The organism is Pseudomonas sp. TE31087 (assembly GCF_057284075.1).
Window position 1 is genome coordinate 4,497,139 of the sequence record NZ_JBXVNN010000001.1, and the last position, 225,865, is coordinate 4,723,003.

A 225,865-nucleotide genomic window follows, 5' to 3' on the forward strand; every position below is an offset into this window, starting at 1 on the left:
GCCCATCGACGAGGTGACGCGCGGGGAGGGCAAGGCCATCCCGTCTTCCAAGGTGCAGAAGATCCAGAACCTCGAGGGCGGCATCGTCGCCGAGATATTCGCCAAGGAAGGGGAGATCGTCGAGGTCGGCCAGCCGCTGCTGCGCCTGGATGAAACCCGCTTCGCCTCCAACGTCGACGAGACCGAGGCCTCGCGCCTGGCCATGGCCCTGCGCGTGCAGCGCCTGACGGCCGAGGTCGAGGACAAGCCGCTGCAGATCGACGAAGAGCTGCGCAAGGCCGCGCCGAGCCAGGCCGCCAACGAACAGTCGCTGTACCTGAGTCGTCGTCAGCAGCTGCAGGACGAGCTTGGCGGCCTGCAGCAGCAGCTGGTGCAGAAGCAGCAGGAACTGCGCGAGTTCAACTCCAAGCGCGCCCAGTACGCCAACAGCCTGCAGTTGCTGCGCCAGGAAATCGCGATGTCCGAGCCGCTGGTGGCCCAGGGCGCGATCTCCCAGGTCGAGGTGCTGCGCCTGCGCCGCGCCGAGGTCGAGAACCGTGGCCAGATGGACTCCACCGCCCTGGCCATCCCCCGTGCCGAGGCGGCGATCAAGGAAGTCGAGAGCAAGATCGAGGAGACCCGCGGCAAGTTCCGCAGCGAGGCGCTGACCCAGCTCAACGAGGCCCGCACCGAGCTGAACAAGGCCACCGCCACCAGCAAGGCGCTGGATGACCGCGTGCACCGCACCATGGTCATCTCGCCGGTGCGCGGCATCGTCAAGCAGTTGCTGGTCAACACTATCGGCGGGGTGATCCAGCCGGGCAGCGACATCATCGAGATCGTGCCACTGGACGACACGCTGGTGGTCGAGGCGAAGATCCTGCCCAAGGACATCGCCTTCCTGCACCCGGGCCAGGAAGCCACGGTCAAGTTCACCGCCTATGACTACACCATCTACGGCGGCATGAAGGCCAAGCTCGAGCAGATCGGCGCCGACACCATCACCGACGAAGACAAGAAGACCACCTACTACCTGATCAAGCTGCGTACCGACAAGAGCCACCTGGGCACGGACGACAAGCCGCTTTTGATCATCCCGGGGATGGTGGCCACGGTGGATATCATGACCGGCAAGAAGACCATCATGAGCTATCTGCTCAAGCCGATCATCAAGGCCCGCAGCGAGGCGCTGCGCGAGCGCTGACAGCCATTACGCGATCCCTGTAGGAGCGGCCTTGCGTCGCGAAAGGGCCGCGAAGCGGCCCCGGCGATCTTTGCATCAACGCTGAAATCCTGGGGCCGCTATGCGGCCCTTTCGCGACACAAGGCCGCTCCTACAGGTCGGCGCATGGGCTGAAGTGCAACCCCTTCATATGAATATGCCTTAAAGGTATTTAAAATCCTGTTCTTATGACTTTATAGTCACCCCACTGCGTACCCGCCGACCAATCGGCGCGCCGCACGACTCGAACCCACACGGGCAATCCCCGTGCGTTTCCGATCGTTGCGCGCCCTGAAGTCGCGCACTGCGTGGGAGTGAACAATGCCAGCCGCCTCGAACGCCTTGTCGACCATCGACAGCGCCCTGCCGCAAACCTTCGACATCCGCCCGTTCCCCGGCGCCGTCGGTGCCGAGATCATCGGCCTCGACCTGGCCCGTGCGGTCAACGCCGAGGATTTCACCCGTATCCACCGCGCCCACCTGGACCACCACGTCCTGGTGTTCCGCGACCAGCGCATCACCCCTGAACAGCAGATCGCCTTCAGCCGCCGTTTCGGCGAGCTGCAGATCCATGTGCTCAAGCAGTTCCTGCTCGCCGGCCATCCCGAGATCCTGATCGTGTCCAACATCGTCGAGGACGGTCGCAACGTCGGCCTGGGCGATGCCGGCAAGTTCTGGCACTCGGACCTGTCGTACAAGGAGCTGCCGAGCCTGGGCTCGATGCTGCACGCCCAGGAGCTGCCCAGCGAGGGCGGCGACACCTTGTTCGCCGACATGCACAAGGCCTGGGACACCGTGCCCGAGGCCCTGCGTCGGGTCGTCGAGGGCCGCAGCGCCGCCCACTCCTACACCGCCCGTTACGCCGAGACCAAGTTCGAAGGCAACTGGCGCCCGACGCTGACCGCCGAGCAACTGGCCCAGGTCCAGGAGGTCATCCACCCGGTGGTGCGCACCCACCCGGAAAACGGCCGCAAGGCGCTGTTCGTCAGCGAAGGCTTCACCACCCGTATCGTCGGCCTGCCGGATGACGAGAGCCGCGATGTGCTGCAACAGCTGTACGCCCTGAGCGTGCTGGAGCAGAACATCTACCGCCATCAATGGCTGCCCCACGACCTGGTGTTCTGGGACAACCGCTCGCTGATCCACCTGGCCAGCGGTTGCCCCGCGCACCTGCGCCGCAAGCTGTACCGCACCACCATCCAGGGCGATGCCCCGTTCTGACGACTGAGGAAACACGTCATGCGCAACTCCATCAGCCGCCTGGCGGCAAGTATCGGCCTGGGCGCCAGCTTGGGTCTAGGCAGCCTGGCGGCGCCGACCGTGGCCCACGCCGAAGGGCAGATCCGCATCGCCGAGCAGTTCGGTATCGTCTACCTGCTGCTCAACGTAGTGCGTGATCAGCAACTGATCGAGAAGCACGGCAAGGAGCAGGGCCTCGACATCAAGGTCGACTGGGCCCAGCTGTCCGGCGGCGCGGCGATCAACGACGCGTTGCTGTCCGGCTCGGTGGACATCGCCGGTGCCGGCGTCGGGCCACTGCTCACCGTGTGGGATAGAACCCGCGGCCGGCAGAACGTCAAGGCCGTGGCCTCGCTGGGCAACTTCCCGTACTACCTGGTCAGCAGCAACCCCAATGTGAAGACCATCGCCGATCTCTCCGACAAGGACCGTATCGCCGTCCCGGCGGTGGGCGTGTCGGTGCAGTCGCGCTTCCTGCAGTATGCCGCCGCCCGGCAGTGGGGCGACAAGGAATACAACCGCCTCGACAAGTACACCCTGGCCGTGCCGCACCCCGATGCCACCGCAGCCTTGCTGGCCGGCGGCACCGAGCTCAACGGGCACTTCTCCAACCCACCGTTCCAGGACCAGGTGCTGGCCAACAAGAATGTGCACGTGGTGCTTAACAGCTACGACCTGCTCGGCCCTAACTCACCGACCCTGCTGTTCGCCACCGAGAAATTCCGCCAGGACAACCCCAAGACCTACAAGGCCTTCGTCGATGCCCTGGCTGAAGCCGCCGACTTCGCCCAGAAGGACAAGGCCGCCGCCGCCGACACCTACATCCGAGTGACCAAGGCCAAGATCGACCGCGAGGCGCTGATCAAGCTGATCGACAACCCGCAGTACGAATTCACCGTCACGCCGAAGAACACCTACAAACTGGCCGAGTTTCTCTACCGGGTCGGCGCGATAAAGAACAAGCCCGAATCGTGGAAGGACTATTTCTTCCAGGATGAACGCCCGTTGCAAGGGAGCTGAGCGCCGATGACCGCCCCATTGCCAGGCCACACGGCCAGCAACCTGAGCCGTGTCGCCACCCCACCGCTGCTGGCGGTGGACAACCTGAGCCTTGAATACCGCACCGCCGAGCGCGTGGTGCGGGCCACCCACCAGGTCAGTTTCGAGGTCGACCGCGCCGACCGTTTCGTCCTGCTCGGCCCGTCCGGCTGCGGCAAGTCCACCTTGCTCAAGGCCGTGGCCGGCTTCATCGAACCCCGGGAAGGGCAGATCCTGCTCCAGGGCCAGCCGGTGCGTGGCCCAGGGCCTGACCGTATCGTGGTGTTCCAGGAATTCGACCAGTTGCCGCCGTGGAAGACGGTGAAGCAGAACGTGATGTTCCCGCTGCTGGTGTCCGGCCAACTCAAGCGCGCCGAGGCCGAGGAGCGGGCGCTGCACTACCTGGAGAAGGTCGGCCTGGCCGCCTTCGCCGATGCCTATCCGCATACCCTTTCCGGTGGCATGAAAGCCCGCGTGGCCATCGCCCGGGCATTGGCCACGCAGCCAAAGATCCTGCTGATGGACGAACCGTTCGCCGCCCTCGACGCCCTGACCCGGCGCAAGATGCAGGAAGAACTGCTGCTGCTGTGGGAGGAGGTGCGCTTCACCCTGCTGTTCGTCACCCACTCCATAGAAGAGGCACTGGTGGTGGGCAATCGTATCCTGCTGCTGTCGCCGCACCCCGGGCGGGTGCGGGCCGAGGTGCACAGCCACCAGTACGATCTCGGCAGCCTCGGTGCCAGCGACTTCCAGGCCAGTGCCCGGCGCATCCACCGGCTGCTGTTCGACGAGGCCGATGCCACGACGCCAGCGGACGATCTGGGCTTCAACGATATCCGTATCGCCTACTGACAGGAGCCAGGGCATGACAACGACACCTGTACGCCAGGAATACGAAGTGCAGCTGCAACCCCTGCCGGGTGTGCCGCTGGAGCGCGAGCTGCCGGCGGTGCAACGCTTGTGGCAACAGGGCTGGCTGCGCAAGGCCGTGATCCTGGTACTGCTTGCGGTGGTCTGGGAGGCCGTGGCCCGCTATACCGGCAACGACCTGCTGCTGCCGAGCTTCCTGCAGACCGCCAGCGCGTTGTGGGACGGGTTGCTCAGCGGCGAGCTGCCGGCCAAGGTCGGCGTATCGCTGGTGGTGCTGCTCAAAGGCTATGTGCTGGGCATCGTCCTGGCCTTCGGCCTGACCAGCCTGGCCGTCTCGACGCAAGTGGGGCGCGACCTGCTGGGCACGCTGACCTCGATGTTCAATCCGCTGCCGGCCATCGCCCTGTTGCCGCTGGCTTTGCTCTGGTTCGGCCTGGGTGACAACAGCCTGATCTTCGTGCTGGTGCACTCGGTGCTGTGGGCGCTGGCGCTGAACACCTACGCGGGCTTTCTCGGCGTGTCCGAGACCCTGCGCATGGCCGGACGCAACTACGGGCTGCGCGGCCTGCGCCTGGTGCTGCACATTCTGGTACCAGCGGCGCTGCCATCGATCCTGTCAGGGCTGAAGATCGGCTGGGCTTTCGCCTGGCGCACGCTGATCGCCGCGGAGCTGGTGTTCGGCGCCAGCAGCGGCAAGGGCGGACTGGGCTGGTACATCTTCCAGAACCGCAACGAGCTGTACACCGACAAGGTGTTTGCCGGGTTGGCCGTGGTGATCCTGATCGGCCTGCTGGTGGAGGGGCTGGTGTTCAACACCCTGGAGCGGCTGACCGTGCGGCGCTGGGGCATGCAGCGCTAGATTCGTGCTGCCGGTGTTGCCTTCTTCGTGGGTAAACCCGCTCCCACAGGTTATGCATGGACCCTGTGGGAGCGGGTTTACCCGCGAAGAAGATCACGCAAAACTCAATCCCGATATTGCGCCGCCGCACTGGCCAATGTCCGCGCAATCTCCTCGCGCAACGCCTGCGGCGCTTCCACCACCAGCCCTTGCCCCTGGCTCAGCAACCACAACCGCAGGGGCCAGCCATCCGCCACCGTCGCCCGCAGCCGGTGCCCCTGCTCCAGGGCGGTCAGCTGCATGTCGGCGGTCAACGGCGCTTCGCGCAGCCGGCGGGCCAGCAGGTCGCTGATCCACGCCTGCAGTTCGACGCCTTCCCCTTGCCCGGGCTGCAGCGTATCGCCGCGCAGGTAACCCTGCAGATCGAAATTCCCACGCAGCTCGCCACCGGCATTGGCCGACCAGTGCCAGCCAAACGGGATGCTCTTGTCGTTGCGCTCCAACGGAAAGATCAGCGACAGCTCGTTGAGATCACGCTCGACCGTGCGTTTGCTGACGGTGAAGCCCACGTCACGCAGGCGCCACACCAGTTCGGCACTGGTGATCCCGGGGGAGCGGCTGGGCAACTGACGGAGCAGGGCCCATTGGCGGCTGAGGGTGGCGCGGGTGGTGGCGAACGGCAAAAGGAAACGTCCTTGTCTAGGCTTGCCGGCATAGGATGGCGGCACGGGTAGGGCATGGCAATTGGCCACAGCGTGCTCAGATCAAGGAAGATGCATTTGGTTGCCTGGGATCAATTCGTTCGCGACAGGTTTTGTCGTGGCATCGCGCAGAATCACGCCTCACCACAGTGGAGGTTGGAGCTGTGGGTCGTTCAATGAGGATGAACATGTCTGCCGCCAGCAATATCCATTCGCTGCTCGCCCGGCTTCTCCCCGAGCGGATCGTCCCGGTCCCGGCACGCCCCGGGCAGCGCCACAGGCTGTTCGCCGGGATCGGCATGCCCAGCCAGCAGGCCCTGAGCGGCGAGCGCTTCGGCCTGACTGATCGGCTGGACGAGGCGGTCGACCTGCAGGCGGTCTACCATGACCTGTGCCGCCGCGCATTGCTGGGCAATGTCGGGGCGCTCAACGACCTGGGCTGGATCTGGCTCAACGGCAAGTACTGGCGTGGCGACACCGTGCTGGCCGGGCACCTGCTGCGCATGGCCGCCCTGCAGGGCAATGCCGCGGCCTGGTTCAACCTGGGCCAGCAGCATTACTTCGGCAAGGGCGTGGAGGTCTCGTACACCAACGCGGCCGAATACTACCGCCATGCCTTCGAGCGGGGCATGGTGCATGCCGCCGCGGCGCTGGGCGACTTGTACGAGGAAGAGGTGTGCGAGGGCGACCAGGTGTGGCAGGTCGACCTGCTCGAGGCCTACCAGTGGTTCCTGCGCGGTGCCCAGCGCGGCGAGACGCGCTGCCGCTTCGAGGTGGGTTACCGGTTGTTGCATGGGCTGTATGTCGAGGCGGACACCAAGGCCGGGCTGTATTGGCTGGAGCTGGCGGCGGCGACCGGCGTGATGCAGGCGGCCGAGGAGCTGGCCGTGCATTTCAGCAGCTGCGACGCGGCGCGCTACCTGGGCTGGCGCGACCAGGCGATCCAGATGGGCAGCACCCTGGCGCTGACCATGAAGCTGGAAGACCAGATCCAGCCGTGAGGAAAGAGACGGTACGCCCCCTGTAGGAGCGGCCTTGTGTCGCGAAAGGGCTGCGTAGCAGCCCCGGCGATATCAGCTTGATGCACGAAACATGGGGGCGCTTCGCACCCCTTTCGCGACACAAGGCCGCTCCTACAGGGATCGCGTTATCCGGTCGGATAGCGGGTAGATGAACAACCTTTCATCGTCTCCCTCCGTCACCCCCGGTTGACGACAGGGGTAGGGCAGGGCGTATATTGATAGTTAGCAAACTATGAATATCCTCGGTTCCCACATGTCCCTTGACGCACTGCACCTGAAAATCAGCAGCGGAATGGTCGTGGCCGCCCGTCACTGGCGTCGCCTGTGCCAGGGCGCCCTGACCGGCTACGGCATTTCCGAAGCCTGCGCCGTGCCGCTGCTGATGATCGTGCGCCTGGGCGACGGCGTGCACCAGGTGGCGGTGGCGCAGGCGGCCGGGCTGGAAAGCCCGTCGCTGGTGCGCCTGCTCGACCAGCTGTGCAAGGCCGGACTGGTCTGCCGCAGCGAGGACCCGCTGGACCGCCGCGCCAAGGCCTTGAGCCTGACCGTCGAGGGGCGCGCCCTGGCCGAGTCCATCGAAGGCGAGCTGGTGCGCCTGCGCCGTGAGGTGCTCGGCGGTATCGACCAGGCCGACCTGGACGCCACCTTGCGGGTGATCCAGGCGTTCGAAGCCGCGGGCGTGATGCCATGAGCGGCTTCTTCAGCTCGGTGCCACCGGCCCGTGACTGGTTCTACGGCGTGCGCACCTTCGCCGCGTCGATGATCGCCCTGTACATCGCCCTGCTGATGCAGCTGCCGCGCCCGTACTGGGCCATGGCCACGGTGTACATCGTCTCCAGCCCGTTCCTCGGCCCGACCACCTCCAAGGCGTTGTACCGGGCGCTGGGTACGTTGCTGGGCGCCGGCGGGGCGATTCTCCTGGTGCCGCCGCTGGTGCAGTCGCCGCTGCTGCTGAGCATTGCCATCGCCCTGTGGACCGGCACCCTGCTGTTCCTTTCGCTGAACCTGCGCACGGCCAACAACTACGTGCTGATGCTGGCTGGCTACACCCTGCCGATGATCGCCCTGGCGGTGGTCGACAACCCGCTGGCAGTGTTCGACGTGGCTTCCTCCCGGGCCCAGGAGATCTGCCTGGGCATCGTCTGCGCGGCGGTGGTCGGCGCGATTTTCTGGCCGCGCCGGCTGGCACCGGTGGTGGTGGGCGCGACCGGCAACTGGTTCGCCGAGGCAATCCGCTACAGCGATACCTATTTGGCCCGCGAGGCCAGCGCCGACAAGGTCGGCGGCATGCGTGGCGCGATGGTCGCCACCTTCAATTCGCTGGAATTGATGATCGGCCAGCTCGGCCACGAAGGCGCCGGCCCGCACACCCTGAAAAATGCCCGTGAGCTGCGTGGCCGCATGATCCACCTGTTGCCGGTGATCGATGCCCTGGACGACGCCCTGATCGCCCTCGAGGGCCGCGCCCCGGCCCAGTTCGCTCAGTTGAAGCCGGTACTCGACGCTGCCCGTGAGTGGCTCAAGGGCACTGCCGACAGCGCCTCGGTGGCGCGCTGGACCGCCCTGCACGAGCAGATCGACCGTCTGCAGCCCGGCGCCGCTGCCATCGACCAGCGTGCCGAGCTGTTGTTGTCCAATGCCCTCTATCGCCTGACCGAGTGGGCCGACCTCTGGCAGGACTGCTGCACCCTGCAGCACGCACTGCGCAAGGACGACGCCACGCCGTGGCGCGCGGTCTACCGTCACTGGCGCCTGGGCCGGCTGACGCCGTTCTTTGACCGTGGCCTGATGCTCTATTCGGTGTTCTCCACCGTCACCGCCATTATCGTCGCCTGCGGCCTGTGGATCGGCCTGGGCTGGAACGACGGCGCCAGCGCGGTGATCCTCGCCGCCGTGTCGTGCAGCTTCTTCGCCGCCATGGACGACCCGGCGCCGCAGATCTACCGGTTCTTCTTCTGGACCCTGATGTCGGTGATCTTCTCCAGCCTGTACCTGTTCCTGGTGCTGCCCAACCTGCACGACTTCCCGATGCTGGTGCTGGCCTTCGCCGTGCCGTTCATCTGCGTCGGCACCCTGACCGTGCAGCCGCGCTTCTACCTTGGCACCCTGCTGACCATCGTCAACACCTCGACCTTCATCAGCATCCAGGGCGCCTACGACGCCGACTTCTTCACCTTCATCAACGCCAACCTGGCCGGCCCCGTGGGCCTGCTGTTCGCCTTCATCTGGACCCTGGTGGTGCGCCCGTTCGGCGTGGAGCTGGCGGCCAAGCGCATGACCCGCTTCACCTGGCGCGACATCGTCGAGATGACCGCGCCGGCCACCCTGGCCGAACACCGCCAGGTCGGCGTGCAGATGCTTGACCGCTTGATGCAGCACCTGCCACGGCTGTCGCAGACCGGCCAGGACAGCGGCGTGGCCCTGCGCGACCTGCGCGTGGGCCTGAACCTGCTCGACCTGCTGGCCTACCTGCCGCGTGCCGGCGCCGAGGCCCGTGAGCGCCTGCGCACGGTGATCGAGGAGGTTGGCAGTCACTACGCCGCCTGCCTGCGCGCCGGCGAGCGCCTGCATGCCCCGGCGGCGCTGCTGCGCAACATGGAGCGTGCGCGCCTGGCGTTGAACCTGGACGAGCTTTACGAACGCGGCGACGCCCGCACCCACCTGCTGCACGCCCTGAGCGGCCTGCGCCTGGCGCTGCTGCCGGGCGTGGAAGTGATGCTCGAGCCTGCCGAGCAAACGCAACTGCCCCCCGGGCTCGACGGAGCGCCCCTGTGATCGGTGAACTGGATATCAGCGGGGTGTTCCTGCCCACGCTGCTGGTGATGATGTTTGGCACCTACCTGCTGTTCCTCGGGGTGCACGCAGTGCTGGTGCGCCTGCATTTCTACCGCCTGGTCTGGCACCGGGCGCTGTTCAACGTTGCCCTGTATGCCGTGCTGCTTGGCGCGGTGGACCACTTTTGCCGAAGCCTGATGCTGCCATGAAAAAACCTTTGCTGACCCTGGGCCGCGTGGTCCTGACCTTGCTGGTAGTGACCTTCGCCGCCGTGCTCGTGTGGCAGATGGTGGTGTACTACATGTTCGCCCCCTGGACCCGCGACGGTCATATCCGCGCCGACGTGATCCAGATCGCCCCGGATGTGTCCGGGCTGATCCAGAAGGTCGAGGTGCGTGACAACCAGACCATCAAGCGCGGTGACGTGCTGTTCACCATCGACCAGGACCGTTTCACCCTGGCCCTGCGCCAGGCCAAGGCGACCCTGGCCGAGCGTCAGGAGACCCTGGCCCAGGCCTCCCGCGAGGCACAGCGCAACCGCAAGCTGGGCAACCTGGTGGCGGCCGAGCAGCTTGAAGAAAGCCAGTCTCGCGAGGCCCGCGCCCGCTCGGCGGTGAACGAGGCCCAGGTGCAGGTGGATGTGGCCCAGCTCAACCTCGACCGCTCGGTGGTGCGCAGCCCGGTGGACGGCTACCTCAACGACCGCGCCCCGCGTGCCCACGAGTTCGTCAGCGCCGGACGCCCGGTGCTGTCGGTGGTCGACAGCGCCTCGTACCACGTCGATGGCTACTTCGAAGAGACCAAGCTGGGTGGTATCCATATCGGCGACGCCGTGGAGATCCGCGTGATGGGCGACAACACCCGCCTGCGTGGCCGGGTGCAGAGCCTGGCCGCTGGCATCGAGGACCGCGACCGCAGCAGCGGCGCCAACCTGTTGCCCAACGTCAACCCGGCGTTCAGCTGGGTGCGCCTGGCCCAGCGGATTCCGGTGCGCATCGCCTTCGATGAAGTGCCGGAAGACTTCCGCATGATCGCCGGACGTACCGCCACGGTGTCGATCATCGAGGGCCAGCACCCATGAAACAGCTGATCCTGGCCGGGCTGTGCCTGTCCCTGGGGGCCTGCATGATGGTCGGGCCTGACTACGAGCTGCCCAAGGACGCCGCCGTGCAGCGTGGTGACCTCAATGGCCCGCTGCGCCAGGACGCCGACAGCGTGGTCTCGGCGCCGGTGCCCGAGGATTGGTGGCAGCTGTACCAGGATCAACGGCTCAACGAGCTGGTGCGCCAGGCCCTGAGCGCCAACACCGAATTGCGCGTGGCCGCCGCCAACATCGCCAAGGCCCGCGCCCAGGTGGAGGTGGCCGAGTCCCAGGGTGGTTTCAACGGTGGCGTCAAGCTGGGCGCCCAGCGCCTGCAGGAGTCCGGCGAGGCCTTCCTGCAGCCGGAGAAGGTGCCGGTGGCCAATATCGGCGAAGCGATCATCAGCGCCAGCTACCAGTTCGACCTGTGGGGTACCTTCAAGCGTGGCACCGAGGCCGCCAAGGCCAACGCCGACGCGGTGCAGGCCGCCGCCGACACCGCGCGCATCACCCTGGTGGCCGATGTGGTCAAGGCCTATACCCAAGTGTGCTCGGCCAACGAGGAATACCACATCGCCCGCGAATCGCTGGACCTGCAGCAGCAGAGCGTGCAGCTGACCCAGCGCCTGCGCGACGCCGGGCGTGGCGACGAGACCCAGGTCACCCGTTCGCAGACCCAGTTCAAGTCCCTGCGCGCCGAACTGCCGCGCTTCAAGGCCGAACGTGAGGCGGGCCTCTACACCCTTGCTGCGTTACTGGCCAAGCCGGTCGAGCAATTGCCCGCCGGCACCGCCGATTGCGCCGAACTGCCCCATCTGTCGCAGCTGGTGCCGGTCGGTGACGGCGCGGCCCTGCTCAAGCGCCGTCCGGACGTGCGTCAGGCCGAGCGCCAGTTGGCGGCGGCCACCGCCAGCATCGGCGTGGCCACCGGCGCGCTGTACCCGGACATCAGCATCGGCGCCCAGGTGGGCACCATCGGCATTCTCGAGAACCTCGGCGAGCCGGCCACCAACCGCTGGGGCTTCGGCCCGCAGATCAGCTGGAACATCCCCACCAACGGTACCCGCGCGCGCATCCGCATGGCCGAGGCCTCGACCCAGGCGGCGCTGGCGCATTTCGACGGGGTGGTGCTCAACGCCATTCGCGAAACCCAGACCCGCCTGGCGCAGTACAGCGCGTTGCTGGATCGACGCGACGCACTGGCCGAGGCGGAGCGCTCGGCCAAGGAGTCGGCGGACCAGACGCATCTGCGTTACCGGGTTGGGCGTGAGTCGTTCCTGGCGGACCTGCAGGCGACGCGGACCTATACAGACGTGCGGGCGCAGCTGGCAGCGGCCAACAGCCAGGTGGCGATGGGGCAGATCGGGGTGTTCCTGGCACTGGGCGGCGGCTGGAAGGACAGCACCAGGCCCTGAGGAAGGGCGTGGGAGCGGGCTTGCCCCGCGATACCGGCGAAGCCGGTGCCATCCATCGCGGGGCAAGCCCGCTCCCACGAGCCCCTATGAAGCCCCAATATGCCTTGGGGAGGAGGCTTAGTTCAGCACCTGCGCCGGCTCATCCGGCGGCAGGTTGTCCCGGCCGCGTGGCTGCTTCGGCTGCCCGGGCACAGAACCGCCCAACTGCTCGGCCAGCTGCTGCGCCACATCTTCGCCCAGGGCCTTCGATACATCACGCACCACCCGCGGACGGTTCAGCGTCACGCGGCGGTCCTGGCTCTTCACCAGCTTGGTGTCCTGCCCCTCACCCATGGCGGTGAACGCCGAGGTGATCTCGTAGGTGCGGGTGTTGATCAGGCTGAAGTCGGCGACCACGGTCAGGCCCAGCACCGCCGAGTAGCTGTCGGTGTGGTCCAGCGAGTTGATGTCCTGCTGGAAGTCGATGTCCGACAGGGTGCCGAACAGCACGTAGTCGGCACCCTTGAACGCGCCGTTCTTGATGCGGCGGATCACGTCGTAGACGTCTTCCTTCGAGTCGGCGGTATAAGGGCGGCCCTGGACCAGCTGGAACATGCCGGTCTTGAGGATCTCACCCTTGATGTCGCCACCGAACTTGCGCAGTTCGGTCTGCTCGATGTAGCTGTTGAGGCTCTCGTACTCGCTGTAGCTCGACTGGCCGCTGGCGTGGTACATGCCGGCCTGGCCGCTGCTCTGGGCGTTGATGGTGTGGATGTACTCCTCCACCTGCGCCTGGTAGGCCAGGTCGGTCACCGCCACCTTGGGGGCCGCCTGCGCACCGAAGGCGCAGGCCAGGCCGATGATTGCCATCCATGCACGCATCGATCAGCGCTCCGTGGTCTTGCGGATTTCTTTTTCGTCCATCCACTCGGCCAGGCCGCTTTCCACGTCGATCAGCTGCAGGCTGAACTTGTAGAACACGTCCTTGTAGTCGCTGCTGCGCTTGACGATCGAGCTGATCGAACCTTCCAGGCGGTACTTGGCGGCGATCATGTTGCCGGTCTTGGCCACGGTCTTCTTCTTGTACAGGCCGCTCTGGTTCTGCAGCTTGAGCTGGTCGACCTGGCTCTGCATCTCGGTGTTGTCGCTGGCGAAGCGGGCGGCGCCGGACTTCATCAGTTGGGTCTTGATCGAGGTGGTGATCTCGCGGGTATCGATGTACTCGCTGGTCTTGTTCTTCACGTCGTACACCTGCACCACCGGGCGGCCGTGCAGCACGCCGGACTGGGCCAGGGAGCGGGTCATGCTCTCGGCGATCATCTGCAGGTCGGTGGAACCGAACTCGTTGGTCACCAGCTCGACGGCCTTGCTGTCGCCGTAGCTGATGTTCTTGCCGCCGAGAACCGGCGACGGGGTGCTGCAGCCGCTGACCAGGGCGATGGCGATGGCGGCGAGGGAAAGGCGTGCAAACATGGAACGTGCTCCTGAATGGGATTACCGGGTGTGGACTTCGAGGCGGAAGTCGCGGGCAGCAGGGGTCGGGGCGATGGCGGGGAGGAACTTGGCCTGCTTGCCGTACAGCGGCAGGGCCTTCCAGCTCTCTTCGTCGGCCACCGGGAAGCCGTCGTTGCCCAGCCAGGCGAAGCGGTAGTAGAGCGTGCGATTGCTGCGGCTGGTGTTGGTCAGCGCCACGTTGACGGTGAGGTAGCCGTTTTCGCGGGCGACGCGCATCTGGCCGACTTCGATGTCATCCAGCTGGCCCATGGTCACCACCTTGCTGGCGGCGCTGCCGGGGGCAGGGGGCGGGGTGGCGCAGCCGGCCAGGAGGGCGACGGCGGCCAGGGCGAGGCATGTTCTGCGCATGTTCGATCCTTGGGTTACTTGAGGCTGGCGACAGCGGTGGCTGCGGCCTGCGGGGCGACGATGACGGCCGGGCCGCCAGCGAATACGCGGTTGCCGACCACGCGTAGGCTGATCACCTGGTAGGGACGATCGACCTTCACGGTGACCTGGGTGCCACCGAGGCTCGATGGCAGGCTCAGGTGGTGTTCGCCTTGCTTGAGGCGTACCCGGGCCACCTGGGTTTCGTCGGGCAGGGTGCGCCAGGTGCGGGTATCGGCGCCTTCCAGCACGGTGGAGGCGATGCCCACCACCAGCCCGGCCATCGGGTTGGCCTTGTTCAGGTTTTTCTGCGCCACGCCGCGGCTGATGGCGCGTACGCTGGTGCGCAGGATGATGCCCGGCATGTCGTCGCGCAGGGCGCGGCGCGACATGGCCGTGGTGCTGTTGAGCGCGGTCAGGGCCAGGGCCTTGTCGTTGAGCTGGATCTCGCCCACGTGCGCGGTCGAAGTGTCTTCCTTGATGATCGGGAACGACAGCGGGGTGATCACCAGGTTGTCCTGGATCGGCAGCGGCAGTGGGATGCGGATCGAGTCACGGGCCGGGGCCAGGCCGGTCTGCACCACGATCAGCACGTCGCTTTCGCCGGCCTTGGCGCTGTTCTTGTCCAGTTCGAGCAGTGCCTGGTCGAGCAGCGGCGTGTTCGGGCGCAGTTCGGCGGCCTTGCGATAACCCGGCGCGGCCAGGCCTTTCTCACCGAGGGCCTCGTAGACATAGCCGGACAGGTAATGGCTGAAGGCGCTCTGGTAGCTGTTCTTCAGGCCGACCACCTCAGGGGCGTCGAGGCTGGCGACCGGGTAACCCTGCAGGTCCTTGTACTCGGTCTTGATGCCTTCCTTCTCGGCCTGCTCCTCGCGCTTGAGATATTCCTTGTCGCGCAGCTCGGCGATGATCGCCTCGCGCTCGTGGGTCTTCTTGATCTCGGTGCGGGCACCGTCGAAATCGTTCTGTGCCAGCAGGTTCAGGGCCATCTGCGTGGTCAGCATGACTTTTTCGTAGTCATAGCCTTCGTAGCGACGGACCTTGTCGTTGACCAGGTAGCTGCCGAACTGGCTCAGGTACTTGTCGGTGTCGAGCTTGACCGACTCTTCCCACTGGAACACCACGCTGTCGGCCGAGCGCCAGGCGTCCTGGCTGCCCTTGAGGTCACCCTTGGAGCGCAGCAGCTCGCCTTTTTCGAAGTAGTAGAGCAGGTCTTTCTGCTCGCCCTTGTTATTGCTCTCGAGCAGGGCGAGGGCGGCGTCGACGTTGCCGGCGGCCAACTGCTTGTTGGTCTCCTGCAGTTCGCTGTCGTAGCTGCGGAACACCGAGCAGCCGGTGAGCTGCACGGCGGCGACCAGGGTCGCCAGGGTGAGGGCGCGGGATACCATCGGACTTTCTTCTTTCCCTGAAACGGTTGGCCGCGTGGGCGGGGGCGGCAGATCCCTCTGTTTTATCGCCAGAACCTCTCGATGGAGGCGCCTTGATTGCTAATGGCTATTACGGCGGCGCGGGATTATACCCAAAGTAGTAGCGGGATGATGGCGAATTGCTTCGCATTTTTAGGTTGATGCCATCAGTCGGAAAAAACCGTTCCCAGCGGGTGTTCCGTCAATTTGTCTCAAGATTTTTCATGAAATCTGCCCCTGAGCCTTGAGCGGGGGAGAGTGGAAGTGAACAATGTTCTCTTTCGTATTTCCGTCGAGATTGGCCATGATTTCTCGTTTCCGTCTGCCTGCCTGGCTGCCTGCCCTGTTGCTTGGCCCGGTGCTGGCGCTGTGCAGCCTCCCGACGCTGGCCGAAGCGCCTGCCGAGGCGACCAAGGCGCTGCACCTGCTGGACTACATCGGTGCCGACTACCCGCCGACCGTGCGCGACGGCAAGGTGGTGGACGACGGGGAATACCGCGAGCAGCAGGAGTTCAGTGGCGTGCTGGCCGAGCTGGTCAAGGGCCTGCCCGAGCATGCCGAGCGCGGCGCCCTGGAACAGGGCGTGCAGAGCCTGCGTCAGGCCATCGACCAGCGTCAGGACGGTGCCGCCGTCGCCCGCCAGGCCCGGCAACTGGGTGCGCGCCTGGCAGTGGCCTACGAGGTCAGCCAGGCCCCGGTGATCACCCCCGATCCTGCTCGCGGCGCTTCGCTGTATGCGCAGAATTGCTCGATCTGTCATGGTGACACGGGCCTCGGCGACGGCCCGGCCGGGGTCGGCCTGGAGCCTGCGCCAGCCAACCTGCGCGATGCCGGGCGCCTCGACCAGTTGAGCCTGTTCGACCTGTACAACACCCTCGGGCTGGGCATCGAAGGCACCGAGATGCCGTCGTTCGCCGACCAGCTCAACGAGCGCCAGCGCTGGGACGTGGCGGCCTATATCGCCAGTTTCACCGCCGATCCGCAGGCGGCCAAGGGCGGCAAGACCTGGAACATCGCCGACCTGGCCCGGCAGACCCCGGCCGAAGTCGCCGCCAGCGAAGGCGCGGATGCCGTGGCCGCGTTCCGCGCCCAGCGGGCGCAGCCGCCGCAGGTCAAGCGTGGCCCGGCACAGCTGCTCGAATACACCTCCAGCACTCTGGACAAGAGTCTGGCGGCCTACCGCGCCGGCGACCACGACCAGGCCTACGACCTGTCGGTGGCGGCCTACCTGGAAGGCTTCGAACTGGTGGAAAGCTCCCTCGACAACATCGACGCCCAGGCCCGCAAGGACACGGAAAAGTCGCTGATGGCCTACCGTCAGTCGTTGCAGGACGGCTTGCCGGTGGCCCAGGCCGAACAGCGCCTGGCCGAGGCCAAGGCCAAGCTGGAGCAGGCGTCCAAGCTACTGGGCAGCGATGGCCTGAGCTGGTCGCTGAGCTACATTTCCGGCCTGCTGATCCTGCTGCGCGAGGGCCTGGAGGCGATCCTGGTGCTGGCGGCGATCCTGGCCTTCCTGCGCAACACCGGCCAGCAGTCGGCGGTGCGCAGCGTCAATATCGGCTGGGGCCTGGCGCTGGTCGCCGGTTTCGCCACCTGGGCCCTGGCGGCCTATGTGATCGACGTCGGCGGTGCGCAGCGCGAGCTGCTCGAAGGCTGCACGGCGCTGTTCGCCGCGGTGATGGTGCTGTGGCTTGGCGTGTGGATGCACGATCGCCGCCACGCCGCCGCCTGGCAGGACTACATCAAGAGCAGCCTGGTCAGTGGCGGCGGGCGTTTCGGTTTTGCCGTGCTGGCGTTCTTCTCGGTGTACCGCGAGCTGTTCGAGGTGATCCTGTTCTACGAGACCCTGTGGCTGCAGGCCGGTCCGGCTGGCCATCAGGCGGTGCTGGCGGGCGGCGCCACGGCGCTGGTGCTGCTGGTGGGCCTGGCCTGGGTGATCCTGCGCGGCTCGGCCAAGCTGCCGCTGTCGTTGTTCTTCAGCATCAACGCCGCTTTGCTGTGCGCGCTGTCGGTGGTGTTCGCCGGGCATGGCGTCAAGGCGCTGCAGGAGGCCGGCGTGCTGGGTACGCGGCCGGTGGCGTTCTTCGAGTTCGACTGGCTGGGAATCCACGCCGACGCTTATTCGCTGGGTGCGCAGGCGCTGGCGTTGCTGGCCATCGTGTTCCTCTATGGGCGCAGCCGGTTGGCCGAGAAGCGCCGGGCGGCGGCCAGCTGAACCTGTACAGGGGCGCGTGGACGGGCTTGCCCCGCGATGACGTCGGGGCTGGCATAATGTCAGCCTGTTCAGGCGCTATCGCGGGGCAAGCCCGCTCCCACGACGTCATTGCCCGGAGTACAGGAATAATCCCATGCGTGTATGGATCGATGCCGACGCCTGCCCCAAGGCGGCCAAGGACCTGATCGTCAAGTTCGCCCTCAAGCGCAAGCTCGAAGTGGTGATGGTGGCCGGCCAGCCGCAGATCAAGCCGGCCTTCGCCTGCGTGCGGCTGATCGTGGTGCCCAGCGGCATGGATGCTGCCGATGACTACCTGGTGGAGAACGCCGAGCCCGGCGAACTGGTGATCTGCAGCGACGTGCCGCTGGCCGACCGGCTGATCAAGAAGGGCGTGGCGGCGCTGGATCCGCGCGGTCGCGAGTTCGACGAGCGCAACATGGGCGAGCGCCTGGCGGTACGCAACCTGTTCACCGAACTGCGTGAGCAGGGCCAGGTCGGCGGTGGCCAGGCGCCCTATGGTGAACGCGAGAAGCAGGCGTTCGCCAATGCGCTGGACCGGATCCTGAGCCGCTTGTCCAAGCTTTAGCTGACAGGGCCTGCTGTGCAGGCCATCGCGGCACAAGGCCGCTCCTACAGGTACAGCGCATTTCTGTAGGAGCGGCCTTGCGCCGCGAAAGGGGTGCGTAGCGCCCCCAGTGCCTTACTTATCGTTCTCGTGGGTCAGCTCCAGCACCCGATCCACCAGCTTGTAGATGCCGCCCGCCGCCTCGCTGATCGACTTGGCCAGCATGTACGCCGGGGTGGTCACCAGCTTGCGCTGGGTATCCTCGACGATGTCGTGCACATCACACTCCTCGTGGGTGCCGCCCATCTTCACCACCGCCGCGCTGGTGCCGGCGTCGTTGCCGATGGTGCAGACCACGCCTGGGCCGTAGATCTTCGCCGCAAGTGCTGGCGAGATGCAGATCAGGCCAACCGGCTTGCCCGCCTCGGCGAAGGCTTCGGCCAGGGCCAGCACGTCCGGCTGCACGCTGCACTTGTCGCCTTCGACGGCAAAGTTGGAGAGATTCTTGGCCGCACCGAAGCCACCGGGCACGATCAGGGCGTCGAAATCCGAGGCATTGGCCTCGCGAATGTCCTTCACCTCGCCACGGGCGATACGCGCCGATTCCACCAACACGTTGCGCGACTCGGGCATCTCTTCCCCGGTCAGGTGGTCGATCACATGCATCTGCGCGATGTTCGGCGCGAAGCACTGCACCTGGGCGCCACGCTGGTCCAGGCGCAGCAGGGTGATCACGCTCTCGTGGATCTCGGCGCCGTCGTACACGCCGCAACCGGACAGAATCACCGCAACTTTTTTCGTCATGCTCAATACTCCAGTGTCGAGGCGCTAAATGTCCTCTAGTTTGGCAGATGTAGCCATGGGATTTGCCCTTCGGCGGGCCTAATCTTCGTGGACAACCTTGGAGGTGGCCGTTCATGGACCTGATTCTGCTGGCCGTGCCGTTCTTCTTCGTGCTGATCACGGTGGAGCTGATCGCCGATCGCGTGCGCGGGCGGCGCAACTACCAGCTCGCCGACTCGATCAACAGCCTGAGCACCGGCGCGCTGTCCACCAGCACGGGGCTTCTGACCAAAGGGGTGGGGCTGGTCACCTATGCCGTGGCCTGGGAGCACCTGGCCTGGCTGCGCCTGCCCGCCGATGCCTGGTGGGTGTGGGTGGTCGCCTTCGTGCTCTACGACCTCTGCTACTACTGGCTGCACCGCCTGGGCCACGAGCGCAATGTGCTGTGGGCCGCGCACTCGGTGCACCACCAGAGCGAGGAATACAACCTCACCACCGCCCTGCGTCAGACCAGCAGCGGCTTCCTGTTCTCCTGGATCTTCTACCTGCCGCTGGCGCTGCTGGGCGTGCCGCCGCTGGTATTCATCACCGTGGCGTCGCTGAACCTGCTGTACCAGTTCTGGGTGCACACCCGCCATGTGCCCAAGCTGGGCTGGCTGGAGTGGATCTTCATCACGCCGTCCAACCATCGCGTCCACCATGCGCAGAATCCTCTGTACTTGGATCGCAACTACGGCGGCGTGTTCATAATCTGGGACCGACTGTTCGGCACCTTCCAGGAGGAGGACGAGCGCGAGCCGGTGATCTTCGGCGTGACCACGCCGCTGGCCAGCTGGAACCCGCTGTGGGCCAACGTGCAGTTCTACGCCCAGCTCTGGCATGACGCCCGTCGCGCCGGCAGCTGGTGGGACAAGCTGCGCATCTGGTTCATGCCCACCGGCTGGCGCCCGGCGGATGTGGCCGCCGCTTATCCACAGCCCAAGCAGGACCTGGCGGCGTTTCGCAAGTTCGCGATTCCCCTGGGCGGCGCGCGGCAGGTGTACGTCACCGTGCAGTTCGCGGTCTATGTGGCGCTGGGCAGCTATCTGATGGAGGTGGCGGAGCAGGTGGCGCCTGCAGCCCTGGTATTGGGCTGGACGGTGATGGCGTTCGGGCTGTTCGTGCTGGGGGCGGCGCTGGAGGACCGGCCCTGGGCAGGGCGCATGGAACTGGCACGGCTGCTGTCGAATGCGCCGGCGCTGTATCTGGCCGGCGCGCTCGGCTTAGTGTTGGTCACGCCCGTGTTCTGGTTGCTGCTTCTGGGCTACAGCCTGCTCAGCGTCGGCGGCCTGGCCTTCTGCCGCCGCGCGGCGCTCGGCGCGGAGGTTGCGAAAACGTCGGCGCAGCCAGAGCGCCAGGCCCAGCACCAGCAGGCCGCCGAGCACCCATAGCTCGTACTTCTTGATGCTGCCGAGCATGCCTTCGAGAATGGCGCCGAAGTGGTAGGCCGCCAGGCCCAGGGCCAGGGCCCACACCGCGGCGCCGATGCCGTTGAGCAGCAGGTAGCGGCGCGGTGGGTAGCCGGACAAGCCGATAGCCACCGGCATCACCGTACGCAGGCCGTAGACGAAACGGAAACTCAGTACCCAGATATCCGGATGGCGGCGGATGTGCTCCAGCGCCCGGTCACCCATGGCCTGCCAGCGCGGCTTGCGGGCAAGGATCTTGCGCCCGTGGCGGCGGCCCATGAAGTACCACAGCTGGTCGCCGGCGTAACTGCCGCAGAAGGCCACCAGGACCACCAGCTTGATGTCCATGTATTCGCGGAACGCAAGAAAGCCCGCGAGCACCAGGATGGTCTCGCCCTCGAAGAACGTGCCGAGAAAAAGGGCAAAGTAGCCGAAATCGTTCAGGAATTGTTGAAGCATTTTCTGGCGTGCTGGCGAAATGAACGCGCAGCCTACCCCTTCAGACGCGCTGGGGAAAGTGTCCAAATGTGTCTCGACGTGAAGATTCCCTGCAACGACAATGGCTGCGGCCACAAGTCGCAGGGTTGCCTAAGGATGTAACACAGGCGTCATAATGGCCGCTTATAACTGTCGCGCTGCCCGCCCGCGCGGGCTCAGGAGTCTGCCGTGAGCTTTACCCCCGCCAACCGTCTGTTTCCTGCCACCCGCCTGCGTCGCAACCGCCGGGATGAATTTTCCCGTCGTCTGGTTCGCGAAAACACCCTGACCGTCGATGACCTGATTCTTCCGGTATTCGTGCTGGACGGCGAGGGCCGTCGCGAAGAAGTACCGTCCATGCCGGGCGTAGAGCGCCTGTCGATCGACCTGCTGCTGGAAGCCGCACAGGGCTGGGTGGAGCTGGGTATTCCAGCGTTGGCGCTGTTCCCGGTGACCCCGACCGAGAAAAAATCCCTCGACGGCGCCGAAGCCTGGAACCCGGACGGCATCGCCCAGCGCGCCACCCGCGCCCTGCGCGCCCGCTTCCCGGAGCTGGGGGTGATCACCGACGTCGCTCTGGACCCGTTCACCACCCATGGTCAGGACGGCATCCTCGATGAAGAGGGCTACGTGCAGAACGACATCACCGTCGAGGCCCTGGTGCGTCAGGCGCTGTCCCACGCCGAGGCCGGTGCCCAGGTGGTGGCCCCTTCGGACATGATGGACGGTCGCCTTGGCGCGATCCGCCAGGCCCTGGAAGAGACCGGCTACGTCAACGTGCGCATCATGGCCTACTCGGCCAAGTACGCCAGTGCCTACTACGGCCCGTTCCGCGACGCGGTCGGCTCGGCGCTGAACCTGGGCAAGGCCAACAAGGCCTCCTACCAGATGGACCCGGCCAACAGCGACGAGGCCCTGCACGAAGTGGCCACCGACCTCGCCGAAGGCGCCGACATGGTCATGGTCAAGCCGGGCATGCCGTACCTGGACATCGTTCACCGAGTGAAAGCCGAGTTCAAGGTGCCGACCTTCGCCTACCAGGTCAGCGGCGAGTACGCCATGCACATGGCCGCGATCCAGAACGGCTGGCTCAGCGAGGCCGTGATCCTCGAATCCCTCACCGCTTTCAAACGGGCAGGCGCTGATGGCATCCTGACCTATTTCGCCGTGCGTGCCGCTCAATTGATGAGAGGGCAGTAACGCCCTCCAGGAACGTCAGATGAATAACGAAGTGCTAACCCCTGTCGAGATCAAGGATGCCCAGGCCGTGCCCGAAGAGATGGTGCAGACCCCGCCCGACCTGCCAGCGGTAGTGGAACCGGAAGCGGTCGCCGAAGCCGCCCCGGCACCCGCGCCTGCGCCGGCTCCGGCGATCGCCGTGCCGAGCCTGGACGACAGCAGCCTGTACATTCATCGCGAGCTCTCGCAGCTGCAGTTCAACATCCGCGTGCTGGAGCAGGCGCTGGATGAGTCGTATCCGCTACTCGAGCGCCTGAAGTTCCTGCTGATCTTCTCCAGCAACCTCGACGAGTTCTTCGAGATCCGCGTGGCGGGCCTGAAGAAGCAGATCAACTTCGCCCGCGAACAGGCCGGCGCCGACGGCCTGCAGCCGCACCAAGCGCTGGCGCGCATCAGCGAGCTGGTGCACATCGAGGTGGACCGCCAATATGCGATCCTCAACGACGTGCTGCTGCCGGAGCTGGAGAAGCACGCCATCCGCTTCATCCGCCGGCGCTACTGGACGCCCAAGCTCAAGACCTGGGTACGCCGTTACTTCCGCGACGAGATCGCGCCGATCATCACCCCGATCGGCCTCGACCCGACCCACCCGTTCCCGCTGCTGGTGAACAAGAGCCTGAATTTCATCGTCGAGCTCGAGGGTGTCGACGCCTTTGGGCGTGATTCGGGTCTGGCGATCATCCCGGCGCCGCGCCTGCTGCCGCGGGTCATCCGTGTGCCGGAAGAGGTCGGCGGCCCGGGCGACAATTATGTGTTCCTTTCGTCGATGATCCACGCTCACGCCGATGACCTGTTCCAGGGCATGAAGGTCAAGGGCTGCTACCAGTTCCGCCTGACCCGCAACGCCGACCTGGCGCTGGATTCCGAGGAAGTCGACGACCTGGCCCGCGCCCTGCGCGGCGAGCTGTTCTCGCGCCGCTACGGCGATGCCGTGCGCCTCGAGGTGGCCGACACCTGCCCGAAACACCTCTCCGACTACCTGCTCAAGCAGTTCAGCTTGAGCGAGAGCGAGCTGTACCAGGTCAACGGGCCGGTCAACCTGACCCGCCTGTTCAGCATCACCGGCCTCGACAGCCACCCGGAGCTGCAGTACACGCCGTTCACCCCGGCGATCCCCAAGCTGCTGCAGAACGCCGACAACATCTTCAGCGTGATCGGCAAGCAGGACGTGCTGCTGATGCACCCGTTCGAGTCGTTCACCCCGGTGATCGACCTGCTGCGCCAGGCCGCCAAGGACCCGCATGTACTCGCCGTGCGCCAGACCCTGTACCGCTCGGGCGCCAACTCGGAGATCGTCGACGCCCTGGTGGACGCGGCGCGTAACGGCAAGGAGGTCACCGCGGTGATCGAACTGCGCGCGCGTTTCGACGAAGAGTCCAACCTGCAGATGGCCAGCCGCCTGCAGGCCGCCGGCGCGGTGGTGATCTACGGCGTGGTCGGCTTCAAGACCCACGCCAAGATGATGCTGATCCTGCGCCGCGAGCAGGGCGAGATCGTCCGCTACGCGCACCTGGGCACCGGCAACTACCACGCCGGTAACGCCCGCCTGTACACCGACTACAGCCTGTTGACCTCCGACGACGCCCTCACCGAGGACGTCGGCAAGCTGTTCAGCCAGCTGATCGGCATGGGCAAGACCCTGCGCATGAAGAAGCTGCTGCACGCGCCCTTCACCCTGAAGAAGGGCATGCTCGACATGATCGCCCGGGAGACTCAGTTCGCCCTGGAAGGCAAGCCGGCGCACATCATCGCCAAGTTCAATTCGTTGACCGACGCGAAGATCATCAAGGCGCTGTACAAGGCCAGCCAGTCGGGCGTGCGCATCGACCTGGTGGTGCGCGGCATGTGCTGCTTGCGCCCGGGCATCCCGGGGGTGTCGCACAACATCCACGTGCGCTCGATCATCGGCCGCTTCCTCGAGCACACCCGGGTGTTCTACTTCCTCAATGGCGGCGAGGAGCAGATCTACCTGTCCAGCGCCGACTGGATGGAGCGCAACCTCGACAAGCGCGTCGAGACCTGCTTCCCGGTGGAGGGCAAGAAGCTGCTGTTGCGGGTGAAGAAGGAGCTGGAGGGTTACCTGACCGACAACACCCAGGCCTGGACCCTGCAGCCGGACGGGCGCTACGTGCGCAGCACGCCGACCGGCAACCAGAATCCGCGCAGCGTGCAGGCGACGCTGCTGGAGCGCCTGAGCAATCCGGTGCTGAACGTACGGTAACTCAACACGTGGGAGCGGGCTTGCCCCGCGATCACCGGCATAGCCGGTGCCATATCGCGGGGCAAGCCCGCTCCCACGTTGTTCTCTGCCCGAGAGGGCTAGGCGTTTTTACCTGACGCTCAGCACAAACCCAACCCGCGCCAGCCATTCCGCCTCGTTGGCAAAGTCAGCCTGGGTCAGCTGGTTCTGCTCCAGCCAGCCGCTCGGGAATACCACTTCCAGGCTGTTGTCGCCGGCCTGCAATTCCACCTTGGGCATCTGCTGGGTGCCGCGGATATGGTGGAACAGGATGGCGAAGCGCAGCAGCACGCACAGGCGGATCAGCTTGACGCCTTCGTCGCCGAACTCGGCAAACTTGTCCTTGGGAATGTTGCGGCGGTGGCCACGCACCAGCAGGGCCATCATCTGCTGGTCCTCGCGGGAGAACCCTGACAGGTCGGAGTGCTCGATCAGGTAGGCACCGTGCTTGTGGTAGTGGTAATGGGCAATATCCAGTCCGATTTCATGGATTTTCGCCGCCCAACCCAGCAGATCACGCCAGTTTCCGTGCTCCAGGTCCCACGCTGCGGCCACCTGGTCGAAGGCGTGCAGTGCCTTGCGCTCCACGCGCGCGGCCTGGCCCTGGTCGACGTGGTAGCGCTCCATCAGCGAGTTCAGGGTGCGCTCGCGCACGTCCTCGTGGTGATGGCGGCCCAGCAGGTCGAACAGCACGCCTTCGCGCAGGGCGCCGTCGCAGTGGTCCATGCGCTGCAGCTCCAGGGCGTCGAAGATCGCCTCGAGGATGGCCAGGCCCGCCGGGAAGATGGTCCGCCGATCGGGCTTGACCCCTTCGAAGTCGATCTTGTCGGTCTCGCCGAGCTTGAACAGCTTGCGCTTGACCGCCGCCAGGCCCTCGGCGTTGACCTCGCCGCTGCCCTGGCCGATGGCCTTGATCGCCGCGGCGATGGCGCGGATGGTCCCGGACGAGCCGATGGCCTCGTCCCAGGTCAGGCGGTGCAGGGCGTTCTCGATGCTCATCAGTTCCAGGCGCGCGGCGGTGTAGGCCTGGGCGTAGCGCGCCGGGGTGATCTTGCCGTCACGGAAGTAGCGCTGGGTGAAGCTCACGCAGCCCATCTGCAGGCTTTCGCGCAGCAGCGGCTCGAAACGCTGGCCGATGATGAACTCGGTGCTGCCGCCGCCGATGTCGGCGACAAGGCGCTTGCCGGGGGTGTCGGCCAGGGTGTGGGACACGCCCAGGTAGATCAGGCGCGCCTCTTCACGGCCGGAGATGACCTCGACCGGGTGGCCGAGAATGGCTTCGGCGCGCAGGATGAATTCATTGCGGTTGCGCGCTTCGCGCAGGGCGTTGGTGCCGACGATGCGCACCGAACCCTGGGGCATGCCGTTGATCAGCTGGGCGAAGCGCTTGAGGCATTCCAGGCCGCGCTCCATGGCTTCTTCGCTGAGCTTGCGCTCATCGTCGATACCGGCGGCGAGCTGAACCTTTTCTCCAAGCCTTTCGAGGATGCGGATTTCCGTGTGATGGGCCTTGGCCACGACCATGTGGAAGCTGTTGGAGCCCAGGTCGATGGCGGCGATCAGAGACAGGTTCTTCGCGGTGGTGTGCGGCATGGTCTGGAGGTTCTCGGTCGTTAACCCGGCAATCGTGCCACGATCGCGGGCATACGCCAACGAGCGGCACGGCAAGGCTTGATGCATGGCAATGTCATAGCAATGTTATGACCGTGACATGACGGTTTCGATTCGTGGCATCTTGCACAACTATAGTTACACTCAATCAGCTGTGGCTTCCTGTCGCGCCAGGGTGCGGCTATGATGGGCAACGTTTTTTTATGCTTACGACCTGGAGATATCCATGAGCAGCGATCTTATCAAACATGTCACCGACGCCAGCTTCGAAGCCGACGTACTCAAGGCTGAAGGCGCGGTGCTGGTCGACTACTGGGCTGAATGGTGCGGCCCATGCAAGATGATCGCTCCGGTGCTGGACGACATCGCCTCTGAATACCAGGGCAAGGTGACCATCGCCAAGCTGAACATCGACGAAAACGCCGAAACCCCCGCCAAGCACGGCGTGCGTGGCATCCCGACGCTGATGCTGTTCAAGAACGGCAACGTCGAGGCCACCAAGGTCGGCGCGCTGTCCAAGTCGCAGCTCAAGGCGTTCCTCGACGCCAACGTGTGATGTGACAAAGCCCCGCAAATGCGGGGCTTTTCTTTATCTGTTGTAGGCATTTTCCCTGAGGGCTGGCGAGCCCCGCTATCGCGCCCATCCAGACGGATAGCCCCGGAAAACGGTGGTCAAAACCACTAGACGTCGAAAAAAGCAAGTGTTACATTCGGCCTCGCACTGCTTCTCCAGTGCCCTCTGCACGCCGTCGCCGAAGCATCCCTAATTCGAATCAGTACGCGATCCTGTCGCCATCTAGCGGCGCGGCCTCATTAAGCCAACGCTTAATTTCTCCCTTCCTTACATGATTACGTCACTCCCCTTATGAACCTGACAGAACTCAAGCAAAAGCCGATTACCGATCTTTTGGAAATGGCCGAACAGATGGGCATCGAAAACATGGCCCGTTCGCGCAAACAGGACGTGATTTTCGCCCTGCTGAAAAAGCATGCGAAAAGCGGCGAAGAGATCTCCGGTGACGGCGTGCTGGAGATTCTCCAGGATGGTTTCGGTTTCCTGCGCTCGGCGGATGCCTCCTACCTGGCCGGCCCTGACGACATCTATGTCTCGCCCAGCCAGATCCGTCGTTTCAACCTGCGCACCGGCGACACCATCGTCGGCAAGATCCGTCCACCGAAGGAAGGCGAGCGTTACTTCGCACTGCTGAAGGTCGACACCATCAACTTCGACCGTCCGGAAAACGCGAAGAACAAGATTCTCTTCGAAAACCTGACGCCGCTGTTCCCCAACAAGCGCCTGAAGATGGAAGCCGGCAACGGTTCCACCGAAGACCTCACCGGTCGCGTCATCGACCTGTGCGCCCCGATCGGCAAGGGCCAGCGCGGCCTGATCGTCGCCCCGCCGAAAGCGGGCAAGACCATCATGCTGCAGAACATCGCGGCCAACATCACCCGTAACAACCCCGAGTGCCATTTGATCGTCCTGCTGATCGATGAGCGCCCGGAAGAAGTGACCGAGATGCAGCGCACCGTGCGCGGCGAAGTGGTTGCCTCGACCTTCGACGAGCCGCCGACCCGCCACGTGCAGGTCGCCGAGATGGTCATCGAGAAGGCCAAGCGCCTGGTCGAGCACAAGAAGGACGTGGTCATCCTGCTCGACTCGATCACCCGTCTGGCCCGTGCCTACAACACCGTGATCCCGAGCTCCGGCAAGGTACTGACCGGTGGTGTCGACGCCCACGCCCTGGAGAAGCCGAAGCGCTTCTTCGGTGCCGCGCGTAACATCGAGGAAGGCGGTTCGCTGACCATCATCGCCACCGCGCTGGTCGAGACCGGCTCGAAGATGGACGAAGTGATCTACGAAGAGTTCAAGGGTACCGGCAACATGGAGCTGCCCCTGGACCGTCGCATCGCCGAGAAGCGTGTGTTCCCGGCCATCAACATCAACAAGTCCGGTACCCGTCGCGAAGAGCTGCTGACCGCCGACGACGAACTGCAGCGCATGTGGATCCTGCGCAAGCTGCTGCACCCGATGGACGAGATCGCCGCCATCGAGTTCCTGGTCGACAAGCTCAAGCAGACCAAGACCAACGACGAGTTCTTCCTGTCGATGAAGCGCAAGTAAGCGTTTCAGACCGGCATTGATTGGGGCCGCCTTGCAGCCCATCGCGGGGCAAGCCCGCTCCCACAGAATCTGTGGGAGCGGGCTTGCCCCGCGATGGGATCGCGAAGCGGCCCCTTTTCATTTTTGCCCCCAAACCAGGCGTGAACGGCGCTACACTCTGCACCCCGACCGATACGCCCAACACGAGGCCCTTGCATGCAGTATCGCGATCTGCGCGACTTCATCCGTGGCCTGGAACAGCGCGGTGAACTCAAGCGCATCCAGGTTCCCATCTCCCCCGTACTGGAAATGACCGAAGTCTGCGACCGCACCCTGCGCGCCAAGGGCCCGGCGTTGCTGTTCGAAAAGCCCACCGGCTTCGACATCCCGGTGCTGGGCAATCTGTTCGGCACTCCCGAGCGGGTGGCCATGGGCATGGGCGCCGAATCGACCGAGGAACTGCGCGAGATCGGCAAGCTGCTGGCGTTCCTCAAGGAGCCCGAGCCGCCGAAGGGGCTGAAGGACGCCTGGTCGAAACTGCCGATCTTCAAGAAGGTCGTGTCCATGGCGCCGAAGGTGGTCAAGGACGCGGTGTGCCAGGAAATCGTGGTCGAAGGCGACGACGTCGACCTGGGCCAGTTGCCCATCCAGCACTGCTGGCCGGGCGACGTGGCGCCGCTGATCACCTGGGGCCTGACCGTCACCCGCGGGCCGAACAAGGACCGCCAGAACCTGGGTATCTATCGCCAGCAGGTGATCGGCCGCAACAAAGTGATCATGCGCTGGCTGAGCCACCGTGGCGGCGCGCTGGACTACCGCGAATGGTGCGAGAAACACCCAGGCCAGCCTTTCCCCGTGGCCGTGGCCCTGGGCGCAGACCCTGCGACCATCCTCGGCGCCGTGACCCCTGTCCCCGATACCCTTTCCGAATACGCCTTTGCCGGCCTGTTGCGCGGCAACCGTACCGAACTGGTCAAATGCCGTGGCAACGACCTGCAGGTACCGGCCACCGCCGAGATCATCCTCGAGGGTGTGATCCACCCCGGCGAAATGGCCCCGGAAGGCCCGTACGGCGACCACACCGGTTACTACAACGAAGTGGAAAGCTTCCCGGTGTTCACCGTCGAGCGCATCACTCACCGGCAGAAACCGATCTACCACAGCACCTACACCGGCCGACCGCCGGATGAGCCGGCGATCCTCGGGGTGGCGCTGAACGAAGTGTTCGTGCCGATCCTGCAGAAGCAGTTCCCCGAGATCACCGACTTCTACCTGCCGCCGGAAGGCTGCTCGTACCGCATGGCGGTGGTGACCATGAAGAAGCAGTATCCAGGCCACGCCAAGCGCGTCATGCTGGGTGTGTGGTCGTTCCTGCGACAGTTCATGTACACCAAGTTCGTTATCGTCACCGACGACGATATCAACGCCCGCGACTGGAACGATGTGATCTGGGCCATCACCACGCGCATGGACCCCAAGCGTGATACGGTGATGATCGACAACACCCCGATCGACTACCTCGACTTTGCGTCGCCGGTGTCGGGCCTGGGGTCGAAGATGGGCCTGGACGCCACCCACAAGTGGCCGGGCGAGACTACACGCGAATGGGGCCGGGTCATCGTCAAGGACGAGGCCGTCACCCGCCGTATCGATGAGCTGTGGGACCAGTTGGGAATAGATTGATGCAGGTAACCTTGCAGCCTTCCGGGGCGGTACTGGCGGTCGAACCGGGTGAAAGGATTCTGGATGCCGCGCGGCGCCTGGGCTACGACTGCCCAAGCAGCTGCCGCAACGGCAACTGCCATGTGTGTGCCGCGCTGCTGGTGGAGGGTAGTGTTCGCCAGGAAGGCCAAGTCCGCGATCACGGTGAACTGTTCACCTGCATCGCCGAGCCGCTGGAGGACTGCGTGTTGCTGTGGGATGGTGTGCTGGCCCTGGGCGAGCTGCCGGTGCGCAAGCTGGCCTGTACCGTGAGTGAATGCGTCGAGGTCGGTGGCGACGTCTGGCGCGTGCGCCTGCGCGCGCCAGCCGGCAAGCCGCCGCGCTATCACGCGGGGCAGTACCTGATGATCGAGCGCGAGGGCATGGACAAGGCGGCCTTCTCCCTCGCCTCGGCGCCCCACGGTGGTCGTGACCTGGAGCTGCATGTGCTGGCCCGGGAAAGCAGCGCCGTGCAGTTGATCAAGCAGCTGCGGCGCAGTGGCCTGGCGCGTATCGAACTGCCGTTCGGCGACGCCCACTTGGCGGAGCTGCCCGACGGCCCGCTGGTGCTGATCGCCGCCGGTACCGGCATGGGCCAGATGCATAGCCTGGTCGAGCACTGCCGCGCCCACGGGTTCAAGCATCCGGTGCATTTGTACTGGGGCGTGCGCCGGCCCGAGGACTTCTACGAGATCGAGCACTGGGACGAGTGGCAGCGCCTGCCCAACCTGTTCCTGCACAAGGTGGTCAGCGACCTGTGCGGCTGGGAGGGGCGCTGCGGTCTGTTGCACGAGGCGGTGTGCGAGGACATCGGCGACCTGAACCAGGTGCATGTCTATGCCAGCGGTTCGCCGAACATGGTCTACGCCACCCTCGATGCATTGGTCGAGGCCGGCATGGATGCCCACCGCATGCGCGCCGACGTTTTCGCCTACGCGCCGCGCGGATGAAACAACCCGGCACGCTGCAAGGGCGTGCCGGGGTTAATAACCAAGTGTTTTGCTGTTGATTATAGGGCGGGGATTATTACCGGTGCGGGTAATAAGTTTCGCTATACTCGGATTATTAGTTTCCGTTCAGCGGAAGGTTGAATGAAATTGTGTCTTCCAGCTTGAGTCGCAAGTGTCTTATCCCTTACGTTAAGCGCCAGGGCCTTCGCGGGTAAACCCGCTCCCACAAGCCCTGCACACCTCCTGTGGGAGCGGGTTTACCCGCGAAGACGTAGGGTCAGGCCCTGCATCAACAGCAGTGGAACGCGCAACTTTGTAGTTCACAGGAATTAATGGCGGCAGCTCATGTCGACACTTGAAAGTTTATCCTGGCAAATAGCCTATCCGCCGTCACTCGACTTCGGGCAACAGTTGTCCCGCGAACAACTGCAGCGCTCGATGCAAGAAACCATGTCCCTGCACGAAGGCGGCCCGGTCTGGCTGTTTGCCTACGGCTCGCTGATCTGGCGCCCCGAGTGCAATTCGGTCGAGCGCCAGCGGGCACGGGTGCATGGCTACCACCGCGGCCTGTACCTGTGGTCCCACGAGCACCGCGGCACACCGGAATGTCCGGGCCTGGTGTTCGGCCTGGACCGTGGCGGTTCCTGCAGTGGTTTCGCCTACCGTCTGGATGAAAGCAACCTTGACGATTCGCTGATGGCCCTGTGGATGCGCGAAATGCCGTTCCCGGCCTATCGCCCGCACTGGCTCAGCTGCCGTCTGGGCGACGGCAGCAAGGTCCAGGCCCTGGGCTTCGTGCTGGAACGGCACCTGCCATGCTACGCGGGCAACCTGCCGGACACCTTGCTCAGCCAGATCCTCGCCAGCGCCAAGGGGCGCTATGGCACGACACGCGATTACGTGGAGCAGACCCTCAACGCCCTGCGCAGCCACCAGATGCCCGATCGCAACCTGGAAGCCCGTTTCAGGCGTTGCCACAACCTGCGCGAGGTGTGAGCCCCGCGCATCGGGCTCATTCCTGGCCGGCGGCGGTGCCGAGGAACTTGCGCAGGAACTGGCGGGTGCGCTCTTCCCGCGGATTGGCGAACAGCGCCTTGGCCTCGCCTTGCTCGACGATCACCCCCTTGTCGAAGAAGATCACCCGGTTGGCGACATCGCGGGCGAAGCTCATCTCGTGGGTGACGATGATCATGGTGCGCTTTTCCTCGGCCAGGCCGCGGATGGTTTCCAGCACCTCGCCCACCAGCTCCGGGTCGAGCGCCGAGGTAGGCTCGTCGAACAGGATCACCTCGGGTTCCATGGCCAGGGCGCGGGCGATGGCCACCCGCTGCTGCTGGCCACCGGACAGGCGGCGCGGGTAGGCGTCTTCCTTGCCCGCCAGGCCGACCTTGGCCAGCAGGCGCCTGGCCAGCTCGATGGCCTTGTCGCGGGGCGTCTTCTTGACGATCACCGGCCCCTCGATGACGTTCTCCAGGGCGGTGCGGTGGGGAAACAGGTTGAAGTTCTGGAACACGAATCCGGCCTGCTGGCGCAGGCGGCGGATCGCACCCTGCTGGCCGCCCAGCGGGCGATTGGCATCGATGCTGATGTCGCCGATCTGGATGCGTCCGGCATCGGGGGTTTCCAGCAGGTTCAGGCAACGCAGGAACGTGGTCTTGCCCGAGCCGCTGGGGCCGATGATGGCGACCACCTCGCCGGGTTGCACGGTCAGGTCGATGCCGTTGAGCACGGTATGGCCCTTGAACTGCTTGGTCAGGCCTTGTACTACGATCATCTCATTGCTCCTGGTCGTGCTGGTTGACCCGCGCTTCCATGCGGTTCTGGAAGTGCGCCAGGATGCTGCAGAGGATCCAGTAGACCACCGCGACAGCCAGGTACATGGTGAAGACCTCGAAGGTCCGGGCGGTGATCAGCTGTGCCTGGCGGAACAGCTCGGGCACCTGGATGGTCGCCGCCAGGGCGGTGTCCTTGACCAGCGAGATGAAGCTGTTGCCCAGCGGCGGCAGGGCGGTGCGCAGGGCCTGCGGCAGGATCGCCCGGCGCATGGCCTGGGTGCGGGTCATGCCGATGCTGGCCGCCGCTTCCCACTGACCACGGTCGATCGAAGAGATCGCCGCGCGGAGGATTTCGCAGATATACGCCGCCATGTTCAGCGACAGGCCGATCAGCGATGCCGGGATCGGATCAAGCTCGATGCCGATCTGCGGCAGGCCGAAGTAGATCACGAACAGCTGCACCAGCAGCGGCGTGCCGCGGAAGAACGACACGTAGATGCGGGCGAGCCAGTCCAGCGGCAGGATCTTCGACAGGCGCATCAGTGCCAGGGCGAAGCCCAGCACCAAACCGAAGAACATGCCGCCGACACTGAGCAGCACGGTATAGCCCGCGCCCTTGAGCAGGAAGGGCGCGGAATCGACAACGAGTTGCAGGCTTTCAGCGATCATTTGGTGACATCGGCACCGAAGTATTTCTCGGACAGCTTGGCCAGCGTGCCGTCGGCCTTGAGCTTGTCGATGGCCTTGTTCAGCGCCGCGAGCAGTTCAGGCTCGCCCTTGCGCAGGGCAACGCCCGACTCCAGCTTGGAGAATTTCTCGCCGGCCAGCGCGGTGGGTTTCTTGTCCTTGGCGGTTTTCTGCACGTACTCGAGCGCGGCCAGGCGGTCGATCAGGATGGCGTCGATACGGCCGTTGCGCAGGTCGGCGAATTTGGTCGGGTCGTCTTCATAGGTACGGACATCGGCTGTCGGCACGTCCTGTTTCACCCACTGCTCGTAGTTGGTGCCCAGGCCGACGCCGACCTTCTTGCCACCGAGGTCGGCGGCGGTCTTGATGTTCTTCTCGTTGTCGCTGCCCTTGAGCACCAGGGCCTGGATGCCGGAAACCGTGTAGGGCTCGGAGAAGTCGTACTTCTTCTTGCGCTCCTCGGAGATGGTCACCTGGTTGATCACCACGTCCAGGCGCTTGGACTCCAGGGCGGCGAGGATACCGTCCCACTTGGTCGGCTGGACCTTGGCCTTGACCCCCAGTTCCTTGGCCAGCAGTTCGGACAGTTCGACCTCGAAGCCGGCCAGCTTGCCGTTCTCGTCCTGGAAGCTGAACGGTGGGTAGGTGCCTTCCAGGCCGACGTTGATCACGCCCTTCTCCTGGATGGTCTTCAACTGCTCGCCGGCGAAGGCCTGGCCGAGCAGGCCGGCACCGAGCAGGAGCGCCAGGCTGGCGTTGAGAAGGGGTTTGGCGAATTTGGTCATGGCAGGCCCCGCGCTTGTTGTGGAAGTAGTGAGGTGGCGACTATAGAGGTGGGCTTCATAGGCCGGGAAATAATAAAAAATCATGTTGTTATTCCCGTTTCTGCATTTTGCAGTCGCTTATGCCCGACTTAGCTCAGGATGGAATAAAGCGTTGTTTTTTCCAAGAGGCAGATTTGACGTATCGTTGATCCATTCGATTGATCGTGGGAGCGGGCTTGCCCCGCGATAGCGCCATCGCGGGGCAAGCCCGCTCCCACGCCAGAAAAATCCAGATATCAGAACAATGGCCTGGCAGGAGAAACACCGTGAGCGAACAACCATCAACCGGGCACTGGCAACTGCAGGGCATCGTCAGTGGCCTGCGCAGCGCCCGTGAGCAGTGGCGCAGCAACAACGGCCGCAGCAGCGGCGAGCAGGGCGGGCGCGAGCTGCCATCGCGCGAGGCGCTGCGGCAGATTCTCGAGCAGCTGTGCGGCGCGCTGTTCCCCATGCGCCTGGGCCCGGTGGACCTGCGTGAAGAGAGCGAAGACTTCTACGTCGGCCACACCCTCGACGCCGCGCTCACCGCGCTGCTGGCCCAGGCCCGCCTGGAGCTGCGCTACGCGGCGCGCCATGGCAAGACCGATGTGGTCGATGTCGATGGCCATGCCCTGCGCCTGATCCAGGACTTCGCCGCGGCCCTGCCGGCCCTGCGCGTGCTGCTGGACACCGACGTGCTCGCGGCCTTCCACGGCGACCCGGCGGCGCGCAGCGTCGACGAGGTGCTGCTGTGCTACCCGGGCATCCTGGCGATCATCCACCACCGCCTGGCCCACCACCTGTACCAGGCCGGCCTGCCGCTGCTGGCGCGGATCAGCTCGGAGCTGGCGCACTCGGCCACCGGCATCGACATCCATCCCGGCGCGCAGATCGGCCCGAGCTTCTTCATCGACCACGGCACCGGCGTGGTGATCGGCGAGACCGCGATCATCGGTGAGCGGGTGCGTATCTACCAGGCCGTGACCCTGGGCGCCAAGCGCTTCCCCAGCGACGAGTCGGGCAACTTGCACAAGGGCCTGGCACGCCACCCGATCGTCGAGGACGACGTCGTCATCTACGCGGGTGCGACCATCCTCGGGCGGATCACCATCGGCAAGGGTTCGACCATCGGCGGCAACGTCTGGCTGACTCGCAGCGTGCCGGCTGACAGCAATATTACCCAGGCTAACCTGCAGTTGGATTGCGAGGGCAAGAAAGCCCTCTAGCATCGAGTGTCTGGACCGTGGGAGCGGGCTTGCCCCGCGATGGCGACGTCAGTTCAACCATCGCCATCGCGGGGCAAGCCCGCTCCCACGTGCTAGACACTCGATGCCCCGCCCAGCGGCATCGGGTCGCATTGAAACTCGATCCATGTTTAACTTGAACGCTTGTTCAACGAAAAACGCTGGTCCATTGCCGGTGTTCAAAAGGAGGAATCGCCTTTGCTGAACCCGTTCAATCCGAACCTCACGTCCTTCGACGAGGTGCCTGTTCAATGAGTGCACCGACCCCCGACCTTGCCAACGGCAAGATCCGCATGAACCCCCCCGTGTTCTACTTCGCGGCAAGCTTCATCCTCCTCTTCGGCCTGGTCGTCATCGCCCAGCCCCAGGCGGCCGGCGACTGGCTGCTGGCGGCGCAGAACTGGGCGGCCAACACCGTCGGCTGGTACTACATGCTGGCCATGACCCTGTACCTGGTCTTCGTGGTGGTCACCGCCTTGTCCGGCTACGGCAAGATCAAGCTTGGTGCCGACCACGACGAGCCCGAGTTCAGCTACCTGTCCTGGGCCGGCATGCTGTTCGCCGCCGGCATCAGCATCACCCTGTTCTTCTTCTGCGTCTCCGAGCCGCTGACCCATATGCTCCAGCCGCCGCAGGGCGAGGCCGGCACGGCCGAGGCCGGGCGCCAGGCGATGCAGATCCTGTTCCTGCACTGGGGCCTGCACGGCTGGGGCGTGTTCGCCTTCGTCGGCATGGCGCTGGCCTACTTCGCCTACCGGCACAACCTGCCGCTGGCCCTGCGCTCGGCGCTTTACCCGCTGATAGGCAAACGCATCAACGGCCCGATCGGCTACGCGGTGGACGGCTTCGGCATCATCGCCACGGTGTTTGGCCTGGGGGCCGACATGGGCTTCGGCGTGCTGCACCTGAACGCCGGCCTCGACTACCTGTTCGGCATCAGCCACAGCCAGTGGGTGCAGGTGATCCTCATCACCCTGATGATGGGCGCGGCGGTGGCCGTGGCGGTCGCCGGGGTGGAGAAGGGCGTGCGGGTGATGAGCGACATCAACCTGTTCCTGGCCTGCGCGCTGCTGCTGTTCGTGCTGTTCGCCGGGCCCACCCAGCACCTGTTCAATACCCTGATCCAGAACCTCGGTGACTACCTGGGCGCCTTGCCGCGCAAGAGCTTTGATGTGTACGCCTACGGCGAGCAACGCGACTGGCTGGGTGGCTGGACGGTGTTCTATTGGGCCTGGTGGATTGCCTGGGCGCCGTTCGTGGGGCTGTTCATCGCGCGGATTTCGCGCGGGCGCACCATCCGTGAGTTCGTCTTCGGCGTGTTGCTGATCCCGCTGGGCTTCACCCTGGCGTGGATGTCGATCTTCGGCAACAGCGCCCTGGACCAGGTGATCAACCACGGCATGACCGCCCTCGGCCAGTCGGCCATCGACAACCCGTCGATGAGCCTGTACCTGCTGCTGGAAACCTACCCGTGGAGCAAGACGGTGATCGCCGTGACGGTGTTCATCAGCTTCGTGTTCTTCGTCACCTCGGCCGACTCCGGCACGGTGGTGCTGTCGACGCTGTCTGCCAAGGGCGGTGGCGCCGACGAGGACGGCCCGAACTGGCTGCGCATCTTCTGGGGCGCGATGACCGCGCTGATCACCAGCGCGCTGCTGTTCGCCGGCAGCATCGATTCGCTGAAGTCGGCGGTGGTGCTGACCTCGCTGCCGTTCTCGCTGATCCTGCTGTGCATGATGTGGGGGCTGCACAAGGCCTTCTACCTGGAAAGCCAGCGGCAGATCGCGCAGATGCATTCGCTGGCACCCTTCGCCCAGTCCCGGCGTGGGCGTGGCGGCTGGCGCCAGCGCCTGAGCCAGGCCGTGCACTTCCCGTCGCGGGACGAGGTGTATCGCTTCATGGACGACGTGGTGCGCCCGGCGATCGCCGAGGTGCGCGAGGTGTTCGAGCAGAAGGGGCTGGTGCTGATCACCCAGGACGATCCGAGCCATGACAACGTCAGCCTGAAGATCGGCCATGGCGAGGAGCAGCCGTTCATCTACCAGGTGCAGATGCGTGGCTACTTCACGCCGTCGTTCGCGTTGGGTGGGTTGGGTACCCAGGAGTTGAAGAACCGTCGCTACTACCGGGCGGAGGTGCACTTGAGCGAAGGTAGCCAGAACTATGATCTGGTGGGCTACAGCAAGGAGCAGATCATCAACGACATCCTCGACCAGTACGAGCGGCACATGCAGTACCTGCATCTGGTGAGGTAGATCGCTGGGGCCGCTTTGCGGCCCTTATCGCGGCACAAGGCCGCTCCTACAGGGGAATGTGATCTCCTGTAGGAGCGGCCTTGCGCCGCGAAAGGAGGCCAAAGGCCTCCCAGGGGCTCAGAACGGCGCATCTCCCAAGATGGTCGCCCGGTGCATCACCCGCCGATTGGGTCGGTAATCATCCACAGCAAAATGCTGCGTGACGCGGTTGTCCCAGAACGCCACGTCATTTTCCTGCCATCGCCAGCGAATGCTGAACTCCGGCCGCGTCGCATGGGCGAACAGCAGCTTGAGCAGCGCCTCGCTCTCCTGCTCGTTCAGCTCGTTGATCCGCGTGGTGAAACCTTCATTGACGAACAGCGCCTTGCGCCCGCTGACCGGGTGGGTACGCACCACCGGGTGCGACAGTGGCGGGTTGTTGCGCCGGGTGGCTTCCCAGCGCGCCAGGTCCTCTGGGGTGGTGCCGAAGCGCTCCAGCGGGAACGACTTGGTGAAATCGTGGGTGGCGGTCAGGCCGTCGAGCATCGTGCGCAGCGGCGCCGACAGCGCCTCGAACGCGGCGATCCCGCTGGCCCACAGGGTGTCGCCGCCAAAGGCCGGCAACTGCTTGGCGCTGAGCACCGCGCCCAGCGCCGGGGTCGGCAGGAAGGTCACGTCGGTGTGCCAGACGGCGTTGTCGCGCACGTCGGTGACCGCGGTGTCGAGGATCAGTACCTGCGGCGTCTGCGGCACATTGGGGTAGATCGGGTGGATGTGCAGGTCGCCGAAGCGCGCGGCGAAACGGGCCTGTTGCTCGGGGGTGATCGGCTGGTCGCGGAAGAACAGCACCTGGTGTTCGAGCAGTGCCTGCTCGATGGCGTCACGCTGTTCGAGGGTGATGTCGCGGCTGATGTCCACGCCGCTGATCTGCGCGCCAAGGGCCGGGCTGAGAGGGGTGATGGTCAGGCTCATGTCGGTCTCGCTTGAAGGTTCGTTTCTCGTGCAGGCCGAGAAGTTCTATCGCGGGGCAAGCCCGCTCCCACGAGGTGAGACGGCTGCGTGGGAGCGGGCTTGCCCCGCGAATGGTCGTGACGGATCAGTGGCTCTGGCCATGCCAGGGCACCAGCTTGCGCTGCAGGGCGCGCAGGCCCATTTCCAGGGTGAAGGCGATCAGGGCGATCAGCAGGATCCCCAGCACCACCACGTCGGTGACCAGGAACTGCGCCGCCGACTGCACCATGAAGCCCAGGCCGCTGGTGGCGGCGATCAGCTCGGCGGCGACCAGGGTCGACCAGCCCACGCCAAGGCCGATGCGGATGCCGGTGAGGATGTCGGGCAGGGCGCTGGGCAGGATCACATGGCGGATCAGTTGCGCCCGGGTGGCCCCCAGCGACTGCGCGGCGCGCAGCTTGGCCGGGTCGACGGTGCGCACGCCGGTGGCGGTGGCGATGGCGATCGGGGCGAAGATCGCCAGGTAGATCAGCAGCACCTTCGACAGCTCGCCGATGCCGCACCAGATGACGATCAACGGCAGGTAGGCCAGCGGCGGGATCGGCCGGTAGAACTCGATCAGCGGGTCGAGGATGCCACGGGCCACGCGGTTGTAGCCGATGGCCAGGCCGACGGGGATGGCGGTCAGGGTCGCCGCCACCAGCGCCAGGCCGATACGGCCCAGGCTTGCGCCCAGGTGCTGCCACAGGCTGGCATCCATGTAGCCCTGGGTAAGCAGCGTCCAGCCCTTGGCCAGGATATCGGCGGGCGAGGGCAGGAACAGGGGGTCGACCCAGCCGGCGGCGGTTACCAGCCACCACGCCAGCAACAGGGAGGCCAGGGTGAGGGTGCTGATCCAGCGGGTCGGCAAGGGCTTGCGGGTTTTCACGACAGGAGGCGTGCGTGGTGCCCGCTTGGCGGCGGCCGGCAATTCGATACTGCTCATGCGGACTCCTGACGTTGCGAGAACACCCGCGCCAGCACGTGCTCGCGGGTTTCGATGAAGCGGGGATCGGACTTGATCGCCCGGGCCGACTCGCCAGCGGCGTAGCGCTGGCCGAAGTCCAGTTGCAGACGCTCGACCACACGCCCCGGATTGGGCGCCAGCAGCACCAGCTCGGTGGCGAGGAACACCGCCTCTTCGATGTCGTGGGTGATCAGGAACACCGGTTTGGCGGTGCGCTGCCAGACCTGCAACAGCAGCTCCTGCATCTGTTCGCGGGTAAAGGCATCGAGGGCGCCGAACGGCTCGTCCATCAACAGCACCCGCGGGTCGGCGGCCAGCGCCCGGGCCAGGCCCACGCGCTGCTTCTGCCCGCCGGACAATTGCCAGATACGCCGCTCGCCGAAGCCGGCGAGGTCTACCAGCGCCAGCATCTCGCGGGCCTTGGCTTCACGCTGCGCACGGGGCACGCCGGCCAGCTCGAGGCCGAAGGCAACGTTGCCGAGCACGTCCTGCCAGGGCAGCAGGGCATCGTCCTGGAACACCACGCCGCGATCGGCGCCAGGGCCTTGCACTGGCGCGCCGTCGAGGCTGATGCGCCCGCCGCTGGGGGCAACGAAGCCGGCGATCAGGTTGAGCAACGAGGTCTTGCCGCTGCCGGACGGCCCGAGGGCCACCAGCAGCTGGCGCGGGCCCAGGCTCAGGTTGATGTCGGCCAGCACCGGGGTAGCGGCGCCGGGGTACTGTGCGCTGATGCGCTCCAGTTCGAGCAAGGCCATGACGGGCTCCGGATCAGTTGGGCAGGTATTGGGCGCTGACGTAGGGCGAGTAGTCGGGCAGCACGGCGTCGACCTTGCCCTGTTGCTTGAGGAAGGTGGCGGTGTCGGTCAGTGCCTGGGTGGTCGGCTCGCGCAGTGCGCTGGCCTGGTCGGCGGCCAGCGGATAGACGTTGCCCTGCAGCAGCACCGGGATATCGGCAGGCTTGGCGCCGGACAGCTTGACCAGCTTGGCGACGTTGTCCTTGTCGGCCAGCCAGGCTTTCGGGTCCTTGCGGTAGTCGGCGTAGGCATCGAGGGTGACCTTGGCGAACGACTTGACGATCTCCGGGTGCTTGGCGGCGAAGTCCTTGCGCACGATCCAGGCATCGAAGGTCGGCGCGCCTTTCTCGGCCAGCTCGCCCGAGGTGATCAGCACCTTGCCGTTTTCCTTGGCCACGCCCAGGGCCGGGTCCCAGACGTAGGTGGCGTCGATGTCGCCGCGTTTCCAGGCAGCGATGATCGCCGGCGGGGCGAGGTTGAGGATCTGCACCTTCGACGGGTCGATGTTCCAGCTCTTGAGTGCGGCCAGCAGGCTGTAATGGCCGGTGGAAACGAACGGCACGGCGACTTTCTTGCCGACCAGGTCCTGCGGGGTCTTGATGTTGTCACGGGCGACCAGGGCCTCGCCGGCGCCGATCTGGGTAGCGATCAGGAAGGTCTCGACCGGCAGCTTGCGAGTGGCGGCGGCGGCCAGCGGGCTGGAGCCGAGGTAGCCGATCTGCACGTCGCCCGAGGCGACGGCGGTGATCACATCGGCGCCATTATCGAACTTGCGCCAGTCGATGCTGGCCTTGCTGTCCTTTTCATAGGTGCCATCGACCTGGGCCACCTTGGCCGGGTCGACGGTGGTCTGGTAGGCGACGGTCAGGTCGGCGGCCTGGGCCAGCCAGCTGGCACTGGCGAGGGTCAGGGCGGCGAACAGGCGCAGCGGAGCATGCGGGATCATGGTTGAACCTCTCGTCAGGCATTCTGGGATGGATGGCGAGAAGACTAGATGATCTAAGAAATAGTAAATAAATAACTTTTTAGAATTAGCTTAAAAGCCAAACGCTCTGAACCTGCGCGGTTTACGGGCTCGCTCCCGCACGAGGTGGGAAGCTGGCGGAATCGCTCAAGACGGCTAGTCTTGTTCGGTTCCTGCGGGGGTACCATCGGTCGACAGCTCGGCAAACGTTTGCACATAACCTAAAGGTATGATTGACGGCGTCGATACAGCGTTTCGTAGGAATGGTTCCGATGTTATTCCGTAAAAATCTTACAGATTCATAAAACGGTCATTTTGGATTTATAGGATTGTCATTATCCTGTAGCGCAGGTCGGCGGGTTAGACCAAAGTCGCAGATCGACCGTTAGCGATTGACTTGGCGGTCACGCATTTGTGCTAAATCGCCAATCCGGGTGAGTGGGGCAGCAGACTCCGCCGCTTGAGACGCACAAAAATTAGAACGTAGAGGAGCAAAACATGTACAAGTCCAGCCTGGCCCTGGCCGTGGCACTGGGGGTTCTCGCCCAACAAGCAGGCGCTGCCGGTTTCATCGAAGACAGCAAGCTGTCCCTGAGCTCGCGCACCATGTACTTCGACAACAACAACCGCGAAGCGCACGCCACTCCGGCAACCGCGACTCGTCCGGCCGGCAAGCGTCCGGATCAGCGTGAAACCGGTCAAGGTTTCAAGCTCGACTACATCTCCGGCTTCACTGAAGGCACCGTAGGCTTCGGTGTCGATGCCCAGGCCGTGTGGGGTATCCACCTCGATGGTGGCAAGGGCTACCACAAGTCCGGCTTCCTTCCGGACGATACCGACGGCTCTTCGGTAAGCCAGTGGGCACGCGTTGGCGCCAACGCCAAGGCCCGCTTCTCCAAGACCGAAGCGCACTTCGGTAGCGCCCTGGCACCGATGCTGCCGATCCTGGTCTCCAACGACGGTCGTCTGCTGCCGCAGACCTTCGAAGGTGCAACCATCACCTCGAAGGAAATCGACAACCTGACCATCAACGCCGGTCAGCTGACCCACGCAATGGGTCGTGCCTCGAGCAACCGTACCGGCCTGTCGGTCAACGGCGCGACCGCTGACAGCAACAAGTTCCGCTACGGTGGCCTGGACTACAAGCTCACTCCAGACCTGACCCTGCAGTACTACTACTCGAACCTGGAAGACTTCTACAAGCAGAGCTTCCTGGGCGCCACCCACGTCTTCAAGATCGCTGACGACCAGTCGTTCAAGACCGACCTGCGCTACTTCGACAGCAGCAGCGATGGCAAGAACGGCCACGGTGGCGGCTACAACTTCAACAACAACGGCGGTTATGCCAAGGAAACCGGCAAGGTCGACAACAAGACCTGGTCCGCCATGTTCACCTATACCCTCGGTGGCCACGCGCTGATGCTCGGCCATCAGCAGGTCAACGATGATGGTGGCTTCGTCTGGCTGAACCAGGGCGGTGTCGTTGATGGCAACGGCCGTGCCGAAGGTGCGGGCGGCGCCAGCTTCTACCTGTTCACCGACAGCATGATCAACCAGTTCGCCAAGGCCGGTGAAAACACCACCTTCGGTCAGTACTCCTACGACTTCGCCCGTCTGGGCGTGCCGGGCCTGAAGGCTTCGGTCGCCTACCTGCGCGGTCAGGATGGTCGTAACACCGACGGCCACGGTACCTTCAGCGAGTGGGAGCGTGACGCGCGCGTCGACTACGTTCTGCAGGAAGGCACCCTCAAGGGCCTGGGCTTCAGCCTGCGCCAGGGCGTCTACCGTGGCACCGGTTCGGGCGCTGCGAACGACCAGGATCAGACTCGCTTCATCGTCAACTACACTTACGCCTTCATGTAAGTCGTAGCGGCATCAAGAAAGCCTCGCCTAGTGCGAGGCTTTTTTGTGTCTGCGAATCCGTATGCTTAATGGTTATAAATAAATCGATATTTATTCTTTTTATTTCTATTCGGAAGCAGGCACATTGAACCCACAAGGCCAGACACAGCACAGGAGCCGCTTTCATGAGCCTCAAACTCGGCGATATCGCCCCCGATTTCGAACAGGATTCCAGCGCCGGCAAGATCCGTTTCCACGAATGGCTGGGCGACAGCTGGGGCGTGCTGTTCTCCCACCCGGCCGACTTCACCCCGGTGTGCACCACCGAGCTGGGCCTGACCGCCAAGCTCAAGGAAGACTTCGCCAAGCGTGGCGTGAAAGCCATCGCCCTGTCGGTGGACCCGGTCGACTCGCACCACAAGTGGATCGATGACATCAACGAGACCCAGAACACCGTGGTCAACTTCCCGATCATCGCCGACGCCGACCGCAAGGTCTCCGACCTGTACGACCTGATCCACCCCAACGCCAGCGACACCCTGACCGTGCGCTCGCTGTTCGTCATCGACCCGAACAAGAAGGTGCGCCTGACCATCACCTATCCGGCCAGTACCGGGCGCAACTTCAACGAGATCCTGCGGGTGATCGACTCGCTGCAGCTGACCGACAACTACAAGGTCGCCACGCCAGGCAACTGGCAGGACGGCGACGAGGTAGTGATCGTGCCTTCGCTCAAGGACGAGGACGAAATCAAGCGGCGCTTCCCGAAAGGGTACCGGGCGGTGAAACCCTATCTGCGACTGACCCCGCAACCAAATCGATGAGGTATTGCTCGTTGCATTGCTCTTAGCCAAGCAGGGATCTTCGGGCCGTTTCGACGGCCCTTTTTTATGTCTACCGAAAGCCTGTAGGAGCGGCCTTGTGCCGCGAAAGGGGGGCGCAGCACCCCCAGGATTTTCAGCGTCAATGCACTTATCGCCGGGGCCGCTTTGCGGCCCTTTCGCGGCACAAGGCCGTTCCTACAGAGATAAATCTGAATATCTCTATATGGAATAAATAAATACGAAAATATGATTTCTAGATATATATGACTAACTGTTAATGTCACTTCCATCCAGCGGGGACAACCCCTCGCGGCCCTGCAATCGAATCGAAGGAAGCGCTTTCAATGCTGGTTGTTTCTGTCGGTGGTAGCCCCAGTCTTCGTTCACGCTCCGGCGTGCTGCTAGAGCGCTCGCGCGACTGGCTGCAGGAGCGCGGCGTCGAGGTGGTGACCTTCCAGGTGCGGGAATTCCCCGCCGAGGACCTGCTCCACGCGCGCTTCGACAGCCCGCAGGTGCGTCACTTCAATGAACTGGTGGCCCAGGCCGATGGCCTGGTGGTCGCCACCCCGGTGTACAAGGCGTCGTTCGCCGGCGCCCTGAAGACCTTGCTCGACCTGCTGCCCGAGCGTGCCCTGGAACACAAGGTGGTCCTGCCGATCGCCACCGGTGGCAGCATCGCCCACATGCTGGCCGTGGACTACGCCCTCAAGCCCGTGCTGTCGGCCCTCAAGGCGCAGGAGACCCTGCAGGGGATCTTCGCCGACGACAGCCAGGTCGCCTACGGCGAAGGCGCCAGGCCCGCGCAACTGGCCGCTGCCCTGGAGCAGCGCCTGCAGGATTCGCTGGAAACGTTCCACAGCGCCCTGGCGCGCCGGCCTCGGCCGGTGGTACCGGGCGAACTCAACGAACGCCTGATCAGTGCCCGTTGGAGCATCTGACCGCCCGCTATACCGCTTGACCGTTTTTCCCACCTTACTCGCCCGTCAACGAGGCAAGCAGGTGCTACCCGAACCCACTCGCACAGGAGAGCGCCATGCGCACAGTCTTCTTGCGTCGCGGTCTGGTCGCCCTGTTTGCGGCGGCTGTGTCCTTCGGCGCCATCACTCAAGCCCAGGCCGAGAGCCTGCGCATTGGTTACCAGAAATACGGCACCCTGGTGCTGCTCAAGGCCAAGGGCTCGCTGGAAAAGCGCCTGAAGGAACAGGACATCGACGTGCAATGGACCGAGTTCCCCGGCGGCCCGCAACTGCTCGAAGGCCTCAACATCGGCTCCATCGACTTCGGCGTGACCGGCGAAACCCCGCCGGTGTTTGCCCAGGCCGCAGGTGCCGACCTGCTGTACGTCGCCTATGAGCCGCCAGCCCCGCACAGCGAGGCGATCCTTGTGCCGAAGGGATCGACGATCCAGTCGGTGAAGGAACTCAAGGGCAAGAAAGTCGCCCTCAACAAGGGCTCCAACGTGCACTACCTGCTGGTGCGCGCCCTGGAAGACGCCGGCCTCAAGTACACCGATATCCAGCCCGTCTACCTGCCGCCGGCCGACGCCCGCGCCGCCTTCGAGCGCGGCAGCGTCGACGCCTGGGTGATCTGGGACCCGTACCAGGCCGCCGCCGAGCAACAGCTGCAGGCACGCACCCTGCGTGACGGCAAGGACCTGGTCGACAACCACCAGTTCTACCTCGCCACCCGCAGCTATGCCACCCAGCACCCGGCGGTGATCAACACCCTGGTCGAGGAAGTGCGCGCCGTGGGCGAGTGGTCCCGGGCCAATCCGCAGCAGGTCACCGACCAGGTCGCGCCGCTGCTCGGCCTGCCCGCCGACATCACCCTGACTTCGGTGAAACGCCAGGGCTACGGCGCCGCGCCGCTGACTCCGGACGTGATCGCCGCGCAGCAGAAGATTGCCGACACCTTCCAGGCCCTGAAGCTGATTCCCAAGCCCTTGAGCATCAAGGATGTGATCTGGACACCCCCGGCCAAGGTCGCCAGCGCGCCTTGAACGATTCGCCTGCGCCGGGGCGTCGCCCCGGCTTGAGCCACCCTTGAGGAGACAACTCCAATGAGCCTTAACATCTTCTGGTTCCTCCCCACCCACGGTGACGGCAAGTACCTGGGCACCAGCGAAGGCGCCCGCGCCGTCGACCACGGCTACCTGAGCCAGATCGCCCAGGCCGCCGACCGCCTGGGCTTTGGCGGCGTGCTGATCCCCACCGGACGTTCCTGCGAGGACTCCTGGCTGGTGGCGGCCTCGCTGATTCCGGTGACCGAGCGCCTGAAGTTCCTGGTGGCCCTGCGCCCGGGGATCATTTCGCCGACCGTGGCCGCGCGCCAGGCCGCCACCCTGGATCGCCTGTCCAACGGGCGTGCGCTGTTCAACCTGGTGACCGGCGGTGATCCTGACGAACTGGCCGGTGATGGCCTGCACCTGAACCATCAGGAACGCTACGAGGCGTCGGTGGAATTCACCCGTATCTGGCGCAAGGTGCTCGAAGGCGAAACCGTTGACTACGACGGCAAGCACATCCAGGTGAAAGGCGCCAAGCTGCTCTACCCGCCGATCCAGCAGCCGCGTCCGCCGCTGTACTTTGGTGGCTCCTCCGAGGCCGCACAGGACCTGGCCGCCGAGCAGGTCGAGCTGTACCTGACCTGGGGCGAGCCGCCGGCGGCCGTCGCCGAGAAGATCGCCCAGGTGCGCGAGAAGGCTGCCGCCCAAGGCCGTGAAGTGCGCTTCGGCATCCGCTTGCACGTGATCGTGCGGGAAACTAACGAGGAGGCCTGGGCCGCCGCCGACAGGCTCATCTCGCACCTGGACGACGACACCATCGCCCGTGCCCAGGCGTCGCTGGCGCGCTTCGACTCGGTCGGCCAGCAACGCATGGCCGCCCTGCATGGCGGCAAGCGCGACAAGCTGGAAGTGGCGCCGAACCTGTGGGCCGGTGTCGGCCTGGTGCGTGGCGGTGCCGGCACCGCGCTGGTGGGCGATGGCCCGACCGTCGCGGCGCGGGTCAAGGAATACGCCGATCTTGGCATCGACACGTTCATCTTCTCCGGTTATCCACACCTGGAGGAGTCGTACCGCGTCGCCGAGCTGCTGTTCCCGCACCTGGACGTGCAGCGCCCGGAACAACCGAAGACCGGTGGCTACGTGAGCCCGTTCGGTGAAATGGTCGCCAACGACATCCTGCCCAAGTCCGTGTCGCAGAGCTGAGGACCGGGGCCATGAGTCGAGCATCCCCAACCACCTGGTCGAAGCGCCTGGCGCCCTGGGCCCTGCCGATCCTGCTGCTGGTGGTATGGCAGCTGGCGGTCAGCGCGGGCTGGCTGTCGACCCGCATCCTGCCAGCGCCGAGCGCGGTGGTCAGTGCCGGTGTCGAGCTGGTGCGCAGCGGCCAGCTCTGGACCCACCTGGCCATCAGCGGCTGGCGTGCCGGCCTGGGCTTCGTGATCGGCGGCAGCCTCGGCCTGTTGCTGGGCTTCATCACCGGCCTGTCGAACTGGGGCGAGCGCCTGCTCGACAGCTCGGTGCAGATGATCCGCAACGTGCCGCACCTGGCGCTGATCCCGCTGGTGATCCTGTGGTTCGGCATCGACGAGTCGGCAAAGATCTTCCTGGTGGCGCTGGGGACGCTGTTCCCCATCTACCTGAACACCTACCACGGGATCCGCAACGTCGATCCGGCGCTGGTGGAGATGGCGCGCAGCTATGGGCTGTCGGGCTTCGCGTTGTTCCGCCAGGTGATCCTGCCGGGAGCGCTGCCCTCGATCCTGGTCGGCGTGCGCTTCGCCCTGGGCTTCATGTGGCTGACGCTGATCGTCGCCGAGACCATCTCGGCCAACGCCGGCATCGGCTACCTGGCGATGAACGCCCGCGAGTTCCTGCAGACCGATGTTGTGGTGCTGGCCATCGTCCTGTACGCGGTGCTCGGCAAGCTGGCCGACCTGGCCGCCCGTGGCCTGGAGCGGGTGTGGCTGCGCTGGCACCCGGCGTACCAGGTGGCGAAGAAGGAGGGCGCATGATGACCGTGCTCAAGGAACAGCCGCCACGCCTGCTGCGTGGCATCCCCCTGGCAGCCCGGGACCTGCGTCGTACCTTCGGCCAGCGTGAAGTGCTGCGCGGCATCGACCTGCACATTCCGGCCGGCCAGTTCGTCGCCATCGTCGGTCGCAGTGGCTGCGGCAAGAGCACCTTGTTGCGCCTGCTGGCCGGGCTCGACCAACCCAGCGCCGGCCAACTGTTGGCGGGGGCCGCGCCGCTGGCCGAGGCCCGCGAGGATACCCGCCTGATGTTCCAGGACGCGCGCCTGCTGCCCTGGAAGAAAGTGATCGACAACGTCGGCCTGGGCTTGTCCGGCAACTGGCGGCCCCGCGCCCTGGAGGCATTGGCGGCGGTCGGCCTGGTCGATCGCGCCAACGAATGGCCGGCGGCGTTGTCCGGCGGCCAGAAACAGCGGGTGGCCCTGGCCCGGGCGCTGATCCACCAGCCGCGCCTGCTGCTGCTGGACGAGCCATTGGGCGCGCTGGATGCCCTGACCCGCATCGAAATGCAGCAACTGATCGAGCGCCTGTGGCGCCAGCACGGCTTCACCGTGCTGCTGGTCACCCACGACGTCAGCGAAGCCGTCGCCGTGGCCGACCGGGTGATCCTGATCGAAGACGGCGCCGTCGGCCTGGACCTGGTCGTCGACCTGCCCCGGCCACGGGTGCGGGGTTCGCACCGCCTGGCGGCGCTGGAAAGCGAAGTGCTCAACCGTGTTCTGTCCGTCCCGGGCACGCCGCCCGAGCCGGAGCCTGTAGCCCCCTTGCCCACGCAGTTGCGTTGGGCTCACTGAATCCTCGAAGCCGCAAAAGGAATGACGCCATGACCATCAAAGCCATCAACGTTCGCAACCAGTTCAAAGGCACCGTGAAGGAAATCCTCGAAGGCCCGGTACTGTCGGAAATCGACGTGCAGACCGCCTCCGGTATCGTCACTTCGGTGATCACCACCCGTTCCGTGAAGGAGCTGGAATTGCAGGTGGGCAGTGAGGTGATCGCCTTCGTGAAATCGACCGAGGTGTCCATCGCCAAGTTGTGATGGTCTGGATAGAGGGCGCTGTGCGCCCTTTTCGCGGCACGAGGCCGCTCCTACAGGGGATCGCATAACCCCTGTAGGAGCGGCCTCGTGCCGCGAAAAGGGCCGCAAAGCGGCCCCAAGGATCTCAAGCCGACCGCTTGGCCAGAAACGGCGGCAGATACAGCCCCAGATACGCCTCGAACACCCGCATCCCCTCTTCCGCCATGCGCGGCGTGATCGCTTCATGCAACTGCATCGAGCGGGCATACACCCGGTCGCTCAGCTCCATCGCCAACGCGAACACATCCACATCCCGAGGCATCGTAGGCAGCTGGAAATGCCGATCGAACAGCCTGTGCATCAGCTCGCCCAGCTCCAGGTCGTGCTGACGGTCGGCCTGTACCACTTCGCTCAGCCCATGCTGGGCCAGGATCAGCTGCCGCGCCGCGGCATCTTCGGTGTAGATGTCGAGCATGCGCTGCTCGATCAGCCTCGACAGTTGCGGCCAGGTACTGAATGCAGTGCTGTCGATGGGTGCGTTCAGGGCCTCGCGAAAAGCCCGATGCACGTCGGCGGTCAGTGCCTCGAGCAAGGCCGGCACGCTGGCGAAGAAGTGATACACCGACGACGGCGGAATTTGCGCCCGTTCAGCCACGCTGTAGATCGACAGCGCCGCCACCCCTTGTCCGGCCAGCAGCTCGCGGGCCGCAGCGAGGATCGCTTCGATCCTGGCCTGGCTGCTGGCGCGTGGCTTGCGCGGGGTGGCGGGGCGGGTCATCAGTTGCTGATCGCCAGGATGCTGGCCTGGTAGGCACCGACGAACAGGTCGAAGTCACCCACCTCCTGCTGCTCCAGGCGCGACTGCTCGGCCAGGGATTCGCGGGCGAGGGTCTCGAAGGCCTGCTGGCGCTCGGTGGGCAGCGGCTGCTCGCGGAAGGTCTCGGCGTGGTTCCGGCTTTGGCGCAGGGAGAACTTGATGAAGCTTTCGTTGTGTTCGGCCATGCGTGCCAGCACCTGGGCGGATGGCGTCAGCGAGGCGTCATCGACCTTGGCCTGTTGCGCTTCCAGCGCCTTGGCATGTTCGTCGCCACCTTGGGCATGGTCGAGCAACTCGGCCAACTGCCCGATGCGGCCGATCAATTCGCTGGCCCACACTTTCAGCTCGATCGGCTGGCCGTCACGGTGCAGTTCCAGGCCAGGACGGCGGCCTTCCTTGACCACGGTGAGGAAGTTGTCGGTGCACTGGCCGCACTCGCCGTTGTCCAGTTGCGGGCTCTCTTCCAGCGCGCAGAACAGCAGGAAGGCGTCGAGGAAGCGCGCTTCGGTCAGGTCGATACCCACCGGCAGGAACGGGTTGATGTCCAGGCAGCGTACTTCCACGTACTGCACGCCACGGGAGGTCAGGGCCTGGATAGGCCGCTCGCCGGTGTAGGTGACGCGCTTGGGGCGGATGTTCGAGTAGTACTCGTTCTCGATCTGCAGGATGTTGGTGTTCAACTGCACCCACTCGCCATCCTTGTGCGTGCCGACCTCGACATAGGGCGGGTAGGGCGTGCCCACCGCCTTGCGCAGGCTGTCGGTGTAGCTGGCGAGGTTGTTGTAGCAGGGCGTCAGGCCTGCCTGGGCGTTGCTCTGGTAACCCAGGTCGCTCATGCGCAGGCTGGTGGCGTAGGGCAGGTAGAGCGTCTCGGCATCCAGCTCTTCGAGCTGGTGCGCACGACCGCGCAGGAAGCCTTTGTCCAGGGCCGGGGACGCGCCGAACAGGTACATCAGCAGCCAGCTGTAGCGGCGGAAGTTGCGGATCAGCGCGATATAGGCCGAGGACTGGTAGTCGCGGTCGTCCTGCTCGCCGCCTTCGGCATCGCGCAGCAACGGCCACAGCGCTTCGGGCAGGGAGAAGTTGTAGTGGATGCCGGCGATGCACTGCATGGTACGGCCGTAACGCAGGGCCAGGCCCTTGCGATAGACGTGCTTGAGCTTGCCGATGTTCGAGCTGCCGTATTCGGCGATCGGGATGTCCTCCTCGGCCGGCAGCGCGCAGGGCATCGACGGGCTCCACAGGTATTCGTCGCCCAGCTTGGTGTAGACGAAACGGTGGATCTGCTCGAGGCTCTCGAGCACCTTGGCCGGGTCGGCCAGGGCCGGGGTGATGAATTCCAGCAGCGACTCGGAATAGTCGGTGGTGATCTGCTCGTTGGTCAGCGCCGAACCCAGGGCCTCGGGGTGCGGGGTCTGGGCCAGGCGACCGTCGTTGGTCACCCGCAGGCATTCGCGCTCAATGCCGTGCAGGCACTGCTTGAGCAGGTCGATATTGTCGCCGAGCAGGCTCAGGCGGCGGTTGAGGAGGTCGCTCAAGATGGATTCCTTCACGCGTCAGTCGCCCCAATATGGGGGTAGGGATGACGGTCTACAAGGGTAGTTGGGAAAGGAACTGGCGTTGTCGCCTGGTTTACGCGGTTCCGTCGCTGGCCTATATCCGCCTGATCGCGGGGCAAGCCCGCTCCCACGAAGTCTGTGAACGTTCGTGGGAGCGGGCTTGCCCCGCGATCAGGTGTACAGCAATGCGCCGAAAATACCGCAGATGGGGGCCTGTCAGCTAGAGAACCGCGAAGGTTCCCTGGGCCTTGGCCACCAGCTTGTCGTCCTGAAGCACGTCGGCGTCGACCACCAGCGTGCGCCGCCCGGCGTGCAGCACCCGGGCGGTGCACAGCACCTCGCCCTCGCTGACGGCGCGCATGTAGTTGATCTTGCACTCGATGGTCACGCTCTGCTGGTCGAAGCCATGGCTGGCCGAGCAGGCCAGGCCCATGGCGATGTCCACCAGGCTGAAGATCGCCCCGCCGTGCAGCTTCTGGCCGCGGTTGCGCAGGTGCGGCTCGAGCGCCAGGGCCACCTCTGCAACACCCGTGTCCAGGCGTTGCAGGCGGCAACCCAGCAATTGGCTGAAGGCGCTCTCGACGTACGCTTTCGGTACGTCCATCACTTCTTCTTCAGCTGCTTGGCGTTGGCGAACAGTGCCGCCATGGCGTTGTTGGCCGGTGCGGTGGCGGCGCTGGTCTCGCGCTGGCGCGGCGCCTGCTGCTGGCGGTTGCCGCCGTTGCCACGGTTGCCGCCGCGGTTGCCCTCGACTTTCTCGCCGGGGGTGTCGCTCATGCGCATGGACAGGCCGACGCGCTTGCGCGGGATGTCCACTTCCATGACCTTGACCTTGACCACGTCGCCGGCCTTGACCGCTTCACGCGGGTCCTTGACGAACTTCTCGGACAGCGCCGAGATGTGCACCAGGCCGTCCTGGTGCACGCCGATGTCGACGAAGGCACCGAAGTTGGTGACGTTGGTCACCACACCTTCGAGGATCATCCCCGGCTCCAGGTCCTTGAGGTCCTCGACGCCGTCCTGGAAGGTGGCGGTCTTGAACTCCGGGCGCGGGTCGCGGCCCGGCTTGTCCAGCTCCTGGAGGATGTCGGTGACGGTCGGCAGGCCGAAGCTTTCGTCGGTGAACTTCTTCGGGTCCAGGCGCTTGAGGAAACCGCTGTCGCCGATCAGCGAGCGAATGTCGCGGTCGGTGTCGGCGGCGATGCGCTGTACCAGCGGGTAGGCTTCCGGGTGCACCGCCGAGGCGTCCAGCGGGTTGTCGCCGTTCATCACGCGCAGGAAGCCGGCGGCCTGTTCGAAGGTCTTCTCGCCCAGGCGGCTGACTTTCTTCAGCGCGGCACGGGTGGCGAACGGGCCGTTGGCGTCGCGGTGGCTGACGATGTTCTGCGCCAGGGTCGCGTTGAGGCCGGAAATGCGCGTCAGCAGCGCCACGGAAGCGGTGTTGACATCGACGCCCACGGCGTTCACGCAGTCCTCGACCACGGCGTCCAGGCCACGGGCCAGCTTCACCTGCGACACGTCGTGCTGGTATTGGCCGACGCCGATGGATTTCGGGTCGATCTTCACCAGTTCGGCCAGCGGGTCCTGCAGGCGACGGGCGATGGACACGGCGCCACGGATCGACACATCCAGGTCCGGGAACTCGCGAGCAGCCAGCTCGGAAGCCGAGTACACCGAAGCGCCGGCCTCGGAGACCATGATCTTGGTGATCTTCAGGGCCGGGTATTTCTTGACCAGCTCGGCCACCAGCTTGTCGCTTTCGCGGCTGGCGGTGCCGTTGCCGATGGCGATCAGCTCGACCGAGTGCTTGGCGCACAGCGCGGCCATGATGGAGATGGTGCGGTCCCAGTCGTTCTTCGGCGCGTGCGGGTAGACCGTGGTGTGGTCCAGCAGCTTGCCGGTAGCATCGACCACGGCGATCTTGCAGCCGGTGCGCAGGCCCGGGTCGAAGCCCAGCGTTGCGCGCGGACCGGCCGGGGCGGCCAGCAGCAGGTCGTGCAGGTTGTGGGCGAAGACGTTGATCGCCTCGCCTTCGGCGTTGTCGCGCAGCTCGCCGAACAGGTCGGTTTCCAGGTGGGTGTACAGCTTGACCTTCCAGGTCCAGCGCACCACTTCGCCCAGCCACTTGTCGGCCGGGCGGTTGCGGTTCTCGATGCCGACCTGCTGGCCGATCATCAGCTCGCACGGGTGCAGGGTGCCCGGCAGCTCCTCGCCGACTTTCAGCGAGGCGCTCAGCACGCCTTCGTTGCGTCCGCGGAAGATCGCCAGGGCGCGGTGCGACGGCGCGGTGCGCAGCAGCTCGTCGTGGGCGAAGTAGTCGCGGAACTTGGCGCCTTCTTCTTCTTTACCGGGAACCACGCGGGCGGTCAGCACCGCTTCCTGCTTGAGGAAGCTGCGCAGCTTGTCGAGCAGGGCAGCGTCCTCGGCGAAGCGCTCCATGAGGATGTACTTGGCGCCTTCCAGGGCAGCCTTGACGTCGGCCACGCCTTTTTCGGCGTCGACGAAACGTGCCGCTTCGCTTTCCGGGTTCAGCTGCGGATCGTTGAACAGGCCGTCGGCCAACTCGCCCAGGCCCGCTTCCAGGGCGATCTGGCCCTTGGTGCGGCGCTTCTGCTTGTACGGCAGGTACAGGTCTTCGAGGCGGGTCTTGGTGTCGGCCAGCTTGATCTCGCGGGCCAGCTCCGGGGTCAGCTTGCCCTGCTCCTCGATGCTGGCCAGGATGCTGGCGCGACGATCGTCGAGCTCGCGCAGGTAGCGCAGGCGCTCTTCCAGGTGGCGCAGTTGGGTGTCATCAAGGCTGCCGGTCACTTCCTTGCGGTAACGGGCGATGAAGGGCACGGTCGATCCTTCGTCCAACAGGCCCACGGCCGCTTCGACCTGTTGTGGGCGCACGCCCAGTTCCTCGGCGATACGGCTGTTGATGCTGTCCATGAAAACCACCTGGCAAGGATTTAAAGCGGCGCATTATACCGATGTGGGAGCGGGTTTACCCGCGAACAGGGTCAAGTCCTTGTCAGGCACCGTGCTGGTTTCTTCGCGGGTAAACCCGCTCCCACAAGCCTGGAAGTGGCGCCGGGGGAAAAATCTGCTAACAATGCACACGGCACGCGCTGCAATGGCTACGCCATAATGCGCGGCGATATCAGAGGAGTTATTCATGACCAGCACCGCAAACGCCGCAGAAGGCGACAAGATTCTCATCGTCGACGACGACCCGGGCCTGAGCAGCCTGCTGGACCGTTTCTTCACCAGCAAGGGCTTCCGTGTCCGCACCGTGCCCAACGTCGAACAGATGGACCGCCTGCTGGCCCGTGAAGTGTTCAACCTGGTGGTCCTCGACCTGATGCTGCCGGGCGAGGACGGCCTGTCCGCGTGCAAGCGCCTGCGCGCGTCGAACAACCAGATCCCGATCATCATGCTCACCGCCAAGGGCGACGAGCTCAGCCGTATCAAGGGCCTGGAGCTGGGCGCCGACGACTACCTGGCCAAGCCGTTCAACCCCGACGAGCTGGTGGCCCGGGTCAAGGCCGTGCTGCGCCGCCAGTCCCCGAGTGTGCCGGGCGCGCCGGGCAGCGAGGAAGAGACCGTCACCTTCGGCGACTACGAGCTGTCGCTGGCCACCCGCGAACTCAAGCGCGGTGAAGAGACGCACATGCTCACCACCGGTGAGTTCGCCGTGCTCAAGGCCCTGGTGATGCACGCCCGCGAGCCGCTGACCCGCGACAAGCTGATGAACCTGGCCCGTGGTCGCGAGTGGGACGCCCTGGAGCGCTCCATCGACGTGCAGATCTCGCGCCTGCGCCGGATGATCGAGCCCGATCCGTCCAAACCACGCTACATCCAGACCGTATGGGGTGTGGGCTACGTCTTCGTGCCGGACGGAAACGCCGGCAAATGAGCCTGTCGGCTCGTCAGGGTGCAGCAGGGCGACCCACGCGGGTCGCCCTGTTTGCGTCTGTGGCGGCCGGCCCTTTCAGTACAGTAGTTGATCGATGAAAACGCCTCTCTGGTTCCCGCAAAGCTTCTTCGCCCGCACCCTCTGGCTGGTGCTGATCGTCGTGCTGTTTTCCAAGGCACTGACGCTCGTGTACCTGCTGATGAACGAGGACGTGCTGGTCGACCGCCAGTACAGCCACGGCGTGGCCCTGACGCTGCGCGCCTACTGGGCTGCGGATGAAGAGAACCGTGACCAGATCGCCGAGGCGGCCGGGCTGATCCGGGTGACCGGCGCCGGCGTGCCGGAGGGCGAGCAGCACTGGCCGTACAGCGAGATCTACCAGCGCCAGATGCAGGCCGAACTGGGCGATGACACCGAGGTGCGGCTGCGCATCCACGCGCCGCCCGCGCTGTGGGTGAATGCCCCGAGCCTGGGCCCGGGCTGGCTCAAGGTGCCGCTGTATCCGCACCCGCTGCGTGGGCAGAAGATCTGGAACGTACTTGGCTGGTTCCTGGCCATCGGCCTGTTGTCCACGGCATCGGCGTGGATCTTTGTGCGTCAGCTCAACCAGCCGCTCAAGCGCCTGGTGTTCGCTGCCCGCCAGCTGGGCCAGGGGCGCAGCGTGCGTCTGCCGATCAGCGACACCCCCAGCGAGATGACCGAGGTGTACCGCGCGTTCAACCAGATGGCCGAGGATGTCGAGCAGGCCGGGCGTGAGCGCGAGCTGATGCTGGCCGGAGTGTCCCATGACCTGCGCACGCCGCTGACCCGGCTGCGCCTGTCGCTGTCGCTGATGGACAACGACAGCGACCTCAGCGAGGACATGGTCCGTGACATCGAAGACATGGACGCGATCCTCGACCAGTTCCTGGCGTTCATTCGTGACGGGCGCGACGAACCGGTGGAGGAGGTCGACCTCAACGACCTGATCTACGAAGTGGTGGCGCCCTACAACCAACACAAGGAGCAGGTACGGTTGTGCCTGGAGCCGATCCCGCCGTTCCCGCTGCGCCGGGTGTCGCTCAAGCGCATGCTGGGCAACCTGATCGGCAACGCCCTGCATCACGCCGGCAAGGGCGTGGAGGTGGCGGCCTATGTGTCGGGCGAGCAGAGCGCGCCGTATGTGGTGCTCAGCGTGCTGGACCGAGGCGCGGGCATCGACGAGTCGGAGCTGGAGACCATCTTCAACCCGTTCATCCGTGGCGATCGGGCACGGGGCGGCAAGGGCACCGGGTTGGGGCTGGCGATCGTCAAGCGCATTGCCGCGCAGCATGGCGGCAATGTGGAGTTGCGCAATCGCTCCGGTGGCGGGATCGAGGCGCGAGTGAGGTTGCCGCTGGGGTTGTTGTTGCCGCGTAACGCTGTCTGATCGTTGTTGTTTGTACGGGCCTCTTCGCGGCTAAAGCCGCTCCCACAGAGAACATGCAAAAACCTGTGGGAGCGGCTTCAGCCGCGAAGAGGCCGGTAAAGGCACCATCAACCCTTGCCCTTGGTCCGTGTCTGATTCGGCCCGCTGTTCTTCTCCAGGTGCTCGATGATCATCCCGGCCACGTCCTTGCCGGTGGTCACCTCGATACCCTCCAGCCCCGGCGATGAGTTCACCTCCATCACCAGCGGCCCGTGATTGGATCGCAGGATATCCACCCCCGCCACGCTCAGGCCCATGACCTTGGCCGCGCGAATCGCGGTCATGCGCTCCTCGGGGGTGATCTTGATCAGGCTGGCCACGCCCCCGCGGTGCAGGTTGGAGCGGAACTCGCCCGGCTTGGCCTGGCGCTTCATCGAGGCGATCACCTTGTCGCCCACCACGAAGCAGCGGATATCGGCGCCCCCGGCCTCCTTGATGTATTCCTGGACCATGATGTTCTGCTTCAGGCCCATGAACGCCTCGATCACCGACTCAGCGGCCTTGGCGGTTTCGCACAGCACCACGCCGATGCCCTGGGTGCCTTCGAGCACCTTGATCACCAGCGGCGCGCCGTTGACCATCTGGATCAGGTCGGGAATGTCGTCCGGCGAGTGGGCGAAACCGGTGATCGGCAGGCCGATACCGCGCCGAGACAGCAGTTGCAGCGAGCGCAGCTTGTCCCGCGAGCGGGCGATGGCCACCGACTCGTTGAGCGGGTAGACGCCCATCATCTCGAACTGGCGCAGCACCGCGCAGCCATAGAAAGTGACCGATGCGCCGATGCGCGGGATCACCGCATCGAACCCCTCCAGCGGCTTGCCGCGGTAATGGATCTGCGGCTTGTGGCTGGCGATGTTCATATAGGCCCGGAGCGTGTCGATCACCACCACTTCGTGGCCCCGCTGGATACCGGCCTCGACCAGGCGGCGGGTGGAATACAGACGCGGATTGCGCGACAGCACAGCGATCTTCATGCAGCACCTGTGACAGGGGAAAGGGTGGCCGGGAAGGCCGGTTTGTCCTGGACGTACTTCAGACCTGGGTTGACCACCAGCTGGCCATGGATGAGCGCTTTCGAGCCGAGCAGCAGCCGATAGCGCATGCTCTTGCGGCAGGCCAGGGTGAATTCGACTTCCCAGACCCGGTCACCGAGCACCAGGGCCGTGCGGATCACATAGCGGATCTGGGCCTGGCCATTGGAGCTCTTGATGGTCTTCATGGTCACCAGCGGCGCCTCGCAACGTCGGTGGCGCAACTGCACCACCGAGCCCAGGTGCGCGGTGAAACGCACCCATGGCTGACCATCGCGCTCGAACGGTTCGACCTCGGTGGCGTGCAGGCTGGAGGTGCTGGCACCGGTGTCGATCTTGGCGCGCAGGCCGGCGACACCCAGCTCGGGCAGGGCGACCCACTCGCGCAGGCCGATCACAGTCAGGTGGTCAAATGTCTTCACGAAGCGTGCCCTGGGGATATGGAGGTGAACTGTAATGACGGCACGGACTTTTTGCATCTGTCAGTCACGGTAGTACAGTTCCGTGAAAGACAGAATTCGAGGAAAGACCATGGCACAAAAGCCTGAAGACGACGACAAGGTACGCCTGGACAAATGGCTGTGGGCGGCGCGTTTCTACAAGACCCGCGCCCTGGCCAAGGCGGCGATCGAAAGCGGCAAGGTGCACTGCCGGGGCGAGCGCTGCAAGCCGGGCAAGGAGCCGCGGGTGGGCGACGAGTTCGTGCTGCGCACCGGTTTCGACGAGCGCACCGTGGTGGTCAGGGCATTGTCGGTGGTGCGCCGCGGAGCGCCCGAGGCGCAGACGCTCTACGAGGAAACGGCCGAGAGCGTGAAACGTCGCGAACAGGCGGCCGAGATGCGCAAGGCGGGCGCGCTGGGCATGACCAGCGATGGGCGACCGAACAAGAAGCAGCGGCGGCAGATCCACCAGTTGCAGGGCAATTTCGAATGATCGGTGCTGCTATGCAGCCCTCGCAACCAGCCCCTTGCAACATTCGGTAACTCCTCGACAGATGAGCAGGAAAATGGGATTCACTACCATTTACACTTCTCAATCCAGCGAGGAGTACCCCCGATGTTGCCCCGCAAGCCCCTACTGGCCGCCCTGGCCCTCACTCTGTTCGGCGGCACCGCCCAGGCGGCGGATGAAGTGGTGGTGTACTCCTCGCGCATCGACGAGCTGATCAAGCCGGTGTTCGACGCCTATACCGCCAAGACCGGCGTCAAGATCAAGTTCATCACCGACAAGGAAGCCCCGCTGATGCAGCGCATCAAGGCCGAGGGCGAGAACGGCGTGGCCGACCTGCTGCTCACCGTCGATGCCGGCAACCTCTGGCAGGCCGAGCAGATGGGCATCCTGCAGCCGATCAAGTCGGCGGTCATCGACCAGAACATCCCGCCGCAGTACCGCGCCTCGTCCCATGACTGGACCGGCCTGAGCCTGCGCGCGCGGACCATCGCCTACTCCACCGACCGGGTCAAACCGGGTGAGCTCAGCACCTACGAGGCCCTGGCCGACAAGAACTGGGAGGGCCGCCTGTGCCTGCGCACGGCGAAGAAGGTCTACAACCAGTCGCTGACCGCCACGCTGATCGAGAACCACGGCGAGGCCGAGACCGAGAAGCTGATCAAGGGCTGGGTCAACAACCTGTCCACCGATGTGTTCTCCGACGACACCGCGGTGCTCCAGGCCATCGCCGCCGGGCAGTGCGACGTGGGCATCGTCAACACCTACTACTACGGGCGCCTGCACAAGGAGAAGCCTGACCTGCCGGTGAAGCTGTTCTGGCCCAACCAGGCTGATCGCGGCGTGCACGTCAACCTGTCGGGTATCGGCCTGACCAAGCATGCACCGCATCCGGAAGCGGCGAAGAAACTGGTGGAGTGGATGACCGGCGAGGAGGCGCAGAAGCTGTTCGCCGACATCAACCAGGAGTTCCCGGCCAACCCGAAGGTCAAGCCTTCGACGGAAGTCGCGGCCTGGGGCAACTTCAAGGCCGACAGCATTCCGGTGGAAGTCGCCGGCAAGCGCCAGGCCGAAGCGATTCGCTTGATGGATCGGGCTGGCTGGAACTGAGTTTCAGCGCTTATCCTTGCGGGGCCCTACAAGGGCCCCTTCGCGGCTAAAGCCGCTCCCACAGGTTCTGCGCTGCCTGGCAGGTTTGCGCGATCCCTGTGGGAGCGGCTTTAGCCGCGAACGACCGCGTAGCGGTCGCCACCTGCAACCGAGACTCCTGCATTGCCCCACACCCCCCAACGCCGCTGGTACCTGCCGGTCTCCCTGACCGCCGCCCTGGTCCTGCTCCCGCTGAGCGTCCTGCTGCTGTCCTGGCAATCGGTCGACATGCAGATCTGGTCGCACCTGCTCGACACCCAGATGGGCCGCCTGCTGGGCAACACCCTGACCCTGGTGCTGGGGGTGGGCCTCGGCGTGACCGTGCTGGGGGTGAGCCTGGCCTGGCTCACCAGCCTCTGCGAATTCCCCGGTCGGCGCTGGCTGGACTGGGCGCTGATGCTGCCGTTCGCGATTCCGGCCTATGTCCTGGCGTTCGTCTTCGTCGGCCTGCTCGACTTCGCAGGCCCGGTGCAGACGGCCCTGCGCGAGGTGTTCGGGCCCATGCGCCTGCCGCGGGTGCGCTCCACGGGTGGCGTGATCACGGTGCTGGTGCTGGTGTTCTATCCCTATGTCTACCTGCTGGCGCGCACCGCGTTCATGGCCCAGGGCAAGGGCCTGATGGAGGCGGCGCGGGTACTCGGGCTGTCGCCGCTGCAGGCGTTCTGGCGGGTGGCCTTGCCCATGGCGCGCCCGGCCATCGGCGCCGGCATCGCCCTGGCGCTGATGGAGACCCTGGCCGATTTCGGCGCGGTGGCGGTGTTCAACTTCGACACCTTCACCACGGCCATCTACAAGACCTGGTACGGCTTCTTCAGCCTGTCCAGCGCGGCGCAGCTGGCCAGCCTGCTGCTGCTGGCGGTGATGCTGGTGCTGTATGGCGAGCGCCGCGCCCGTGGTGCCAGCCGCAGCGGCAATGAGCGGCCGCGAGGCCAGGCGCTGTACCACCTGCGGGGGATCAAGGCATTGGCCGCCAGCGGCTGGTGCCTGCTGGTGTTCGCCTGCGCCTTCGTCATTCCGATGCTGCAGTTGCTGGCGTGGTTCTGGCAGCGCGGCCGACACGATCTGGATGAGCGGTATGTCGGGTTGGTCCTGCACACTTTGTACCTGGGCGCCATGGCGGCGCTGATCACGGTCAGTGTGGCCATGCTGATGGCCTTCGCCCGGCGCCAGGCGCCGACCACGGCCATCCGCGCCGGGGTCGGCCTGGCCAACCTCGGCTATGCCTTGCCGGGCTCGGTGCTGGCTGTATCGATCATGCTGGCGTTCAGCTACCTGGACAACCAACTGGTGGTGCCGCTGTCGCAATGGTTGGGCGGGGCGGGCAAGCCGTTGCTGCTGGGCAGCCTGTCGGCCCTGCTGCTGGCCTACCTGGTGCGCTTCATCGCCGTGGCCTATGGCCCGTTGGAAAGCAGCCTGGAGCGGATCCGTCCGTCGTTGCCGGAGGCGTCGCGCAGCCTCGGGGTCGCCGGGCCGGGATTGTTTTTCAAGGTGTATCTGCCGTTGCTGGTGCCCGGTGCGCTCAGCGCCGCCCTGCTGGTGTTCGTCGACGTGTTGAAAGAGATGCCGGCGACCCTGCTGATGCGCCCGTTCGGCTGGGACACCCTGGCCGTGCGGGTGTTCGAGATGACCAGCGAGGGCGAATGGGCACGGGCCTCGCTGCCGGCCCTGACCCTGGTGCTGGTCGGCCTGCTGCCGGTGATCGGCCTGATCCGTCGCTCGGCCCATCGTCCGGGCCACCCGCGCTGAGGGTGCCACGCAGCCTCCTTGCGGCTACAATGCGCGGCATTCGCAGCGACGGGTCCTACAAGAACAGGTGATGATTGAACATCGCCGACCGCCGCCGCCTCGCCACGCCCGGAAGGAGAAACCCATGGGACAGCGTACGCCTCTGTATGACCTGCACCTGGCGCTCGGCGCCAAGACGGTCGATTTCGGCGGATGGGACATGCCCCTGCATTACGGCTCGCAAGTCGAGGAGCACCACCAGGTGCGCAGTGACTGCGGGGTCTTCGATGTCTCCCACATGACCGTCATCGATATCGACGGTTGCGCCGCCACACCCTGGCTGCAACACCTGCTGGCCAATGACGTGACGCGTCTGGAAAGCCCCGGCAAGGCCCTCTACAGCCCCCTGCTCAACGCCGATGGCGGAGTGATCGACGACCTCATCGCCTACCGCACCGAGGACGGCTACCGCCTGGTGGCCAACGCCGCCACCCGCGACAAGGTAGTGGCCTGGCTGCAGGCGCGCAGCGAAGGTTTCAAGGTCAGCTTCAAGGTCCGCCCCGAACTGGCCATCCTCGCCATCCAGGGCCCTCACGCCCGGGAAAAGGTCGCCGCCCTGCTCAGCGCCTCGCGTGCCGCACTGATCCGCGAACTGCGCCCTTTCGAAGGCCTCGCCGACGGTGACTGGTTCATCGCCCGCACCGGTTATACCGGCGAGGACGGCCTGGAGATCATCCTTCCCGGCGCGCAGGCCCCGGCGTTCTTCAACGACCTGGTCGGCGCCGGCATCGCCCCGAGCGGCCTGGGCGCGCGCGACACCCTGCGCCTGGAAGCCGGCATGAACCTGTACGGCCAGGACATCGACGAAGCCCACACCCCGCTGACCTCCAACCTGGGCTGGAGCGTCGCCTGGGAGCCGGCGGGCCGCGAGTTCATCGGCCGAGCCGGCCTGCTGGCGGAAATCGAGCAGGGCGTGAAGGAAAAACTGGTCGGCCTGGTGCTCGAGGAGCGTGGGGTACTGCGTGCCCACCAGGTGGTCCGTGTATCCGGGATTGGCGAAGGAGAGATCACCAGTGGTAGTTTCTCGCCTACGCTGAGCAAATCCATTGCCCTGGCCCGCGTGCCCATGGCCACCGGCGACCGCGCCGAAGTGGAGATCCGCGGCAAGTGGTACCCGGTGCGGGTGGTCAAGCCGACCTTCGTGCGCCATGGCAAGATCCTGATCTGATTATCCAAATGGCGGGCCGACCGCTGACCCTAACGAGGAATACAAGACAATGAGCCAAATCCCCGCCGACCTGCGTTATGCCGAAAGCCATGAATGGGCCCGCCTGGAAGCCGATGGCACCGTGACCGTGGGCATCAGCGACCACGCCCAGGCCGCCCTGGGTGACGTGGTGTTCGTCGAGCTGGCCGAAGTCGGCAAGGTGTTCACCGCTGGCGACGCCGCTGGCGTGGTCGAGTCGGTCAAGGCAGCTTCGGACATCTACGCGCCGGTGGGTGGCGAGGTGATCGCGGTCAACGATGCGCTGGCCGACAGCCCGGAACTGCTCAACGAAGAGCCCTACGAATCGTGGATCTTCAAGCTGAAGCCGAGCGACAAGTCCGAGCTGGACAAGCTGCTGGATGCCGCTGGTTACAAGGCTGCCATCGGCGAGTAATGATCGCGGGCAAGCCCGCTCCCACGACGCCATGACGATGTGTTCCATGCGTGGGAGCGGGCTTGCCCCGCGATAAGGCCTGCACGGCCAATGCAATAATCCCCGCACATTCGGCAATCCTTCCTAGACTTGTAAGTCTCCCATGAGAACTGGTCCAGGAAGAGATCGTCGCCATGTCCCAGTCGCCATCCCTGCATCAACTGCAAGAGCCCAACCCTTTCCTGCGTCGCCACCTGGGGCCCGATGCCCAGGAGCAGCAGGCCATGCTCGACGCTCTCGGCGTCGCCAGCCGCAGCGAACTGATCGAGCAGACGGTACCGCCGGGCATCCGCTTCAACCGCCCGCTGGACCTGCCGCCAGCCCTCGATGAGCAGGCCGCGCTGGCCAGGCTGGCGAGCCATGCCGCGCAGAACCAGCTGTGGACCAGCCTGATCGGCATGGGCTACCACGCGACCATCACCCCTACGGTCATCCTGCGCAACGTGCTGGAGAATCCCGGCTGGTACACCGCCTACACGCCCTATCAGCCGGAAATCGCCCAAGGGCGGCTGGAGGCGCTGCTGAACTACCAGCAGATGGTCATCGACCTCACCGGCCTGGCCCTGGCCAATGCCTCGTTGCTCGACGAGGCCACCGCCGCCGCCGAGGCCATGGCCATGGCCAAACGTGTGGCACGCAGCAAGAGCAATGCCTTTTTCGCCGACGAGCACTGCCACCCGCAGACCCTGTCGGTGCTCAAGACCCGCGCCGAGGGCTTCGGCTTCGAGCTGATCATCGATTCTGTGGATAACCTGGCCAAGCACAAGGTGTTCGGGGCGTTGCTGCAGTACCCGGACACCCACGGTGAGGTGCGCGACCTGCGTCCGCTGGTCGAGCAACTGCACGCCCAGCAGGCCCTGGCCTGCGTCGCCGCCGACATTCTCAGCCTGGTGGTGCTGACGCCGCCGGGCGAGCTGGGGGCCGACGTGGTGCTCGGCTCGACCCAGCGCTTTGGCGTGCCCATGGGCTACGGCGGGCCACACGCGGCCTATTTCGCCTGCCGCGACGACTACAAGCGGGCCATGCCCGGGCGCATCATCGGCGTGTCCCGCGATGCCCGCGGCAACACCGCGCTGCGCATGGCCCTGCAGACCCGCGAGCAACACATCCGCCGGGAGAAGGCCAACTCCAATATCTGCACGGCCCAGGTGCTGTTGGCCAATATCGCCGGATTCTACGCCGTCTACCACGGCCCCGAAGGCCTGCAGCGCATCGCCCAGCGGGTACACCGGCTGACCTTCATCCTCGCTGCCGGCCTTGAAGCCAAGGGCATCAAGCGCCTCAACCAGCACTTCTTCGACACCCTGACCCTGGACGTCGGCGGCACCCAGGCGGCGATCATCGAGAGCGCCGAGGCTGCCCGCATCAACCTGCGCATCCTCGGGCGCGGGCACCTGGGGGTGAGCCTGGACGAAACCTGTAACGAAGCCACGGTGCTCAAGCTGCTGGATATCTTCCTCGGCGTCGACCACGGCCTGGACATCGCCACGCTCGACCAGCAGGCGCTGCCCGAAGGTATCCCCGGTGCGCTGGTGCGCCGTACGCCGATCCTCGGGCACCCGGTGTTCAACCTGCACCACAGCGAAACCGAGATGCTGCGCTACCTCAAGCAGCTGGAGAACAAGGACCTGGCACTGAACCAGTCGATGATTCCGCTGGGCTCGTGCACCATGAAGCTCAATGCCAGCAGCGAGATGATCCCCATCACCTGGCCGGAGTTCGCCCATCCGCATCCCTTTGCCCCGGCCGCCCAGGTGCAAGGCTACAAGGCGATGATCGACGAGCTGGAAAGTTGGTTGTGCGCGATCACCGGCTTCGACGCCATCTGCATGCAGCCCAACTCCGGTGCCCAGGGCGAATACGCCGGGCTCATGGCGATCACCCGTTACCACCGCAGCCGTCACCAGCCCGGGCGCACCTTGTGCCTGATCCCGTCCTCGGCCCATGGCACCAACCCGGCATCGGCGCAGATGGCCGGCATGGAAGTGGTGATCGTCGAGTGCGACGTAGACGGCAACGTCGATCTCGACGATCTCAAGGCCAAGGCCCACGCCGCCGGCGAGCGGCTGTCATGCCTCATGGTGACCTACCCCTCCACCCATGGCGTGTACGAGGAGGGGATCCGCGAGATCTGCGAAGTGGTGCACCAGTACGGTGGGCAGGTGTACATGGACGGCGCCAACCTCAATGCCCAGGTGGGGCTGGCGCGACCGGCGGACATCGGTGCCGATGTCTCGCACATGAACCTGCACAAGACCTTCTGCATTCCCCATGGCGGTGGCGGTCCGGGCATGGGCCCGATCGGCATCCGCGCCCACCTCAAGCCGTTCGTCGCCAGCCACCCGGTGGTGCCGGTGCCGGGCTTGGAGCCGACCAACAGCGCGGTGAGCGCGGCGCCCTGGGGCAGTGCCAGCATCCTGCCGATCAGCTGGATGTACATCGCCATGATGGGGCCGCAACTGGCCGACGCCAGCGAGGTGGCGATCCTGTCCGCCAACTACCTGGCCAGCCAGCTGCGCGATGCCTTCCCGGTGCTCTACCGTGGGCGCAACCAACGGGTGGCCCATGAGTGCATCTTCGACCTGCGGCCGCTCAAGGCGCTGACCGGCATCACCGAGGAGGATGTGGCCAAGCGCCTGATGGACTACGGCTTCCATGCGCCGACCATGTCGTTCCCGGTGCCGGGCACGCTGATGGTCGAGCCCACCGAGAGCGAGTCGAAGGCCGAACTGGACCGTTTCGTCGAGGCGATGCTGGCGATCAGGGCGGAAATCGCCGAGGTGCAGGAGGGCAACTGGCCGGCCGAGGACAATCCGCTCAAGCATGCGCCGCACACCCTGGCCGACGTGCTGGCGCCGTGGAACCGGCCATACAGCATCGAGCAGGGCATCGCCCCCAGCGCTCACGCGCGCCAGCATAAATACTGGCCGGCGGTGAACCGAGTCGACAACGTGTATGGGGACAGGAATCTGTTCTGTGCGTGCGTGCCGGTGGAGGCGTATCGCTGAAGGAGGAACCACCCCCTGTAGGAGCGGCCTTGTGCCGCGAAAAGGGGTGCGAAGCACCCCCGGCGATTCGTGGACCAAGCTGATATCGCCGGAGCCGCTTTCGGCCCTTTCGCGGCACAAGGCCGCTCCTACAGAAGGGAGCGTTTGTTTTGAATGATTACTCGGCCACGGCATTCTTGGCCAGGATCGCGTTGGCCAGTTCCATGTCGCTGGCCTGGACGCCCGGGTTGTCCGCGCGCACCTGGCGGATCGCGGCTTCCAGGAACGGCCCGCGGATGGCGCCTTCGCTGGCGACAAAGCTGCCGGCGTCGTCCTGGGCGGCGACGATCAGCTTGTGATCCTTGAAGGTCAGGTAGGTCGAGGCAGTGGTGGCACCGGAGGAGATGATGTTGCGCCAGAACGTGTCGGCCATGGCGGAGCCAAGGGGCAGCGAGCAGAGGACGGTGGCTGCGATGGCTGTTTTGAAACGCATGATGAATCACCTCGGTCGATGAGGGCTGTCGGAATGCCGGTTTGATCCGGTTTTCCGCTGCCAAGTTCCCGACCACACAGGGGATTTCTTACTTATCCACAGACCCGCAGCACTTCCTCCAGGGAGGTCAGCCGTTGCTCGGCCAGCCGGCGCCCGCAGCGGCGCAGGTCGTGCAGGCCATCGGCGGCCGCCTGCTGGCGCAGCGCCTCCAGATCGGCGCCCGGGGTAATGCGCTGGCGCAGCGCGCTGCCGACCCGGAGCAGCTCGAACAGCCCGGTGCGGCCATGAAAGCCGCTGCCCCTGCAGGTCTGGCAGGCCGGGCGATCAGTGTGCTCCATGCCTTGGCAGGACGGACACAGGGTGCGCACCAGCCGCTGGGCCATGACCCCGAGCAACGTGGCCCTGATCAGGTAGTCGGCCACCTTCAGCTCCTGCAGGCGGGTGATCGCCGCGCAGGCATCGTCGGTGTGCAGGGTGGACAGCACCAGGTGGCCGGTCAGGGCCGCTTGTACTGCCACCTGGGCGGTTTCCTGATCGCGGATCTCGCCGATCATGATGATGTCCGGGTCCTGCCGCAGCAGGGCGCGCACGCCATCGGCGAAGCCCAGGCCCAGGCCTGGTTGCACCTGCAGCTGGTTGATCGCAGGCTCCAGTCGCTCGATGGGGTCTTCGATGCTGCACAGGTTGACCTGGGGCGTGGCCAGGTGGCGCAGGCTGGCGTACAGGGTACTGGTCTTGCCCGAGCCGGTGGGTCCGGTCACCAGCAGGATACCCTGGCGTCGCTGCAGCAGGGCTTTCCACTGGGTGAGCAAGGGCGCCTCCAGGCCAAGGTGTTCGAGGGTTTCGTGGCGTAGCTGCGGATCGAACAGGCGCAGCACCAGCTTTTCGCCGAATGGCGTGGGCAGCGTGGACAGGCGCAGTTCGATCTGCGCGCCATCCGCCAGGCGGCTTTTCAGGCGGCCGTCCTGTGGCCGGCGTTTCTCCGCCACGTTCATCCGGCTCAGGTGCTTGAGGCGGCTGATCATGGCCAGGGCGACGCCGGCGGGGAAGGCATAGACGGGGTACAGCAGGCCATCGATGCGCAGGCGCAGGTGACCCAGTTCACGGCGCGGCTCCAGGTGGATATCGCTGGCGCGCTGTTCGATGGCGTATTGCAGTATCCAGTCGACGATGCGCACCACATGCTGATCGTCGGCGTCCGCCTGCGCTTGGCTAGCGCCGAGCTCCAGCAGTTGCTCGAGCTCGCCGAGCCCGGGTGTAGGGGGCTGTCCGGCACCGCGCAGCGAATGCGCCAGGCCGAAGAAGGTGGGCGTCAGCTGGCGGATCTGCCGTGGACTGGCCAGCACCCGTTGCACGCGCTTGCCCAGGGCTTGGCTCAGGTCGGCTTCCCAGTCACGTCGATAGGGTTGGGCGCTGGCCACGGTGACGCTGCTGTCGTCCACTGCCACGGCGAGAATGCCGTGGCGTTCGGCGAAGGCCGCGGACATCAGGTTGGCGATCTGTGTCAGGTCGACCCGCAGCGGGTCGATGTGCAGGAACGGTTGGCCCACCAGACCCGCCAGCCAGTGACAGAGCGCGTCGAGGCTCAGGTGCTGGCCAGGGTGCAACGGGTCTGCCAGGGCCAGCTCGGCAATCAGCTCCAGGGGATGCTTGTCAGGGTGCTGCCTGGCCCGTTCGAGCGCCTTGAGCGCGTCGCAGGCGGCGATCCGCTGTTCGGCGAGCAAGGCGTCGAGCAGGCGGTTCAGGTCCAGGTCTTGGCTAGCGTTGGCGAACATGGCGATATCCCTGCCAGGTGATCCATGACGCTGGCAAGGCTAGCCAGAGGGCGCGGCGGTCGGGTGAATAAAGGGTTTCGGAATCTTGCCGGAGCGCGATCAGGCCGAGGCGGCCTGCGCCAGGCGTGGCCGGCACTCCAGGCTGACATCGGCCACGCAGACCAGGTTGCGCAGCTTCTGCGCGATGACTTCGGCGCGGTGCCAGCTCAGGCCGCCGATGCCGATTTCCATGTCCAGCAGGTCATCGCACTGGCTGACCTGCACGCTGTGCGGCGTGAGGAACTGCAGGGCGAACAGGTTGAGCACCCGGCACAGGCTGTCCGGTTCCGCCTCGGCCTGCAGGCGGTAGTGGACGGTGCTGTGGGCGGTGTTGGCGGCCCAGGCATCGATCCTGGGGTGTTCGGCTGCGTGCATGGCGTTTCTCCGCGAAAGTGGAGAAATTCTTGCACGTTGGCGGTGGTATTTTTTCGCTATGATTTGAGTGTTTTGTATTGTTTGCGAATAATTCAATTCGCAAAGTTAAATTTTGGAGAATTGATAATGCATGGCGAGCTGGATGCCTATGATCGGCGGATCCTCGAATTGCTGCAGGAGGACGCGTCACTGTCCAGCGCGCAGATCGCCGAGCGTGTGGGCCTGTCGCAGTCGCCGTGCTGGCGGCGCATCCAGCGCTTGAAGGAGGAGGGCGTGATCCGCGGGCAGGTGACCCTGCTGGATCGCAAGAAGGTAGGGCTGAACACGCAGATCTTTGCCGAAGTGAAGCTCAACGCCCACGGGCGTTCGAACTTCGCCGAGTTCACCGAGGCCATCCGCGGTTTTCCCGAAGTGCTGGAATGCTACGTGCTGATGGGGGCGGTGGACTTCCTGCTGCGCATCGTCACCTCGGATATCGAGGCATATGAGCGGTTCTTCTTCGAAAAGTTGTCCAACGTGCCGGGTATCCAGGAGGTGAACTCGATCGTGGCCTTGTCGGAGATCAAGTCGACCACCAGCTTGCCGTTGAGACCCTGAAGCGTCGATCGTGGAACAAGCCCGCTCCCACGCAGTGCAGGAGCGGGCGGCGCGGACTCAGGCCTTGAGCAGATGCTTCCAGGCGCGGTTCTGCTCGATGGCGCGGGCCTGCTCGATGCGGTCTTCGAGCAGTTCTTCCTTGCCTTCTTCGACCAGCGGCAGCTCGGCCAGCTCGTGCAGTTTGTTCAGCTCGCCGTAGAGACGGTCCTGCTGCGGCAGGTCCAGCACCTGGCGGGCGTGGTGCAGCCACGCCTGCACGCATTCGATGCGCGGCAGCTGCTCGGCCAGGTCTTCCGGGCGCTGCACGTACAGCGGCAGCTTCAGGGCGCGGGACTCCTCGCCCAGCAGGTGCTGCAGCCAGCTGGCCAGCTGCGCGTTGCCCTGGCGCTCGCCACGGCCCTTGCGCTCGGCGGTCCAGGCGCGGGCAGTCAGCCAGCGCGCGGTCTCCAGGGAGAACTGGCCCCAGCGCGGGTCTTCCAGCTCTTCGGCGAACTGCTCGGGGGCGGCGCGGCGAATGTCCTCGTCATCGTTGCCGGCCAGCACCAGCGGGCGCCAGTCTTCCAGCAGCGCGTCGAGGCTGGCGCGCAGGGCGCGGGTGGTCGGGCGCGGCGCGGCCTGGCCGAGGCTGGCAGTGAGGGCGCGCAGTTCGGCCAGGCAGCGAACCCAGTCCTGCAGCAGGCGCCAGTGGCCATTGTGGCGATACTGCTCGGCCAGGCGCTGGCTGCTGCCCAGCAGTTGCCAGGCGAGGGCGGCGTAGGCGTCGTCCAGCGGCATCTCGGCCTGCAGTTCGGTCACCGGCAGGCCCAGCTCGTAGCTGTCCGGATCGAGCAGGCGGTAGCCGCGCTCGGCCTTGCTGATGTCGCAGGGCATCAGGGCCAGGCTGGCGGACAGCTCGGCGGCCAGCTCCAGCAGCGCTTCCGGGGCCCCTTCACGCAGCTCCAGCTCCAGCTCGCAGATCTCTTCCTTGCGCTTGCCGGCGATGACGAAACCCTGGTCCAGCGCAGCCTCGATCACCACCTTCGCCTTGCCGCGGCCCCAGGAGATCTCGGCGTACTCGCGGGTGAAGTCGGTGGTGAACAGCGGCTTGATGGTCTTCTTGTCCAGCTCGGCCAGTTGCTCGGGCCAGCAGGCGGCGTCGAGCTTCTTCAGGTCGAGCTTGGCCTTGTCCAGGTGCCACTCGTGCTCGTTGCGCTCGGACAGCCCGGCGACGCTCTGGCCACGGCACTTGAGGGTCTGGATGATGACCTCGCCATCGCGACGCAGGCGCAGGGCAACACGGGCGGCGGACAGGTCGCGCTCCGGGGTGTCGAAGTACTGGTTGAGCAGTTCGCGGGTCTGCCAGCCGGACTTGTTGCGCTTCTTCAGCAGGGGGTGCTCGCGCAGCGCGGCAAGGGTCTCGCGGCTGGCGCGGAGTTTGAGTTCGGTTTCTTTGTGCATCGCGGGCTCGGGAAGGGGGCGTCGTAGGCGTGCAGTCTACCGCAGTTACGGCCTGATTCCTTGTTCGTGGGAGCGGGCTTGTCCGGCGATGCTGCCAGATCCGAATGCGAGGGTGTGCAGGCTTGCGCCATCGCGGGGCAAGCCCGCTCCCACGAAGGCCTCCTCTTGGGGTTTGCAGGCTTGCCCCGCGAGGCTTTCGCGTTGCTATGATGGGCCATGCTTCCAAGGAGTCCGCGCATGCCGTTGCCGTCGCTGAAAGACCAGTTCGCCGCCCTGATCGCCGCGCCCTCGGTCAGTTGCACTCAACCCGCGCTGGACCAGTCCAACCGCGCGGTCATCGACCTGCTGGCCGGCTGGCTGGATGACCTGGGCTTCACCTGCGAGATCCAGCAGGTCAGCCCCGGCAAGTTCAACCTCCTGGCCAGCCGCGGCACCGGCCCGGGCGGCCTGGTGCTGGCCGGGCACAGCGATACCGTGCCCTTTGACCCGCAGCTGTGGAGCAGCGATCCACTCAAGCTGACCGAGGTCGATGGCCGTTGGGTCGGGCTGGGTAGCTGCGACATGAAAGGCTTCTTCGCCCTGGTCATCGACGCGGTGATCCCGCTGCTCGAACACGACTTCACGCAACCGCTGCTGATCCTCGCCACCTGCGACGAGGAAAGCTCGATGTCCGGCGCCCGCGCCCTGGCCGAGGCCGGCCAGCCGCTCGGCCGGGCGGCGGTGATCGGCGAACCCACCGGGCTCAAGCCGATCAGGATGCACAAGGGCATCCTCATGGACCGCATCGATATCCTTGGCCGCAGTGGCCATTCGTCGGATCCGAGCCTGGGCCGCAGTGCCATGGAAGCCATGCACGCGGTGATGGGCGAGCTGATGGGCCTGCGTCGCACCTGGCAGGAGCAGTACCGCAACCCGCAGTTCACGGTGCCGACGCCGACCCTGAACTTCGGCTGCATCCACGGTGGCGACAACCCCAACCGCATCTGTGGCCAGTGCGCCCTGGAGTTCGACCTGCGCCCGCTGCCGGGCATGGATGTCGAGCAGCTGCGCGCGGCGATCCGCGGCAAGCTCGCGCCATTGGCCGAGCGCCATGAAGTGCGTATCGACTATGCGCCGCTGTTCCCCGAAGTGCCGCCGTTCGAGCAGAACGCCGACAGCGAACTGGTGCGGGTGGCCGAGCGTCTGACCGGCCACCGCGCCGAAGCGGTGGCCTTTGGCACCGAAGCGCCTTATCTTCAGCAGCTCGGTTGCCAGACCATCGTGCTCGGTCCGGGTGACATCGCCTGTGCCCACCAGCCCGGCGAATACCTTGAAATGTCACGAATCGAGCCTACCGTGCGTCTATTGCGTGACCTGATCCGGCACTATTGCCTGAGCCATTGATCTTTCCCTGACCAGAGGAGACCGCGCGTGACCGCAAGCCTGTTCCGACGATGACTTTCGAACGTTGTGCGCCTTTTCGTTCTCCGTTCACTTATCCACAGGCCCTGTCATGCCCGATTACGTCAACTGGCTGCGTCATGCGTCTCCCTACATCAACGCCCACCGCGACTGCACCTTCGTGGTCATGCTCCCCGGTGACGGCGTCGAACACCCGAACTTCGGCAACATCGTCCACGACCTGGTGCTGCTGCACAGCCTCGGCGTGCGCCTGGTGCTGGTCCATGGTTCGCGCCCGCAGATCGAAAGTCGCCTGGCCGCGCGCGGCCTGACCCCGCACTACCATCACGGCATGCGCATTACCGACGCGGCGACGCTCGACTGCGTGATCGATGCAGTCGGCGCCCTGCGCCTGGCCATCGAGGCGCGCCTGTCGATGGACATGGCGGCCTCGCCGATGCAGGGCTCGCGCCTGCGGGTGGCCTCCGGCAACCTGGTCACGGCACGGCCGATCGGCGTGCTCGAAGGGGTCGACTACCACCACACCGGCGAGGTGCGCCGGGTCGACCGCAAGGGCATCAACCGCCTGCTCGACGAGCGCTCCATCGTGCTGCTGTCGCCGCTGGGCTATTCGCCGACCGGCGAGATCTTCAACCTCGCCTGCGAGGACGTGGCCACCCGCGCCGCCATCGAGCTGGGTGCCGACAAGCTGCTGCTGTTCGGCGCCGAACCGGGCCTGCTGGACGCCCATGGCCAGCTGGTGCGCGAGCTGCGGCCACAACACATTGCGCCGCACCTGCAGCGCCTGGGCAGCGACTACCAGGCCGAGCTGCTGGATGCCGCCGCCGAGGCCTGCAAGGGCGGCGTGGCGCGCAGCCATATCGTCAGCTATGCCGAGGACGGCGCGCTGCTGACCGAGCTGTTCACCCGTGGCGGTGGCGGCACGCTGGTGTCCCAGGAGCAGTTCGAGGTGGTGCGCGAGGCGACCATCGAGGATGTCGGCGGCCTGCTGGAGCTGATCAGCCCGCTGGAAGAGCAGGGCATTCTGGTGCGCCGTTCGCGCGAGGTGCTGGAGCGGGAGATCGAGCAGTTCAGCGTGGTCGAGCGCGAGGGCATGATCATCGCCTGCGCGGCGCTGTACCCGATTGCCGACTCCGAGGCCGGGGAGCTGGCGTGCCTGGCGGTGAACCCGGAGTACCGGCATGGCGGGCGTGGCGACGAGTTGCTCGAGCGCATCGAGGAGCGGGCGCGCAAGCTGGGGCTCAATACCCTGTTCGTGTTGACGACCCGGACTGCGCACTGGTTCCGTGAGCGCGGCTTTGCACCCAGTGGTGTGGAGCGGCTGCCGGCGGCGCGGGCGTCGCTGTACAACTACCAGCGTAATTCGAAGATCTTCGAGAAGCCGTTGTAAGCCTGTTTGTCGGCTTGCGCGGTCCCTGTGGGAGCGGCCTTGTGTCGCGAAAGGGCCGCGTAGCGGCCCCAGCAATTTCAGCTTGATGCGCAGATCTGGGGGCGCTTCGCACCCCTTTCGCGACGCAAGGCCGCTCCTACAGGGGAGCGCGGAGTTGCCGGAAGGCCAAAGAAAAACGCCGCCCTTGTGGGCGGCGTTTTCGTTTACACGGTGTGCAGGTACCAGTTGTACTCGAGGTCGGAGATCGAATGCTCGAACTCCTCCAGCTCGCTCTCCTTGCACGCGACGAAGATGTCGATGTACTTCGGATCGATGTACTTGTTGAGGATCTCGCTGTCGTCCAGCTCGCGCAGGGCATCACGCAGGTTGTTCGGCAGGCTCTGCTCCAGCTGCTCGTACGAGTTGCCTTCGATCGGCTCGCCCGGTTCGATCTTGTTGGTCAGACCATGGTGCACGCCGGCCAGCACGGCCGCCATCATCAGGTACGGGTTGGCGTCGGCGCCGGCCACCCGGTGCTCGATGCGCACGGCATCAGGCGAGCCGGTCGGCACGCGCAGGGCCACGGTACGGTTGTCCAGGCCCCAGCTCGGTGCGTTGGGCACGTAGAACTGCGCACCGAAACGGCGGTACGAGTTGACGTTCGGGCAGAGGAACGCCATCGAAGCGGGCAGGGTCTCGAGCACACCGCCGACAGCGTGACGTAGCGCGGCGTTCTGCTCGGGATCCTCGCTGGTGAAGATGTTGTTGCCATCCTTGTCCAGCACGGAAATGTGTACATGCAGGCCGTTGCCTGCCTGGCCCGGGTAGGGCTTGGCCATGAAGGTGGTGTCCATTTCATGGTCGTAGGCGATGTTCTTGATCAGGCGCTTGAGCAGTACTGCGTAGTCACAGGCCTTGAGCGGGTCGGCGACGTGGTGCAGGTTGACTTCGAACTGCGCCGGGGCGCTTTCCTTGACGATGGCGTCGGCCGGGATGCCTTGTTCTTTCGCGCCTTCGAGGATGTCCTGCAGGCAGTCGGCGTATTCGTCGAGGTCGTCGATCAGGTACACCTGGGTCGACTGCGGGCGCTTGCCCGAGATCGGCGAGCGCGGCGGCTGTGGACGGCCGTTCACGTTCTCCTGGTCGATCAGGTAGAACTCCAGCTCGAACGCGGCGCAGATGGTCAGGCCCATGTCGGTGAACTTGCTCACCACCTGGCGCAGCACTTCACGCGGGTCGGCGAAGAACGGCTCGCCTTCGATTTCGTGCATGGTCATCAGCAGCTGCGCGGTCGGGCGCTTCTGCCAGGGTTCGTTGGAGAGGGTGCCGGGGATGGGGTAGCAGATGCGGTCGGCGTCGCCGATGTCCAGGCCAAGGCCGGTGCTTTCGACGGTCGAACCGTTGATATCCAGGGCGAAGAGGGAGGCAGGCAGGTTGATGCCTTTCTCGTAAACCTTGTGGAGGCTGGTGCGCTCTATGCGCTTGCCGCGCACCACACCATTCATATCTGCAATCAGAAGGTCAACGTAGAGAACCTCAGGATGTTCCTTAAGGAACGCGTTCGCTTCGTTAAGCTGAACGGCACGCGGGGGTACCGACATGATGCAACACCTTTGTTGTTAAAAATATCAATCAAGGGGGGCTTGCAACCCCAGTCAATCGGAAAGACCAGGTGAAGTCAAGCCAAGCCCATGATGCCCTTAAATGGCACATCTACGGCAGATTTGCTGCATATCGGGGCGTGCCATTATCCGCTATTTTCGCCCTGAAGGGTTATCCCGAGCGGGGCGTGTTTTATTTTTTACGGAGAGGTTGTGTAAAAAAATGAACGAGGATAAGCTCGGTCACAACCCAGAACACAATAATACGAGGGTCACATGGTCCGCTTGCCGAGACCTGTCAGCGCCGCATGCACGGTGCGTTCAGGTACATCTCCCGGTTGCCGTCCGGTCATCGCACGCCTGCATCGAAAGGGCGCCGCGCTGGCCGCAATAATTGACGGTTCGCGTAAAAAATCCATACCTCGTAACGCTTTACCGCTACACCTCCTTTCCTTCTGCCCTTCGCTTTCTGCTCGGACACGCGCTCGCGGTGTGTATCCGCTGTGGTCCCGCGCGTGGGGTTTTGCTTTAGCCATGCACAGCATCCAGAATCAAGGCGCGGGCCTTTCCAGGCCCCTCGGCGCCCTGCGCGCCGACTTTGCCCGACGCCTGGCGTCAGTGGCCGCCGGTTGCCTGCAACCGCGCCACATTACCTCCTGAGGTATTTATGAGTCACAACCTCGACCAGCTCACCGATTGGTTGAAAGAGCACAAGATCACCGAAGTGGAATGCCTGATCAGCGACCTGACCGGCATCACCCGCGGCAAGATCTCGCCCACCAACAAATTCATCGCCGAGAAAGGCATGCGCCTGCCCGAGAGCGTGCTGCTGCAGACCGTGACCGGCGACTATGTCGACGATGACATCTATTATGAACTGCTCGACCCGGCCGACATCGACATGATCTGCCGCCCCGACGAGAACGCGGTGTTTCTCGTACCATGGGCCATCGAGCCGACCGCCCAGGTGATCCACGACACCTACGACAAAAAGGGCAACCCGGTCGAACTGTCGCCGCGCAACGTATTGAAGAAGGTCCTGAAACTCTACGCCGACAAGGGCTGGCAGCCGATCGTCGCGCCCGAGATGGAGTTCTACCTCACCAAGCGTAGCGAAGACCCGGACTTTCCGCTGCAGCCGCCGGTGGGGCGTTCCGGCCGCCCGGAAACTGGCCGACAGTCGTTCTCCATCGAGGCGGCCAACGAATTCGACCCGCTGTTCGAAGATGTCTACGACTGGTGCGAACTGCAGCAGCTGGACCTCGACACGCTGATCCACGAAGACGGCACCGCGCAGATGGAAATCAACTTCCGTCACGGTGATGCCCTGCACCTGGCCGACCAGATCCTGGTGTTCAAGCGCACCATGCGCGAGGCCGCGCTCAAGCACAACGTGGCCGCCACCTTCATGGCCAAGCCCATGACCGGCGAGCCGGGCAGCGCGATGCACCTGCACCAGAGCGTGGTCGACGTGGCCACCGGCAAGAACATCTTTTCCAACGCCGACGGCAGCATGAGCGAGCTGTTCCTGCACCATATCGGCGGCCTGCAGAAGTTCATCCCCGAGGCGCTGCCGCTGTTCGCCCCCAACGTCAACTCGTTCCGCCGCTTCCTGCCGGACACCTCGGCGCCGGTGAACGTCGAGTGGGGCGAAGAGAACCGTACCGTCGGCCTGCGCGTGCCGGATGCCGGCCCGCAGAACCGCCGGGTCGAGAACCGCCTGCCGGGCGCCGACGCCAACCCCTACCTGGCCATCGCCGCCAGCCTGCTGTGTGGCTACATCGGCATGGTCGAGGGCATCGAGGCCAGCGCGCCGGTGCAGGGCCGTGGCTACGAGCGGCGCAACCTGCGCCTGCCGCTGACCATCGAGGACGCCCTGGAGCGCATGGAGAACAGCCGCGCGCTGGTGCAGTACCTGGGCAAGAAATTCATCACCGGCTACGTCGCCACCAAGCGCGCCGAGCATGAGAACTTCAAGCGCGTCATCAGCTCCTGGGAGCGTGAGTTCCTGCTGTTTGCTGTGTGATCAACCCTGAGGCCGCCTGCGGGCGGCCACCGGAAAATGGAGAGGCACATGAGCGTCAACAACCCGCAAACCCGTGAATGGCAAACCCTGAGCGGCGAGCACCACCTTGCACCCTTCAGTGACTACAAGCAGCTGAAGGAGAAGGGGCCGCGCATCATTACCAAGGCGCAGGGCGTGCATTTGTGGGACAGCGAGGGGCACAAGATCCTCGACGGCATGGCTGGCCTGTGGTGCGTGGCGGTCGGCTATGGCCGCGAAGAGCTGGTGCAGGCGGCAGAAAAGCAGATGCGCGAACTGCCGTACTACAACCTGTTCTTCCAGACCGCCCACCCGCCGGCGCTGGAGCTGGCCAAGGCGATCACCGACGTGGCGCCCGAGGGCATGACCCATGTGTTCTTCACCGGCTCCGGTTCCGAGGGCAACGACACCGTGCTGCGCATGGTTCGCCACTACTGGGCGCTCAAGGGTAAACCGCACAAGCAGACCATCATCGGCCGCATCAACGGCTACCACGGCTCCACCTTCGCAGGTGCGTGCCTGGGCGGCATGAGCGGCATGCACGAGCAGGGCGGCCTACCGATCCCGGGCATCGTGCATATCCCGCAGCCGTACTGGTTCGGCGAGGGTGGCGACATGACCCCGGACGAGTTCGGCGTGTGGGCGGCCGAACAGCTGGAGAAGAAAATTCTCGAAGTCGGCGAGGACAACGTCGCCGCGTTCATCGCCGAGCCGATTCAGGGCGCGGGTGGGGTGATCATTCCGCCGGACACCTACTGGCCGAAGGTCAAGGAGATCCTCGCCAAGTACGACATCCTGTTCGTCGCCGACGAAGTGATCTGCGGTTTTGGTCGCACCGGCGAGTGGTTCGGCTCCGACTACTACGACCTTGCGCCCGACCTGATGACCATCGCCAAGGGCCTGACTTCCGGTTACATCCCCATGGGCGGTGTGATCGTGCGTGACAAAGTGGCCAAGGTGATCAGCGAAGGCGGCGATTTCAACCACGGCTTCACCTACTCCGGCCACCCGGTGGCGGCGGCGGTGGGCCTGGAAAACCTGCGCATCCTGCGTGACGAGAAGATTGTCGAGTGTGCCCGCACCGAAACGGCACCGTATTTGCAAAAACGACTGCGTGAGCTGCAGGACCACCCGCTGGTGGGCGAGGTACGCGGCCTGGGCCTGCTCGGCGCGATCGAGCTGGTCAAGGACAAGGCCACCCGCAGCCGCTACGAGGGCAAGGGCGTCGGCATGATCTGCCGCACCCACTGCTTCGAGAACGGCCTGGTGATGCGCGCGGTGGGCGACACCATGATCATCGCGCCGCCGCTGGTGATCAGTCGCGAAGAGATCGACGAACTGGTGGAAAAGGCGCGCAAGTGCCTGGATCTGACCTACGAAGCGGTGAAATGACAGTCTGCTAGGCTGGCGAGGTGACATTAATGTCGTTGCAAGGCCCTGCTTCTGTTGAAACAGCGCCTTGTAACTTGCCAGACTAACGGCTGTTTAGTCGCCCAACGCGCGTCCCGTGGTACCTGGCTGCTGAACAGATGGCTTGATAATAAATTCTGGAGCATTACGCATGAAGAAATTGGGCAAGACGTTGCTGGCCGCCGCCCTGATGGGTGCCATGGCCACCGCTGTTCAGGCTGACGACAAGGTGCTGCACGTTTACAACTGGTCGGACTACATCGCCCCGGACACCGTGGCCAACTTCGAGAAAGAGACCGGCATCAAGGTCGTCTACGACGTCTTCGACAGCAACGAGACCCTCGAAGCCAAGCTGCTGGCGGGCAAGTCGGGCTACGACATCGTCGTGCCGTCCAACAACTTCCTGGCCAAGCAGATCAAGGCCGGCGTATACCAGGAGCTTGACCGCTCCAAGCTGCCTAGCTGGAAGAACCTCGACCCGGCCTTGCTCAAGGCTGTTGGCGATGCCAGCGACCCGGGCAACAAGTTTGCCTTTCCCTACATGTGGGGTTCCATCGGCATCGGTTACAACCCGGAGAAGGTCAAGGCCGCACTGGGCGTGGACAAGATCGACTCGTGGGATGTCGTGTTCAAGCCCGAGAACATCGAAAAACTCAAAAGCTGTGGCGTGAGCTTCCTCGATGCACCGACCGAGATGATCCCGGCCGCGCTGCACTACCTGGGCAAGCCGAGCGACAGCACCAAGAAAGAAGACCTGAAAGCGGCAGAAGATCTGTTCCTGAAGATTCGTCCGTCGATCACCTACTTCCACTCCTCCAAGTACATCTCGGACCTGGCCAACGGCAACATCTGCGTGGCGGTCGGTTACTCGGGTGACCTGGAGCAGTCCAAGGCCCGTGCCCACGAGGCTGGCGACAAGGTCAAGCTGAACTATGTCATTCCGAAGGAGGGTGCCGGCACCTTCTATGACATGGTCGCCATTCCGAAAGACGCCGAGAACGTCGACGCTGCCTACAAGTTCATGGAATACCTGCTGCAGCCGAAAGTGATGGCCGGTATTACCAACGCCGTGCGTTTCCCGAACGGCAACAAGGCGGCCACCGAGTTCGTCGACAAGGACATCACCAGCGACCCGGCCATCTATCCGTCCGAGGAAGTGAAGGCGCAGCTGTACGCCATCAAGGCGCCGGAAAAGGCTGCCCAGCGTGATATCACCCGCAGCTGGACCAAGATCAAGTCGGGCAAGTAAGCCCGATGCAAGGCCCTCTGGGCCGGGGGTTCCCGGCCCAGAGGCAGGTAACGGCAAATAAGTTTGCGGCATCCACGCCGTGAAGGTAAGTTGCGCGCCGGTTTTGCGTGTGCGGCCGAGTTTTTCCGCCACTTGAGGCACTGACTGTGAGGACTACCCACTTGTCTATTTCTGTTTTTCGCAAGGCCTTGATGGCTGGAGCGGGTCTGACGCTGGCTTGCAGCGTCCAAGCGGCGCCCACGGTGCACATCTACAACTGGTCCGACTACGTCGGCCCGAATACCCTCGCCGAGTTCCAGAAGGAAACCGGCATCACCCCGAAATACGACGTCTTCGACAGCAACGAGACGCTGGAAGGCAAGCTGCTGGCCGGACGTACCGGCTATGACGTGGTCGTGCCGTCCAACCATTTCCTCGGCAAGCAGATCAAGGCGGGCGCGTTCCAGAAGCTCGACCGCAACCTGCTGCCCAACTACGCGAACCTCGACCCGGCGCTGATGAAGCGCCTGGAAAAGAACGATCCGGGCAACCTGTACGCCGTCCCCTACCTGTGGGGCACCAATGGCATCGGCTACAACGTCGAGAAGGTCAAGGCGGTACTGGGCACCGACAAGATCGACTCCTGGGCGGTGCTGTTCGAGCCCGAGAACATGAAGAAGCTCAGCAAATGCGGCGTGGCCTTCCTCGACTCGGCCGACGAGATGCTTCCGGCGGTGCTCAACTACATGGGCCTGGACCCGAACAGCAGCAACCCCAAGGACTACCAGAAGGCGGAAGAGAAACTGCTGGCCGTGCGCCCGTACGTGACCTACTTCCACTCCTCGAAGTACATCTCCGATCTCGCCAACGGCGATATCTGCGTGGCCGCCGGTTTCTCCGGCGACGTGTTCCAGGCCAAAGCCCGCGCCGAAGAGGCGAAAAAGGGCGTGAAACTGGCCTACGCCATTCCCAAGGAAGGCGGCAACCTCTGGTTCGATGTGCTGGCGATTCCCAAGGACGCCCGCAACGTCAAGGAGGCCCACGCCTTCATCAACTATTTGCTGAAACCTGAGGTGATCGCCCAGGTCAGTGATTACGTCGGTTACGCCAACCCGAACCCCAAGGCTGGCGACCTGATGGACCAGGCCGTGAGGACTGACGCCGCGGTTTACCCACCGCAGGAAGTGCTGGACAAGATGTTCGTCAACGCCGAGTTGCCACCCAAGGTGCAACGTTTGATGACCCGCAGCTGGACCAAGGTCAAGTCGGGCAAGTAACAATCCAGGCCCGCCAGCGCAGCGGCGGGCACATAAATCTTGTTGGGAGTTTCACTCATGGCAGTTGCCTCCGGTGCCTATAAGAAAGCCCTCGAGGGTGGCCAGCAACCCAAGCAGGTGCTGGTCAAGATCGACCGGGTCACGAAAAAATTCGACGAAACGGTAGCCGTGGACGATGTGTCCCTGGAAATCCGCAAGGGTGAGATCTTCGCCCTGCTGGGTGGCTCCGGGTCCGGCAAATCGACCTTGCTGCGCATGCTGGCCGGCTTCGAGCGTCCGACCGAAGGGCGGATCTTCCTCGATGGCGTCGACATCACCGACATGCCGCCCTACGAGCGGCCGATCAACATGATGTTCCAGTCCTACGCGCTGTTCCCGCACATGACCGTGGCGCAGAACATCGCCTTCGGCCTGCAGCAGGACAAGATGCCCAAGGCCGAGATCGACGCCCGCGTGGCCGAGATGCTCAAGCTGGTGCACATGACCCAGTACGCCAAGCGCAAGCCGCACCAGCTGTCCGGTGGCCAGCGCCAGCGCGTGGCCCTGGCCCGTTCGCTGGCCAAGCGTCCGAAATTGCTGCTGCTCGACGAGCCCATGGGCGCGCTGGACAAGAAGCTGCGCTCGCAGATGCAGCTGGAACTGGTGGAGATCATCGAGCGCGTGGGCGTGACCTGCGTGATGGTGACCCACGACCAGGAAGAGGCCATGACCATGGCCCAGCGCATCGCCATCATGCACCTGGGCTGGATCGCCCAGATTGGCAGCCCGATCGATATCTATGAAACCCCGACCAGCCGCCTGGTCTGCGAGTTCATCGGCAACGTCAACCTGTTCGAAGGCGAAGTGGTCGACGACGCCGAAGGCCATGCGGTCATCGCCAGCCCGGAGCTGGAGCGCAAGATCTACGTCGGCCATGGCGTCACCACCTCGGTCGAGGACAAGCACATCACCTACGCCCTGCGTCCGGAGAAGCTGCTGGTCACCACCGAGCAGCCGACCTGCGAACACAACTGGTCGCGCGGCAAGGTCCACGACATCGCCTACCTCGGCGGTCACTCGGTGTTCTACGTCGAGCTGCCCGGCGGCAAGATCGTCCAGTCGTTCGTTGCCAACGCCGAGCGCCAGGGCAACCGCCCGACCTGGGATGACGAAGTCTACGTGTGGTGGGAAGACGACAGCGGCGTGGTACTGCGGTCATGAAACTTCGCAAGCTCAAGCGAGCCTTCCAGCGCCTTGTTCCCGAGGGGCGGCACCTGGTGATCGGTGTGCCGTTCATCTGGCTGTTCCTGTTCTTCATGCTGCCGTTCTTCATCGTCCTGAAGATCAGCTTCGCCGAAGCTGACGTGGCGATTCCGCCGTACACCGAGATCTATACCTATCTCGAAGGCAAGGTGCAGCTGGTGCTGAACCTGGCCAACTACGGCCTGCTGACCGAGGACGAGCTGTACATCGCGGCTTACCTCGGCTCTTTGAAGGTGGCCTTCTTCAGCACTTTGCTGTGCCTGCTGATTGGCTACCCGATGGCCTACGCCATCTCCAAGGCCAGGAAGGAGTCGCAGACCGTCCTGCTGCTGCTGATCATGATGCCGACCTGGACCGCGATCCTGATCCGCGTCTATGCCTGGATGGGCATCCTCAGCAACAACGGGCTGCTCAACAGCTTCCTGCTGTGGCTGGGCCTGATCGACCAGCCGCTGCAGATCCTCAACACCAACCTGGCGGTGTATATCGGCGTGGTCTATTCGTACCTGCCGTTCATGATCCTGCCGCTGTACGCCAACCTGGTGAAGCACGACGAGAGCCTTCTCGAAGCCGCATCGGACCTGGGTTCGAGCACCTTCAACAGCTTCTGGAAGATCACCGTGCCGCTGTCGAAGAACGGCATCATCGCCGGCTGCATGCTGGTGTTCATCCCGGTGGTGGGCGAGTTCGTCATCCCTGAACTGCTGGGCGGCCCGGAAACCCTGATGATCGGTAAAGTGCTGTGGCAGGAGTTCTTCAACAACCGCGACTGGCCGGTGGCGTCCGCCCTGGCGGTGGTGATGCTGGCGATCCTGATCGTGCCGATCCTGCTGTTCAACCGTAGCCAGGCCAAAGAGATGGAGGGCCGCGCATGAAACGCTTCAGTTTCTCCAAGCTGATGCTGGTGCTCGGCTTGCTGTTCATCTACCTGCCGATGCTGATCCTGGTGATCTACTCGTTCAACGCCTCGAAGCTGGTGACGGTGTGGGGCGGCTGGTCGGTGAAGTGGTACGTCGGCCTGCTCGACAATACCCAGCTGATGGGGTCGGTGATGCGCTCGTTGGAGATCGCCTGCTATACGGCGGTCGCCGCCGTGGCGCTGGGTACCCTGGCGGCTTTCGTGCTGACCCGGGTCACCCGCTTCAAGGGCCGCACCCTGTTCGGTGGCCTGGTCACCGCGCCGCTGGTGATGCCCGAGGTGATCACCGGTCTGTCGCTGCTGCTGCTGTTCGTGGCCATGGCACAGATGATCGGCTGGCCGCAGGAACGGGGCATCGTCACCATCTGGATCGCCCACACCACGTTCTGCGCCGCCTATGTGGCGGTGGTGGTGTCGGCGCGCCTGCGCGAGCTGGACCTGTCCATCGAGGAGGCGGCCATGGACCTGGGCGCCAAGCCGTGGAAGGTGTTCTTCCTGATCACCATCCCGATGATCGCGCCATCGCTGGCGGCGGGTGGCATGATGTCGTTCGCCCTGTCGCTTGATGACCTGGTGCTGGCCAGCTTCGTCTCCGGCCCGGGCTCGACCACCCTGCCGATGGAAGTGTTCTCGGCCGTGCGCCTGGGCGTGAAGCCGGAGATCAACGCCGTGGCCAGCCTGATCCTGTTGTCGGTGTCGCTGGTGACCTTCCTGGTCTGGTACTTCAGCCGCCAGGCCGAAGAGCGCCGCCGCCGTGCGATCCAGCAGGCTATCGAAGAAGGCGCCGCGGCTAACGTCTCGCAGCCGCAGACCCGCCGTCCGGCCCAGGCCGCAGCGCAGGCCTGAGCCAACCCATCGCGGGGCAAGCCCGCTCCCACGCCAATGACCGGCGTGGGAGCGGCGGTGCGCCGATGCGACTTGCCCCGCGATCTTTTCAGCCTTGGTCCGGCCAGTACCAGGCCGGTTCATCGAGCATGCCCTGCCCGACGATCCCGGTTTGTCCCAGCGTTTTCTCCAAGTGGATCGAGTTGCAGCCCTCGTCCTCCTCCAGCGCCGCCACCAGCCGGGGCGCGTGCGATACCACCCACACCTGACATTGCTGCGCCGCTCGGCGGATCAGGCGCGCCAGTGCTGGCAACAGGTCCGGGTGCAGGCTGGTTTCCGGCTCGTTGAGCACCATCATGCTCGGCGGGCGCGGCGTGAGCAGGGCAGCCACCAGCAACAGGTAGCGCAAGGTCCCGTCGGACAACTCCGCAGCGCTCAGCGGCCGCAGCAGCCCGGCCTGGTGGAAACGCAGGCCGAACAGGCCGCCAGGCTGGGCGTCGACCGCGAGCCGGGCGCCGGGAAAGGCGTCGCCCACCGCGTCCTGCAGGGCCTGCAGGTCACCGATCTCGTCGATGGTCTGCAGCGCGGCGGCGAGGTCGCGGCCGTCGTGATGCAGCACCGGCGTGCGCGTTCCCAGTCGCGATTGCCGGGCTGGGGCTTCGGCATCGGTACGGAAATGGTCGTAGAAGCGCCAGCTGCGGATCTGCTCGCGCAGATGCGGCACCTCGGGGGAGCCCTGGAGACTGCCGACCTGGTCGAACAGGCTGTCGAATTCGGTCATGTGCTGGTGCAGCACCTGCCATTGGCGACCGTCACGGGCCTTGACCATCCCTGCGTTGCGTTGCACCAGCTGGCTGGAGGGGCGGCACAGGGGGCCGGCCCAGATCGTCTCCTGCTTGATCTGCGGGTCCAGGGCGAACTGCGACCGGCTGGGTTCGGGCAGGCCGAGGCTGATCGCGTAGCCGAAGTCTTCGCTGGCAAAGCCCATCTTCAGGCGCCTGGCCTGCTGGCGTGGCCCGCCCTCCACTGGCACCTCGCCGTTGAGCATGCGCCGGGTGAGCTTCTCGGGGCCGGCCCAGAAGGTCGACTCCAGCCCGCCCTCGGCAGCCAGCGCATTGACCACACCGCCGCGGGCGGTCTCGGCCAGCAGGCGCAAGGCTTTGTACAGGTTGGACTTGCCGCTGCCGTTGGCACCGGTGATCACGTTGAGCCGCCCCAGCGGCATCACCAGCTGGTTGATCGAGCGGTAGTTGGCAATGGCCAGGGTGGTCAGCATCGGCGGTGTCCTTGAGCGTCTGGCTGGCAGTATCGCCGATAGCGCTGTGCTTTGTTGAGCCGACATCGGTGTCGTTTGTCCATCCCTGATCTACGCTTCAAACGCATCCCTCTCACCCTTTGTCGAAGCAAGGAGCCTGCATGACGGTAACGCGTCCGCCGATGGTCGTTTGCCTGGGGCTGCTGTTCATGCTTGCGGGCTGTGGCAAGGAGGAGGCCGCCCCGGTATTGCCCCGGGTCGCGGTGCAACAGGTGCAGCCCACCGACTTTGCCGCCCGGGTCACCTTGACCGGTGACGTGCAGGCGCGGGTGCAGACCGACCTGTCGTTCCGCGTGGGCGGCAAGATCATCGCCCGCGGCGTCGATGTCGGCGACCACGTCAAGGCCAACCAGGTGCTGGCGCGCCTGGACCCCAAGGACCTGCAGAACAACGTCGACTCGGCCAAGGCCGAGGTGTTCGCCGAGCAGGCGCGGGTCACCCAGACCAGCGCCGCGTTCGTGCGCCAACAGAAGCTCCTGCCCAAGGGCTACACCAGCCAGAGTGAGTACGATTCCGCCGAAGCCGCGCTGCGCAGCAGCCAGAGCGCGCTGAAGGCCGCCCAGGCGCAGTTGGCCAACGCCAACGAGCAGCTGAGCTACACGGCGCTGGTGTCCGAAGCCGACGGGGTGATCACCGCGCGCCAGGCCGAGGTTGGCCAGGTGGTGCAGGCGACCATGCCGATCTTCAGCCTGGCGGTCGATGGCGACCGTGACGCGGTGTTCAATGTCTACGAATCGCTGCTGGTGAAGTCCCCCAGTGATGAGGGCGTCGTCGTCAGTTTGCTGGACAACCCGGCGATCAAGGCCGAGGGCCGGGTCCGCGAGATCACTCCGACGGTGTCCGCCGAGAGCGGCACGGTGCAGGTCAAGGTCGCGCTGCGCAACGTGCCGGCGGGCATGCAGTTGGGCTCACCGGTCACGGCCACCGGCAACACTCAGGGCCGGCCCAGCATCGAATTGCCGTGGTCGGCGCTGACCAAGGCGCTGAAGGAGCCGGCGGTGTGGGTGGTGGGCGAGGGCGACAAGGTCGAGTTGCGCAAGGTCCAGGTGGCGCGCTACCTCACCGGCAAGGTGGTGATCGCTGACGGTATCAAGGGCGGCGAGACCGTGGTGGTGGGCGGTGGGCAGTTGCTGCACCCGGGCATGCAGGTCGAGAAGGTCAGCGCCAAGGACGGAGGGGCTGCACCATGAAACGTCAGTTGCTGATAGTGTCCGCCAGCCTGATGCTCGCTGCCTGCGGGGGCGATGAGGCGCCGCCTGAGGCGATACGCCCGGTGCTGTCGACGCTGGTCGAGCCGCAGGTCCAGTCGCAGCTGGGCCGCTTTGCCGGCGCCATCCAGGCCCGCTACGAAAGCACCCTGGGGTTTCGGGTGTCCGGACGCATCGCCCGGCGCTGGCTGGATGTCGGCGCCCGGGTAAGCCCTGGCGACACCCTGGCCACCCTCGACCCGACCGACCAGCAGAACCAGTTGCGCGCCGCAGAAGGCGACCTGGCCAAGGTCCAGGCGCAATGGATCAATGCCCAGGCCAATGCCCGCCGCCAGCAGCAGTTGTACGACCGTGGTGTCGGCGCCCAGGCCCAGCTGGACATCGCCCAGACCGACCTGAAGACCACCGGCGCCGCGCTGGACCAGGCGCACTCGGCGGTCAGCCAGGCCCGCGACCAGCTCGGCTACAGCACCCTGCGCAGTGATCATGCGGCGGTGGTCACCGCCTGGCAGGCCGAGGCGGGGCAGACCGTCAGCGCCGGTCAGGCGGTCGTCACCCTGGCCCGCCCGGACGTCAAGGAGGCGGTGATCGACCTGCCGATCCCGCTCGCCGAACAGTTGAACAAGGACCTCACCTTTACCGTCGCTTCGCAGCTCGACCCGAGCATCAACACCACCGCCACGCTGCGCGAGCTCGAGCCACAGGCCGACGCCACCACCCGTACCCGTCGCGCCCGCTTGACCCTGACCAGCACGCCCGATGCCTTCCACCTGGGCACCGCGGTCAGCGTCACCCTGACCTCGGCGGTGAGCCCGCGCAGCGAGTTGCCGCTGACCGCGCTGCTCGAACGTGACGGCAAGACCCAGGTGTGGGTGGTCGATCCGCAGCAGAAAACCGTGGCCACCCGTGACGTCGCGTTGATCGAGCGTACCGCCGACAGCATCGTCCTGGCCTCCGGCGTGCAGCCCGGCGAGCGCGTGGTGACCGCTGGAGTGAACAGCCTCAAGCCCGGCCAGAAGGTCACCTTCGACGAGGACGCGCAATGAAAGGAAGCTTCAACCTCTCGGAGTGGGCGCTGAAGCACCAGTCCTTCGTCTGGTACCTGATGTTCGTCGGCCTGCTGATGGGGATCTTCTCCTACTTCAACCTCGGCCGTGAGGAAGACCCGTCCTTTACCATCAAGACCATGGTCATCCAGACCCGCTGGCCCGGCGCCACCCAGGACGAGACCCTGTATCAGGTCACCGACCGCATCGAGAAGAAGCTCGAAGAGCTCGATTCGCTCGACTACGTGAAAAGCTATACCCGCCCGGGCGAATCCACGGTCTACGTCTACCTGCGCGACACCACCAAGGCCAAGGACATCCCCGAGATCTGGTACCAGGTGCGCAAAAAGATCCAGGACATCCGCGGACAGTTCCCCGCAGGCATCCAGGGGCCCGCCTTCAACGATGAGTTCGGTGACGTGTTCGGTTCGATCTACGCCTTCACCGCCGACGGCCTCACCCTGCGCCAGCTGCGCGACTATGTCGAGGTGGCGCGGGCCGAAGTGCGCGAAGTGCCCAATATCGGCAAGGTCGAGCTGATCGGTACCCAGGACGAAGTGCTGTACCTGAATTTCTCCACCCGCAAGCTGGCCGCGCTGGGCATCGACCAGGGCCAGGCCATGCAGGCCCTGCAGCAGCAGAACGCGGTGACCCCGGCCGGGGTGATCGAGGCCGGGCCCGAGCGCATCTCGGTGCGCACCACCGGGCAGTTCGCCTCGGAGAAGGACCTGCAGACGGTGAACCTGCGCATCAACGACCGCTTCTTCCGCCTGGCCGACATCGCCGATATCGAGCGCGGCTATGTCGATCCGCCGTCGCCGATGTTCCGCTTCAACGGCCAGACCGCCATCGGCCTGGCGATCGGCATGAAGGCCGGCGCCAACATCGAGGTGTTCGGCGCGGCCCTGAAGGCGCGGATGGACCGCGTCGTCCGCGACCTGCCGGTGGGCGTTGGCGTGCACAACGTGTCCGACCAGGCGGTGGTGGTCAAGCAGGCGGTCGGCGGCTTCACCAGCGCGTTGTTCGAAGCCGTGGTGATCGTCCTGGCGGTGAGCTTCGTCAGCCTCGGCATCCGCGCGGGGCTGGTGGTGGCCTGCTCGATCCCGCTGGTGCTGGCCATGGTCTTCGTGTTCATGGAATACAGCGACATCACCATGCAGCGGATCTCGCTTGGTGCGCTGATCATCGCCCTGGGCCTGCTGGTGGATGACGCGATGATCACCGTCGAGGTGATGGTCACGCGCCTGGAGATGGGCGAGACCAAGGAGCAGGCGGCCACCTTCGCCTACACCTCCACGGCGTTCCCCATGCTCACCGGCACCCTGGTGACGGTGGCCGGCTTCGTGCCGATCGGTCTTAATGCCAGCTCCGCGGGCGAGTACACCTACACCCTGTTCGCGGTGATCGCCGTGGCCTTGCTGGTGTCCTGGGTGGTGGCGGTGTTCTTCGCACCGGTGCTGGGTGTGCACATTCTCAGCAGCAGCAAGCTCAAGGCGCACGAGGCCGAGCCCGGGCGTGTCGGCCGGGCATTCGAGGGCGGGTTGCTGTGGTGCATGCGCCACCGCTGGCTGACCATCATCGGCACGGTGCTGCTGTTCGCCCTGTCGATCTTCAGCATGCGTTTCGTGCAGAACCAGTTCTTCCCGTCGTCGGACCGGCCGGAGATCCTGGTCGACCTGAACCTGCCGCAGAACGCCTCGATCGAGGAAACGCGCAAGGTCGTCGACCGCCTGGAGGCGAGGATCAAGGACGACCCGGACCTGGTGCGCTGGAGTACCTACATCGGCCAGGGCGCGATTCGCTTCTACCTGCCCCTCGACCAGCAGTTGCAGAACCCGTACTACGCCCAGCTGGTGATCGTCAGCAAGGGCTTCGAGGAGCGCGAGGGCATGATGCAGCGCCTGCAGAAGCTGCTGCACGAGGAGTTCGTCGGTATCGGTACCAACGTCCAGTCGCTGGAGATGGGTCCACCGGTGGGTCGACCGATCCAGTACCGGGTCAGCGGCAAGGATATCGACCAGGTGCGCCGGCATGCCATCGAGCTGGCGACCCTGCTCGACAGCAACGAACACATCGGCGAGATGATCTACGACTGGAACGAGCCCGGCAAGGTGCTGCGCATCGAGATCGCCCAGGACAAGGCGCGCCAGCTGGGCCTGTCGTCCGAGGACGTGGCCAATGTGATGAACAGCATCGTCAGCGGCGTGCCGGTCACCCAGGTCAACGACAACATCTACCTGGTCAACGTGGTGGCCCGCGCCGAGGACAGCGAACGCGGCTCGCCGGATACCTTGCAGAACCTGCAGATCGTCACGCCCAGCGGCGCCTCGATCCCGCTGCTGGCCTTCGCCACCGTGCGCTACGAGCAGGAGCAGCCGCTGGTGTGGCGCCGCGACCGCAAGCCGACCATCACCATCAAGGCCTCGGTGGTCGGTGACATCCAGCCCACCGACCTGGTGGCCGAACTCAAGCCCGGCATCGATGACTTCGCCGGCAAGCTGCCGGTGGGCTACGACGTGGCCACCGGTGGTACGGTGGAAGAGAGCGCCAAGGCCCAGGGGCCGATCGCCGCCGTGATCCCGCTGATGCTGTTCCTGATGGCGACCTTCCTGATGATCCAGCTGCACAGCGTGCAGAAGCTGTTCCTGGTGGTCAGCGTCGCGCCGCTGGGGTTGATTGGCGTGGTGGTGGCGCTGGTGCCCACGGGCACGCCCATGGGCTTCGTGGCGATTCTCGGGATTCTTGCCCTGGCCGGTATCATCATCCGCAACTCGGTGATCCTGGTGACCCAGATCGACGAGTTCGAGGAGCAGGGTTATTCGCCCTGGGATGCGGTGGTGGAGGCGACCAACCACCGGCGCCGGCCGATCCTGCTGACGGCGGCGGCGGCGAGCCTGGGCATGATTCCGATCGCCCGGGAAGTGTTCTGGGGGCCGATGGCCTACGCCATGATCGGCGGCATCATCAGCGCAACGCTGCTGACGCTGCTGTTCCTGCCAGCGCTGTATGTGGCCTGGTACAAGATTCGCGAGCCACAGGACAAAACCCCGCGACCACATTGACTCCTGTAGGAGCGGCCTTGTGTCGCGATGGGCTGCGCAGCGGCCCCAGGATCTGGGCATCTAGCAGAATTGTCGGGGGCTGCTGCGCAGCCCATCGCGACACAAGGCCGCTCCTACAGGTCACTTGTCTAAAGTTGGTTATATAAACATTCTTAAACAGTATTTTTAAGAATATCCGCGCCTCACTAGTATTGCCTTCAAGCCAGGCGCAAATCCCCTTCAAACCTCTGCCCGGCACCCTTACTCACAGGAGAACGAGCATGAGTGCATCTCTGCGCAGCATCGACGGTCAGGACGAAGCCACCATTCTGCGTGAAATCCAGAGCGCGCTGCGCGACCTGCGCTTCGGCGCGGTGGAGATCACCGTGCATAACGCCCAGGTGGTGCAGATCGAACGCAAGGAGAAGTTCCGCCTGCAGCAGCCCGGCAACAAGTCCGGCTGACACCGCATCACTTCAAAAACTAGAAAAATGCCAATCGGGAGCTTCACCATGTCCATCCGCCGTTATGCGCTTGCCGCCCTGGCCAGTGCCGTTTTTGCCGGTTCCGCGATCGCCAAGGACTACGAACTGCTGAACGTGTCCTATGACCCGACCCGCGAGCTGTACCAGCAGTACAACGCCGAGTTCATCAAGCATTGGCAGGCCGCCCATCCGGGCGACCAGGTGAAGATCCAGCAATCCCATGGCGGTTCGGGCAAGCAGGGGCGCGCGGTGATCGACGGCCTGCGCGCCGATGTGGTGACCCTGGCCCTGGCCGGCGACATCGACGAGATCGCCAAGCTCGGCAAGACCCTGCCGGAGGACTGGCAGAAGCGCCTGCCGGATGCCAGCACGCCGTACACCTCGACCATCGTGTTCCTGGTGCGCAAGGGCAACCCGAAAGGCATCAAGGACTGGGGCGACCTGATCAAGAAGGACGTCTCGGTCATCACCCCCAACCCGAAAACCTCCGGCGGCGCCCGCTGGAACTTCCTCGCCGCCTGGGCCTATGGCCTCAAGGCCGGCGGCAATGAAGACAAGGCCAAGGCCTACGTGCAGGAGCTGTTCAAGCACGTGCCGGTGCTCGATACCGGCGCCCGTGGCTCGACCATCACCTTCGTCAACAACGGCCAGGGCGATGTGCTGCTGGCCTGGGAAAACGAGGCCTTCCTGGCGTTGAAGGAAGACGGCGGCGCCGACAAGTTCGAGATCGTCGTGCCTTCGCTGTCGATCCTGGCCGAGCCACCGGTGGCGGTGGTCGACAAGAACGCCGAGAAGAAGGGCAACGAAAAGATCGCCGAGGAATACCTCAAGCACCTGTACAGCCCGGCTGGCCAGAAGATCGCCGCAGAAAACTTCTACCGTCCGCGTGACGCCAAGGTCGCCGCCGAATTCGGCAAGCAGTTCCCGAAACTGGACCTGGTGACCATCGACAAGGACTTCGGGGGCTGGAAGACTGCGCAGCCGAAGTTCTTCAATGATGGTGGGGTGTTCGACCAGATCTATCAGGCACAGTAAACGCCAGGGAAAAGCGGGGCCGCTGTGCGGCCCTTTCGCGGCGCAAGGCCGCTCCTACAGGAGATCGCGTGCTGTTGTAGGAGCGGCCTTGTGCCGCGAAAGGGCTGCTCAGCAGCCCCGGGATTCAGAAGCTAGCACCAGCCCGGGAGCCTTTCCGGGCTTCGTGCGTTCAACCAGGGACCTTTATGTCACGTCGCATTTCCCCCGTCATACCCGGCTTCGGGCTGACGCTGGGCTACACCTTGGTGTACCTCAGCCTGATCGTGCTGATACCGCTGGCGGCCATGTTCATCCATGCCTCGCAGCTCACCTGGGAGCAGTTCTGGAATATCGTCAGCGCGCCACGGGTCATCGCCGCGCTGAAACTGAGTTTCGGCACCGCCCTGTTCGCCGCCATCATCAACGGTGTGATCGGCACCCTGCTGGCCTGGGTGCTGGTGCGCTATACCTTCCCCGGGCGCAAGATCATCGATGCGATGATCGACCTGCCGTTCGCCTTGCCCACTGCCGTCGCCGGCATCGCCCTGACCGCCCTGTACGCTCCGGCGGGCTGGGTCGGCCAGTTCGCCACCGACCTCGGCTTCAAAATCGCCTACACCCCCCTGGGCATCACCCTGGCGCTGACCTTCGTCACCCTGCCGTTCGTGGTGCGTACGGTGCAGCCGGTGCTGGCCGACATCCCACGTGAAGTGGAAGAGGCCGCCGCCTGCCTGGGTGCGAAGCCCTTGCAGGTGTTCCGTCATGTGCTGGCGCCGGCTTTGCTGCCAGCCTGGCTGACCGGTTTCGCCCTGGCCTTCGCCCGGGGCGTGGGCGAGTACGGTTCGGTGATCTTCATCGCCGGCAACATGCCGATGAAGACCGAGATCCTGCCGTTGCTGATCATGGTCAAGCTCGACCAGTACGACTACACCGGCGCCACCGCCATCGGCGTGCTGATGCTGGTGGTTTCCTTCATCCTGCTGCTGCTGATCAACCTGCTGCAGCGACGCATCGAAACCCCTTGAAGGAGGCCGGCAATGTCTAGTCAACCCATGAGCGCAACCGCCGCCGCCAACGCCGCCCGACGCAGCAGCGCCACCTCGCGCCGGGTGCTGATCACCCTGGCCTGGATCGTCTTCGCGCTGTTCCTGGCGCTGCCGCTGGTGATCGTGGTGTCGCAGGCGCTGAAGAACGGCTTCGGCACGTTCTTCGAAGCGATCTTCGAGGCCGACGCGTTGTCGGCATTGAAGCTGACCCTGCTGGCCGTGGCCATCTCGGTGCCGCTGAACCTGGTGTTCGGCGTGTCCGCCGCCTGGTGCGTGAGCAAGTACACGTTCCGCGGCAAGAGCGTGCTGGTAACCCTGATCGACCTGCCGTTCTCGGTGTCACCGGTGATCGCCGGCCTGGTCTACGTGCTGATGTTCGGCGCGCAAGGCCTGTTCGGGCCGTGGCTGCAGGATCACGATATCCAGATCGTCTTCGCCCTGCCGGGCATCGTCCTGGCGACCATCTTCGTCACCGTGCCGTTTGTCGCCCGTGAACTGATCCCGCTGATGCAGGAGCAGGGCACGCAAGAAGAGGAGGCCGCGCGCCTGCTCGGCGCCAACGGCTGGCAGATGTTCTGGCACGTCACCCTGCCGAACATCAAATGGGGCCTGATCTACGGCGTGGTGCTGTGCACCGCCCGGGCCATGGGCGAGTTCGGCGCGGTGTCGGTGGTGTCGGGCCATATCCGCGGCGTCACCAACACCTTGCCGCTGCACGTGGAGATCCTCTACAACGAGTACAACCACGTCGCGGCCTTCAGCGTGGCCAGCCTGCTGCTGATCCTGGCGCTCTTCATCCTGCTGCTCAAGCAGTGGAGCGAGAACCGTATTAACCGCCTGCGCCACAGCGCCGCGGAGGAATGATTCATGTCGATCGAAGTTCGTAACGTCAGCAAGCGCTTCAACAGCTTCCAGGCCCTGGACAACATCAACCTGGATATCCACAGCGGCGAGCTGGTGGCCTTGCTCGGCCCGTCCGGCTGCGGCAAGACCACCCTTTTGCGCATCATCGCCGGCCTCGAGACCCCGGACAACGGCAGCATCGTGTTCCACGGCGAGGACGTGTCCGGCCATGATGTGCGCGATCGCAACGTCGGTTTCGTATTCCAGCACTACGCGCTGTTCCGCCACATGAGCGTGTTCGACAACGTCGCCTTCGGCCTGCGCATGAAGCCCAAGGGCGAGCGCCCGAGCGAGAGCAAGATCGCCGAGAAGGTCCATGAACTGTTGAACATGGTCCAGCTCGACTGGTTGTCCGACCGCTACCCCGAGCAGCTGTCCGGTGGCCAGCGCCAGCGTATCGCCCTGGCCCGTGCCCTGGCGGTGGAGCCCAAGGTACTGCTGCTCGACGAGCCGTTCGGGGCGCTGGATGCCAAGGTGCGCAAGGAGCTGCGCCGTTGGCTGGCGCGGCTGCACGAGGACATCAACCTGACCTCGGTGTTCGTCACCCACGACCAGGAAGAGGCCATGGAAGTCGCCGACCGTATCGTGGTGATGAACAAGGGCGTGATCGAGCAGATCGGTTCGCCCGGCGAGGTGTACGAGAAACCGGCCAACGACTTCGTCTATCACTTCCTTGGTGATTCCAACCGCCTGGCGCTGAGCGAAGGGCACCACGTGCTGTTCCGTCCGCACGAGGTGTCGCTGTCGCGCCATGAGACCGAGGGGCATCATGCCGCCGAAGTGCGCGATATCCGTCCGCTGGGTGCGACCACGCGGGTGACGCTGAAGGTGGAAGGGCAGAGCGAGCTGATTGAGGCCGAGGTGGTCAAGGATCACGACAGCCTCACCGGGCTGGCGCGGGGGGAGACGTTGTTCTTCCGGCCGAAGGTGTGGCAGAAGGTGGCGGATATCTGAGCCGGCGCTTGTGATGGAAAACCCGGGCATGGTCCCGGGTTTTTTATTGCCTGCGAGATTGCCGGGGCTGCTGCGCAGCCCATCGCGGCACAAGGCCGCTCCTACAGGGCACCGCGATCTCTTGTGTAGGAGCGGCCTTGTGCCGCGATCGAGGGCGAAGCCCTCGCGGTGAATTGATGCCTTGAACGAATATTTTGAATGCCTATAAGGCATCATTCTTGAGCTGTTCTGCGGCAGGCCGCGAACGACGCGGGCTATGGAAAGACCATGAAAATCATTATTCCATTAAGGTCTAATTTTAAGTTTAAACATTTCTTTATGAGCTAAGCACCTGGCACCGATGATTCAGCCACACACCTGAATCAAGAACCCCAGGAGTTTTAGCAATGGGCAATGTCCAGACGGCCGTCAGGGCCTACGACCAGCCATGGCGCCCGGCATCGGGTGACCTGGTCGAGCTCGGACGCACGCTGCGCCTGCCGCTGGGCCAGTTGCGCCTGCAACGCACGCCGGTCAGCGGCCTCAAGCGTCGCGACAAGCTGGTGCTGGGCCTGCTGGTGCTGGTGCTGCACGGCGCGGCGGCGTACTGGGTCAGCCACCAGCCGACCCCTGAGCTGCCGGTCATCCCGCCGAAGATTCCGCCCATGACCATCGAGTTTGCCGCGCCCGCACCACCGGTAGTCGAGCCGCCGCCACCGGCCCCTGTGGTCCAGCCGCCGCCACCGCCACCAGTGGTCGACGAACTGGCCGCCAAGCCCGCGCCCAAGCCGGTCCCGAAACCCAAGCCAGTGCCCAAACCCGTGGCCAAGCCGCAGCCCAAGCCAGTCGAGGCGCCACCGCCGACACCGGTTGCCGCGCCAGCACCCCCGGCGCCGGCACCTGCGCCACCCGCGCCTGCGCCAGTGACCCCGGCCTCGGCCAACGCCGCGTACCTGAAGAATCCGGCGCCGGAGTATCCGCAGATGGCCCAGCGCCGTGGCTGGGAAGGCACCGTGCTGCTGCGCGTGGAAGTGCTGCCCAGTGGCAAGCCAGGGCAGATCCAGGTCCAGAAGAGCAGTGGCCGCGACGCCCTGGACGCCGCCGCATTGGCCGCGGTGAAGCGCTGGAGCTTCGTCCCGGCCAAGCAGGGCGACGTGGCCCAGGTGGGCTGGGTCAGCGTACCGATCGATTTCAAGCTTCGTTAACTTGCGACCGCATACAGGAAGGACTTCATCATGAGCTTGTTGGCATCCCCCCTCGAATCCGTTGAAAGCGCGGTCATCTGGCTGCTGGTCGGCTTCTCCGTCGCCACCTGGGCACTGGCCCTGGTCAAGGTCGTGCAGTTCGTGCGCCTGAAGAACCAGGACAAACGCTTCCACCAGCAGTTCTGGGCCGCGTCCAGCCTCGACTCCGCCGCCGAGCCCGCCCACGATCTGCCCGGCCCGGCTGCCCGTGTCGCCCAGGCGGGCTTTGCGGCGATCGCGGTTGGCGAGCCAGGCCAGGCCAGTGATCTCAGCCAGGCCATCAACCACCAGGATCGCCTGGAGCGCGCCCTGCGCCAGCAGATCGTCCGCGAGCGCCGTTCGCTGGAGACCGGCCTGGCAGTGGTGGCCAGTATCGGCAGCACCTCGCCGTTCATCGGCCTGTTCGGCACCGTGTGGGGCATCATGGAGGCGCTCAAGGGCATCAGCGCGGCGGGCTCGGCGAGCCTGGAAACCGTGGCCGGCCCGATCGGCGCGGCGCTGGTCGCCACCGGCGTGGGTATCGCCGTCGCGGTGCCGGCGGTGCTGGTCTACAACTACTTCCTCCGTCGCCTGAAGCTGACTGCGGCGGACCTCGACGACTTCGCCCACGATTTCTACAGCCTGGCGCAGAAGAGTGCCTTCCGCGTGCTGGTGCACCCGGCGGTGCAGCGCCAGCACACCGGCTTCACCCAGCCTGTGAAGGAGGCCTCCTGACATGGCCTTCTCGACCCAGGACAGCGATGAAGTGTTGAGTGAAATCAACGTCACGCCATTGGTGGACGTCATGCTGGTGCTGTTGGTGGTGTTCATCGTCACCGCGCCATTGCTGACCAATGCCATCCCGATCAACCTGCCCAAGACCGAGGCCGTCGCCCCGGTGGAGCAGAAGGACCCGCTGGTGGTGAGCATCGACGGCAGCGGCAAGCTGTTCATCAACAAGGACGAGATCCAGCCCGACTTGCTGGAGACCAACCTCAAGGCTGCCAGGGACAAGGACGCTGAGCTGCGTGTGCAGCTGCAGGCCGACGATGGTGTGAACTACGGCGAGGTCGCCCGGGCGATGGCGGCGATCGAACGTGCCGGGATCAGCAAGCTGGCGGTGATCACTGCCCGCTGACCGGCGATACCCTCTTCAGGCAAGTGCTTAGGGGCCATTTTCCTTGGCAGGGGATGGCCCTTTTTTTATGCCCGCTGAAAGCCATGCATACCCCTGTAGGAGCGGCCTTGTGCCGCGAAAGGGCCGCAAAGCGGCCCCAATGTATTGGCGACATGCACAGATCGCGGGGCCGCTACGCAGCCCTTTCGCGGCACAAGGCCGCTCCTACAGGGAGAGGCGCAGGGCTCGAACACTGTGGCTTTGAATTTATAGTTATTAATAAATAGCTTCTTATTCCTTTACGAATATAACCCCCTCCCTATACTTGCACCCAAGCACGCAAACTTCCGGAGGCGTCCCCATGCGCAATGAGTCGATTCGTTACCTGATTGTGCCGGGCTGGCAAGGATCGCCAGACAACCATTGGCAGAGCCACTGGCAGCGCAGCCTGCCCAACAGCGCCCGGGTCGAGCAGCATGACTGGCTGACCCCGCAGCGGCGTGACTGGGTCCAGGCGCTGGAGCAGGCGATTGCCGCCGAACGCTCGCCGGTGATCCTTATCGCCCACAGCCTGGGCTGCATCACCGTCGCCCATTGGGCCGCCCAGGCCAGCCCCGAGCTGCTGCGCCGGGTGCGCGGTGCGCTGCTGGTGGCGCCGGCGGATGTCGAGCGACCGACCTGTGCGCCGGCCTTGCGCAATTTCGCGCCGATTCCACTGCAGGCCTTGCCGTTTCCCAGCCAGGTGGTCAGTTCCGACAACGACCCGGCGGTGAGCGTGCCGCGTGCGCTGTACCTGGCCCAGGCCTGGGGCGCCGAGGCCGGGCTGCTGGCCGACGCTGGGCATATCAACGTCAAGTCGGGCCATGAGCGTTGGGAACAGGGTTTTGCCTACCTCTACCGCTTGCAGGCCCGTATCGATCAGCGCGCGCTGCGCCGCGCCTGATCCGCCGGTTTTCATCGAACGAGTCGAATCCCCGGCCGCCTGCGACCGGGGCGGGAGCATTCCATGACATTCCACACTGCTTTCGGCCAGCCGCTGCTGACCTTCCCCGAACTGGACAAGAGCCCGTTGAGCATCCGCGCCAAGGCGCTGGTGTTCGTCGATCCGCGCTCCCAGTCGCTGCGCCAGGCCTTGGAGCGATTGGCGCCACAACCGCTGCCGGTGCTGATCCGTGGCGAAACCGGCACTGGCAAGGAACTGCTGGCCCGGCAGATCCACCGCGCCAGTGACCGCGGCGGGCTGTTCGTGTCGGTCAACTGCGCGGCCATCAGCCCGACCTACGCCGATGCCGAATTGTTCGGCTACAGCGCCGGCACCCAGGGCGGCACTGCCAGCAGTCGAGCCGGCTGGTTCGGCTCGGCCAACGGCGGCACGCTGTACCTGGACGAGATCGCCGACCTGCCCCTGGCGATCCAGGGCAAGCTGCTGGCGGCCCTGGAGAACCGCGAGGTAACCCGGGTCGGCGCCGCCCAGCCACAGGCGGTCGATGTGCGGCTGGTGGCCGCTTCCAGCATCGACCTGGCCCAGGCCGTGCGCGCCGGGCGCTTCAACGAGCGGCTCTACCATTACCTGCACGAGGGTGAGCTCGAGCTGCCGGCACTGCGTGATCGGGTCGGCGATATCCTGCCGCTGGCCGAGTACTTCGTCGGCATCTACAGCGTGCGCCTGGATCGGCCGCTGCCCCTGATCAGCGAGGCAGCCCAGCAGGCGCTGGAGGCCCATGCCTGGCCGGGCAATACCCGTGAGCTGGAGAACGTCATCCATTTTGCCCTGCTGGTCAGTGATGGTGAGGAGATCCTTCCCGCGCATCTCGACCTTCCGGATACGAGCCCTCTGACCAACCTGGCGCGACAGCTGGAACAGTTACGTCGTGGTGGTGAAGCGCAAACCCTTGTTGAACTGCGGCGGCTGTTGGGCGAAGCCCTGGCGCGACTGGACAAAAGCGCGTCCTAGACGACCGTCTTGCAGTGCTCTTGAGATCGAGCGTCGCCCGCGCGGCGCTCGATCTAATAGGCGCTGCAAATCTCCAATTCATAATTGGAATAAGCAGCTAATCAAAAGATATTGTTACGGAATAAAAAATCTCGGTATTGTCCGTTCACGCCCACCCGAACGGATGGGCACCTGACTCGCCATCTGCGATGGCCCAGCTCCAGAACAAGGATCACCATGAAAAAGACCCTGCTGACCACCGCCCTGGCCGCCGCCCTGTCGTTCGCTGGCCTGGCCAATGCCGCCGAGAAACTGGTGGTCGCCGCCACGCCCGTGCCGCATGCCGAAATCCTCGAACTGATCAAGCCGACCCTGGCCAAGGAAGGCGTGGACCTGCAGATCAAGGTCTTCACCGACTACGTCCAGCCTAACGTGCAGGTCGACCAGAAGCGCCTGGATGCCAACTACTTCCAGACCCTGCCGTACCTGAAGAACTTCAACGAAGGCAAGGGCACCCACCTGGAAACCGTGGTCGGCGTGCACGTCGAGCCGTTCGGTGGCTACTCGAAGAAGGTCAAGAGCCTGGCCGAGCTGAAGGACGGCGCCACCGTCGCCATCCCCAACGAAGGCAGCAACAGCGGCCGCGCCCTGCTTCTGCTGCAGAAGGCTGGCCTGATCACCCTGAAGGATCCGAAGAACGCCCTGGCCACGCCGAAAGACATCGCCGAGAACCCGAAGAAGCTCAAGTTCCGCGAGCTGGAATCGGCCATGCTGCCGCGTGTGCTGGACCAGGTCGACCTGGATATGATCAACACCAACTACGCTCTTGAAGCCGGCCTGAACCCGGCCAAGGATGCCCTGGTGATCGAAGGCAGCGACTCGCCTTACGTTAACTTCCTGGTCGCCCGCCCGGACAACAAGGACAGCGAGGCCATCCAGAAGTTGGCCAAGGCGCTGACCAGCCCGGAGGTGAAGGCGTTCATCGAGAAGAAATACAGCGGTGCGGTACTGCCGGCGTTCTGATACGCGGCAAGACTTGCCTCTGAACGAAAAAACCGACGCTGACTGCGTCGGTTTTTTATTGGCAGGGCCACTCTCATGGAACAAACCGTAACTCATTGATTTAGCTAGCCCCTGTGGGAGCGGCCTTGTGTCGCGAAAGGGCCGCATAGCGGCCCCGGCAATATCAGCTTGGTGCGCAGATCTGGGGGCGCTTCGCACCCCTTTCGCGACACAAGGCCGCTCCCACAGGGGGACAGTTCCCTGCGCGACAGCGCAGCCCCCAAAGGGCTGGGCGATCTTCTACAGGGAAAAGTATTCATCCCGATCGCTCTGTATGACAGCGGTTCCCACAGAGGGCTCAGCGCTGACTGGCCAGCGCCCGGCGCAGGGCCAGGAGCCACAGCAGTTGTTCATTCGAGGCAGGCAAGCAGGGGCTGTTCATCGTTGTCTTCCTTGTTGAATGTGATGGGCCGTGCAAGTCACAGTTTGAAACCCCTTGGAGGGGGATTTATTCGGAAAGATCCGTATGTCATGAAGGAAATTTCCGAAGGTCACGAAGCGGTGATATAGATATGCAATAAAGATATTTATAAAAATATTTTTATACCTTTAGAGTCTAGGAATCGTGCTTACCGGCACAGCGCCACTATTGGTGAAACGACGCCGAGCCACCCTCGTGCCGATCCTGGACCTGCCCCATGCCGTACCTTCGTGACCTCGTGTCGAGGCCCCTTCCATGAGCTTCGACACCGCTTTCATGCTTAGCACACTGCCGGCCTTCTTCAAGGCCGTTGGTGTCACCCTGCAAGTCGGGGCGATCGCCATCGTCACCTCGTTGCTGGTGGCCCTGCTCAACGCGACGATCCTGGTGCTGCGCACACCGTACCTGTGGCGCCTGGTCAAGGGCTACGTGGAACTGGCCCGCAACACACCGCTGCTGATCCAGCTGTTCTTCGTCTATTTCGCCTTGCCCGGCCTGGGCGTGAAAGTGTCGGGCTTTGCCGCCGCGATCATCACCATGACCTTCATGGGCGGTGCCTATCTCACCGAGGTGCTGCGCGCCGGGGTCGAGGCCGTGCCGCGGGCGCAGCTGGAGTCCGGGCGCTCCATAGGGCTCTCCGAGGGCCAGTTGCTGCGCCATGTGATCCTGCCCCAGGCCGGCATCCTCAGCCTGCCGGCGCTGTTCGCCAACTTCATCTTCCTGCTCAAGGAGACCACCGTGGTGTCGGCGGTGGCGGTGCCGGAGATCCTCTACACCACCAAGAACTACATCGCCCTGTACTACAAGACCTACGAAATGCTCGCCGTGCTGACCCTGCTCTGCGTGCTGATCTTCCTGCCGCTGTCGCTGCTGCTGCGCTACCTGGAACGGAGGCTGCAACATGGCCAGTTCGGGAATTGAGCTGTTGCTGGTTTCGCTGCCGCAACTGGCCACGGGCGCCTGGCAGACCCTGGCGATCTCGGCCCTGGGCATCCTGTTCGCCACCTTGGGCGGCGTGCTCTACGGCGTGCTGGCGACCCTCGGCAACCGTTGGCTGAACATCCTGCTGCAGGTGTACCTGGAACTGTTCCGGGCAATCCCGGTGCTGGTCTGGCTGTACCTGGTGTTCTTCGGCTTGCCGATCTTCTTCGGCCTGAGCATTCCCAGCTTCTGGTGCGCGGTGCTGGTGCTGGGCCTGTGGGGTGCCAGCGAGGTCGGCGAGGTGGTGCGCGGCGCCTTGCAGTCGCTGCCACGCGGGCAGCGTGAGGCGGGGTTGTCGATCGGCCTTGGCGGCTGGCAGCTGTATGGCTACGTGCTGCTGCCCCAGGCGCTCAAGCGCATGACCCCGCCGACCATCAACATCTACACGCGGATCATCAAGACCAGCTCGCTGGCGGTGCTGATCGGCGTGGTCGAAGTGATCAAGGCGGGGCAGCAGATCATCGAGCGCACCTACGAATCGGTGCTGATCTACGGCGCACTGTTGTTGTTCTTCTTTCTTGTCTGCTATCCGCTGTCGGCCGCTTCCCGCGTGCTGGAGCGTCGCTGGGCCCACGCATGAATCCATTGATCGAATTCCAAGGCTTCAACAAGTTCTTCGGCCAGCACCAGGTGCTCGCGGACGTCGACCTCAAGGTCCAGGCCGGCGAGGTGGTGGTGATTCTCGGCCCCAGCGGCTGCGGCAAGAGCACCCTGCTGCGCTGCCTCAACGGCCTGGAGGAGGCCCAGGGCGGCAGCCTGCGCCTCGACGGCCAGGAGCTGCTCGGCCCCGACACCGACTGGCGCCAGGTGCGCCAGCGGGTCGGCATGGTGTTCCAGAGCTACCACCTGTTCGGCCACATGAGCGTGATCGACAACCTGCTGCTGGGCCCGCTGAAGGTGCAGAAGCGCGAACGCCGCGAGGCCCAGGCCCAGGCCGAGGCGCTGTTGGCCCGGGTAGGCCTGCTGGACAAGCGCGACGCCTTTCCCCGCCAGCTTTCCGGTGGCCAGCAGCAACGCATCGCCATCGTCCGCTCGCTGTGCATGAACCCCCAGGTGATGCTGTTCGACGAGGTCACCGCCGCCCTCGACCCGGAAATGGTCAAGGAAGTGCTGCAGGTGATCCAGGGCCTGGCCCGCGAAGGCATGACCCTGCTCATCGTCACCCACGAAATGGCCTTCGCCCGCGCGGTGGCCGACCGCATCGTGTTCATGGAGGCCGGCAGGATCCTTGAACAGAACCACCCTGAGCGCTTCTTCACCCAACCGCAGACCGCACGCGCGCAGCAGTTCCTGGAGAAATTCTCGTTCGTCGAAAGCCTGCCCAAGACACTGCACAAGGAACTGTCATGAAGACTGCCCCGTTCGCCAAACTGCTCGCTCCACTGCTTGGCCTGGCCCTGCTGGCCGGCTGCAACAAGTCCGAAGACCCGGCCAAGCCCGCCGCCGCCTCGCCGGCCACCAGCTACCTGGAAACCATCAAGGCCCGCGACAAGCTGATCGTCGGCGTGTTCACCGACAAGCCACCGTTCGGCTTCGTCGACGAAAGCGGCCGCTACGTGGGCTTTGACACCGACATCGGCCGCCGCTTCGCCAAGGACCTGCTGGGCGATGAAAGCAAGGTCGAGTTCGTCGCCGTCGAGCCTGCCAGCCGCATTCCGTTCCTGCAGAGCGACAAGGTCGACCTGATCCTCGCCAACATGACCGTCACCCCCGAGCGCAAGGACGCGGTGGACTTCACCAACCCCAACCTGCGCGTGGCGGTGCAGGCAATCGTCGCCGACGGCAGCCCGGTGCAGAAGCTCGACGACCTGGCCGACAAGACCATCATCGTCACCACCGGCACCACCGCCGATATCTGGCTGACCAAGAATCACCCGGACTGGAAGCTGCTCAAGTTCGAGAAGAACACCGAGTCGCTGGCCGCCCTGGCCAATGGTCGTGGCGATGCCTATGCCCAGGACAACCTGATCCTGTTCAGCTGGGCCAAGCAGAACCCGGGCTACCGTGTGCTGCCGCAGCTGCTGGGCGACGAGGCGCCGATTGCTCCGGCAGTGAAGAAGGGCAACACCGAGCTGCGTGACTGGGTGAACAGCGAGCTGGCCAAGCTGGGCGAGGAGAAATTCCTGCTCAAGCTGTACGACCAGTACGTGCGCAAGGAACTGAGCGACGACACCAAGCCTGAGAGCGTCATCGTCGAAGGCGGCAAGTGGCAGGGTTGAGCCTCGTCTGCTGATCGCGGGACAAGCCCGCTCCCACAACTGGCAAGGTTAAGCGTGGGAGCGGGCTTTCCCCCACAGATGGCAAAGGTCATGCGTGGGAGCGGGCTTGCCCCGCGATGGGGTGAATCAATTACCCGGCACTAGCCGCAACGTACTCTGCGCCGGAATCACCCCCATCCGCGCCTTGTGATAGCGCCCCTCGATATAGTCCTCGGCCTGATCGCCGTAATGCCGGTCGAACGGCACGCCACTCTGCCCGACCGGGTTGATGGTCAACGCGGCGCCTGCGTCGGCAAAGTCGATCACCCGACGGGTGGAAGGCCCATAGGTGACCGGCCAGGGCGCCGGGCCGATCTTCGCCGACAGGTTGTTCGGCACCTCGTGGGTGCCGGGGGCGGCGAACGGGCCGACATTGAACAGCAGGTTGAGCGGCTTCTTCACCCCCAGCGGATGGTTGTGGGTGAGGGTGTGGGCCTTGCCCCATTGCCAGCCGGCCGGATCCTTGCCGAATGTCTCGCGCAGGTGCTTGAGGCTGCGTTGCCAGGCCTGGCGCACGATGGCGCCACGGTCGGTGCGTTCGCTGGCGCCGCGCTGGTTCCACCAGGGCGATGCCGGGTCCGCGGCAAGGCGCGGCAGGGCGGCGTCGATGGCGCGGGTGCTGAGCAGTACCGGGAACCAGGTGTCGCCCAGTTCGTCGTGCAGGGCGGCGAACGCCAGTTCATAGAGGAACTGGTTGAACAGCGTGGCACTGGTAGAGTCCAGCGGATAATCGCCGCGCCAGGCAGCCAGCTGCTCGACCAGCTCTTTCTCCTCGTCCCCCTGGGCGATATTGCGCAAGGTGCCGAGCAGCGGCGCCAGGGTGCGCGGGCCATAGTCGGTGCTGGTGTCCAGTTGCAGGGCCTGGCTGTTCTGGGTGTCCCACTTGATGTCCGGGTCGCTCAGCTGGCGATCGAGCTGACGACCGCGATCGGCCAGATTGTAGTAGCCGGGCACGGGGATTGCGCCGGGCGGCTGGTAGTTGGCCGAGACGATGTAGCCGCTGGCCGGATTCTCCTGCTGCGGGTTGGCGCTGAACGGGTAGAAGCCCGGCTTGGCGGCCTGGCCGCTGGCGCCATCGAGAATGAACGCCGGGTTGACGCCGTCCGGGCGGATCGGCAGGCGCGCCGCTGCCCACCAGCCAATGTCACCCCGGGCGTTGGCCCATACCAGGTTCAATCCAGGCGCCTGGACCTTGGCCGCCGCCTCGCGCATCTTGCCCAGGGTGTCGGCGCGGTTGATCTGGTAGAAGCCTTCGAGGATCGGGTTGTCGGTTTCCAGGAACGCCCACCACATGGCGATGGGCGTCGGGCCTGCGGTATCGCCGAGCACGCTGTTGACGATCGGGCCGTGGGGTGAACGACGCAGGGTGATACTGGCGGGCTCAGCGCCCTTGACCGCGATCTTCTGCTCGGTCTTTTCCAGTGGCTGCCAGCGGCCATCGACCATCACCTGCTCGGGGTCCTGCGGATGGGGCCGCTCCGCAACCAGGTCGACGTCGTCGTTCTGGAACATGGTCAGGCTCCAGCCGAAGTCGCGATTGTGGCCGAGCAGGGCGAACGGGTTGAGTGCCTGGAAGTAGCCATACAGGTTGAACCCCGGCGCCGACAGCTCCGCCTCGTACCAGATTGCCGGCACGGCAAAGCTGATATGCGGGTCGCCCGCCAGCAGCGGCCGGCCACTGCGGGTGCGACTGCCGGCCACGGCCCAGGCGTTGCTGCCTTCGAACTGCGGGATGCCGGCGTCGCCCAGGGCGTCGTGACTCAGCCGCGCCAGCTGCTCGAGGCTGCGCCAGTCGGCGGCGGCCAGGGGCGTGGCCACGGCGCCGTCGGGCTGCCAGTCGAGGTCGAAGATCTTCAGGTATTCGGGGCCGAGCTGGTCGCGGATGTAGGTCAGCGCAGGGTCGGTACGGAATGCCGCGGCGAAGCTGTAGGCGAGGTAGCCGGCGATGCTCAGGGTGTCCTCGGCGGTGAAGGGGCGTGGCGGGATGCCGAGCAGGTCGAACTCCATCGGTTTGGGGTGGCCGGCCTGCCACTGGTTGATGCCGTCCAGGTACGCCTGCAGCGCCTGCCAGGCCGGCGACTGGCGGTCCTGGCGCTGCGCCATCAGGGCCGCCTGGTCGCGGATGCGCAGGCTGCGGAACAGGGTGTCGGTGGGCAGGAGCTTGTCGCCCAGCACTTCGGCCAGTTCTCCGCGGGCCAGGCGGCGCATGATCTCCATCTGGAACAGGCGGTCCTGGGCATGCACGTAGCCCAGGGCGCGGTACAGGTCCTGCTCGTTCTGCGCTTGGAGGTGGGGTACGCCACGGGCATCGAAGCGCACGCTGACCGGCGCCTGCAATCCGCCGATGGCCACCTCGCCGTCACGTTGCGGTTGCTTGTCCCGCACGTACCAGTAACCGGTGCCTGCGGCGGCCACGGCGATCACCACCGCCAGCAAGGTCAGGCTGCGCTTCATCGAGACTCCTTGTGCACTCGAACGAGAAAATGTGGTCCGATCATCGGCGGATTCGCGAACTGAGCATAGTCCCCTGGAAGGAGTTTCCATGTCCCTCAGCGAAAAACAGAAAATGCTGGCAGGCCAGCTCTACCATGCCGGCTGCCCCGAGCTGCAAGCCGAACAGGCGGCCAATCGGCAGTGGATGCACCGCTACAACGCCAGCGTCGAGCAACCTAATGAGGCGCGCCATGATTTGTTGAAGGCGCATTTCGCCAGCGTGGGCGAAGGGGTGGTGATCCGACCGCCGTTCCACTGCGACTACGGCTACAACATCAGCGTGGGCGCCAACACTTTCATGAATTTCAACTGCGTGATCCTCGACGTGCTGCCAGTGCGCATCGGTGCCGATTGCCAGATTGCTCCGTCGGTGCAGATCTATACCGCCGACCATCCGTTGGATCATGAGTTGCGCCGTAGCGGTCTGGAAAGCGGGCGTCCCGTGACCATCGGCGACAATGTATGGATCGGTGGCGGGGCGATTATCCTGCCGGGGGTGACTATCGGCGACAATGCGGTGGTGGGCGCCGGCAGTGTGGTAACCCGCGATGTGCCGGCGGGGGCGGTGGTGGTGGGCAATCCGGCGCGGGTGCGTCAGCCGGCCCAGGGGCAATAGCAGCCGACGGCCAGGGTATTGGATGCCTGCACCCGGCGGCCTTCATTTAGCGCCGTGAGGATCGGCTCGATGAAACTGTTACTGGAGTTGCACACCGCGCCTTCGCTGTAGGGGCCGAAGTAGGCGAGGTTACCGTCGCGGTCCCAGATCGCCACGGCGGGGGTGGCTGGCAGCTGCTCGCTGCCGGGCAGGCTGGCCAGGGGCTTGAGCGCGGCGAGGTTGGCCGGCAACTGGCCGTGGCTGCCGGGGCGCTGCAGAACATGGAAGCTGACGCCCTGCGGCGCGAAGTGCTCGACCAGTTCGCCCAGGTGCTGCTGGTTGCCGACGTTGCAGGGGCAGGCCGGGTCCCAGAAGTGCACCACGCGGATCGGGCCTGGACCTGCCAGTTCGGGGGGCAGGCTCAGCTGGCTGCCGTCGAAGAAGGTGGTCTGGTTGTCGAAGGTGCGCAGGTAGCGGGACTGGAAGCTGTCGTAGGCCCACCAGAGGGCGGTGGCGCAGAGCAGCAGTACAAGGAGTGTGAGAAGTCGCTTCGCCATGGGGGCCTTGGCGCGATTTGCGTGGGAGCGGGCTTGCCCCGCGATGGCGCCTGTGAGTCTGGCGCTGCCATCGCGGGGCAAGCCCGCTCCCACGAGGTCGCATTGTTCGTCGGAGGGAGGGGCCAAGCTTGCCATGACGCGGCCCAGAGCTGAATATCGCAGATCAATACTTGCTTCACTGTGGATCTACTGATGCCCGCCAGCTTCAATCCCGACCCGCTGCGTACCAGCCTGTCGCCCCTCGTCGATCGCCAGCCGTTGTCCGCCCAGGGCCAGGCCTACCAGCGCTTCTACGGCCTGGATCTGCCCGCGCGCAGTTGGCTGGGCGGCTTCCAGGTGGCGGGCTTCGATCTGGTCGGCCAGCTCTGGCTGCCGGAGCAACCGGTGGCGACATTGTTCCTGCTGCACGGCTATTACGATCACATGGGCCTGTACCGGCATGTGATCGCGTGGGCATTGGGCCAGGGCTACGCGGTGATCGGTTGCGACCTGCCCGGCCATGGCCTGTCCAGCGGCGAGCGTGCCAGCATCGATGATTTCGGCATCTACCAGCAGGTGCTCGATGCGCTGTTTGAGCAGGCCCGTCTGCTGGAACTGCCGCGACCCTGGCATCTGTGTGGACAGAGCACCGGCGGGGCGATCGCGGTTGATCACCTGTTGCATCAGGGCGAACGCAGCCCGGTCGACGGCCAGGTGATCCTGCTGGCGCCCCTGGTGCGCCCGCGTGCCTGGCACTGGTCGAAACTGAGCTATCGGGTGCTGCGCCACTTCGTCAACGGCATCGAGCGGCGCTTCAGCGAGAACACCAACGACCCGGCCTTCCTGCCCTTCCTCGAGGCCGATCCGCTGCAGCCACGGCGCCTGCCGACCGCCTGGGTCGGGGCGCTGATGAAGTGGGTCCGGCGTATCGAAGCTGCGCCGCGCAGCACACGCCAGCCCCTGATCGTGCAGGGCGAGGCGGACGGCACGGTGGACTGGCCCTACAACCTCAAGGTGCTCAAGGCCAAGTTCGCCGAGCCGCAGATCCTCATGCTGCCCGAGGCGCGGCATCACCTGGCCAACGAGCTGCCCGGCATTCGCCAGCGCTACTTCGACTTCATCGGCCAGCGCCTGGGCTGATCACTTCAGCTCGGCGGCGTTCTGGCCCACGGCCAGGGCCGCGCGTACCGCCGCTACCGCCGCCTTGTAGTAGGCCTGGCCGTCGGTGGATTCGGCGAAGGTGGCAAATTGCTCCAGCTCGGCGTCCGACAGGTCGCGATAGACGTACAGCAGGGTGTTGTTCAGGTCTTCGCCGACCTGGTTCATCAGGCGTTGGCGCTGGCCATCGAGCAGATTCTGCGCCTGGCCGCCGCCGAACAGGCCGGGCAGCATCGAACTCAGGCTGTCGGCCGCCACCCCGGCGATTGCCAGGCTGACCTCGGCGCCGGCTTCGCGGGCCGGCAGGGCCTGGGCCAGGTGGCCGACGATCAGCAGGCGGTTGTCGCTGGCCTGGACCTTCGGCAGGCCCTTGGCGTTTTTCGCCAGCTGATCCTTGCGCGTGGCCAGCAGTTCGGCGGCCACCACCTTGCGCCCCAGTGGCGACTGGAAAAACGCCAGGGCCGGCGAGGGATTCGCCAGGTTGGCGCGCAGCTGCGCCTGGGCCCGGCGATCCATGGCCTGGGCCTGGAAGCGCTGGTTGCTGTTGTTGACCAGCGCCTGGTAGACGGCAGGCGGCAGGCTGTTGCGGTAGCGCTGCTGGGCGGCGCTCACGGCATCGTTGAAATGGGCGCGCTGGTCGGGCCAGCCGGCGGCCTTGTACAGCTGATCGAGACTGTCTGCCCAGACAGGCATGGTGCAGATCATCAGCAGAAGCAGGGAAAACAGACGGCGCATTCAGGACTCCTGTCGGCAGGCCGCTATTGTCCTAGGCGTGGCGGGGCTTTGTCGAGTCGCCAGCGGCGCTTCCTGACCAAGTGGCGCTGTGCGAGCGATTGCCGAATGGCTATGATGCGCCATGCACACTCCTTTCGAACATCCGCTGCTGTCGACGATCGTCGACGACCTGGCCACCCGTGGCTGGTCGCAGCAACCTCTCTTCCTGCCCGACGAGCTGTCGCGCGCGCTGGCGGCCGAATGCCGTCGCCGTCACGCCGAAGGCGAGCTCAACCCTGCCAGCATTGGTCGCGGTGCCGCGCAGGAGATCCGCGAGGCGATCCGTGGCGACCAGATCCAGTGGCTCGATCCCGGCGAGTCGGCGGTCTGCGACCGCTACCTGGGCGCGATGGACAGCCTGCGCCAGGCCATCAACCAGGGCTTGTTCCTGGGGCTGGAGGACTTCGAGTGCCATTTTGCCCTGTATCCGCCGGGGGCTTTCTACAAGCGTCATCTCGACCGCTTCCGTGACGACGACCGGCGCATGGTGTCGGCCGTGCTCTACCTCAATGACGGCTGGCAACCGGAGGATGGCGGGCAGCTGCGGATGTTCCTGCAGGACGGTGTCGAACACGACGTGCAGCCGGTGGCGGGCAGCCTGGTGGTGTTCCTGTCGGGTGAAGTCCCGCATGAAGTGCTCCCGGCAGGGCGTGAGCGCCTGTCGTTGACCGGCTGGTTCCGGCGCCGTGGCAATGACCCGTTCTGAGCGGCCGAAGGTGCTGGTCAGCGCCTGCCTGCTGGGCCAGCCGGTGCGTTATGACGGGCGTGCCAGCGGCCATCCCGACATCTTGCAGCGCTGGCAGGCCGAAGGCCGGGTGGTGCCGCTGTGCCCGGAGGTGGCCGGTGGCTTGCCGACGCCGCGACCGCCTGCGGAGATTCCGGGCGGGCAGGGCGGCCAGGTACTGGATGGGCAGGCACAGGTGCTGACGGTGACCGGCGACGATGTCAGCGAGGCGTTTCTGGCCGGGGCCCGACTGGCGCTGGAGCTGGTGCGCCGGCATGGCATCCGTGTGGCGGTGCTCAAGTCCGGCAGCCCGTCGTGTGGCAACCTGCAGACCTATGACGGCAGCTTCAGCGGTGTAAAGGTGGCGGGGGAAGGGGTGACCACGGCCTTGCTGCGTAGAGAAGGGGTGCAGGTGTTCAGCGAGCTGGAGCTGGAAGACGCACAGCGAGCGTTGCTTGAAAACCACCAGTAGTCGTTCGGTTTTGCGGGTGACCCCGTTCTTCAGGCCATGCGCGATCCCTGTAGGAGCGGCCTTGTGTCGCGAAAGGGCTGCGTAGCAGCCCCAGGATTTGAGTGTTGACGCAAAGATAGCCGGGGCCGCTTTGCGGCCCTTTCGCGACACAAGGCCGCTCCTACAGGTCAGTGCGGTCGGCATACAGATCGCATGACTACTGTCCGGCGCTAGTCTCGCGCGCAGCCGTAAGCCATTTGCTTTCCAGCTCAGCCAACCGGCCATCGTCTTTGATCCGCTGCAGGGCATTGGTCACCGCCGTCTCGAAGGCTGGATTGCCCTTCTGGTACGGGATCACCAGTTTCTGGTTGGCCGGGGGACGAATGGCGTCGAGCTTATCGCTCAGTTTGGCGTCTTGCTGGTTGAAGGTCATGTCGAACTTGCCGCTCTCCACCCCAGGAAGCACCTCTTCGGCGGCGATCTCGACGAACTCGGCCCGCACATCCAGCTCCTTGGCCAGGGCCTGGCCCAACTCGATCTCGAAGCCGGTCAGGTGTTCGTTCTCCTTGAACGCATAGGGTGGCGCGTCGCCAAGCACGGCGATGCGCAGTTCGCCACGGTCGTTGATTTCGTCGATCAGTTCGGCCTGGGCCAGTGGGCTGAACAGTACCGCCAGCAGAATGCCAATGGTCAAACGCATGAGTGCCCCTTTCTTGTTCGGCAGATGAAGTGCGTTCGCCGTGGCTTTCTCGTCTGCCCCGGTCGAATGCAGCCTATGACCTCCAGGTCGCGGCAAGGTTTTCTTCTGCCCTGAAATATTTCTGTCCCTGTTTTTGAACCTCTGCCGGTCGCGTTGGACTATGGTGAAGTACCGCCACACCTCGTTTAGGTGATAGCGGTCAATTGAAGTGAATCACAGGAGAAGTGAATGAAAAGCCTATTTTCGCGTGCTGCCGTCGCCGGTCTGCTGATGGGGGCGTCGGTGTTCGCCAGTGCCGCGGATGCCCTGAAGAGTGAGCAGCCACCGGAAGGCGCCAAGGTCTTCATCGTTTCCCCCGCCGACGGGGCCACGGTCGACAAGACCTTCACCGTCAAGTTCGGCATCGAAGGCATGGACCTCAAGCCTGCGGGTGACCAGACCCCGCACTCCGGCCATCACCACCTGCTGGTGGACGTGGACAAGGCCCCCCTGGCCGACCAGCCGCTGCCCACCAGCCTGATGCCGGAGAACAACGCACCGCTGCCGGCAGGTCCCCAGGTGCTGCACTTCGGCAAGGCGCAGACCGAGGCGACCATCACCCTCACGCCGGGCAAGCACACCCTGCAGCTGGTGCTGGGCGACAAGTACCACGTGCCGTTCAAACCGAGCGTCGAGTCGCAGAAGATCACCGTCAACGTGAAATAACCCGCTGCGCCATCGCCGGCAGGCCAGCTTGCCGGCGATGAGGTCATTGCAGGCCGTTTCAGAACTGCGAGCCGACCACTTCCTGCGCCACGCCCAGAAAAGCCGCCGGCAGTCGCGCCTGGCGTCGCTCCTTCAGGCAATACAGGTACTCGTGCATCACCGGCGCATCTTCCAGTACAAGCACCCGTAGCTCCGGGTTATGCGGCACCTCGTGGCGGGCAATGATGCTGATGCCGATGTTGCGCAGCACCGCCTCGCGGATCGACTCGCGGCTGCCGATCTCTAGTTGCGCCCCAGCCTTCACGTTGGCCTCCTGCATCATCTGCTCGGTCAGCTTGCGCGTGGTCGAGCCCTGCTCGCGCATCAGCAGGCAATGCCCGGCCACCACGTCGATGGACACCGCCTGACGCTGGGCCAGCGGATGATTGCGGTGCACCGCCACCACCAGCGGGTCGGTGCCCAGCACCCGGCGCACCAGGCGTGCATCTTCGAGCAGTTGCGAGGACGCGGCGATATCCACCCGGTAATCCTCGAGCATCTCCAGCACCTGCTGCGAGTTGCCGATCTCCATCGCCACCTCCACCTGGGGCAGGCGCTCGCGGAAGATCTTCACCAGGTCGAGGATGTAGTAGGGCGCCGTGGCGGCGATGCGCAGACTGCCCTGGGCCTGGCCGCTGTTGCGCAGCTCGAATTCGATGTCGGCCTCCTGTTGCAGCAGTGCCTTGACCATCGGCAGCAGGCGCACGCCTTCCTCGCTCAGCACCAGGCGCCGGCCACCGCGGTAGAACAGCTCGACGTTGTACTGGCCCTCGAGATTGCGGATCTGCGTGGTCACCGTCGGCTGGCTGAGCCCGAGCTTCTTCGCCGCCAGGGTGATGCTGCCCAGGCGGGCCACCATGTAGAAGGCTTTGAGCTCGGCGCTCAGCATTGTGGATAACCTCTGTTCTGCGCTGCGGGCGCCTATTTGCGCAGCAGGCGCAAGCCGTTGAACACCACCAGCAGGCTTACGCCCATGTCGGCGAACACCGCCATCCACATGGTGGCCATGCCGGCAAAGGTGATCGCCAGGAAGATCGCCTTGATCCCCAGGGCCAGGACGATGTTCTGGGTGAGGATCGCCGCGCTTTGGCGCGACAGCCTGACGAACGCCGGGATTTTGCGCAAGTCGTCATCCATCAGTGCCACGTCGGCGGTCTCGATGGCGGTGTCGGTGCCGGCGGCGGCCATGGCGAAGCCGATTTCGGCACGGGCCAGGGCCGGTGCGTCGTTGATGCCGTCTCCGACCATGCCGACCCGGTGGCCCTCGCCGTACAGGCGCTCGATGCTGGCCAGCTTGTCCGCCGGCAGCAGGTTGCCCTCGGCGCGATCGATCCCCACCTGGGCGGCGATGGCCTGGGCGGTGTGGGGATTGTCGCCGGTCAGCATGACAGTCTTGATGCCCAGCGCGTGCAGTTCGGCGATGGCCTGGCGGCTGCTGTCCTTGACCGTATCGGCCACGGCGAACAGCGCCAGCGGGCCGGAGCGGTCGAGCAACAGCACCACGGTCTTGCCCTGGCGCTCCAGCACATCCAGTTGCGCCTCGAGCTGCGGGGAGCACAGACCGAGCTCTTCCACCAGACGATGGTTGCCCAGGTGGTAGGTCTGGCCCTCGATATCACCGCGCACACCGCGACCGGCCAGGGCAGCGAACTCGCTGACCTCGCTCAAGGCCAGGCCCTGGTCCTTGGCGAACAGGGCGATGGCACCGGACACCGGATGGTCGGAGCGGGCAGCCAGGCTGGCGGCCAGGGCCTGGGCCCGACCTTCGAACAGCGGGTCGAGGACCTTGCTGTCGGTCTGCACCGGCTTGCCGTGGGTGATGGTGCCGGTCTTGTCCAGGGCGATGAAGTCCAGCTTGCGCCCGCCTTCGAGGTACACGCCACCCTTGATCAGGATGCCCTTGCGCGCCGCCGCGGCCAGGCCGCTGACGATGGTCACCGGGGTCGAGATCACCAGCGCGCACGGGCAGGCCACCACCAGCAGCACCAGGGCGCGGTAGATCCAGTCGAACCAGGCGCCGGCCATGAACAGCGGTGGGATCACCGCCACGGCCAGGGCCACGGCGAACACCACCGGGGTGTAGATGCGCGAGAACTGGTCGACGAAGCGCTGGGTCGGCGCACGGGCGCCCTGGGCCTCCTCGACGGCCTTGATGATCCGCGCCAGGGTCGACTGGCCGGCGGCGGCGGTGACACGGTACTCCAACGCGCCGGCCTGGTTGATGGTGCCGGCGAACAGCTTGTCGCCCACGGCCTTCTCGACCGGCAGGCTCTCGCCGGTGATCGGCGCCTGGTCGACGCTGGACTGGCCACTGACCACCTCGCCATCCAGGCCGATACGCTCGCCCGGCCGTACCCGCACCAGGGCACCGATCGGCACCTCGCGCACGTCGAGCTCGCGCCACTGGCCGTCAGCCTGTTGCACGGTGGCCAGGTCCGGCGCCAGTTGCATCAAGCCGCCGATGGCATTGCGCGCACGATCCAGCGAACGCGCCTCGATCAGCTCGGCGATGGTGAACAGCACCATGACCATGGCCGCTTCCGGCCACTGGCCGATCAGCACGGCGCCGGTCACGGCGATGCTCATCAGGGCATTGATGTTGAGGTTGCGGTTCTTCAGGGCGATCCAGCCCTTCTTGTAGGTGCCCAGGCCACAGCCGAGGATCGCCGCCAATGCCAGGGCGGCAACCACCCACTCCGGCGCCTTGCCGGAGAAGTGCACGATTTCTGCGGCGATCGCCGCGATACCCGACAAGGCCAGCGGCCACCAGCGGGTCTTGGCTGCCTGCGGCGCAACGGCGCTGCCGTCGTCCTCGGCGGCCAGCGGCTCGGCCTTCATGCCCAGGCTGTCGATGGCCCGCTCGATCTCGGCGGTGCCGGCCAGCGTGTGGCGCACGCCGAGCACGCGGTTGATCAGGTTGAACTCCAGTTGCTCGATGCCGGCCAGCTTGCCCAGCTTGTCCTGGATCAGCGTCTGTTCGGTAGGGCAGTCCATGGCCTCGATGCGAAAGCGGCTGAGCTGCGCCTGGGCGCTGGCCTTTTCGGTCAGCTGCACCAGGGCCGGGGCAGCCTTGCTGGAGCAGCAGCTGTGGGCGTGGGGCTCGTGGCCATGCGCGTGGTCATGCTTGTGGTCGGGGCTGACAGGCTGGTTCATGGAATCATCCTTAACTGAGCACTGGCCTCTGCAGTTATCCGCAGAGTGGGTTGTTGCCAAGTGAACACCCTGTAGCCACTATAGGGTCAAGCCCTCTGCTGGAGATTTGCCATGAAGATCGGAGAACTGGCCAAGGCCACCGACTGCGCCGTGGAGACCATCCGCTATTACGAACGCGAGCAACTACTGCCCGAGCCCGCCCGCAGCGACGGCAACTATCGGCTCTACACCCAGGCCCATGTCGAACGGCTGACCTTCATCCGCAACTGCCGCACCCTGGACATGACTCTCGATGAAATCCGCAGCCTGTTGGGCCTGCGCGACAGCCCCGACGGCTCATGCGGCAGCGTCAATGCGCTGATCGACGCGCATATCGAGCATGTGCAGGCGAGGATCGACGGGCTGGTGGCGCTGCAGGCGCAGCTGGTGGAATTGAGGCAGCAGTGCAATGCGCAGGGGGCGGAGTGCGCGATTCTGCAGCAGCTGGAAACCAATGGGGCGGTGACGGTGCCGGAGACCGAGCATTCCCATGTGGGGCGCAGTCACGGGCATTGATGCCAAAAGCATCGCGGGGCAAGCCTGCTCCCACGCCGGCTGTGTATAACCTGCGTGGGAGCGGGCTTGCCCCGCGATTGCGTCAGCTCAGGCGATGAAGATCTGTCAGACCGCCATCGGCGCCGTCATCGGCGCATGGTGCTCGTAGCCTTCCAGCCAGAAGTCGCTCGGCTCGATCTTCTCCAGCCACTCCGGCTCGTACCTGCCGGTTTCGGCAAATGCCGGCACGCGGTCGCTGATCACCAGCTTCGGCGCGGCCAGCGGTTCGCGTTTCATCTGCTCGCCCAGCATGTCCAGGTGGTTCTCGTACACATGGGCGTCGCCGATGAAGTAGGTGAACCAGCGCGGGGTGTAGCCGGTCAGGCGGCCGAACAGCGACAGCAGCGCCGCGCCTTCGGTGAGGTTGAACGGCGTGCCCAGGCCCAGGTCGTTGGAGCGGATGTAGAGGGTCAGGGAAATTTCCTTGGTCTCGACATTCGGGTGGAACTGGTACAGCAGGTGGCACGGCGGCAGGGCCATTTCATCCAGTTGGGCGCAGTTCCAGCCGTGGAACAGGATGCGGCGGCTGCCCGGGTCGTTGGCGATGGTGTCCAGGCACTGGCGCACCTGGTCGATGGCCTTGTACAGGATGACGAACGCCTGGCCGTCCTCTTCGTCCTGGGCGATGCGGCGAAAACCTGCCTGCTCGGCCATCTCGATGGCTGCCGGGTTGCTCAGCGGGATGCGCTTGTAGCCCGGCCACTGGCGCCACTGCACGCCGTAGATCTCGCCGAGGTCGTCATGGCCCTGGCGGAACGGGTTGGCCAGCCACTGGGCGTTCTCGTTGGCGTTCTGGTCCCAGACCTTGCAGCCCAGCTCGCGGAACTCGCCGGCGTTCTTCACGCCGCGCAAAAAGCCCACCATCTCACCGATCGCCGACTTGAACGCCAGCTTGCGCGTGGTGATGGCCGGGAAGCCTTTCTGCAGGTCGAACTTGAGCATGGCGCCCGGCAGGCTGATGGTGCGGATGCCGGTGCGGTTTTCCTGCAGCGTGCCGTTGTCGATGACGTCACGGACCAGATCTAGATACTGTTTCATGGCTTACCTGTAGCAAAAACGGCAGGGAATCACCCCTGCCGTGGAAATCAGACGGTGGCCTTGGCCGACGGTTTACGGTTGTAGGCCCACCAGATCAGGAAGATGCCGCCGACGACCATCGGCACGCAGAGCAACTGACCCATGGTCAACCAGCCGAAGGCGATGTAGCCCAGCTGGGCGTCGGGTACCCGCACGAACTCCACGATGAAGCGGAAGATGCCGTAGAACAGCGCGAACATGCCGGAAACGGCCATGGTCGGGCGCGGCTTGCGCGAGTACAGCCAAAGGATGACAAATAATGCCACACCTTCGAGGGCGAACTGATACAGCTGCGACGGGTGACGCGGCAGCTGGGCCGGGTCGCTGAACGGCGGGAACACCATTGCCCACGGCACGTCGGTGGCCTTGCCCCACAGTTCGGCGTTGATGAAGTTGCCGATACGCCCGGCGCCCAGGCCGATCGGTACCAGCGGCGCGACGAAGTCCATCAGCTCGAAGAACGACTTGTTGTTGCGCTTGCCGAACCACAGCGCGGCCAGCATCACGCCGATGAAACCGCCGTGGAACGACATGCCGCCTTTCCACACTTCGAAGATCAAGGTCGGGTTGGCCAGGTACTGGTGCAGATCGTAGAACAGCACGTAGCCCAGGCGCCCGCCGACGATCACCCCCATCGACAGCCAGAACACCAGGTCGGAGAGTTTCTCGCGGCTCCAGGTCGGGTCGAAGCGGTTCAACCGGCGCGAGGCCAGCAGCCAGGCGCCGCCGATGCCGATCAGGTACATCAGGCCGTACCAGTGGATTTTCAGTGGACCGAGGGCCACGGCCACCGGGTCGATCTGCGGGTAAGGCAGCATTGTCTTTCCTCTAGGTTCAGATAAGGAAGCTGAGTCCGACGCAGAACAGCAGCGCGGCGAACAGGCGCTTGAGCACACGCGGCGACAGCTTGTGCGCCAGACGCGCGCCGTAGCGGGCGAAGAACATGCTGGTGGCCGCGATGCCGACCAGCGCCGGAAGGTAGACGTAGCCCAGGCTGTGGGCCGGCAGGTGTTCCTCGTGCCAGCCCAGCCAGATGAAGCCCAGGGCACTGGCCAGGGCGATCGGCAGGCCGCAGGCCGACGAGGTGGCCACCGCCTGCTGCATGGGCAGGCTGCGCCAGGTGAGGAACGGCACGGTCAGCGAACCGCCACCGATGCCGAAGATCGCCGAGGCCCAGCCGATCACCCCGCCGGCGGCGGTCAACCCAGGCTTTCCGGGGATGCCGCGGCTGGCCTTGGGCTTGAGGTCCAGGGCCATCTGCGCGGCGATCACCAGGGCGAACACGCCGATGATCTTCTGCAGCATCGGACCCTGGATCAGCGAGGCGGTCTTGGCCCCGACCAGCGCGCCGAGCAGGATGCCCACGGTCATCCAGGCGAAGATCGGCCATTGCACCGCGCCCTTGCGCTGGTGCTCGCGCACGGCATTGATCGAGGTGAAGACGATGGTCGCCAGCGACGTGCCGACCGCCAGGTGAGTCAGCACCGAAGGGTCAAAGCCCTGCAGGGTGAAGCTGAACACCAGCACCGGCACGATGATGATGCCGCCACCGACGCCGAACAGCCCGGCCAGCACCCCGGCGCAGGCGCCCAACAGCAGATAGAGAGCGAATTCCATTCGTGGCCCCAGTGGAAAACAATCCGGCATGGTAACGGAAGCCAAGCCCGGCGCTCTAGTGAACTCTGTGTCAGATGATGGATAGCGGTCGGCGGCGCGGGTAGAGTGGCCGAAAACACAGGGGACAACCTATGTGCCTGATCGTATTCGCCTGGCGGCCGGGGACGGCCCGGCCGCTGATCGTCGCAGCCAACCGCGACGAGTTCTATGCCCGGCCAACCCAGGCCCTGGCCGCCTGGGAGGATGCCCCAGGCGTGCATGCCGGACGCGACCTGGAGGCTGGCGGAACCTGGCTTGGCGTGGGGCCGAACGGGCGCTTCGCCGCGCTGACCAACATCCGCGACCCGCGCCAGCCACCGGGGCCGCGCTCACGGGGCGAGCTGGTGGCGGCGTACCTGCAGGGCGAACTGGGGGTCGAGGCCTACCTGGACCAGGTGGCCAGCCGCAGCGAGCAGTACTCGGGGTTCAACCTGTTGGTGAGCGATGGCGGGCGGCTGGGCTACCTGCATGCCCGCGAGGCCGCGCCGCGCTTGCTGGAGCCTGGTGTCTACGGGCTGTCGAATGCCGGGCTGGATACGCCGTGGCCGAAGCTGGTCAAGGCGCGCAGTGGGCTTGAGGGATTGCTCGAGGCCGCCGATCCGCAACGGCTATTGGCCCTGCTGGGCGATGCGCAGCCCGCGCCGGACGGCGAGTTGCCGGAGACCGGCGTGGGGCTGGCCACCGAAAGGCTGCTGTCGAGCGTGTTCATCGCCAGCCAGAACTATGGGACGCGGGCGAGCACGGTGCTGATCGTCGATGATCAGGGGCGGCGGCAGATGGTCGAGCGCAGTTTCGGACCGTATGGTGGGCACTTGGGCGAGGTGGATATAGACGTTTGAATGCAGGGGGCGCTTTGCGCCCCTTTCGCGGCACAAGGCCGCTCCTACAGGGGGCGCGTATGATTTGTAGGAGATTACACAGCCCTTACGGGCTGCGCTGTCGCGCAGGAAACAGAGTTCCCGCTCCCACGCTACCCAGTCAAATCAAAGAATTATGTTTTGTTCCATGAGAGCGGCCTTGCGCCGCGAAAGGGCTGCGCAGCAGCCCCAGCGATTCAGCCTGCCAGCACTGCCGGCTCATCCTCCTCGAACCCCCGCGAAGCCCGCCCGACCAGCAGCGGATCCGGCGCATGCGCCACGCTGTGGTCCTTGCCCGGATAATCCAGCGAATGCAGGAAGTGGCGAATGCAGTTGATCCGCGCCCGCTTCTTGTCGTCCGACTTGATCACCGTCCATGGCGCGTCAGCGGTGTCGGTATGGAAGAACATCGCTTCCTTGGCCGCGGTGTAGTCCTCCCACTTGTCCAGCGACTTGATGTCGATGGGCGACAGCTTCCAGTGCTTGAGCGGATCGTCACGGCGCGAGATGAAGCGGCGCAACTGCTCCTCGCGGTTCACCGAGAACCAGAACTTGAACAGCAGGATGCCGCTGTTGCACAGCATGCGCTCCAGCTCCGGCGCCTGACGCATGAACTCCAGGTATTGCAGGGGCGAGCAGAAGTCCATGACCTTCTCGACCCCGGCGCGGTTGTACCAGGAGCGGTCGAAGAACACCATTTCACCGGCTGTGGGCAGGTGCTGGACATAGCGCTGGAAGTACCACTGCCCCTTCTCCTGCTCGGAGGGCTTCTCCAGCGCGACGATGCGCGCGCCGCGCGGGTTCAGGTGCTCCATGAAGCGCTTGATGGTGCCGCCCTTGCCGGCGGCGTCACGGCCCTCGAACAGCACGACGATGCGCTGGCCGGTTTCCTTCACCCAGTTCTGCACCTTGAGCAGCTCGATCTGCAGGTCATGCTTGGCCTTCTCGTAGTCCTGGCGGCGCATGCGCGTGCGGTAGGGGTAGTTGGCCGGCAGGCGGGCCGAGGTGCTGTCTTCGTTGCTGCCTTTGCGGGCATTGGCCACTTCCAGGGCGGCGGGCTGCTGGCTGACCTGGGTGATGGTCTCTTGCGCGGCGGTGCTGCTGGCCGGCTTGCGCTGGCGTGGGCGACGAGGGCGAGGGGCTGGCTTGGGGCTGCTGTCGGCCTCGGCGGGCGCTGGCAGGAGGAGGGTGGCGGATTCTTCGCTCATGGAGGTCCTTGCGGGGGTCGGTCGAATGTCCACCTTCCATCCTATGCAGGCGCGAAGGGAGGCATTTTGATATCGATCAACCAGGGGCGAAGGATTCCTGGGGTAAAACTGAAGACAACAAAAAACCCGCACTAGGCGGGTTTTTTGTGTCGCTTCGGGTAACTTTGCAACCACCAGAAGCTTGAAGGTGGTGCCCAGAGACGGAGTCGAACCGCCGACACGAGGATTTTCAATCCTCTGCTCTACCGACTGAGCTATCTGGGCGACGAGGTGCATTAAATAGATTTCCGAACCGACCGTCAACGACTTTTTTGAAAAAATTTAAATTAATTCCGTCGCTTACGGTTTTCGGGGTCAATTCGAGGGTGGCACGTAGCCTTCGGCCTGGGCGTAATCCTCACCGGCGAAGAACTTGTCCATCTCGGCCTGGATGAATTTGCGGTCCTCGGCATTCATCATGTTCAGGCGCTTCTCGTTGATCAGCATGGTCTGGTGGTCCTGCCACTCCTTCCAGGCTTTCTGCGAGATGTGCTCGAAGATGTCCTGGCCCTTGGCGCCCGGATAGGGCGGGCGGTCCAGGCCGGGGAGTTCTTCGTTGTACTTGCGGCACTTCACGGTGCGGGTCATGGCTTCTCTCCTGCAATCAATTCGTCGGCCGCGCGTTGCAGCAGCTTCTTGACCGGGGCGGCGAGGCCCAGGCGCGGCGGGGTGGCGAGGTTATACCAGAGCCAGTCGGGCTCGGCCACGTGCGAGCCGACGGGCTCGACACGCACCAGCCAGGGTTCGATGGCCAGCTGGAAATGGCTGAAGGTGTGGGTCAGACCGTCCAGGGCCTGGCTGCCGCTCAGGCGCAGGCCGTGCTGGTAGGCGAGGTCGTCGAGCTGTTCCAGGCTGTCCAGCTCCGGCAGGCTCCACAGGCCGCCCCACAGGCCGGTGGAGGGCCGGCGATAGAGCAGGATCGCGCCTTCGTGGTTGGTCAGCAGCGGCATCAGGGTCTTGCGCTGGGGCAGGGCCTTGCGCGGCTTGGGCTCGGGATAGCGGGTCTCCTCGCCGTGCAGGTGGGCTTCGCAGCCGCGCTGCAACGGGCAGATCAGGCAACTGGGCTTGCTGCGGGTGCACAGCGTGGCGCCCATGTCCATCATCGCCTGGGTGAAGTGGTTGACCCGGGTCATCGGTGTGAAGCGCTCGGCGGTGGCCCATAGCTGGTTGGCTACTTTCGGCTCGCCGGGGTAGCCTGCCTGCGCGGTAAAGCGGGCCAGCACGCGCTTGACGTTGCCGTCGAGGATCGGCGCGCGGATGCCCATGCTGATACTGGCGATGGCGCCTGCCGTGGAGCGCCCGATGCCGGGCAATTCGGTGAGTTGCTCGACGCTGCGCGGGAACTCGCCGCCATGCTGCTCGACGACGATCTTCGCGGCTTTTTGCAGGTTACGGGCGCGGGTGTAGTAGCCCAGGCCCGTCCACAGGTGCAGCACCTCGTCCTCCGGCGCCTTGGCCAGGGCCTGCACGGTCGGCAGGGCCTGCATGAAACGGTCGAAGTAGTTGAGCACGGTGCTGACTTGCGTCTGTTGCAGCATGATTTCGGAGACCCACACCCGATACGGGTTGATGCCCTGTTGCCAGGGCAGGTCGTGGCGGCCGTGCTGGTCGTACCAGTCCAGCACGGCGCTGGAGAACTGCTGGGGTGTCATCGCTTGAACAGCCCCTTGAGCGCATCTTTGAGTTCCGGGCTCACCTTGTCTCCGAGTTTCTCTTCGAGTTTTTCATCGATCTTGTCCTTCAGGCGGTTGCCGGCCAGTTTCGCGGCGACCTTGCCCAGGCCATCCTGGTCCAGGCGGCAGGCCTTGGCGCCCAGCTCAAGCGGGCCACGGCAGCGCAGCGGCACTTCGACGCCAACATAGCGTTCGTTTACCTGGCAGGCCGGGTCGGGCATGGCGCGCTGGTCGCCTTCGACGACCACGCCGACGTTGTAGTCCATGCCCAGCACGCGCAGGTCGAGGTCGCCATGACCATTGACGGTCAGGCCCGGGATTCGCGCCTTGAGGTCCGGGTTGCTGGCCACGCCGTTACGCACCACCAAGCTGCCGCGCAGTTCCTGGAACGGCGTGTCCTTGCCGCGCTGTTCACCGCTGAGCTGCTTGCGATTGAGGGTGGCGATGGCCTGGCACAGCTGCTGTTCCAGGTTGGCGTTGACCAGCACACCGTCGTTGATGGTGAAGCTGGCGTTGCCGTTGAGGGTATCGACCAAGGCCTTCTGGCTGTTGCCGGTGGCGGTGAGGTCGCTGTTGAGGGTCAGCAGGCCCTTGACCGGTGGGGCCTGGTCCGGGCTTTCGCGCTTGATGAAGTGCTCCACCGGCACGCGATTGATCTTGGTGTTCACGCCGATCTGCGGCACGGCGGGGCGCACATCGACAGTGCCCTTGGCCTCGAAGGTGCCGTTGTACAGGCCGCCGCGCAGGGTCTGCAGGGTGACCAGGCCGGCCTGGCCGCTGGCGGTCAGCTGTGCATCACTGATCGGCAGCTTGTCCAGGGTCAGCGCGCCGAACGACAGGTCGGCCTGCAGGTCCAGGGCGCGCAGGCGGTCGACCGGCAACAGCTTGTCGTTGCTCCAGGCTACCTGGGTCGGTGCGTCGGGCAGTGGTGTGGTGCCCGCGCCGGCGACGGCGGTGGCTTCCTGCTGCTTGACCTCGGCCTGGCGCGCGGCGCTGGCGCCCTTGGCCTCTTCGCTTTTGGCCGGCAGGTAGCGATCGGCGTCGAACGTGTCGGCTTTGAGGCGCACGCGCAACGCTTGCTTGGCGAAGTCATCCACGGCGATACGGCCGGTGAAGGTGCTGTCGTCCAGCTTCACCGCCAGGTCTTCCAGGGCCAGGCTGTTCTGCGTGCCCTGCAGGCGGGTGACCAGCTCCAGTTTCTTGAACGCCGCCGGGTCGGCGGTGGCCGGCAGCGGGTGGCCGATGCCGTCAAGGAAGGTACGCAGGTCGAACTGGGCGATGGACAAGCCGCCGCTGACCTGCGGGGCCTTGTCCAGATCACGCACGTTCAGCTCGCCCAGGGCGCGCAGTTGGTTGGCCGAGACCTTCAGGCCGCTCCAGGACGCGACATTGGCCGCCAGATCGACCAGCACCTGGCCTTGGGCAACGAAGGTCAGGGTCTTGCCGGCCAGCGGCTCGCCCGAGGTCTCGCCGGACAGGCGCATGTCCTCGAGGTTGTAGCGCTTGAGCTTGCGGTCGAAGCGCAGCTCGCCGGTCAGCTCGGTGCGCGCCTTGATGTTCGGCTGGCTGGCGCTGAGGAAGGCGCTGGCCTTGAGCGCGATGTTCGCGCCTTCGTGCACGGGGCCGGTGCTCAGCTGGATGCTTTCGGCGCCATAGGTCTGCCCGGCCTTCTCGTCGGTGTAGAGCACGCGGGCGTTATTGACGGTCAGGCTGTCGATGTCGAGCTTGACCGAGCGCTCGCTGGCTTCAGCGTTGGCTGGCGCGGCGGCTGGCGCTTCAGCCGGCGTGCTGGCCGGCGCGCCGGCGACGGTCGGCTGCGGCAGTGGCTTGCCGATGTCTTCCCAGTTGCCGTGGCCATTGGCGTCGCGGGTCAGGGTCAGGTTGAGGCCCTCGACCCGTACATCGCTCATCTGCACTTCGCGGCGCAGCAGCGGCAGCACGCGCACCGACAGGCCGAGCATCTGCAGGTCGGCGAACGGCACCTTGGGGTTGTTCAGCGTGGCGATGCTCGCCTCGTGCAGCTCCAGACCCAGCCAGGGGAACAGGCTCCAGCCGATGTCGCCGTTGAGGGTCAGCTCCACATGGGCCTTGTCGCGGGCCAGCTTGCGGATTTCGTCTTTGTAGTCGTTGGGATCGAAGAGGTGGCTCAGGGCGAAGCCCAGCGCCACGATGATCAGCAACAACCCGAGAAGCCCCAGCCCCAGGATTTTGCCGAACGCTTTCATGGGCGAGTCCTTGTAGTCCGATTTAGAAATTCAGCGGCGAGTATAGCGCCGTGGCACTTGGCTCTGCGTATCCGACATTTCGACAGTGGCAATGGCGACAGTTCATTTATTGCCTGCTCGGGCCTTATCGCGGGGCAAGCCCGCTCCCACGCATGACCGAGAGCGGCATGGACTTGCGTGGGAGCGGGCTTGCCCCGCGATGAGGCCCGAACAGGCGACACAACCTCACCTGAATACACGAAATACCGATTCAGCTAGCGAAAAAAACACGATATCAGATTGCTTTCATGTCACCCCCTGCTGGTAATCTTGCGCCCGCCCGTGGAGCCCCCGCGACCCATTGTCGCGGGGTGCCAGCCCAAGCGGCCGGGCTGCCTTGCGTGCAGCCAAAGCAGAGCCGTCCACGCGCACAGCCCACCTACAAGAGGAACAATCCATGAACAGCAGTATCACGGCGGGGGCGGCGGCAAGCGCGCCGGGCTTCCTGTCGAAGGAGCGCATCATCGCCCGCCCGGGCTTCAACCGCTGGCTGGTGCCGCCGGCGGCCCTGGCGATCCACCTGTGCATTGGCATGGCCTATGGCTTCTCGGTGTTCTGGTTGCCGCTGTCCCAGGCCCTGGGTGTCAGCGCGCCAGTGGCATGCGCCGCTGACATGGGCTTCATCGCCCGTCTGTTCAGCGCCGAGTGCGACTGGCCGATTTCCATGCTCAGCTGGATCTACACCCTGTTCTTCGTGTTCCTCGGCTGCTCGGCCGCAGTGCTCGGCGGCTGGCTGGAACACGCCGGCCCGCGCAAGGCCGGCCTGGTATCGGCACTGTGCTGGTGCGGCGGCCTGCTGATCTCGGCGATCGGCGTGAAGACCCACCAGCTGTGGCTGATGTGGCTGGGCTCGGGGGTGATCGGCGGGATCGGCCTGGGGCTGGGCTACATCTCGCCGGTGTCGACGCTGATCAAGTGGTTCCCGGACAAGCGCGGCATGGCCACCGGCATGGCGATCATGGGCTTTGGCGGGGGTGCCATGGTGGGCGCGCCGCTGGCCACCGCGCTGATGGGCCATTTCTCCAGCCCGACCGAAGTGGGCGTATGGCAGAGCTTCGTCGCCATGGCCGCGATCTACTTCGTGTTCATGACCGCTGGCGCCCTGGCCTACCGCGTGCCGCCGACCGGCTGGAAGCCTGAGGGCTGGACGCCGCCGGCGAAGAAGGCCAACGCCATGGTCACCGACCGTCACGTGCACGTCAGCGTGGCCTGGAAGACCCCGCAATTTGCCTTGGTGTGGTTGGTGCTGTGCCTGAACGTGTCGGCCGGTATCGGCATTCTCGGCATGGCCTCGCCGCTGCTGCAGGAAGTGTTCGCCGGCAAGCTGCTGGGCAACGAGTTGACCTTCAGCGAGCTGAACGCCGCGCAACTGGCGCAGATTGCCGCCATTGCCGCCGGCTTCACCGGCCTTTTGAGCCTGTTCAACATCGGCGGACGCTTCTTCTGGGCGTCGTTCTCCGACTACATCGGCCGCAAGAACACCTACTTCGCCTTCTTCGCCCTGGGCGTGGGCCTCTACAGCCTGGTGCCGAACATGGGGCACATCGGCAACGTGGCGCTGTTCGTGGCGGCGTTCTGCATCATCCTGTCGATGTACGGCGGCGGCTTCGCCACCGTGCCGGCGTACCTGGCCGACCTGTTCGGCACGCAGATGGTCGGCGCCATCCATGGTCGCCTGCTGACTGCCTGGGCGGCGGCCGGCGTGCTCGGTCCTGTACTGATCACCTACCTGCGCGAGGCGCAGCTGGCGGCGGGGGTGGAGCGGGCCGCGGCCTACGACATGACCCTGTACATCCTCGCCGGCCTGCTGGTGCTGGGCTTCATCTGCAACATGCTGGTGCGGCCGGTGGCGGACAAGTACTTCATGACCGATGCCGAACTGGCTGCCGAGCGGGCGCTGAGCCATGACAAAGGTGTCGATTCGGCACGCTCGCTGGAGTGGCATGCGGCGCCGGGCAGCCTGCCACTGGTGTTGCTGGCTTGGGCCGTGGTGGTGATTCCGCTGGCCTGGGGGGTGTGGATCACCCTGCAGAAGACGGCGGTGCTGTTTCATTGATGGATGATACGGCCGGTTGATTGGCTGGTTTCAAGGGCCCCATCGCGGGGCAAGCCCGCTCCCACGCCAGATCGTGGGAGCGGGCTTGCCCCGCGATGAAGGCAACAGAAAAATCTACTTGTATAGACCTGTAGATCCCTCTGACCCCCGCAATTGCTTGCCCTGCCATATGTCATCCGCGTTTCAAGCCGGCGCGTTCTGGGCCTATAATGGAGCCCTTTTCGCCCAATGATTTTGCGGAGCTGGTGATGGTCGAACGTAAGGCTTCCGTCGAGCGCAATACCCTGGAAACCCAGGTCAAGTGCTCGATCAACCTCGATGGCAGCGGCAAGGCCCGATTTGAAATCGGCGTGCCTTTCCTTGAACACATGCTCGACCAGATCGCCCGACATGGGCTGATCGACCTGGACATCGAGTGCAAGGGCGACCTGCATATCGACGATCACCATACCGTCGAGGACGTCGGCATCACCCTGGGCATGGCGTTCGCCCAGGCCATTGGCGACAAGAAAGGCATCTTCCGCTACGGCCATGCCTATGTGCCGCTGGACGAAGCGCTGTCGCGCGTGGTCATCGATTTCTCTGGCCGGCCGGGCCTGCAGATGCATGTGCCCTACACCCGCGCCACCGTCGGCGGCTTCGATGTCGACCTGTTCCAGGAGTTCTTCCAGGGCTTCGTCAACCACGCCCTGGTGACCCTGCACATCGACAACCTGCGTGGCCACAACACCCACCACCAGATCGAGACCGTGTTCAAGGCCTTCGGCCGCGCGCTGCGCATGGCCGTTACCCTCGACGAGCGCATGGCCGGGCAGATGCCGTCCACCAAAGGGTGCCTGTAAATGCAGACGGTAGCCGTAATCGACTATGGCATGGGCAACCTGCACTCGGTGGCCAAGGCACTGGAGCACGTGGGCGCCGGCAAGGTGCTGGTGACCAGCGACGCCGCGGTGATTCGTGAGGCCGACCGCGTGGTGTTTCCCGGCGTCGGCGCGATCCGCGACTGCATGGCCGAGATCCGCCGCCTGGGCTTCGACAGCCTGGTCCGCGAGGTCAGCCAGGATCGCCCGTTCCTCGGCATCTGTGTCGGCATGCAGGCGCTGCTCGACCACAGCGAAGAGAACGAAGGCGTCGACTGCATCGGCCTGTTCCCAGGCCAGGTACGCTTCTTCGGTAAAGACCTGAAGGAAGACGGCGAGCACCTGAAGGTGCCGCACATGGGCTGGAACGAGGTCGGCCAGACCAATGACCACCCGTTGTGGCACGACATCCCCGACCGGGCGCGTTTTTACTTCGTGCACAGCTACTACATCAACGCCGGCAAGCCAGGCCAGGTGGTCGGTCGCGGCCACTATGGCGTCGATTTCGCCGCCGCGCTGGCCGATGGCTCACGCTTTGCCGTGCAGTTCCACCCGGAGAAGAGCCATACCCATGGCCTGCAGCTGCTGCAGAACTTCGTCGCCTGGGACGGGCGCTGGTAAATGAGCCGATCGAAGACCAAGGCCCCCGTCATCACGCTGGCCCCGGAGCAGGAGCGCGACGCGCTCGACACGCTCAAGCGCTTCCTCGAAGACCGCTTCGAGCTGGAGCTGGGGTCGTTCGAGGTGGCCGAGGTCCTCGAGCTGTTCAGCAAGGAAATTGCACCCCATTACTACAACAGGGCGATTGCCGATGTTCAGCTGCACCTCAAGGAGCGGTTCGAGAGCATCGAAAGCGACCTGTGGGCGCTCGAGAAGCCCTGAACCCAACGAACAAGACAGGTTGCCAAGATGCTGATTATCCCCGCTATCGATCTCAAGGACGGTGCCTGCGTACGCCTGCGCCAAGGCCGCATGGAAGACTCCACCGTATTCTCCGACGACCCGGTGAGCATGGCCGCCAAATGGGTCGAGGGTGGCTGCCGTCGCCTGCACCTGGTCGATCTGAACGGCGCCTTCGAAGGCCAGCCGGTCAATGGTGAGGTGGTCACCGCCATCGCCCGGCGCTACCCGAACCTGCCGATCCAGATCGGCGGCGGCATCCGCTCGCTGGAAACCATCGAGCACTACGTCAAGGCCGGCGTCAGCCACGTGATCATCGGCACCAAGGCGGTCAAGCAGCCCGAGTTCGTCGCCGAAGCCTGCAAGGCCTTCCCGGGCAAGGTCATCGTCGGCCTGGATGCCAAGGACGGCTTTGTCGCCACCGACGGCTGGGCCGAAGTGAGCTCGGTGCAGGTCATCGACCTGGCCAAGCGTTTCGAGGCCGATGGTGTCTCGGCGATCGTCTACACCGACATCGCCAAGGACGGCATGATGCAGGGCTGCAACGTGCCGTTCACCAAGGCCCTGGCCGAAGCCACCCGCATTCCGGTAATCGCCTCCGGTGGCATCCACAACCTGGGTGACATCAAGGCCCTGCTGGACGCGAAAGCCCCTGGCATCATCGGCGCCATCACCGGCCGCGCGATCTACGAAGGCACCCTCGACGTCGCCGAGGCCCAGGCCTTCTGCGACAACTACCAAGGCTGAGGAACGACCATGGCATTGGCCAAGCGCATCATCCCTTGCCTGGACGTGGATAACGGCCGGGTGGTCAAGGGCGTCAAGTTCGAGAACATCCGCGATGCCGGCGACCCGGTGGAGATCGCCCGCCGCTACAACGAGCAGGGCGCGGACGAGATCACCTTCCTGGATATCACCGCCAGCGTCGATGGCCGTGACACCACCCTGCATACCGTCGAGCGCATGGCCAGCCAGGTGTTCATCCCGCTGACCGTGGGCGGCGGCGTGCGTACCGTGCAGGACATCCGCAACCTGCTCAACGCCGGTGCCGACAAGGTGTCGATCAACACCGCCGCGGTGTTCAACCCGGAGTTCGTCGGCGAGGCGGCGGACCGTTTCGGTTCGCAGTGCATCGTGGTTGCCATCGACGCCAAGAAAGTCTCCGGCCCGGGCGAAACGCCGCGCTGGGAGATCTTCACCCACGGTGGTCGCAAGCCGACCGGGCTGGATGCCGTCGAGTGGGCGAAGAAGATGGAAGGCCTGGGTGCCGGCGAGATCCTGCTGACCAGCATGGACCAGGATGGCATGAAGAACGGCTTCGACCTGGGGGTTACCCGGGCGATCAGCGATGCGCTGGGGATTCCGGTGATTGCCTCGGGTGGTGTGGGTAATCTGCAGCACCTGGCCGACGGGATTCTGCAAGGGCATGCCAGCGCGGTGCTGGCGGCCAGTATCTTCCACTTTGGCGAGTACACGGTGCCGGAGGCCAAGGCCTATATGGCTTCGCGTGGGATTGTGGTCAGATAAAAATTTTGGAGCCGCGTGCGGCTCCAAAAGCACATGGCAAAGCCAGGTTGGCTACTTATACATGTATCGAACAAGAGCAGGCGTTCCTAAACCGGTCTTTTGGAAAGTTATGCCTGCAGGTAGGCCAACACCTGTGTAAATATTACTGATGTTGAAGTCACCGCTGTAGGTTCCGGAATAGCAGAATTTCGTTGTATTGAGCAGGTTGCTGAAGCACAAGGTTCCAGCATTAGACCACTTGGATATTCTTGCACTTGTCGGATTTATTTTCTCTTCTTTGCATTCAGGCGTCCAATTAATCATGGCCCAGTCTTCACTTCTCCTGGCGACGATTGAACAATTATTTGAGCCATCATTCAAGGTAAGTACGATGTTCGGGTACTCTGGGGGAGTGGGAGGAGGGTAGATATTCTCTATTACTTCCCTGCGCTCATTAAGGCCTCGGGCGACATTGTGGTGACTCGCTGTGCCAATTGGAATGCCACTGTAAGTCAAATTTGGATTTGAATAAAAGGGGATTTTTGGGCATGTATCCCCCGAGCAATCATAAGACATTTGTGTTCTGAATCGAGGGGAACCTGTATATCGGTAGCCATTCACGTAGGGTGGGTCTTTAGGTTCGCCTCCCTCCCAGTTGTGATACATCCCGAAGTTGTGGCCGATCTCGTGAGCCAGTGAGGATAGGCATCGGATGGCACTGAAGCCGTATCGTTTGCTAGGGCCGTGCTTCCCTGCGCCGCACAGTTCCCTGTTAACGACCAGCATTGACACCAGATCAGCTGAAAGCTCATCACGCTGTTGCTTGACTTCCTCGATACGGTAAGTCAGGTCGTTGAGGATTTCACCGAATTTCTTACCTGACTCGTCATAGTCGGGATCCACAAATCCAGCAAGTTCAAATGTTATTGCTACGCCGCTATTTTGAATTATCGTATTTACATTTTGTAATTGTTCAGTCAGCAGAAGGCGGCTGTTTGGATGGGCTGCGCGCGATTGCCTGGTTGTTGCGAATAGAAGTCTTATATAACTATGTGTTGAGGCCGGCTGGCTCTTTGGCCACATCCTGGCAGTTGCTAGTTCTGCGGGAGATGTTAAGTCTTGGTCCAGGGGTTGCTTTGATTCATCAACGTGGAACAGTACATGTTTGTTGGCGGAGATAGGTTCTAAACGATAAGGTTTGCCGTCGATGAAAATGCTTGCAGCTATCTGTGTCCCATCTTTCATAATAGAGATCCAGTTGAGAGGATCCCATTCTATTTCAGCTGTTGTGGTGGTTTTTTTTCTTTTATCTGATGGTATGCCGCCCACCCAACCAACCATGCCCCTTCCAAATTGGTAGGAAGGTCTTCTTGTAAAAGTAATTGTTTTACCATTTTGTAGAGGAAGGCTTATGGTGTTGGAATCTTCACTAACGAGTGCAGTGTTAATCGTTACTTCTTGAATTTCTTGATTGGCCGGGTCTTCAATTATTTTTTGCAGGTAGGGTGAATTTGTTTTTTTTGCGGTAGTGTAGATTTCTGGTTGTATCTGGAATAACGGTTTTTGAATGTCGGTGGTGTGCGTTTGCGAGGTGCAGGCTGTAGTGAGCAAGTAGCTTGTGGTCAGAAGTACAAGTCTACGGTATATGAGATTCATGTTGAGTCCTCACTGATGTGAGGAACTAGTAAACTTGCGTTTGGCTTTTGGCAACAACTGGCAAAAGTGTTAGGTGAGGTTGCTGATCAGCCATGCTAAAACGCATGATTGGGGCCGCAACGCGGCCCCAATGCCATCACCCGTGATTCTTGCCGAGCAACGCGTGATACAGCTCGGTATCCCCCAGAATCCCCACCACCTTGTCGTTATCCTGCAGCACCAGCTTGTTGCCGGTCTGGTAGCGAATCCGCAGCGCCTCGCGCATGCCGATATCGGCGTGCACCACGGTCGGTCTGCGCTCCAGCAGCTCCACATCCTGCCCCGGTGCCCAGTTCTGCATGTCCAGCCCGTTCTGGCCCTGGCGTGCGCGCTTGATCGAATTGCCTTCGCCAAGGTCCAGCCAGGAGTCGATCCCCGGGTCCAGGCACACCGAGCCGTTGACCCGCCTGCACTGGTCCAGGCTGCGCATCAGGCTGCGACCGCACAGCACGTTGAGCGGGTTGGTGTGGGCGACGAAGGTGCGCACATACTCGTCGGCCGGGTTGAGCACGATGTCTTCCGGCTTGCTGTACTGGATGATCCGCCCGTCCTTCATGATTGCGATGCGGCTGCCCAGCTTCAGCGCCTCGTCGAGGTCGTGGCTGACGAACACGATGGTCTTGCTCAGCTTGCTCTGCAGGGCCAGCAACTCGTCCTGCAGGCCCTGGCGAATCAGCGGGTCGAGGGCCGAGAACGGCTCGTCCATCAGCAGGATGTCGGCATCCATCGCCAGCGCCCGGGCCAGGCCCACGCGCTGCTGCATGCCGCCGGAGAGTTCGTCCGGCTTCTTGTTGCGCCATTGGGTCAGGCCTACCAGCTCGAGTTTTTCGTCGACCAGCTTGCGCCGATCCTTCTCCGGGCGGCCCTGCATCTCCAGGCCGAAACTGATGTTCTCGCGCACCGTCAGCCAGGGCATCAGGGCGAACTTCTGGAACACCATGGCGATGCGCTTGGTGCGCATCATCTTAAGTTCCGCCGGGGTGCAGTGGGCGATGTCGATGTGCTTGCCTTCGTGCTCGACGAACAGTTTGCCGCGGCTCACGGTGTTGAGGCCGTTGATGCAGCGCAGCAGGCTGGATTTGCCCGAGCCGGACAGGCCCATCAGCACGCAGATCTCGCCCTTGTTGATGTCCAGGTTGGCCTTCTCGACGCCGACCACAAGGCCCGTCTGCTTGAGGATCTGCTCGCGTGTCTTGCCCTGGTCGAGCAGGGCCAGCGCTTCGCGCGGCTTGCTGGAGAAGATGACGTCGACGTCTTCGAAACGAATGATGCTCATGCCTCACCCCTTACCGGCAGCTCCGGTTGCTTGCAGATACGGTCGAGCATGATTGCCAGCAGCACGATCGCCAGGCCCGCTTCGAAGCCCAGGGAGATATCGGCGGTGTTCAGTGCGTTGACCACGGGTTTGCCCAGGCCGTCGGCGCCCACCAGGGCGGCGATCACCACCATCGACAGCGACAGCATGATGCACTGGGTCACGCCGGCGGCGATGCTCGGCATGGCGTGCGGCAGTTCGATGCGGGTGAGCAGCTGGCGGCGCGAGCAGCCAAACGCCTTGCCCGCGTCCATCAGCTCTTGCGGCACATCGCAGATGCCCAGGTAGGTGAGGCGGATAGGCGCGGCGATGGCGAACACCACGGTAGAGATCAGCCCCGGTACCACGCCCAGGCCAAACAGGGTCAGGGTTGGGATCAGGTAGACGAAGGTGGGTACCGTCTGCATCAGGTCCAGCACCGGGCGCATGGCGGTATAGAACATCGGCTTGTGCGCGGCGGCGATGCCCAGCGGCACGCCGATGACCACGCAGACCACCGTGGCGAAGGTGACCTGCGCCAGGGTTTCCATGGTCTCCTGCCAGTAGCCCAGGTTGAGGATCAGCAGGAACGACAGGGCGACGAATACGGTAAGGGCCCACTTGCGCTGGATCAGGTGCGCGAGGGCGGCGAACAGGGCGATGAGCACGAACGGGTTGAACCAGGTCAGGGCGCTGGTGACCCCATGGATCATGAATTCCAGGCCTGCGGCGATGGCGTCGAAGTAGCTGGCGCCGTTCTGGGTCAACCATTCGACGAATGAGGCGATGTACTGCCCCAGGGGTATTTTCTGATCGATAAGCATGATAGCGAGCTTCCACCTGCAAAGATTGAAATCAGTCCGGGGCGGGCACGGTCCCGCCCCGCGGTGTTGCCATGGCGTCTTGCGTTATTGCGTCAGTTTGGCCTTGGCCGCCTCGAGGCCGGGTTTGCCGTCCACGGTGCTTACGCCAGCGAGCCAGGCATCCAGTTTGCCGGGGTTGTCCTTGAGCCACTTCTTGGCCGCCGCCTCGGGTTTCATCTTGTCGTCCAGGACATAGCCCATCATGGTGCTTTCATCCTTGAGCTCGAACGACAGGTTCTTCAGCAGCTGGCCGACGTTGGTGCATTCCTGCGCATAGCCCTTGCGGGTGTTGGTGAGCACGGTGGCCTTGCCGAAGTCGGGTCCGAAGAACTCGTCCCCGCCGGTCAGGTACTGCATCTTGAAGCGGGTGTTCATCGGGTGCGGTTCCCAGCCCAGGAACACCACCGCCTCGTCGCGTTTTTGCGCCCGCTCGACCTGCGACAGCATGCCGGCCTCGCTGGACTGCACGATCTTGAAGCCGGCGTCCTTCAGGCCGAAGGCATTCTTGTCGATCATGCTCTGGATGGTGCGGTTGCCGTCGTTGCCCGGTTCGATACCGTAGATCTTGCCGTCCAGTTCCTTCTTGAATTTCGGAATGTCCGAGAAGTCCTTCAGGCCCTTGTCATACAGGGCCTGTGGCACGGCCAGGGTGTACTTGGCGTTCTCCAGGTTGGCGCGCACGGTCTCGACAGTGCCGGCGTCGCGGTACTGCTTGATGTCGTTCTCCATGGTCGGCATCCAGTTGCCGAGAAACACGTCCAGGTCCTTGCCGGTGGCCAGCGACTTGTAGGTCACCGGTACCGAGATCATGGTGGTGTGGGTCTTGTAGCCCAGGGCTTGGAGCACGACGCTGGTGGTCGCGGTGGTGACCGTGATGTCGGTCCAGCCGACATCCGAGAAACGCACCGTTTGACACTGCTCGGGTTCGGCGGCCTGGGCCAGCAGCGGAGCGGACAGCAACGCGACCAGCAACAGCTTGGGTGAACCTTTCATGGATGGACTCCTGTGATTTTATCTTCGGGTTCGCGTGGGTCGCCGGGCGTTCTCAGGGCTCCGGTCGACCAGGCCTGCAGAGGGCAGGATGCGAGGCCGTGCAATACGAGTCGCTTTCGATAATCCTCCAGCGTTCGGCAATCGCCTACTGGTGGCGTCGTATCCAGTACAGGACGGGTCGCATCCAGTACGGACGATGTCGCAACTGGGTTTTTCCACCCCCCGACCTCGGTTTTTGCGGCGTCCCGGCGCTGGAAAACGGCGCACGCAGGGCCGGTGCAGGGGCGGCGCTGCTGGACAAAAGTACGTCGGTTGCAGACGGCGAGGGGGTGGGCAAAAGCCCGATGATGCGAGCATTCCAAGGCGGCTCGAGCTTTCAGCCTAGCAGTTGCGCAAGGCGGTGTTCGGCGCTGCGAGACAAGCCCATCAAGAGGTGATGCGACAATGGCCATCAGCGTGTTCGACCTGTTCAAGATCGGTGTCGGGCCTTCCAGCTCACACACCGTCGGCCCCATGCGCGCCGGCGCGCTGTTCGTCCAGGGGCTGCGCGAACGCGGCGAGCTGGAGCGGGTTCGGCGCATCGAGGTGCGGCTGTATGGCTCGCTGTCGGCCACCGGCGTCGGCCACGGCACCGACAACGCCACGATCATGGGCCTGATGGGCGAATGGCCCGACGCCATCGACCCCAGCCAGATCACCCCGCGCATCGCCGACCTGCGCGAAACCGGCGTGCTCAAGCTCGACAACCGCCTGCCCATCGAATTCGTCTGGGCCCGCGACATGCTGCTGCTGGACGAGAACCTGCCGTACCACCCCAACGCCATGACCCTGATCGCCGAAGGCGAGGGCGGCGAGCTGCATCGCGACACCTACTATTCGGTGGGCGGCGGCTTCGTGGTCGATGCCGCCCAGGCCGCCAGCGGTGTGCTCGACGCCGACCAGACCGTGCTGCCCTACGACTTCAACAGCGCCGCCGAGCTGCTGCAGCTGTGCAGGCAAAACGACCTGAGCGTGTCGCAATTGATGCTGGCCAACGAGAAGGTCTGGCGCAACGAAGCAGAGATCCGCGCCGGCCTGATCAGGCTCTGGAATGCCATGCAGGAGTGCGTGAACAACGGCCTCAAGCACGAGGGCATCTTGCCTGGCGGGTTGAATGTGCGCCGTCGCGCCGCCCGCCTGCACCGCAGCCTGCAGGAGCTGGGCAAGCCCAATGTGATCGGCTCGACCATGAGTGCCATGGAGTGGGTCAACCTCTACGCCCTGGCGGTCAACGAGGAAAACGCCGCCGGCGGGCGCATGGTCACCGCGCCCACCAACGGCGCGGCCGGGATCATTCCGGCGGTGCTGCACTACTACATGCGTTTCTCCGATGTGGTGGACGAATCCAACGTGGTGGACTTCTTCCTCGGCGCGGCGGCGGTGGGCATCCTGTGCAAGAAGAACGCCTCGATCTCCGGCGCCGAGGTCGGTTGCCAGGGCGAGGTCGGTTCGGCCTGCGCCATGGCCGCGGCGGGCCTGGCCGAAGTGCTGGGCGCGACGCCCGCGCAGTTGGAGAACGCCGCCGAGATCGCCCTGGAGCACAACCTCGGGCTGACCTGCGACCCGGTCGGCGGCCTGGTCCAGGTGCCGTGCATCGAGCGCAACGCCATCGCCGCGGTGAAGGCGATCAACGCCGTGCAGATGGCCCTGCGCGGCGACGGCGAGCACTTCATCTCCCTCGACCAGGTGATCCGCACCATGCGCGATACCGGCGCCGACATGCACGACAAGTACAAGGAAACCTCGCGCGGCGGCCTTGCGGTCAGCGTCATCGAGTGCTGATGCGCCGTTCTGGCCCACGCCTGACCGATGCGCCACATTCTGGCGCATCGGTTGTCATCTACCGGCTGTCGCCTGTCGTTACCAGCAGGGTCATTGTCGGTGACACTCAAGTCTGTCGCATCTGGGCAACCTTCCCACAAGTGCTACCGAATTGCTCAGCGGTGACGCGCAGGGGCGCTGGCGCGCCCGTTTGCGTTTGACCTGACGCTCATCACCCGGCCCGCTGGAAGGCGCATGCCGACGTCGTTTTTGGGTTTTATTGGATGAGCGTTCAATTTCAGGCATGCCATTTGCGTTGAGATTGGCAAAGCCCCTGCATACGAAACGGGGCCATTACAAGAACAGTGCTCGCCTGAGGCACACCCTGCATTGTGTGAGGAGAAATCGCGATGACGTCGTACACCTCCGGGAACCCAACCCAGAACCGCACAGCACCCCAGTCCATCGGCTTTCTCCTGCTGGACAACTTCACCCTCATCTCCCTGGCCTCGGCCGTCGAACCCCTGCGCATGGCTAACCAGCTGTCCGGCCGCGAGCTGTACCGCTGGCACACGCTGACCGTCGACGGTGGCCAGGTATGGGCCAGCGACGGCCTGCAGATCACCCCGGACGCGGCGATGCACAGCGCACCGCCCATGGACACGGTGATCGTCTGCGGCGGCGTGGGTATCCAGCGCACCGTCACCCGCGAGCACGTCACCTGGCTGCAGGCCCAGGCCCGCCAGTCGCGCCGCCTGGGCGCGGTGTGCACCGGCAGCTGGGCGCTGGCCTGCGCCGGCCTGCTCGACGGCTTCGACTGCAGCGTGCACTGGGAATGCCTGGCGGCGATGCAGGAAGCCTACCCGCGGGTCAACATGAGCACCCGCCTGTTCACCCTCGACCGCAACCGCTTCACCAGCTCCGGCGGAACCGCGCCGCTGGACATGATGCTGCACCTGATCAGCCGCGATCATGGCCGCGAGCTGTCGGCGGCGATCTCCGAGATGTTCGTCTACGAGCGCATCCGCAACGAGCAGGACCACCAGCGCGTGCCGCTCAAGCATATGCTCGGCACCAACCAGCCGAAGCTGCAGGAAATCGTCGCGCTGATGGAGGCCAACCTCGAGGAGCCGATCGACCTGGACGAACTGGCGGTGTACGTGGCGGTATCACGGCGTCAGCTCGAGCGTTTGTTCCAGAAGTACCTGCACTGCTCGCCGTCGCGCTACTACCTCAAGCTGCGCCTGATCCGGGCGCGGCAACTGCTCAAGCAGACGCCCATGTCGATCATCGAGGTGGCGTCGGTGTGCGGGTTCGTGTCCACGCCGCACTTCTCCAAGTGCTACCGCGAGTACTTCGGCATTCCGCCGCGTGACGAGCGCGTGGGTTCGAACACCACCCAGCAGGTGGCGATGATGCCGATCCCGCAGGCCATGGCCCTGTCGCCGCACAGCGGGCCGATGGCGGCGCTGAGCCAGGCGCGTAATGAATCGACCTTTGCCAGCGTGCGCCTCTGATACCGCGTTGCCTTCTTCGCGGGTAAACCCGCTCCCACAGGTTCGCCACCGTACTTAAAAGCGGTGGTGTACCTGTGGGAGCGGGTTTACCCGCGAAGAGGTCGGTGAAGATTCGCGGTCAGGCGCGTTTGTTGAACTGCGCCAACGCCGGCAGCAACTGCTTGTCGATGGCCTGGCGCACGGCCGGGAGGATGGTCGCGCTACCCGTGTACATCTGCTCGACCATGCCCTTCAGGGCCCGCGCATTGGGCTCGGTCAGCCCGCGTATCACCACCTCGCAGGCCTGCTCGGCGCTGGCGCCGGCCGGAATGTCGAAACCCCGTGAGCGCAGCTGGCCCAGCAGGTCGTCCTGGTCGATCAAGTCCGCATGCATCATGACTAATGTCCTTCGCCGCTGTTGTTTGCCATCGATTCTGTGTCCGACGCGCCAGGGCGGCAAGGGCGGATTGTCGCGATGGCCGCTTTGGCTAAGAACAGGTCGTTTACGGCTAAATCGTCGGGGAAGGAAGGCTGCACACTGAAGTCATTCACGGCACCGAGGGTTTGGTCACCCTCACTTCATGCACAGTGGATGTTGCTCGCTCTTGACCCCGGATGCTCACGGCTTTCCGGGGTTGTTTTTTATGTGGGCGAACATCTCGTGGGAGCGGGCTTGCCGCGCGATTGCGGTGATGAGCCTGTCATCGCTATCGCGGGGCAAGCCCGCTCCCACGAGATCATGCGTCAGGCCGGTAATTGTATGGTGCGGCCGATAAGTCCAGGAGGTGGTTGATCCTGCTGCTGATTGGCCAGCGCTTGCAACTGTTCTCTGCACCGCTCACTGAACGGCGCCGACCTCGGCCCCGCCAGGTCCACATGCAGCAGCATCTGCTCACTGGCCGCCAAGGCCTCGTCGAACCCCTCCCGGTGCAGGCTGTGGTACAGATGCAGGCGCTTCCTGTCGAAGCCGATGACCTGCGTCTGCACCCACACCTCGGTATCGAGCTTCACCTCGTGCAGGTAGTTGATGTGTGCCTCCAGGGTGAACAGCGAATGCCCGCTCTGGCCACGAGCATCGGCGTCCAGGCCGATGCGCTCCATCAGCGCATCGGTGGCGTAGCTGAAGATCAGCAGGTAGTAGGCATCGCGCAGGTGGCCGTTGTAGTCGACCCATTCCGGCAACACCCGGGTACGGTAGGTGATCAGGGCGGGCATCGTTTTCTCCTCAGTCGCCGAAGGCCATGCCGTGACTGGCTTTGCTGGAGCTGACCGCCTCCAGCACCGCCAGCAGGGTGTCATCACGATAGCGCTCCAGCGCGGCGATGCTGCGTTCACCCAACTGCTCCGAGGTACCTTCCACCACATCGTCGATCAGCTTGTCAGTCAGCTCCGGTGCCGGCAGGTAAGTCCAGGGCAGCTTCAGCGCCGGGCCGAACTGGGCCATGAAGTGGCGCATCCCGGCGTCACCACCGGCCAGGGTGTAGGTGAGGAAGGTGCCCATGAACGACCAGCGCAGGCCTGCGCCGAAGCGGATCGCGTCGTCGATCTCGCCGGTGCTGGCGACGCCATCGTTGACCAGGTGCAAGGCCTCGCGCCAGAGCGCTTCGAGCAGGCGGTCGGCGATAAAGCCGGGGACTTCCTTGCGTACATGCAGCGGGCGCATGCCCAACGCGGTGTAGATGGTTTTCGCCGCTTCGATGGCGTCGGGGCTGGTATTGCGGCCGCCGACGATCTCCACCAGTGGCAGCAGGTACACCGGGTTGAACGGGTGCCCCACCACGCAGCGCTCAGGGTGGGTGGCGGACTCGTAGAACTCGCTGGGCAGCAGGCCCGAGGTGCTGGAACCGATGATTGCATTCGGCTTGGCGGCGGCGCTGATTTTCGCGTGCAGGTCGAGTTTGAGGTCCAGGCGTTCGGGTGCACTCTCCTGGATGAAATCGGCGTCGCGCACGCATGCCTCGATGGTGGCGACAAAGGTCAGGCGATCCTGCGAGGCGCCGGGCGCCAGGCCCTGCTTCTCCAGGGCCGGCCAGGCATTGGCGATGCGCTTGCGCAGGGCCTCCTCGGCGCCCGGCGCCGGATCCCAGGCGATCACGTCCAGGCCATGGGCCAGGGCGCGGGCAACCCAGCCGCTGCCGATCACGCCGCTACCCAGGGCGGCGAAGGTCTTGATGTCGGTAATGAAAGGCATATCTGGCTCCTGCGGAACGTTGTTCAATGATGTGTCGTGCACGCGTGGGAGCAGGCTTGGCCCGCGATCACCGGCCAAGCCGGTGCCATCCGGCACGGTGCCTGTTTCGCGGGGCAAGCCCGCTCCCACAAGATCCCCATGATCTGCGGGGGCTCAGCGACGCCTGAGGTTCATCTTTTCCCGGCCTTCGGCCGGGGTAAGCACGCGGGCACCCATGCGGGTGATGATTTCCGCAGCCCGTTCCACCAGTTGACCGTTGCTGGCCAGCACGCCGCGGTCCAGATACAGGTTGTCCTCAAGCCCCACCCGCACGTTGCCGCCGAGCAGCACCGCCTGGGCGGCCATGGGCATCTGCATGCGGCCGATGCCGAAGCCGGCCCAGGTCACGTCGGCGGGCAGGTTGTCGACCATGGCTTTCATGGTGGTGGTGTCGGCCGGCGCGCCCCAGGGAATGCCCAGGCACAGCTGGAACAGCGGGTCGTCCAGCAGGCCTTCCTTGATCATTTGCTTGGCGAACCACAGGTGGCCGGTGTCGAAGATCTCCAGCTCGGCCTTCACGCCCAGTTCGGTAATGCGTTTTGCACCTGCGCGCAGCTGGGCCGGGGTGGAGACGTAGATGGCGTTACCATCGCCGAAATTGAGGGTGCCGCAGTCGAGGGTGCAGATTTCCGGCAGCAGCGCCTCGACGTGGGCCAGGCGCTCCAATGGGCCGATCAGGTCGGTGCCTGGTCCGAACTCCATGGGCGACTCGCCGGGGCCGATCTCCAGGTCGCCGCCCATGCCGGCGGTGAGGTTGACGATGATGTCGATGTCAGCCTCGCGGATGCGCTCCATCACTTCGCGGTAGAGGTTGACGTCGCGGCTGAAGCGGCCGGTCTGCGGATCGCGAACGTGGCAGTGGACTACGGTGGCGCCGGCCTTGGCGGCTTCCACGGCGGATTCGGCGATCTGTTTCGGGGTGACCGGGACCAGGTGGCTCTTGGCGACCGTGTCGCCGGCGCCGGTGAGGGCGCAGGTGATGATGACGTCGTGGTTCATGGTGGATTCCTTTTTGTGGCTGTGGGCCGGATCTCTGTAGGAGCGGCCTTGTGTCGCGATAGGGCCACAAAGCGGCCCCATCAACATCTGCCTGACGCATGAGTCCAGGGGGCGCTTCGCACCCCTATCGCGACACAAGGCCGCTCCTACACCGACCGGGTAGACCTGTCAGTGGACGAGTAGGCGATGAGGTTCTGTCAGTTGGCAGTGAGCTTGAGGTTGTCTGCGGCGGGCTTGCCATCGAAGGTCGTTACCCCGTCAAGCCAGCGGGCCTTGTCCTCGGGGTGGTCCTTGAGCCACTGGCGGGCGGACTCCAGCGCGTCCTTGTGATCGAGCAGCGGCTGCATCATCCGGCTCTCGTCCTCGGCGCTGAAACTCAGGTTGGCCAGCAGGCGGTGAGCGTTGGGGCAACGTTCGGCATAGTCCGGCGCGGTCACCGTCCACACCGTGGCGCGGCCTTCGTCCGGGCCCAGGGCATCCTGGCTGTCGCCGAGATAGACCATGTCGATGTTGACGTTCATCGGGTGCGGCGCCCAGCCGAAGAACACCACCGCCTCCTTGCGCCGTACCGCGCGATCCACCGCGGCGAGCATGCCGGCCTCGCTCGACTCGACCAGCTGGAACTTGCCCAGGTCGAACTGGTTCTTGCTGATCATCGCCTTGATCTGGGTATTGGCGCCCGAGCCTGGCTCGATGCCGTAGATCTTGCCACCCAGTTCCTTCTGGAACTTGTGGATGTCGGCGAACGTCTTCAGGCCCTTGTCGGCCAGGTACTTGGGCACGGCCAGGGTGGCGCGGGCGTCTTCCAGGCTGGGCTTGTCGAGCACCTTGACCTGGTTGGCCTGGATGAACGGGGTGATGGTCTGGGTCATGATCGGGTTCCAGTACCCGAGGAACATGTCCAGGCGCTTGTCGCGGATGCCGGCGAAGATGATCTGCTGCGAGGCGCTGGTCTGCTTGGTCTGGTAGCCCAGGCCATCGAGCAGCACCTGGGCCATGGCGCTGGTGGCGATCACGTCGGTCCAGTTGACCACGCCCAGGCGCACGTCCTTGCAGACGGCGGGTTCGGCGGCGAACAGGGGAGCGGCTACGGTGGTGCTGAGCACGAGGGACAACAGGCTGCGGCGGATAAAGCGTTGCATGGTGGCTCTCCATCGGCAGTGCATATTGTTATGGGTCCGGCCTCTGCGGGCCGTGAGAACACGCTACGCTGGCAGCAGGGTGGAAAATCGCACCCTGGCGACCAACACTTGCACGGAGGCGACCACCTTTGCGCGGAGCATGCGATGCCGGAAACCATAGACTTCCTGTTGCTACCCGGCTTTTCCGCCATGGGTTTCATCAGTGCCATCGAGCCGTTGCGCGTGGCCAATCGCTTCCGTGGCCCGTTGTACCGCTGGCGTGTACTGAGCCTGGACGGTGGCGCGGTAGAGGCCAGCAACGGCATGTCGGTGAATGCCGACGGCGCGCTGGGGGAGGGTGGGCATGGGCGACTGTTGCTGCTGGTGGCCGGCTTCGAGCCACTGGCGTGCTATGGGTCGGCGCTGCAACAGACGCTGCGCCGCCTCGACCATGAAGGCGTGGTGCTCGGGGGCATCGACACGGGCGCGATGGTGCTGGCTGAGGCCGGGCTGCTCGACGGTCACCGGGCGACCCTGCACTGGGAGGCGCTGGAGGCGTTCAAGGAGCGCTATCCACGTCTGCAGGCGACCCAGGAGCTGTTCGAGATCGACCGCCGACGCATCACCTGCGCCGGCGGCACGGCCTCCATCGACCTGATGCTCGACCTGATCGCCCAGGCCCACGGCAGTGAGCTGGCGGTGCAGGTTTCCGAGCAGTTCGTGCTCGGGCGAATACGCCCGCGCCAGGACCACCAGCGCATGGAGATCGCCACGCGTTATGGGCTGCGCAACAAGAAGCTGGTGAAGGTGATCGGCGAGATGGAGCGCAACACAGAACTGCCGCTCAACACCCAGGTGCTGGCCGATGGCGTGCAGGTGACCCGGCGCCAGTTGGAGCGGCTGTTTCGCTTGTACCTGGACGACACGCCCAGTGGTTTCTACCTGCGGCTGCGGCTGGACAAGGCCCGCCAGTTGCTGCGCCAGACCGACATGAGCGTGCTGGAGGTGGCGGTGGCGTGCGGGTTCGAGTCGGCGTCGTATTTCACCCGCTGCTATCGGGCGCGGTTCGAGCGGTGTCCGCGGGAGGACAGACGATTGGTCGTGTCATGAAGTGAGCATTCGCGGGGCAAGCCCGCTCCCACGTTATGGGCTGGTATCCAGCACTTCATGGCGTGGGAGCGGGCTTGCCCCGCGATAGGGCCGGTCCAGCCGGTCACTGCTGCCCGATGGTCTGCAGATACTCCGACCGCTCGTCGCTACGCTGCGCCACGCAGGTGTTCCAGGCCGCCTCGAAGGCCTTGCTCCCAGGCTTTTCGGCCCAGGTCTCGACCTTGCAGTCGGCGTCGCGCAACTGCGCCCACAGCTTTTCGGCGGCCTCCATCTTGCCGCTCAGCGCCGCGGCCTTGTCGCTTTCATCCGCGTACTGGTCGCGGATGCGTTGCATCAGGTCGTCATAGGCCGCCTTAAGCTCGCGCTCGGCGGTCTGCTTGTTGTAGGCCGCGCAGGCGTACCCCTGCTGGTCGGTCTCGACGTTGTCGCAGGGCGTGCTTTCTTCCTCGGCGGCGTGCGCGGTGCCCGCGACCGCCAGCAGGACCAGCCATGCCATTGATTTTCATCCGTTTTCTCCTGAACAGGCTGACGAATCGCCGGGATTCTCGCTCAGCCTCGGGCGCGGCGATAGCTCCCTGACGAAATGTTCATCAAAGGCTTGCAAAGGCAGTTGTCGAGACTGGCTCTCATCTGCGAGGCGCAGGCCAGAGCGTGCCCTGTCGGGCTTTGACGCTTTCGGCAAACCCCCTGTCGTTTTTGCATCGGGGCGCCTCGGGCGGCAGGCATATGCTGGCCCCAAAGCGCCGGCACAAGGTTCGGCGCATGCAGACTTCAATAAAAGGGGACAGCCTGATGAGCCCAGCCGAACTTCACGCCGACAGCATCGTCATCGACGGCCTGATCATTGCCAAATGGAACCGCGAGCTGTTCGAGGACATGCGCAAGGGCGGGCTGACCGCGGCCAACTGCACGGTCTCGGTGTGGGAGGGCTTCAAGGCCACCGTCGACAATATCGCGTCCAGCCAGAAGCTGATCCGCGACAACAGCGACCTGGTGATGCCGGTGCGCACCACCGCCGACATCCGCAAGGCCAAGGAGCTGGGCAAGACCGGCATCCTTTTCGGCTTCCAGAACGCCCATGCGTTCGAGGACCAGATCGCCTATGTCGACGTGTTCAAGCAACTGGGCGTGGGCATCGTGCAGATGTGCTACAACACCCAGAACCTGGTGGGCACCGGTTGCTACGAGCGTGATGGTGGCCTGTCGGGCTTCGGCCGCGAGATCGTCGCCGAGATGAACCGCGTCGGCATCATGTGCGACCTGTCCCACGTCGGCTCCAAGACCTCCGAAGAAGTCATCCTCGAGTCGAAGAAGCCGGTCTGCTATTCCCACTGCCTGCCATCGGGCCTCAAAGAACACCCACGCAACAAGTCCGACGCGGAACTTAAGTTCATTGCCGAGCACGGCGGCTTCGTCGGCGTGACCATGTTCGCGCCGTTCCTCGCCAAGGGCATCGACTCGACCATCGACGACTATGCCGAGGCCATCGAGTACACCATGAACATCGTCGGCGAGGACGCCATCGGCATTGGTACCGACTTCACCCAGGGCCATGGCCAGGACTTCTTCGAGTACCTGACCCACGACAAGGGCTACGCCCGCCGTCTGACCAACTTCGGCAAGATCATCAACCCGCTGGGAATTCGCACTGTCGGCGAATTCCCCAACCTCACCGAGACCCTGCTCAAGCGCGGCCACTCCGAACGGGTGGTGCGCAAGATCATGGGCGAAAACTGGGTCAACGTCTTGAAAGACGTCTGGGGCGAGTAAGCCGCTCTCCAAGCCTGAAAGCCCCTGCCAGCAACGCCGGGGCATCCAAACAAAAAATTTTATGGAGTTGAGTTTCCATGGCCAAGATCGCCCCGCAATTGCCAATCGAAGTCGACAGCGAGACCGGTGTCTGGACCAGCGACGCCCTGCCGATGCTCTACGTGCCACGGCATTTCTTCGTCAACAACCACATGGGCATCGAGGAAGTGCTGGGCGCCGACAAGTACGCCGAGATCCTCTACAAGGCCGGCTACAAGTCCGCCTGGCACTGGTGCGAGAAAGAGGCCGAATGCCATGGACTGGAAGGCGTGGCGGTGTTCGAGCACTACATGAAGCGCCTGTCCCAGCGGGGCTGGGGCCTGTTCCAGATCCAGGACATCGACCTGGATAAGGGCACCTGCAGCGTCAAGCTCAAGCACTCCGCATTCGTGTACGTCTATGGCAAGTGCGGCCGCAAGGTCGACTACATGTTCACCGGCTGGTTCGCCGGGGCCATGGACCAGATTCTCGCTGCCCGCGGCAGCTCGATCCGCACCGTGGCCGAACAGGTCTACGGCGGGTCGGAAGAAGGCCACGAAGATGGCCTGTTCGTTACAAAGCCGTTGTAAGCCGGAGATAGCGTCATGGCCTTCGAAGCAATGTTCCAGCCGATCCAGATCGGCAAGCTGACCGTCCGCAACCGTGTGCTCAGCACCGCGCACGCCGAGGTCTACGCCACCGACGGCGGCATGACCACCGACCGCTACGTGAAGTACTACGAAGAGAAGGCCAAGGGCGGCATCGGCCTGGCCATCTGCGGCGGCTCGTCGGTGGTGGCCATCGACAGCCCGCAGGAGTGGTGGTCGTCGGTGAACCTGTCCACCGACCGCATCATCCCGCATTTCCAGAACCTCGCCGACGCCATGCACAAGCATGGCGCCAAGATCATGATCCAGATTACCCACATGGGCCGTCGCTCGCGCTGGGACGGCTTCAACTGGCCGACCCTGATGTCGCCGTCGGGCATTCGCGAACCGGTGCACCGCGCCACCTGCAAGACCATCGAGGTGGAGGAGATCTGGCGGGTGATCGGCAACTACGCGCAAGCGGCGCGTCGTGCCAAGGAGGGCGGCCTGGATGGTGTCGAGCTGTCGGCCGTGCACCAGCACATGATCGACCAGTTCTGGAGCCCACGGGTCAACAAGCGTACCGACGAGTGGGGCGGCACCTTCGAAGGCCGCATGAAATTTGGCCTGGAAGTGCTCAAGGCCGTGCGCAAGGAAGTCGGTGACGACTTCTGCGTGGGCATGCGCATCTGCGGCGACGAGTTCCACCCCGATGGCCTGAGCCACGAGGACATGAAGCAGATCGCCGCCTACTACGACGCCACCGGCATGCTCGATTTCATCGGCGTGGTCGGCTCGGGCTGCGACACCCACAACACCCTGGCCAACGTCATCCCCAACATGAGCTACCCGCCGGAGCCCTTCCTGCACCTGGCGGCCGGCATCAAGGAAGTGGTCAAGGTCCCGGTGCTGCACGCGCAGAACATCAAGGACCCGAACCAGGCCACGCGCATCCTGGAGGGCGGCTACGTCGACATGGTCGGCATGACCCGCGCGCACATCGCCGACCCGCACCTGATCGCCAAGATCAAGATGGGCCAGGTCGACCAGATCAAGCAGTGCGTCGGTGCCAACTACTGCATCGACCGTCAGTACCAGGGCCTGGATGTGCTGTGCATCCAGAACGCCGCGACCTCCCGTGAATACATGGGCGTGCCGCACATCATCGAGAAATCCACCGGGCCGAAGCGCAAGGTGGTGGTGGTTGGCGCCGGCCCGGCCGGCATGGAGGCGGCCCGCGTCGCCGCCGAGCGTGGCCACGACGTCACCGTGTTCGAGAAGAAAGACCAGATCGGCGGGCAGATCACCATCGCCGCCAAGGCGCCGCAGCGCGACCAGATCGCCGGCATCACCCGCTGGTACCAGCTGGAGTTCGCCCGCCTCAAGGTCGACCTGCGCCTGGGGACCGCCGCGGATGTGGACACCATCCAGGACCTGCGCCCGGACATCATCGTGCTGGCGGTGGGCGGCCATTCGTTCCTCGAGCAGAACGAGCACTGGGGTGCCGCCGAAGGGCTGGTGGTGAGCAGCTGGGATGTGCTGGATGGCAAGGTGGCGCCGGGCAAGAACGTGCTGGTGTACGACACCATCTGCGAGTTCACCGGCATGTCGGTGGCCGACTTCATCGCCGACAAGGGCAGCCAGGTCGAGATCGTCACCGACGACATCAAGCCGGGCGTGGCCATGGGCGGCACGAGCTTCCCGACCTACTACCGCAGCATGTACCCCAAGGAAGTGATCATGACCGGCGACATGATGCTGGAAAAGGTCTATCGCGAGGGCGACAAGCTGGTGGCGGTGCTCGAGAACGAGTACACCGGCGCCAAGGAAGAGCGCGTGGTCGATCAGGTGGTGGTGGAGAACGGTGTGCGGCCTGACGAGCAGCTGTACTACGCGCTCAAGGACGGCTCGCGCAACAAGGGCCAGATCGACGTGGAGGCGCTGTTCGCCATCAAGCCGCAGCCGATCCTCAGCCAGCCGGGCGAGGGTTACCTGCTGTATCGCATCGGTGACTGCGTGGCCCAGCGCAACGTGCATGCGGCGATCTATGACGCCTTGCGCTTGTGCAAGGACTTCTGATCGCACCGCCTCTCTAGAGGCGGGATTGGCCCCCTGTAGGAGCGGCCTTGTGTCGCGAAAGGGCTGCGCAGCGGCCCCAGCAATTCATCAGCGCTGAGAATGCTGGGGCCGCTTCGCAGCCCTTTCGCGACACAAGGCCGCTCCTACAGGGGTCGGTGCCGCCCTTGAGAGTGGCGCAAGAATCCAGCTGTTGTGGGAGCCTCCCATGTTGAACACCCTCTTACCCATCCTGCTGTTCACCGCCCTCGGCCTGGCGGTGCTCGGCGCCCTGCGCCGGGTGCGCATGTGGCGGCGCGGGCGGCCTAGCAAGGTTGACCTGATTGGTGGCCTGCTGGCTATGCCGCGGCGCTACCTGGTGGACCTGCACCATGTGGTCGAGCGCGACAAGTACATGTCCAAGACCCACGTCGCCACCGCTGGCGGCTTCGTGCTGTCGGCTGTGCTGGCGATCCTGGTGCATGGCTTCGGCCTGCACAGCAAGATCCTCGGCTACGCCTTGCTGGTGGCCACGCTGATCATGTTCACGGGCGCGCTCTTCGTCTTCAAACGCCGGCTCAATCCGCCTTCGCGCCTGTCCAAGGGCCCATGGATGCGCCTGCCGAAAAGCCTGCTGATGTTCGCGGCGAGCTTCTTCATCGCCACGCTGCCGGTTGCCGGCATCCTCCCGGAAGGGACCGGTGGCTGGGTGCTGGTCGCCTTGCTGGGCGTCGGTGTGCTGTGGGGCGTGTCCGAGCTGTTCTTCGGCATGACCTGGGGCGGCCCGATGAAGCACGCCTTCGCTGGTGCCCTGCACCTGGCCTGGCACCGCCGCGCCGAGCGCTTCGGCGGTGGCCGCTCCACCGGCCTCAAGCCGCTGGACCTCGAAGACCCCAACGCACCGCTGGGCGTGGAGAAACCGGTCGATTTCACCTGGAACCAATTGCTCGGTTTCGACGCCTGCGTGCAGTGCGGCAAGTGCGAGGCCATGTGCCCGGCGTTCGCCGCCGGCCAGCCGCTGAACCCGAAGAAACTCATCCAGGACATGGTCATCGGCCTGGCCGGTGGCACCGACGCGCAGTTCGCTGGCAGCCCTTACCCCGGCAAGGCGGTCGGCGAGCATGGCGGCCATCCGCACCAGCCGATCGTCAACGGCCTGGTGGACGCCGAGACGCTGTGGTCGTGCACCACCTGCCGCGCCTGCGTCGAGGAATGCCCGATGATGATCGAGCACGTCGATGCCATCGTCGACATGCGCCGCCACCTGACCCTGGAAAAGGGCGCGACGCCGAACAAGGGCGCCGAGGTGCTGGACAATCTGATCGCCACCGACAACCCTGGCGGTTTCGCCCCGGGCGGGCGGATGAACTGGGCGGCCGACCTCAACCTGAAACTGCTGTCCGAGGTGAAGCGCACCGAGGTGCTGTTCTGGGTCGGCGACGGCGCCTTCGACATGCGCAACCAGCGCACTCTGCGGGCCTTTGTCAAAGTGCTCAAGGCTTCGGGCGTGGACTTCGCCGTGCTCGGCCTTGAGGAGCGAGACAGCGGTGACGTGGCCCGGCGCCTGGGCGACGAAGCAACCTTCCAGCAACTGGCCAAACGCAACATCCAGACCCTGGCCAGGTACCAGTTCCAGCGCATCGTCACCTGCGACCCGCACAGCTTCCATGTGCTGAAGAACGAGTACGGCGCCCTTGGCGGCGAATACCAGGTGCAGCACCACAGCACCTACATTGCCGAGCTGATCGCCGCCGGCAAGCTCAACCTCGGCCAGCACAAGGGCGGCAGTGTCACCTACCACGACCCGTGCTACCTGGGCCGCTACAACGGCGAATACGAAGCCCCGCGCGAAGTGCTCAAGGCGCTGGGTATCGAAGTGCGCGAGATGCAGCGCTCGGGCTTCCGCTCCCGCTGTTGCGGCGGTGGCGGCGGTGCGCCGATCACCGATATCCCCGGCAAGCAGCGTATTCCCGACATGCGCATGGACGATATCCGCGAGACCGAGGCCGAGCTGGTGGCGGTGGGTTGTCCACAGTGCACGGCGATGCTCGAAGGCGTGGTCGAACCGCGTCCACAGATCAAGGACCTGGCCGAGCTGGTCGCCGATGTGCTGATCGAAGACCAAACCCCTGCAACCCCGAAGTCGCAGGCCGCCAAACGTGAACCTGCGGAGGTGCACTGATGAGCGACATCATCCGCCGCGACCCACGCGCCGAGTGGATCGCCCGTAACCGCCTGCACCCGCTGCACGCGGCGATGCAGACACAACAGACGAGCTGGATGGGCCCCCACGGCATTATCCGCAAGAACCCGCACGCGATCGCCGCCGGTTTCATCGGCCCCAGCGGCCTCAAGCGCATTGACCGCAGCGGCGCCCAGCAGGGCACCGGTGTCGGCGGGCGACGCAGTGCGGCCGCCGAAGTGCAGTTGCCGCTGCACACTGTGGTGCAACCGGCCTTCTACATTGCCGTGGTGCCGGACATGGTCGGTGGCCGCCTGGGCAGCCACGACCGCGACCTGCTGGGCCTTGCCCATAGCCTTGCCGGTAGCGATGGCGCGGTGTTGGCCGTCGTGTTCGGCGAGCACAAGGAAAACAACTTTTCCACAGCCGGCGTTGATCGGTTGCTGGTCATCGAGGGCGAGGCCTTCGCAGGTTATGCACCGGAGCAACTGGTCCAGGGCCTGCGGGCTGTGGATAACCAATTCGCGCCGCGCCACTGGCTGTTGCCCGACAGCCGTACCGGCGGCGGCGAACTGGGACGCCGCCTGGCCGCCGCGCTAGGCGAACGCCCGGCGACGCGGGTGTGGCAGGTCAAGGATGGCCAATGCATCGGTCGCGCCGGTGCCGGCCAGCAGGATATCCAGCGCAGTGTGCCGCGGTTGATCCTGGCCGCCGCCGAATGTGCCGAGCCGGTCAGCGAAACCCGTCACGAAGCGCTGCCGGTGGAGTTGTCCACAGGCGTTGCGCGCAGCCTGTCGCGTATCGAAGACCTGGGCTCGGTGGCCGTCGACCCGGCCGCCATCGCCATGGCCGAGGCCGAGTTCATCGTCTCCGGTGGCAACGGCGTCAAGGACTGGGACCTGTATCACCGGGCCACCGCGGCCCTCGGCGCCACCGAGGGTGCGTCGCGGGTGGCGGTGGACGACGGCTTCATGCCGCGCAACCGCCAGGTCGGCGCCACCGGCACCTGGGTCACGGCGCGGGTCTACGTGGCCGTGGGTATCTCCGGCGCCATCCAGCACCTGCAGGGCATCGGTGCCTGCGACAAGGTGGTGGCGATCAACATGGACCCAGGCTGCGACATGATCAAACGGGCCGACCTGTCGGTGATCGGCGACAGCTCGGCGATTCTCAAGGCGCTGATCGAGGCTGTGGACAACTTCCGCAGCGGCGGCCAGCGCGACGCGGCATAGGGGCAGCGAGCATGAGTACGAAAGTCATCAGCCTGGTCTCGATCGGCGCCCACCCCAGCTCCGGCCGCGCCCGCCGCGCCGAGCAGGATGCCCGCGCCGTGGAGCTGGGCCTGCAACTGGCTGGGGATAACTTGCAGGTGGTGCATGCCGGCGATCCTCGCGAAGAGGCGCTGCGTGCCTACCTGGGCATGGGGCTGGAGCATCTGGATGTGCTGGAACAGCCTGCCGGCGCCGATGTGCTGGGCGTGCTCGGCGACTATCTGCGTGACGCGGGGGCCCAGCTGGTGCTGACCGGCAGCCAGGCTGAAACCGGCGAAGGCTCGGGGATGCTGCCATTCCTGCTGGCCGAGAAGCTGGGCTGGCCACTGGTGGTGGGGCTGGCCGAGGTCGAATCCATCGACAACGGTACCGCCCAGGTGCTGCAAGCCTTGCCAAGGGGCCAACGGCGTCGCCTGAAGGTGCGCCTGCCGTTGCTGGCAACTGTGGATAACGCCGCGCCCAAGCCTCGGCAATCGGCCTTCGGCCCGGCGCGACGTGGGGTGTTGGCGGCGCGCAACGTGGCGCTGATCGAGGATCCGCTGCTGGTCGAGGATGCCCTGCAACCGGCCAGGCCACGGCCCAAACGGCTCAAGGTGATCAAGGCCAAGAGTGGTGCGGACCGCATGAAGGCTGCCACGGCCAAGGCCAGTGGCGGGGGCGGCAAGGTGCTCAAGGATGTGTCGCCACAGGAGGGCGCAGAGGCGATCCTGAAGTTGCTGGTGGAGGAGGGTGTCCTGCGCTGACAGGCGGTAAACACTATCCACAAGCTCATAACGCCCGATGAAGGTGTCCAAAATCATTAGGCCAGATCACATCCCCTGTGGGAGCGGGTTTACCCGCGAATACCAGCGAAGCTGGTGCCAGGCACCGCAGTGCTCGTTTCGCGGGTAAACCCGCTCCCACAGGGGGCCACTGTTTGCGCTCCACCATAGCCGCGCTGATCCCTGTGCATAACTATCCTCGGAATCCAGCACGGCTGACATCGATTCGAACCCGCGCCGTCACTTGCCCACTGAATCTGTTTGCCAGGCTGTGTATAAAATGTTCGTGAATTGCCAGAGGCATTGAAATTAAAGGCCTACAGAGGATAGATCAAAAAATGCTCAGTTCGGTGAAAGGCACAACCCAACCGTGGTGCCAGTTACCAGCGAAGTTGCTCACAATCACTGTTGGTGGCCCTGTGGACAACATGTTTGGATTTTTCTACAGGCACTGAATCCATTGGGTTGGAGGGTGATGGCTGTTTTTTGATCAGTCCTTCGTCATTGTGGCTAAAGTCTCGGAATAAAAGCGCTTCATGACGCTATCCACAGGCCTGCAAGATTCCGGATCAGCCTTATCAACATTCTCTGTTGGTCCATCTGTGGAAAACGTGTTCGGTTCTGTCTGAACCCCACGCTTTCAAAGGCTTGTAAGCTGTTGGCTGTTTTTTGACCAACTCAGAAATCCCAGTCATTCAAACTACGTCGTCCGGTCTACTTGAGTGGCTGTGGATAAAAGCCCGCGATCAGGCACTTCCGGTCATGGAGACCTGGCATTTTTGTCAGTTATCTCAGCGCAACGGCAATGCTAGCTTGGTGCCAATCAGCCCATAGAGCACAAGCACATGGCCAGGAAATGTTTGCTCGCCGCAGACAGGCTGCAAAGCCCACATACAACGATGACTTCCTCAGGTCGGACACCGGTCGCCTACACACCCTACGGCTTGCGCCCCGCGCCGAAAGGGGCATCGATAACGGGGTTCACTGGCCAACTGCGAGAGGTCGAGTTGGGCTGTTACCTGCTGGGTAATGGCCATCGTGTTTTTAGTCCGTCTTTGATGCGTTTTTTTCTGCTGATGTGTTGAGTCCGTTTGGGCTTGGTGGAGTGAATTGCTATGCCTACTGTCACGGTGACCCTATCAATAGGGTAGATCCTACTGGCCAACATGACGGCTGGGCTACGCACCAGATCACAATGGCTGCAAATGGATTAGCCTTAGGCCAGGTGGGGCTGGCAATTGCTAATCAATATATAGAGACAGGAAAAGTTAGTTTTGGTACAGGTGCTCGGTGGGGTGTAACGGGAGCTATTGCAGGGTGGGGTTTTTCCGCTGGAGTTCATCAGCGTAATAATGGCGATGAAGGAAGTGTCGTGGCGGACGTGACGACAGTGTTAGCCCCGGCACTGGCTTTCGGTGATGAACTCTATCGATTTGGGAGGAATATTTATCGCCGGTTGAAGGATCGTGTAACGGCTCGCTTTAATACGCCACCTGGATCCCCAAATACGGTAATAACCAGTGAGGTGAATAAACGGGGTCCAAATAACGCAGAGCACAGGGCGAATACGGTTCAAGAGGCTGTGGAGCTTAATAGTCTATTACTTGCACAACAAGATGGAGAGGAAGTTAATTACTTCCAGTTTCCTGAGGTAGGAGGTGGCGGGCAATTAAATGCTGGCGCCCCTCTAGAGGTACAGGCTTCAATCAGGGAGTAGGGGTTTGTTAGTCTGCTAAATATGTAGATGGCCTGTTGTTCTGAGTATGGAGGTATAGCATGCGGGCATCGATTATCTTGGGGGTCGACCATCAGTTGAGTAAAGTGATAGCCCTCACTCAAGGAACGTTGCGATGTATACCTTATACGCCCTATGGCTATAGCCGGCCACAGGGTGGGGCGATGGTAATTGGCTTTACAGGGCAATACTTTGATGGTTGCTTGGAAGGGTATTTGCTGGGCAATGGTTATCGCGTGTATAGCCCATGGCTGATGCGCTTCAAGTCCCCGGATCGAGTAAGTCCGTTCGGACGAGGGGGGATCAACGCCTATGCATACTGTGAGGGGGATCCGGTTAACTGGCAGGACCATTCTGGGAATCATAAAAGCAGGGCGGTGTCTATGTTTGACCTGAGTATGTCTGGGGACTTATCAGGTGTTTTTGTTGGGGTGCTGCGAACAGTTATTTCTTATGCCGAGTCATTCCGGGATTCATTAATCTACCGTCAGCGTAATTTGGAGGGTAGGGCTGGGGATGCAGAATATTTTCTTGATCTGGCTAGGAAGGATAAAAAGCCATATACAGCTGAGCATCTTGAGCTTTTACAGCAACTTTCGCAATTGGTAATGGTTGGTGTGAAAATTGAAAGAAAAAAATCCAGGGTTGAAGACGGTATCAAAAAGCTTACTGGTTTGATTGACAGGATTGAGGTTGAGAGGTTCGAAGAGCCTTTGCAAGATAGTGGTATGATCCCAATCGTAACAGGGGACGAGTACGATGATTCAAATCATTTAATGCCTGATGAGCGTCGTCGTTTAGGCACTTGGCCTTCATCTGAGATGGGCAGGCTTCGGCAGTGATTATCGAATGGTATCTTGATTTACTGTAGGCTGTATGAGCGAAGACGGTTTACTGGAGTTAAGGATAGGGGAATATAAATGCCTCCTCCAAGACATTAGGGCCTAAATACCTGTGCGTCCGTACTTACCTTTCTGGCAGATGCGAGCAATCAGGTAACCTTAGATAGTATCAGGGCCACTCTCCACGCCCCATTGATACATTGCGCACAACCACCACAGGACATGGTGCATCAAATGGCTCTATTGGCAAGCGATAAACTGCAGAGTCCCCTCCTGGTTCAGCGGTCAACCAACAGGATCGCCGCAGCCTACACGCCATACGGACAAAGGTCGCCTTCCTCGTTCCCCACGGCATTGGGCTTCACCGGTCAGCCTTTCGAGCAAGCCCTGGATGGCTATGTGCTGGGCAGTTATCGCGTCTACAGCACCAGGCTCATGCGCTTTCTCAGTGCGGATTCGTGGAGCCCCTTTGGCGGAGGGGGGCTCAATGCCTATTGCTACTGTAGGGGTAATCCGGTCGACCGGCGTGATCCGACAGGTCATATTGTCGTTGATCCTTACACTGCGACCAAAGCTGGCTTCTTTATCGCTACCAATGCAGTTTCACTTGGCTCGGCGCTCATGAGCCCGCCCCCGCAAGACGGGTTGGGTGCCGCGCTGAATAGAGTGTCGATCACCGCTCCGCTCGTGGCATTCGTGGCGCAGGTGGGGAATGCGCTTGGAGTACCTGGCGCAGACTTGATGGTTGTGGCGTCAACTGCTACTGGCGCCACAGCCACCGCTGGGAAGGCAATAGTGAGTTCTCTTGCACCCGGTGCTGAGCCAGCAAAAAATGTAAAAGCAAACGTGAGGGCTTACTTCCGTGGAGTCAATGAACCATCGGTGGATGTAGAGTCTGGAGGTACAGCTTTGACTAACATTTCACCCTCCACCAGAGAACAAGGGACTCAAACTGTTGACCTCGAAGATGGTGTTCGACCGCGAGTCAACACTGGGTCTGGTCTTCGGCGAAGAAGGGTCGGGGTTGTCACGCAACCTGATCTAGGCCACGTGTCTGGAGGAGGCCAGGACAGTGCTTCCCCGCCTAGAAGCCCCCAACGCAAAAAGCATGAAATACGCGACCTGAGCGATTGATATGAGTGACCAGGTGTAAACCCGCTCCACTCAAAGGGCCGCAATGCGGCCCTTTGAGACAAGTAGTCGACTGTACCCTTCTACTACCTCATTGAGCCTGCACTTCCCTAAGATAAGCCGCCGGCTCCGCCCCCAGATTGTTCAACAGCCGCTGGCTATACCAATCGATGAAGTTCACCACCCCATACTCATAGGTCTTCGAGTAAGGCCCCGGCTGATACGCGGTGGAATTGATCCCCCGCTGGTTCTCCTCCGCCAGTCGCCGATCCTGATCGTTGGTGGCGTCCCACACCTTGCGCATGTCCTCGGGGTTGTAATCGACGCCCTCCACCGCATCCTTGTGCACCAGCCATTTGGTGGTGACCATGGTCTCCTGGGCGCTGATCGGCCACACGGTGAACACGATCATGTGGTCGCCCATGCAGTGGTTCCACGAATGCGGCAGGTGCAGGATGCGCATCGAGCCCAGGTCCGGGTTCTTGATACGGCCCATCAGCTTCTGGCAGGCCTGCTTGCCGTCCATGGTCATCGACACGGTGCCCTTGAGCAGCGGCATGCGCACGATGCGGTTACGCAGGCCGTGGCTCTTGTGCAGGTACGGAATCTTCTCGGCTTCCCAGGCGGCGGCCGAGGCGGCGACGTGATCCTTGAATTCCTGGCTGGCGCGGGGGTCGTTGGTATCGTCCCACTCCAGCAGCGTCTTCAACAGCTCCGGGTGCGAACCGCTGCAGTGGTAGCACTCGCGGTTGTTCTCCAGCACCAGTTTCCAGTTGGCCTTCTCCATCAAGGTGGTCTGCACCGCCACCTTGGTGTTCTCCATGTCGTAGGGTTCCATGTAGTGGTCGAGGGTGGCGAGGAACTCGTCGATGGCCGGCGGGTTCTCGGCCAGGCTGATGAAGATGTAGCCGCCGGCCACCTTCACGTTCACAGGCTTGAGGCCGTACTGGTTCATGTCGAAGTCGGCGCCCATCTCGGTGCCGGCGAACAGCAGGCGACCGTCGAGCTCGTAGGTCCACTGATGGTAGTGGCAGACCAGCTTGGCCACCTTGCCTTTGTCGCTGACGCACAGGCGCGAGCCGCGGTGGCGGCAGACGTTGTGGAAGGCATGAACCTTACCTTCGGCACCGCGAATCACGATGATCGGGTTTCTTGCCGATCTGCAGGGTGATGTAGTTGCCCTTGGTCGGGATCTCGCAAACCATGCCGGCGATCAGCCACTCCTTGTGGAAGATCTCCTGCATGTCGATCTGGAACAGGCGCTCGTCGCAGTAGAACGGTTGCGGCAGCGAGTAGGTGCGCTCGCGGGTCTGCAGCATCTCGGCGGTAGCCTTGCGTGCAGGTTCCAGTGGATCGCCCAGGCTCAGGGTTGCGGTGACGTCCATCGTGTGGTCCTCGGGGCCGCGTGCGGCCGGCTGAAGTGGCTAATCGTTGTTGTAGTGCCGCAAGGCTGTTGTTCGCGATAAACAGCGTGTTGTTTTGCCGAGGAGTGTGCGTCCGGGCCGGGAAAGGACCATATCCACGGGCGACATGGCCGCATCGAATTCCGACGCGCCAGCCCTTGTAGCGCGGGGCTGGTCGCGATAAGCACGCCGATGTCGCGGATGGGAATGTACGGCGCGGTGCGCTTGCGCATTATCGGAGCCATAAGAATGGCCGACAGTCGGCTGCTGGAGATGAACATGTCCGATACCTTCCTCAATCCGGTTACCACCCAGACCTGGGCCAATGGCCGCCACATCGTGCGTTGCGTCAAGGTCATCCAGGAAACCTGGGACGTGCGCACCTTCTGCTTCATGGCCGACCAGCCGATCATGTTCTTCTTCAAGCCCGGGCAGTTCGTCACGCTGGAGCTGGAGATCGAAGGCAAGCCTGTGATGCGTTCGTACACCATCTCCAGTTCGCCGTCGGTGCCCTACAGCTTCTCCATCACCGTCAAGCGTGTGCCGGGCGGGCTGGTGTCGAACTTCCTCCACGACACCATGCACGAGGGCGCCGAATTGCCGGTGCACGGGCCGGTGGGGCTGTTCAACGCCATCGACTTCCCGGCAGGCAAGGTGCTGTACCTCTCGGGCGGCGTCGGCATCACCCCGGTGATGTCCATGGCGCGCTGGTTCTACGACACCAACGCCAACGTCGACATGGTCTTCGTGCACAGCGCCCGCTCGCCGAAGGACATCATCTACCACCGCGAGCTGGAGCAGATGGCTTCGCGCATCCCCAACTTCAGCCTGCACATCATCTGCGAGAAGCACGGCTTGGGCGAACCCTGGGCCGGTTACCGTGGCTACCTGAACCAGCGGCTGATGGAGCTGATCGCCCCGGACTACCTGGAGCGCGTGATTTTCTGCTGCGGCCCGACGCCGTACATGAGCGCGGTCAAGCGCATGCTCGAGGCAGTCGGCTTCGACATGAAGAACTACCACGAGGAATCGTTCGGCGCGACGCCGCCTGAGGCCAAGGCCGACGCGGTGGAGCATGCCGAAGCCGCGGCCGATGCGCCGGAAGTGGATGTGGCCGACCTCAACCTGGTGGAGTTCGTCGGCAGCGACAAGAGTATCCGCGTGGCCCCGGGCGAGACCGTGCATGCGGCGGCGGCCAAGGTCGGGCTGATGATTCCCAAGGCCTGCGGCATGGGTATCTGCGGCACCTGCAAGGTGCTCAAGCTTGGCGGCGAGGTGGAGATGGAGCACAACGGCGGGATCACCGAGGAGGATGAGGCCGAGGGCTACATCCTTTCGTGCTGCAGCGTGCCGAAAGGGGATGTGCGGATCGAGTATTGATCCTCAAACGCATCGCGGGGCAAGCCCGCTCCCACGCCAAACCTGAACCTGGCGTGGGAGCGGGCTTGCCCCGCGATGCGTTTGAGGATCAGGTGCGGAACCGCGCCACCAACCCGTTCAGATCCACTGCCAGACGCGATAGCTCCGCGCTCGCCGCGCTGGTCTGATGCGCTCCGGTAGCACTTTGCACCGACAGGTCGTTGATATTCACCAGGTTGCGGTCCACCTCGCGGGCGACCTGGGCCTGCTCTTCGGCGGCACTGGCGATCACCAGGTTGCGCTCGTTGATCTGCGCCACCGCGCCGGCAATGGTGTCCAGCGCCAGGCCCGCGCCACGGGCGATGTTCAGGGTCGACTCGGCGCGCTCGGTGCTGGTGCGCATCGAATCCACGGCCTGCTCGGTGCCGCCCTGGATGCTGCCGATCATCCGCTCGATCTCGCTGGTGGACTGCTGGGTGCGGTGGGCCAGGGCGCGCACCTCGTCGGCGACCACGGCGAAGCCACGACCGGCCTCGCCAGCACGGGCGGCCTCGATGGCGGCGTTGAGCGCCAGCAGGTTGGTCTGGTCGGCCAGGCCGCGGATCACATCCAGCACCTTGCCGATATCGCGGGACTGCTCGGCCAGGTGGGTGATCAGCTTGGCGGTGGACTGCACGTCGCCGCTCATGCGCTCGATGGCGCCCACGGTCTCCATCACCAGGTCACGGCCATCGCCGGCCGAACGGCTGGCTTCGCTGGAGGCCTCGGAGGTGCTTACCGCGTTGCGCGCCACTTCCTCGACCGCGCTGGTCATCTCGGTGACAGCGGTGGCGGCCTGCTCGATCTCGTTGTTCTGCTGCTGCAGGCCCCGGGCGCTTTCGTCGGTGACGCTGTTCAGCTCTTCAGCGGCGGAGGCCAGCTGGGTGGCGGAACCGGCGATCAGCTGCAGGGTGTCGCGCAGCTTGTCCTGCATCTTGGCCATGGCCTTGAGCAGGCGCGCGGCCTCGTCGGTGCCCTCGGCATCGATGTGGTGGGTGAGGTCGCCCTCGGCGATCTGCTCGGCGGACTTCAGCGCCTCATCGATGGGCTTGACGATGCTGCGGGTGAGCAGGAAGGCGAACAGCAGGGTCAGCACCGTGGCGGCCACCAGCAGGCTGATCACCAGGCCGAAGGCACCGCTGTACTGCTCGGCGGCCTGGGCGTTGGTGGCGCTGGTCTGGTCGGTGTTGATGCGCACCAGGGTGTCCATGATCTTGTTGATCTGCTCGGAGTTGTCCAGCAGGTCGCGGTTGAGCAGGTCGCGCAGGGCGTCGAGGTCGCCGGCCTGGCTCAGCGTGCGCATGCGTGCCTCGAGCTGGCGGTACTGGTTGAGCAGCAGGCCGTACTGGTCAAAGGCGGCTTTCTCGTCGGCGGCGGTTACCAGCGGCTCGTAGGCGCGGCGGGCCTTGTCTATCTGCGCGTTGCGCTCGTCCAGCAGGCGCAGGGTGTCCTGCTGGGTGGCCGGTTCGCGGTTGAGCAGCAGGCGGTAGGACAGGGTGCGCAGGCGCAGGTTGAGCGCGGTCAGCTCGTCGAGGGTCTTGATGCTGGGCACGCTGATTTCCTCGATGGTCACCCCGGCCTGGCGGATGTTGCCCATCTGGATCAGCGAGAACACGCCGAGGCCCAGCATCAGCAGGCCGATCACGGCGAACCCGAGCAGCGCGCGCGGCGCGATATTCATATTGCGTAAGGACATGGAGGCAGTTCCCAAGGCAGAAGAGGTGCCGCGATCCATGCGACGAAAGAAGACCTGCCTGCCTATCGGTCGTGACCGGCCAGTCTTGAGTCCGCAATGCAAAAATTGTGAGGCAGCTAACTATTTTCCTGACCAGCGGTTGATCCAGGTCGGAACAAGGGGGCCGATCCTGGGTCAACCTGAACCTGGCAAACACCTTTTGAATCCGATATTTAATGGCGGGGGCGGCAGTTTTTCCTTATCGTGTGCGCCCTTTGCAACAACCGAGATAGACGCATGTTGGAAACTTCCCTGAATCAACTCGAGCAACTGGTCAGCGACCTGATGCACAAGAACGCGCAACTGGCCGAGCAGAACGCCAGCCTCGGCCAGGAACTGGCCCAGGCCAAGGAAGAGAACGACAGCCTGCAGTTGTCGCTGATGGAGCAGGAAGAGAAGCACGGCGCCACCGCCGCCCGCATCCAGGCCCTGGTCGAGCGCGCCAGCGCGGGTGTCGTGAACGCATGAGACTGCAAGCGCAGCCGGTCAATGTCGTGTCGATCCTGGGCAACGACTATTCGCTCAAGGCGCCCGAAGGCCAGGAAGAAACCCTCTCCCAGGCCGTGCGCATGCTCAACGTCGCGCTGGCCGAAACCAAGCGCAACTACCCGACCCTGATCGGCGACAAGCTGCTGGTGCTGGCCGCGCTGAACCTGTGCTCCAAGCAGATCGAGCTGCAGCGCGAGCACGACAGCACCCTCGAGCGCACCCAGGCGCAGATCGACGCCACGGTCGATGCTATCAGCCGGACCATCGGCGACCAGTAAAGCGCTCAAGCATCCCCTGTGGGAGCGGGTTTACCCGCGAAGACGTCGGTGAAGCCACCATCGTCTTCGCGGGTAAACCCGCTCCCACAGTTGTTTTGTGCTGTCTCGGATCACTGGAATAACTGGATACTTAAGTGTATACACTTCCCGAAAAACAATAATTATCGGGGAGTGGGGCATGCATATCTGGCGGCGGAGTATCCAGTGGCAACTGATCGCAAGCATGGGCACCGCCCTGCTGGCAAGCATCCTGGTGGTGGTGGCGATCTACACAATGGCGCTCAACCGCCTCACCGAGCGCTACCTGGTGGACACGGCGTTGCCGGCCAGCGTCGAGGCCATCCGCAACGATATCGAGCGCATGCTCGGCCAGCCGCTGGTGGCGGCGGCGGACATCGCCGGCAACACCCTCCTGCGCGACTGGCTGGCCGCCGGTGAAGCCCCGGCCGAGCTGCCGCGCTTCATCGAATACCTGGACGCGGCCAAGCAGCGCAACCACGCCTTCACCACCCTGTTCGCCTCGACCGTCACCGGCCACTACTACAACGAGAAGGGCCTGGACCGCACCCTCAGCCGCGCCAACCCCAAGGACAAGTGGTTCTACGGCTACATCGACAGCGGCGCCGAGCGCCTGATCAACATCGATATCGACGGCTCCACTGGTGAGCTGGCGCTATTTATCGACTATCGGGTCGAGAAGGACGGCCAGCTGGTCGGCGTCGCCGGCATGGGCCTGCGTATGACCGAACTGTCGAAGCTGATCCACGATTTCAGTTTCGGCGAGCACGGCAAAGTGTTCCTGGTGCGCAATGACGGCCTGATCCAGGTCCATCCCGACCAGCAGTTCAGTGGCAAGCGCCAACTTGCCGAGCAGTTGGACGTCGAGGCGGCGAAGGCCGTGCTGGTGGGCGGTGAAGGCCTGCGCAGCAGCCGTTTCCAGCGTGATGGCGAGGATTACCTGGCCCTGGGCCTGCCCCTGCGTGACCTGAACTGGACCCTGGTGGCCGAGGTGCCGGAAGCCGAGATCTACGCCCAGGCCCGCCAGGCCATCTGGCAGACCTGCCTGATCGGCGGCGGTGTGGCGCTGCTGTCGCTGTTGCTGGTGGTGCTGCTGGCACGCGGGTTGGTGCGGCCCATTCGTCAGGTCACGGCGGCGTTGGTGCAGATCGGCGGTGGCGCGGGTGATCTCAGCCATCGCCTGGACGACTCGCGCCAGGACGAGCTGGGAGACCTGGCCCGCGGCTTCAACCGCTTCCTCGACAGCCAGCGTGGCCTGATCGGTGAAGTGCTGCGCACCACCGAGCGCCTGCACTTGTCGGTGGAGCAGGTGACCCAGGTGGTGGACAACACCGCCGAGCGCTCGGGCCGTCAGCAGGAAATGACTGAGATGGTCGCCACCGCCGTGCACGAGATGGGCCTGACCGTGCAGGACATCGCCCAGAACGCCGGCTCCGCCGCCCATGCCTCGCAGTCGGCGCGCGACGAGGCGTTGCAGGCGCGGGAGGTGGTACGCCGTTCCATCCACAACATCGAAGGCATGTCCGGCGAGATTGGCCGCGCTGCCGAGGCGGTAACGCAGCTGGCGGACGAGGTCGCCTCGATCGACGAAGTGCTGGCGGTGATCCGCAGTATTTCCGAGCAGACCAACCTGCTGGCGCTCAATGCCGCCATCGAAGCGGCGCGGGCCGGCGAGATGGGCCGGGGTTTTGCCGTGGTGGCCGATGAGGTACGGACTCTGGCGCGGCGCACCCAGGTGTCCACCGACGAGGTGCAGCAGATGATCCACCGTCTCAAGCAGGGCGCGGGCACCGCCGTGGCGTCGATGCAGGCGGGGCAGCAGGCTACCGGTAATGGGGTCGAGTCGAGCCAGCGTACAGGGGCTTCGCTGGGGGCGATCACCGATCAGGTCGAGCGCATCAGCGGCATGAACGAGCAGGTGGCCACGGCGACCGAGGAGCAGTCGGCGGTGACCGAGGAGATCAACCGGACGGTGCAGGGGATTTCCGACCTGGCGCGGCAGACGGCCAGCGAAGTGCAGGGGTGTCGCGAGGAGTGCCAGGCGTTGCGTGGGCTGGCTGATGATCTGGCGCGGCAGATGGGAGGCTTCCGTCTCTAGCTGATCGCGGGGCAAGCCCGCTCCCACAAGCGCCTTGGAATGGGCGTGGGAGCGGGCTAGCCCCGCGATGGCGATTGATCAGGCGCCGAAGATCGCGCGGATATCCGCCGCTAGCTCGCGCACCCGGGCTTCCTGGGTATCCCACGAACACATGAATCGCGCTCCACCGCTACCAATGAAGGTATAGAACCGCCACCCCTTGTTGCGCAGCACTTCCAGCGCATGCTCCGGCATCTGCAGGAACACCCCGTTGGCCTCCACCGGGAACATCAGTTCCACCTCTGGCAAATCACTCACCAGCGACGCCAGCAACTGCGCGCAGTGGTTGGCGTGCTTGCCATGGCGCATCCACGCGCCATCTTCCAGCAGCCCGACCCACGGCGCCGACAAGAAACGCATCTTCGACGCCAGTTGCCCGGCCTGCTTGCAGCGGTAGTCGAAGTCCTCGGCCAGGTCGCGGTTGAAGAACAGGATTGCCTCGCCGACCGCCATGCCGTTCTTGGTGCCGCCAAAGCACAGCACATCAACCCCGGCCTTCCAGGTCAGCTCGGCCGGCGTGCAGCCGAGGAACGCGCAGGCGTTGGTAAAACGCGCGCCGTCCATGTGCAGGTTCAGCCCCAGTTCCTTGCAGGTGGCGCTGATCGCCTTGAGCTCGTCGGGGCGATACACGGTACCCACTTCGGTGGCCTGGGTGATGGTCACCACGCGAGGCTTGGGGTAGTGGATGTCCTGGCGCTTGAGCGCCACTTCGCGGATCGACTGGGGCGTCAGCTTGCCGTTGACGCTGGCGGCGGTCAGCAGCTTGGAGCCGTTGGAGAAGAACTCCGGCGCGCCGCATTCGTCGGTCTCGACGTGGGCGGTCTCGGAGCAGATCACGCTGTGGTAGCTCTGGCACAGCGAGGCCAGGGCCAGGGAGTTGGCGGCGGTGCCGTTGAAGGCGAAGAACACCTCGCAGTCGGTCTCGAACAGCTTGCGGAAGTATTCCGAGGCGCGTTCGGTCCACTGGTCGTCGCCGTAGGCGCGTTGGTGGCCGTGGTTGGCCTTTTCCATCGCGGCCCAGGCTTCGGGGCAGATGCCGGAGTAGTTGTCGCTGGCGAATTGTTGGTTGTTGTCGGTCATGACGCCTGTCCTTTTGTACGACGCAGGATCGCACTCTAAACCATCGATTTGGCGGTTGCCTATGTAGGAGCGGCCTTGTGCCGCGAAAGGGGCGCGAAGCGGCCCCAGGATGTATGGCATGGCACAAATCGTCGGGGCTGCTGCGCAGCCCTTTCGCGGCACAAGGCCGCTCCTACAGGGATTGGTGTTGTCGGTGGATGAATGTCGTAAACGCGCCATTGCAAGGCGCGCGCAGGCATCTGTGCCCCGGTGCCCGGTCATACCATCGCTGCAAAGGGTGGGAAAACCCTCACCAGACAAGAAACGATCGCTGCCGGGAGATACACGATGTTCAGCAAGCAAGACCAGATCCAGGGTTATGACGACGCACTGCTGGCGGCGATGAATGCCGAGGAACAGCGCCAGGAAGATCACATCGAGCTGATCGCCTCGGAGAACTACACCAGCAAGCGCGTGATGCAGGCCCAGGGCAGCGGCCTTACCAACAAGTACGCCGAGGGTTACCCGGGCAAGCGCTACTACGGCGGCTGCGAGCATGTGGACAAGGTAGAAGCCCTGGCCATCGAGCGCGCCAAGCAGCTATTCGGCGCCGACTACGCCAACGTCCAGCCGCACTCCGGTTCCTCGGCCAACAGCGCCGTGTACCTCGCCCTGCTGCAGGCCGGCGACACCATCCTGGGCATGAGTCTGGCCCACGGCGGCCACCTGACCCACGGTGCCAAGGTGTCGTCCTCGGGCAAGCTGTACAACGCCGTGCAGTACGGTATCGACACCAATACCGGTCTGATCGACTACGACGAAGTCGAGCGCCTGGCAGTCGAGCACAAACCGAAGATGATCGTCGCCGGCTTCTCGGCCTACTCCAAGACCCTGGATTTCCCACGCTTCCGTCAGATCGCCGATAAAGTCGGCGCGCTGCTGTTCGTCGACATGGCCCACGTCGCCGGCCTGGTCGCCGCCGGCCTGTACCCCAACCCGATCCCCTTCGCCGACGTGGTCACCACCACCACCCACAAGACCCTGCGCGGCCCGCGTGGCGGCCTGATCCTGGCCAAGAGCAACGAAGAGATCGAGAAGAAGCTCAACGCCGCCGTGTTCCCCGGCGCCCAGGGTGGCCCGCTGATGCACGTGATCGCCGCCAAGGCGGTGTGCTTCAAGGAAGCGCTGGAGCCTGAGTTCAAGAGCTACCAGAAACAGGTCATCGAAAACGCCCAGGCCATGGCCCAGGTGTTCATCGACCGCGGCTATGACGTGGTCTCCGGCGGCACCGACAACCACCTGTTCCTGGTCAGCCTGATCCGCCAGGGCCTGACCGGCAAGGACGCCGACGCAGCCCTCGGCCGCGCCCATATCACCGTCAACAAGAACGCCGTGCCCAACGACCCGCAGTCGCCGTTCGTCACCTCGGGCCTGCGCATCGGCACCCCGGCCGTCACCACCCGTGGCTTCAAGGTTGCCCAGTGCGTGGCGCTGGCCGGCTGGATCTGCGATGTGCTGGACAACCTGGGCGACGCCGATGTCGAGGCCGATGTGGCCAAGAACGTCGCCGCCCTGTGCGCCGACTTCCCGGTCTACCGCTGAGTGGAGCAGAACACCATGCAACGTTATTCGGGCTTCGGCCTCTTCAAGCACTCCCTCAGCCACCACGAGAACTGGCAGCGCATGTGGCGCACGCCGACGCCGAAGAAGGTCTACGATGTGGTCATCGTCGGCGGTGGCGGCCATGGCCTGGCCACGGCCTACTACCTGGCCAAGGAACACGGCATCACCAACGTGGCGGTGGTCGAGAAGGGCTACCTGGGCGGCGGCAACACCGCCCGCAACACCACCATCGTGCGTTCCAACTACCTGTGGGACGAGTCGGCGCACCTGTACGAACACGCCATGAAGCTGTGGGAAGGACTGTCCCAGGACATCAACTACAACGTGATGTTCTCCCAGCGCGGCGTCTACAACCTGTGCCACACCCTGCAGGACATCCGCGATTCCGAGCGCCGGGTCAACGCCAACCGCCTCAATGGCGTGGATGGCGAGCTGATCCGCACCGAGCAGGTCGCGGCCGAGATCCCGTACCTCGACTGCTCGAAGAACACCCGCTACCCGATCCTCGGCGCCACCGTGCAGCGCCGTGGCGGCGTGGCCCGTCACGACGCCGTGGCCTGGGGCTTCGCCCGTGCCGCCGACGCCCTGGGCGTGGACCTGATCCAGCAGACCGAGGTGATCGGCTTCCGTAAAGAGAATGGCGCCGTGATCGGCGTTGAAACCAACAAGGGTTTCATCGGCGCCAAGCGCGTCGGCGTGGTCACCGCGGGTAACTCCGGGCACATGGCCAAGCTGGCGGGCTTCCGCCTGCCGCTCGAATCGCACCCGTTGCAGGCACTGGTATCGGAGCCGATCAAGCCGATCATCGACAGCGTGATCATGTCCAACGCCGTGCACGGCTACATCAGCCAGTCCGACAAGGGCGACCTGGTGATCGGTGCCGGCATCGACGGCTGGGTCGGCTACGGCCAGCGCGGTTCGTACCCGGTCATCGAGCACACCCTGCAGGCGATCGTCGAGATGTTCCCGATCCTCTCCCGCGTGCGCATGAACCGCCAGTGGGGCGGCATCGTCGACACCACCCCCGACGCCTGCCCGATCATCTCCAAGACCCCGGTGAAGAACATGTTCTTCAACTGCGGCTGGGGCACCGGCGGCTTCAAGGCCACCCCGGGCTCGGGCAACGTCTTCGCCGCGAGCCTGGCCAAAGGCGAGATGCACCCGCTGGCCGCGCCTTTCTCCATCGACCGTTTCTACAACGGCGCGCTGATCGACGAACACGGCGCCGCTGCCGTCGCCCACTGACCCGGAGACAACCGTCATGTTGCAAATCTTCTGTCCCCACTGCGGCGAGCTGCGCTCCGAGGAAGAATTCCACGCGTCGGGCCAGGCGCACATCGCCCGCCCGCTGGACCCCAACGCCTGCTCCGACGAGGAGTGGGGCACCTACATGTTCTTCCGTGACAACCCGCGCGGCATCCACCACGAACTGTGGGACCACGTCGCCGGTTGCCGCCAGTACTTCAACGTCACCCGCGACACCGTGACCTACGAGATCCTGGAAACCTACAAGATCGGCGAGAAGCCTCAGGTCACCGCCGCCTCGAAACAGAGCACCGCGCCAGCGACCGCCAAGGGCCAAGGGGAAAAAGTATGAGCCAGACCTATCGCCTCGCCAGCGGCGGCCGTATCGACCGCAGCAAGGTGCTGAACTTCAGCTTCAACGGCAAGACCTACCAGGGCTATGCCGGCGATACCCTGGCCGCCGCGCTGCTGGCCAACGGCGTCGACATCGTCGGGCGCAGCTTCAAGTACTCGCGCCCGCGCGGGATCATCGCCGCCGGTACCGAAGAGCCGAATGCGATCCTGCAGATCGGCTCCAGCGAAGCCACCCAGATCCCCAACGTGCGCGCCACCCAGCAGGCCTTGTATGCTGGCCTGGTGGCCACCAGCACCAACGGCTGGCCGAACGTCAACAACGACATGATGGGCATCATCGGCAAGGTCGGCGGCAACATGATGCCGCCTGGGTTCTACTACAAGACCTTCATGTATCCCAAGTCGTTCTGGATGACCTACGAGAAGTACATCCGCAAGGCGGCGGGCCTGGGCCGTGCGCCGCTGCAGAACGACCCGGACAGCTACGACTACATGAACCAGCACTGCGACGTGCTGATCGTCGGCGCCGGCCCTGCCGGTCTGGCCGCCGCGCTGGCTGCTGCCCGTAGCGGTGCCCGGGTGATCCTGGCCGACGAGCAGGAAGAGTTCGGCGGCACCTTGCTCGACAGTCGCGAAACCCTCGATGGCAAACCGGCCGCCGATTGGGTCCATGCCGTGGTGGCCGAGCTGGAAAGCCTGCCGGAAGTCACCCTGCTGCCGCGCAGCACGGTCAACGGCTACCACGACCACAACTTCCTCACCATCCACGAGCGCCTCACCGACCACCTCGGCGACCGTGCGCCGATCGGCCAGGTGCGCCAGCGCGTGCACCGTGTGCGTGCCAACCGCGTGGTGCTGGCCGCTGGCGCCCACGAGCGTCCGCTGGTGTACGGCAACAACGACCTGCCGGGCAACATGCTCGCAGGCGCCGTATCGACCTACGTGCGCCGTTATGGCGTGGCGCCGGGCCGCAAGCTGGTGCTGTCGACCAACAACGACCACGCCTATCGCGCCGCGTTGGACTGGCACGATGCCGGCCTGCAAGTGGTCGCCATCGCCGACGCCCGCCACAACCCACGCGGTTCGCTGGTCGAAGAGGCCCGTGCCAAAGGTATCCGTATTCTCACCTCCAGCGCCGTGATCGAGGCAAAGGGCAGCAAGCACGTCACCGGCGCCCGCGTGGCCGCCATTGATGTGCAGGCGCATAAGGTCACCAGCCCTGGCGAAACCCTCGAGTGCGACCTGATCGCCACCTCCGGCGGCTACAGCCCGGTGGTCCATCTGGCCTCGCACCTGGGCGGTCGCCCGGTCTGGCGTGAAGACATCCTCGGTTTCGTGCCGGGCGATGCACCGCAGAAGCGCGTATGCGTCGGTGGCGTGAACGGTGTCTACGCCCTGGGCGATGTGATCGCCGATGGCTTCGAAGGCGGCGTACGTGCTGCCACCGAGGCCGGCTTCAAGGCCAGCGTCGGCACCCTGCCGAAAACCCTGGCGCGCAAGGAAGAGGCCACCGTGGCGCTGTTCCAGGTGCCCCACGACAAAGGCACCGCCCGTGCGCCGAAGCAGTTTGTCGACCAGCAGAACGACGTCACCGCCGCCGCTATCGAGCTGGCCACCCGCGAAGGCTTCGAGTCGGTCGAACACGTCAAGCGCTACACCGCCCTGGGCTTCGGCACCGACCAGGGTAAGCTGGGCAACATCAACGGTCTGGCCATCGCCGCCCGTTCGCTCGGGATAGGCATCCCGGAAATGGGCACCACCATGTTCCGCCCCAACTACACGCCGGTGACCTTCGGCGCGGTGGCGGGCCGGCACTGTGGCCACCTGTTCGAGCCGGTGCGCTTCACCGCCCTGCATGCCTGGCACATCAAGAACGGCGCCGAGTTCGAGGACGTCGGCCAGTGGAAGCGCCCGTGGTACTTCCCCAAGCCCGGCGAAGACATCCACACCGCCGTGGCCCGCGAATGCAAGGCCGTGCGTGACAGCGTCGGCCTGCTGGACGCCTCGACCCTGGGCAAGATCGACATCCAGGGCCCGGATGCCCGCGAGTTCCTCAACCGCATCTACACCAACGCCTGGACCAAGCTCGACGTGGGCAAGGCCCGCTACGGCCTGATGTGCAAGGAAGACGGCATGGTCTTCGACGACGGCGTGACCGCCTGCGTTGGCGACAACCACTTCATCATGACCACCACCACCGGTGGCGCCCCCCGCGTGCTGCAGTGGCTGGAGCTGTACCACCAGACCGAATGGCCGGACATGAAGGTGTACTTCACCTCGGTCACCGACCACTGGGCGACCATGACCCTGTCCGGCCCCAACAGCCGCAAGCTGCTGGCCGAGGTCAGCGACATCGACCTGGACAAGGAAGGCTTCCCGTTCATGAGCTGGAAGGAAGGCCTGGTCGGCGGCGTGCCGGCGCGGGTGTTCCGCATCTCGTTCACCGGCGAGCTGTCGTACGAGATCAACGTCCAGGCCAACTACGCCATGGGCGTGCTGGAACAGATCGTCGAGGCGGGCAAGAAATACAACCTGACCCCGTACGGCACCGAGACCATGCACGTACTGCGCGCCGAGAAGGGCTTCATCATCGTCGGCCAGGACACTGACGGCTCGATGACCCCGGACGACCTCAACATGAGCTGGTGCGTCGGTCGCAACAAACCGTACTCGTGGATCGGCCTGCGCGGCATGAACCGCGAGGACACCGTGCGCGAGAACCGCAAGCAGCTGGTGGGCCTCAAGCCTGTGGACCCGAACGTGTGGCTGCCGGAAGGCGCCCAGCTGGTGTTCGATCCCAAGCAGCCGATCCCGATGGACATGGTCGGCCACGTCACCTCCAGCTATGCGGCCAACTCCCTGGGCTATTCGTTCGCCATGGGCGTGGTCAAGGGTGGTCTCAAGCGCCTGGGCGAGCGGGTGTATTCGCCCCAGGCCGACGGCAGCGTGATCGAGGCCGAGATCGTGTCTTCGGTGTTCTTCGACCCGAAAGGCGAGCGGCAGAACGTCTAAGGCTTGCGGCTGGTAACGCCGGGCCCTGTGGGAGCGGGTTCACCCGCGAATGCGATGTTGGCTGTACCGCCGCATTCGCGGGTAAACCCGCTCCCACAGGTTCGGTGTCGCTCTGACCCACAGAATTCAAGGCAGGTAAGAAATGAGCGCTATCAACGTCTTCCAGCAAAACCCGGGCTCCGATGCCAAGGCCCAGTCGCCGCTGCACCACGCCGACCTGGCCAGCCTGGTCGGCAAGGGCCGCAAGAACGCAGGCGTGACCCTGCGCGAAAAGAAACTCCTCGGCCACCTGACTATCCGTGGCAACGGCCATGACCAGGCCTTCGCCGGCGGCGTGCACAAGGCCCTGGGCCTGGAACTGCCGGTAGCCCTGACCGTGGTCGCCAACAACGAGATGTCGCTGCAATGGGTGGGCCCGGACGAGTGGCTGCTGATCGTCCCCGGCGGCCAGGAGTTCGCCGTCGAGCAGAAACTGCGCGACGCCCTCGACGGCCAGCATATCCAGGTGGTCAACGTCAGCGGCGGGCAGACCCTGCTCGAGCTGCGCGGCCCCAACGTGCGCGACGTGCTGATGAAATCCACCAGCTATGATGTACACCCGAACAACTTCCCGGTGGGCAAGGCCGTCGGCACCGTGTTCGCCAAGTCGCAACTGGTGATCCGCCGCACCGCCGAGGACACCTGGGAGCTGGTGATCCGCCGCAGCTTCGCCGACTACTGGTGGCTGTGGCTGCAGGACGCGTCGGCCGAATACGGCCTGGCCATCGAAGCGTAAGGAGCATTACCCATGAGTCGGGCACCGGACACCTGGATTCTCACTGCCGACTGCCCGAGCATGCTCGGCACGGTCGATGTGGTGACGCGTCATCTCTACGAGCAGCGCTGCTACGTCACCGAGCACCATTCCTTCGATGACCGGCTATCGGGGCGGTTCTTCATTCGCGTGGAGTTCCGCGTCCCGGACGGTTTCGACGAGGATGCCTTCCGTGCGGGGCTGGCCGAGCGCAGCGAGGCGTTCGGCATGGCCTTCGAGCTGACCGCGCCGAATCACCGCCCCAAGGTGGTGATCATGGTGTCCAAGGCCGACCACTGCCTGAACGACTTGCTGTACCGCCAGCGCATCGGCCAGCTGGCCATGGACGTGGTCGCGGTGGTGTCCAACCACCCCGACCTCGAACCCTTGGCGCACTGGCACAAGATTCCCTACTACCATTTCGCCCTCGACCCGAACGACAAGCCGGCGCAGGAGCGCAAGGTGCTGCAGGTGATCGAGGAGAGCGGCGCCGAGCTGGTCATTCTTGCCCGCTATATGCAGGTGCTGTCGCCGGAGCTGTGCCGGCGGCTGGATGGCTGGGCGATCAATATCCACCACTCGTTGCTGCCCGGGTTCAAGGGCGCCAAGCCGTATCACCAGGCCTACAACAAGGGCGTGAAGATGGTTGGCGCCACGGCGCACTACATCAACAACGACCTGGACGAAGGGCCGATCATCGCCCAGGGCGTCGAGGTGGTGGACCATGCGCATTATCCCGAGGACCTGATTGCCAAGGGGCGTGATATCGAGTGCCTGACCCTGGCGCGGGCTGTTGGTTATCACATCGAGCGGCGGGTGTTCCTCAACGCCAATCGAACTGTCGTTCTTTGATCGAGTGCCGGGGCTGCTGCGCAGCCCTTTCGCGACACGAGGCCGCTCCTACAAAGTCCGCGTATGCCCTGGCTGACGCGGTCCCCTGTAGGAGCGGCCTTGCGTCGCGAAAGGGCCGCAAAGCGGCCCCGGCTTTTGGCCTGCCGTGATCAGGCATCTGCCTGTCGCATCCAGTCACCGCCCCACCGCCCATCCAGCCCACAATTCCCCTCATTCCAGTAACACAGGCCGCCCACGGAAAGGCGGCGCTTTCCACCACCGCTGCATAAATACAAATCAAGCGAGGTAAGAAGCATGTCTGGTAACCGTGGAGTGGTGTATCTCGGCGCGGGCAAGGTCGAGGTGCAGAAGATCGACTACCCCAAGATGCAGGACCCGCGCGGCAAGAAGATCGAGCACGGCGTCATCCTCAAGGTGGTCTCCACCAACATCTGCGGCTCCGACCAGCACATGGTCCGCGGCCGCACCACCGCCCAGGTCGGCCTGGTCCTGGGCCATGAAATCACTGGTGAAATCGTCGAAATGGGCCGTGACGTCGAACGCCTGAAAATCGGCGATCTGGTGTCGGTACCCTTCAACGTCGCCTGCGGCCGCTGCCGCTCGTGCAAGGAGATGCACACCGGCGTCTGCCTCACCGTCAACCCGGCCCGCGCCGGTGGCGCCTACGGCTATGTAGACATGGGCGACTGGACTGGCGGCCAGGCCGAATACGTGCTGGTGCCCTACGCCGACTTCAACCTGCTGAAACTGCCGGACCGCGACAAGGCCATGGAGAAGATCCGCGACCTGACCTGCCTGTCCGACATCCTCCCCACCGGTTACCACGGCGCCGTCACCGCGGGTGTTGGCCCGGGCAGCACCGTGTACGTGGCGGGTGCCGGCCCGGTCGGTCTGGCCGCCGCCGCTTCCGCCCGCCTGCTGGGCGCCGCCTGCGTGATCGTCGGCGACCTCAACCCGGCCCGGCTGGCTCACGCCAAGTCGCAAGGTTTCGAAGTGGTCGACCTGTCCAAGGACACCCCGCTGCACGAACAGATCATCGATATCCTCGGTGAGCCGGAAGTGGACTGCGCCGTCGATGCCGTCGGCTTCGAGGCCCGTGGTCATGGTCATGAAGGCGCCAAGCACGAAGCCCCGGCCACCGTGCTCAACTCGCTGATGCAGGTGACCCGCGTGGCCGGCAAGATCGGCATTCCGGGCCTGTACGTGACCGAAGATCCGGGCGCGGTGGATGCCGCCGCCAAGATCGGTGCCCTGAGCATCCGCTTCGGCCTGGGTTGGGCCAAGTCGCACAGCTTCCACACCGGGCAGACCCCGACCATGAAGTACAACCGCCAGTTGATGCAGGCGATCATGTGGGATCGCATCAATATCGCTGAGGTGGTGGGGGTGCAGGTGATCAGCCTGGATCAGGCGCCGGAGGGGTATGGCGAGTTTGATGCGGGGGTGCCGAAGAAGTTTGTGATTGATCCGCATGGGACTTTCAGCGCGGCTTGATATCGCGTTCGGCATAAAGCCCCTACTAGATGGGCTTTATGCCTCGTGTCTTGCCACTGGTCAATCATCAAATTTGTTAGAGTTATTATGCAGGCCGAAAATTTTGCTGACTTTTGTGTTGTAGTTGTCTCTGCTGTTTTGCGTGAGGCTGTTTGTGGTGATGCGTCCTGGATCTCTTAAAGTGTAAGCTGTCCGCATGAATTCTTCGAATGATTTCATAAGTCTTTCGTCTGGTTTGACATTGAATCCATGTCTTTCGGCAAAATTTAAATTTTTCTCGCTGACAGCATTGGTTATTTCAAGTTGCCTTTTTATTTCTTTGGTATCTATGCGCTCTGCGATTTTTATGATATTTTTGGGGCTCGTGTCTAGGCGCGGGAGGTCTTTCGAATAGCTTGTGCCGAATAGCCCGCTGGCCAACAATGTGTTGACTTCAACTGTGGCAGCTTTTGCTGGTTGTAAGTTGCGTACTTTTCTTGCTTTTCTGCCAAATATGTTTTTCACCCATTTGGTTAGCGTGTGACCGCTTAGGTCTATGTTGTTTATTGGGTCATTACCAGCATAGCAGTAAGAGTTTAGACCACCCTCATCGAAAGGACTGAAACTGTCTGGTGAGGTAAACCTCATTATAAGTGGATCATAGCGACGATAGCTTCCTGGTAGGTAGCCCCCAAAAAACATGCGCGAAAGACCAGTGTAGGCAACATATGAAGATTCTGTGCTTTTTTTTTGGTCGGCTCCGTAGGGTGTATATGTGAAAAGGTTTCCTCGGTGGTGAATAACGGACCCTTGTGGGTCTACTGCAATAAGGAGGGCCTCTGAGAGGACTTCACTATTTAAAGTCATGACTTCGCTCCGGTTAGCAGCTCTGAGTAGATGAGAGTGGGACTCGATGGCGGGGTTGACAACTGGCAAAATTGATAGGTGCAAGGAATGTTTCTACTAAAATTGCGGATGATTCTTGTTGGCTGCCGAGTTGTGAGGAAATATCGTACGCAACTTGTGTCTCCCACTACCTGATGTTCGCCTTCAGCGACAGCCACCGGGCGCTGGATCGGATCGAGGACGAGGAGACGCGGCAGTTGCTCAAGCTTGGGCTGAGGGCCATGCAGATCGCCTGGGGGCAGGCGGATGCGTTGGCCAGTGCGGTGGAAAACAGAGCCGGCCAGTAAATGTCCATCGCGGGGCAAGTCCGTTCCCACGAATGACCCAGCGCTGCGTGGGAGCGGGCTTGCCCCGCGATAAGGCTTTTGCAATGAACACCGATGGCCGGCCCGGAACAAACCCTTGGCACTCCAGTCCAACCCCTCGTTTCCCGGCCATTCCGGCCGACGAGGTCCCCCGATGAAAGCATTCACCCTGGCAACCCTGATGACCCTGGCCGCAAGCCCGGTGTTCGCCTTCAACCTCAGCGACGCGGCCAATGCCGTCTCGGCCATGCAGAACCAGAATCAACAGGGCCAGGTGCAGGCCCCGGCCGGCCAGGCCAATCTGCTCAATACGTTGGGCAGCGAATTGAAGATCACCCCCGAGCAGGCCATCGGTGGCGCCGGGGCGATGCTGGGGCTGGCGCGCAACAACCTCAGCGGCGACGACTATGGGCAACTGACCAAGGCCGTGCCGGGGTTGGATCTTCTATCGGGCACCAATGCGCTGGGTGGGTTGAGCGGGCTGGGGCAGTTGCTCGGCAATGACCAGAACAGCTCGGCGTTGGGCAATGCGCTGGGCGGTGAGGTGCAGAACCGCAACGACCTGGACACCGCCTTCAAGGCGCTGGGCATGGATACCGGGATGATCGGGCAGTTCGCGCCGTTGATCCTGCAGTACCTGGGGCAGCAGGGGATTGCCGGGTCGTTGCTGCAGAACCTGGGGAGCCTGTGGAATAGCCCTGCGCCGTTGAGCCAGCCATCGGTCTGAGCGCCAGACGCGGGCAGGGTAGGAGCGGCCTTGTGTCGCGAAAGGGCCGCGAAGCGGCCCCGGCGATTGATGTGTTAACGCTGAAACCCTGGGGCCGCTGTGCGGCCCTTTCGCGACACAAGGCCGCTCCTACAAGGGACCGCGAAATCCTGTAGGCGCGGGCTTGCCCGCGATTAGGCCATTGGCTTCAGCGCATTTCGGCGCGCAGTTGCTCGATCCGCTGGTCCTTCTCCAGCCACAGCTGGTTTACCCAGGCCTGCACCGTCTGGCGGAAGGCCGGGTCGTTCTCGTAGTCGCCTTCGCTCAGCGCCGGATCCAGCTCGCGCACGCGGATGTCGATGATCACCCGGCTGATGCTGCCGTTGAGCAGGTCCCAGAACCCCGGTGCCTTGTCGCCCGGGTAGACGATGGTCACGTCGAGCAGCGCATCCAGCTGCTCGCCCAGCGCCGCCAGGACGAAGGCCACGCCGCCGGCCTTGGGCTTGAGCAGGTGGCGGTAGGGCGACTGCTGCTGTTGGCGCTTGGCTTCGGTGAAGCGGGTGCCTTCGAGGTAGTTGACCACGGTCACCGGCTGGCGCTTGAACAGCTCGCAGGCGGCCTTGGTGATCTCCAGGTCCTTGCCCTTGAGTTCAGGATGCTTGTCGAGGAAGGCCTTGCTGTAGCGCTTCATGAACGGGTAATCCAGGCCCCACCAGGCCAGGCCCAGCAGCGGCACCCAGATCAGCTCCTTCTTGAGGAAGAACTTGAAGAACGGCACGCGGCGGTTGAGGCTCTCGATCAGCGCCGGGATATCGACCCAGGTCTGGTGGTTGCTCACGCACAGGTACGAAGTGTCCTGGCGCAGGGTATCGACGCCGCGGATGTCCCACTGGGTGGGGATGCACAGGGCGAAGATGGCCTTGTCGACTTCCGACCAGGTCTCGGCGATCCACATCACCGCGGCCGACGCGTAGTCGCGGCCACGGCCTGGGAGTACCAGCTTGAGCAGGGCGAAGACCAGCAACGGGCCGATCATCACCAGGGTGTTGAGCAGCAGCAGGGTAAGGGTGAGGGTGCCGGTCAGCAGGCGACGCATAAGGAGACTCTTGTTGGTGTGAGGTAAACGGTGGCTAATGATAAGCAGGGCAGTGGCCTACGCCAAACGTCGTACGTCCATTAACTGGGACAAATGTTTCACATTGTGTTGTTTAACCTTTGCCAGCGAACCTATCCTGCCTGCGCAGTCTAAGCACTGACCCCTCTCAAGGAAGCCTGCCCCGTGAAACCCCTGCTTGCCCTGCTGTCCCTTCTGGCGCTGCCGGTGATGGCCGCCGAGCCCACCCTGTACGGTCGCTACGAGAACATCGCCCTGCCGGAGATCGGTGAAACCCTCAAGGCCAAGATGGACACCGGCGCCTACACCGCGTCGCTATCGGCCAAGGATATCGAGCTGTTCACCCGCGACGGTGAGGACTGGGTGCGTTTCCGCCTGGCCACCAAGAATGCCAATGGCAAGGTCTACGAACACAAGCTGGCGCGCATCAGCAAGATCAAGAACCGCGCCGACGAGGAAGAAGAAGGCGATGCCCCCGAGCTGTCACGCCGCCCGGTGGTCGACCTGGAACTGTGCCTGGGCGACGTGAAGCGCACCGTGGAGGTCAACCTGGTCGACCGCAGCAGTTTCAACTACCCGCTGCTGGTGGGCGCCAAGGCCCTGCGCGAGTTCAAGGCGGCGGTGAACCCGGCGAAGAAGTTCACGGCGGGCAAACCGGACTGCTGATTTCGCATTTGGGGGCGCAAGGCCCCTTTCGCGGCGCAAGGCCGCTCCTACAGGTATTCGCGTTTCCCTGTAGGAGCGGCCTTGTGCCGCGAAAGGGCCCGTAAAGGCAACAAGGATTGCGTGACCATCGCGGTTTGCCTCAAAGTCCAGCCTTTGCCCCAGCAAGGCCGGACGCCATGCCTCACATCCTCATCGTCGAAGACGAATCCGCCATCGCCGACACCCTGGTCTACGCCCTGCAGGCCGACGGCCACAGCACCGAGTGGGTGACCCTCGGCAGCGCCGCTGTCGAGCAGCAGCGCCTGCGCCCGGCCGACCTGGTGATCCTCGATATCGGCCTGCCCGACATCAGCGGCTTCGAGACCTGCCGCCAGCTGCGCCGCTTCAGCGAGGTGCCGGTGATGTTCCTCAGCGCCCGCGACGCCGAGATCGACCGGGTGCTGGGCCTGGAGATCGGCGCCGACGACTATGTGGTCAAGCCCTTCAGCCCCCGTGAGGTGGCCGCGCGGGTGCGGGCGATCCTCAAACGCATGGCGCCCAGGGTGGAGGTGGCCAGCGAAAGCGCGCCGTTCCAGCTCGACACCCTGGCCATGCGCATCAGCTACCGGGGCCAGGCGCTGACGCTGACCCGCCACGAGTTCCGCCTGCTGCAGAGCCTGCTTGCGCAACCTCGCCGGGTATTCAGCCGCGAACAGCTGCTCGACGGCCTTGGCGTGGCCTCGGACGTCGGCTACGAACGCACCATCGACAGTCATATCAAGAGCCTGCGCGCCAAGCTGCGCCAGGTCGCGCCCGACGCCGAGGCGATCCAGACCCACCGCGGCCTGGGCTACAGCTACAGCCCGGAACACGCCTGATGCGCTTGGGGATCCGGATCTTCCTGGTGTACTTCCTGTTCGTCGGCCTGGCGGGCTACTTCCTGCTCAACACGGTGCGCGAGCAGATCCGCCCGGTGGTACGGCAATCCTCGGAAGAAACCCTGGTGGACACAGCCAACCTGCTGGCCGAGATCCTTCACGACGATGTGAAGAACGGCACCCTGACCCAGAGCCGCCTGTCGCAGGTGCTTGCTTCGTATGGCGAGCGGCGTCCGAGCGCGCAGATCTGGGGGCTGGCGAAGAACCAGGTCAGCCACCGTATCTACGTGACCGACGCCAAGGGCATCGTCCTGCTCGACTCCAGCGGCCAGGACCTGGGCAAGGACTACTCGCGTTGGAACGATGTCTACCTGACCCTGCGTGGCCAGTACGGCGCCCGCTCGACCCGCAGCGACCCGGACGACGAAAGCACTTCGGTGATGCATGTGGCGGCGCCGATCCTCGACGGCGGCCGAATCATCGGCGTGGTTACCGTAGCCAAGCCCAACAGCTCGTTGCAGCCGTACATCGACCGCTCCGAACGTCGGCTGCTGTTCCTCGGCCTGGGGCTGATCGTGCTGGGGCTGTTGGTGGGCGCGGCGCTGTCGTGGTGGCTGACCCGCTCGCTGCGTAGGCTTACCCATTACGCCCAGGCGGTCAGCGAGGGAGAGCGCGCCGCGTTGCCGCACTACAAGGGCGGCGAATTGCTGCAACTGGCCACGGCGGTGGAGCGCATGCGCACCCAGCTGGAGGGCAAGGCCTATGTCGAGCGCTACGTGCACACGCTCACCCATGAGCTCAAGAGCCCGCTGGCGGCGATCCGCGGCGCCTCGGAGCTGCTGCAGGGCGACATGCCGCAGGAGCAGCGGGCGCGCTTTGCCGGCAATATCGAGCGCGAGAGCGAGCGCCTGCAGCAGATGATCGAGCGACTGCTCAACCTGGCGCGGGTCGAACAGATGCAGGCACTGGAAGATGAACAGCAGGTGGCGGTGGCGGCGCTGATCGACGAGCTGCTGCTAGCCCATGGCGCACGGATCGACAGCGCCGGCCTGCAGGTGCGCCAGCGCATTCCGGCGGGCGTCTGGCTGCTGTGCGATCCGTTCCTGATGCGCCAGGCGTTGGCCAACCTGCTGGACAACGCGCTGGACTTCACCCCCGAGCGAGGCGCGCTGGCCTTCGAACTGGAGCGTGACGGCGAGCGGGTGGCGCTGAGCCTGTTCAATCAGGGGCAGGCAATCCCCGAGTACGCTCTGGGGCGGGTCAGCGAGCGGTTCTATTCGCTGCCAAGGCCTGGGACCGGGCGCAAGAGCACCGGGCTGGGGCTGAACTTCGTGGCCGAGGTGATGCAGCTGCATGGCGGGGCGCTGGCGGTAGACAACGTCGAGGGTGGGGTGCGGGTACGACTCTGGCTGCCGGCCCGACGTTATAGCTGACCCTGTGGGAGCGGGCTTGCCCCGCGAAGTGGCCAGCCCAGGCAACATCACTGCCTGATCGGGCCTCATCGCGGGGCAAGCCCGCTCCCACGCAGTGTTGCTGTCCAAGCCATCTCCACACAATCTCCACATTCCCTCCCCAAGGGCTCCACGCGGCGGGCAGACACTGCCCCCATCGCAAACGGAGCCCAACCCCATGAACAAGTCCCTAGGTTTCAAGCTCGGCCTGATCGCCGTGCTGATCCTGCTGCTGCTGATTCCCCTGCTGATGATCGGCGGCCTGATCGACGAACGTCAGCAACTGCGCAACAACGTGCTCGGCGAGATCGCCGCGAGCTCCAGCTTCGACCAGCTGGTCAGCGGCCCGGTGCTGGTGGTGCCCTATCGCAAGTACGAGCGGCGCTGGATCGACAAGGACGGCACGAGCGTCCAGGAGACCACCACGATGCACGGCAATCTTTACTTCCTGCCGGAAACCTTCGCGATGGATGTGGGCGTCGATACCGAGCTGCGCGCCCGCGGCATCTACCAGGCGCGGCTGTTCCATGCCAAAAGCCAGATCAGTGGTCGCTTCAAGCTGCCTGAGCGTTGGGGTATCGAGAAGGACTACGACGACTACCGCTTCGACAAGCCGTTCCTGATGGTTGGCATCAGTGATATTCGCGGCATCGAGAACAGCCTGGAGCTGACCTTGGATGACCAGCGCCTGCCGTTCGAGGCCGGCAGCGGTGTCGACTGGCTGCCCGGTGGCGTACATGTGGCCCTGCCGCAATTGAGCGACCAGAAGGCCCGCGAGTTCGACTACGCCTTCGACCTGGCCCTGCTGGGCACCGGCCAGCTGGCGGTGCTGCCGGTCGGTCGCAGCACCACGGTGGACATGCGCGCCAACTGGCCGCACCCAAGCTTCGTCGGCAGCTACCTGCCCAGCCGCCGGGCGATCGACGAGAAGGGCTTCAGCGCCCACTGGCAGACCTCGTTCTTCGCCACCAACCTGGAAGAGTCCATGCGCCTTTGCGCAACCGTCGGCAAGTGTGGCGAGTTCAACGAGCGTGCTTTTGGCGTGAGCTTCGTCGACCCGGTGGACCAGTACCTCAAGAGCGAACGGGCAATCAAGTATGCGCTGCTGTTCATCGCCCTGACCTTTGCCGGCTTCTTCCTGTTCGAGGTGCTCAAGAACCTCAGCGTGCACCCGGTGCAGTACATCCTGGTGGGCGTGGCCCTGGCGTTCTTCTACCTGCTGTTGCTGTCGTTGTCCGAGCACCTGGGGTTCGGCCTGGCCTATGGGCTGTCGGCGTCAGGGTGTGTGCTGCTGATCGGCTTCTACCTGGTTCATGTGCTGCGCAGCCTGGGGCGTGGGATTGGCTTTGCGGCGGGGCTGGCGGCGTTGTACGCGATGCTCTACGGGCTGCTTAGCGCCGAGGATTACGCGTTGCTGATGGGCTCGCTGCTGTGCTTTGGCCTGCTGGGCGTGTTCATGGTGCTGACCCGGCGGCTGGACTGGTCGCGGGTGGGGAGGGGGGTATGAGGGAGGATAGAGAGATCGGGCGGTGGTTGGCCGTGAGGATTGGCCAGCTATTTCCTGTGATACCGAGGTGAGGCAATCGCGGGGCAAGCCCGCTCCCACGCTGACCCAGGTTCTGGCGTGGGAGCGGGCTTGCCCCGCGATAGGGCTCGGTCAGATCGGTACAGTAGCCAGCATCGACTCTCGCTGGCTCACCTCGGCATACCACGCCGCTAGCCCCGGATACAGCCCACGCCAATCGAACTCAGGCTGGCGCAGGTCTAGGTACCCCAACGCACAGGCCACCCCGATCGCGGCGATATCGAACCCCGAGGCGATCTCTGCCAGGTGCTCGCGCTCCAGGCTCGTCAGGCTGCGGCGGATCTTCTCGCCCTGCGCCTGCACCCAACCGTCCCACTGGTTGTCCGCCGGGCGCAGGAAGGTTTCGTAGCGGGTAGCCACCGCCGCGTCCATGATCGCATCGGCCTGGGAGGCCAGGGTCAGGCGCCGCCAGCGTGCCGAGCCTTCGCGGGGGATCAGCGGCAGGCCGACGTGCTGGCTGTCGAGGTACTCACAGATCACCCGGCTGTCGTGCAGCACGCTGCCGTCGTCCAGGCGCAGGGCCGGGATCTTGCCGATCGGGTTGCCCTGGTTGAGCTGCGCGTCGCTGTTCACCGGGCTGATGTTCACGCCCTGCACGGTGACCCGGTCCAGCTGGCCGGTCTCGTGCAGCACGATCATCACCTTGCGCACGAACGGCGACAGCGGCGAATGGAACAGGATCATGGCTCAGTTGCCCTGCAGGCTGGGTGGCAGGCACACGCCGGTGCCGCCGATACCGCAGTAGCCTTCCGGGTTCTTGGCCAGGTACTGCTGGTGGTAGGCCTCGGCGAAGTACACGGTCGGCGCCTGGGCGATCTCGGTGGTGATCTCGCCGAAGCCGGCCTTGCCCAGCTCGGCCTGGAAGGCGGCCTTGCTCGCGTTGGCTTCATCCAGTTGCTGCGGCGAGGTGCAGTAGATCGCCGAGCGGTACTGGGTGCCGACATCATTGCCCTGGCGCATGCCCTGGGTCGGGTTGTGCAGCTCCCAGAACATCGTCAGCAGCTCGCGGTAGCTGACCCGGTTCTTGTCGAACACCACCAGCACCACCTCGGTGTGGCCGGTCAGGCCCGAGCAGACTTCCTCGTAGGTGGGGTTGGGGGTGAAACCGCCGGCGTAGCCGACCACGGTGCTGACCACGCCTTCGCGCTGCCAGAACCGGCGCTCGGCGCCCCAGAAGCAGCCCAGGCCGAAGATGGCGAAATCGATGTCGCCTTCGAAGAACGGGCCGAGCAGCGGGGTGCCTTCGAACACGTAGTGGAACTCGGGCAGGGTCATCGGGGTTTCGCGGCCAGGCAGGGCCTGTTCCGCGGTGGGCAGGACGTTTTTGTTCACCAGGATTTCCGAACGCAGGGTCATGGCCGTTCCTCTATTTGATATTCAACAACCTGGGGCCGCTTTGCGGCCCTTTCGCGGCACAAGGCCGCTCCTACAGGGGGACGCATGATCCCTGTAGGAGCGGCCTTGTGCCGCGAAAGGGCTGCAAAGCAGCCCCGGCAGGCTAGTGATGTCTATAGTGCCCGAGCTTTACGCCGCTGTCAGTCCACCGGACCACGAGGATAGCGGCGCAGTTTCTCGTTCAGCTCGCGCCCCGGAATCGGCCGGTCGAACAGGTAGCCCTGGCCGACGTCGCAGCGGTGTCGGCGCAGGAACGCCAGCTGCTCGGGGGTCTCGATCCCTTCGGCGACCACCTTGAGCTTGAGGTTGTGGGCCATGGCCACCACCGCCGAGGTGATCTCCATGTCGTCCTGGTTGTCGGGGATCTCGTTGATGAAGCTGCGGTCGATCTTGATGATGTCGATCGGGAACTTCTTCAGGTAGCTCAGCGACGAGTAGCCGGTGCCAAAGTCGTCCATGGCCAGGGTCAGGCCCAGGGCCTTGAGCTCGTCGAGCTGACGGTGGGTGTCCTCGGTGGCTTCCAGCAGCAGGCCTTCGGTCAGTTCCAGCTCCAGCAGGTGCGGCGGCAGGGCTTCCTCCTTGAGGATGCTGCCGATCGAGCTGACCAGCTCGGGGTCGGAGAACTGCTTGGGCGACAGGTTGATGGCCACGTGCAGGTTGCCGAAGCCGGCCTCGCGCAGTTGCTGGCTCATGCGGCAGGACTGGCGCACCACCCACTTGCCGATGGGGATGATCAGGCCGGTTTCCTCGGCCACGCTGATGAACTGGTCGGGGCGGATCATGCCGCGCTCGGGGTGGTTCCAGCGCAGCAGCGCCTCAAGGCCAAGCAGGCGGCCGCTGCGCAGGCACAACTTGGGCTGGTAGAACACTTCCAGTTCGTTCTGGGTCAGGGCGCGGCGCAGGTTGTTCTCGACGAACAGCTTGTAGCTGGCCTCGGCGTTGAGCACTTCGGTGAACACCTGGACCTGGTGCTTGCCGTTGGCCTTGGCCTTGTGCAGGGCCAGGCCGGCGTTCTTCATCAGCGTGGCCGGGTCGCTGCCGTGCAGCGGCGCGCAGGCCAGGCCCACGGAGGCGGTGACGTTGATCAGCTGGTTGTCGACGAACATTGGTTTGTCGAGGGTACGCAGCAGCTGGTGGGCGACACCCTGGCCATCTTCCAGGCTGGTGTCGTCGAGCAGCACGGCGAACTCGTTGCTGGCGAAGCGCGCCAGGCTGCCGCCGTTGGCCAGGCTGTTGCGCAGGCGCCGGGCCAGGCTGATCAAAAGCTTGTCGCCGGTCTGGTGGCCGAGGCTGTCGTTGATCCGCTTGAAGTTGTCGATGTCCACCAGCAGCAGGCAGATGGGGCTGGCGCTGTCGCGGGCGAAGCGCTCGTCGAGGTTGCGGATGAACGCCGGGCGGTTGCCCAGGTTGGTCAGGTTGTCGGTGTAGGCCAGGCGCTCGATGCGCTGCTGGGCCAGCTTGGTCTGGGTGACATCCTCGTAGATGCCGATGTAGTGGGTCAGCTCGCGGTTGTCGCCGTACACCTTGGAGATCGACAGCTGACCCCAGTACGGTTCGAGGTTCTTGCGCCGGCTCTTGAACTCGCCCTGCCAGCTGTTGCCCATGGCCAGGCTCGACGGCGAGTCGAACAGCAGCTCGCTCAGGTTTTCCAGCGCCGGCAGTTCGGCCAGGTGATGGCCCTGGACCTCTTCGGTGCTGTACTGGGTGATCGCGGTGAAGCTGGGGTTGACGTATTCCACCACGCCGTCGCGGTTGACCAGCAGGAAGGCGCTGGCGCTCTGTTCCACGGCGCGCTGGAACAGGTGCAGGGCGCTGGCGGCGGTGCGCCGGTTGTGGTTGTTGATGACCTGGGCGAACTGGTCGGCCAGCTCGCCGGCGAAGGCGATCTCGTCCGACTGCCAGGCCCGTGGCTGGCCGGTCTGCTCCAGGCACAGCACGCCGACCACCTGGCCGTCGATGCGGATACTGGCATCGAGCATGGCGTTGTCGTCGGTGCTGTACAGCGATTCGGCCATCTCGCGGGTGCGCGGGTCGTGGCTGGCGTTGTGGGCGTCGATGGCGCGGCTGGCGTGCAGGGCTTCCAGGTAGTCCGGGAAGCGGCTAGCGTCGATCGCCTCGGGCATGCGGTGCTGTTGGTCGCGGCTGTACCAGGCGCTGATCGGCTCAAGGCGCTGGTCGTTCAGGTACCAGATGCTGGCGCAGTCGACCTTGTAGATCTCGCAGGCGCTGCGGGTGATCAGCTCGGCGGCTTCGAGCAGCGAGTTGCCGATGCTGTAGCGCTGGCGGGCCAGGCGCAGGATCAGGTCCTGCTGGGCGCGCACCCGCTCCAGGTGTTCGAGCTGCTCCTGCTGGGCGCGCTGGTTCAGTTGCAGGGCCAGTTGCAGGCGGTTGTTGCGCGACTCCAGGTCGTTGGCGTCGAGGTCCGGGGTGTCCTGGCGGTGGTCGTCGAACACCGTCAGGTAGCCGCGCAGCAATTGGCGATTGTGCTGCTTGTAGCTCTCCCCGACCTCCAGCAGGCGCAGTGGCGCCGGGCAGGCGTGCAGGGTGTAGCGCACCCGGTAGTAGCCGCGCTGGGCCAGCTGCAGCTGGATCTCGTCGTGCAGCTTGTAGCGTGCTTCCGGCTCCATGAGGCTGGCATAGGGCGAGCCGATCAGGGCGCAGAGCTCGGCGGCGGGCAGGCCGAACTGGCGGTCGCAGGCCGGGTCGAGGTAGAGCATGGCCCAGCTGGCTTCGTTCAGCCGCTCGAAACGCAGCATGCCGAGCCGCGAGGGCACGGGAAGCTGCGTCACGACCTCGGCCGCCACACGGCTGGCGGCATCGGGTTGGCTTTTCATCGAAGACTCGCTTGAACTGGGGCGCGGCCTGGAGCACGGCGCATCGGGCAAGGTTGCATCATGTCCCGTGGGCTGGCAAGCGGCCATGGGGGATGCTGTGAACAGGTTGTCGGCTGTTCTTGCAGAATCTGTAGGACCGGCGGGCGGCAGACGATCGCATCCCCCTGTAGAAGCGGCCTTGCGCCGCGAAAAGGAGGCAAAGCCCTCCCAGCAATCCCAGGCAAAAAAAAGCCCCGCCAATTGGCGGGGTTGAGGTACGAGCGTGGCAGCTCGAAAACGGGGCTGCCCCTCTAGGGAGGGGCAGCGTGCTGCGTTACAGCAGCATGGTGCGGATATCGCCCAGCACGTCGCCCAGGCGCTTGGTGAAGCGCGCGGCGGCGGCGCCGTTGATCACACGGTGATCGTAGGACAGCGACAGTGGCAGCATCAGCTTCGGCTGGAAGGCCTTGCCGTCCCAGACCGGCTGCATGGTCGCCTTGGACACACCGAGGATCGCCACCTCAGGCGCGTTGACGATCGGCGTGAAGCCGGTGCCGCCAATGTGGCCGAGGCTGGAGATGGTGAAGCAGGCGCCCTGCATCTCGTCGGCCGAAAGCTTCTTGGTGCGGGCTTTCTCGGCCAGCGCGGCAGCTTCGGCAGCCAGTTGCAGCAGGCTCTTCTGGTCGACGTTCTTGATCACCGGGACCAGCAGACCGTCCGGGGTGTCCACGGCGAAGCCGATGTGCACGTACTTCTTGCGGATGATCGCCTTGCCGCTTGGCGCCAGCGAGCTGTTGAAGTCCGGCAGTTCCTTGAGCAGGAAGGCGCAGGCCTTGAGCAGCAGTGGCAGCACGGTCAGCTTGACGCCCGCTTTCTCGGCCACGGCCTTCTGCGCGACGCGGAAGGCTTCCAGCTCGGTGATGTCGGCGGAGTCGAACTGGGTCACGTGCGGCACGTTCAGCCAGCTGCGGTGCAGGTTGGCGGCACCGACCTGCATCAGGCGGGTCAGGGCCACTTCTTCCACTTCACCGAACTTGCTGAAGTCCACGGCAGGGATCGGCGGGATGCCGGCACCACCGGTAGCACCGGCGGCTGGAGCTTCCTTGGCCTTCTGCATCATGGCCTTGACGTAGACCTGCACGTCTTCCTTCAGAATACGGCCGTGCGGACCGGTGGCGGCAACAGCGCCCAGGTCGACGCCGAATTCACGGGCCAGTTGGCGAACGGCAGGGCCGGCATGGACCTTGGCGTTGCTGCCGGCGGCCGGCGCGGTGGCGACCGGCGCTGGAGCAGGTGCAGCAGTTGGAGCGGCGGCAGGTGCAGCGGCTGGGGCAGCAGCGGCAGCCGGAGCAGCAGCGGCCGGAGCCGGCGCTGCTGCAGGGGCGGCGCCTGCGGCCTTGATCTTGAAGATCAGATCGCCGGTGCCGACTTCGTCTTCCAGCTTGCACAGCACGGCTTCGATCACGCCGGCGCTAGGCGACGGGATCTCCATGGAGGCCTTGTCGGACTCCAGGGTGATCAGCGACTGGTCGGCTTCGACGGTGTCGCCGACCTTGACCAGCACTTCGATGATCTTGGCCTTGCCCGACGAGCCGATGTCCGGCACGTGGATGTCCTGCACGCTGGCGGCAGCCGGGGCTGCGGCAGGCGCAGGTGCGGCTTCAGCGGCCGGCGCTGGAGCGGCAGCAGCTGGAGCCGGGGCGGCGGCGGCCGGAGCCTCAGGCGCCGCAGCGGCGCCCTCGACTTCCAGGACCAGCAGCTCGTCGCCTTCTTTCAGGCGATCGCCCAGCTTGACCTTCAGTTCCTTGACCACACCGGCCTTCGGCGCGGGGATCTCCATGGAGGCCTTGTCGGACTCCAGGGTCAGCAGGCTCTGGTCAGCCTCGATACGGTCACCGACCTTGACGAACAGCTCGATGATTTCACCTTCACCGCTGCCGATGTCAGGTACGCGAATGAGTTCGCTCACTTAAAAATACTCCTCAGCAGTCCAGTGGGTTGCGCTTGTCCGGATCGATGCCGAACTTGACGATGGCGTCAGCCACAACCTTGGGTTCGATCTCGCCACGGTCAGCCAGGGCTTCCAGGGCAGCCAGCACCACGAAGTGGCGGTCGACTTCGAAGAAGTGACGCAGCTTCTTGCGGCTGTCGCTGCGACCGTAACCGTCGGTACCCAGGACCTTGAACTCTTTGCTCGGCACCCACTGGCGAATCTGCTCGGCGAACAGCTTCATGTAGTCGGTGGAGGCGATGACCGGGCCCTTGCGACCGGCCAGGCACTCTTCGACGTAGGTCTGCTGAGGCTTCTGGCCAGGCTTGAGGCGGTTGGCGCGTTCCACGGCCAGGCCGTCGCGACGCAGTTCGTTGAAGCTGGTGACGCTCCACACGTCGGCGCCGACGTTGAACTCTTCACGCAGGATCTTCGCGGCCTCGCGGACTTCGCGCAGGATGGTGCCGGAGCCCATCAGCTGTACGTGGTGCGCGGCTTCGCGGGTGTCTTCTTCCAGCAGGTACATGCCCTTGATGATGCCTTCCTCGACACCGGCCGGCATGGCAGGCTGCTGGTAGGATTCGTTCATCACGGTGATGTAGTAGAAGATGTCCTGTTGCTCTTCGGTCATCTTCTTCATGCCGTCCTGGATGATCACCGCCAGCTCGTAGCCGTAGGTCGGATCGTAGGTGCGGCAGTTCGGGATGGTGCCCGCCATCATGTGGCTGTGACCGTCTTCGTGCTGCAGGCCTTCACCGTTGAGGGTGGTACGGCCAGCGGTACCGCCGATCAGGAAGCCACGGGTGCGGCTGTCGCCGGCGGCCCAGGCCAGGTCGCCAATGCGCTGGAAGCCGAACATCGAGTAGAAGATGTAGAACGGCAGCATCGGCTGGTTGTGGCAGCTGTACGAGGTACCGGCAGCGATGAACGACGACATGGCGCCGGCTTCGTTGATGCCTTCCTCGAGGATCTGGCCCTTCTTGTCCTCGCGGTAGAACATCACCTGGTCTTTATCGACTGGCTCGTAGAGCTGGCCGACCGACGAGTAGATGCCAAGCTGGCGGAACATGCCTTCCATACCGAAGGTACGGGCTTCGTCCGGGATGATCGGGACGATGCGCTGGCCGATGTCCTTGTCCTTGACCAGCTGCGCCAGGATGCGCACGAAGGCCATGGTGGTGGAGATTTCGCGGTCGCCCGAGCCGTCCAGGATCGCTTTCAGCGTTTCCAGTGGCGGGGTTGGCACGCTGAAGCTCTTGGCGCGGCGCTGTGGCACGAAACCGCCCAGGGCGGCACGGCGTTCGGCCAGGTACTTGGCTTCGGCGGAACCTTCTTCCGGCTTGAAGAACGGCAGGTTCTCCAGATCCGCATCCTTGACCGGGATGTCGAAGCGGTCACGGAAGTGACGCAGGCTGTCGACGTCGACCTTCTTGGTGTTGTGCGCGGTGTTCTTGGCTTCGCCGGCACCGGTACCGTAACCCTTGATGGTCTTGGCCAGGATGACGGTCGGCTGCTCTTTGTGGTTCACGGCCTGGTGGTACGCCGCGTAGACCTTGTACGGGTCGTGGCCGCCACGGTTGAGCTTCCAGATCTCGTCGTCGGACAGGTCTTCGACCATGGCCTTGAGCTCTGGGGTGTTGAAGAAGTTTTCACGAACGTACGCGCCATCTTTGGCTTTGTAGTTCTGGTACTCGCCGTCGATGACCTCGTCCATGCGGCGCTGCAGGGCACCGTTGGTGTCCTTGGCCAGCAGTGGGTCCCAGAAACGGCCCCAGACGACTTTGTTGACGTTCCAGCCACCGCCTCGGAACACGCCTTCGAGTTCCTGGATGATCTTGCCGTTGCCGCGAACCGGGCCGTCGAGGCGCTGCAGGTTGCAGTTGATGACGAAGATCAGGTTGTCCAGCTTCTCGCGGCCGGCCAGGGCGATCGCGCCCAGGGATTCCGGCTCGTCGCACTCGCCGTCGCCCATGAAGCACCAGACCTTCTGCTTGCCGGCCGGGATGAAGCCACGGGCTTCCAGGTACTTCATGAAGCGTGCCTGGTAGATCGCCTGGATCGGGCCCAGGCCCATCGATACGGTCGGGAACTGCCAGAAGTCAGGCATCAGCCACGGGTGCGGGTACGAAGACAGGCCTTTGCCGTCCACTTCCTGACGGAAGTTGTTCATCTGCTCTTCGTTGATGCGGCCTTCCATGAAGGCGCGGGCGTAGACGCCTGGCGAAGCGTGGCCCTGGAAGAAGATCAGGTCGCCGCCGTGTTCGTCGGTCGGGGCCTGGAAGAAGTAGTTGAAGCCGATGTCGTACAGGGTGGCGCTGGAGGCGAAGCTGGAGATGTGTCCGCCCAGGTCCGAGTCTTTCAGGTTGGTGCGCATGACCATGGCCAGGGCGTTCCAACGCACCATCGAGCGGATGCGGCGTTCCATGAACAGGTCGCCAGGCATGCGTGCTTCGTGGGTGACAGGGATGGTGTTGCGGTACGGCGTGGTGATGGCATACGGCAGCTGGGAGCCACTACGGGTGGCCAGCTCGCCCATACGGGTCATCAGGTAATGAGCGCGGTCTTCGCCTTCTTTGTCGAGGACCGACTCCAGGGCATCCAGCCATTCCTGGGTTTCGATTGGATCGAGGTCTTGCATGGCTTGCTCCAGGGCGGAAAGGCCACCAGAATCGATGGCCTGAGTTTGCGACTGGCCTTATGGGCAGACGTCGTGAATTCTTGGATTACCGGACAGTCATCCGGCGCGGTGTAGTTTTACTACAAATGCTTTCTCATTTCATGCTTTGGCAGGTCATGAGTAGTAGTAAAACTACACAAATGCGACGTTTGGTCGCATCCCGGGTTGTGGGGAAAAACGTTCATGTTGGTTGGCGGTGTGTCGATGGCAGGTGAATCTTGATGGGTTTTGCCAAATTTTTGATTATTTCAGCTATTTCCAACTTTTGTACGACAGTCCAACCGTGGTCCAACCCCCGTTTGACCTCTGCAACCGCTCTCTTTCACGCCGATCAAGGATAGACCATGCGCCTGCCTTTGCCGCTCGATCTGCCTGCCGCCCTCCAACCGCTGGTCGCTCGCAACCAGCAATTCCTGCGCGATGCCCTGGCAAGTCATCCTGGCCTGGCCCTGGACAGCCTGAGCGCCGAGCACCGCCGCCAGTTCGACCAGGTCGCCGCCGCCAGCGACTTCGTCCTGGCCCAGGCCCAGCGTGATCCGACGATGCTGTTCGAACTGCTGGCCAGCGGCGCGATGGACCAGGCGTTCGCGCCTGGCCAATTGCGCGCGCAGATCAACGCCGTGGCCCAGGCTGCCCAGAACGAGGACGAACTGGCGCGCAACCTGCGCCGCGAGCGCAACCGCCAGCAACTGCGCATCATCTGGCGCGACATTACCCGCCAGGCCGCGTTGCCCGAAACCTGCCGCGACCTGTCCGACCTGGCCGACGCCAGCATCGACGAAGCTTATCAATGGCTGTACCCGCGCCACTGCCAGCAGTTCGGCACGCCCATCGGCAACCGCAGCGGCCAGCCCCAGCACCTGGTGGTGCTGGGCATGGGCAAGCTGGGCGCGGTGGAGCTGAACCTGTCATCCGACATCGACCTGATCTTCGCCTTCCCCGAGGGCGGCGAAACCGAAGGGGTCAAGCGCTCGCTGGACAACCAGGAGTTCTTCACCCGCCTGGGACAGCGCCTGATCAAGGCGCTCGACCCGGTCACCGTCGACGGCTTCGTGTTCCGCGTCGACATGCGCCTGCGCCCCTATGGCTCGGCCGGCGCGCTGGTGCTCAGCTTCAATGCCCTGGAGCAGTACTACCAGGACCAGGGGCGCGACTGGGAGCGCTATGCCATGATCAAGGCGCGGGTGGTCGCCGGTGATCAGGTAGCCGGCGCGCAGTTGCAGGAGATGCTGCGGCCGTTCGTCTACCGGCGCTACCTGGACTTCTCCGCCATCGAGGCGCTGCGCACCATGAAGCAGCTGATCCAGCAGGAAGTGCGGCGCAAGGGCATGGCCGACAACATCAAGCTCGGTGCCGGCGGCATTCGCGAGGTGGAATTCATCGCCCAGGCGTTCCAGCTGATTCACGGCGGGCGCGACCTGAGCCTGCAGCAGCGGCCGTTGCTCAAGGTGCTGACCACCCTGGAAGGGCAGGGCTACCTGCCGCCGGCCGTGGTCGCCGAGCTGCGCGACGGCTATGAGTTCCTGCGCTACACCGAGCACGCGATCCAGGCCATCGCCGACCGCCAGACCCAGATGCTGCCGGACGATCCGACCGACCGCGAGCGTATCGCCTACATGCTCGGCTTTGCCGACTGGGACAGCTTCCACGGCCAATTGATGCACTGGCGTGGGCGCATCGACTGGCATTTCCGCCAGGTCATCGCCGACCCGGATGAGGACGAAACCGAAGGCGAACTGGTGGTCGGCGGCGAGTGGTCGCCGCTGTGGGAGCAGGCCCAGGATGAAGACGCGGCCTCCCGCCAGCTCGAGGAGGCCGGCTTCCGCCAGCCGGCCGAGGCCCTGCGCCGCCTGACCGCGCTGCGGGCCAGCCCGACCCTGCGCTCGATGCAGCGTATCGGTCGCGAGCGCCTGGACGCCTTCATTCCGCGGCTGCTGGCCCAGGCGGTCGAGCACGACAACCCCGACCTGGTGCTGGAGCGGGTGCTGCCATTGGTCGAGGCCGTGGCGCGGCGCTCGGCCTACCTGGTGCTGCTCACCGAGAACCCTGGTGCCCTGCGCCGCCTGCTGACCCTGTGCGCCGCCAGCCCGTGGATCGCCGAGCAGATGGCCCGCTACCCGCTGCTGCTCGACGAATTGCTCAACGAAGGCCGGTTGTTCAGCCCGCCGCTGGCGCCAGAGCTGGCCGCCGAGCTGCGCGAGCGCCTGACGCGCATTCCCGAGGACGACCTGGAGCAGCAGATGGAGGCCCTGCGCCACTTCAAGCTGGCCCACAACCTGCGCGTGGCCGCCTCGGAGATCAGCGGCAACCTGCCGTTGATGAAGGTCAGCGACTACCTGACCTGGCTGGCCGAGGCGATTCTCGACCAGGTGCTGGCCCTGGCCTGGCGCCAGACCGTGGCGCGCCACGGCCAGCCCAAGCGCAGCGACGGCAGCCTGTGCGACCCGGGCTTCATCATTGTCGGCTACGGCAAGGTCGGCGGCCTGGAGCTGGGCCATGGTTCGGACCTGGACCTGGTGTTCATCCACGATGGCGATCCGAACGCTGAAACCGACGGCGCCAAACCCATCGACAGCGCGCAGTTCTACACCCGCCTGGGCCAGCGCATCATCCACCTGCTGACCACCCAGACCAACTCCGGCCAGCTTTACGACGTGGACATGCGCCTGCGCCCCTCCGGCGCCTCGGGGCTGCTGGTCAGCTCGCTGGGCGCCTTCGAGCGCTACCAGCAGAACGAGGCCTGGACCTGGGAGCACCAGGCCCTGGTGCGGGCCCGCGTATTGGTGGGTTGCAAGCAGGTGGCCACGGCCTTCGAGGCGGTGCGGGCGCAGGTCCTCGGCCAGCCTCGCGACCTCGACAAGCTGCGCGTAGAAGTCAGCGAAATGCGCGCCAAGATGCGCGACAACCTGGGCACCAAGGCCACTGCTGCCGGCACTGCGGGCAACGCCTTCGAGGCCGGCCAGTCGTTCGATATCAAGCAGGATGCCGGCGGTATCGTGGATATCGAATTTATGGTGCAATACGCCGCTTTGGCCTGGTCCCACGACCATCCGGCCATACTGCGCTGGACCGACAACATCCGCATCCTCGAAGAGCTGGAACAGGCCGGGCTGATGTCCGCCGCCGACGCCGTGCTGCTGCGCGAGGTGTACAAGGCGTTCCGTTCGGCGTCGCACCGTCAGGCCCTGCAGAAGCAGGCCGGGGTGATCGATGCGGCGCAGTTTGTCGATGAGCGTCGTGAGGTAAGGCGGATCTGGGGTGGACTGGGTCTGACTTGAAATTGTTGGGGCCGCTGTGCGGCCCTTTCGCGGCACAAGGCCGCTCCTACAAGGGATTGCGTTCCCTGTAGGAGCGGCCTTGTGCCGCGAAAGGGCTGCAAAGCAGCCCCAAAGGTTCATGCCTCACCACCGGTGGTACACTGTCCGCCACATAGCCTGAATATAAAGAGGGGAGGCCAGGTTGTAGCGCAGCCTGCAGCCTCCCCGAATGTTTCTGGATAAAGCATGAGAATACTGATCATTGGCCCCAGCTGGGTCGGCGACATGGTGATGGCGCAGACCCTGTTCCAGTGCCTCAAACAGCAGCACCCCGACTGCGTGATCGACGTCCTGGCCCCCGAGTGGAGCCGGCCGATCCTCGAGCGCATGCCCGAGGTGCGCCAGGCCCTGAGCTTCCCGCTCGGCCACGGCGCGCTGGAGCTGGCCACGCGCCGGCGCATCGGCAAGTCGCTGGCCGGCCAGTACGACCAGGCGATCCTGCTGCCCAACTCGCTCAAGTCGGCGCTGGTGCCGTATTTCGCCGGTATCCCCAAGCGTACCGGCTGGCGCGGCGAGATGCGCTACCTGCTGCTCAACGACGTGCGCAAGCTGGACAAGGCCCGCTATCCGCTGATGATCGAGCGCTTCATGGCTCTTGCCTACGCAGCGGATGCCGAGCTGCCCAAGCCTTACCCGCGCCCGAGCCTGCAGATCGAAGCCGCCAGCCGCGAAGCGGCCCTGGCCAAGTTCGGCCTGGCGCTGGACCGTCCGGTGCTGGCGCTGTGCCCTGGCGCCGAGTTCGGTGAGGCCAAGCGCTGGCCGGCCGAGCATTACGCCGAGGTGGCCGACGCGATGATCCGCCAGGGCTGGCAGGTGTGGCTGTTCGGCTCGAAGAACGATCACCCGGTGGGCGAGCAGATCCGCGACCGGCTGATCCCCGGGCTGCGCGAGGAGTCCTGCAACCTGGCGGGTGAAACCTCGCTGGCCGAGGCCATCGACCTGATGTCCTGCGCCGATGCGGTGGTGTCCAACGACTCGGGCCTGATGCATGTGGCCGCCGCCCTCAACCGCCCGCTGGTGGCGGTGTACGGCTCGACTTCGCCGGGCTTCACCCCGCCGCTGGCCGACCAGGTGGAGGTGGTGCGCACCGGTATCGAGTGCAGCCCGTGCTTCGAGCGCACCTGCCGCTTTGGCCACTACAACTGCCTGCGCCTGCTGGAGCCGGCCAAGGTCATCGCCGCGCTGCGGGGCCTGGGCGGGCCGAACCTGATCGATACCGTGGCCGAGGTCGACTGAGTGCGGGTACTGATCATCAAGACCTCGTCGCTGGGCGATGTCATCCACACCCTGCCGGCGCTTACCGACGCCGCCCACGCCATCCCCGGCATCCGTTTCGACTGGGTGGTGGAAGAAGGCTTCGCCGAGATTCCCAGCTGGCATCCGGCGGTCGACCGGGTGATCCCGGTGGCGATCCGCCGCTGGCGCAAGAATCTCTGGCAGACGCTCAAGAGCGGCGAGTGGAAGGCGTTCAAGCAACGCCTGCGCGAACACAAGTACGACCTGGTGATCGACGCCCAGGGCCTGGTCAAGTCGGCCTGGCTGACGCGCTACGTGAAAGCGCCGGTGGCCGGCCTGGACCGTTACTCGGCCCGCGAGGGCTGGGCCAGCCGCTTCTACGACCGGCGTCTGTCGGTCGCCGTCGGCCAGCACGCCGTGGAGCGCGTGCGCCAGCTGTTCGCCCTGGCCCTGGCCTACGACCTGCCGGAAGGGCTGGGCGACTACGGCCTGGACCTCAACCGCCTGCAACTGCCGCCGGCCGCACCCTACGTGGTGTTCCTGCACGGCACCACCTGGGCCACCAAGCACTGGCCGGAGGCCTACTGGCGCGAGCTGGCCGAGCGCATGGGCCGGCGCAAGCTGCAGGTGATGCTGCCGTGGGGCAACCCGGCGGAAAAGGCCCGCGCCGAGCGCATCGCCCAAGGCTTGAACAACTGCCAGGTGCTCCCCAAGTTGAATCTGGCCGGCGTCGCCCGCGTGCTCGCGGCGGCCAAGGCCTGCGTGGCGGTGGACACCGGCCTCGGCCACCTGGCCGCTGCCCTGGATGTGCCGACCATCTCGCTGTTCGGCCCGACCAACCCTGGTCTGACTGGCGCCTACGGACGCGCCCAGATCCACCAGGCGAGCAACTTCCCCTGCGCCCCGTGCCTGCAGAAGAAGTGCACCTACAAACCGAGCGCGGAGGACCTGCGTCGGTTCGATCTCAAACGCGAGTGGCCGCTGTGCTTCACTCGCCTGAATCCCGAGCATGTGGCGGGCCGCTTGAGCGCGCTGCTGCTGGCTGAGGATGTTCGTTGATGCAACTGGCTTTTGTGCTCTACAAGTATTTCCCCTTTGGCGGGCTGCAGCGCGATTTCATGCGCATCGCCCTCGAGTGCCAGAAGCGCGGCCATCAGATCCGCGTGTACACGCTGATCTGGGAAGGTGACATTCCGCCGGGCTTCGAGGTGCTGGTGGCGCCGGTCAAGGCGCTGTTCAACCACCGCCGCAACGAGAAGCTCAGCGCCTGGATGGAAGCCGACCTGGCCAAGCGCCCGGTCGATCGCCTGATCGGTTTCAACAAGATGCCCGGCCTGGATGTCTACTACGCCGCCGACGGCTGTTTCGAGGACAAGGCCCAGACCCTGCGCGGCGGCCTGTACCGCCGCTGGGGTCGCTACCGCCATTTCGCTGAGTACGAGCGGGCGGTGTTCGCGGAGGATGCGCGTACCGAGATCCTGATGATCTCCGAGGTGCAGCAGCCGCTGTTCATCAAGCACTACGGCACCCCCGAGGCGCGCTTCCACCTGCTGCCGCCGGGCATTTCCCAGGACCGCCGCCGTCCGGCCGACGCCGCGGCCATTCGCGCTGATTTCCGCCAGGAGTTCGGCCTGGCCGACGACGAGCTGCTGCTGGTGCAGATCGGCTCGGGCTTCAAGACCAAGGGCGTGGACCGCAGCCTGAAGGCCCTGGCGGCGTTGCCGTCAGCCCTGCGCAAGCGTACCAGGCTGATGGTCATCGGCCAGGACGATCCCAAGCTGTTCCAGGTGCAGAGCACGGCGCTCGGCCTGGGCGAGCAGGTGCAGTTCCTCAAGGGGCGCAGCGATATTCCGCGTTTCCTGCTCGGTGCCGACCTGCTGATCCACCCGGCCTACAACGAGAACACCGGCACCGTGCTGCTTGAGGCGCTGGTCGCCGGCCTGCCGGTGCTGGTGTCGAAGGTTTGCGGCTATGCCCACTACATCGCCGAGGCCGATAGCGGCCTGGTGCTGGACGAGCCGTTCGAGCAGGAGCAGCTGAACCGCTACCTGCAACGCATGCTCGAAGACGCCGGGGCCCGCGCGGCCTGGTCGGACAACGGTGTGGCCTTCGCCGAGACCGCCGACCTGTACAGCATGCCGCAGCGTGCCGCCGATGTGATCCTCGGTCAGGAGACCGCATGAAGCTGATACTGGCCGAACCGTTCAAGCGCCTGTGGGCCGGGCGCGATCCCTTCGAGGCCGTCGAGGCCCTGCAGGGCGAGGTGTACCGCGAGCTGGAAGGCCGTCGCACCCTGCGCACCGAGGTCGATGGCGCGGGCTTCTTCGTCAAGATCCACCGCGGCATCGGCTGGGGCGAGATCTTCAAGAACCTGTTCAGCGCCAAGCTGCCGGTGCTCGGCGCCGGCCAGGAATGGCGGGCCATCCAGCGCCTGCATGAAGCCGGTGTGCCGACCATGACCGCAGTGGCCTACGGCGAGCGTGGCAGCAACCCGGCCACCCAGCACTCGTTCATCGTTACCGAGGAGCTGGCGCCCACCGTCAGCCTGGAAGACTTCAGCATCGACTGGGTCAAGCAGCCGCCAGCGCCGCGCCTGAAGCGCGCGCTGATCGCCGAAGTGGCGAAGATGACCGGCGGCATGCACCGCGCAGGGGTCAACCACCGCGACTGTTACATCTGCCACTTCCTGCTGCACACCGACCGCCCGGTGACGCCGGACGACTTCAAACTGTCGGTGATCGACCTGCACCGCGCCCAGACCCGGGCGAAGATCACCCGTCGCTGGCGCGACAAGGACCTGGCCGCCCTGTATTTCTCGGCCCTGGACATCGGCCTGACCCGCCGCGACAAGCTGCGCTTCCTGCGCGGCTACTTCCAGCGCCCGTTGCGCCAGGTGCTCAAGGACGAAGCCGCGCTACTCGCCTGGCTGGAGCGCAAGGCGCAGAAACTCTACGACCGCAAGCAACGTTACGGGGACGCACTCTGATGGCGAGCTGGAACCTGGCGCCCGAGTATGCGCACCTGGCGGCCGATTTCGGCAGTGTCGACGCGGTGTTCGCCATCCAGGGCGAACGCCTGACCCGCGACCCGCTGAGCGAGGTCATCCGCATCGAGCGCGATGGCGTCAACTACTACGTCAAACGCTACACCGGCGCCGGCAAGCACATGCGCCGCTACCTGGGTCGGCCGCGGGTCAAGGCCGAGTGGCAGAACCTCAAGCAGTTCGCCAAGTGGGGCATCCCCACCGCCGATGTGGTCGCCTGGGGGCTCGAGCGCCAGGGCCTGGCCTTTGGCCGCGGGGCAATGATCACCCGCGAACTGCCGCGCACCGAGGACCTCTCGGCGTTGGCCGAACGCAATGATCCGCGTCTGCGCGACAGCGCCTGGGTCGATCACGTCAGCCGCCAGCTGGCACGCCACACCCGGGTGATGCACGATCATCATTTCGCCCACAACGACCTGAAATGGCGCAACCTGCTGGTCGACGACCAGGGCACGCTATTCTTCATCGACTGCCCGACCGGCGACTTCTGGCGCGGCTTCATGCTGCGCCACAGGCTGATCAAGGATCTGGCGTGCCTGGACAAGGTGGCCAAGTACCACCTGTCGGCGACCCAGCGCCTGCGCTTCTACCTGCAATACCGCGGACACGCGCGTCTGAACGCCCGTGACAAGAAGCGCATTCGCCAGGTGCTGGGCTTTTTCGAGGGAAGGGAATGACCGATTACCTGGCCAGTGCCGACCAGGCGCTGCTGCAACGGCACGGGCTGAGCGACTTCGAGGCGCTGTGGGCCCTGCAGCTGGACGCCGTGGACGAACCCAATACCGGCCGTGGCGGCTGGAGCAGCGTGTTCCGCCTGGAGCTCGAGGGCAAGGGTTTCTACCTCAAGCGCCAGAGCGACTACTTCACCCGCAGCCTGCAGCGGCCCTTCGGCGAGCCGACCTTCGCCCGCGAGTTTCGCAACATCAGCCGCTACCAGAAGCTCGACATCCCCGCCCTGCAGGCGGTGTTCTATGGCGAGCGCAAGCAAGCTGGCGAGCACCGGGCGATCCTCATGACCCGGGCGCTGGACGAGTGGACCGACCTCGAGCAACTGCTCGGCCGTTGGGCGCAGATGGACGCGCCGCAGCGCCAGGCGATCCTCCAGGCCTGTGGGCGGCTGGCCCGCACCCTGCACGGCGCCGGGCAGATGCACGGCTGCTTCTACCCCAAGCACATCTTCCTGCGTGAGCGCCGCGAGGGCTGGCAGGCCCAGCTGATCGACCTGGAAAAGACCCGTCCGCTGCTGTTCGGCATGCGCGACCGGGTCAAGGACCTGGAGCCGTTGCTGCGCCGCGCCCGGGCCTGGGACGAAGCGGACGTGCGCGTGCTGCTGGCGGCCTACCTGGAGCAGCCGGCGGACAGCGCCCTGGTATCCACCTGGCTGCAACGCCTGACCCAACGCCGTCGTCACAAAGAGGCCCGCTGATGCGCCTGAGCGAATTGAAGGCGGCCGGGCGCAGCCCGAGCCTGCCGCTGACCGTCACCCTCGCCGACGCCGCGGGCAGCGCCGACCTGCAGCTGCTCAACCTGTTGCGCGTGCTGCCGGGCCAGCGTTATGTCGGCGCGGGTATCTGGCGTGGCACCAAGGTGCTGGCCAAGCTGCTGGTCGGCGGCAATGCCGCCCGGCACTTCCAGCGCGAGCGCGATGGTGCCCTGCTGATGGCCGAACAAGGCCTGACCACCCCACGCCTGCTGGCCGATGGCCTGAAGGAAGGCGAGGGCGGCTGGGTATTGTTCGAATACCTCGACCATGCCGAAAGCCTGGGCGACGCCTGGGCCCGGGTGGAGCAATTGCCGATGCTGGCCGACGAGCAGCACCTGGTGCTGGGCGAGGCCCTCACCGCCGTGGCGCAGATGCACGCCAAGGGCCTGTGGCAGGAGGACCTGCACCTGGACAACCTGCTGCGCCAGGACGGCCAGCTGTACCTGATCGACGGCGCCGGCATCAAGGCCGAGACCCCCGGTCAGCAGCTGTCGCGCCAGCGCGTGCTGGAAAACCTCGGGGTGTTCTTCGCCCAGTTGCCCAAACGCCTGGAGCCGTTCATCGAGGAAGCGCTGGTGCACTATGTGCTGGCCAACGCCGAGCACGCGCTGCCGCTGGAAGCGCTGCACAAGCAGGTGGACAAGGTGCGCGCCTGGCGCCTGAAGGATTACCTGGAAAAGGCCGGTCGCGAATGCACCCTGTTCAGCGTCGAGCGCAACCTGTCCGGGCTGCGAGCGATTCGCCGTAACGAAGTAGAGGCGATGCGCCCGGTGCTGGAGCAGGCCGATACGCTGATCGACCAGGGGCATCTGTACAAGACCGGTGGCGCGGCCAGCGTGGCGCGTATCGAGGTGGCCGGGCGCAAGTTGGTGCTCAAGCGCTACAACATCAAGAACACCGCCCACTGGTTCAAGCGCTTCTGGCGCCCAAGCCGGGCCTGGCATTCGTGGATCGAAGGCCACCGCCTGGGGTTTCTCGACATCGCCACGCCTCGCCCCCTGGCGGTGCTGGAGCAGCGGGTGATGGGGCTGCGCAGCACGGCCTACCTGGTAACCGAGTACGCCGACGGGCCGGACCTGATCGAATGCTTCGCGCCCTACGTGGAAAGCGGCGAGGCGCCCGACGAGCAGGTCGAGGCCCTGGCTCGGGTGATGCAGCAACTGATCCGCGAGGGTATCAGCCATGGCGACTTCAAGGGCCACAACCTGTTCTGGCAGGACGGCCAATGGTCGCTGATCGACCTTGATGCCATGTGCCAGCACGCCACCCAGCTCAGCTTCGCCCCGGCCTTCGCCCGGGACCGGGCGCGGCTGCTGCGCAACTGGCCGAGGGACAGCGCGCTGCATCAGCGGCTGGACCAGGTGTTGCCGCGGTTGGCTGATTGAATGATCAGTTGAAGCGATCCCTGTAGGAGCGGCCTTGTGTCGCGAAAGGGCTGCGAAGCAGCCCCCAGGACTCAAGAGTCGCCACATGGTCTGCTGGGGCTGCTTCGCAGCCCTTTCGCGGCACAAGGCCGCTCCTACAGGTCCCTGCTGATTCAATGAGTCATGTGCAGTTCCATGTGAGCTGCCTACCGCCGCCAGAACCCACTCAGGCCCAGGCCGGCCGAAACGCCCAGCCCCACCCAGGCCAGCATATCCCACATCCCATCCCCGAGCAGTGCGGCAAACAGCCCGGCCGCACTGAGCACGGCGATCAGCGCCGGCCAGGCGAAGATCCTGCGGGTGCTTTGCGACTTGTGGCTCATGCCCGCACCTCCCGTGCCTTGCGTTGCTTACCCCACCACAGGTACAGGCCGCTGCCCAGCACGATGATGGTCAGCACATCGAGCACGGCCCAGAGGATCTGCATCGGCCGGCCGCCGTAGTCGCCGAAGTGCAGGGGCTGCGACAGGCCCATGGCGTCCATGTACCACGGGCGTTCGCCCACGGCGGTCACCTCCAGGGTGCGCGCATCGATCAGGATCGGCGTGAACAGGTGCGAGGTCAGGTTCGTGGCGCCATTCATGAACACCGCGTAGTGGTGCTCGCTGGAGAAGCGTGTGCCGGGGAAGGCGATGAAGTCCGGGCGCATGCCAGGCGCGGCCTGTTCGGCGATCTTCAGCAGCTGCGTGGCCGGAGCGCGCTCGGTGAGCGGCGGTGCGTCACGATACGGCGCGACCATCGCCGCCAGGCTGTCGTTGCGCCAGGCGGCGATCACCAGGTCGGATAGGGCACTGATCACCCCGGTGACGCCGACCACCAGGGCCCAGGTCAGGGTGACCACGCCGATCAGGTTGTGCAGGTCCAGCCAGCGCAGGCGCCGCGACTTGTCGTGGCGGACCGTGGCGAAGCGCAGACGGCGCATGAACGGCGCGTAGAGCACGGTGCCGGAGACGATGGCGACAATGAACAGCACCCCCATGAACGCCAGCAGCAGCTTGCCGGGCAACCCGGCGAACATGTCCACGTGCAGGCGCAGCATCAGCATCATAAAGCCGCCGTTGGCTGCCGGCATGGCCACGGCCTCGCCGGTGCGCGCGTCGAGCATGAAGGTGTGCGAGTCGTCGGGATGGGTGCCGGCGGTGGCGGCCATGATCGTGACCACGCCGTTGGGCTCGTCCTCTTCGTATCCGAAGTACTGCATCACCTCGCCGGGGCGGTGCTGTTCGGCCTTGAGCACCAGCTGCTGCAGATCCAGGTGCGGGGTGTCGGCGGGCATCTCGCGCAGTTGCGGCGCGTCGCCGAGCAGGTGCTCCAGCTCGTGGTGGAAGATCAGCGGCAGGCCGGTGAGGGCGAGCAGCAACAGGAACAGCGTGCAGACCAGGCTGCTCCAGGTGTGGATCGCTGACCAGCGGCGGATGGTTTGGCTTTTCATCACGGCTCCTTACGCAATCGCGGGGCAAGTCGCATCGGCGCACCGCCGCTCCCACGCCGTTCTGTCTCGGCGTGGGAGCGGCGGTGCGCCGATGCGACTTGCCCCGCGATGGGTGTTTACCACTTGTAGGTAGCGCTGGCGACGACGCTGCGCTGGTCGCCGTAGTAGCAGTAGTAGCCGTCGCAGGTCGAGAGGTAGTCCTTGTTCAGCAGGTTGCTGGCGTTGATCGCCACCGAGGCGCCCTTGAGGCTGTTGTCCAGGCGGCCCAGGTCGTAGTGCACGGCGGCGTCGAACACCGTGTAGGCCTTGCTCTTGCCGAGCCAGGTGTTGGCTTCGTCACCGTAGCGGTTGCCGGTGTAGCGTGCGCCCAGGCCAATGCCGAAGCCGTCAAGCACACCGGTATGCCAGGTGTAGTCGGTCCACAGGGAGGCCTGCTGGTTGGGCATCTGTTGCAGGCGGTTGCCTTTGTACTGCCCTTTCTGGACTTCGGACTTGGCCAGGGTGTAGGCGGCGATCACTTTCAGGTTGTCGGTGACGTCGGAGACGGCTTCCAGCTCCAGGCCGTGGACCTTGACCTCGCCGGTCTGGCTGGAGACGGGCACCCCACCCACATTGTTGGTGACGGTCACGTTCTTCTGCTTGAGGTCGTACACTGCCGCCGACAGCAAGGTGTTGGAGCCAGGCGGTTGATACTTCACCCCCAACTCCCATTGCTGGCCTTCGGTTGGCTTGAAGGATTTCTCGATGTCAGCGCTCGAACCGCTGCTTGGCTGGAAGGACTCGGCGTAGGACAGATACGGTACAAAGCCCGAGTCGAACACGTAGCTGAGCGCCGCATTGCCGCTGAACTGCTTGTCACGCTGGGTGTTGGTGGCATTGCCCTTGTTGAGGAACGTGGTGCCGGTATGCACCCAGTCCTCACGCCCGCCCAGGGTCAGGCGCCATTTGTCGAGCGCCATCTGGTCCTGGATGTAGAGCCCGGTCTGGACGGTTTTCTGGTTGTAGTCCAGATAGGCCGAAGAGCGGTCCGGACGGGTGATCGGCAAGCCATACACCGGGTTGTTGACGTTGGTGGGCGGCACGTTGTCGCTGAAGCCATAAATGGAGAGGAAGTCGGAGTCCGTGCGCTGGTGGTCCAGGCCGATCAGCACGGTATGGCTGATATCGCCTGTGGCGAAGTCGGCCTGGAAGTTGTTGTCGAGCGCGAACTGGCTGATGTCCTCATCGACGTTGGTGGACATGCGGCTGGCATTGCCCTCGCTGTCCACCGGGCCGCCGGGTTGGTAGTAGGCACCAACGGTGAGCGTCTGGAATGACAACTCGCTCTTGGTGTAGCGCACGTTCTGGCGGAACTGCCAGACATCGTTGAAACGATGTTCGAAGGCATAGCCCAGCGCGTAATAGGTGCGGTCGTAGTATTCGTAATCCGGGTCACCCAGGTTCTTGTGGCGGGACACCTTGCCGAACGGCATGTCGATCTTGGTGCCTTGTATCGGATAGAACTGGCTGGTGGCACCGGTGTCGTCGCGGGTGAACTGGCTGAGGAAGGTCAGCGAGGTATCTTCGTCGATGTTCCAGGTCAGGCTCGGGGCGATGTTGTAGCGCTTGTTATCGATATGGTCGATCTGCGTGCCGCTGTCGCGTACCACGCCGCTGACGCCATAGAGGAACTGGCCCTGCTCATCGAGCTTGCCGGTGCTGGCGAAGTTGATCTGGCGGTGGTTGTCGCTGCCGTACTGCAGTTGGATCTCGTGGCTGCTCTCGGCCTGGGGGCGGCGGCTGACCATGTCCAGCAGACCGCCGGGCGGGGTCTGGCCATACACCGACGAGGCCGGGCCACGCAGCAGCGCAAGGCGGTCGAGGTTCCAGGTTTCGGCTTTCGGGTTGGCATACACGCCGCGGGGCAGGGGCAGGCCGTCGAGGAACTGGGTCGGCTCGAAGCCGCGCACGCGCATCCAGTCATAGCGGGTGTCGCTGCCGAAACTGGCCGAGACGATACCCGGCATGTACTTCACCGCGTCATCCAGGCTTTGCACGCCGCGGTCGCTCATCTGCTGGCGGGTGGCGACGGAAATGGAGCGTGGGACCTCGACCAGCGCGGTATCGGTCTTGGTGCCGGCGGCGGTGCGCTTGGCGGTGTAGCCTTCCACCGGGCCCCAGGCGCTCTCAAAGCTGCTGTTGGCGTTGATGTTGGTTTCCGGCAGCGCCAGGGTGCCTTCGCTCACCGCCACCAGACTGTAGCTGCCGGCGCTGCTCTGCTGCAGTTGCAGACCGGTATCGCGCAGGGCGGCCTGCAGGGCGCCGACCGCGTCGTACTGGCCACTGACCGGCGCCGATTTGCGCCCGCTGACCAGTGCCGGATCCAGCGCCAGGGCGATCCCGGCCTGGCTGGCGATCTGGTTCAGGGTGCTGGCCAGCGGTGCGCTGGGCAAGTCGTAGGCACGCAGGGCGGCCTGTTCGGCGGCGAACAGGGTGGTGCTGGCCAACGGTGCGGCCAGGCCGATGGCCAGGGCCATCAGGCTGGGGCGAAGCAAAGCATCAACGGCACGGGACATGCAGCGGCTCCTCGACGAAATAGTGCTGACTGCTTCCTTGCCGAGCGAGATTGGGAAAGTGACAGGGTCTTTTGAAAAAATATCTGACAGGGTTGGCACGAGCGGCGCTCAGCGCTATATCGCCTTGGCTTCTTCGCGGGTAAACCCGCTCCCACAGGTTTGATGCATTCCCTGTGGGAGCAACTGTCTTGCTCAATTTTTAGAATCTGGCGCGATCCCTGTGGGAGCGGGTTTACCCACGAAGGGCGGCACGCAGCGCTTATCTGGCGGAGACGGTCACCCACCACGGCGTATGCCGCTCGATCTTCACCGGCAGCGCCGGCTGCAGCGAGGCCAGGGCCAGGTCGGTGTCAGTCAGCGGGAAGCTGCCGCTCACGCGCAGGTCGGCGACCTCGTCGCTGACCCCCAGGTGGCCGCTGCGGTACTGGCCGAGCGCGGCCACCAGGTCGGCCAGGCGCACGTTGTCCACCACCAGCATGCCGCGGGTCCAGGCATCGCTGCCGACCGCCACGGAGCCGACCCGGCCCAGGCCGTCGGCGTTCATCAGTACCTGCTGGCCTTCGCGCAGCACCTGTTCGTCGCCACTGTTCTGCGGCTTGGCGGCCACCGAGGCCTGCAGCACCTCCAGGCGCGTGCCGGACTCCTCGCGCTTGACCAGGAAGCGCGTGCCCAGCGGGCGCAGGCGGCCATCCTCGGTGCGCACCAGCAGCGGACGGCTGTCCTTGTGGCCGGTTTCCACCGAGATTTCGCCACGATGCAGCACGATCAGCCGCTGCTCGCCGCGGAAATCGATGTCCACCGCGCTCTGGCTGTTCAGGCTCAGCAAGGTGCCGTCCTCCAGGCGCAGGGTGCGCAGCTCGCCGGTGCCGGTGCGCTGATCGGCCAGCCAGTAGGTCGGCGACAGGGTCGGCGCTGCGGCCCAGGTGAGCAGCCCGCCGAGCAGCAGCATGCCGGCCAGGCCGCCAAGGCGCTGGCGTAGCCCTGCCCGTGATTGCAGCAGGGTGTGGCGCACCGGGCCGGCGGCGGCGTTGACGCGCCGGTCGAGCATGCCCAGTTGCAACCAGGCGCGGGCGTGCTCCTCGTGGGCGGCGTGCCAACGCATGAATTCGTTGCGTTCGTCCGGGGTACCGCTACCTTCGTCCAGGCACAGCTTCCAGGCGATGGCCGCTTCCAGCACCTGGCTGGAAACCGGGGCCTGGTTCATGTCGGCTCTCCATAGAGGGCGACATAGCACTGGCGCAGGCCCTGGGCGAGGTACTGGCGCACGCGGGACACCGACACCCCGAGGCGCTCGGCGATCTCGGCGTGGCCCAGGCCGTCCAGGCGGTTGAACAGGAAGGCCGCGCGGGCCTTGCTCGACAGCTTGCCCAGCAGGCAGTCGATGGCCTTGAGGTCCTCAAGGATCAGGTGCTGCTGCTCGGGCGACGGGTGTTCGGCCTCGGGCAGCAGGGCCAGCTCGGCGAGGTAGGCCTGCTCGAGGGCGGCGCGGCGGAAGTGGTCGAACAGCAGGCCCTTGGCCACGGCGACCAGGAAGGCGCGGGGTTCGCGGGGGGCGTCCAGGCGCTCGCGACCGAGCAGGCGCACGAAGGTGTCCTGGCTCAGGTCTTCGGCGCGCTGACGGCAGGCGGTGCTGCGCTGCAACCAGGCCAGCAGCCAGGTGCGATGGTCGCGATACAGCGCTCCGACCAGCTCGGCATGTGGACTGTGCGCAGGCGTCAAGAAGCGATCCCCGGGAAAGAATGCGTTAACTAACGATAATTATTCGCGATTGTGGCAGAGGCGGGGGTGGTGGCGCAATTGACGCTTATCGGATTGCCAGCATGACACGGGCTGAAATCGCAAACGTTTTGCGCTTCTCTTCAGGCCATGTGCAATTCCTGTAGGAGCGGCCTTGTGTCGCGAAAGGGGTGCAAAGCGCCCCCACGATTAGTGCATCAAGCGGATAGTGCCGGGGCCGCTTTGCGGCCCTTTCGCGACACAAGGCCGCTCCTACACAGGGCGATGTATGGGTCAAAGGCCGTGATGGTGCGCCTTGCGCCGTCGCCACTGGCGTACCCGCTGCTCCAGCTGCAACGGGCTGTCCAGTTGCTGGCGCCGGGCCTGGCTGAACAGGATCAACGCCAGCTCCGCAGTCACCTGGGCATCGGCGCTGGCATGGTGGCGGGCCTGGACTTCGAGGCCGAAGCGGGCGATCCAGTCGTCCAGACCGGCTTCACGCAGCACGGTGTCGGGGTTGAGCATCGGCGCCAGTTCCGCCACGTCGAGGAACGGATGCTGCAGGCGCAGGCCCAGGCTATCCTTCAGCGCCCGGGCCAGCATGCGCTGGTCGAACGGGGCGTGGAACGCCAGCACCGGGCTGTCGCCGATGAAGTCCATCAGGTCGAGTAGCGCCTCGGCCGGGTCACAGCCGGCGGCCAGGGCGCTGGGGCCCAGGCCATGGATCAGCACGCTGGCGTTGGTCTTCTGCGTGGGCCGGTGCAGGGTGCGTTCGAACGGGCGACCCAGGGCGATGGCGCCGTCCTCAATGGCCACCGCGCCGATCGACAGCACCTGGTCGCGATTGAGGTTCAGGCCGCTGGTTTCCAGGTCCAGCACCACCCAGCGCTGTTCACGCAACGAGCACACGCCCAGTGGCGCCGGCCCTGGCAGCAGGGCCAGGCGACGACGCAGCGGGGAGGCGAGTTCGGGTACGGCGGGGCGCCACCAGGCGAACAGGTTCACAGCTGGTACCGCAGCGCCAGGCTGCTTTGCAGGCGCTGGGCCTGGCGCAGGGACTCGCGCAGGATGCGCCGGTCCAGGTGGTTGAGGCTGTCCGGGTCGAGCCGGTTGGAGTAGGGCTGGTTCTCGCGGGTCTGGCGCTGGTGCTGCTGCATGCGGGTCTGCTGGATGAAGTGATAGGCCTCTTCATAGGCGGCGCCGTCGAGCGGGTCGATGATGCCCTTGGCGATCAGCTGGCGCAGGCGCTCCAGGGTGTTGCAGGCGCTGATGCCATGGGCCAGGGCCAGCAGCCTGGCGCCATCGACGAACGGGGTCAGGCCCTGCACCTTGAGGTCTAGAGTGGCGGCCTTGTCGTCCCCCTGGCGGGTCAGCACGAACTCGCGCAGGCGCCCGACCGGTGGCCGTTGTCGCAGGGCGTTGTCGGCCAGCATGCGCTGGAAGATACGGTTGTCGGCGACCTGCTCCAGCAGGCCATGGCGCAGCTGTTCGCAGCCTTGCTCGTCGCCCCAGACCACGCGCAGGTCGAAGTAGATGCTCGAACCCAGCAGGTTCTCGGGGCTCGCCTCGCGTACGAAGCCGGCGAAGCGCCGCGCCCACTCGCTGCGCGACAGGCACAGCTCGGGGTTGCCGGCCATCACGTTGCCCTTGCACAGGGTGAAGCCGCACTGGGCCAGGTTGTGGTTGACCTGTTGGGCCAGCGGCAGCAGCCGGGCACGGATGGCCTCGGCCTCGGCGGCGTCGCGGGCCTCGAAGAGGATGCCGTTGTCCTGGTCGGTGTGCAGCGTCTGCTCGCGGCGGCCTTCGCTGCCGAAGCACAGCCAGCTGAACGGCACGCCCGGGTCGCCGCGCTCGGCGATGGCCAGTTCGATCACCCGGCACACGGTATGGTCATTGAGCAGGGTGATGATCTGGGTGATCTGGGTCGAGGACGCGCCGTGGGCGAGCATGCGCTCGACCAGCTGGCCGATCTCGCCGCGCAGCGACACCAGGCTGTCCAGGCGTGGCGCATGGCGGATGGTGCGGGCCAGGTGCACCAGGTCGACGCGCTGCAGGGAGAACAGGTCGCGTTCGGAGATCACCCCGCACAGGCGTTGGTTGTCCACCAGGCAGACATGGGCGATGTGCCGCTCGGTCATGGCCATGGCGGCGTCGAAAGCGCTGGCCTGGGGACTCAGGTGGAACGGTCGGGCGGTCATGTAGCGCTCGATCGGCGCGGTCAGCTCGGCACTGGCGTCGGCCACCACCTGGCGCAGGTCGCGCAGGGTGAAGATGCCGAGGGGATGGCGCTGGTCGTCGACGATGACGATGCTGCCGACCTGCTGCTCGTGCATCAACCCCACCGCCTCGCGCAGCGGCGTGTCCGGCGCGCACACCACCGGATGGCGCAGCGCCAGTTCGCCCAGCGGGGTGTTCAGCGAGTACTGGGTACCCAGGGTCTCCACGGCGCGTCGGCGCACCTGCTGGTTGACCTGGTCGAGCAGGCTGCTGACGCCACGCAGGGCGAAGTCGCGGAACACCTCGGACATGGAGAACACACGGATGAACGCGGCCTTGTCCAGTTGCAGGCAGAAGGTGTCCTCGCCGGCCAGGTGCTCGGTGCGGGTGGCCCGCTCGCCGAGCAACGCGGCCAGCGGGAAGCATTCGCCGCTGGCGATCTCGAAGGTGGTCTCGGTGCCCGGCTTGGTGACATGGTGGCGCTCGCCGACCACGCGGCCCTGCTTGACGATATAGAAGTGCTCGACCGGACCGTCGGCAGGCTTGATGATGCTTTCGCCGGCCGCGTGGAAACGCAGCTGGCACTGCTCCACCAGGTAGGCCAGGTGGTTGTGTTCCATCTGGTTGAACGGCGGGAAACGCTGCAGGAACTGCAGGGTACCCTGGATGTTTTGCAGCACTGCTGTTCTGCCCGCCTGGCTGTAGGCGTCCTTTTTGCTCATGGAACCGACCGCGATAAGTATGTCTGCAAATGTAGCGCAGACCTTGTTGTTCTAAGGCTCCATGGTCGGACGACGGCTCTGCGGTGCCCATTGGACGTAAGTCTATAAGGCGCGATGGGTGTTTCGCTGCTTGTGTCCGGTGTCAAATAGCCGACGAAAGGCAGTTTGCATGCAGGGGCTTTGCGGTCTGAACTTGAATAACGGGGTTTTTTTGACGAGACGACCATGGCAGAGCATGACGACATCCTGAGCGACGCCGAACGTGAGGCGTTGGCCGTGGTGAGCGCACCCGTCGCACCCAGGCCCGTGGTACTGGTGGTGGACGACAACCCGGTGAACAGCGAAGCGCTAAGCCTGTACCTGAAGAGCCGGGGCATCGCCTGCATGACGGCCGACGGTGCGCAGGAGGCGATGTTGAAGCTGCACTATGAGCCGCGTATCGCCCTGATGATCACCGACCTGCGCATGGAGCCCAAGGATGGCCTGGAACTGATCCGCCAGGTTCGTGAGTCGGAGCGGGCGGCGCTGTCGATCATCGTGGTGTCGGGCGACACCGATGTGAAAGAGGCGGTGGACGTGATGCACCTGGGGGTTGTGGATTTCCTGCTCAAGCCGGTGGACCTGGGGAAGCTTCTGGAGCTGGTGCGACGTGAGTTGAGAATGGATCAGGGCTGAAAACGATCGCGGGGCAAGCCCGCTCCCACGCCGGTTGGCATCTGGCGTGGGAGCGGGCTTGCCCCGCGATGCGTTGCTGGCGGCTTACAGCCCGTTGCGCGCCTTGAACTCGCGACGACGACGGTGCAGCACCGGCTCGGTGTAGCCGTTCGGCTGCTTGGCACCCTCTACAACCAGCTCGATTGCCGCCTGGAACGCGATGTTGTCATCGAAGTTCGGCGCCATCGGGCGGTACAGGGCGTCACCGGCGTTCTGCTTGTCGACCACCGCGGCCATGCGCTTGAGGCTTTCCAGCACCTGCTCCTGGGTGACCACGCCATGGCGCAGCCAGTTGGCCAGCAACTGGGCCGAGATGCGCAGGGTGGCGCGGTCTTCCATCAGGCCGACATCGTTGATGTCTGGCACCTTCGAGCAACCCACGCCCTGGTCGATCCAGCGCACCACGTAGCCGAGAATGCCCTGGGCATTGTTGTCCAGCTCGTTGCGGATCTCGTCGGCCGACCAGTTGGTGTTGGCGGCCAGCGGGATGGTCAGGATGTCGTCGACCGAGGCCGGGGTACGCGAAGCCAGCTCGCGCTGACGGGCCTGCACGTCAACCTTGTGGTAGTGCAGGGCGTGCAGGGTGGCGGCGGTCGGCGAAGGTACCCAGGCGGTGTTGGCGCCGGCCAGCGGGTGGGCGATCTTCTGCTCGAGCATGGCGGCCATCAGGTCGGGCATGGCCCACATGCCCTTGCCGATCTGCGCGCGGCCTTGCAGGCCGGTGGCCAGGCCCACGTCGACGTTGTTGTTCTCGTAGGCGCCGATCCACTTCTCGTTCTTCATGGCGCCCTTGCGCACCACGGCGCCGGCTTCCATCGAGGTGTGGATTTCGTCACCGGTGCGGTCAAGGAAGCCGGTGTTGATAAACACCACGCGTTCGGCGGCGGCCTTGATGCAGGATTTGAGGTTGACCGTGGTGCGGCGCTCCTCGTCCATGATGCCGACCTTGACGGTGTTGCGCTTCATGCCCAGCAGGTCTTCGACGCGGCTGAAGATCTCGGCGGCGAAGGCCACTTCCTCCGGGCCGTGCATCTTCGGCTTGACGATGTACACGCTGCCGCTGCGGGTGTTCTTGCGGCTGGTGTTGCCGTTGAGGTTGTGCAGGGCGATCAGGTTGGTGAACAGGCCGTCCTGGATACCCTCGGGGATCTCGTTGCCCTGGGCGTCGAGAATTGCCGGGTTGGTCATCAGGTGACCGACGTTGCGCACGAACAGCAGCGAGCGACCGTGCAGGGTGACGCTGCCACCGTTCGGTGCGGCGTACTCGCGGTCCGGGTTCATGGTGCGGGTGAAGGTCTTGCCGCTCTTGCTGACGCTCTCGGCCAGGTCGCCTTTCATCAGGCCCAGCCAGTTGCGGTAGACGATCACCTTGTCGTCGGCGTCGACGGCGGCGACCGAGTCTTCGCAGTCCATGATGGTGGTCAGTGCCGACTCCATCAGGATGTCCTTCACGCCGGCGGCGTCGGTGCTGCCGACCGGGGTGCTGGCATCGACCTGGATCTCGAAGTGCAGGCCGTTGTGCTTGAGCAGCACGGCGGTCGGCGCCTTCGCGTCGCCATGGAAACCGATCAGCTGGGCGTCGTCGCGCAGGCCGCTGTTGCTGCCGCCCTTGAGGGCGACTACCAGCTTGCCGTCTTCGATGCGGTAGCCGGTGGAGTCGACGTGGGAGCCGGCGGCCAGTGGCGCGGCTTCGTCGAGGAAGGCGCGGCCGAAGGCGATGACCTTGTCGCCGCGCAGCTTGTTGTAACCCTGGCCTTTCTCGGCGCCGCCCTCATCGCTGATGACATCGGTGCCGTAGAGGGCGTCGTACAGCGAACCCCAGCGGGCGTTGGCGGCGTTCAGGGCGAAGCGGGCGTTCATCACCGGCACCACCAGCTGCGGGCCGGCCATGTGGGCGATTTCTTCGTCGACGTTCTGCGTGGTGGCCTGGAAGTCGTCGACTTGTGGCAGCAGGTAGCCGATTTCCTCGAGGAATGCCTTGTAGGTCACCGCGTCATGGGCCTGGCCCTGGCGTGCCTGGTGCCAGGCGTCGATCTTGGCTTGCAGCTCGTCGCGCTTGGCGAGCAGGGCTTTGTTCTTTGGAGCGAGGTCTTTAATGATCTCTGCCGCCCCGGCCCAGAACTTATCGGCTTCGATGCCGGTTCCAGGGATCGCTTCGTCGTTGACGAAGTCGTACAGGGCCTTGGCGACCTGAAGGCCACCGACTTGAACGTATCCAGTCATTGCTTGCCTCACCTCTGCTCAGCTATTTCGCTTTCGCTCTTCTGTATTAAGCCTGTAGCGCTTCTCTAAACACGGCACCAGTGCGTGCCCGCGTGCTCCGGGGCGGCTGGGTGCGGCTCGCCAGACGGGCCGGCGGGCGGTTGGCGTATTTTCACAGGCGCCTTGGCAGACATCGAAACGACGTTTTGTAGTCCGCGTCGGCGCATACTACATGAAGCAGCAGGCAGGTGAACATCAGACTAAAAGCGTCGCTCTGCGACCGGTTGGTCGCATGGGGTCACGCTGGGAGACGCCATGTTCGCAAAAAACAGGTGGATTGTTCCAGATAAATCTTGAAACAGTACACGATTACTTGCCGTGACTGTCCTGCGGCAGGTTGCCGCGCCTTGCCTATACTGATTCGATCCCCGTATTCCGGTCGCCTGGGGCGGCCTTCGCAGACGAATGAAGGAGTGGCCCGTGGACCATCTCGTACTCACCGTGATCGCCCCGGACAAGGCCGGGCAGGTCGAGCGTATCGCCCAGTGCATCGCCGATCACAATGGCAACTGGCTGGAAAGCCGCATGTCGCGCATGGCCGGGCAGTTCGCCGGGATCTTGCGGGTGGCGGTGCCGGCGGAGACCTACGCCGAACTGGTCGAGTCGCTGCAGAAACTGGGCGACCACGGCATCCGTGTGCTCATCGCCGAAAGCGGGATCGAGCCATCCTGCACCTGGAAACCGATCGCCATGGAACTGGTGGGCAACGACCGGCCGGGTATTGTTCGTGATATCACCCGCTTGCTGGCCGAGCAAGGGGTGAACGTGGAGCGCTTGAGTACCGAGGTGCGGCCGGCGCCGATGAGCAGTGAGCCGTTGTTCCATGCCGATGCGTTGCTGGCGTTGCCGTTGACCTTGTCGCTGGACGATCTGCAGGCGCGGCTTGAGAGCCTGGCGGATGATCTGATGGTGGAGTTGCAGCTGCGGCCGGAGGAGTGATTCGGGATCGTCGGGGCTACCTTGCAGCCCGTTCGCGGCACAAGGCCGCTCCTACAGAGGACTGCATGCCCTTGTAGGAGCGGCCTTGTGCCGCGAACGGGGTGCGCAGCGCCCCCGGCGGTTATCCCTATTTATCGGGGATGCCCCTGTGGATAACCTGGGGGCGCTCCCCGCCAGCCCAACAATCACGAGGCCTGGCGAGATTTGAGCAAAAAACGTCCACTATTCAGTAGCTTGTGCACAAACGTCGGGGACGAGGGTGTGGATAACCTTTGGAGCGCTTGCTGCAGGCCACGTCCCCCGTGGCTTGCAGCAATATGATCATTTTTTGATCAGGCGCGCTTGCGCAAACTCAGCCAGGCATCGACGCTGTAGACAGCCAGCCCCGCCCAGATGAAGGCGAACGCCACCAAGGTGCTCGACGACAGGTGTTCGTCGAACAGCAACACTGCCTGCAGCAGCACCAGTGTCGGTGCCAGGTACTGCAGGAAGCCCAGCGTGGTATAGGGCAGGTGGCGTGCAGCGGCGTTGAAGCACACCAGCGGCACCAGGGTCACCGGGCCGGCGGCGATCAGCCACAGCGCTTCGCTGCTGCTGAAGAACTCAGGGCTGGCGCTGCTGGCCGTCGGGTGCAGCAACAACCAGCCGATGGCAATGGGCACCAGCATCCAGGTCTCGACCACCAGCCCCGGCAGCGCCGCCACCGGTGCCTGCTTGCGGATCAAGCCATAGAAGCCGAACGACAGCGCCAGGGCCAGCGACACCCAGGGCAGGCTGCCGACCTGCCACACCTGCTGCGCCACGCCCAGGGCCGCCAGGACCACCGCCAGCCATTGCAGGCGGCGCAGGCGCTCGCCGAGCAGCAGCATGCCCAGCAGCACGTTGATCAGCGGGTTGATGTAGTAGCCCAGGCTGGCCTCGAGCATGCGCCCGTTGTTCACCGCCCACACGTAGGTCAGCCAGTTGCCGGCGATCAGCGCACCGCTGAGCGCGAGGATCGCCAGGCGCCGCGGGTTGTCGCGCAGTTCGCGCCACCAGCCGGGGTGTTTCCACACCAGCAGCAGGAGCGAGCCGAACAGGGCCGACCAGAGCACGCGGTGGACGATGATTTCCACCGCCGGAACGCTCTGGATCGCTTTGAAGTACAGGGGGAACAGGCCCCAGATGATGTAGGCGCCGAGGCCCAGGAGGTACCCGCGGCGCGGGTTGGCGGCGTGCATGCAGAATCCTTGCTTAGGTAGCTAAATAAAGCGACGCCTATTGTAGACAGACCTCGGCCTGGACCTAGAACAATTTCAACGGTTGTTCATCGAGCGCGGCGATCTGCTCGCGCAGGGCCAGGATCTGATCGCCCCAGTAGCGCGGCTGGCCGAACCAGGGGAAGCTCGGCGGGAACGCCGGATCGTCCCATCGCCGCGCCAGCCAGGCGCTGTAGTGCAACTGGCGCAGGGCGCGCAGCGGCTCGATCAGGGCCAGCTCACGCGGGTCGAAGTCGTGGAATTCGTTGTAGCCGTCAATCAGTTCGGCCAGCTGGCCGAGACGCTCTTCGCGGCTGCCGGCGAGCATCATCCACAGGTCCTGGACGGCCGGGCCCATGCGGCAGTCGTCGAGGTCGACCACGTGGTAGACGTCGTCACGGTGCATCAGGTTGCCGGGGTGCAGGTCACCGTGCAGGCGGATCGGCTGGTACGAGGTGCGAGCGTAGATGTCCTCGACCCGCTTGAGCAGGTCGCGGGCCACCGATTCGTAGGCCGGCAGCAACTCGCGGGGCACGAAGTCGCCGTCAAGCAGGGTCTTGAGCGAGGCATGGCCAAAGTTGTCCACAGCCAGGGCTTCACGGTGCTCGAAGGGTTTGGTCGCGCCTACCGCGTGCAGGCGCCCGAGCAACTGCCCTAGGCGATAGAGCTGGTCGAGGTTGCCCGGCTCCGGGGCATGGCCGCCACGGCGGGGGAACAGGGTGAAGCGAAAGCCCTGGTGCTCGAACAGGGAGCGCCCCTCGTGCAGCAGCGGAGCTACCACGGGCACTTCGCACTCGGCCAGCTCGCGGGTGAAGGCGTGTTCCTCGAGGATCGCCGCGTCGCTCCAGCGCCCAGGGCGATAGAACTTGGCAATCAGCGGCTGCGCGTCCTCGATGCCCACCTGGTAGACGCGGTTCTCGTAGCTGTTGAGCGCCAGCACCCGTGCATCGCTTAGAAAGCCGAGGCTTTCCACGGCGTCCAGCACGAGGTCGGGGGTGAGGGTGTCGAAGGGGTGGGACATGAGAGGCTCCGGTCGCTGGGACTGCGGCCTGCATGTTACCCCAAACCCAGGACCGACCCGCTCCTGAGTCGATGCAAGCATGGGAGGTCACCCAGCCCTTTGGTCTGCGCTGTCGCACAGTGCAACCATCAACAGCGTGGGAGCGGGCTTGCCCCGCGATCCGGGCGCGCAGCGCACGGCCAGGCTAGACCGGCACCCCCAGCAACACGAACGACGGATGAAACTGCACCCGCAGGGCGCTCCCCGGCTGGACCTGCCGTTGCGCCAGCCAAGCCGCCTCGGCGATGGCGCACAAGGTCTGGCCATTGCCCAGCGCCAGGCGCACCTCGCCCGGCCCGCCCTGTTCAATCAGCACCTCTTCGACCTTGACCTTCAGGCAGTTGCTCCCAGGCTCCGGCGTCTCATCCGCGTCCAGCAACCGTACCCAGCCGGCCTTGAGCAGCGCCACCACCGTCCCCCCCAGCGCCAGCTCCAGCCGCTCGGTACTGCCCTGGGTGATCAAGGCCTCGATCTCCAGCCCGCCGCCCAGGTCCAGGCTGATGCGGTCATGCCGGCCTTCGCGGCGCAGCCCGCTGATCCGCCCCTGCAGCTGGTTGCGCGCACTGGTGCGGAGCATCAGGCGCCCGAGCAGATCGAGGTCGCTGCTGTCCTCGGCGGACTCGAGAATCTCCGCCTGCAGTGCCTGCAGGCGCTGGTACAGGCGCAGCACTCGCTCGCCTTCGGCGGACAGCCGTGCGCCACCGCCGCCGCGGCCGCCGGTGCTGCGTTCCACCAGGGGCTGCGCCGCCAGGTTGTTGAGTTCGTCGATGGCATCCCAGGCGGCCTTGTAGCTGATGCCGGCGGCCTTGGCGGCGCGGGTGATCGAGCCCTGTTCGGCGACATGCTGCAACAGGGCGATGCGCTGTGGACGGCGGACAATGTGCTGGGTGAGCAGGGCTGGCAGGGACATGGGCGGGCATCGGGTGTGGTGTAGGTCCCGCGACGTTGCCGCCGTCACCGGGGCAAGTCAAGCCTGGCCCGGCCTGGGCGTGCGCGCCAGGCAGTAGATGTCGACCCGCCGGGCGCCGGCCTGGCGCAGCAGCCGGGCGATGGCCTGGGCGGTCGCCCCGGTGGTCAGCACGTCATCGACCAGTGCCAGGTGCAGGCCGTCGAGCTCGCTGCCGGGGGCAAGGGCGAAGGCCTGGCGCAGGTTGCGTTGCCGGGCCCGGGCGCCGAGGGCCTGCTGCGCCGGGGTATCGCGCACACGCTGGAGCAGGCGCTCGTCACAGGGCAGGCGCAGTTGCCCGGCGAGCCAGCGGGCGAGCATCGCCGCCTGGTTGAAGCCGCGCTGGCGCAGTCGACGCCTGGCCAGCGGCACCGGCAACAGGCGGTCCGGCCGTGGCAGGTCTTCGTCGTAGCGGTGCGTCAGGCTGTGGCCGAGCAACTGCGCCAGCAACCGCCCCAGCGGCCACTGACTGTTGTGCTTGAAACGGCTGACCAGGGTGTCGATGGGAAAACCGTAATGCCACGGCGCGATCACTTGGCTGAATGCGGGAGGGCGGCGGCTGCAACCGCCGCAGAGAAGGCCGTCGATGGCCAGGGGCAGCGCGCAACGGCGGCACTGCTCGTCCAGCCAGGGCAGCGCCTGCTCGCAAGCGATGCACAAGGGATAGGGCTGCTCGGCAGGCTCGTCGCAGAGCAAACAGAATTGATCGATATTTGTACAGATGTAAACCAGCTTGTTCTTGATTGGTTGACAGTGCATGAGGCCTTCCGTAACTATGCGAGCTATCCGTGATGCGCTGGAGGGTTTTCCTGTCCCGGCGTCAGTCAGACCATAGATAAGGAAACGCCGATGAGCGCCAGCGCAATTGCAACCACACGTCACGACTGGTCCCTGACCGAGGTCAAGGCCCTGTTCCAGCTGCCGTTCAACGACTTGCTGTTCCAGGCCCAGACCGTGCACCGCGCGCACTTCGACCCCAATCGCGTGCAGGTTTCCACGCTGCTGTCGATCAAGACCGGCGCCTGCCCGGAAGATTGCAAATATTGTCCGCAGTCCGGCCACTACAACACCGGGCTGGAAAAACAGAAGCTGATGGAAGTGCAGAAAGTGCTGGAGGAGGCCGCCCGGGCCAAGGCCATCGGTTCGACCCGCTTCTGCATGGGCGCGGCGTGGAAGCACCCTTCGGCCAAGGACATGCCCTACGTGCTGGAGATGGTCAAAGGGGTCAAGGCCATGGGCCTGGAAACCTGCATGACCCTCGGCAAGCTCGACCAGGAGCAGACCCAGGCCCTGGCCCAGGCCGGCCTGGACTACTACAACCACAACCTCGACACCTCGCCGGAGTTCTACACCAGCATCATCACCACCCGCACCTACAGCGAGCGTCTGCAGACCCTGGCCTACGTGCGCGATGCCGGCATGAAGATCTGCTCCGGCGGTATCCTCGGCATGGGCGAGTCGCTGGACGACCGCGCAGGCCTGCTGATCCAGCTGGCCAACCTGCCCGAGCACCCGGAGTCGGTGCCGATCAACATGCTGGTCAAGGTCGCCGGCACGCCGCTGGCCGATGAAGAGGACGTCGATCCGTTCGACTTCATCCGCATGCTGGCCGTGGCCCGGATCCTCATGCCCAAGTCTCATGTGCGCCTGTCGGCCGGTCGCGAGCAGATGAACGAGCAGATGCAGGCCCTGGCGTTCATGGCCGGCGCCAACTCGATCTTCTACGGCGAGAAACTGCTGACCACCGGCAACCCGCAGGCCGACAAGGACATGCAGCTGTTCGCCCGCCTCGGTATCCAGCCGGAGGCCCGTGAGGAGCACGCCGACGAAGTGCACCAGGCCGCCATCGAGCAGGCGCTGGTCGAGCAGCGCAGCAGCGAGTTGTTCTACGACGCAGCCTCGGCCTGAGCATGGCCTTCGATCTCGCCGCGCGCCTGGCCGAACGGCGTGCCGCCGACCTGTACCGCCAGCGACCACTGCTTGAAAGCCCGCAGGGGCCGCAGGTGGTGGTCGATGGCCAGCCGCTGCTGGCCTTCTGCAGCAACGACTACCTGGGCCTGGCCAATCATCCCGAAGTGATCAAGGCCTGGCGTGACGGCGCCGAGCGCTGGGGTGTCGGTGGCGGTGCCTCGCACCTGGTGATCGGCCACAGCACCCCGCACCATGAGGTGGAGGAGGCGCTGGCCGAGCTGACGGGCCGGCCGCGCGCGTTGCTGTTCTCCACCGGCTACATGGCCAACCTCGGTGCGATCACCGCGCTGGTCGGGCAGGGCGACACGGTGTTGCAGGACCGCCTCAACCACGCCTCCCTGCTCGACGGCGGCCTGCTCAGCGGCGCCCGCTTCAGCCGCTACCTGCACAACGATCCGGCCAGCCTGGCCAGCCGCCTGGGCAAGGCCAACGGCAATACTCTGGTGGTCACCGACGGCGTGTTCAGCATGGACGGCGACTGCGCCGACCTGCCGGCCCTGGCCAGGGAGGCCCGCGCACGCGGTGCCTGGTTGATGGTCGACGATGCCCATGGCCTGGGGACCTTGGGCGCCAATGGCGGTGGCCTGGTCGAGCATTGCGGCCTGGGTGTCGAGGATGTGCCGGTGCTGATCGGCACGCTAGGCAAGGCCTGCGGTACCTCCGGCGCTTTCGTCGCCGGTAGCGAGGAGCTGATCGAGGCGCTGGTGCAGTTCGCCCGGCCCTATATCTACACCACCAGTCAGCCACCGGCGCTGGCCTGCGCCACGCTCAAGGCCCTGGACTTGCTGCGCCGCGAACACTGGCGGCGCGAGCACCTGGCCGCGCTGATCCGGCAGTTCCGCACGGGCGCTGAGCAGATCGGCCTGACCCTGATGGACAGCCATACGGCGATCCAGCCGATCCTGATCGGCGATGCGGCCCGGACGCTGGCGTTGTCCCGCCTGTTGCGCGAGCGCGGGTTGCTGGTCACGGCGATTCGCCCACCCACCGTGCCCGCCGGCAGCGCCCGCTTGCGGGTGACCCTGAGCGCCGCCCACAGTGAGGCGCAGGTCCAGCTATTGTTGAATGCATTGGCCGAGTGTTATCCACAGCTGGAGTCCGCCGATGCGTAACCGACTGATCCTCCTGCCCGGCTGGGGCCTGGGCACCGCTTCACTGGAGCCGCTGGCCGCCAGCCTGCGCGCCCAGGATCCACGCCTGCAGGTCGAGCTGATGCCGCTACCTGAATTGGCCGACAGCGATGTCCAGGCCTGGGTCGAGCATCTGGACCGCAAGCTGCCGACCGACGTGTGGCTGGGCGGCTGGTCGCTCGGCGGCATGCTCGCCAGCGCTCTGGCGCACAGGCGCGGCGACCACTGTTGCGGCTTGCTCACCCTGGCCAGCAATCCCTGCTTCGTGGCCCGGCCGGACTGGCCGCACGGCATGCCCGCCGATACCTTCGGCACCTTCCTGGACGGCTGCCGCAGCCACACCCATGTCACCCTCAAGCGCTTCCGCACCCTGTGCAGCGAGGGCGCGCAGCAACCCCGCACCTTGCTGCGGCAGCTGGGGGTGGGCGTGCCCGACACCGATCCGCTGTACCTGGCCACCGGGCTGGAAGTCCTGGCCAGCCTCGATACCCGCACCGCCCTGGAGCAATACGGCGGCCCGCAGCTGCACCTGTTCGCCGGCAGTGACGCGCTGGTGCCGGTGGAAGCGGCCAAGGCCCTGAGCGACCTGCTGCCCGACGTGGAAGTCGGTCTGGTCGAAGACAGTTCCCACGCCTTCCTGCTGGAGTATCCCCAGGAGCTGGCGGCGGGCATCAAGAGTTTCCTGCATGAGAGTGGCGATGACTGACCTTTCCCAGCCCACCCTGCCCGGCGCGTTGCCGGACAAGCGCCAGGTGGCGGCTTCGTTTTCCCGCGCTGCGGCCAGTTACGACAGCGTCGCGGCCTTGCAGCGCGCCGTGGGCATCGCGCTGCTGGAAAAGCTGCCCAGCGGCCTCGCGCCTGAGCGCTGGCTGGACATGGGCAGCGGTACCGGCCACTTCAGCCGGGTGCTGGCCGAGCGCTTCGCGGATGCGGGCGGCGTTGCGGTGGATATCGCCGAAGGGATGCTGCGCCATGCCCGCGAGCAGGGCGGCGCCCGGCATCATGTGGCGGGCGACGCCGAGCGCCTGCCGTTGCGCGATGACAGTATTGATCTGTTGTTCAGCAGCCTGGCGGTGCAGTGGTGCGGCCAGTTCTCCAGCGTTTTGGACGAGGCGCGGCGGGTGCTGCGCCCCGGCGGCGTGCTGGCCTTCAGCAGCCTGTGCGTGGGCACTCTCGATGAATTGCGCGCCAGCTGGCAGGCCGTGGATGGCATGGTGCACGTCAATCGCTTCCGGCGTTTCGAGGATTACCAGCGCCTGTGCGGTGACAGCGGGCTGGAATTGATCGATCTGGAGCGGCGTCCCCACGTGCTGCATTATCCCGACGTGCGCAGCCTGACCCATGAGCTCAAGGCGCTGGGCGCGCACAACCTCAATCCGGGGCGGCCGTCGGGGCTCACCGGGCGGGCGCGGATGCAGGGCCTGTTGCAGGCCTACGAACAGTACCGCCAGGTGCAAGGCCTGCCGGCCACCTACCAGGTGGTCTACGGCGTCTTGCGCAAGCCGTTGGACGGGGAGCAGTGACATGAGCCAGGCCTATTTCATTGCCGGCACCGACACCGATGTCGGCAAGACCACCATCGCCGCGGGTTTGCTGCATGCGGCGCGGCAACTGGGGTTGAGCACCCTGGCGGCCAAGCCGGTGGCGTCCGGGTGCGTGGTGACGGCCAAGGGGCTGCGCAACAGCGACGCCCTGGCGCTGATCGACGAAAGCTCGGTCAAGTTGTCCTATGAAGCAGTCAACCCCTTCGCCTTCGAGCCGGCAATCGCCCCGCATGTGGCGGCCCGCGAGGCCGGGGTGGCGCTGAGCGTGCCGGCGCTGCGCGATGCCATGCAGCAGGTGCTGGCGCAAAATGCCGACTTCACCTTGATCGAAGGCGCCGGTGGCTGGCGCGTGCCGTTGTCCGACCATGCCAACCTGTCGGACCTGGCCATTGCCTTGAAGCTGCCGGTGATCCTGGTGGTGGGCGTACGGCTTGGGTGCATCAACCACGCCTTGCTCAGTGCCGAAGCCATCGCCCGGGACGGCCTGCAACTGGCGGGATGGGTGGCGAACATCGTCGATCCGCGTACATCGCGCCTGGAAGAAAACCTGTCCAGCCTGGCCGAGCGCCTGCCCGCGCCCTGCCTGGGGCGGGTGCCTTGGTTGAAGCAGGCTGGCGCGGAGGCAGTGGCTGCGCATTTGCAACTGGACCTGCTGGATTAGGCCTTTGCCTATTGGCTGGCACTAGGCTATTAGGGATTTAAACGGGCCTTTTTCCCTGTCTGCTGCTTTAATAAGGCCTGTTCATCATCCAGCGTCATGGAGTCCTGACATGGAAATCAATGCGAGCTCCGCCTTCTACGCGGGCCTGGGTGCCATCCAGAATGGCCAGAACCGTGTCGACCAGGCCGCCCAGCAGATTGCCAGCGGCGCTGTCGAGCGAGGCACCAGCGGGCAATCCACTGAATACCAGGCCGAGCGCCTGCGCGGTGTAGACCGCAGCCAGCAGTTGGACCTGGCCACCAGCACCGTGCAACTGGCCCTGGGCAAGCACGAAGTCGAACTCGGCGTCAAAGTCGCCAAGGCTTCCGATGAAATGCTCGGTCGGTTCATCGACACCTACGTCTGACCCGCTGAATCCCATTCGCTTACTTCGCGGGGCAAGCCCGCTTCCATTCGTGGGAGCGGGCTTGCCCCGCGATGCGTTTAAGGGTGCTTGGCGTAAATGTCATATTCGGCGGCATAAACGCCATCGTTCACCCACCTTGACAGCGAGGCCACCTAAACGTAAGTTTCAAACAACTGTTTGACCGAAAGCCGCCAAGAGCTGGTCGGTATCCGCGGTCTCCCCACCGAACTCATCACAGAGGTTCATCGCAATGCCTGATTACAAAGCCCCCTTGCGTGATATCCGCTTCGTCCGCGACGAGCTGCTCGGCTATGAGGCGCACTATCAGAGCCTGCCGGGCTGCCAGGACGCCACGCCCGACATGGTCAACGCGATCCTGGAAGAAGGCGCGAAATTCTGTGAGCAGGTCCTGGCCCCGCTGAACCGTGTCGGCGACCTCGAAGGCTGCACCTGGAGCGAGTCGGGCGTGAAGACACCGACCGGCTTCAAGGAAGCCTATGAGCAGTTCGTCGAGGGTGGCTGGCCGAGCCTGGCCCATGACATCGAGCACGGCGGCCAGGGCCTGCCCGAGTCGCTGGGCCTCACGCTCAGCGAAATGGTTGGCGAATCGAACTGGTCGTGGGGCATGTACCCAGGCCTGTCCCACGGCGCGATGAACACCATCTCCGAGCACGGCACTCCCGAGCAGCAAGAGACTTATCTCACCAAGCTGGTATCCGGCGAGTGGACCGGCACCATGTGCCTGACCGAGCCGCACTGCGGCACCGACCTGGGGATGCTGCGCACCAAGGCCGAACCTCAGGCCGACGGCAGCTACAAGGTTTCCGGCACCAAGATCTTCATCTCGGCCGGTGAACACGACATGGCCGACAACATCGTCCACATCGTCCTGGCCCGCCTGCCCGATGCCCCTGCCGGCACCAAGGGCATCTCGCTGTTCATCGTGCCGAAGTTCCTGCCCAACGCCGAAGGCGGCGCGGGCGAGCGCAACGGCGTGAGCTGCGGCTCCCTCGAGCACAAGATGGGCATCCACGGCAACGCCACCTGCGTGATGAACTTCGACGGCGCCACCGGTTACCTGATCGGCCCGGCCAACAAGGGCCTGAACTGCATGTTCACCTTCATGAACACTGCTCGCCTGGGCACCGCGCTGCAAGGCCTGGCCCACGCCGAAGTGGCGTTCCAGGGTGGCCTGAAGTACGCCCGTGACCGCCTGCAGATGCGCTCGCTGACCGGCCCGAAAGCACCAGAAAAAGCCGCTGACCCGATCATCGTCCACCCGGATGTGCGTCGCATGCTGCTGACCATGAAGGCCTTCGCCGAAGGCAACCGTGCGATGGTGTACTTCACCGCCAAGCAGGTGGACATCGTCAAGTACAGCCAGGACGAGGAAGAGCGCAAGAAGGCCGACGCCCTTCTGGCCTTCCTGACCCCGATCGCCAAGGCGTTCATGACCGAAGTCGGCTTCGAGGCCGCCAACCACGGTGTGCAGATCTACGGCGGCCACGGCTTCATCGCCGAGTGGGGCATGGAGCAGAACGTGCGCGACAGCCGTATCTCCATGCTGTACGAAGGCACCACCGGTATCCAGGCCCTCGACCTGCTCGGCCGTAAAGTGCTGATGACCCAAGGCGAGGCGCTCAAGGGCTTTACCAAGATCGTCCACAAGTTCTGCCAAGGGCAGGAAGGCAACGCCGCCACCAAGGAGTTCGTCGAGCCACTGGCCGCGATCAACAAGGAGTGGGGCGAGCTGACCATGAAGATCGGCATGGCCGCGATGAAGGACCGCGAGGAAGTGGGTGCCGCTTCGGTGGACTACCTGATGTACTCCGGCTACGCGTGCCTGGCCTACTTCTGGGCCGACATCGCCCGCCTGGCCGCCGAGAAACTGGCAGCCGGCACCAGCGAAGAGGCGTTCTACACCGCCAAGCTGCAGACCGCGCGCTTCTACTTCCAGCGCATCCTGCCGCGTACCCGCAGCCACGTCGCGGCGATCCTGTCCGGCGCCGACAACCTGATGGCGATGAAGGAAGAAGACTTCGGTCTGTCCATCTAAACCGGTTGGTTGTACCAAAAACCGCCTGCCCTCACCGGCAGGCGGTTTTTTTTCGCCCGGGTTTTTACACGAACCCCCTGTAGGAGCGGCCTTGTGCCGCGAAAGGGCCGCAAAGCGGCCCCGGCGATCTTTGTTTCAACGCTGAATCCTGGGGCCGCTGCGCAGCCCTTTCGCGGCTCAAGGCCGGTCCTACACGGATCGCGCGAAATCAGGAATGTCGCATCCAGTAACGAGAAAGTCTCAAGCTTGGCCCCTGATCTGCCGTTAAAGCGGGCATCTGTATTCATCTATTCATGTGCACTGCCGATGAAGTAGGGGCACAATGCCATTATTGATCTGCCGGGTCGGAGATTACCCTTGTTTCGTCTATCCGCTGTACGCGCGAGCCACTTCCTGCCTTCGCTGATTCTGTTGCTGGCAGGGCTTGCGGCAGCCTATGTGAGGGACCTCAGCGTCTTCTTCACATCGCTGTTCAACGTTCTACCCACCTTGGTGCTGTTGCTGGGGGGCGCCTACTGCGCCGTGTACCGCCGCCAGCGCGAGCTGTTCCTGATGGTCACGGTGTACGTCGCCTATTTCCTGCTCGATACCCAGACCGATTACTACCGCGACAACGGCCGGGTCCGCGAGGATGCGGCGGTGATCTTCCACCTGGTGTGCCTGCTGCTGCCGGCTCTGTTCGGCCTGTACGGGGCGTGGCAGGAACGCACCCACCTGGCCCAGGACCTGCTGGCACGCTTCGCCGTGCTGTTCGCCGTGAGCAGCGTGGCGGTGGCGCTGGAGCAGAGTTTTCCCGAGGCGCTGCTGGGCTGGCTGGCCGAGATCCGCTGGCCCGCGCTGCATGGTCAGTGGATGAGCCTGATCCAGCTGGCCTACCCCTTGTTCCTGGCGGTGTTCATCCTGCTGGTGGTGCAGTACCTGCGTGAGCCAAGGCCCTTGCATGCCGCGCAGATCATCGGCCTGATCGGCATCTTCTGGATGCTGCCCAAGACCTTCATCCTGCCGTTCACCCTGAACATCATGTGCAGCCAGGTGATGCTGATGATCGCCGCCGCGGTGTCCCACGAGGCCTACCAGATGGCCTTCCGCGACGAACTGACCGGCCTGCCCGGGCGGCGCGCCCTGAACGAGCGCATGCAGCGCCTGGGGCGTAACTATGTGATCGCCATGACCGACGTCGACCACTTCAAGAAATTCAACGACACCCACGGCCACGATGTCGGCGACCAGGTACTGCGCCTGGTCGCCAGCCGC

General features: G+C 64.7%; 197 protein-coding genes, 1 tRNA gene and 4 pseudogenes (2 of these 202 running past the window's edge). 128 read left to right on the forward strand and 74 right to left on the reverse strand.

From position 1 onward, the window contains the following. The 5 genes from ACZ899_RS20235 to ACZ899_RS20255 form a co-directional block, all read left to right on the forward strand. Positions 1 to 1,183: the 3' portion of an HlyD family type I secretion periplasmic adaptor subunit gene (locus ACZ899_RS20235; RefSeq protein WP_234562888.1), read on the forward strand. 194 nt of this gene lie to the left of the window's left edge; only the last 1,183 of its 1,377 coding nucleotides appear in the window; its start codon lies beyond the left edge, outside the window; it ends in the stop codon at positions 1,181 to 1,183. A 339-nt stretch (positions 1,184 to 1,522) separates the two neighbouring features. Next, positions 1,523 to 2,422: a TauD/TfdA dioxygenase family protein gene (locus ACZ899_RS20240; RefSeq protein ID WP_234562889.1), complete on the forward strand. Its 900-nt coding sequence runs from the start codon at positions 1,523 to 1,525 to the stop codon at positions 2,420 to 2,422. Between the two features lie 18 nt (positions 2,423 to 2,440). Further along, the gene (locus tag ACZ899_RS20245; protein WP_234562890.1) at positions 2,441 to 3,460 is read left to right on the forward strand and encodes an ABC transporter substrate-binding protein; all 1,020 of its coding nucleotides are present in this window, start codon (positions 2,441 to 2,443) and stop codon (positions 3,458 to 3,460) included. Positions 3,461 to 3,466: 6 nt separating this feature from the next. Next, positions 3,467 to 4,330, forward strand: coding sequence for an ABC transporter ATP-binding protein (locus ACZ899_RS20250; RefSeq protein WP_234562891.1), 864 nt, complete (start codon positions 3,467 to 3,469; stop codon positions 4,328 to 4,330). A 13-nt stretch (positions 4,331 to 4,343) separates the two neighbouring features. After that, on the forward strand, positions 4,344 to 5,207 hold the full coding sequence (locus ACZ899_RS20255) for an ABC transporter permease (protein ID WP_203649476.1): 864 nt from the start codon (positions 4,344 to 4,346) through the stop codon (positions 5,205 to 5,207). Positions 5,208 to 5,311: 104 nt separating this feature from the next. Here ACZ899_RS20255 and ACZ899_RS20260 read toward each other — a convergent pair whose 3' ends face one another. Then, on the reverse strand, positions 5,312 to 5,869 hold the full coding sequence (locus ACZ899_RS20260; RefSeq protein WP_203649485.1) for a WCX domain-containing protein: 558 nt from the start codon (positions 5,867 to 5,869) through the stop codon (positions 5,312 to 5,314). Between the two features lie 206 nt (positions 5,870 to 6,075). Here ACZ899_RS20260 and ACZ899_RS20265 point away from each other — a divergent pair, with 206 nt between their 5' ends. From ACZ899_RS20265 to ACZ899_RS20290, 6 genes are all read left to right on the forward strand, one after another. Further along, the gene (locus ACZ899_RS20265) at positions 6,076 to 6,888 is read left to right on the forward strand and encodes a tetratricopeptide repeat protein (RefSeq protein WP_234562892.1); all 813 of its coding nucleotides are present in this window, start codon (positions 6,076 to 6,078) and stop codon (positions 6,886 to 6,888) included. Between the two features lie 274 nt (positions 6,889 to 7,162). Continuing rightward, the gene (locus tag ACZ899_RS20270; RefSeq protein WP_028689248.1) at positions 7,163 to 7,600 is read left to right on the forward strand and encodes a MarR family winged helix-turn-helix transcriptional regulator; all 438 of its coding nucleotides are present in this window, start codon (positions 7,163 to 7,165) and stop codon (positions 7,598 to 7,600) included. Beyond that, on the forward strand, positions 7,597 to 9,684 hold the full coding sequence (locus ACZ899_RS20275; protein WP_050707483.1) for an FUSC family protein: 2,088 nt from the start codon (positions 7,597 to 7,599) through the stop codon (positions 9,682 to 9,684). Before ACZ899_RS20270 ends, ACZ899_RS20275 begins: the two co-directional genes overlap by 4 nt. After that, a complete protein-coding gene (locus ACZ899_RS20280) occupies positions 9,681 to 9,893 on the forward strand; it encodes a DUF1656 domain-containing protein (RefSeq protein ID WP_016392395.1) in 213 nt (70 codons plus the stop codon). The genes ACZ899_RS20275 and ACZ899_RS20280 overlap by 4 nt, the downstream gene beginning before the upstream one ends. Then, entirely contained in the window at positions 9,890 to 10,765 is an 876-nt protein-coding gene (locus tag ACZ899_RS20285) for an efflux RND transporter periplasmic adaptor subunit (RefSeq protein ID WP_028689246.1), read from the forward strand. Before ACZ899_RS20280 ends, ACZ899_RS20285 begins: the two co-directional genes overlap by 4 nt. Next, positions 10,762 to 12,180, forward strand: coding sequence for an efflux transporter outer membrane subunit (locus tag ACZ899_RS20290; RefSeq protein ID WP_234562893.1), 1,419 nt, complete (start codon positions 10,762 to 10,764; stop codon positions 12,178 to 12,180). The genes ACZ899_RS20285 and ACZ899_RS20290 overlap by 4 nt, the downstream gene beginning before the upstream one ends. Before the next feature lie 117 nt (positions 12,181 to 12,297). On the opposite strand, the gene ACZ899_RS20295 is transcribed toward ACZ899_RS20290, so the two are convergent. From ACZ899_RS20295 to ACZ899_RS20310, 4 genes are read right to left on the reverse strand one after another with little or no spacing between them, the layout of a single operon-like run. After that, positions 12,298 to 13,041, reverse strand: a complete 744-nt coding sequence (locus ACZ899_RS20295; protein ID WP_203649489.1) for a penicillin-binding protein activator LpoB — start codon at positions 13,039 to 13,041, stop codon at positions 12,298 to 12,300. Positions 13,042 to 13,044: 3 nt separating this feature from the next. Continuing rightward, positions 13,045 to 13,632, reverse strand: coding sequence for a penicillin-binding protein activator LpoB (gene lpoB, locus ACZ899_RS20300; protein WP_110735582.1), 588 nt, complete (start codon positions 13,630 to 13,632; stop codon positions 13,045 to 13,047). Between the two features lie 21 nt (positions 13,633 to 13,653). Further along, positions 13,654 to 14,022 (reverse strand): YcfL family putative periplasmic lipoprotein, encoded by a 369-nt coding sequence (locus tag ACZ899_RS20305; RefSeq protein ID WP_186716015.1) that lies wholly within the window; start codon positions 14,020 to 14,022, stop codon positions 13,654 to 13,656. Between the two features lie 14 nt (positions 14,023 to 14,036). Next, complete coding sequence (locus ACZ899_RS20310; protein WP_203649491.1) at positions 14,037 to 15,428, reverse strand: COG3014 family protein; 1,392 nt, start codon at positions 15,426 to 15,428, stop codon at positions 14,037 to 14,039. 289 nt (positions 15,429 to 15,717) lie between these two features. Here ACZ899_RS20310 and ACZ899_RS20315 point away from each other — a divergent pair, with 289 nt between their 5' ends. Together ACZ899_RS20315 and ACZ899_RS20320 are read left to right on the forward strand one after the other, a co-directional pair. Beyond that, positions 15,718 to 17,661: a cytochrome c/FTR1 family iron permease gene (locus ACZ899_RS20315; RefSeq protein WP_234562865.1), complete on the forward strand. Its 1,944-nt coding sequence runs from the start codon at positions 15,718 to 15,720 to the stop codon at positions 17,659 to 17,661. A gap of 133 nt (positions 17,662 to 17,794) precedes the next feature. Beyond that, complete coding sequence (locus ACZ899_RS20320; protein ID WP_050707476.1) at positions 17,795 to 18,247, forward strand: YaiI/YqxD family protein; 453 nt, start codon at positions 17,795 to 17,797, stop codon at positions 18,245 to 18,247. A gap of 114 nt (positions 18,248 to 18,361) precedes the next feature. Here the strand turns inward: ACZ899_RS20320 and elbB are convergent, their stop codons facing one another. Next, positions 18,362 to 19,030 carry an isoprenoid biosynthesis glyoxalase ElbB gene (gene elbB / locus ACZ899_RS20325; RefSeq protein WP_203649497.1) on the reverse strand — a complete coding sequence of 223 codons (669 nt, stop codon included), beginning with the start codon at positions 19,028 to 19,030 and terminating at the stop codon, positions 18,362 to 18,364. A 113-nt stretch (positions 19,031 to 19,143) separates the two neighbouring features. Between elbB and ACZ899_RS20330 the strand changes: the two are divergent. Continuing rightward, positions 19,144 to 19,770 (forward strand): annotated as a pseudogene (locus ACZ899_RS20330) (sterol desaturase family protein); the annotation flags it as partial. 501 nt (positions 19,771 to 20,271) lie between these two features. Here ACZ899_RS20330 and ACZ899_RS20335 read toward each other — a convergent pair. Beyond that, the gene (locus ACZ899_RS20335) at positions 20,272 to 20,916 is read right to left on the reverse strand and encodes a DedA family protein (protein ID WP_203649500.1); all 645 of its coding nucleotides are present in this window, start codon (positions 20,914 to 20,916) and stop codon (positions 20,272 to 20,274) included. 207 nt (positions 20,917 to 21,123) lie between these two features. On the opposite strand from ACZ899_RS20335, the gene hemB reads away from it, so the two are divergent. Next, the gene (gene hemB / locus ACZ899_RS20340; RefSeq protein ID WP_198745209.1) at positions 21,124 to 22,134 is read left to right on the forward strand and encodes a porphobilinogen synthase; all 1,011 of its coding nucleotides are present in this window, start codon (positions 21,124 to 21,126) and stop codon (positions 22,132 to 22,134) included. Positions 22,135 to 22,153: 19 nt separating this feature from the next. Continuing rightward, positions 22,154 to 24,394: a polyphosphate kinase 1 gene (ppk1, locus tag ACZ899_RS20345; RefSeq protein ID WP_203649509.1), complete on the forward strand. Its 2,241-nt coding sequence runs from the start codon at positions 22,154 to 22,156 to the stop codon at positions 24,392 to 24,394. 108 nt (positions 24,395 to 24,502) lie between these two features. Here the strand turns inward: ppk1 and ppx are convergent, their stop codons facing one another. After that, positions 24,503 to 26,005, reverse strand: a complete 1,503-nt coding sequence (gene ppx / locus ACZ899_RS20350) for an exopolyphosphatase (RefSeq protein ID WP_234562868.1) — start codon at positions 26,003 to 26,005, stop codon at positions 24,503 to 24,505. Positions 26,006 to 26,249: 244 nt separating this feature from the next. Between ppx and trxA the strand changes: the two genes are divergently transcribed. From trxA to ACZ899_RS20375, 5 genes are all read left to right on the forward strand, one after another. Continuing rightward, on the forward strand, positions 26,250 to 26,579 hold the full coding sequence (gene trxA / locus ACZ899_RS20355; RefSeq protein ID WP_203649511.1) for a thioredoxin TrxA: 330 nt from the start codon (positions 26,250 to 26,252) through the stop codon (positions 26,577 to 26,579). Between the two features lie 309 nt (positions 26,580 to 26,888). Further along, positions 26,889 to 28,148, forward strand: a complete 1,260-nt coding sequence (rho, locus tag ACZ899_RS20360; protein WP_011536308.1) for a transcription termination factor Rho — start codon at positions 26,889 to 26,891, stop codon at positions 28,146 to 28,148. Positions 28,149 to 28,343: 195 nt separating this feature from the next. Continuing rightward, the gene (ubiD, locus tag ACZ899_RS20365; protein WP_234562866.1) at positions 28,344 to 29,810 is read left to right on the forward strand and encodes a 4-hydroxy-3-polyprenylbenzoate decarboxylase; all 1,467 of its coding nucleotides are present in this window, start codon (positions 28,344 to 28,346) and stop codon (positions 29,808 to 29,810) included. After that, positions 29,810 to 30,778: a CDP-6-deoxy-delta-3,4-glucoseen reductase gene (locus tag ACZ899_RS20370; RefSeq protein WP_234562867.1), complete on the forward strand. Its 969-nt coding sequence runs from the start codon at positions 29,810 to 29,812 to the stop codon at positions 30,776 to 30,778. The genes ubiD and ACZ899_RS20370 overlap by 1 nt, the downstream gene beginning before the upstream one ends. Positions 30,779 to 31,123: 345 nt before the next feature. Continuing rightward, positions 31,124 to 31,774 carry a gamma-glutamylcyclotransferase gene (locus ACZ899_RS20375; RefSeq protein ID WP_203649520.1) on the forward strand — a complete coding sequence of 217 codons (651 nt, stop codon included), beginning with the start codon at positions 31,124 to 31,126 and terminating at the stop codon, positions 31,772 to 31,774. 16 nt (positions 31,775 to 31,790) lie between these two features. On the opposite strand, the gene tcyN is transcribed toward ACZ899_RS20375, so the two are convergent. Genes tcyN through tcyJ form a run of 3 tightly spaced genes read right to left on the reverse strand, consistent with a single transcriptional unit; the run spans position 31,791 to position 34,025 of the window. Continuing rightward, entirely contained in the window at positions 31,791 to 32,552 is a 762-nt protein-coding gene (gene tcyN / locus ACZ899_RS20380) for an L-cystine ABC transporter ATP-binding protein TcyN (RefSeq protein ID WP_203649522.1), read from the reverse strand. A 1-nt stretch (position 32,553) separates the two neighbouring features. Beyond that, positions 32,554 to 33,222, reverse strand: coding sequence for a cystine ABC transporter permease (gene tcyL, locus ACZ899_RS20385; protein WP_203649523.1), 669 nt, complete (start codon positions 33,220 to 33,222; stop codon positions 32,554 to 32,556). Next, the gene (gene tcyJ, locus ACZ899_RS20390; protein WP_203649525.1) at positions 33,219 to 34,025 is read right to left on the reverse strand and encodes a cystine ABC transporter substrate-binding protein; all 807 of its coding nucleotides are present in this window, start codon (positions 34,023 to 34,025) and stop codon (positions 33,219 to 33,221) included. The genes tcyL and tcyJ overlap by 4 nt, the downstream gene beginning before the upstream one ends. A gap of 305 nt (positions 34,026 to 34,330) precedes the next feature. Between tcyJ and epsC the strand changes: the two genes are divergently transcribed. After that, entirely contained in the window at positions 34,331 to 35,269 is a 939-nt protein-coding gene (epsC, locus tag ACZ899_RS20395) for a serine O-acetyltransferase EpsC (protein WP_232854972.1), read from the forward strand. Positions 35,270 to 35,580: 311 nt separating this feature from the next. Beyond that, positions 35,581 to 37,542: a choline transporter BetT gene (betT, locus tag ACZ899_RS20400; RefSeq protein ID WP_162232990.1), complete on the forward strand. Its 1,962-nt coding sequence runs from the start codon at positions 35,581 to 35,583 to the stop codon at positions 37,540 to 37,542. Between the two features lie 117 nt (positions 37,543 to 37,659). On the opposite strand, the gene tauD is transcribed toward betT, so the two are convergent. The 4 genes from tauD to tauA form a co-directional block, all read right to left on the reverse strand. Further along, entirely contained in the window at positions 37,660 to 38,493 is an 834-nt protein-coding gene (tauD, locus tag ACZ899_RS20405; protein WP_203649536.1) for a taurine dioxygenase, read from the reverse strand. A 124-nt stretch (positions 38,494 to 38,617) separates the two neighbouring features. Then, positions 38,618 to 39,457, reverse strand: coding sequence for a taurine ABC transporter permease TauC (gene tauC / locus ACZ899_RS20410; RefSeq protein ID WP_234560596.1), 840 nt, complete (start codon positions 39,455 to 39,457; stop codon positions 38,618 to 38,620). Further along, positions 39,454 to 40,233: a taurine ABC transporter ATP-binding subunit gene (tauB, locus tag ACZ899_RS20415; protein WP_096049120.1), complete on the reverse strand. Its 780-nt coding sequence runs from the start codon at positions 40,231 to 40,233 to the stop codon at positions 39,454 to 39,456. The genes tauC and tauB overlap by 4 nt, the downstream gene beginning before the upstream one ends. Positions 40,234 to 40,246: 13 nt before the next feature. Continuing rightward, on the reverse strand, positions 40,247 to 41,218 hold the full coding sequence (gene tauA / locus ACZ899_RS20420; RefSeq protein WP_203649542.1) for a taurine ABC transporter substrate-binding protein: 972 nt from the start codon (positions 41,216 to 41,218) through the stop codon (positions 40,247 to 40,249). A 516-nt stretch (positions 41,219 to 41,734) separates the two neighbouring features. On the opposite strand from tauA, the gene ACZ899_RS20425 reads away from it, so the two are divergent. The 8 genes from ACZ899_RS20425 to ACZ899_RS20460 all read left to right on the forward strand — a co-directional run bounded on the left by ACZ899_RS20425 (position 41,735) and on the right by ACZ899_RS20460 (position 48,976). Further along, positions 41,735 to 43,099 (forward strand): OprD family porin, encoded by a 1,365-nt coding sequence (locus tag ACZ899_RS20425; RefSeq protein ID WP_203649544.1) that lies wholly within the window; start codon positions 41,735 to 41,737, stop codon positions 43,097 to 43,099. A gap of 164 nt (positions 43,100 to 43,263) precedes the next feature. Further along, complete coding sequence (locus ACZ899_RS20430) at positions 43,264 to 43,902, forward strand: peroxiredoxin (protein WP_028689219.1); 639 nt, start codon at positions 43,264 to 43,266, stop codon at positions 43,900 to 43,902. 344 nt (positions 43,903 to 44,246) lie between these two features. Next, positions 44,247 to 44,840, forward strand: a complete 594-nt coding sequence (gene ssuE / locus ACZ899_RS20435; RefSeq protein ID WP_110735537.1) for an NADPH-dependent FMN reductase — start codon at positions 44,247 to 44,249, stop codon at positions 44,838 to 44,840. 95 nt (positions 44,841 to 44,935) lie between these two features. After that, entirely contained in the window at positions 44,936 to 45,901 is a 966-nt protein-coding gene (locus ACZ899_RS20440) for a sulfonate ABC transporter substrate-binding protein (protein ID WP_234560597.1), read from the forward strand. Positions 45,902 to 45,961: 60 nt separating this feature from the next. After that, positions 45,962 to 47,110: an FMNH2-dependent alkanesulfonate monooxygenase gene (gene ssuD / locus ACZ899_RS20445; RefSeq protein WP_203649551.1), complete on the forward strand. Its 1,149-nt coding sequence runs from the start codon at positions 45,962 to 45,964 to the stop codon at positions 47,108 to 47,110. 11 nt (positions 47,111 to 47,121) lie between these two features. After that, positions 47,122 to 47,919, forward strand: coding sequence for an aliphatic sulfonate ABC transporter permease SsuC (ssuC, locus tag ACZ899_RS20450; RefSeq protein ID WP_234560598.1), 798 nt, complete (start codon positions 47,122 to 47,124; stop codon positions 47,917 to 47,919). Next, positions 47,919 to 48,731 carry an aliphatic sulfonates ABC transporter ATP-binding protein gene (ssuB, locus tag ACZ899_RS20455; RefSeq protein ID WP_234560651.1) on the forward strand — a complete coding sequence of 271 codons (813 nt, stop codon included), beginning with the start codon at positions 47,919 to 47,921 and terminating at the stop codon, positions 48,729 to 48,731. Before ssuC ends, ssuB begins: the two co-directional genes overlap by 1 nt. A 29-nt stretch (positions 48,732 to 48,760) precedes the next feature. Next, positions 48,761 to 48,976: a TOBE domain-containing protein gene (locus ACZ899_RS20460; RefSeq protein ID WP_008095172.1), complete on the forward strand. Its 216-nt coding sequence runs from the start codon at positions 48,761 to 48,763 to the stop codon at positions 48,974 to 48,976. A 124-nt stretch (positions 48,977 to 49,100) separates the two neighbouring features. Here the strand turns inward: ACZ899_RS20460 and ACZ899_RS20465 are convergent, their stop codons facing one another. The 4 genes from ACZ899_RS20465 to ACZ899_RS20480 all read right to left on the reverse strand — a co-directional run bounded on the left by ACZ899_RS20465 (position 49,101) and on the right by ACZ899_RS20480 (position 54,262). After that, positions 49,101 to 49,733 (reverse strand): TetR/AcrR family transcriptional regulator, encoded by a 633-nt coding sequence (locus ACZ899_RS20465; RefSeq protein ID WP_232854977.1) that lies wholly within the window; start codon positions 49,731 to 49,733, stop codon positions 49,101 to 49,103. Further along, positions 49,733 to 51,310: a glutamate--cysteine ligase gene (gene gshA / locus ACZ899_RS20470; protein ID WP_234560599.1), complete on the reverse strand. Its 1,578-nt coding sequence runs from the start codon at positions 51,308 to 51,310 to the stop codon at positions 49,733 to 49,735. Before gshA ends, ACZ899_RS20465 begins: the two co-directional genes overlap by 1 nt. A gap of 241 nt (positions 51,311 to 51,551) precedes the next feature. Next, complete coding sequence (locus tag ACZ899_RS20475; RefSeq protein WP_110735521.1) at positions 51,552 to 51,935, reverse strand: PaaI family thioesterase; 384 nt, start codon at positions 51,933 to 51,935, stop codon at positions 51,552 to 51,554. After that, a complete protein-coding gene (locus ACZ899_RS20480) occupies positions 51,935 to 54,262 on the reverse strand; it encodes a Tex family protein (protein WP_232854979.1) in 2,328 nt (775 codons plus the stop codon). The genes ACZ899_RS20475 and ACZ899_RS20480 overlap by 1 nt, the downstream gene beginning before the upstream one ends. Positions 54,263 to 54,488: 226 nt before the next feature. On the opposite strand from ACZ899_RS20480, the gene ompR reads away from it, so the two are divergent. Together ompR and ACZ899_RS20490 are read left to right on the forward strand one after the other, a co-directional pair. Beyond that, complete coding sequence (gene ompR, locus ACZ899_RS20485; protein ID WP_028689209.1) at positions 54,489 to 55,229, forward strand: osmolarity response regulator transcription factor OmpR; 741 nt, start codon at positions 54,489 to 54,491, stop codon at positions 55,227 to 55,229. A 94-nt stretch (positions 55,230 to 55,323) separates the two neighbouring features. Then, on the forward strand, positions 55,324 to 56,637 hold the full coding sequence (locus ACZ899_RS20490; protein ID WP_232854980.1) for an ATP-binding protein: 1,314 nt from the start codon (positions 55,324 to 55,326) through the stop codon (positions 56,635 to 56,637). Positions 56,638 to 56,744: 107 nt separating this feature from the next. Here the strand turns inward: ACZ899_RS20490 and rimK are convergent, their stop codons facing one another. Both rimK and rimB read right to left on the reverse strand, forming a co-directional pair. Next, complete coding sequence (rimK, locus tag ACZ899_RS20495; RefSeq protein ID WP_203649560.1) at positions 56,745 to 57,650, reverse strand: 30S ribosomal protein S6--L-glutamate ligase; 906 nt, start codon at positions 57,648 to 57,650, stop codon at positions 56,745 to 56,747. Next, the gene (rimB, locus tag ACZ899_RS20500; RefSeq protein WP_442799897.1) at positions 57,647 to 58,129 is read right to left on the reverse strand and encodes a retropepsin-like aspartic endopeptidase RimB; all 483 of its coding nucleotides are present in this window, start codon (positions 58,127 to 58,129) and stop codon (positions 57,647 to 57,649) included. The genes rimK and rimB overlap by 4 nt, the downstream gene beginning before the upstream one ends. A gap of 109 nt (positions 58,130 to 58,238) precedes the next feature. Between rimB and ACZ899_RS20505 the strand changes: the two genes are divergently transcribed. The 6 genes from ACZ899_RS20505 to gcvP all read left to right on the forward strand — a co-directional run bounded on the left by ACZ899_RS20505 (position 58,239) and on the right by gcvP (position 66,237). Then, complete coding sequence (locus ACZ899_RS20505) at positions 58,239 to 58,640, forward strand: RNA-binding S4 domain-containing protein (RefSeq protein WP_203649562.1); 402 nt, start codon at positions 58,239 to 58,241, stop codon at positions 58,638 to 58,640. A gap of 123 nt (positions 58,641 to 58,763) precedes the next feature. Next, entirely contained in the window at positions 58,764 to 59,765 is a 1,002-nt protein-coding gene (locus ACZ899_RS20510) for an extracellular solute-binding protein (RefSeq protein WP_234560600.1), read from the forward strand. A gap of 162 nt (positions 59,766 to 59,927) precedes the next feature. Beyond that, a complete protein-coding gene (locus ACZ899_RS20515) occupies positions 59,928 to 61,550 on the forward strand; it encodes an ABC transporter permease (RefSeq protein ID WP_232854982.1) in 1,623 nt (540 codons plus the stop codon). 124 nt (positions 61,551 to 61,674) lie between these two features. Continuing rightward, on the forward strand, positions 61,675 to 62,757 hold the full coding sequence (gene gcvT, locus ACZ899_RS20520) for a glycine cleavage system aminomethyltransferase GcvT (protein ID WP_234560601.1): 1,083 nt from the start codon (positions 61,675 to 61,677) through the stop codon (positions 62,755 to 62,757). A 49-nt stretch (positions 62,758 to 62,806) separates the two neighbouring features. After that, the gene (gcvH, locus tag ACZ899_RS20525; protein WP_234560602.1) at positions 62,807 to 63,190 is read left to right on the forward strand and encodes a glycine cleavage system protein GcvH; all 384 of its coding nucleotides are present in this window, start codon (positions 62,807 to 62,809) and stop codon (positions 63,188 to 63,190) included. Positions 63,191 to 63,363: 173 nt separating this feature from the next. Further along, positions 63,364 to 66,237, forward strand: coding sequence for an aminomethyl-transferring glycine dehydrogenase (gene gcvP, locus ACZ899_RS20530; RefSeq protein WP_234560603.1), 2,874 nt, complete (start codon positions 63,364 to 63,366; stop codon positions 66,235 to 66,237). A gap of 157 nt (positions 66,238 to 66,394) precedes the next feature. Here the strand turns inward: gcvP and ACZ899_RS20535 are convergent, their stop codons facing one another. From ACZ899_RS20535 to ACZ899_RS20545, 3 genes are all read right to left on the reverse strand, one after another. After that, the gene (locus ACZ899_RS20535; RefSeq protein ID WP_028688550.1) at positions 66,395 to 66,709 is read right to left on the reverse strand and encodes a DUF2388 domain-containing protein; all 315 of its coding nucleotides are present in this window, start codon (positions 66,707 to 66,709) and stop codon (positions 66,395 to 66,397) included. Between the two features lie 92 nt (positions 66,710 to 66,801). Then, positions 66,802 to 68,484, reverse strand: a complete 1,683-nt coding sequence (locus tag ACZ899_RS20540) for a GspE/PulE family protein (RefSeq protein ID WP_234560604.1) — start codon at positions 68,482 to 68,484, stop codon at positions 66,802 to 66,804. A gap of 99 nt (positions 68,485 to 68,583) precedes the next feature. Continuing rightward, positions 68,584 to 68,898, reverse strand: a complete 315-nt coding sequence (locus tag ACZ899_RS20545) for a hypothetical protein (protein ID WP_203649577.1) — start codon at positions 68,896 to 68,898, stop codon at positions 68,584 to 68,586. Positions 68,899 to 69,024: 126 nt separating this feature from the next. Here ACZ899_RS20545 and ACZ899_RS20550 point away from each other — a divergent pair, with 126 nt between their 5' ends. Next, positions 69,025 to 69,495 (forward strand): Lrp/AsnC family transcriptional regulator, encoded by a 471-nt coding sequence (locus tag ACZ899_RS20550; protein ID WP_050707492.1) that lies wholly within the window; start codon positions 69,025 to 69,027, stop codon positions 69,493 to 69,495. 57 nt (positions 69,496 to 69,552) lie between these two features. Here the strand turns inward: ACZ899_RS20550 and ACZ899_RS20555 are convergent, their stop codons facing one another. Further along, positions 69,553 to 70,932 (reverse strand): CYTH domain-containing protein, encoded by a 1,380-nt coding sequence (locus ACZ899_RS20555; RefSeq protein WP_234560605.1) that lies wholly within the window; start codon positions 70,930 to 70,932, stop codon positions 69,553 to 69,555. A 237-nt stretch (positions 70,933 to 71,169) separates the two neighbouring features. On the opposite strand from ACZ899_RS20555, the gene argE reads away from it, so the two are divergent. Together argE and argA are read left to right on the forward strand one after the other, a co-directional pair. Then, positions 71,170 to 72,315 carry an acetylornithine deacetylase gene (gene argE, locus ACZ899_RS20560; RefSeq protein WP_232854988.1) on the forward strand — a complete coding sequence of 382 codons (1,146 nt, stop codon included), beginning with the start codon at positions 71,170 to 71,172 and terminating at the stop codon, positions 72,313 to 72,315. 109 nt (positions 72,316 to 72,424) lie between these two features. Then, a complete protein-coding gene (gene argA / locus ACZ899_RS20565; RefSeq protein WP_110734217.1) occupies positions 72,425 to 73,723 on the forward strand; it encodes an amino-acid N-acetyltransferase in 1,299 nt (432 codons plus the stop codon). 203 nt (positions 73,724 to 73,926) lie between these two features. Here argA and ACZ899_RS20570 read toward each other — a convergent pair whose 3' ends face one another. Then, positions 73,927 to 75,303, reverse strand: a complete 1,377-nt coding sequence (locus ACZ899_RS20570; protein ID WP_110734219.1) for a glutamine synthetase family protein — start codon at positions 75,301 to 75,303, stop codon at positions 73,927 to 73,929. Between the two features lie 667 nt (positions 75,304 to 75,970). On the opposite strand from ACZ899_RS20570, the gene ACZ899_RS20575 reads away from it, so the two are divergent. The 7 genes from ACZ899_RS20575 (at position 75,971) to ACZ899_RS20605 (ending at position 84,269) form a co-directional block, all read left to right on the forward strand. Next, on the forward strand, positions 75,971 to 77,329 hold the full coding sequence (locus tag ACZ899_RS20575) for a glutamine synthetase family protein (protein WP_028688542.1): 1,359 nt from the start codon (positions 75,971 to 75,973) through the stop codon (positions 77,327 to 77,329). Positions 77,330 to 77,377: 48 nt separating this feature from the next. Further along, positions 77,378 to 78,739 carry an aspartate aminotransferase family protein gene (locus tag ACZ899_RS20580; RefSeq protein WP_234560606.1) on the forward strand — a complete coding sequence of 454 codons (1,362 nt, stop codon included), beginning with the start codon at positions 77,378 to 77,380 and terminating at the stop codon, positions 78,737 to 78,739. Positions 78,740 to 78,908: 169 nt separating this feature from the next. Next, a complete protein-coding gene (locus ACZ899_RS20585; protein WP_203649587.1) occupies positions 78,909 to 80,006 on the forward strand; it encodes a polyamine ABC transporter substrate-binding protein in 1,098 nt (365 codons plus the stop codon). Between the two features lie 161 nt (positions 80,007 to 80,167). Continuing rightward, the gene (locus ACZ899_RS20590) at positions 80,168 to 81,262 is read left to right on the forward strand and encodes a polyamine ABC transporter substrate-binding protein (protein ID WP_234560607.1); all 1,095 of its coding nucleotides are present in this window, start codon (positions 80,168 to 80,170) and stop codon (positions 81,260 to 81,262) included. A gap of 57 nt (positions 81,263 to 81,319) precedes the next feature. Continuing rightward, the gene (locus ACZ899_RS20595) at positions 81,320 to 82,462 is read left to right on the forward strand and encodes an ABC transporter ATP-binding protein (RefSeq protein ID WP_234560608.1); all 1,143 of its coding nucleotides are present in this window, start codon (positions 81,320 to 81,322) and stop codon (positions 82,460 to 82,462) included. Further along, positions 82,459 to 83,379 (forward strand): ABC transporter permease subunit, encoded by a 921-nt coding sequence (locus tag ACZ899_RS20600; protein ID WP_203649591.1) that lies wholly within the window; start codon positions 82,459 to 82,461, stop codon positions 83,377 to 83,379. Before ACZ899_RS20595 ends, ACZ899_RS20600 begins: the two co-directional genes overlap by 4 nt. Then, on the forward strand, positions 83,376 to 84,269 hold the full coding sequence (locus ACZ899_RS20605; protein ID WP_203649594.1) for an ABC transporter permease subunit: 894 nt from the start codon (positions 83,376 to 83,378) through the stop codon (positions 84,267 to 84,269). Before ACZ899_RS20600 ends, ACZ899_RS20605 begins: the two co-directional genes overlap by 4 nt. Before the next feature lie 88 nt (positions 84,270 to 84,357). Here ACZ899_RS20605 and ACZ899_RS20610 read toward each other — a convergent pair whose 3' ends face one another. Further along, a complete protein-coding gene (locus ACZ899_RS20610; protein WP_232854991.1) occupies positions 84,358 to 85,524 on the reverse strand; it encodes an AAA family ATPase in 1,167 nt (388 codons plus the stop codon). 140 nt (positions 85,525 to 85,664) lie between these two features. On the opposite strand from ACZ899_RS20610, the gene ACZ899_RS20615 reads away from it, so the two are divergent. The 18 genes from ACZ899_RS20615 (at position 85,665) to ACZ899_RS20700 (ending at position 104,195) form a co-directional block, all read left to right on the forward strand. Then, positions 85,665 to 86,753, forward strand: coding sequence for an efflux RND transporter periplasmic adaptor subunit (locus tag ACZ899_RS20615; RefSeq protein ID WP_234560609.1), 1,089 nt, complete (start codon positions 85,665 to 85,667; stop codon positions 86,751 to 86,753). Continuing rightward, positions 86,750 to 87,817, forward strand: coding sequence for an efflux RND transporter periplasmic adaptor subunit (locus ACZ899_RS20620; protein WP_234560610.1), 1,068 nt, complete (start codon positions 86,750 to 86,752; stop codon positions 87,815 to 87,817). Before ACZ899_RS20615 ends, ACZ899_RS20620 begins: the two co-directional genes overlap by 4 nt. Then, entirely contained in the window at positions 87,814 to 90,879 is a 3,066-nt protein-coding gene (locus ACZ899_RS20625) for an efflux RND transporter permease subunit (RefSeq protein ID WP_234560611.1), read from the forward strand. Before ACZ899_RS20620 ends, ACZ899_RS20625 begins: the two co-directional genes overlap by 4 nt. Positions 90,880 to 91,139: 260 nt before the next feature. Next, the gene (gene oscA, locus ACZ899_RS20630) at positions 91,140 to 91,322 is read left to right on the forward strand and encodes a sulfur starvation response protein OscA (protein ID WP_016489716.1); all 183 of its coding nucleotides are present in this window, start codon (positions 91,140 to 91,142) and stop codon (positions 91,320 to 91,322) included. A 48-nt stretch (positions 91,323 to 91,370) separates the two neighbouring features. Further along, on the forward strand, positions 91,371 to 92,378 hold the full coding sequence (locus ACZ899_RS20635) for a sulfate ABC transporter substrate-binding protein (protein WP_234560612.1): 1,008 nt from the start codon (positions 91,371 to 91,373) through the stop codon (positions 92,376 to 92,378). Positions 92,379 to 92,563: 185 nt separating this feature from the next. Beyond that, the gene (cysT, locus tag ACZ899_RS20640) at positions 92,564 to 93,382 is read left to right on the forward strand and encodes a sulfate ABC transporter permease subunit CysT (RefSeq protein ID WP_110734244.1); all 819 of its coding nucleotides are present in this window, start codon (positions 92,564 to 92,566) and stop codon (positions 93,380 to 93,382) included. A gap of 12 nt (positions 93,383 to 93,394) precedes the next feature. Continuing rightward, the gene (cysW, locus tag ACZ899_RS20645) at positions 93,395 to 94,267 is read left to right on the forward strand and encodes a sulfate ABC transporter permease subunit CysW (protein WP_234560613.1); all 873 of its coding nucleotides are present in this window, start codon (positions 93,395 to 93,397) and stop codon (positions 94,265 to 94,267) included. 3 nt (positions 94,268 to 94,270) lie between these two features. Then, complete coding sequence (locus tag ACZ899_RS20650) at positions 94,271 to 95,260, forward strand: sulfate/molybdate ABC transporter ATP-binding protein (protein WP_011536261.1); 990 nt, start codon at positions 94,271 to 94,273, stop codon at positions 95,258 to 95,260. A gap of 386 nt (positions 95,261 to 95,646) precedes the next feature. Then, on the forward strand, positions 95,647 to 96,444 hold the full coding sequence (locus ACZ899_RS20655) for an energy transducer TonB (protein ID WP_234560614.1): 798 nt from the start codon (positions 95,647 to 95,649) through the stop codon (positions 96,442 to 96,444). 30 nt (positions 96,445 to 96,474) lie between these two features. After that, positions 96,475 to 97,197: a MotA/TolQ/ExbB proton channel family protein gene (locus ACZ899_RS20660; RefSeq protein WP_028688527.1), complete on the forward strand. Its 723-nt coding sequence runs from the start codon at positions 96,475 to 96,477 to the stop codon at positions 97,195 to 97,197. A 1-nt stretch (position 97,198) separates the two neighbouring features. Further along, positions 97,199 to 97,600 (forward strand): ExbD/TolR family protein, encoded by a 402-nt coding sequence (locus ACZ899_RS20665; protein WP_110734250.1) that lies wholly within the window; start codon positions 97,199 to 97,201, stop codon positions 97,598 to 97,600. Positions 97,601 to 97,940: 340 nt separating this feature from the next. Continuing rightward, positions 97,941 to 98,522: an alpha/beta hydrolase gene (locus ACZ899_RS20670; protein ID WP_234560615.1), complete on the forward strand. Its 582-nt coding sequence runs from the start codon at positions 97,941 to 97,943 to the stop codon at positions 98,520 to 98,522. Between the two features lie 63 nt (positions 98,523 to 98,585). Next, the gene (locus tag ACZ899_RS20675; protein ID WP_234560616.1) at positions 98,586 to 99,533 is read left to right on the forward strand and encodes a sigma 54-interacting transcriptional regulator; all 948 of its coding nucleotides are present in this window, start codon (positions 98,586 to 98,588) and stop codon (positions 99,531 to 99,533) included. A gap of 216 nt (positions 99,534 to 99,749) precedes the next feature. Then, entirely contained in the window at positions 99,750 to 100,535 is a 786-nt protein-coding gene (locus ACZ899_RS20680) for a MetQ/NlpA family ABC transporter substrate-binding protein (protein WP_234560617.1), read from the forward strand. Between the two features lie 715 nt (positions 100,536 to 101,250). Beyond that, positions 101,251 to 101,916: an amino acid ABC transporter permease gene (locus ACZ899_RS20685; RefSeq protein ID WP_232854999.1), complete on the forward strand. Its 666-nt coding sequence runs from the start codon at positions 101,251 to 101,253 to the stop codon at positions 101,914 to 101,916. Then, the gene (locus tag ACZ899_RS20690) at positions 101,897 to 102,556 is read left to right on the forward strand and encodes an amino acid ABC transporter permease (RefSeq protein ID WP_232855000.1); all 660 of its coding nucleotides are present in this window, start codon (positions 101,897 to 101,899) and stop codon (positions 102,554 to 102,556) included. Before ACZ899_RS20685 ends, ACZ899_RS20690 begins: the two co-directional genes overlap by 20 nt. Continuing rightward, entirely contained in the window at positions 102,553 to 103,326 is a 774-nt protein-coding gene (locus ACZ899_RS20695) for an amino acid ABC transporter ATP-binding protein (protein ID WP_232855001.1), read from the forward strand. Before ACZ899_RS20690 ends, ACZ899_RS20695 begins: the two co-directional genes overlap by 4 nt. After that, positions 103,323 to 104,195 carry a transporter substrate-binding domain-containing protein gene (locus ACZ899_RS20700; RefSeq protein ID WP_234560618.1) on the forward strand — a complete coding sequence of 291 codons (873 nt, stop codon included), beginning with the start codon at positions 103,323 to 103,325 and terminating at the stop codon, positions 104,193 to 104,195. Before ACZ899_RS20695 ends, ACZ899_RS20700 begins: the two co-directional genes overlap by 4 nt. 126 nt (positions 104,196 to 104,321) lie before the next feature. Here the strand turns inward: ACZ899_RS20700 and ACZ899_RS20705 are convergent, their stop codons facing one another. Then, a complete protein-coding gene (locus ACZ899_RS20705) occupies positions 104,322 to 106,688 on the reverse strand; it encodes a penicillin acylase family protein (protein ID WP_234560619.1) in 2,367 nt (788 codons plus the stop codon). An 88-nt stretch (positions 106,689 to 106,776) separates the two neighbouring features. On the opposite strand from ACZ899_RS20705, the gene ACZ899_RS20710 reads away from it, so the two are divergent. Then, entirely contained in the window at positions 106,777 to 107,343 is a 567-nt protein-coding gene (locus ACZ899_RS20710; RefSeq protein WP_203649626.1) for a sugar O-acetyltransferase, read from the forward strand. Here ACZ899_RS20710 and ACZ899_RS20715 read toward each other — a convergent pair. Then, the gene (locus ACZ899_RS20715; RefSeq protein ID WP_234560620.1) at positions 107,322 to 107,879 is read right to left on the reverse strand and encodes a DUF6436 domain-containing protein; all 558 of its coding nucleotides are present in this window, start codon (positions 107,877 to 107,879) and stop codon (positions 107,322 to 107,324) included. The genes ACZ899_RS20710 and ACZ899_RS20715 overlap by 22 nt on opposite strands. A gap of 192 nt (positions 107,880 to 108,071) precedes the next feature. Between ACZ899_RS20715 and bipL the strand changes: the two genes are divergently transcribed. Next, on the forward strand, positions 108,072 to 108,998 hold the full coding sequence (gene bipL, locus ACZ899_RS20720) for a phospholipase BipL (RefSeq protein WP_203649631.1): 927 nt from the start codon (positions 108,072 to 108,074) through the stop codon (positions 108,996 to 108,998). Here bipL and ACZ899_RS20725 read toward each other — a convergent pair whose 3' ends face one another. Beyond that, entirely contained in the window at positions 108,999 to 109,751 is a 753-nt protein-coding gene (locus ACZ899_RS20725) for a DUF2059 domain-containing protein (protein ID WP_203649633.1), read from the reverse strand. Positions 109,752 to 109,872: 121 nt separating this feature from the next. Here ACZ899_RS20725 and ACZ899_RS20730 point away from each other — a divergent pair, with 121 nt between their 5' ends. Continuing rightward, positions 109,873 to 110,496 (forward strand): 2OG-Fe(II) oxygenase, encoded by a 624-nt coding sequence (locus tag ACZ899_RS20730; RefSeq protein WP_203649635.1) that lies wholly within the window; start codon positions 109,873 to 109,875, stop codon positions 110,494 to 110,496. Then, entirely contained in the window at positions 110,483 to 110,986 is a 504-nt protein-coding gene (locus ACZ899_RS20735; protein ID WP_234560621.1) for a 2-thiouracil desulfurase family protein, read from the forward strand. The genes ACZ899_RS20730 and ACZ899_RS20735 overlap by 14 nt, the downstream gene beginning before the upstream one ends. Positions 110,987 to 111,182: 196 nt before the next feature. Here the strand turns inward: ACZ899_RS20735 and ACZ899_RS20740 are convergent, their stop codons facing one another. Then, positions 111,183 to 111,665 (reverse strand): transporter substrate-binding domain-containing protein, encoded by a 483-nt coding sequence (locus ACZ899_RS20740; RefSeq protein ID WP_234560622.1) that lies wholly within the window; start codon positions 111,663 to 111,665, stop codon positions 111,183 to 111,185. Positions 111,666 to 111,893: 228 nt separating this feature from the next. On the opposite strand from ACZ899_RS20740, the gene ACZ899_RS20745 reads away from it, so the two are divergent. Next, positions 111,894 to 112,370, forward strand: a complete 477-nt coding sequence (locus ACZ899_RS20745; protein WP_062359824.1) for a DUF4399 domain-containing protein — start codon at positions 111,894 to 111,896, stop codon at positions 112,368 to 112,370. 58 nt (positions 112,371 to 112,428) lie between these two features. Here the strand turns inward: ACZ899_RS20745 and ACZ899_RS20750 are convergent, their stop codons facing one another. Beyond that, entirely contained in the window at positions 112,429 to 113,298 is an 870-nt protein-coding gene (locus ACZ899_RS20750; RefSeq protein ID WP_234560623.1) for a LysR family transcriptional regulator, read from the reverse strand. A 32-nt stretch (positions 113,299 to 113,330) separates the two neighbouring features. After that, a complete protein-coding gene (locus ACZ899_RS20755) occupies positions 113,331 to 115,562 on the reverse strand; it encodes a heavy metal translocating P-type ATPase (RefSeq protein WP_234560624.1) in 2,232 nt (743 codons plus the stop codon). Between the two features lie 111 nt (positions 115,563 to 115,673). Between ACZ899_RS20755 and cadR the strand changes: the two genes are divergently transcribed. Continuing rightward, positions 115,674 to 116,117, forward strand: a complete 444-nt coding sequence (gene cadR, locus ACZ899_RS20760) for a Cd(II)/Pb(II)-responsive transcriptional regulator (RefSeq protein ID WP_203649648.1) — start codon at positions 115,674 to 115,676, stop codon at positions 116,115 to 116,117. 105 nt (positions 116,118 to 116,222) lie between these two features. Here cadR and ACZ899_RS20765 read toward each other — a convergent pair whose 3' ends face one another. The 3 genes from ACZ899_RS20765 to ACZ899_RS20775 are packed head-to-tail and all read right to left on the reverse strand — an operon-like array spanning position 116,223 to position 118,850. Continuing rightward, positions 116,223 to 117,194, reverse strand: coding sequence for a thymidylate synthase (locus ACZ899_RS20765; RefSeq protein WP_232855009.1), 972 nt, complete (start codon positions 117,192 to 117,194; stop codon positions 116,223 to 116,225). Positions 117,195 to 117,241: 47 nt separating this feature from the next. Beyond that, positions 117,242 to 118,051 carry a prolipoprotein diacylglyceryl transferase gene (lgt, locus tag ACZ899_RS20770; RefSeq protein ID WP_186732418.1) on the reverse strand — a complete coding sequence of 270 codons (810 nt, stop codon included), beginning with the start codon at positions 118,049 to 118,051 and terminating at the stop codon, positions 117,242 to 117,244. 16 nt (positions 118,052 to 118,067) lie between these two features. Beyond that, positions 118,068 to 118,850, reverse strand: coding sequence for a sulfite exporter TauE/SafE family protein (locus ACZ899_RS20775; protein WP_050707397.1), 783 nt, complete (start codon positions 118,848 to 118,850; stop codon positions 118,068 to 118,070). Between the two features lie 131 nt (positions 118,851 to 118,981). On the opposite strand from ACZ899_RS20775, the gene ACZ899_RS20780 reads away from it, so the two are divergent. Beyond that, positions 118,982 to 119,728, forward strand: a complete 747-nt coding sequence (locus ACZ899_RS20780; RefSeq protein WP_203649672.1) for an NRDE family protein — start codon at positions 118,982 to 118,984, stop codon at positions 119,726 to 119,728. 215 nt (positions 119,729 to 119,943) lie between these two features. Here ACZ899_RS20780 and ppk2 read toward each other — a convergent pair whose 3' ends face one another. From ppk2 to ACZ899_RS20805, 5 genes are all read right to left on the reverse strand, one after another. Next, positions 119,944 to 120,954 carry a polyphosphate kinase 2 gene (ppk2, locus tag ACZ899_RS20785; protein ID WP_203649674.1) on the reverse strand — a complete coding sequence of 337 codons (1,011 nt, stop codon included), beginning with the start codon at positions 120,952 to 120,954 and terminating at the stop codon, positions 119,944 to 119,946. Between the two features lie 188 nt (positions 120,955 to 121,142). Beyond that, positions 121,143 to 121,218: transfer RNA gene (locus ACZ899_RS20790), tRNA-Phe, on the reverse strand. A 90-nt stretch (positions 121,219 to 121,308) separates the two neighbouring features. Beyond that, the gene (locus tag ACZ899_RS20795; RefSeq protein ID WP_011536185.1) at positions 121,309 to 121,581 is read right to left on the reverse strand and encodes an oxidative damage protection protein; all 273 of its coding nucleotides are present in this window, start codon (positions 121,579 to 121,581) and stop codon (positions 121,309 to 121,311) included. Beyond that, the gene (gene mutY / locus ACZ899_RS20800) at positions 121,578 to 122,645 is read right to left on the reverse strand and encodes an A/G-specific adenine glycosylase (protein WP_234560625.1); all 1,068 of its coding nucleotides are present in this window, start codon (positions 122,643 to 122,645) and stop codon (positions 121,578 to 121,580) included. The genes ACZ899_RS20795 and mutY overlap by 4 nt, the downstream gene beginning before the upstream one ends. Next, on the reverse strand, positions 122,642 to 124,891 hold the full coding sequence (locus ACZ899_RS20805; RefSeq protein WP_234560626.1) for an AsmA family protein: 2,250 nt from the start codon (positions 124,889 to 124,891) through the stop codon (positions 122,642 to 122,644). The genes mutY and ACZ899_RS20805 overlap by 4 nt, the downstream gene beginning before the upstream one ends. 436 nt (positions 124,892 to 125,327) lie before the next feature. On the opposite strand from ACZ899_RS20805, the gene ACZ899_RS20810 reads away from it, so the two are divergent. The 6 genes from ACZ899_RS20810 to hisF all read left to right on the forward strand — a co-directional run bounded on the left by ACZ899_RS20810 (position 125,328) and on the right by hisF (position 130,273). After that, positions 125,328 to 126,986, forward strand: a complete 1,659-nt coding sequence (locus ACZ899_RS20810; RefSeq protein ID WP_234560627.1) for an OFA family MFS transporter — start codon at positions 125,328 to 125,330, stop codon at positions 126,984 to 126,986. 248 nt (positions 126,987 to 127,234) lie between these two features. Then, complete coding sequence (hisB, locus tag ACZ899_RS20815) at positions 127,235 to 127,828, forward strand: imidazoleglycerol-phosphate dehydratase HisB (protein WP_028688464.1); 594 nt, start codon at positions 127,235 to 127,237, stop codon at positions 127,826 to 127,828. Continuing rightward, complete coding sequence (hisH, locus tag ACZ899_RS20820; RefSeq protein ID WP_203649682.1) at positions 127,829 to 128,467, forward strand: imidazole glycerol phosphate synthase subunit HisH; 639 nt, start codon at positions 127,829 to 127,831, stop codon at positions 128,465 to 128,467. Then, positions 128,468 to 128,728 carry a DUF2164 domain-containing protein gene (locus ACZ899_RS20825; RefSeq protein ID WP_050703409.1) on the forward strand — a complete coding sequence of 87 codons (261 nt, stop codon included), beginning with the start codon at positions 128,468 to 128,470 and terminating at the stop codon, positions 128,726 to 128,728. Positions 128,729 to 128,755: 27 nt separating this feature from the next. Then, a complete protein-coding gene (gene hisA / locus ACZ899_RS20830) occupies positions 128,756 to 129,493 on the forward strand; it encodes a 1-(5-phosphoribosyl)-5-[(5-phosphoribosylamino)methylideneamino]imidazole-4-carboxamide isomerase (RefSeq protein ID WP_203649684.1) in 738 nt (245 codons plus the stop codon). A gap of 9 nt (positions 129,494 to 129,502) precedes the next feature. Beyond that, the gene (gene hisF, locus ACZ899_RS20835) at positions 129,503 to 130,273 is read left to right on the forward strand and encodes an imidazole glycerol phosphate synthase subunit HisF (RefSeq protein ID WP_186521271.1); all 771 of its coding nucleotides are present in this window, start codon (positions 129,503 to 129,505) and stop codon (positions 130,271 to 130,273) included. A 51-nt stretch (positions 130,274 to 130,324) separates the two neighbouring features. On the opposite strand, the gene ACZ899_RS20840 is transcribed toward hisF, so the two are convergent. The 4 genes from ACZ899_RS20840 to ACZ899_RS20855 form a co-directional block, all read right to left on the reverse strand. Next, positions 130,325 to 131,908: a zinc-dependent metalloprotease family protein gene (locus ACZ899_RS20840; protein ID WP_234560628.1), complete on the reverse strand. Its 1,584-nt coding sequence runs from the start codon at positions 131,906 to 131,908 to the stop codon at positions 130,325 to 130,327. Positions 131,909 to 132,044: 136 nt separating this feature from the next. Next, the gene (gene choV, locus ACZ899_RS20845; protein WP_234560629.1) at positions 132,045 to 133,223 is read right to left on the reverse strand and encodes a choline ABC transporter ATP-binding protein; all 1,179 of its coding nucleotides are present in this window, start codon (positions 133,221 to 133,223) and stop codon (positions 132,045 to 132,047) included. Continuing rightward, entirely contained in the window at positions 133,220 to 134,068 is an 849-nt protein-coding gene (gene choW / locus ACZ899_RS20850; RefSeq protein WP_172402369.1) for a choline ABC transporter permease subunit, read from the reverse strand. The genes choV and choW overlap by 4 nt, the downstream gene beginning before the upstream one ends. Before the next feature lie 81 nt (positions 134,069 to 134,149). Then, a complete protein-coding gene (locus ACZ899_RS20855) occupies positions 134,150 to 135,097 on the reverse strand; it encodes a choline ABC transporter substrate-binding protein (RefSeq protein ID WP_234560630.1) in 948 nt (315 codons plus the stop codon). Positions 135,098 to 135,541: 444 nt separating this feature from the next. On the opposite strand from ACZ899_RS20855, the gene ACZ899_RS20860 reads away from it, so the two are divergent. Both ACZ899_RS20860 and gbdR read left to right on the forward strand, forming a co-directional pair. Beyond that, positions 135,542 to 136,918 (forward strand): L-serine ammonia-lyase, encoded by a 1,377-nt coding sequence (locus ACZ899_RS20860; protein ID WP_234560631.1) that lies wholly within the window; start codon positions 135,542 to 135,544, stop codon positions 136,916 to 136,918. A 389-nt stretch (positions 136,919 to 137,307) separates the two neighbouring features. After that, positions 137,308 to 138,414: a choline metabolism transcriptional regulator GbdR gene (gene gbdR / locus ACZ899_RS20865; RefSeq protein ID WP_234560632.1), complete on the forward strand. Its 1,107-nt coding sequence runs from the start codon at positions 137,308 to 137,310 to the stop codon at positions 138,412 to 138,414. 118 nt (positions 138,415 to 138,532) lie between these two features. Here the strand turns inward: gbdR and ACZ899_RS20870 are convergent, their stop codons facing one another. The 5 genes from ACZ899_RS20870 to choX all read right to left on the reverse strand — a co-directional run bounded on the left by ACZ899_RS20870 (position 138,533) and on the right by choX (position 142,764). Further along, positions 138,533 to 138,790 carry a hypothetical protein gene (locus ACZ899_RS20870; protein WP_028688456.1) on the reverse strand — a complete coding sequence of 86 codons (258 nt, stop codon included), beginning with the start codon at positions 138,788 to 138,790 and terminating at the stop codon, positions 138,533 to 138,535. A gap of 347 nt (positions 138,791 to 139,137) precedes the next feature. Further along, positions 139,138 to 139,608, reverse strand: coding sequence for a thioesterase family protein (locus ACZ899_RS20875; RefSeq protein ID WP_234560633.1), 471 nt, complete (start codon positions 139,606 to 139,608; stop codon positions 139,138 to 139,140). Between the two features lie 10 nt (positions 139,609 to 139,618). Beyond that, positions 139,619 to 140,584, reverse strand: a complete 966-nt coding sequence (locus ACZ899_RS20880; RefSeq protein ID WP_234560634.1) for an L-carnitine dehydrogenase — start codon at positions 140,582 to 140,584, stop codon at positions 139,619 to 139,621. A 153-nt stretch (positions 140,585 to 140,737) separates the two neighbouring features. After that, positions 140,738 to 141,622 carry a 3-dehydrocarnitine:acetyl-CoA trimethylamine transferase CdhC gene (gene cdhC, locus ACZ899_RS20885; RefSeq protein ID WP_232855020.1) on the reverse strand — a complete coding sequence of 295 codons (885 nt, stop codon included), beginning with the start codon at positions 141,620 to 141,622 and terminating at the stop codon, positions 140,738 to 140,740. A gap of 197 nt (positions 141,623 to 141,819) precedes the next feature. Further along, a complete protein-coding gene (choX, locus tag ACZ899_RS20890) occupies positions 141,820 to 142,764 on the reverse strand; it encodes a choline ABC transporter substrate-binding protein (protein ID WP_234560635.1) in 945 nt (314 codons plus the stop codon). A gap of 144 nt (positions 142,765 to 142,908) precedes the next feature. On the opposite strand from choX, the gene ACZ899_RS20895 reads away from it, so the two are divergent. Next, positions 142,909 to 143,853, forward strand: coding sequence for a GlxA family transcriptional regulator (locus ACZ899_RS20895; RefSeq protein ID WP_234560636.1), 945 nt, complete (start codon positions 142,909 to 142,911; stop codon positions 143,851 to 143,853). Between the two features lie 103 nt (positions 143,854 to 143,956). Here the strand turns inward: ACZ899_RS20895 and ACZ899_RS20900 are convergent, their stop codons facing one another. Next, a complete protein-coding gene (locus ACZ899_RS20900; protein WP_485627720.1) occupies positions 143,957 to 144,349 on the reverse strand; it encodes a lysozyme inhibitor LprI family protein in 393 nt (130 codons plus the stop codon). Positions 144,350 to 144,645: 296 nt separating this feature from the next. On the opposite strand from ACZ899_RS20900, the gene ACZ899_RS20905 reads away from it, so the two are divergent. The 9 genes from ACZ899_RS20905 (at position 144,646) to ACZ899_RS20945 (ending at position 156,208) form a co-directional block, all read left to right on the forward strand. Further along, complete coding sequence (locus tag ACZ899_RS20905) at positions 144,646 to 145,623, forward strand: dipeptidase (protein ID WP_234560638.1); 978 nt, start codon at positions 144,646 to 144,648, stop codon at positions 145,621 to 145,623. 77 nt (positions 145,624 to 145,700) lie between these two features. Next, positions 145,701 to 146,231 carry a DUF5943 domain-containing protein gene (locus ACZ899_RS20910; RefSeq protein ID WP_028688448.1) on the forward strand — a complete coding sequence of 177 codons (531 nt, stop codon included), beginning with the start codon at positions 145,701 to 145,703 and terminating at the stop codon, positions 146,229 to 146,231. Between the two features lie 15 nt (positions 146,232 to 146,246). Next, a complete protein-coding gene (dgcA, locus tag ACZ899_RS20915) occupies positions 146,247 to 148,307 on the forward strand; it encodes a dimethylglycine demethylation protein DgcA (protein WP_232855022.1) in 2,061 nt (686 codons plus the stop codon). Positions 148,308 to 148,512: 205 nt separating this feature from the next. After that, entirely contained in the window at positions 148,513 to 150,465 is a 1,953-nt protein-coding gene (gene dgcB, locus ACZ899_RS20920; protein ID WP_232855023.1) for a dimethylglycine demethylation protein DgcB, read from the forward strand. Next, positions 150,465 to 151,697 carry an electron transfer flavoprotein subunit alpha gene (gene etfA, locus ACZ899_RS20925; protein ID WP_232855024.1) on the forward strand — a complete coding sequence of 411 codons (1,233 nt, stop codon included), beginning with the start codon at positions 150,465 to 150,467 and terminating at the stop codon, positions 151,695 to 151,697. Before dgcB ends, etfA begins: the two co-directional genes overlap by 1 nt. Positions 151,698 to 151,708: 11 nt before the next feature. Continuing rightward, positions 151,709 to 152,479, forward strand: coding sequence for an electron transfer flavoprotein subunit beta (etfB, locus tag ACZ899_RS20930; RefSeq protein ID WP_234560639.1), 771 nt, complete (start codon positions 151,709 to 151,711; stop codon positions 152,477 to 152,479). Between the two features lie 1,213 nt (positions 152,480 to 153,692). Further along, the gene (locus ACZ899_RS20935; RefSeq protein ID WP_234560640.1) at positions 153,693 to 154,214 is read left to right on the forward strand and encodes a hypothetical protein; all 522 of its coding nucleotides are present in this window, start codon (positions 153,693 to 153,695) and stop codon (positions 154,212 to 154,214) included. 59 nt (positions 154,215 to 154,273) lie between these two features. Then, on the forward strand, positions 154,274 to 155,074 hold the full coding sequence (locus tag ACZ899_RS20940; RefSeq protein WP_442799903.1) for an RHS repeat-associated core domain-containing protein: 801 nt from the start codon (positions 154,274 to 154,276) through the stop codon (positions 155,072 to 155,074). A gap of 234 nt (positions 155,075 to 155,308) precedes the next feature. After that, entirely contained in the window at positions 155,309 to 156,208 is a 900-nt protein-coding gene (locus ACZ899_RS20945) for an RHS repeat-associated core domain-containing protein (RefSeq protein ID WP_234560641.1), read from the forward strand. An 88-nt stretch (positions 156,209 to 156,296) separates the two neighbouring features. Here the strand turns inward: ACZ899_RS20945 and gbcA are convergent. Then, positions 156,297 to 157,590: pseudogene (gbcA, locus tag ACZ899_RS20950) on the reverse strand (glycine-betaine demethylase subunit GbcA). 297 nt (positions 157,591 to 157,887) lie between these two features. Between gbcA and gbcB the strand changes: the two are divergent. Further along, positions 157,888 to 158,988: a glycine-betaine demethylase subunit GbcB gene (gene gbcB, locus ACZ899_RS20955; RefSeq protein WP_050703446.1), complete on the forward strand. Its 1,101-nt coding sequence runs from the start codon at positions 157,888 to 157,890 to the stop codon at positions 158,986 to 158,988. Positions 158,989 to 159,076: 88 nt separating this feature from the next. On the opposite strand, the gene ACZ899_RS20960 is transcribed toward gbcB, so the two are convergent. Together ACZ899_RS20960 and ACZ899_RS20965 are read right to left on the reverse strand one after the other, a co-directional pair. Continuing rightward, on the reverse strand, positions 159,077 to 159,949 hold the full coding sequence (locus tag ACZ899_RS20960) for a methyl-accepting chemotaxis protein (protein WP_371349951.1): 873 nt from the start codon (positions 159,947 to 159,949) through the stop codon (positions 159,077 to 159,079). Then, positions 159,932 to 160,741, reverse strand: a pseudogene (locus ACZ899_RS20965) (MCP four helix bundle domain-containing protein); the annotation flags it as partial. The pseudogene ACZ899_RS20965 and the gene ACZ899_RS20960, both read right to left, overlap by 18 nt. Before the next feature lie 237 nt (positions 160,742 to 160,978). Between ACZ899_RS20965 and ACZ899_RS20970 the strand changes: the two are divergent. The 4 genes and pseudogenes from ACZ899_RS20970 to ACZ899_RS20985 all read left to right on the forward strand — a co-directional run bounded on the left by ACZ899_RS20970 (position 160,979) and on the right by ACZ899_RS20985 (position 163,624). Continuing rightward, positions 160,979 to 161,209 carry a hypothetical protein gene (locus tag ACZ899_RS20970; RefSeq protein WP_028688440.1) on the forward strand — a complete coding sequence of 77 codons (231 nt, stop codon included), beginning with the start codon at positions 160,979 to 160,981 and terminating at the stop codon, positions 161,207 to 161,209. Continuing rightward, positions 161,206 to 161,508 (forward strand): cell division protein ZapA, encoded by a 303-nt coding sequence (locus ACZ899_RS20975; RefSeq protein ID WP_203649751.1) that lies wholly within the window; start codon positions 161,206 to 161,208, stop codon positions 161,506 to 161,508. The genes ACZ899_RS20970 and ACZ899_RS20975 overlap by 4 nt, the downstream gene beginning before the upstream one ends. Before the next feature lie 274 nt (positions 161,509 to 161,782). Then, positions 161,783 to 162,760 (forward strand): annotated as a pseudogene (locus tag ACZ899_RS20980) (HAMP domain-containing protein); the annotation flags it as partial. A gap of 135 nt (positions 162,761 to 162,895) precedes the next feature. Then, a complete protein-coding gene (locus ACZ899_RS20985; protein ID WP_371263117.1) occupies positions 162,896 to 163,624 on the forward strand; it encodes a methyl-accepting chemotaxis protein in 729 nt (242 codons plus the stop codon). Between the two features lie 78 nt (positions 163,625 to 163,702). Here ACZ899_RS20985 and ACZ899_RS20990 read toward each other — a convergent pair whose 3' ends face one another. Beyond that, positions 163,703 to 164,743, reverse strand: a complete 1,041-nt coding sequence (locus tag ACZ899_RS20990) for a threonine aldolase family protein (RefSeq protein ID WP_234560644.1) — start codon at positions 164,741 to 164,743, stop codon at positions 163,703 to 163,705. Between the two features lie 327 nt (positions 164,744 to 165,070). On the opposite strand from ACZ899_RS20990, the gene ACZ899_RS20995 reads away from it, so the two are divergent. From ACZ899_RS20995 to fdhA, 7 genes are all read left to right on the forward strand, one after another. After that, positions 165,071 to 166,324 (forward strand): serine hydroxymethyltransferase, encoded by a 1,254-nt coding sequence (locus ACZ899_RS20995; RefSeq protein ID WP_203649757.1) that lies wholly within the window; start codon positions 165,071 to 165,073, stop codon positions 166,322 to 166,324. 15 nt (positions 166,325 to 166,339) lie between these two features. Then, on the forward strand, positions 166,340 to 167,590 hold the full coding sequence (locus ACZ899_RS21000; RefSeq protein ID WP_110735299.1) for a sarcosine oxidase subunit beta family protein: 1,251 nt from the start codon (positions 166,340 to 166,342) through the stop codon (positions 167,588 to 167,590). Positions 167,591 to 167,606: 16 nt separating this feature from the next. Then, positions 167,607 to 167,942 carry a sarcosine oxidase subunit delta gene (locus ACZ899_RS21005; RefSeq protein ID WP_028688435.1) on the forward strand — a complete coding sequence of 112 codons (336 nt, stop codon included), beginning with the start codon at positions 167,607 to 167,609 and terminating at the stop codon, positions 167,940 to 167,942. Then, positions 167,939 to 170,956: a sarcosine oxidase subunit alpha gene (locus tag ACZ899_RS21010; protein ID WP_234560645.1), complete on the forward strand. Its 3,018-nt coding sequence runs from the start codon at positions 167,939 to 167,941 to the stop codon at positions 170,954 to 170,956. The genes ACZ899_RS21005 and ACZ899_RS21010 overlap by 4 nt, the downstream gene beginning before the upstream one ends. Positions 170,957 to 171,098: 142 nt before the next feature. Beyond that, positions 171,099 to 171,731, forward strand: a complete 633-nt coding sequence (locus ACZ899_RS21015) for a sarcosine oxidase subunit gamma (RefSeq protein WP_234560646.1) — start codon at positions 171,099 to 171,101, stop codon at positions 171,729 to 171,731. Between the two features lie 12 nt (positions 171,732 to 171,743). Beyond that, on the forward strand, positions 171,744 to 172,601 hold the full coding sequence (gene purU / locus ACZ899_RS21020) for a formyltetrahydrofolate deformylase (protein ID WP_234560647.1): 858 nt from the start codon (positions 171,744 to 171,746) through the stop codon (positions 172,599 to 172,601). A gap of 294 nt (positions 172,602 to 172,895) precedes the next feature. After that, positions 172,896 to 174,095: a formaldehyde dehydrogenase, glutathione-independent gene (gene fdhA / locus ACZ899_RS21025; protein ID WP_234560648.1), complete on the forward strand. Its 1,200-nt coding sequence runs from the start codon at positions 172,896 to 172,898 to the stop codon at positions 174,093 to 174,095. A 60-nt stretch (positions 174,096 to 174,155) separates the two neighbouring features. Here the strand turns inward: fdhA and ACZ899_RS21030 are convergent, their stop codons facing one another. Further along, complete coding sequence (locus ACZ899_RS21030) at positions 174,156 to 174,941, reverse strand: RHS repeat-associated core domain-containing protein (protein WP_234560649.1); 786 nt, start codon at positions 174,939 to 174,941, stop codon at positions 174,156 to 174,158. Between the two features lie 173 nt (positions 174,942 to 175,114). Between ACZ899_RS21030 and ACZ899_RS21035 the strand changes: the two genes are divergently transcribed. Beyond that, the gene (locus ACZ899_RS21035) at positions 175,115 to 175,267 is read left to right on the forward strand and encodes a hypothetical protein (protein ID WP_234560650.1); all 153 of its coding nucleotides are present in this window, start codon (positions 175,115 to 175,117) and stop codon (positions 175,265 to 175,267) included. Positions 175,268 to 175,439: 172 nt separating this feature from the next. Further along, positions 175,440 to 176,012 carry a DUF2780 domain-containing protein gene (locus ACZ899_RS21040; RefSeq protein WP_232855034.1) on the forward strand — a complete coding sequence of 191 codons (573 nt, stop codon included), beginning with the start codon at positions 175,440 to 175,442 and terminating at the stop codon, positions 176,010 to 176,012. A gap of 187 nt (positions 176,013 to 176,199) precedes the next feature. Here the strand turns inward: ACZ899_RS21040 and ACZ899_RS21045 are convergent, their stop codons facing one another. Continuing rightward, positions 176,200 to 177,087, reverse strand: coding sequence for an acyltransferase (locus ACZ899_RS21045; protein WP_186712626.1), 888 nt, complete (start codon positions 177,085 to 177,087; stop codon positions 176,200 to 176,202). Positions 177,088 to 177,270: 183 nt separating this feature from the next. On the opposite strand from ACZ899_RS21045, the gene rloA2 reads away from it, so the two are divergent. From rloA2 to creD, 4 genes are all read left to right on the forward strand, one after another. Then, positions 177,271 to 177,771, forward strand: a complete 501-nt coding sequence (gene rloA2, locus ACZ899_RS21050; RefSeq protein WP_203649768.1) for a retropepsin-like aspartic peptidase RloA2 — start codon at positions 177,271 to 177,273, stop codon at positions 177,769 to 177,771. Between the two features lie 176 nt (positions 177,772 to 177,947). Beyond that, positions 177,948 to 178,628 (forward strand): two-component system response regulator CreB, encoded by a 681-nt coding sequence (gene creB, locus ACZ899_RS21055; RefSeq protein ID WP_234562813.1) that lies wholly within the window; start codon positions 177,948 to 177,950, stop codon positions 178,626 to 178,628. Further along, complete coding sequence (gene creC, locus ACZ899_RS21060) at positions 178,628 to 180,061, forward strand: two-component system sensor histidine kinase CreC (RefSeq protein WP_203649771.1); 1,434 nt, start codon at positions 178,628 to 178,630, stop codon at positions 180,059 to 180,061. Before creB ends, creC begins: the two co-directional genes overlap by 1 nt. Positions 180,062 to 180,257: 196 nt before the next feature. Next, positions 180,258 to 181,586 (forward strand): cell envelope integrity protein CreD, encoded by a 1,329-nt coding sequence (creD, locus tag ACZ899_RS21065; protein ID WP_234562814.1) that lies wholly within the window; start codon positions 180,258 to 180,260, stop codon positions 181,584 to 181,586. 150 nt (positions 181,587 to 181,736) lie between these two features. On the opposite strand, the gene ACZ899_RS21070 is transcribed toward creD, so the two are convergent. From ACZ899_RS21070 to aceE, 5 genes are all read right to left on the reverse strand, one after another. Beyond that, positions 181,737 to 182,348 (reverse strand): glutathione S-transferase, encoded by a 612-nt coding sequence (locus tag ACZ899_RS21070; RefSeq protein WP_234562815.1) that lies wholly within the window; start codon positions 182,346 to 182,348, stop codon positions 181,737 to 181,739. 3 nt (positions 182,349 to 182,351) lie between these two features. Next, positions 182,352 to 183,020: a peptide-methionine (S)-S-oxide reductase MsrA gene (gene msrA / locus ACZ899_RS21075; RefSeq protein WP_203649778.1), complete on the reverse strand. Its 669-nt coding sequence runs from the start codon at positions 183,018 to 183,020 to the stop codon at positions 182,352 to 182,354. 179 nt (positions 183,021 to 183,199) lie between these two features. After that, the gene (locus ACZ899_RS21080) at positions 183,200 to 185,893 is read right to left on the reverse strand and encodes a putative bifunctional diguanylate cyclase/phosphodiesterase (protein WP_234562816.1); all 2,694 of its coding nucleotides are present in this window, start codon (positions 185,891 to 185,893) and stop codon (positions 183,200 to 183,202) included. A 313-nt stretch (positions 185,894 to 186,206) separates the two neighbouring features. Next, entirely contained in the window at positions 186,207 to 187,841 is a 1,635-nt protein-coding gene (gene aceF / locus ACZ899_RS21085; protein ID WP_234562817.1) for a dihydrolipoyllysine-residue acetyltransferase, read from the reverse strand. 13 nt (positions 187,842 to 187,854) lie between these two features. Then, positions 187,855 to 190,500, reverse strand: a complete 2,646-nt coding sequence (gene aceE, locus ACZ899_RS21090; protein ID WP_232855040.1) for a pyruvate dehydrogenase (acetyl-transferring), homodimeric type — start codon at positions 190,498 to 190,500, stop codon at positions 187,855 to 187,857. Between the two features lie 383 nt (positions 190,501 to 190,883). Here aceE and glnE point away from each other — a divergent pair, with 383 nt between their 5' ends. The 8 genes from glnE (at position 190,884) to ACZ899_RS21130 (ending at position 201,003) form a co-directional block, all read left to right on the forward strand. Further along, on the forward strand, positions 190,884 to 193,817 hold the full coding sequence (glnE, locus tag ACZ899_RS21095; protein WP_203649787.1) for a bifunctional [glutamate--ammonia ligase]-adenylyl-L-tyrosine phosphorylase/[glutamate--ammonia-ligase] adenylyltransferase: 2,934 nt from the start codon (positions 190,884 to 190,886) through the stop codon (positions 193,815 to 193,817). A gap of 225 nt (positions 193,818 to 194,042) precedes the next feature. After that, positions 194,043 to 195,092, forward strand: a complete 1,050-nt coding sequence (waaF, locus tag ACZ899_RS21100) for a lipopolysaccharide heptosyltransferase II (RefSeq protein WP_234562818.1) — start codon at positions 194,043 to 194,045, stop codon at positions 195,090 to 195,092. Further along, the gene (waaC, locus tag ACZ899_RS21105) at positions 195,093 to 196,151 is read left to right on the forward strand and encodes a lipopolysaccharide heptosyltransferase I (protein ID WP_234562819.1); all 1,059 of its coding nucleotides are present in this window, start codon (positions 195,093 to 195,095) and stop codon (positions 196,149 to 196,151) included. Further along, on the forward strand, positions 196,151 to 197,275 hold the full coding sequence (locus tag ACZ899_RS21110) for a glycosyltransferase family 4 protein (RefSeq protein ID WP_234562820.1): 1,125 nt from the start codon (positions 196,151 to 196,153) through the stop codon (positions 197,273 to 197,275). The genes waaC and ACZ899_RS21110 overlap by 1 nt, the downstream gene beginning before the upstream one ends. Next, a complete protein-coding gene (gene rfaP / locus ACZ899_RS21115) occupies positions 197,272 to 198,078 on the forward strand; it encodes a lipopolysaccharide core heptose(I) kinase RfaP (protein WP_234562821.1) in 807 nt (268 codons plus the stop codon). Before ACZ899_RS21110 ends, rfaP begins: the two co-directional genes overlap by 4 nt. Next, positions 198,078 to 198,812, forward strand: coding sequence for a lipopolysaccharide kinase InaA family protein (locus ACZ899_RS21120; RefSeq protein ID WP_232855044.1), 735 nt, complete (start codon positions 198,078 to 198,080; stop codon positions 198,810 to 198,812). The genes rfaP and ACZ899_RS21120 overlap by 1 nt, the downstream gene beginning before the upstream one ends. Then, a complete protein-coding gene (locus tag ACZ899_RS21125) occupies positions 198,809 to 199,561 on the forward strand; it encodes a lipopolysaccharide kinase InaA family protein (protein WP_203649805.1) in 753 nt (250 codons plus the stop codon). Before ACZ899_RS21120 ends, ACZ899_RS21125 begins: the two co-directional genes overlap by 4 nt. Continuing rightward, a complete protein-coding gene (locus tag ACZ899_RS21130) occupies positions 199,561 to 201,003 on the forward strand; it encodes a lipopolysaccharide kinase InaA family protein (protein ID WP_234562822.1) in 1,443 nt (480 codons plus the stop codon). Before ACZ899_RS21125 ends, ACZ899_RS21130 begins: the two co-directional genes overlap by 1 nt. A 185-nt stretch (positions 201,004 to 201,188) precedes the next feature. Here ACZ899_RS21130 and ACZ899_RS21135 read toward each other — a convergent pair whose 3' ends face one another. From ACZ899_RS21135 to ACZ899_RS21165, 7 genes are all read right to left on the reverse strand, one after another. Then, the gene (locus ACZ899_RS21135) at positions 201,189 to 201,365 is read right to left on the reverse strand and encodes a DUF4175 domain-containing protein (protein WP_232855045.1); all 177 of its coding nucleotides are present in this window, start codon (positions 201,363 to 201,365) and stop codon (positions 201,189 to 201,191) included. Then, positions 201,362 to 202,474, reverse strand: coding sequence for a PepSY-associated TM helix domain-containing protein (locus ACZ899_RS21140; RefSeq protein ID WP_234562823.1), 1,113 nt, complete (start codon positions 202,472 to 202,474; stop codon positions 201,362 to 201,364). Before ACZ899_RS21140 ends, ACZ899_RS21135 begins: the two co-directional genes overlap by 4 nt. 116 nt (positions 202,475 to 202,590) lie before the next feature. Further along, on the reverse strand, positions 202,591 to 205,029 hold the full coding sequence (locus tag ACZ899_RS21145) for a TonB-dependent siderophore receptor (protein WP_234562729.1): 2,439 nt from the start codon (positions 205,027 to 205,029) through the stop codon (positions 202,591 to 202,593). Positions 205,030 to 205,288: 259 nt separating this feature from the next. Continuing rightward, positions 205,289 to 206,233: a FecR domain-containing protein gene (locus tag ACZ899_RS21150; RefSeq protein WP_234562728.1), complete on the reverse strand. Its 945-nt coding sequence runs from the start codon at positions 206,231 to 206,233 to the stop codon at positions 205,289 to 205,291. Continuing rightward, positions 206,230 to 206,748, reverse strand: coding sequence for an RNA polymerase sigma factor (locus ACZ899_RS21155; protein ID WP_234562727.1), 519 nt, complete (start codon positions 206,746 to 206,748; stop codon positions 206,230 to 206,232). Before ACZ899_RS21155 ends, ACZ899_RS21150 begins: the two co-directional genes overlap by 4 nt. Before the next feature lie 291 nt (positions 206,749 to 207,039). Further along, positions 207,040 to 207,750 (reverse strand): 3'-5' exonuclease, encoded by a 711-nt coding sequence (locus ACZ899_RS21160; protein WP_234562726.1) that lies wholly within the window; start codon positions 207,748 to 207,750, stop codon positions 207,040 to 207,042. Then, complete coding sequence (locus ACZ899_RS21165; protein ID WP_234562725.1) at positions 207,747 to 209,684, reverse strand: DUF294 nucleotidyltransferase-like domain-containing protein; 1,938 nt, start codon at positions 209,682 to 209,684, stop codon at positions 207,747 to 207,749. Before ACZ899_RS21165 ends, ACZ899_RS21160 begins: the two co-directional genes overlap by 4 nt. A 225-nt stretch (positions 209,685 to 209,909) precedes the next feature. On the opposite strand from ACZ899_RS21165, the gene ACZ899_RS21170 reads away from it, so the two are divergent. After that, positions 209,910 to 210,359: a response regulator gene (locus ACZ899_RS21170; protein ID WP_028689077.1), complete on the forward strand. Its 450-nt coding sequence runs from the start codon at positions 209,910 to 209,912 to the stop codon at positions 210,357 to 210,359. A gap of 84 nt (positions 210,360 to 210,443) precedes the next feature. On the opposite strand, the gene ACZ899_RS21175 is transcribed toward ACZ899_RS21170, so the two are convergent. Then, entirely contained in the window at positions 210,444 to 212,621 is a 2,178-nt protein-coding gene (locus ACZ899_RS21175) for a malate synthase G (protein ID WP_234562724.1), read from the reverse strand. Positions 212,622 to 213,080: 459 nt separating this feature from the next. Here ACZ899_RS21175 and ACZ899_RS21180 point away from each other — a divergent pair, with 459 nt between their 5' ends. Further along, positions 213,081 to 213,599 (forward strand): glycine cleavage system transcriptional repressor, encoded by a 519-nt coding sequence (locus tag ACZ899_RS21180; RefSeq protein WP_232855051.1) that lies wholly within the window; start codon positions 213,081 to 213,083, stop codon positions 213,597 to 213,599. Between the two features lie 332 nt (positions 213,600 to 213,931). On the opposite strand, the gene rarD is transcribed toward ACZ899_RS21180, so the two are convergent. The 4 genes from rarD to ACZ899_RS21200 form a co-directional block, all read right to left on the reverse strand. Then, positions 213,932 to 214,819 carry an EamA family transporter RarD gene (rarD, locus tag ACZ899_RS21185; protein ID WP_203649835.1) on the reverse strand — a complete coding sequence of 296 codons (888 nt, stop codon included), beginning with the start codon at positions 214,817 to 214,819 and terminating at the stop codon, positions 213,932 to 213,934. A gap of 64 nt (positions 214,820 to 214,883) precedes the next feature. Beyond that, a complete protein-coding gene (locus ACZ899_RS21190) occupies positions 214,884 to 215,858 on the reverse strand; it encodes a serine/threonine protein kinase (RefSeq protein WP_203649843.1) in 975 nt (324 codons plus the stop codon). Between the two features lie 184 nt (positions 215,859 to 216,042). Continuing rightward, a complete protein-coding gene (locus ACZ899_RS21195; protein WP_234562723.1) occupies positions 216,043 to 216,807 on the reverse strand; it encodes a TOBE domain-containing protein in 765 nt (254 codons plus the stop codon). 57 nt (positions 216,808 to 216,864) lie between these two features. Continuing rightward, positions 216,865 to 217,602: a ComFC family protein gene (locus tag ACZ899_RS21200; RefSeq protein ID WP_234562722.1), complete on the reverse strand. Its 738-nt coding sequence runs from the start codon at positions 217,600 to 217,602 to the stop codon at positions 216,865 to 216,867. Between the two features lie 90 nt (positions 217,603 to 217,692). On the opposite strand from ACZ899_RS21200, the gene bioB reads away from it, so the two are divergent. From bioB to ACZ899_RS21240, 8 genes are all read left to right on the forward strand, one after another. Next, positions 217,693 to 218,751: a biotin synthase BioB gene (gene bioB / locus ACZ899_RS21205; RefSeq protein ID WP_234562721.1), complete on the forward strand. Its 1,059-nt coding sequence runs from the start codon at positions 217,693 to 217,695 to the stop codon at positions 218,749 to 218,751. Positions 218,752 to 218,753: 2 nt separating this feature from the next. Further along, on the forward strand, positions 218,754 to 219,926 hold the full coding sequence (bioF, locus tag ACZ899_RS21210; protein WP_234562720.1) for an 8-amino-7-oxononanoate synthase: 1,173 nt from the start codon (positions 218,754 to 218,756) through the stop codon (positions 219,924 to 219,926). Next, positions 219,919 to 220,650: an alpha/beta fold hydrolase gene (locus ACZ899_RS21215; protein ID WP_234562719.1), complete on the forward strand. Its 732-nt coding sequence runs from the start codon at positions 219,919 to 219,921 to the stop codon at positions 220,648 to 220,650. Before bioF ends, ACZ899_RS21215 begins: the two co-directional genes overlap by 8 nt. Continuing rightward, complete coding sequence (gene bioC, locus ACZ899_RS21220; RefSeq protein WP_234562718.1) at positions 220,643 to 221,467, forward strand: malonyl-ACP O-methyltransferase BioC; 825 nt, start codon at positions 220,643 to 220,645, stop codon at positions 221,465 to 221,467. The genes ACZ899_RS21215 and bioC overlap by 8 nt, the downstream gene beginning before the upstream one ends. A gap of 1 nt (position 221,468) precedes the next feature. Next, complete coding sequence (gene bioD, locus ACZ899_RS21225) at positions 221,469 to 222,149, forward strand: dethiobiotin synthase (protein ID WP_203649854.1); 681 nt, start codon at positions 221,469 to 221,471, stop codon at positions 222,147 to 222,149. Between the two features lie 109 nt (positions 222,150 to 222,258). Next, positions 222,259 to 222,555 (forward strand): pyrroloquinoline quinone biosynthesis protein PqqE, encoded by a 297-nt coding sequence (locus ACZ899_RS21230; RefSeq protein ID WP_203649856.1) that lies wholly within the window; start codon positions 222,259 to 222,261, stop codon positions 222,553 to 222,555. Between the two features lie 250 nt (positions 222,556 to 222,805). Further along, complete coding sequence (locus tag ACZ899_RS21235; RefSeq protein WP_110734511.1) at positions 222,806 to 224,611, forward strand: phenylacyl-CoA dehydrogenase; 1,806 nt, start codon at positions 222,806 to 222,808, stop codon at positions 224,609 to 224,611. Positions 224,612 to 224,968: 357 nt separating this feature from the next. Continuing rightward, positions 224,969 to 225,865, forward strand: the 5' portion of a protein-coding gene (locus ACZ899_RS21240) for a GGDEF domain-containing protein (RefSeq protein WP_203649858.1). The gene runs 387 nt beyond the window's last position; 897 of the gene's 1,284 nt are visible here — the first part of the coding sequence; the start codon lies at positions 224,969 to 224,971; its stop codon lies off the right edge, out of view.

What these genes read in the sequence shown, in the direction of transcription:
- ACZ899_RS20240 (WP_234562889.1), top strand. Translation starts at nt 1,523, where the DNA reads ATGCCAGCCGCCTCGAACGCCTTGTCGACCATCGACAGCGCCCTGCCG.
- ACZ899_RS20245 (WP_234562890.1), top strand. Translation starts at nt 2,441, where the DNA reads ATGCGCAACTCCATCAGCCGCCTGGCGGCAAGTATCGGCCTGGGCGCC.
- ACZ899_RS20250 (WP_234562891.1), top strand. Translation starts at nt 3,467, where the DNA reads ATGACCGCCCCATTGCCAGGCCACACGGCCAGCAACCTGAGCCGTGTC.
- ACZ899_RS20255 (WP_203649476.1), top strand. Translation starts at nt 4,344, where the DNA reads ATGACAACGACACCTGTACGCCAGGAATACGAAGTGCAGCTGCAACCC.
- ACZ899_RS20265 (WP_234562892.1), top strand. Translation starts at nt 6,076, where the DNA reads ATGTCTGCCGCCAGCAATATCCATTCGCTGCTCGCCCGGCTTCTCCCC.
- ACZ899_RS20270 (WP_028689248.1), top strand. Translation starts at nt 7,163, where the DNA reads ATGTCCCTTGACGCACTGCACCTGAAAATCAGCAGCGGAATGGTCGTG.
- ACZ899_RS20275 (WP_050707483.1), top strand. Translation starts at nt 7,597, where the DNA reads ATGAGCGGCTTCTTCAGCTCGGTGCCACCGGCCCGTGACTGGTTCTAC.
- ACZ899_RS20285 (WP_028689246.1), top strand. Translation starts at nt 9,890, where the DNA reads ATGAAAAAACCTTTGCTGACCCTGGGCCGCGTGGTCCTGACCTTGCTG.
- ACZ899_RS20290 (WP_234562893.1), top strand. Translation starts at nt 10,762, where the DNA reads ATGAAACAGCTGATCCTGGCCGGGCTGTGCCTGTCCCTGGGGGCCTGC.
- ACZ899_RS20295 (WP_203649489.1), bottom strand. Translation starts at nt 13,041, where the DNA reads ATGCGTGCATGGATGGCAATCATCGGCCTGGCCTGCGCCTTCGGTGCG.
- lpoB (WP_110735582.1), bottom strand. Translation starts at nt 13,632, where the DNA reads ATGTTTGCACGCCTTTCCCTCGCCGCCATCGCCATCGCCCTGGTCAGC.
- ACZ899_RS20305 (WP_186716015.1), bottom strand. Translation starts at nt 14,022, where the DNA reads ATGCGCAGAACATGCCTCGCCCTGGCCGCCGTCGCCCTCCTGGCCGGC.
- ACZ899_RS20310 (WP_203649491.1), bottom strand. Translation starts at nt 15,428, where the DNA reads ATGGTATCCCGCGCCCTCACCCTGGCGACCCTGGTCGCCGCCGTGCAG.
- ACZ899_RS20315 (WP_234562865.1), top strand. Translation starts at nt 15,718, where the DNA reads ATGTTCTCTTTCGTATTTCCGTCGAGATTGGCCATGATTTCTCGTTTC.
- ACZ899_RS20320 (WP_050707476.1), top strand. Translation starts at nt 17,795, where the DNA reads ATGCGTGTATGGATCGATGCCGACGCCTGCCCCAAGGCGGCCAAGGAC.
- elbB (WP_203649497.1), bottom strand. Translation starts at nt 19,030, where the DNA reads ATGACGAAAAAAGTTGCGGTGATTCTGTCCGGTTGCGGCGTGTACGAC.
- ACZ899_RS20335 (WP_203649500.1), bottom strand. Translation starts at nt 20,916, where the DNA reads ATGCTTCAACAATTCCTGAACGATTTCGGCTACTTTGCCCTTTTTCTC.
- ppk1 (WP_203649509.1), top strand. Translation starts at nt 22,154, where the DNA reads ATGAATAACGAAGTGCTAACCCCTGTCGAGATCAAGGATGCCCAGGCC.
- ppx (WP_234562868.1), bottom strand. Translation starts at nt 26,005, where the DNA reads ATGCCGCACACCACCGCGAAGAACCTGTCTCTGATCGCCGCCATCGAC.
- trxA (WP_203649511.1), top strand. Translation starts at nt 26,250, where the DNA reads ATGAGCAGCGATCTTATCAAACATGTCACCGACGCCAGCTTCGAAGCC.
- rho (WP_011536308.1), top strand. Translation starts at nt 26,889, where the DNA reads ATGAACCTGACAGAACTCAAGCAAAAGCCGATTACCGATCTTTTGGAA.
- ubiD (WP_234562866.1), top strand. Translation starts at nt 28,344, where the DNA reads ATGCAGTATCGCGATCTGCGCGACTTCATCCGTGGCCTGGAACAGCGC.
- ACZ899_RS20370 (WP_234562867.1), top strand. Translation starts at nt 29,810, where the DNA reads ATGCAGGTAACCTTGCAGCCTTCCGGGGCGGTACTGGCGGTCGAACCG.
- ACZ899_RS20375 (WP_203649520.1), top strand. Translation starts at nt 31,124, where the DNA reads ATGTCGACACTTGAAAGTTTATCCTGGCAAATAGCCTATCCGCCGTCA.
- tcyN (WP_203649522.1), bottom strand. Translation starts at nt 32,552, where the DNA reads ATGATCGTAGTACAAGGCCTGACCAAGCAGTTCAAGGGCCATACCGTG.
- tcyL (WP_203649523.1), bottom strand. Translation starts at nt 33,222, where the DNA reads ATGATCGCTGAAAGCCTGCAACTCGTTGTCGATTCCGCGCCCTTCCTG.
- tcyJ (WP_203649525.1), bottom strand. Translation starts at nt 34,025, where the DNA reads ATGACCAAATTCGCCAAACCCCTTCTCAACGCCAGCCTGGCGCTCCTG.
- betT (WP_162232990.1), top strand. Translation starts at nt 35,581, where the DNA reads ATGAACCCCCCCGTGTTCTACTTCGCGGCAAGCTTCATCCTCCTCTTC.
- tauD (WP_203649536.1), bottom strand. Translation starts at nt 38,493, where the DNA reads ATGAGCCTGACCATCACCCCTCTCAGCCCGGCCCTTGGCGCGCAGATC.
- tauC (WP_234560596.1), bottom strand. Translation starts at nt 39,457, where the DNA reads ATGAGCAGTATCGAATTGCCGGCCGCCGCCAAGCGGGCACCACGCACG.
- tauB (WP_096049120.1), bottom strand. Translation starts at nt 40,233, where the DNA reads ATGGCCTTGCTCGAACTGGAGCGCATCAGCGCACAGTACCCCGGCGCC.
- tauA (WP_203649542.1), bottom strand. Translation starts at nt 41,218, where the DNA reads ATGATCCCGCATGCTCCGCTGCGCCTGTTCGCCGCCCTGACCCTCGCC.
- ACZ899_RS20425 (WP_203649544.1), top strand. Translation starts at nt 41,735, where the DNA reads ATGTACAAGTCCAGCCTGGCCCTGGCCGTGGCACTGGGGGTTCTCGCC.
- ACZ899_RS20430 (WP_028689219.1), top strand. Translation starts at nt 43,264, where the DNA reads ATGAGCCTCAAACTCGGCGATATCGCCCCCGATTTCGAACAGGATTCC.
- ssuE (WP_110735537.1), top strand. Translation starts at nt 44,247, where the DNA reads ATGCTGGTTGTTTCTGTCGGTGGTAGCCCCAGTCTTCGTTCACGCTCC.
- ACZ899_RS20440 (WP_234560597.1), top strand. Translation starts at nt 44,936, where the DNA reads ATGCGCACAGTCTTCTTGCGTCGCGGTCTGGTCGCCCTGTTTGCGGCG.
- ssuD (WP_203649551.1), top strand. Translation starts at nt 45,962, where the DNA reads ATGAGCCTTAACATCTTCTGGTTCCTCCCCACCCACGGTGACGGCAAG.
- ssuC (WP_234560598.1), top strand. Translation starts at nt 47,122, where the DNA reads ATGAGTCGAGCATCCCCAACCACCTGGTCGAAGCGCCTGGCGCCCTGG.
- ssuB (WP_234560651.1), top strand. Translation starts at nt 47,919, where the DNA reads ATGACCGTGCTCAAGGAACAGCCGCCACGCCTGCTGCGTGGCATCCCC.
- ACZ899_RS20460 (WP_008095172.1), top strand. Translation starts at nt 48,761, where the DNA reads ATGACCATCAAAGCCATCAACGTTCGCAACCAGTTCAAAGGCACCGTG.
- ACZ899_RS20465 (WP_232854977.1), bottom strand. Translation starts at nt 49,733, where the DNA reads ATGACCCGCCCCGCCACCCCGCGCAAGCCACGCGCCAGCAGCCAGGCC.
- ACZ899_RS20475 (WP_110735521.1), bottom strand. Translation starts at nt 51,935, where the DNA reads ATGGACGTACCGAAAGCGTACGTCGAGAGCGCCTTCAGCCAATTGCTG.
- ACZ899_RS20480 (WP_232854979.1), bottom strand. Translation starts at nt 54,262, where the DNA reads ATGGACAGCATCAACAGCCGTATCGCCGAGGAACTGGGCGTGCGCCCA.
- ompR (WP_028689209.1), top strand. Translation starts at nt 54,489, where the DNA reads ATGACCAGCACCGCAAACGCCGCAGAAGGCGACAAGATTCTCATCGTC.
- ACZ899_RS20490 (WP_232854980.1), top strand. Translation starts at nt 55,324, where the DNA reads ATGAAAACGCCTCTCTGGTTCCCGCAAAGCTTCTTCGCCCGCACCCTC.
- rimK (WP_203649560.1), bottom strand. Translation starts at nt 57,650, where the DNA reads ATGAAGATCGCTGTGCTGTCGCGCAATCCGCGTCTGTATTCCACCCGC.
- ACZ899_RS20505 (WP_203649562.1), top strand. Translation starts at nt 58,239, where the DNA reads ATGGCACAAAAGCCTGAAGACGACGACAAGGTACGCCTGGACAAATGG.
- ACZ899_RS20510 (WP_234560600.1), top strand. Translation starts at nt 58,764, where the DNA reads ATGTTGCCCCGCAAGCCCCTACTGGCCGCCCTGGCCCTCACTCTGTTC.
- gcvT (WP_234560601.1), top strand. Translation starts at nt 61,675, where the DNA reads ATGGGACAGCGTACGCCTCTGTATGACCTGCACCTGGCGCTCGGCGCC.
- gcvH (WP_234560602.1), top strand. Translation starts at nt 62,807, where the DNA reads ATGAGCCAAATCCCCGCCGACCTGCGTTATGCCGAAAGCCATGAATGG.
- gcvP (WP_234560603.1), top strand. Translation starts at nt 63,364, where the DNA reads ATGTCCCAGTCGCCATCCCTGCATCAACTGCAAGAGCCCAACCCTTTC.
- ACZ899_RS20535 (WP_028688550.1), bottom strand. Translation starts at nt 66,709, where the DNA reads ATGCGTTTCAAAACAGCCATCGCAGCCACCGTCCTCTGCTCGCTGCCC.
- ACZ899_RS20540 (WP_234560604.1), bottom strand. Translation starts at nt 68,484, where the DNA reads ATGTTCGCCAACGCTAGCCAAGACCTGGACCTGAACCGCCTGCTCGAC.
- ACZ899_RS20545 (WP_203649577.1), bottom strand. Translation starts at nt 68,898, where the DNA reads ATGCACGCAGCCGAACACCCCAGGATCGATGCCTGGGCCGCCAACACC.
- ACZ899_RS20550 (WP_050707492.1), top strand. Translation starts at nt 69,025, where the DNA reads ATGCATGGCGAGCTGGATGCCTATGATCGGCGGATCCTCGAATTGCTG.
- ACZ899_RS20555 (WP_234560605.1), bottom strand. Translation starts at nt 70,932, where the DNA reads ATGCACAAAGAAACCGAACTCAAACTCCGCGCCAGCCGCGAGACCCTT.
- argE (WP_232854988.1), top strand. Translation starts at nt 71,170, where the DNA reads ATGCCGTTGCCGTCGCTGAAAGACCAGTTCGCCGCCCTGATCGCCGCG.
- argA (WP_110734217.1), top strand. Translation starts at nt 72,425, where the DNA reads ATGCCCGATTACGTCAACTGGCTGCGTCATGCGTCTCCCTACATCAAC.
- ACZ899_RS20570 (WP_110734219.1), bottom strand. Translation starts at nt 75,303, where the DNA reads ATGTCGGTACCCCCGCGTGCCGTTCAGCTTAACGAAGCGAACGCGTTC.
- ACZ899_RS20575 (WP_028688542.1), top strand. Translation starts at nt 75,971, where the DNA reads ATGAGTCACAACCTCGACCAGCTCACCGATTGGTTGAAAGAGCACAAG.
- ACZ899_RS20580 (WP_234560606.1), top strand. Translation starts at nt 77,378, where the DNA reads ATGAGCGTCAACAACCCGCAAACCCGTGAATGGCAAACCCTGAGCGGC.
- ACZ899_RS20585 (WP_203649587.1), top strand. Translation starts at nt 78,909, where the DNA reads ATGAAGAAATTGGGCAAGACGTTGCTGGCCGCCGCCCTGATGGGTGCC.
- ACZ899_RS20595 (WP_234560608.1), top strand. Translation starts at nt 81,320, where the DNA reads ATGGCAGTTGCCTCCGGTGCCTATAAGAAAGCCCTCGAGGGTGGCCAG.
- ACZ899_RS20600 (WP_203649591.1), top strand. Translation starts at nt 82,459, where the DNA reads ATGAAACTTCGCAAGCTCAAGCGAGCCTTCCAGCGCCTTGTTCCCGAG.
- ACZ899_RS20605 (WP_203649594.1), top strand. Translation starts at nt 83,376, where the DNA reads ATGAAACGCTTCAGTTTCTCCAAGCTGATGCTGGTGCTCGGCTTGCTG.
- ACZ899_RS20610 (WP_232854991.1), bottom strand. Translation starts at nt 85,524, where the DNA reads ATGCTGACCACCCTGGCCATTGCCAACTACCGCTCGATCAACCAGCTG.
- ACZ899_RS20615 (WP_234560609.1), top strand. Translation starts at nt 85,665, where the DNA reads ATGACGGTAACGCGTCCGCCGATGGTCGTTTGCCTGGGGCTGCTGTTC.
- ACZ899_RS20620 (WP_234560610.1), top strand. Translation starts at nt 86,750, where the DNA reads ATGAAACGTCAGTTGCTGATAGTGTCCGCCAGCCTGATGCTCGCTGCC.
- ACZ899_RS20625 (WP_234560611.1), top strand. Translation starts at nt 87,814, where the DNA reads ATGAAAGGAAGCTTCAACCTCTCGGAGTGGGCGCTGAAGCACCAGTCC.
- oscA (WP_016489716.1), top strand. Translation starts at nt 91,140, where the DNA reads ATGAGTGCATCTCTGCGCAGCATCGACGGTCAGGACGAAGCCACCATT.
- ACZ899_RS20635 (WP_234560612.1), top strand. Translation starts at nt 91,371, where the DNA reads ATGTCCATCCGCCGTTATGCGCTTGCCGCCCTGGCCAGTGCCGTTTTT.
- cysT (WP_110734244.1), top strand. Translation starts at nt 92,564, where the DNA reads ATGTCACGTCGCATTTCCCCCGTCATACCCGGCTTCGGGCTGACGCTG.
- cysW (WP_234560613.1), top strand. Translation starts at nt 93,395, where the DNA reads ATGTCTAGTCAACCCATGAGCGCAACCGCCGCCGCCAACGCCGCCCGA.
- ACZ899_RS20650 (WP_011536261.1), top strand. Translation starts at nt 94,271, where the DNA reads ATGTCGATCGAAGTTCGTAACGTCAGCAAGCGCTTCAACAGCTTCCAG.
- ACZ899_RS20655 (WP_234560614.1), top strand. Translation starts at nt 95,647, where the DNA reads ATGGGCAATGTCCAGACGGCCGTCAGGGCCTACGACCAGCCATGGCGC.
- ACZ899_RS20660 (WP_028688527.1), top strand. Translation starts at nt 96,475, where the DNA reads ATGAGCTTGTTGGCATCCCCCCTCGAATCCGTTGAAAGCGCGGTCATC.
- ACZ899_RS20665 (WP_110734250.1), top strand. Translation starts at nt 97,199, where the DNA reads ATGGCCTTCTCGACCCAGGACAGCGATGAAGTGTTGAGTGAAATCAAC.
- ACZ899_RS20670 (WP_234560615.1), top strand. Translation starts at nt 97,941, where the DNA reads ATGCGCAATGAGTCGATTCGTTACCTGATTGTGCCGGGCTGGCAAGGA.
- ACZ899_RS20675 (WP_234560616.1), top strand. Translation starts at nt 98,586, where the DNA reads ATGACATTCCACACTGCTTTCGGCCAGCCGCTGCTGACCTTCCCCGAA.
- ACZ899_RS20680 (WP_234560617.1), top strand. Translation starts at nt 99,750, where the DNA reads ATGAAAAAGACCCTGCTGACCACCGCCCTGGCCGCCGCCCTGTCGTTC.
- ACZ899_RS20685 (WP_232854999.1), top strand. Translation starts at nt 101,251, where the DNA reads ATGAGCTTCGACACCGCTTTCATGCTTAGCACACTGCCGGCCTTCTTC.
- ACZ899_RS20690 (WP_232855000.1), top strand. Translation starts at nt 101,897, where the DNA reads ATGGCCAGTTCGGGAATTGAGCTGTTGCTGGTTTCGCTGCCGCAACTG.
- ACZ899_RS20695 (WP_232855001.1), top strand. Translation starts at nt 102,553, where the DNA reads ATGAATCCATTGATCGAATTCCAAGGCTTCAACAAGTTCTTCGGCCAG.
- ACZ899_RS20700 (WP_234560618.1), top strand. Translation starts at nt 103,323, where the DNA reads ATGAAGACTGCCCCGTTCGCCAAACTGCTCGCTCCACTGCTTGGCCTG.
- ACZ899_RS20705 (WP_234560619.1), bottom strand. Translation starts at nt 106,688, where the DNA reads ATGAAGCGCAGCCTGACCTTGCTGGCGGTGGTGATCGCCGTGGCCGCC.
- ACZ899_RS20710 (WP_203649626.1), top strand. Translation starts at nt 106,777, where the DNA reads ATGTCCCTCAGCGAAAAACAGAAAATGCTGGCAGGCCAGCTCTACCAT.
- ACZ899_RS20715 (WP_234560620.1), bottom strand. Translation starts at nt 107,879, where the DNA reads ATGGCGAAGCGACTTCTCACACTCCTTGTACTGCTGCTCTGCGCCACC.
- bipL (WP_203649631.1), top strand. Translation starts at nt 108,072, where the DNA reads ATGCCCGCCAGCTTCAATCCCGACCCGCTGCGTACCAGCCTGTCGCCC.
- ACZ899_RS20725 (WP_203649633.1), bottom strand. Translation starts at nt 109,751, where the DNA reads ATGCGCCGTCTGTTTTCCCTGCTTCTGCTGATGATCTGCACCATGCCT.
- ACZ899_RS20730 (WP_203649635.1), top strand. Translation starts at nt 109,873, where the DNA reads ATGCACACTCCTTTCGAACATCCGCTGCTGTCGACGATCGTCGACGAC.
- ACZ899_RS20735 (WP_234560621.1), top strand. Translation starts at nt 110,483, where the DNA reads ATGACCCGTTCTGAGCGGCCGAAGGTGCTGGTCAGCGCCTGCCTGCTG.
- ACZ899_RS20740 (WP_234560622.1), bottom strand. Translation starts at nt 111,665, where the DNA reads ATGCGTTTGACCATTGGCATTCTGCTGGCGGTACTGTTCAGCCCACTG.
- ACZ899_RS20745 (WP_062359824.1), top strand. Translation starts at nt 111,894, where the DNA reads ATGAAAAGCCTATTTTCGCGTGCTGCCGTCGCCGGTCTGCTGATGGGG.
- ACZ899_RS20750 (WP_234560623.1), bottom strand. Translation starts at nt 113,298, where the DNA reads ATGCTGAGCGCCGAGCTCAAAGCCTTCTACATGGTGGCCCGCCTGGGC.
- ACZ899_RS20755 (WP_234560624.1), bottom strand. Translation starts at nt 115,562, where the DNA reads ATGAACCAGCCTGTCAGCCCCGACCACAAGCATGACCACGCGCATGGC.
- cadR (WP_203649648.1), top strand. Translation starts at nt 115,674, where the DNA reads ATGAAGATCGGAGAACTGGCCAAGGCCACCGACTGCGCCGTGGAGACC.
- ACZ899_RS20765 (WP_232855009.1), bottom strand. Translation starts at nt 117,194, where the DNA reads ATGAAACAGTATCTAGATCTGGTCCGTGACGTCATCGACAACGGCACG.
- lgt (WP_186732418.1), bottom strand. Translation starts at nt 118,051, where the DNA reads ATGCTGCCTTACCCGCAGATCGACCCGGTGGCCGTGGCCCTCGGTCCA.
- ACZ899_RS20775 (WP_050707397.1), bottom strand. Translation starts at nt 118,850, where the DNA reads ATGGAATTCGCTCTCTATCTGCTGTTGGGCGCCTGCGCCGGGGTGCTG.
- ACZ899_RS20780 (WP_203649672.1), top strand. Translation starts at nt 118,982, where the DNA reads ATGTGCCTGATCGTATTCGCCTGGCGGCCGGGGACGGCCCGGCCGCTG.
- ppk2 (WP_203649674.1), bottom strand. Translation starts at nt 120,954, where the DNA reads ATGAGCGAAGAATCCGCCACCCTCCTCCTGCCAGCGCCCGCCGAGGCC.
- ACZ899_RS20795 (WP_011536185.1), bottom strand. Translation starts at nt 121,581, where the DNA reads ATGACCCGCACCGTGAAGTGCCGCAAGTACAACGAAGAACTCCCCGGC.
- mutY (WP_234560625.1), bottom strand. Translation starts at nt 122,645, where the DNA reads ATGACACCCCAGCAGTTCTCCAGCGCCGTGCTGGACTGGTACGACCAG.
- ACZ899_RS20805 (WP_234560626.1), bottom strand. Translation starts at nt 124,891, where the DNA reads ATGAAAGCGTTCGGCAAAATCCTGGGGCTGGGGCTTCTCGGGTTGTTG.
- ACZ899_RS20810 (WP_234560627.1), top strand. Translation starts at nt 125,328, where the DNA reads ATGAACAGCAGTATCACGGCGGGGGCGGCGGCAAGCGCGCCGGGCTTC.
- hisB (WP_028688464.1), top strand. Translation starts at nt 127,235, where the DNA reads ATGGTCGAACGTAAGGCTTCCGTCGAGCGCAATACCCTGGAAACCCAG.
- hisH (WP_203649682.1), top strand. Translation starts at nt 127,829, where the DNA reads ATGCAGACGGTAGCCGTAATCGACTATGGCATGGGCAACCTGCACTCG.
- ACZ899_RS20825 (WP_050703409.1), top strand. Translation starts at nt 128,468, where the DNA reads ATGAGCCGATCGAAGACCAAGGCCCCCGTCATCACGCTGGCCCCGGAG.
- hisA (WP_203649684.1), top strand. Translation starts at nt 128,756, where the DNA reads ATGCTGATTATCCCCGCTATCGATCTCAAGGACGGTGCCTGCGTACGC.
- hisF (WP_186521271.1), top strand. Translation starts at nt 129,503, where the DNA reads ATGGCATTGGCCAAGCGCATCATCCCTTGCCTGGACGTGGATAACGGC.
- ACZ899_RS20840 (WP_234560628.1), bottom strand. Translation starts at nt 131,908, where the DNA reads ATGAATCTCATATACCGTAGACTTGTACTTCTGACCACAAGCTACTTG.
- choV (WP_234560629.1), bottom strand. Translation starts at nt 133,223, where the DNA reads ATGAGCATCATTCGTTTCGAAGACGTCGACGTCATCTTCTCCAGCAAG.
- ACZ899_RS20855 (WP_234560630.1), bottom strand. Translation starts at nt 135,097, where the DNA reads ATGAAAGGTTCACCCAAGCTGTTGCTGGTCGCGTTGCTGTCCGCTCCG.
- ACZ899_RS20860 (WP_234560631.1), top strand. Translation starts at nt 135,542, where the DNA reads ATGGCCATCAGCGTGTTCGACCTGTTCAAGATCGGTGTCGGGCCTTCC.
- gbdR (WP_234560632.1), top strand. Translation starts at nt 137,308, where the DNA reads ATGACGTCGTACACCTCCGGGAACCCAACCCAGAACCGCACAGCACCC.
- ACZ899_RS20870 (WP_028688456.1), bottom strand. Translation starts at nt 138,790, where the DNA reads ATGATGCATGCGGACTTGATCGACCAGGACGACCTGCTGGGCCAGCTG.
- ACZ899_RS20875 (WP_234560633.1), bottom strand. Translation starts at nt 139,608, where the DNA reads ATGCCCGCCCTGATCACCTACCGTACCCGGGTGTTGCCGGAATGGGTC.
- ACZ899_RS20880 (WP_234560634.1), bottom strand. Translation starts at nt 140,584, where the DNA reads ATGCCTTTCATTACCGACATCAAGACCTTCGCCGCCCTGGGTAGCGGC.
- cdhC (WP_232855020.1), bottom strand. Translation starts at nt 141,622, where the DNA reads ATGAACCACGACGTCATCATCACCTGCGCCCTCACCGGCGCCGGCGAC.
- choX (WP_234560635.1), bottom strand. Translation starts at nt 142,764, where the DNA reads ATGCAACGCTTTATCCGCCGCAGCCTGTTGTCCCTCGTGCTCAGCACC.
- ACZ899_RS20895 (WP_234560636.1), top strand. Translation starts at nt 142,909, where the DNA reads ATGCCGGAAACCATAGACTTCCTGTTGCTACCCGGCTTTTCCGCCATG.
- ACZ899_RS20900 (WP_485627720.1), bottom strand. Translation starts at nt 144,349, where the DNA reads ATGGCATGGCTGGTCCTGCTGGCGGTCGCGGGCACCGCGCACGCCGCC.
- ACZ899_RS20905 (WP_234560638.1), top strand. Translation starts at nt 144,646, where the DNA reads ATGAGCCCAGCCGAACTTCACGCCGACAGCATCGTCATCGACGGCCTG.
- ACZ899_RS20910 (WP_028688448.1), top strand. Translation starts at nt 145,701, where the DNA reads ATGGCCAAGATCGCCCCGCAATTGCCAATCGAAGTCGACAGCGAGACC.
- dgcA (WP_232855022.1), top strand. Translation starts at nt 146,247, where the DNA reads ATGGCCTTCGAAGCAATGTTCCAGCCGATCCAGATCGGCAAGCTGACC.
- dgcB (WP_232855023.1), top strand. Translation starts at nt 148,513, where the DNA reads ATGTTGAACACCCTCTTACCCATCCTGCTGTTCACCGCCCTCGGCCTG.
- etfA (WP_232855024.1), top strand. Translation starts at nt 150,465, where the DNA reads ATGAGCGACATCATCCGCCGCGACCCACGCGCCGAGTGGATCGCCCGT.
- etfB (WP_234560639.1), top strand. Translation starts at nt 151,709, where the DNA reads ATGAGTACGAAAGTCATCAGCCTGGTCTCGATCGGCGCCCACCCCAGC.
- ACZ899_RS20935 (WP_234560640.1), top strand. Translation starts at nt 153,693, where the DNA reads ATGGCTGCAAATGGATTAGCCTTAGGCCAGGTGGGGCTGGCAATTGCT.
- ACZ899_RS20940 (WP_442799903.1), top strand. Translation starts at nt 154,274, where the DNA reads ATGCGGGCATCGATTATCTTGGGGGTCGACCATCAGTTGAGTAAAGTG.
- ACZ899_RS20945 (WP_234560641.1), top strand. Translation starts at nt 155,309, where the DNA reads ATGGCTCTATTGGCAAGCGATAAACTGCAGAGTCCCCTCCTGGTTCAG.
- gbcB (WP_050703446.1), top strand. Translation starts at nt 157,888, where the DNA reads ATGTCCGATACCTTCCTCAATCCGGTTACCACCCAGACCTGGGCCAAT.
- ACZ899_RS20960 (WP_371349951.1), bottom strand. Translation starts at nt 159,949, where the DNA reads ATGGCCAAGATGCAGGACAAGCTGCGCGACACCCTGCAGCTGATCGCC.
- ACZ899_RS20970 (WP_028688440.1), top strand. Translation starts at nt 160,979, where the DNA reads ATGTTGGAAACTTCCCTGAATCAACTCGAGCAACTGGTCAGCGACCTG.
- ACZ899_RS20975 (WP_203649751.1), top strand. Translation starts at nt 161,206, where the DNA reads ATGAGACTGCAAGCGCAGCCGGTCAATGTCGTGTCGATCCTGGGCAAC.
- ACZ899_RS20985 (WP_371263117.1), top strand. Translation starts at nt 162,896, where the DNA reads ATGGTCGCCACCGCCGTGCACGAGATGGGCCTGACCGTGCAGGACATC.
- ACZ899_RS20990 (WP_234560644.1), bottom strand. Translation starts at nt 164,743, where the DNA reads ATGACCGACAACAACCAACAATTCGCCAGCGACAACTACTCCGGCATC.
- ACZ899_RS20995 (WP_203649757.1), top strand. Translation starts at nt 165,071, where the DNA reads ATGTTCAGCAAGCAAGACCAGATCCAGGGTTATGACGACGCACTGCTG.
- ACZ899_RS21000 (WP_110735299.1), top strand. Translation starts at nt 166,340, where the DNA reads ATGCAACGTTATTCGGGCTTCGGCCTCTTCAAGCACTCCCTCAGCCAC.
- ACZ899_RS21005 (WP_028688435.1), top strand. Translation starts at nt 167,607, where the DNA reads ATGTTGCAAATCTTCTGTCCCCACTGCGGCGAGCTGCGCTCCGAGGAA.
- ACZ899_RS21010 (WP_234560645.1), top strand. Translation starts at nt 167,939, where the DNA reads ATGAGCCAGACCTATCGCCTCGCCAGCGGCGGCCGTATCGACCGCAGC.
- ACZ899_RS21015 (WP_234560646.1), top strand. Translation starts at nt 171,099, where the DNA reads ATGAGCGCTATCAACGTCTTCCAGCAAAACCCGGGCTCCGATGCCAAG.
- purU (WP_234560647.1), top strand. Translation starts at nt 171,744, where the DNA reads ATGAGTCGGGCACCGGACACCTGGATTCTCACTGCCGACTGCCCGAGC.
- fdhA (WP_234560648.1), top strand. Translation starts at nt 172,896, where the DNA reads ATGTCTGGTAACCGTGGAGTGGTGTATCTCGGCGCGGGCAAGGTCGAG.
- ACZ899_RS21030 (WP_234560649.1), bottom strand. Translation starts at nt 174,941, where the DNA reads ATGACTTTAAATAGTGAAGTCCTCTCAGAGGCCCTCCTTATTGCAGTA.
- ACZ899_RS21035 (WP_234560650.1), top strand. Translation starts at nt 175,115, where the DNA reads ATGTTCGCCTTCAGCGACAGCCACCGGGCGCTGGATCGGATCGAGGAC.
- ACZ899_RS21040 (WP_232855034.1), top strand. Translation starts at nt 175,440, where the DNA reads ATGAAAGCATTCACCCTGGCAACCCTGATGACCCTGGCCGCAAGCCCG.
- ACZ899_RS21045 (WP_186712626.1), bottom strand. Translation starts at nt 177,087, where the DNA reads ATGCGTCGCCTGCTGACCGGCACCCTCACCCTTACCCTGCTGCTGCTC.
- creB (WP_234562813.1), top strand. Translation starts at nt 177,948, where the DNA reads ATGCCTCACATCCTCATCGTCGAAGACGAATCCGCCATCGCCGACACC.
- creC (WP_203649771.1), top strand. Translation starts at nt 178,628, where the DNA reads ATGCGCTTGGGGATCCGGATCTTCCTGGTGTACTTCCTGTTCGTCGGC.
- creD (WP_234562814.1), top strand. Translation starts at nt 180,258, where the DNA reads ATGAACAAGTCCCTAGGTTTCAAGCTCGGCCTGATCGCCGTGCTGATC.
- ACZ899_RS21070 (WP_234562815.1), bottom strand. Translation starts at nt 182,348, where the DNA reads ATGATCCTGTTCCATTCGCCGCTGTCGCCGTTCGTGCGCAAGGTGATG.
- msrA (WP_203649778.1), bottom strand. Translation starts at nt 183,020, where the DNA reads ATGACCCTGCGTTCGGAAATCCTGGTGAACAAAAACGTCCTGCCCACC.
- ACZ899_RS21080 (WP_234562816.1), bottom strand. Translation starts at nt 185,893, where the DNA reads ATGAAAAGCCAACCCGATGCCGCCAGCCGTGTGGCGGCCGAGGTCGTG.
- aceE (WP_232855040.1), bottom strand. Translation starts at nt 190,500, where the DNA reads ATGCAAGACCTCGATCCAATCGAAACCCAGGAATGGCTGGATGCCCTG.
- glnE (WP_203649787.1), top strand. Translation starts at nt 190,884, where the DNA reads ATGCGCCTGCCTTTGCCGCTCGATCTGCCTGCCGCCCTCCAACCGCTG.
- waaF (WP_234562818.1), top strand. Translation starts at nt 194,043, where the DNA reads ATGAGAATACTGATCATTGGCCCCAGCTGGGTCGGCGACATGGTGATG.
- ACZ899_RS21110 (WP_234562820.1), top strand. Translation starts at nt 196,151, where the DNA reads ATGCAACTGGCTTTTGTGCTCTACAAGTATTTCCCCTTTGGCGGGCTG.
- rfaP (WP_234562821.1), top strand. Translation starts at nt 197,272, where the DNA reads ATGAAGCTGATACTGGCCGAACCGTTCAAGCGCCTGTGGGCCGGGCGC.
- ACZ899_RS21120 (WP_232855044.1), top strand. Translation starts at nt 198,078, where the DNA reads ATGGCGAGCTGGAACCTGGCGCCCGAGTATGCGCACCTGGCGGCCGAT.
- ACZ899_RS21125 (WP_203649805.1), top strand. Translation starts at nt 198,809, where the DNA reads ATGACCGATTACCTGGCCAGTGCCGACCAGGCGCTGCTGCAACGGCAC.
- ACZ899_RS21130 (WP_234562822.1), top strand. Translation starts at nt 199,561, where the DNA reads ATGCGCCTGAGCGAATTGAAGGCGGCCGGGCGCAGCCCGAGCCTGCCG.
- ACZ899_RS21135 (WP_232855045.1), bottom strand. Translation starts at nt 201,365, where the DNA reads ATGAGCCACAAGTCGCAAAGCACCCGCAGGATCTTCGCCTGGCCGGCG.
- ACZ899_RS21140 (WP_234562823.1), bottom strand. Translation starts at nt 202,474, where the DNA reads ATGAAAAGCCAAACCATCCGCCGCTGGTCAGCGATCCACACCTGGAGC.
- ACZ899_RS21145 (WP_234562729.1), bottom strand. Translation starts at nt 205,029, where the DNA reads ATGTCCCGTGCCGTTGATGCTTTGCTTCGCCCCAGCCTGATGGCCCTG.
- ACZ899_RS21150 (WP_234562728.1), bottom strand. Translation starts at nt 206,233, where the DNA reads ATGAACCAGGCCCCGGTTTCCAGCCAGGTGCTGGAAGCGGCCATCGCC.
- ACZ899_RS21165 (WP_234562725.1), bottom strand. Translation starts at nt 209,684, where the DNA reads ATGAGCAAAAAGGACGCCTACAGCCAGGCGGGCAGAACAGCAGTGCTG.
- ACZ899_RS21170 (WP_028689077.1), top strand. Translation starts at nt 209,910, where the DNA reads ATGGCAGAGCATGACGACATCCTGAGCGACGCCGAACGTGAGGCGTTG.
- ACZ899_RS21175 (WP_234562724.1), bottom strand. Translation starts at nt 212,621, where the DNA reads ATGACTGGATACGTTCAAGTCGGTGGCCTTCAGGTCGCCAAGGCCCTG.
- rarD (WP_203649835.1), bottom strand. Translation starts at nt 214,819, where the DNA reads ATGCACGCCGCCAACCCGCGCCGCGGGTACCTCCTGGGCCTCGGCGCC.
- ACZ899_RS21190 (WP_203649843.1), bottom strand. Translation starts at nt 215,858, where the DNA reads ATGTCCCACCCCTTCGACACCCTCACCCCCGACCTCGTGCTGGACGCC.
- ACZ899_RS21195 (WP_234562723.1), bottom strand. Translation starts at nt 216,807, where the DNA reads ATGTCCCTGCCAGCCCTGCTCACCCAGCACATTGTCCGCCGTCCACAG.
- ACZ899_RS21200 (WP_234562722.1), bottom strand. Translation starts at nt 217,602, where the DNA reads ATGCACTGTCAACCAATCAAGAACAAGCTGGTTTACATCTGTACAAAT.
- bioB (WP_234562721.1), top strand. Translation starts at nt 217,693, where the DNA reads ATGAGCGCCAGCGCAATTGCAACCACACGTCACGACTGGTCCCTGACC.
- bioF (WP_234562720.1), top strand. Translation starts at nt 218,754, where the DNA reads ATGGCCTTCGATCTCGCCGCGCGCCTGGCCGAACGGCGTGCCGCCGAC.
- ACZ899_RS21215 (WP_234562719.1), top strand. Translation starts at nt 219,919, where the DNA reads ATGCGTAACCGACTGATCCTCCTGCCCGGCTGGGGCCTGGGCACCGCT.
- bioC (WP_234562718.1), top strand. Translation starts at nt 220,643, where the DNA reads ATGACTGACCTTTCCCAGCCCACCCTGCCCGGCGCGTTGCCGGACAAG.
- bioD (WP_203649854.1), top strand. Translation starts at nt 221,469, where the DNA reads ATGAGCCAGGCCTATTTCATTGCCGGCACCGACACCGATGTCGGCAAG.
- ACZ899_RS21230 (WP_203649856.1), top strand. Translation starts at nt 222,259, where the DNA reads ATGGAAATCAATGCGAGCTCCGCCTTCTACGCGGGCCTGGGTGCCATC.
- ACZ899_RS21235 (WP_110734511.1), top strand. Translation starts at nt 222,806, where the DNA reads ATGCCTGATTACAAAGCCCCCTTGCGTGATATCCGCTTCGTCCGCGAC.